This window comes from Nitrosopumilus sp. K4 (assembly GCF_018128925.1).
Classification (GTDB): Archaea; Thermoproteota; Nitrososphaeria; order Nitrososphaerales; family Nitrosopumilaceae; genus HKST03.
This window is the reverse complement of sequence record NZ_CP067007.1, coordinates 1,183,908-1,408,288: the sequence shown is the minus strand read 5'-3', so window position 1 is coordinate 1,408,288 and position 224,381 is coordinate 1,183,908. Positions and strand designations below refer to the sequence as shown.

General features: G+C 34.0%; 272 protein-coding genes, 16 tRNA genes and 1 rRNA gene (2 of these 289 cut by a window edge). 156 read left to right on the top strand and 133 right to left on the bottom strand.

The window, feature by feature from the left end; translation table 11 throughout:
* Both tes and NsoK4_RS08555 read left to right on the top strand, forming a co-directional pair.
* Positions 1 to 815, top strand: the final stretch of a protein-coding gene (tes, locus tag NsoK4_RS08560; RefSeq protein WP_211689028.1) for a tetraether lipid synthase Tes. 850 nt of this gene lie to the left of the window's left edge; the window shows 815 of its 1,665 coding nt (coding positions 851–1,665); its start codon lies beyond the left edge, outside the window; the stop codon is at positions 813 to 815.
* A gap of 65 nt (positions 816 to 880) precedes the next feature.
* Positions 881 to 3,022, top strand: a complete 2,142-nt coding sequence (locus tag NsoK4_RS08555; RefSeq protein ID WP_211687123.1) for an STT3 domain-containing protein — start codon at positions 881 to 883, stop codon at positions 3,020 to 3,022.
* A gap of 25 nt (positions 3,023 to 3,047) precedes the next feature.
* On the opposite strand, the gene NsoK4_RS08550 is transcribed toward NsoK4_RS08555, so the two are convergent.
* Both NsoK4_RS08550 and wecB read right to left on the bottom strand, forming a co-directional pair.
* A complete protein-coding gene (locus NsoK4_RS08550; RefSeq protein WP_211687122.1) occupies positions 3,048 to 4,118 on the bottom strand; it encodes a glycosyltransferase in 1,071 nt (356 codons plus the stop codon).
* A gap of 33 nt (positions 4,119 to 4,151) precedes the next feature.
* On the bottom strand, positions 4,152 to 5,210 hold the full coding sequence (gene wecB, locus NsoK4_RS08545; protein WP_211687120.1) for a non-hydrolyzing UDP-N-acetylglucosamine 2-epimerase: 1,059 nt from the start codon (positions 5,208 to 5,210) through the stop codon (positions 4,152 to 4,154).
* A gap of 119 nt (positions 5,211 to 5,329) precedes the next feature.
* Here wecB and NsoK4_RS08540 point away from each other — a divergent pair, with 119 nt between their 5' ends.
* Together NsoK4_RS08540 and NsoK4_RS08535 are read left to right on the top strand one after the other, a co-directional pair.
* Positions 5,330 to 6,820 carry a hypothetical protein gene (locus NsoK4_RS08540; RefSeq protein ID WP_211687118.1) on the top strand — a complete coding sequence of 497 codons (1,491 nt, stop codon included), beginning with the start codon at positions 5,330 to 5,332 and terminating at the stop codon, positions 6,818 to 6,820.
* Positions 6,821 to 6,875: 55 nt separating this feature from the next.
* Positions 6,876 to 7,988 (top strand): glycosyltransferase, encoded by a 1,113-nt coding sequence (locus NsoK4_RS08535; RefSeq protein WP_211687117.1) that lies wholly within the window; start codon positions 6,876 to 6,878, stop codon positions 7,986 to 7,988.
* 24 nt (positions 7,989 to 8,012) lie between these two features.
* Here the strand turns inward: NsoK4_RS08535 and NsoK4_RS08530 are convergent, their stop codons facing one another.
* The 4 genes from NsoK4_RS08530 to NsoK4_RS08515 form a co-directional block, all read right to left on the bottom strand.
* On the bottom strand, positions 8,013 to 8,771 hold the full coding sequence (locus tag NsoK4_RS08530) for a phytanoyl-CoA dioxygenase family protein (RefSeq protein ID WP_211687115.1): 759 nt from the start codon (positions 8,769 to 8,771) through the stop codon (positions 8,013 to 8,015).
* An 88-nt stretch (positions 8,772 to 8,859) separates the two neighbouring features.
* Positions 8,860 to 9,762, bottom strand: coding sequence for a hypothetical protein (locus NsoK4_RS08525; RefSeq protein ID WP_211687113.1), 903 nt, complete (start codon positions 9,760 to 9,762; stop codon positions 8,860 to 8,862).
* Between the two features lie 13 nt (positions 9,763 to 9,775).
* On the bottom strand, positions 9,776 to 10,441 hold the full coding sequence (locus tag NsoK4_RS08520; RefSeq protein WP_211687112.1) for an acetyltransferase: 666 nt from the start codon (positions 10,439 to 10,441) through the stop codon (positions 9,776 to 9,778).
* Entirely contained in the window at positions 10,438 to 11,469 is a 1,032-nt protein-coding gene (locus tag NsoK4_RS08515; RefSeq protein ID WP_211687110.1) for a peptidoglycan bridge formation glycyltransferase FemA/FemB family protein, read from the bottom strand. The genes NsoK4_RS08520 and NsoK4_RS08515 overlap by 4 nt, the downstream gene beginning before the upstream one ends.
* A 94-nt stretch (positions 11,470 to 11,563) precedes the next feature.
* On the opposite strand from NsoK4_RS08515, the gene NsoK4_RS08510 reads away from it, so the two are divergent.
* On the top strand, positions 11,564 to 12,256 hold the full coding sequence (locus tag NsoK4_RS08510; RefSeq protein WP_211687108.1) for a class I SAM-dependent methyltransferase: 693 nt from the start codon (positions 11,564 to 11,566) through the stop codon (positions 12,254 to 12,256).
* Positions 12,257 to 12,263: 7 nt separating this feature from the next.
* Here the strand turns inward: NsoK4_RS08510 and NsoK4_RS08505 are convergent, their stop codons facing one another.
* Together NsoK4_RS08505 and NsoK4_RS08500 are read right to left on the bottom strand one after the other, a co-directional pair.
* The gene (locus tag NsoK4_RS08505) at positions 12,264 to 13,211 is read right to left on the bottom strand and encodes an SDR family NAD(P)-dependent oxidoreductase (RefSeq protein WP_211687107.1); all 948 of its coding nucleotides are present in this window, start codon (positions 13,209 to 13,211) and stop codon (positions 12,264 to 12,266) included.
* A 57-nt stretch (positions 13,212 to 13,268) separates the two neighbouring features.
* The gene (locus tag NsoK4_RS08500; protein ID WP_211687105.1) at positions 13,269 to 14,351 is read right to left on the bottom strand and encodes a DegT/DnrJ/EryC1/StrS aminotransferase family protein; all 1,083 of its coding nucleotides are present in this window, start codon (positions 14,349 to 14,351) and stop codon (positions 13,269 to 13,271) included.
* Positions 14,352 to 14,440: 89 nt separating this feature from the next.
* On the opposite strand from NsoK4_RS08500, the gene NsoK4_RS08495 reads away from it, so the two are divergent.
* Together NsoK4_RS08495 and NsoK4_RS08490 are read left to right on the top strand one after the other, a co-directional pair.
* Entirely contained in the window at positions 14,441 to 15,253 is an 813-nt protein-coding gene (locus NsoK4_RS08495) for a GDP-mannose dehydrogenase (protein ID WP_211687103.1), read from the top strand.
* 70 nt (positions 15,254 to 15,323) lie between these two features.
* Positions 15,324 to 15,533 carry a hypothetical protein gene (locus NsoK4_RS08490; protein WP_211687102.1) on the top strand — a complete coding sequence of 70 codons (210 nt, stop codon included), beginning with the start codon at positions 15,324 to 15,326 and terminating at the stop codon, positions 15,531 to 15,533.
* Here the strand turns inward: NsoK4_RS08490 and NsoK4_RS08485 are convergent.
* From NsoK4_RS08485 to asd, 3 genes are all read right to left on the bottom strand, one after another.
* A complete protein-coding gene (locus NsoK4_RS08485; protein WP_211687100.1) occupies positions 15,528 to 16,457 on the bottom strand; it encodes a heme o synthase in 930 nt (309 codons plus the stop codon). The two genes, NsoK4_RS08490 and NsoK4_RS08485, sit on opposite strands and share 6 nt — an antisense overlap.
* 2 nt (positions 16,458 to 16,459) lie before the next feature.
* Complete coding sequence (locus NsoK4_RS08480) at positions 16,460 to 16,909, bottom strand: Lrp/AsnC family transcriptional regulator (protein ID WP_211687098.1); 450 nt, start codon at positions 16,907 to 16,909, stop codon at positions 16,460 to 16,462.
* 88 nt (positions 16,910 to 16,997) lie between these two features.
* Complete coding sequence (gene asd, locus NsoK4_RS08475) at positions 16,998 to 18,074, bottom strand: aspartate-semialdehyde dehydrogenase (RefSeq protein WP_211687096.1); 1,077 nt, start codon at positions 18,072 to 18,074, stop codon at positions 16,998 to 17,000.
* A gap of 81 nt (positions 18,075 to 18,155) precedes the next feature.
* Here asd and NsoK4_RS08470 point away from each other — a divergent pair, with 81 nt between their 5' ends.
* The 5 genes from NsoK4_RS08470 to NsoK4_RS08450 are packed head-to-tail and all read left to right on the top strand — an operon-like array spanning position 18,156 to position 22,341.
* The gene (locus tag NsoK4_RS08470; RefSeq protein WP_211687094.1) at positions 18,156 to 19,238 is read left to right on the top strand and encodes a histidinol-phosphate transaminase; all 1,083 of its coding nucleotides are present in this window, start codon (positions 18,156 to 18,158) and stop codon (positions 19,236 to 19,238) included.
* Complete coding sequence (locus NsoK4_RS08465; protein WP_211687092.1) at positions 19,235 to 20,074, top strand: cobyric acid synthase; 840 nt, start codon at positions 19,235 to 19,237, stop codon at positions 20,072 to 20,074. The genes NsoK4_RS08470 and NsoK4_RS08465 overlap by 4 nt, the downstream gene beginning before the upstream one ends.
* Positions 20,071 to 21,042 carry a cobalamin biosynthesis protein gene (locus NsoK4_RS08460; RefSeq protein WP_211687089.1) on the top strand — a complete coding sequence of 324 codons (972 nt, stop codon included), beginning with the start codon at positions 20,071 to 20,073 and terminating at the stop codon, positions 21,040 to 21,042. Before NsoK4_RS08465 ends, NsoK4_RS08460 begins: the two co-directional genes overlap by 4 nt.
* Entirely contained in the window at positions 21,035 to 21,760 is a 726-nt protein-coding gene (cobS, locus tag NsoK4_RS08455; RefSeq protein WP_211687087.1) for an adenosylcobinamide-GDP ribazoletransferase, read from the top strand. Before NsoK4_RS08460 ends, cobS begins: the two co-directional genes overlap by 8 nt.
* A gap of 11 nt (positions 21,761 to 21,771) precedes the next feature.
* On the top strand, positions 21,772 to 22,341 hold the full coding sequence (locus NsoK4_RS08450; protein WP_249111049.1) for an NTP transferase domain-containing protein: 570 nt from the start codon (positions 21,772 to 21,774) through the stop codon (positions 22,339 to 22,341).
* Here the strand turns inward: NsoK4_RS08450 and NsoK4_RS08445 are convergent.
* On the bottom strand, positions 22,324 to 22,521 hold the full coding sequence (locus NsoK4_RS08445) for a 30S ribosomal protein S27e (RefSeq protein ID WP_211687082.1): 198 nt from the start codon (positions 22,519 to 22,521) through the stop codon (positions 22,324 to 22,326). The two genes, NsoK4_RS08450 and NsoK4_RS08445, sit on opposite strands and share 18 nt — an antisense overlap.
* Positions 22,518 to 22,799, bottom strand: a complete 282-nt coding sequence (locus NsoK4_RS08440) for a 50S ribosomal protein L44e (RefSeq protein ID WP_211687080.1) — start codon at positions 22,797 to 22,799, stop codon at positions 22,518 to 22,520. Before NsoK4_RS08440 ends, NsoK4_RS08445 begins: the two co-directional genes overlap by 4 nt.
* A 118-nt stretch (positions 22,800 to 22,917) precedes the next feature.
* Here NsoK4_RS08440 and NsoK4_RS08435 point away from each other — a divergent pair, with 118 nt between their 5' ends.
* From NsoK4_RS08435 to NsoK4_RS08425, 3 genes are read left to right on the top strand one after another with little or no spacing between them, the layout of a single operon-like run.
* Positions 22,918 to 24,633 (top strand): adenine deaminase, encoded by a 1,716-nt coding sequence (locus NsoK4_RS08435; protein WP_211689025.1) that lies wholly within the window; start codon positions 22,918 to 22,920, stop codon positions 24,631 to 24,633.
* A 44-nt stretch (positions 24,634 to 24,677) separates the two neighbouring features.
* Complete coding sequence (thsB, locus tag NsoK4_RS08430; protein ID WP_211687077.1) at positions 24,678 to 26,309, top strand: thermosome subunit beta; 1,632 nt, start codon at positions 24,678 to 24,680, stop codon at positions 26,307 to 26,309.
* Positions 26,310 to 26,338: 29 nt separating this feature from the next.
* Positions 26,339 to 27,208, top strand: a complete 870-nt coding sequence (locus NsoK4_RS08425) for an ROK family protein (RefSeq protein ID WP_371816002.1) — start codon at positions 26,339 to 26,341, stop codon at positions 27,206 to 27,208.
* Here the strand turns inward: NsoK4_RS08425 and NsoK4_RS08420 are convergent, their stop codons facing one another.
* The 6 genes from NsoK4_RS08420 to NsoK4_RS08395 are packed head-to-tail and all read right to left on the bottom strand — an operon-like array spanning position 27,209 to position 31,245.
* Positions 27,209 to 27,469 (bottom strand): DUF2024 family protein, encoded by a 261-nt coding sequence (locus NsoK4_RS08420; RefSeq protein ID WP_211687072.1) that lies wholly within the window; start codon positions 27,467 to 27,469, stop codon positions 27,209 to 27,211.
* A 33-nt stretch (positions 27,470 to 27,502) separates the two neighbouring features.
* A complete protein-coding gene (locus tag NsoK4_RS08415) occupies positions 27,503 to 27,970 on the bottom strand; it encodes a pyridoxamine 5'-phosphate oxidase family protein (protein WP_211687070.1) in 468 nt (155 codons plus the stop codon).
* A gap of 36 nt (positions 27,971 to 28,006) precedes the next feature.
* Positions 28,007 to 28,363, bottom strand: a complete 357-nt coding sequence (locus NsoK4_RS08410) for a hypothetical protein (protein ID WP_211687067.1) — start codon at positions 28,361 to 28,363, stop codon at positions 28,007 to 28,009.
* A 7-nt stretch (positions 28,364 to 28,370) separates the two neighbouring features.
* Positions 28,371 to 29,912 (bottom strand): glutamine-hydrolyzing GMP synthase, encoded by a 1,542-nt coding sequence (guaA, locus tag NsoK4_RS08405; RefSeq protein ID WP_371816033.1) that lies wholly within the window; start codon positions 29,910 to 29,912, stop codon positions 28,371 to 28,373.
* Positions 29,899 to 30,471 (bottom strand): hypothetical protein, encoded by a 573-nt coding sequence (locus tag NsoK4_RS08400; RefSeq protein ID WP_211687061.1) that lies wholly within the window; start codon positions 30,469 to 30,471, stop codon positions 29,899 to 29,901. The genes guaA and NsoK4_RS08400 overlap by 14 nt, the downstream gene beginning before the upstream one ends.
* A 36-nt stretch (positions 30,472 to 30,507) precedes the next feature.
* A complete protein-coding gene (locus NsoK4_RS08395) occupies positions 30,508 to 31,245 on the bottom strand; it encodes a 6-hydroxymethylpterin diphosphokinase MptE-like protein (RefSeq protein WP_211687059.1) in 738 nt (245 codons plus the stop codon).
* Between the two features lie 85 nt (positions 31,246 to 31,330).
* Here NsoK4_RS08395 and folP point away from each other — a divergent pair, with 85 nt between their 5' ends.
* Genes folP through NsoK4_RS08380 form a run of 3 tightly spaced genes read left to right on the top strand, consistent with a single transcriptional unit; the run spans position 31,331 to position 34,116 of the window.
* Entirely contained in the window at positions 31,331 to 32,146 is an 816-nt protein-coding gene (gene folP, locus NsoK4_RS08390) for a dihydropteroate synthase (RefSeq protein ID WP_371816032.1), read from the top strand.
* Between the two features lie 30 nt (positions 32,147 to 32,176).
* Positions 32,177 to 33,610, top strand: coding sequence for an IMP dehydrogenase (guaB, locus tag NsoK4_RS08385; protein WP_211687054.1), 1,434 nt, complete (start codon positions 32,177 to 32,179; stop codon positions 33,608 to 33,610).
* Positions 33,611 to 33,645: 35 nt separating this feature from the next.
* Entirely contained in the window at positions 33,646 to 34,116 is a 471-nt protein-coding gene (locus tag NsoK4_RS08380; RefSeq protein ID WP_211687051.1) for a hypothetical protein, read from the top strand.
* Here NsoK4_RS08380 and pheA read toward each other — a convergent pair.
* Positions 34,113 to 34,928: a prephenate dehydratase gene (gene pheA, locus NsoK4_RS08375; protein ID WP_211687048.1), complete on the bottom strand. Its 816-nt coding sequence runs from the start codon at positions 34,926 to 34,928 to the stop codon at positions 34,113 to 34,115. The two genes, NsoK4_RS08380 and pheA, sit on opposite strands and share 4 nt — an antisense overlap.
* A 3-nt stretch (positions 34,929 to 34,931) precedes the next feature.
* A complete protein-coding gene (locus NsoK4_RS08370) occupies positions 34,932 to 35,483 on the bottom strand; it encodes an exosome complex RNA-binding protein Csl4 (protein WP_211687046.1) in 552 nt (183 codons plus the stop codon).
* 85 nt (positions 35,484 to 35,568) lie between these two features.
* Between NsoK4_RS08370 and NsoK4_RS08365 the strand changes: the two genes are divergently transcribed.
* Complete coding sequence (locus NsoK4_RS08365; protein WP_211689023.1) at positions 35,569 to 36,639, top strand: zinc-binding dehydrogenase; 1,071 nt, start codon at positions 35,569 to 35,571, stop codon at positions 36,637 to 36,639.
* Positions 36,640 to 36,648: 9 nt separating this feature from the next.
* Positions 36,649 to 37,248: a tetratricopeptide repeat protein gene (locus tag NsoK4_RS08360; RefSeq protein ID WP_211687044.1), complete on the top strand. Its 600-nt coding sequence runs from the start codon at positions 36,649 to 36,651 to the stop codon at positions 37,246 to 37,248.
* On the opposite strand, the gene dph2 is transcribed toward NsoK4_RS08360, so the two are convergent.
* Positions 37,243 to 38,238 carry a diphthamide biosynthesis enzyme Dph2 gene (gene dph2 / locus NsoK4_RS08355; protein WP_211687041.1) on the bottom strand — a complete coding sequence of 332 codons (996 nt, stop codon included), beginning with the start codon at positions 38,236 to 38,238 and terminating at the stop codon, positions 37,243 to 37,245. The genes NsoK4_RS08360 and dph2 overlap by 6 nt on opposite strands.
* An 83-nt stretch (positions 38,239 to 38,321) precedes the next feature.
* Between dph2 and NsoK4_RS08350 the strand changes: the two genes are divergently transcribed.
* Entirely contained in the window at positions 38,322 to 39,650 is a 1,329-nt protein-coding gene (locus NsoK4_RS08350; protein WP_211687039.1) for a tRNA(Ile)(2)-agmatinylcytidine synthase, read from the top strand.
* 1 nt (position 39,651) lies between these two features.
* Here the strand turns inward: NsoK4_RS08350 and NsoK4_RS08345 are convergent.
* Positions 39,652 to 39,741 (bottom strand) — tRNA-Met (locus tag NsoK4_RS08345).
* An 82-nt stretch (positions 39,742 to 39,823) separates the two neighbouring features.
* Between NsoK4_RS08345 and NsoK4_RS08340 the strand changes: the two genes are divergently transcribed.
* The 12 genes from NsoK4_RS08340 to NsoK4_RS08285 are packed head-to-tail and all read left to right on the top strand — an operon-like array spanning position 39,824 to position 50,999.
* Positions 39,824 to 40,918, top strand: a complete 1,095-nt coding sequence (locus tag NsoK4_RS08340; protein WP_211687036.1) for a PQQ-dependent sugar dehydrogenase — start codon at positions 39,824 to 39,826, stop codon at positions 40,916 to 40,918.
* Position 40,919: 1 nt separating this feature from the next.
* Positions 40,920 to 42,176 (top strand): hydroxymethylglutaryl-CoA reductase, degradative, encoded by a 1,257-nt coding sequence (locus tag NsoK4_RS08335; protein ID WP_211687033.1) that lies wholly within the window; start codon positions 40,920 to 40,922, stop codon positions 42,174 to 42,176.
* Positions 42,177 to 42,212: 36 nt separating this feature from the next.
* Positions 42,213 to 43,190: an ATP phosphoribosyltransferase gene (gene hisG, locus NsoK4_RS08330; RefSeq protein ID WP_211689021.1), complete on the top strand. Its 978-nt coding sequence runs from the start codon at positions 42,213 to 42,215 to the stop codon at positions 43,188 to 43,190.
* Positions 43,190 to 44,461: a histidinol dehydrogenase gene (gene hisD / locus NsoK4_RS08325; protein ID WP_211687029.1), complete on the top strand. Its 1,272-nt coding sequence runs from the start codon at positions 43,190 to 43,192 to the stop codon at positions 44,459 to 44,461. Before hisG ends, hisD begins: the two co-directional genes overlap by 1 nt.
* Entirely contained in the window at positions 44,458 to 45,528 is a 1,071-nt protein-coding gene (gene hisC / locus NsoK4_RS08320; protein WP_211687025.1) for a histidinol-phosphate transaminase, read from the top strand. Before hisD ends, hisC begins: the two co-directional genes overlap by 4 nt.
* A complete protein-coding gene (locus NsoK4_RS08315; protein ID WP_211687023.1) occupies positions 45,525 to 46,499 on the top strand; it encodes an HAD-IA family hydrolase in 975 nt (324 codons plus the stop codon). The genes hisC and NsoK4_RS08315 overlap by 4 nt, the downstream gene beginning before the upstream one ends.
* 24 nt (positions 46,500 to 46,523) lie before the next feature.
* Positions 46,524 to 47,111, top strand: coding sequence for an imidazoleglycerol-phosphate dehydratase HisB (gene hisB, locus NsoK4_RS08310; RefSeq protein WP_211687021.1), 588 nt, complete (start codon positions 46,524 to 46,526; stop codon positions 47,109 to 47,111).
* Positions 47,111 to 47,719 carry an imidazole glycerol phosphate synthase subunit HisH gene (gene hisH / locus NsoK4_RS08305; RefSeq protein ID WP_211687018.1) on the top strand — a complete coding sequence of 203 codons (609 nt, stop codon included), beginning with the start codon at positions 47,111 to 47,113 and terminating at the stop codon, positions 47,717 to 47,719. Before hisB ends, hisH begins: the two co-directional genes overlap by 1 nt.
* Positions 47,716 to 48,423 (top strand): 1-(5-phosphoribosyl)-5-[(5-phosphoribosylamino)methylideneamino]imidazole-4-carboxamide isomerase, encoded by a 708-nt coding sequence (gene hisA / locus NsoK4_RS08300; RefSeq protein ID WP_211687015.1) that lies wholly within the window; start codon positions 47,716 to 47,718, stop codon positions 48,421 to 48,423. Before hisH ends, hisA begins: the two co-directional genes overlap by 4 nt.
* A complete protein-coding gene (gene hisF / locus NsoK4_RS08295; RefSeq protein WP_211687012.1) occupies positions 48,420 to 49,223 on the top strand; it encodes an imidazole glycerol phosphate synthase subunit HisF in 804 nt (267 codons plus the stop codon). The genes hisA and hisF overlap by 4 nt, the downstream gene beginning before the upstream one ends.
* 37 nt (positions 49,224 to 49,260) lie before the next feature.
* Positions 49,261 to 50,322 carry an S-methyl-5-thioribose-1-phosphate isomerase gene (gene mtnA, locus NsoK4_RS08290; protein ID WP_211687009.1) on the top strand — a complete coding sequence of 354 codons (1,062 nt, stop codon included), beginning with the start codon at positions 49,261 to 49,263 and terminating at the stop codon, positions 50,320 to 50,322.
* A gap of 38 nt (positions 50,323 to 50,360) precedes the next feature.
* A complete protein-coding gene (locus NsoK4_RS08285) occupies positions 50,361 to 50,999 on the top strand; it encodes a PqqD family peptide modification chaperone (RefSeq protein ID WP_211687006.1) in 639 nt (212 codons plus the stop codon).
* Positions 51,000 to 51,001: 2 nt separating this feature from the next.
* Here the strand turns inward: NsoK4_RS08285 and NsoK4_RS08280 are convergent, their stop codons facing one another.
* Positions 51,002 to 51,649, bottom strand: coding sequence for an SDR family oxidoreductase (locus NsoK4_RS08280; protein ID WP_211687003.1), 648 nt, complete (start codon positions 51,647 to 51,649; stop codon positions 51,002 to 51,004).
* 142 nt (positions 51,650 to 51,791) lie between these two features.
* Between NsoK4_RS08280 and NsoK4_RS08275 the strand changes: the two genes are divergently transcribed.
* On the top strand, positions 51,792 to 52,616 hold the full coding sequence (locus tag NsoK4_RS08275) for an Ig-like domain-containing protein (RefSeq protein WP_211687000.1): 825 nt from the start codon (positions 51,792 to 51,794) through the stop codon (positions 52,614 to 52,616).
* A gap of 46 nt (positions 52,617 to 52,662) precedes the next feature.
* Here the strand turns inward: NsoK4_RS08275 and NsoK4_RS08270 are convergent, their stop codons facing one another.
* A complete protein-coding gene (locus NsoK4_RS08270; protein ID WP_211686998.1) occupies positions 52,663 to 52,902 on the bottom strand; it encodes a hypothetical protein in 240 nt (79 codons plus the stop codon).
* 148 nt (positions 52,903 to 53,050) lie between these two features.
* Here NsoK4_RS08270 and NsoK4_RS08265 point away from each other — a divergent pair, with 148 nt between their 5' ends.
* Positions 53,051 to 53,329, top strand: a complete 279-nt coding sequence (locus tag NsoK4_RS08265; protein ID WP_211686995.1) for a hypothetical protein — start codon at positions 53,051 to 53,053, stop codon at positions 53,327 to 53,329.
* Positions 53,330 to 53,383: 54 nt separating this feature from the next.
* A complete protein-coding gene (locus tag NsoK4_RS08260; RefSeq protein WP_211686992.1) occupies positions 53,384 to 53,674 on the top strand; it encodes a hypothetical protein in 291 nt (96 codons plus the stop codon).
* Here NsoK4_RS08260 and NsoK4_RS08255 read toward each other — a convergent pair.
* On the bottom strand, positions 53,660 to 54,673 hold the full coding sequence (locus tag NsoK4_RS08255; RefSeq protein WP_211686990.1) for a hypothetical protein: 1,014 nt from the start codon (positions 54,671 to 54,673) through the stop codon (positions 53,660 to 53,662). The two genes, NsoK4_RS08260 and NsoK4_RS08255, sit on opposite strands and share 15 nt — an antisense overlap.
* A 248-nt stretch (positions 54,674 to 54,921) precedes the next feature.
* Here NsoK4_RS08255 and NsoK4_RS08250 point away from each other — a divergent pair, with 248 nt between their 5' ends.
* The 4 genes from NsoK4_RS08250 to NsoK4_RS08235 all read left to right on the top strand — a co-directional run bounded on the left by NsoK4_RS08250 (position 54,922) and on the right by NsoK4_RS08235 (position 57,585).
* Positions 54,922 to 56,229 (top strand): HD domain-containing protein, encoded by a 1,308-nt coding sequence (locus tag NsoK4_RS08250; protein ID WP_211686987.1) that lies wholly within the window; start codon positions 54,922 to 54,924, stop codon positions 56,227 to 56,229.
* Positions 56,230 to 56,273: 44 nt separating this feature from the next.
* Positions 56,274 to 56,804, top strand: coding sequence for a hypothetical protein (locus NsoK4_RS08245; protein WP_211686984.1), 531 nt, complete (start codon positions 56,274 to 56,276; stop codon positions 56,802 to 56,804).
* A 68-nt stretch (positions 56,805 to 56,872) separates the two neighbouring features.
* Positions 56,873 to 57,271, top strand: coding sequence for a hypothetical protein (locus NsoK4_RS08240; protein WP_211686982.1), 399 nt, complete (start codon positions 56,873 to 56,875; stop codon positions 57,269 to 57,271).
* Complete coding sequence (locus NsoK4_RS08235) at positions 57,268 to 57,585, top strand: hypothetical protein (protein ID WP_211686979.1); 318 nt, start codon at positions 57,268 to 57,270, stop codon at positions 57,583 to 57,585. Before NsoK4_RS08240 ends, NsoK4_RS08235 begins: the two co-directional genes overlap by 4 nt.
* A gap of 31 nt (positions 57,586 to 57,616) precedes the next feature.
* Here the strand turns inward: NsoK4_RS08235 and NsoK4_RS08230 are convergent, their stop codons facing one another.
* Positions 57,617 to 58,561 carry a hypothetical protein gene (locus NsoK4_RS08230; RefSeq protein ID WP_211686976.1) on the bottom strand — a complete coding sequence of 315 codons (945 nt, stop codon included), beginning with the start codon at positions 58,559 to 58,561 and terminating at the stop codon, positions 57,617 to 57,619.
* Between the two features lie 191 nt (positions 58,562 to 58,752).
* On the opposite strand from NsoK4_RS08230, the gene NsoK4_RS08225 reads away from it, so the two are divergent.
* From NsoK4_RS08225 to NsoK4_RS08200, 6 genes are all read left to right on the top strand, one after another.
* Entirely contained in the window at positions 58,753 to 58,968 is a 216-nt protein-coding gene (locus NsoK4_RS08225) for a hypothetical protein (RefSeq protein ID WP_211686973.1), read from the top strand.
* Complete coding sequence (locus tag NsoK4_RS08220) at positions 58,961 to 59,239, top strand: hypothetical protein (protein WP_211686970.1); 279 nt, start codon at positions 58,961 to 58,963, stop codon at positions 59,237 to 59,239. The genes NsoK4_RS08225 and NsoK4_RS08220 overlap by 8 nt, the downstream gene beginning before the upstream one ends.
* Before the next feature lie 74 nt (positions 59,240 to 59,313).
* Positions 59,314 to 60,588 carry a helix-turn-helix domain-containing protein gene (locus NsoK4_RS08215; RefSeq protein WP_249111047.1) on the top strand — a complete coding sequence of 425 codons (1,275 nt, stop codon included), beginning with the start codon at positions 59,314 to 59,316 and terminating at the stop codon, positions 60,586 to 60,588.
* Positions 60,589 to 60,835: 247 nt separating this feature from the next.
* The gene (locus tag NsoK4_RS08210; RefSeq protein WP_211686966.1) at positions 60,836 to 61,537 is read left to right on the top strand and encodes a hypothetical protein; all 702 of its coding nucleotides are present in this window, start codon (positions 60,836 to 60,838) and stop codon (positions 61,535 to 61,537) included.
* Positions 61,538 to 61,759: 222 nt separating this feature from the next.
* Positions 61,760 to 62,011 (top strand): hypothetical protein, encoded by a 252-nt coding sequence (locus tag NsoK4_RS08205; protein ID WP_211686964.1) that lies wholly within the window; start codon positions 61,760 to 61,762, stop codon positions 62,009 to 62,011.
* A 108-nt stretch (positions 62,012 to 62,119) separates the two neighbouring features.
* Positions 62,120 to 63,322 (top strand): DUF4145 domain-containing protein, encoded by a 1,203-nt coding sequence (locus tag NsoK4_RS08200; protein WP_211686961.1) that lies wholly within the window; start codon positions 62,120 to 62,122, stop codon positions 63,320 to 63,322.
* Here NsoK4_RS08200 and NsoK4_RS08195 read toward each other — a convergent pair whose 3' ends face one another.
* From NsoK4_RS08195 to NsoK4_RS08180, 4 genes are read right to left on the bottom strand one after another with little or no spacing between them, the layout of a single operon-like run.
* Positions 63,323 to 63,463 (bottom strand): hypothetical protein, encoded by a 141-nt coding sequence (locus NsoK4_RS08195; protein ID WP_211686958.1) that lies wholly within the window; start codon positions 63,461 to 63,463, stop codon positions 63,323 to 63,325.
* Positions 63,463 to 63,633, bottom strand: a complete 171-nt coding sequence (locus NsoK4_RS08190) for a hypothetical protein (RefSeq protein ID WP_211686955.1) — start codon at positions 63,631 to 63,633, stop codon at positions 63,463 to 63,465. Before NsoK4_RS08190 ends, NsoK4_RS08195 begins: the two co-directional genes overlap by 1 nt.
* Positions 63,630 to 64,376 (bottom strand): PD-(D/E)XK nuclease family protein, encoded by a 747-nt coding sequence (locus NsoK4_RS08185; RefSeq protein ID WP_211686952.1) that lies wholly within the window; start codon positions 64,374 to 64,376, stop codon positions 63,630 to 63,632. Before NsoK4_RS08185 ends, NsoK4_RS08190 begins: the two co-directional genes overlap by 4 nt.
* Positions 64,373 to 64,525: a hypothetical protein gene (locus NsoK4_RS08180; RefSeq protein ID WP_211686949.1), complete on the bottom strand. Its 153-nt coding sequence runs from the start codon at positions 64,523 to 64,525 to the stop codon at positions 64,373 to 64,375. Before NsoK4_RS08180 ends, NsoK4_RS08185 begins: the two co-directional genes overlap by 4 nt.
* Positions 64,526 to 64,630: 105 nt before the next feature.
* Here NsoK4_RS08180 and NsoK4_RS08175 point away from each other — a divergent pair, with 105 nt between their 5' ends.
* The 5 genes from NsoK4_RS08175 to NsoK4_RS08155 are packed head-to-tail and all read left to right on the top strand — an operon-like array spanning position 64,631 to position 67,704.
* Positions 64,631 to 64,786, top strand: coding sequence for a hypothetical protein (locus tag NsoK4_RS08175; RefSeq protein ID WP_211686946.1), 156 nt, complete (start codon positions 64,631 to 64,633; stop codon positions 64,784 to 64,786).
* Positions 64,783 to 65,055 (top strand): hypothetical protein, encoded by a 273-nt coding sequence (locus NsoK4_RS08170; protein ID WP_211686944.1) that lies wholly within the window; start codon positions 64,783 to 64,785, stop codon positions 65,053 to 65,055. The genes NsoK4_RS08175 and NsoK4_RS08170 overlap by 4 nt, the downstream gene beginning before the upstream one ends.
* Complete coding sequence (locus NsoK4_RS08165; protein ID WP_211686942.1) at positions 65,055 to 66,290, top strand: DUF2130 domain-containing protein; 1,236 nt, start codon at positions 65,055 to 65,057, stop codon at positions 66,288 to 66,290. Before NsoK4_RS08170 ends, NsoK4_RS08165 begins: the two co-directional genes overlap by 1 nt.
* Positions 66,287 to 66,865: a hypothetical protein gene (locus NsoK4_RS08160; RefSeq protein ID WP_211686940.1), complete on the top strand. Its 579-nt coding sequence runs from the start codon at positions 66,287 to 66,289 to the stop codon at positions 66,863 to 66,865. The genes NsoK4_RS08165 and NsoK4_RS08160 overlap by 4 nt, the downstream gene beginning before the upstream one ends.
* Positions 66,865 to 67,704 (top strand): hypothetical protein, encoded by an 840-nt coding sequence (locus tag NsoK4_RS08155; protein WP_211686937.1) that lies wholly within the window; start codon positions 66,865 to 66,867, stop codon positions 67,702 to 67,704. The genes NsoK4_RS08160 and NsoK4_RS08155 overlap by 1 nt, the downstream gene beginning before the upstream one ends.
* A gap of 10 nt (positions 67,705 to 67,714) precedes the next feature.
* Here the strand turns inward: NsoK4_RS08155 and NsoK4_RS08150 are convergent, their stop codons facing one another.
* The 5 genes from NsoK4_RS08150 to NsoK4_RS08135 are packed head-to-tail and all read right to left on the bottom strand — an operon-like array spanning position 67,715 to position 69,908.
* Positions 67,715 to 67,864 carry a hypothetical protein gene (locus tag NsoK4_RS08150; RefSeq protein ID WP_211686935.1) on the bottom strand — a complete coding sequence of 50 codons (150 nt, stop codon included), beginning with the start codon at positions 67,862 to 67,864 and terminating at the stop codon, positions 67,715 to 67,717.
* Between the two features lie 59 nt (positions 67,865 to 67,923).
* Complete coding sequence (locus NsoK4_RS10150; RefSeq protein WP_256438674.1) at positions 67,924 to 68,052, bottom strand: hypothetical protein; 129 nt, start codon at positions 68,050 to 68,052, stop codon at positions 67,924 to 67,926.
* Positions 68,039 to 68,251: a hypothetical protein gene (locus NsoK4_RS08145; RefSeq protein ID WP_211686933.1), complete on the bottom strand. Its 213-nt coding sequence runs from the start codon at positions 68,249 to 68,251 to the stop codon at positions 68,039 to 68,041. Before NsoK4_RS08145 ends, NsoK4_RS10150 begins: the two co-directional genes overlap by 14 nt.
* Positions 68,251 to 68,688, bottom strand: a complete 438-nt coding sequence (locus NsoK4_RS08140) for a hypothetical protein (protein WP_211686931.1) — start codon at positions 68,686 to 68,688, stop codon at positions 68,251 to 68,253. The genes NsoK4_RS08145 and NsoK4_RS08140 overlap by 1 nt, the downstream gene beginning before the upstream one ends.
* A 53-nt stretch (positions 68,689 to 68,741) precedes the next feature.
* The gene (locus NsoK4_RS08135) at positions 68,742 to 69,908 is read right to left on the bottom strand and encodes a hypothetical protein (protein WP_211686928.1); all 1,167 of its coding nucleotides are present in this window, start codon (positions 69,906 to 69,908) and stop codon (positions 68,742 to 68,744) included.
* Positions 69,909 to 70,040: 132 nt separating this feature from the next.
* On the opposite strand from NsoK4_RS08135, the gene NsoK4_RS08130 reads away from it, so the two are divergent.
* The 6 genes from NsoK4_RS08130 to NsoK4_RS08105 all read left to right on the top strand — a co-directional run bounded on the left by NsoK4_RS08130 (position 70,041) and on the right by NsoK4_RS08105 (position 79,193).
* Complete coding sequence (locus NsoK4_RS08130; protein ID WP_211686925.1) at positions 70,041 to 70,793, top strand: DUF6293 family protein; 753 nt, start codon at positions 70,041 to 70,043, stop codon at positions 70,791 to 70,793.
* A gap of 179 nt (positions 70,794 to 70,972) precedes the next feature.
* Entirely contained in the window at positions 70,973 to 72,973 is a 2,001-nt protein-coding gene (locus tag NsoK4_RS08125) for a type I restriction-modification system subunit M (protein ID WP_211686922.1), read from the top strand.
* The gene (locus NsoK4_RS08120; RefSeq protein ID WP_211686919.1) at positions 72,970 to 74,265 is read left to right on the top strand and encodes a restriction endonuclease subunit S; all 1,296 of its coding nucleotides are present in this window, start codon (positions 72,970 to 72,972) and stop codon (positions 74,263 to 74,265) included. Before NsoK4_RS08125 ends, NsoK4_RS08120 begins: the two co-directional genes overlap by 4 nt.
* On the top strand, positions 74,262 to 77,747 hold the full coding sequence (locus tag NsoK4_RS08115; RefSeq protein ID WP_211686916.1) for a type I restriction endonuclease subunit R: 3,486 nt from the start codon (positions 74,262 to 74,264) through the stop codon (positions 77,745 to 77,747). The genes NsoK4_RS08120 and NsoK4_RS08115 overlap by 4 nt, the downstream gene beginning before the upstream one ends.
* Before the next feature lie 3 nt (positions 77,748 to 77,750).
* Positions 77,751 to 79,076 carry a restriction endonuclease subunit S gene (locus NsoK4_RS08110; RefSeq protein ID WP_211686914.1) on the top strand — a complete coding sequence of 442 codons (1,326 nt, stop codon included), beginning with the start codon at positions 77,751 to 77,753 and terminating at the stop codon, positions 79,074 to 79,076.
* A 43-nt stretch (positions 79,077 to 79,119) separates the two neighbouring features.
* Positions 79,120 to 79,193: transfer RNA gene (locus tag NsoK4_RS08105), tRNA-Gly, on the top strand.
* Positions 79,194 to 79,205: 12 nt separating this feature from the next.
* Here NsoK4_RS08105 and NsoK4_RS08100 read toward each other — a convergent pair.
* Both NsoK4_RS08100 and NsoK4_RS08095 read right to left on the bottom strand, forming a co-directional pair.
* Positions 79,206 to 79,952, bottom strand: a complete 747-nt coding sequence (locus tag NsoK4_RS08100; RefSeq protein WP_211686913.1) for a tyrosine-type recombinase/integrase — start codon at positions 79,950 to 79,952, stop codon at positions 79,206 to 79,208.
* Between the two features lie 142 nt (positions 79,953 to 80,094).
* Positions 80,095 to 80,580 carry a hypothetical protein gene (locus tag NsoK4_RS08095; protein ID WP_211686910.1) on the bottom strand — a complete coding sequence of 162 codons (486 nt, stop codon included), beginning with the start codon at positions 80,578 to 80,580 and terminating at the stop codon, positions 80,095 to 80,097.
* Between the two features lie 128 nt (positions 80,581 to 80,708).
* Here NsoK4_RS08095 and NsoK4_RS08090 point away from each other — a divergent pair, with 128 nt between their 5' ends.
* A complete protein-coding gene (locus NsoK4_RS08090) occupies positions 80,709 to 82,799 on the top strand; it encodes an HYR domain-containing protein (protein WP_211686908.1) in 2,091 nt (696 codons plus the stop codon).
* Positions 82,800 to 82,812: 13 nt separating this feature from the next.
* Here the strand turns inward: NsoK4_RS08090 and NsoK4_RS08085 are convergent, their stop codons facing one another.
* Positions 82,813 to 83,964 (bottom strand): site-specific integrase, encoded by a 1,152-nt coding sequence (locus tag NsoK4_RS08085; protein ID WP_211686905.1) that lies wholly within the window; start codon positions 83,962 to 83,964, stop codon positions 82,813 to 82,815.
* A gap of 158 nt (positions 83,965 to 84,122) precedes the next feature.
* On the opposite strand from NsoK4_RS08085, the gene NsoK4_RS08080 reads away from it, so the two are divergent.
* Positions 84,123 to 84,716, top strand: coding sequence for a hypothetical protein (locus tag NsoK4_RS08080; protein ID WP_211686902.1), 594 nt, complete (start codon positions 84,123 to 84,125; stop codon positions 84,714 to 84,716).
* Here the strand turns inward: NsoK4_RS08080 and NsoK4_RS08075 are convergent.
* Positions 84,680 to 85,171, bottom strand: coding sequence for a hypothetical protein (locus NsoK4_RS08075; protein WP_211686899.1), 492 nt, complete (start codon positions 85,169 to 85,171; stop codon positions 84,680 to 84,682). The two genes, NsoK4_RS08080 and NsoK4_RS08075, sit on opposite strands and share 37 nt — an antisense overlap.
* Before the next feature lie 42 nt (positions 85,172 to 85,213).
* Positions 85,214 to 85,288, bottom strand: a tRNA-Arg gene (locus tag NsoK4_RS08070).
* Between the two features lie 44 nt (positions 85,289 to 85,332).
* On the opposite strand from NsoK4_RS08070, the gene NsoK4_RS08065 reads away from it, so the two are divergent.
* Positions 85,333 to 86,508, top strand: coding sequence for an aminotransferase class I/II-fold pyridoxal phosphate-dependent enzyme (locus NsoK4_RS08065; RefSeq protein ID WP_211686897.1), 1,176 nt, complete (start codon positions 85,333 to 85,335; stop codon positions 86,506 to 86,508).
* Here NsoK4_RS08065 and NsoK4_RS08060 read toward each other — a convergent pair.
* From NsoK4_RS08060 to npdG, 3 genes are read right to left on the bottom strand one after another with little or no spacing between them, the layout of a single operon-like run.
* Positions 86,502 to 86,903, bottom strand: coding sequence for a pyridoxamine 5'-phosphate oxidase family protein (locus NsoK4_RS08060; RefSeq protein WP_211686894.1), 402 nt, complete (start codon positions 86,901 to 86,903; stop codon positions 86,502 to 86,504). The two genes, NsoK4_RS08065 and NsoK4_RS08060, sit on opposite strands and share 7 nt — an antisense overlap.
* Positions 86,887 to 87,120 carry a hypothetical protein gene (locus NsoK4_RS08055; protein WP_211686891.1) on the bottom strand — a complete coding sequence of 78 codons (234 nt, stop codon included), beginning with the start codon at positions 87,118 to 87,120 and terminating at the stop codon, positions 86,887 to 86,889. Before NsoK4_RS08055 ends, NsoK4_RS08060 begins: the two co-directional genes overlap by 17 nt.
* 18 nt (positions 87,121 to 87,138) lie before the next feature.
* Positions 87,139 to 87,810 carry an NADPH-dependent F420 reductase gene (gene npdG / locus NsoK4_RS08050; RefSeq protein WP_211686889.1) on the bottom strand — a complete coding sequence of 224 codons (672 nt, stop codon included), beginning with the start codon at positions 87,808 to 87,810 and terminating at the stop codon, positions 87,139 to 87,141.
* 51 nt (positions 87,811 to 87,861) lie between these two features.
* Here npdG and NsoK4_RS08045 point away from each other — a divergent pair, with 51 nt between their 5' ends.
* Genes NsoK4_RS08045 through NsoK4_RS08020 form a run of 6 tightly spaced genes read left to right on the top strand, consistent with a single transcriptional unit; the run spans position 87,862 to position 92,229 of the window.
* Positions 87,862 to 88,485, top strand: a complete 624-nt coding sequence (locus NsoK4_RS08045) for a histidine phosphatase family protein (protein ID WP_211686887.1) — start codon at positions 87,862 to 87,864, stop codon at positions 88,483 to 88,485.
* Between the two features lie 54 nt (positions 88,486 to 88,539).
* Positions 88,540 to 88,803 carry a heme transporter CcmC gene (locus NsoK4_RS08040; protein ID WP_211686884.1) on the top strand — a complete coding sequence of 88 codons (264 nt, stop codon included), beginning with the start codon at positions 88,540 to 88,542 and terminating at the stop codon, positions 88,801 to 88,803.
* Positions 88,804 to 88,806: 3 nt separating this feature from the next.
* Entirely contained in the window at positions 88,807 to 89,238 is a 432-nt protein-coding gene (locus NsoK4_RS08035; RefSeq protein ID WP_211686882.1) for a cupredoxin domain-containing protein, read from the top strand.
* A gap of 43 nt (positions 89,239 to 89,281) precedes the next feature.
* A complete protein-coding gene (locus tag NsoK4_RS08030; RefSeq protein ID WP_211686879.1) occupies positions 89,282 to 90,808 on the top strand; it encodes a cbb3-type cytochrome c oxidase subunit I in 1,527 nt (508 codons plus the stop codon).
* Positions 90,809 to 90,820: 12 nt separating this feature from the next.
* Positions 90,821 to 91,783 (top strand): plastocyanin/azurin family copper-binding protein, encoded by a 963-nt coding sequence (locus NsoK4_RS08025; RefSeq protein WP_211686876.1) that lies wholly within the window; start codon positions 90,821 to 90,823, stop codon positions 91,781 to 91,783.
* Between the two features lie 2 nt (positions 91,784 to 91,785).
* On the top strand, positions 91,786 to 92,229 hold the full coding sequence (locus NsoK4_RS08020; RefSeq protein ID WP_211686873.1) for a heme A synthase: 444 nt from the start codon (positions 91,786 to 91,788) through the stop codon (positions 92,227 to 92,229).
* Here the strand turns inward: NsoK4_RS08020 and NsoK4_RS08015 are convergent.
* Complete coding sequence (locus tag NsoK4_RS08015; protein ID WP_249111045.1) at positions 92,219 to 92,659, bottom strand: hypothetical protein; 441 nt, start codon at positions 92,657 to 92,659, stop codon at positions 92,219 to 92,221. The two genes, NsoK4_RS08020 and NsoK4_RS08015, sit on opposite strands and share 11 nt — an antisense overlap.
* A 179-nt stretch (positions 92,660 to 92,838) precedes the next feature.
* Here NsoK4_RS08015 and NsoK4_RS08010 point away from each other — a divergent pair, with 179 nt between their 5' ends.
* Positions 92,839 to 93,441 (top strand): SRPBCC family protein, encoded by a 603-nt coding sequence (locus NsoK4_RS08010; RefSeq protein WP_211686868.1) that lies wholly within the window; start codon positions 92,839 to 92,841, stop codon positions 93,439 to 93,441.
* A 60-nt stretch (positions 93,442 to 93,501) separates the two neighbouring features.
* Positions 93,502 to 93,575 (top strand) — tRNA-Lys (locus tag NsoK4_RS08005).
* Positions 93,576 to 93,726: 151 nt separating this feature from the next.
* Here the strand turns inward: NsoK4_RS08005 and NsoK4_RS08000 are convergent.
* Entirely contained in the window at positions 93,727 to 94,107 is a 381-nt protein-coding gene (locus NsoK4_RS08000) for a response regulator (RefSeq protein ID WP_211686865.1), read from the bottom strand.
* A 167-nt stretch (positions 94,108 to 94,274) separates the two neighbouring features.
* Between NsoK4_RS08000 and NsoK4_RS07995 the strand changes: the two genes are divergently transcribed.
* On the top strand, positions 94,275 to 96,065 hold the full coding sequence (locus NsoK4_RS07995; protein ID WP_211686862.1) for a sensor histidine kinase: 1,791 nt from the start codon (positions 94,275 to 94,277) through the stop codon (positions 96,063 to 96,065).
* Here the strand turns inward: NsoK4_RS07995 and NsoK4_RS07990 are convergent, their stop codons facing one another.
* The 3 genes from NsoK4_RS07990 to NsoK4_RS07980 are packed head-to-tail and all read right to left on the bottom strand — an operon-like array spanning position 96,066 to position 97,774.
* Positions 96,066 to 96,620: a class I SAM-dependent methyltransferase gene (locus NsoK4_RS07990; RefSeq protein ID WP_211686852.1), complete on the bottom strand. Its 555-nt coding sequence runs from the start codon at positions 96,618 to 96,620 to the stop codon at positions 96,066 to 96,068. It abuts the gene before it with no gap.
* Positions 96,621 to 96,655: 35 nt separating this feature from the next.
* Positions 96,656 to 96,817, bottom strand: a complete 162-nt coding sequence (locus tag NsoK4_RS07985; protein WP_211686849.1) for a hypothetical protein — start codon at positions 96,815 to 96,817, stop codon at positions 96,656 to 96,658.
* A gap of 42 nt (positions 96,818 to 96,859) precedes the next feature.
* The gene (locus tag NsoK4_RS07980; protein ID WP_211686846.1) at positions 96,860 to 97,774 is read right to left on the bottom strand and encodes a branched-chain amino acid transaminase; all 915 of its coding nucleotides are present in this window, start codon (positions 97,772 to 97,774) and stop codon (positions 96,860 to 96,862) included.
* A 92-nt stretch (positions 97,775 to 97,866) separates the two neighbouring features.
* On the opposite strand from NsoK4_RS07980, the gene NsoK4_RS07975 reads away from it, so the two are divergent.
* On the top strand, positions 97,867 to 98,073 hold the full coding sequence (locus NsoK4_RS07975; RefSeq protein WP_211686844.1) for a hypothetical protein: 207 nt from the start codon (positions 97,867 to 97,869) through the stop codon (positions 98,071 to 98,073).
* A gap of 156 nt (positions 98,074 to 98,229) precedes the next feature.
* Here the strand turns inward: NsoK4_RS07975 and NsoK4_RS07970 are convergent, their stop codons facing one another.
* Positions 98,230 to 99,645 carry an aspartate kinase gene (locus NsoK4_RS07970; protein WP_211686841.1) on the bottom strand — a complete coding sequence of 472 codons (1,416 nt, stop codon included), beginning with the start codon at positions 99,643 to 99,645 and terminating at the stop codon, positions 98,230 to 98,232.
* Between the two features lie 50 nt (positions 99,646 to 99,695).
* Complete coding sequence (locus NsoK4_RS07965) at positions 99,696 to 100,715, bottom strand: glycosyltransferase (protein ID WP_211686839.1); 1,020 nt, start codon at positions 100,713 to 100,715, stop codon at positions 99,696 to 99,698.
* An 80-nt stretch (positions 100,716 to 100,795) separates the two neighbouring features.
* Between NsoK4_RS07965 and NsoK4_RS07960 the strand changes: the two genes are divergently transcribed.
* From NsoK4_RS07960 to NsoK4_RS07935, 6 genes are all read left to right on the top strand, one after another.
* Positions 100,796 to 100,870 (top strand) — tRNA-Val (locus NsoK4_RS07960).
* A gap of 43 nt (positions 100,871 to 100,913) precedes the next feature.
* On the top strand, positions 100,914 to 101,903 hold the full coding sequence (locus tag NsoK4_RS07955; RefSeq protein ID WP_211686836.1) for a cytochrome c biogenesis CcdA family protein: 990 nt from the start codon (positions 100,914 to 100,916) through the stop codon (positions 101,901 to 101,903).
* A complete protein-coding gene (locus NsoK4_RS07950; protein ID WP_211686833.1) occupies positions 101,900 to 102,037 on the top strand; it encodes a YHS domain-containing protein in 138 nt (45 codons plus the stop codon). The genes NsoK4_RS07955 and NsoK4_RS07950 overlap by 4 nt, the downstream gene beginning before the upstream one ends.
* Positions 102,034 to 102,264 (top strand): thioredoxin family protein, encoded by a 231-nt coding sequence (locus NsoK4_RS07945; protein ID WP_211686830.1) that lies wholly within the window; start codon positions 102,034 to 102,036, stop codon positions 102,262 to 102,264. Before NsoK4_RS07950 ends, NsoK4_RS07945 begins: the two co-directional genes overlap by 4 nt.
* Positions 102,265 to 102,297: 33 nt before the next feature.
* The gene (locus NsoK4_RS07940) at positions 102,298 to 102,549 is read left to right on the top strand and encodes a hypothetical protein (protein WP_211686827.1); all 252 of its coding nucleotides are present in this window, start codon (positions 102,298 to 102,300) and stop codon (positions 102,547 to 102,549) included.
* 38 nt (positions 102,550 to 102,587) lie between these two features.
* Positions 102,588 to 103,034, top strand: a complete 447-nt coding sequence (locus NsoK4_RS07935; protein ID WP_211686824.1) for a hypothetical protein — start codon at positions 102,588 to 102,590, stop codon at positions 103,032 to 103,034.
* Here the strand turns inward: NsoK4_RS07935 and NsoK4_RS07930 are convergent.
* Positions 103,031 to 103,912 carry a radical SAM protein gene (locus NsoK4_RS07930; RefSeq protein ID WP_211686821.1) on the bottom strand — a complete coding sequence of 294 codons (882 nt, stop codon included), beginning with the start codon at positions 103,910 to 103,912 and terminating at the stop codon, positions 103,031 to 103,033. The genes NsoK4_RS07935 and NsoK4_RS07930 overlap by 4 nt on opposite strands.
* Positions 103,913 to 104,006: 94 nt before the next feature.
* Here NsoK4_RS07930 and NsoK4_RS07925 point away from each other — a divergent pair, with 94 nt between their 5' ends.
* From NsoK4_RS07925 to NsoK4_RS07895, 7 genes are all read left to right on the top strand, one after another.
* The gene (locus tag NsoK4_RS07925; protein ID WP_211686818.1) at positions 104,007 to 104,309 is read left to right on the top strand and encodes a winged helix-turn-helix domain-containing protein; all 303 of its coding nucleotides are present in this window, start codon (positions 104,007 to 104,009) and stop codon (positions 104,307 to 104,309) included.
* A gap of 25 nt (positions 104,310 to 104,334) precedes the next feature.
* Positions 104,335 to 104,619 (top strand): hypothetical protein, encoded by a 285-nt coding sequence (locus NsoK4_RS07920; protein WP_211686815.1) that lies wholly within the window; start codon positions 104,335 to 104,337, stop codon positions 104,617 to 104,619.
* A 37-nt stretch (positions 104,620 to 104,656) separates the two neighbouring features.
* On the top strand, positions 104,657 to 105,109 hold the full coding sequence (locus NsoK4_RS07915; protein ID WP_211686812.1) for a hypothetical protein: 453 nt from the start codon (positions 104,657 to 104,659) through the stop codon (positions 105,107 to 105,109).
* Positions 105,099 to 105,455 (top strand): reverse transcriptase-like protein, encoded by a 357-nt coding sequence (locus tag NsoK4_RS07910; RefSeq protein WP_211686809.1) that lies wholly within the window; start codon positions 105,099 to 105,101, stop codon positions 105,453 to 105,455. The genes NsoK4_RS07915 and NsoK4_RS07910 overlap by 11 nt, the downstream gene beginning before the upstream one ends.
* Positions 105,456 to 105,514: 59 nt before the next feature.
* Positions 105,515 to 107,611: a 4-hydroxybutyrate--CoA ligase gene (locus tag NsoK4_RS10170; protein WP_211686806.1), complete on the top strand. Its 2,097-nt coding sequence runs from the start codon at positions 105,515 to 105,517 to the stop codon at positions 107,609 to 107,611.
* Positions 107,612 to 107,681: 70 nt separating this feature from the next.
* Positions 107,682 to 109,214, top strand: coding sequence for a 4-hydroxyphenylacetate 3-hydroxylase family protein (locus NsoK4_RS07900; protein ID WP_211686803.1), 1,533 nt, complete (start codon positions 107,682 to 107,684; stop codon positions 109,212 to 109,214).
* A 97-nt stretch (positions 109,215 to 109,311) separates the two neighbouring features.
* Positions 109,312 to 110,208: a lysyl oxidase family protein gene (locus tag NsoK4_RS07895; protein ID WP_211686800.1), complete on the top strand. Its 897-nt coding sequence runs from the start codon at positions 109,312 to 109,314 to the stop codon at positions 110,206 to 110,208.
* Here NsoK4_RS07895 and NsoK4_RS07890 read toward each other — a convergent pair.
* From NsoK4_RS07890 to NsoK4_RS07880, 3 genes are all read right to left on the bottom strand, one after another.
* Positions 110,168 to 111,040, bottom strand: coding sequence for a CFI-box-CTERM domain-containing protein (locus NsoK4_RS07890; RefSeq protein ID WP_211686798.1), 873 nt, complete (start codon positions 111,038 to 111,040; stop codon positions 110,168 to 110,170). The two genes, NsoK4_RS07895 and NsoK4_RS07890, sit on opposite strands and share 41 nt — an antisense overlap.
* A gap of 168 nt (positions 111,041 to 111,208) precedes the next feature.
* A complete protein-coding gene (locus NsoK4_RS07885) occupies positions 111,209 to 111,931 on the bottom strand; it encodes a signal peptidase I (RefSeq protein WP_211686796.1) in 723 nt (240 codons plus the stop codon).
* Positions 111,932 to 111,970: 39 nt separating this feature from the next.
* Entirely contained in the window at positions 111,971 to 112,738 is a 768-nt protein-coding gene (locus tag NsoK4_RS07880) for a PRC-barrel domain-containing protein (protein WP_211686793.1), read from the bottom strand.
* 129 nt (positions 112,739 to 112,867) lie between these two features.
* Here NsoK4_RS07880 and trxA (NsoK4_RS07875) point away from each other — a divergent pair, with 129 nt between their 5' ends.
* Positions 112,868 to 113,194, top strand: coding sequence for a thioredoxin (gene trxA / locus NsoK4_RS07875; protein ID WP_211686791.1), 327 nt, complete (start codon positions 112,868 to 112,870; stop codon positions 113,192 to 113,194).
* A 66-nt stretch (positions 113,195 to 113,260) separates the two neighbouring features.
* Positions 113,261 to 113,794, top strand: coding sequence for a zinc ribbon domain-containing protein (locus NsoK4_RS07870; protein WP_211686787.1), 534 nt, complete (start codon positions 113,261 to 113,263; stop codon positions 113,792 to 113,794).
* A 137-nt stretch (positions 113,795 to 113,931) separates the two neighbouring features.
* On the opposite strand, the gene NsoK4_RS07865 is transcribed toward NsoK4_RS07870, so the two are convergent.
* Together NsoK4_RS07865 and NsoK4_RS07860 are read right to left on the bottom strand one after the other, a co-directional pair.
* Positions 113,932 to 114,291, bottom strand: coding sequence for a zinc ribbon domain-containing protein (locus NsoK4_RS07865; protein WP_211686783.1), 360 nt, complete (start codon positions 114,289 to 114,291; stop codon positions 113,932 to 113,934).
* A 44-nt stretch (positions 114,292 to 114,335) separates the two neighbouring features.
* Positions 114,336 to 114,407, bottom strand: a tRNA-Ala gene (locus NsoK4_RS07860).
* Between the two features lie 234 nt (positions 114,408 to 114,641).
* On the opposite strand from NsoK4_RS07860, the gene NsoK4_RS07855 reads away from it, so the two are divergent.
* Complete coding sequence (locus tag NsoK4_RS07855; protein ID WP_211686781.1) at positions 114,642 to 116,033, top strand: dihydroorotase family protein; 1,392 nt, start codon at positions 114,642 to 114,644, stop codon at positions 116,031 to 116,033.
* A gap of 45 nt (positions 116,034 to 116,078) precedes the next feature.
* A complete protein-coding gene (locus tag NsoK4_RS07850; protein ID WP_211686779.1) occupies positions 116,079 to 116,957 on the top strand; it encodes a hypothetical protein in 879 nt (292 codons plus the stop codon).
* Here NsoK4_RS07850 and rpiA read toward each other — a convergent pair.
* From rpiA to NsoK4_RS07815, 7 genes are all read right to left on the bottom strand, one after another.
* Positions 116,950 to 117,624 (bottom strand): ribose-5-phosphate isomerase RpiA, encoded by a 675-nt coding sequence (gene rpiA / locus NsoK4_RS07845; RefSeq protein WP_211686776.1) that lies wholly within the window; start codon positions 117,622 to 117,624, stop codon positions 116,950 to 116,952. The two genes, NsoK4_RS07850 and rpiA, sit on opposite strands and share 8 nt — an antisense overlap.
* Positions 117,625 to 118,611 carry a hypothetical protein gene (locus tag NsoK4_RS07840; protein ID WP_211686773.1) on the bottom strand — a complete coding sequence of 329 codons (987 nt, stop codon included), beginning with the start codon at positions 118,609 to 118,611 and terminating at the stop codon, positions 117,625 to 117,627.
* Complete coding sequence (locus tag NsoK4_RS07835; protein ID WP_211686770.1) at positions 118,612 to 118,779, bottom strand: 50S ribosomal protein L37e; 168 nt, start codon at positions 118,777 to 118,779, stop codon at positions 118,612 to 118,614.
* A 9-nt stretch (positions 118,780 to 118,788) separates the two neighbouring features.
* The gene (locus NsoK4_RS07830; protein ID WP_211686768.1) at positions 118,789 to 119,025 is read right to left on the bottom strand and encodes an LSm family protein; all 237 of its coding nucleotides are present in this window, start codon (positions 119,023 to 119,025) and stop codon (positions 118,789 to 118,791) included.
* Positions 119,026 to 119,082: 57 nt separating this feature from the next.
* The gene (locus NsoK4_RS07825; protein WP_211686765.1) at positions 119,083 to 119,805 is read right to left on the bottom strand and encodes a creatininase family protein; all 723 of its coding nucleotides are present in this window, start codon (positions 119,803 to 119,805) and stop codon (positions 119,083 to 119,085) included.
* Positions 119,806 to 119,809: 4 nt separating this feature from the next.
* Positions 119,810 to 120,658 (bottom strand): formyltetrahydrofolate deformylase, encoded by an 849-nt coding sequence (locus tag NsoK4_RS07820; protein ID WP_211689017.1) that lies wholly within the window; start codon positions 120,656 to 120,658, stop codon positions 119,810 to 119,812.
* Positions 120,659 to 120,713: 55 nt separating this feature from the next.
* Positions 120,714 to 120,801, bottom strand: a tRNA-Leu gene (locus NsoK4_RS07815).
* A gap of 47 nt (positions 120,802 to 120,848) precedes the next feature.
* Here NsoK4_RS07815 and glmM point away from each other — a divergent pair.
* From glmM to infB, 6 genes are all read left to right on the top strand, one after another.
* Positions 120,849 to 122,198 carry a phosphoglucosamine mutase gene (gene glmM / locus NsoK4_RS07810; protein WP_211686762.1) on the top strand — a complete coding sequence of 450 codons (1,350 nt, stop codon included), beginning with the start codon at positions 120,849 to 120,851 and terminating at the stop codon, positions 122,196 to 122,198.
* Between the two features lie 62 nt (positions 122,199 to 122,260).
* On the top strand, positions 122,261 to 122,647 hold the full coding sequence (gene rpl7ae / locus NsoK4_RS07805; protein ID WP_211686759.1) for a 50S ribosomal protein L7Ae: 387 nt from the start codon (positions 122,261 to 122,263) through the stop codon (positions 122,645 to 122,647).
* Positions 122,644 to 122,853, top strand: coding sequence for a 30S ribosomal protein S28e (locus NsoK4_RS07800; RefSeq protein ID WP_211686756.1), 210 nt, complete (start codon positions 122,644 to 122,646; stop codon positions 122,851 to 122,853). The genes rpl7ae and NsoK4_RS07800 overlap by 4 nt, the downstream gene beginning before the upstream one ends.
* 9 nt (positions 122,854 to 122,862) lie before the next feature.
* Positions 122,863 to 123,066, top strand: coding sequence for a 50S ribosomal protein L24e (locus NsoK4_RS07795; protein ID WP_211686754.1), 204 nt, complete (start codon positions 122,863 to 122,865; stop codon positions 123,064 to 123,066).
* A gap of 2 nt (positions 123,067 to 123,068) precedes the next feature.
* The gene (gene ndk, locus NsoK4_RS07790) at positions 123,069 to 123,470 is read left to right on the top strand and encodes a nucleoside-diphosphate kinase (RefSeq protein ID WP_211686752.1); all 402 of its coding nucleotides are present in this window, start codon (positions 123,069 to 123,071) and stop codon (positions 123,468 to 123,470) included.
* Positions 123,471 to 123,497: 27 nt separating this feature from the next.
* Positions 123,498 to 125,258, top strand: coding sequence for a translation initiation factor IF-2 (infB, locus tag NsoK4_RS07785; protein WP_371816031.1), 1,761 nt, complete (start codon positions 123,498 to 123,500; stop codon positions 125,256 to 125,258).
* A gap of 37 nt (positions 125,259 to 125,295) precedes the next feature.
* Here infB and NsoK4_RS07780 read toward each other — a convergent pair whose 3' ends face one another.
* The 10 genes from NsoK4_RS07780 to NsoK4_RS07735 all read right to left on the bottom strand — a co-directional run bounded on the left by NsoK4_RS07780 (position 125,296) and on the right by NsoK4_RS07735 (position 131,699).
* Positions 125,296 to 125,682 carry a hypothetical protein gene (locus NsoK4_RS07780; protein ID WP_211686748.1) on the bottom strand — a complete coding sequence of 129 codons (387 nt, stop codon included), beginning with the start codon at positions 125,680 to 125,682 and terminating at the stop codon, positions 125,296 to 125,298.
* Positions 125,683 to 125,796: 114 nt separating this feature from the next.
* On the bottom strand, positions 125,797 to 126,048 hold the full coding sequence (locus NsoK4_RS07775; RefSeq protein WP_249111044.1) for a hypothetical protein: 252 nt from the start codon (positions 126,046 to 126,048) through the stop codon (positions 125,797 to 125,799).
* Positions 126,049 to 126,114: 66 nt separating this feature from the next.
* Positions 126,115 to 126,516 (bottom strand): thioredoxin, encoded by a 402-nt coding sequence (trxA, locus tag NsoK4_RS07770; RefSeq protein WP_211686746.1) that lies wholly within the window; start codon positions 126,514 to 126,516, stop codon positions 126,115 to 126,117.
* A gap of 40 nt (positions 126,517 to 126,556) precedes the next feature.
* A complete protein-coding gene (locus NsoK4_RS07765; protein WP_211686745.1) occupies positions 126,557 to 126,703 on the bottom strand; it encodes a hypothetical protein in 147 nt (48 codons plus the stop codon).
* A 25-nt stretch (positions 126,704 to 126,728) separates the two neighbouring features.
* Entirely contained in the window at positions 126,729 to 128,360 is a 1,632-nt protein-coding gene (locus NsoK4_RS07760; protein WP_211686743.1) for a CFI-box-CTERM domain-containing protein, read from the bottom strand.
* Between the two features lie 78 nt (positions 128,361 to 128,438).
* Positions 128,439 to 128,855, bottom strand: coding sequence for an archease (locus NsoK4_RS07755; protein WP_211686740.1), 417 nt, complete (start codon positions 128,853 to 128,855; stop codon positions 128,439 to 128,441).
* Between the two features lie 58 nt (positions 128,856 to 128,913).
* Positions 128,914 to 129,189 carry a hypothetical protein gene (locus NsoK4_RS07750; RefSeq protein WP_211686738.1) on the bottom strand — a complete coding sequence of 92 codons (276 nt, stop codon included), beginning with the start codon at positions 129,187 to 129,189 and terminating at the stop codon, positions 128,914 to 128,916.
* Between the two features lie 47 nt (positions 129,190 to 129,236).
* Positions 129,237 to 129,659, bottom strand: coding sequence for a Fur family transcriptional regulator (locus NsoK4_RS07745; protein ID WP_211686736.1), 423 nt, complete (start codon positions 129,657 to 129,659; stop codon positions 129,237 to 129,239).
* Between the two features lie 816 nt (positions 129,660 to 130,475).
* Positions 130,476 to 130,640 (bottom strand): hypothetical protein, encoded by a 165-nt coding sequence (locus tag NsoK4_RS07740; RefSeq protein ID WP_211686734.1) that lies wholly within the window; start codon positions 130,638 to 130,640, stop codon positions 130,476 to 130,478.
* Positions 130,641 to 130,922: 282 nt separating this feature from the next.
* A complete protein-coding gene (locus NsoK4_RS07735) occupies positions 130,923 to 131,699 on the bottom strand; it encodes an SIMPL domain-containing protein (protein WP_211686732.1) in 777 nt (258 codons plus the stop codon).
* Between the two features lie 92 nt (positions 131,700 to 131,791).
* Between NsoK4_RS07735 and NsoK4_RS07730 the strand changes: the two genes are divergently transcribed.
* Positions 131,792 to 132,487 (top strand): winged helix-turn-helix domain-containing protein, encoded by a 696-nt coding sequence (locus NsoK4_RS07730; protein ID WP_211686730.1) that lies wholly within the window; start codon positions 131,792 to 131,794, stop codon positions 132,485 to 132,487.
* Positions 132,488 to 132,808: 321 nt separating this feature from the next.
* On the opposite strand, the gene NsoK4_RS07725 is transcribed toward NsoK4_RS07730, so the two are convergent.
* The 5 genes from NsoK4_RS07725 to NsoK4_RS07705 all read right to left on the bottom strand — a co-directional run bounded on the left by NsoK4_RS07725 (position 132,809) and on the right by NsoK4_RS07705 (position 134,906).
* Positions 132,809 to 133,072 (bottom strand): hypothetical protein, encoded by a 264-nt coding sequence (locus NsoK4_RS07725; RefSeq protein ID WP_211686728.1) that lies wholly within the window; start codon positions 133,070 to 133,072, stop codon positions 132,809 to 132,811.
* A gap of 2 nt (positions 133,073 to 133,074) precedes the next feature.
* A complete protein-coding gene (locus NsoK4_RS07720) occupies positions 133,075 to 133,263 on the bottom strand; it encodes a hypothetical protein (protein ID WP_211686726.1) in 189 nt (62 codons plus the stop codon).
* A 177-nt stretch (positions 133,264 to 133,440) separates the two neighbouring features.
* Positions 133,441 to 133,749, bottom strand: a complete 309-nt coding sequence (locus NsoK4_RS07715) for a hypothetical protein (protein ID WP_211686724.1) — start codon at positions 133,747 to 133,749, stop codon at positions 133,441 to 133,443.
* Between the two features lie 24 nt (positions 133,750 to 133,773).
* A complete protein-coding gene (locus tag NsoK4_RS07710) occupies positions 133,774 to 134,439 on the bottom strand; it encodes a uracil-DNA glycosylase (RefSeq protein WP_211686722.1) in 666 nt (221 codons plus the stop codon).
* On the bottom strand, positions 134,436 to 134,906 hold the full coding sequence (locus NsoK4_RS07705; protein WP_211686720.1) for a hypothetical protein: 471 nt from the start codon (positions 134,904 to 134,906) through the stop codon (positions 134,436 to 134,438). Before NsoK4_RS07705 ends, NsoK4_RS07710 begins: the two co-directional genes overlap by 4 nt.
* Before the next feature lie 410 nt (positions 134,907 to 135,316).
* Between NsoK4_RS07705 and NsoK4_RS07700 the strand changes: the two genes are divergently transcribed.
* Both NsoK4_RS07700 and hisS read left to right on the top strand, forming a co-directional pair.
* Positions 135,317 to 136,894 (top strand): hypothetical protein, encoded by a 1,578-nt coding sequence (locus tag NsoK4_RS07700; RefSeq protein WP_211686718.1) that lies wholly within the window; start codon positions 135,317 to 135,319, stop codon positions 136,892 to 136,894.
* Positions 136,895 to 136,986: 92 nt separating this feature from the next.
* Complete coding sequence (hisS, locus tag NsoK4_RS07695) at positions 136,987 to 138,270, top strand: histidine--tRNA ligase (protein WP_211686716.1); 1,284 nt, start codon at positions 136,987 to 136,989, stop codon at positions 138,268 to 138,270.
* Here hisS and NsoK4_RS07690 read toward each other — a convergent pair.
* Positions 138,251 to 138,916, bottom strand: coding sequence for a translation initiation factor IF-6 (locus NsoK4_RS07690; RefSeq protein WP_211686714.1), 666 nt, complete (start codon positions 138,914 to 138,916; stop codon positions 138,251 to 138,253). The genes hisS and NsoK4_RS07690 overlap by 20 nt on opposite strands.
* A 138-nt stretch (positions 138,917 to 139,054) precedes the next feature.
* Between NsoK4_RS07690 and NsoK4_RS07685 the strand changes: the two genes are divergently transcribed.
* The 3 genes from NsoK4_RS07685 to NsoK4_RS07675 all read left to right on the top strand — a co-directional run bounded on the left by NsoK4_RS07685 (position 139,055) and on the right by NsoK4_RS07675 (position 140,440).
* Positions 139,055 to 139,609 (top strand): ferredoxin family protein, encoded by a 555-nt coding sequence (locus NsoK4_RS07685; RefSeq protein WP_211686712.1) that lies wholly within the window; start codon positions 139,055 to 139,057, stop codon positions 139,607 to 139,609.
* A gap of 127 nt (positions 139,610 to 139,736) precedes the next feature.
* A complete protein-coding gene (locus tag NsoK4_RS07680) occupies positions 139,737 to 140,273 on the top strand; it encodes a ferredoxin family protein (protein WP_211686710.1) in 537 nt (178 codons plus the stop codon).
* A gap of 83 nt (positions 140,274 to 140,356) precedes the next feature.
* Positions 140,357 to 140,440, top strand: a tRNA-Ser gene (locus NsoK4_RS07675).
* Positions 140,441 to 140,443: 3 nt separating this feature from the next.
* Here NsoK4_RS07675 and NsoK4_RS07670 read toward each other — a convergent pair.
* Complete coding sequence (locus tag NsoK4_RS07670; protein WP_211686708.1) at positions 140,444 to 141,394, bottom strand: replication factor C small subunit; 951 nt, start codon at positions 141,392 to 141,394, stop codon at positions 140,444 to 140,446.
* 194 nt (positions 141,395 to 141,588) lie between these two features.
* Here NsoK4_RS07670 and NsoK4_RS07665 point away from each other — a divergent pair, with 194 nt between their 5' ends.
* From NsoK4_RS07665 to NsoK4_RS07645, 5 genes are read left to right on the top strand one after another with little or no spacing between them, the layout of a single operon-like run.
* Entirely contained in the window at positions 141,589 to 142,107 is a 519-nt protein-coding gene (locus NsoK4_RS07665; RefSeq protein ID WP_211686706.1) for a DNA replication complex GINS family protein, read from the top strand.
* Entirely contained in the window at positions 142,100 to 144,184 is a 2,085-nt protein-coding gene (locus NsoK4_RS07660; RefSeq protein WP_211686704.1) for a minichromosome maintenance protein MCM, read from the top strand. Before NsoK4_RS07665 ends, NsoK4_RS07660 begins: the two co-directional genes overlap by 8 nt.
* Positions 144,181 to 146,310: a DEAD/DEAH box helicase gene (locus NsoK4_RS07655; RefSeq protein WP_211686702.1), complete on the top strand. Its 2,130-nt coding sequence runs from the start codon at positions 144,181 to 144,183 to the stop codon at positions 146,308 to 146,310. Before NsoK4_RS07660 ends, NsoK4_RS07655 begins: the two co-directional genes overlap by 4 nt.
* Positions 146,307 to 147,299 (top strand): glycosyltransferase 4 family protein, encoded by a 993-nt coding sequence (locus tag NsoK4_RS07650; protein ID WP_211686700.1) that lies wholly within the window; start codon positions 146,307 to 146,309, stop codon positions 147,297 to 147,299. Before NsoK4_RS07655 ends, NsoK4_RS07650 begins: the two co-directional genes overlap by 4 nt.
* Positions 147,296 to 147,526, top strand: a complete 231-nt coding sequence (locus NsoK4_RS07645; protein ID WP_211686699.1) for a hypothetical protein — start codon at positions 147,296 to 147,298, stop codon at positions 147,524 to 147,526. Before NsoK4_RS07650 ends, NsoK4_RS07645 begins: the two co-directional genes overlap by 4 nt.
* On the opposite strand, the gene NsoK4_RS07640 is transcribed toward NsoK4_RS07645, so the two are convergent.
* The 7 genes from NsoK4_RS07640 to NsoK4_RS07610 all read right to left on the bottom strand — a co-directional run bounded on the left by NsoK4_RS07640 (position 147,523) and on the right by NsoK4_RS07610 (position 151,769).
* A complete protein-coding gene (locus NsoK4_RS07640) occupies positions 147,523 to 147,999 on the bottom strand; it encodes an acyltransferase (RefSeq protein WP_211686697.1) in 477 nt (158 codons plus the stop codon). The genes NsoK4_RS07645 and NsoK4_RS07640 overlap by 4 nt on opposite strands.
* Positions 148,000 to 148,004: 5 nt before the next feature.
* The gene (locus NsoK4_RS07635) at positions 148,005 to 148,274 is read right to left on the bottom strand and encodes a Trm112 family protein (protein ID WP_211686695.1); all 270 of its coding nucleotides are present in this window, start codon (positions 148,272 to 148,274) and stop codon (positions 148,005 to 148,007) included.
* On the bottom strand, positions 148,271 to 149,206 hold the full coding sequence (locus NsoK4_RS07630; RefSeq protein WP_211686693.1) for a Gfo/Idh/MocA family protein: 936 nt from the start codon (positions 149,204 to 149,206) through the stop codon (positions 148,271 to 148,273). Before NsoK4_RS07630 ends, NsoK4_RS07635 begins: the two co-directional genes overlap by 4 nt.
* The gene (locus NsoK4_RS07625; protein WP_211686691.1) at positions 149,207 to 150,124 is read right to left on the bottom strand and encodes a branched-chain amino acid transaminase; all 918 of its coding nucleotides are present in this window, start codon (positions 150,122 to 150,124) and stop codon (positions 149,207 to 149,209) included. It lies immediately after the preceding gene.
* A 28-nt stretch (positions 150,125 to 150,152) separates the two neighbouring features.
* On the bottom strand, positions 150,153 to 150,758 hold the full coding sequence (locus NsoK4_RS07620; protein WP_211686690.1) for a hypothetical protein: 606 nt from the start codon (positions 150,756 to 150,758) through the stop codon (positions 150,153 to 150,155).
* Between the two features lie 47 nt (positions 150,759 to 150,805).
* Positions 150,806 to 150,879, bottom strand: a tRNA-Pro gene (locus NsoK4_RS07615).
* A 44-nt stretch (positions 150,880 to 150,923) separates the two neighbouring features.
* Entirely contained in the window at positions 150,924 to 151,769 is an 846-nt protein-coding gene (locus NsoK4_RS07610) for a ferredoxin--NADP reductase (protein ID WP_211686688.1), read from the bottom strand.
* Positions 151,770 to 151,895: 126 nt separating this feature from the next.
* Between NsoK4_RS07610 and NsoK4_RS07605 the strand changes: the two genes are divergently transcribed.
* Positions 151,896 to 151,969 (top strand) — tRNA-Ala (locus NsoK4_RS07605).
* Here the strand turns inward: NsoK4_RS07605 and NsoK4_RS07600 are convergent.
* Positions 151,951 to 152,508, bottom strand: a complete 558-nt coding sequence (locus NsoK4_RS07600) for a HEAT repeat domain-containing protein (protein WP_211686686.1) — start codon at positions 152,506 to 152,508, stop codon at positions 151,951 to 151,953. The two genes, NsoK4_RS07605 and NsoK4_RS07600, sit on opposite strands and share 19 nt — an antisense overlap.
* Before the next feature lie 112 nt (positions 152,509 to 152,620).
* Here NsoK4_RS07600 and NsoK4_RS07595 point away from each other — a divergent pair, with 112 nt between their 5' ends.
* Positions 152,621 to 152,908, top strand: a complete 288-nt coding sequence (locus NsoK4_RS07595; RefSeq protein WP_211686685.1) for a DNA-binding protein — start codon at positions 152,621 to 152,623, stop codon at positions 152,906 to 152,908.
* Between the two features lie 26 nt (positions 152,909 to 152,934).
* On the opposite strand, the gene NsoK4_RS07590 is transcribed toward NsoK4_RS07595, so the two are convergent.
* Genes NsoK4_RS07590 through NsoK4_RS07580 form a run of 4 tightly spaced genes read right to left on the bottom strand, consistent with a single transcriptional unit; the run spans position 152,935 to position 155,676 of the window.
* A complete protein-coding gene (locus NsoK4_RS07590) occupies positions 152,935 to 153,783 on the bottom strand; it encodes an oxaloacetate decarboxylase (protein WP_211689012.1) in 849 nt (282 codons plus the stop codon).
* Positions 153,784 to 153,838: 55 nt separating this feature from the next.
* Positions 153,839 to 154,312: an MFS transporter gene (locus NsoK4_RS10050; protein WP_249111193.1), complete on the bottom strand. Its 474-nt coding sequence runs from the start codon at positions 154,310 to 154,312 to the stop codon at positions 153,839 to 153,841.
* Entirely contained in the window at positions 154,300 to 155,127 is an 828-nt protein-coding gene (locus NsoK4_RS10045) for an MFS transporter (RefSeq protein ID WP_249111042.1), read from the bottom strand. Before NsoK4_RS10045 ends, NsoK4_RS10050 begins: the two co-directional genes overlap by 13 nt.
* 39 nt (positions 155,128 to 155,166) lie before the next feature.
* Entirely contained in the window at positions 155,167 to 155,676 is a 510-nt protein-coding gene (locus tag NsoK4_RS07580; protein ID WP_211689010.1) for a PadR family transcriptional regulator, read from the bottom strand.
* A 94-nt stretch (positions 155,677 to 155,770) separates the two neighbouring features.
* Here NsoK4_RS07580 and NsoK4_RS07575 point away from each other — a divergent pair, with 94 nt between their 5' ends.
* Genes NsoK4_RS07575 through NsoK4_RS07560 form a run of 4 tightly spaced genes read left to right on the top strand, consistent with a single transcriptional unit; the run spans position 155,771 to position 159,020 of the window.
* Positions 155,771 to 157,483 (top strand): succinate dehydrogenase/fumarate reductase flavoprotein subunit, encoded by a 1,713-nt coding sequence (locus tag NsoK4_RS07575; RefSeq protein ID WP_211686683.1) that lies wholly within the window; start codon positions 155,771 to 155,773, stop codon positions 157,481 to 157,483.
* Positions 157,483 to 157,917 carry a succinate dehydrogenase gene (locus NsoK4_RS07570; RefSeq protein WP_211686681.1) on the top strand — a complete coding sequence of 145 codons (435 nt, stop codon included), beginning with the start codon at positions 157,483 to 157,485 and terminating at the stop codon, positions 157,915 to 157,917. The genes NsoK4_RS07575 and NsoK4_RS07570 overlap by 1 nt, the downstream gene beginning before the upstream one ends.
* A 1-nt stretch (position 157,918) precedes the next feature.
* Complete coding sequence (locus NsoK4_RS07565; protein ID WP_211686679.1) at positions 157,919 to 158,263, top strand: succinate dehydrogenase; 345 nt, start codon at positions 157,919 to 157,921, stop codon at positions 158,261 to 158,263.
* A 1-nt stretch (position 158,264) separates the two neighbouring features.
* On the top strand, positions 158,265 to 159,020 hold the full coding sequence (locus NsoK4_RS07560; protein ID WP_211686677.1) for a succinate dehydrogenase/fumarate reductase iron-sulfur subunit: 756 nt from the start codon (positions 158,265 to 158,267) through the stop codon (positions 159,018 to 159,020).
* Here NsoK4_RS07560 and NsoK4_RS07555 read toward each other — a convergent pair.
* Positions 159,017 to 159,340, bottom strand: coding sequence for a metal-sulfur cluster assembly factor (locus NsoK4_RS07555; protein WP_211686675.1), 324 nt, complete (start codon positions 159,338 to 159,340; stop codon positions 159,017 to 159,019). The two genes, NsoK4_RS07560 and NsoK4_RS07555, sit on opposite strands and share 4 nt — an antisense overlap.
* Before the next feature lie 49 nt (positions 159,341 to 159,389).
* On the opposite strand from NsoK4_RS07555, the gene argH reads away from it, so the two are divergent.
* Positions 159,390 to 160,850: an argininosuccinate lyase gene (gene argH / locus NsoK4_RS07550; protein WP_211686673.1), complete on the top strand. Its 1,461-nt coding sequence runs from the start codon at positions 159,390 to 159,392 to the stop codon at positions 160,848 to 160,850.
* 2 nt (positions 160,851 to 160,852) lie between these two features.
* On the opposite strand, the gene NsoK4_RS07545 is transcribed toward argH, so the two are convergent.
* Positions 160,853 to 160,926 (bottom strand) — tRNA-Lys (locus NsoK4_RS07545).
* A gap of 97 nt (positions 160,927 to 161,023) precedes the next feature.
* On the opposite strand from NsoK4_RS07545, the gene NsoK4_RS07540 reads away from it, so the two are divergent.
* From NsoK4_RS07540 to NsoK4_RS07530, 3 genes are all read left to right on the top strand, one after another.
* Positions 161,024 to 161,101: transfer RNA gene (locus NsoK4_RS07540), tRNA-Asp, on the top strand.
* Between the two features lie 188 nt (positions 161,102 to 161,289).
* Positions 161,290 to 162,072 (top strand): hypothetical protein, encoded by a 783-nt coding sequence (locus NsoK4_RS07535; protein ID WP_211686671.1) that lies wholly within the window; start codon positions 161,290 to 161,292, stop codon positions 162,070 to 162,072.
* Between the two features lie 9 nt (positions 162,073 to 162,081).
* Positions 162,082 to 163,152: a glutamyl-tRNA reductase gene (locus NsoK4_RS07530; protein WP_211686669.1), complete on the top strand. Its 1,071-nt coding sequence runs from the start codon at positions 162,082 to 162,084 to the stop codon at positions 163,150 to 163,152.
* A 19-nt stretch (positions 163,153 to 163,171) separates the two neighbouring features.
* Here the strand turns inward: NsoK4_RS07530 and NsoK4_RS07525 are convergent, their stop codons facing one another.
* A complete protein-coding gene (locus NsoK4_RS07525) occupies positions 163,172 to 163,336 on the bottom strand; it encodes a DUF1059 domain-containing protein (protein ID WP_211686667.1) in 165 nt (54 codons plus the stop codon).
* A gap of 189 nt (positions 163,337 to 163,525) precedes the next feature.
* On the opposite strand from NsoK4_RS07525, the gene NsoK4_RS07520 reads away from it, so the two are divergent.
* A complete protein-coding gene (locus NsoK4_RS07520; RefSeq protein WP_211686665.1) occupies positions 163,526 to 164,365 on the top strand; it encodes an FAD-binding oxidoreductase in 840 nt (279 codons plus the stop codon).
* A gap of 10 nt (positions 164,366 to 164,375) precedes the next feature.
* On the opposite strand, the gene NsoK4_RS07515 is transcribed toward NsoK4_RS07520, so the two are convergent.
* Together NsoK4_RS07515 and NsoK4_RS10205 are read right to left on the bottom strand one after the other, a co-directional pair.
* Positions 164,376 to 165,173, bottom strand: coding sequence for an inositol monophosphatase family protein (locus tag NsoK4_RS07515; RefSeq protein WP_211686663.1), 798 nt, complete (start codon positions 165,171 to 165,173; stop codon positions 164,376 to 164,378).
* Positions 165,174 to 166,040: 867 nt separating this feature from the next.
* Positions 166,041 to 166,103 (bottom strand): hypothetical protein, encoded by a 63-nt coding sequence (locus NsoK4_RS10205; RefSeq protein WP_371816030.1) that lies wholly within the window; start codon positions 166,101 to 166,103, stop codon positions 166,041 to 166,043.
* 279 nt (positions 166,104 to 166,382) lie between these two features.
* Here NsoK4_RS10205 and NsoK4_RS07505 point away from each other — a divergent pair, with 279 nt between their 5' ends.
* From NsoK4_RS07505 to NsoK4_RS07485, 5 genes are all read left to right on the top strand, one after another.
* The gene (locus NsoK4_RS07505; RefSeq protein WP_211686661.1) at positions 166,383 to 167,540 is read left to right on the top strand and encodes an AAA family ATPase; all 1,158 of its coding nucleotides are present in this window, start codon (positions 166,383 to 166,385) and stop codon (positions 167,538 to 167,540) included.
* On the top strand, positions 167,537 to 167,854 hold the full coding sequence (locus NsoK4_RS07500) for a hypothetical protein (protein WP_211686660.1): 318 nt from the start codon (positions 167,537 to 167,539) through the stop codon (positions 167,852 to 167,854). Before NsoK4_RS07505 ends, NsoK4_RS07500 begins: the two co-directional genes overlap by 4 nt.
* Before the next feature lie 119 nt (positions 167,855 to 167,973).
* Positions 167,974 to 169,521 carry an acyl-CoA carboxylase subunit beta gene (locus tag NsoK4_RS07495; protein WP_211686658.1) on the top strand — a complete coding sequence of 516 codons (1,548 nt, stop codon included), beginning with the start codon at positions 167,974 to 167,976 and terminating at the stop codon, positions 169,519 to 169,521.
* A gap of 6 nt (positions 169,522 to 169,527) precedes the next feature.
* Positions 169,528 to 171,015 carry an acetyl/propionyl/methylcrotonyl-CoA carboxylase subunit alpha gene (locus NsoK4_RS07490; RefSeq protein WP_211686656.1) on the top strand — a complete coding sequence of 496 codons (1,488 nt, stop codon included), beginning with the start codon at positions 169,528 to 169,530 and terminating at the stop codon, positions 171,013 to 171,015.
* 5 nt (positions 171,016 to 171,020) lie between these two features.
* Complete coding sequence (locus NsoK4_RS07485) at positions 171,021 to 171,533, top strand: acetyl-CoA carboxylase biotin carboxyl carrier protein subunit (protein WP_211686654.1); 513 nt, start codon at positions 171,021 to 171,023, stop codon at positions 171,531 to 171,533.
* 13 nt (positions 171,534 to 171,546) lie between these two features.
* On the opposite strand, the gene NsoK4_RS07480 is transcribed toward NsoK4_RS07485, so the two are convergent.
* A complete protein-coding gene (locus NsoK4_RS07480) occupies positions 171,547 to 172,011 on the bottom strand; it encodes a redoxin domain-containing protein (protein WP_211686652.1) in 465 nt (154 codons plus the stop codon).
* Positions 172,012 to 172,166: 155 nt separating this feature from the next.
* Here NsoK4_RS07480 and NsoK4_RS07475 point away from each other — a divergent pair, with 155 nt between their 5' ends.
* Genes NsoK4_RS07475 through NsoK4_RS07425 form a run of 11 tightly spaced genes read left to right on the top strand, consistent with a single transcriptional unit; the run spans position 172,167 to position 182,523 of the window.
* On the top strand, positions 172,167 to 172,499 hold the full coding sequence (locus NsoK4_RS07475; RefSeq protein WP_211689007.1) for an NADH-quinone oxidoreductase subunit A: 333 nt from the start codon (positions 172,167 to 172,169) through the stop codon (positions 172,497 to 172,499).
* 40 nt (positions 172,500 to 172,539) lie between these two features.
* Entirely contained in the window at positions 172,540 to 173,064 is a 525-nt protein-coding gene (locus NsoK4_RS07470) for an NADH-quinone oxidoreductase subunit B (protein ID WP_211686650.1), read from the top strand.
* The gene (locus tag NsoK4_RS07465) at positions 173,064 to 173,666 is read left to right on the top strand and encodes an NADH-quinone oxidoreductase subunit C (RefSeq protein ID WP_211686648.1); all 603 of its coding nucleotides are present in this window, start codon (positions 173,064 to 173,066) and stop codon (positions 173,664 to 173,666) included. Before NsoK4_RS07470 ends, NsoK4_RS07465 begins: the two co-directional genes overlap by 1 nt.
* Before the next feature lie 4 nt (positions 173,667 to 173,670).
* Positions 173,671 to 174,804, top strand: a complete 1,134-nt coding sequence (locus NsoK4_RS07460) for an NADH-quinone oxidoreductase subunit D (RefSeq protein WP_211686646.1) — start codon at positions 173,671 to 173,673, stop codon at positions 174,802 to 174,804.
* Entirely contained in the window at positions 174,805 to 176,103 is a 1,299-nt protein-coding gene (gene nuoH / locus NsoK4_RS07455; RefSeq protein WP_211686644.1) for an NADH-quinone oxidoreductase subunit NuoH, read from the top strand.
* Complete coding sequence (locus NsoK4_RS07450; RefSeq protein WP_211686642.1) at positions 176,103 to 176,600, top strand: NADH-quinone oxidoreductase subunit I; 498 nt, start codon at positions 176,103 to 176,105, stop codon at positions 176,598 to 176,600. Before nuoH ends, NsoK4_RS07450 begins: the two co-directional genes overlap by 1 nt.
* The gene (locus tag NsoK4_RS07445) at positions 176,593 to 177,105 is read left to right on the top strand and encodes an NADH-quinone oxidoreductase subunit J (protein WP_211686640.1); all 513 of its coding nucleotides are present in this window, start codon (positions 176,593 to 176,595) and stop codon (positions 177,103 to 177,105) included. The genes NsoK4_RS07450 and NsoK4_RS07445 overlap by 8 nt, the downstream gene beginning before the upstream one ends.
* Complete coding sequence (nuoK, locus tag NsoK4_RS07440) at positions 177,086 to 177,391, top strand: NADH-quinone oxidoreductase subunit NuoK (protein WP_211686638.1); 306 nt, start codon at positions 177,086 to 177,088, stop codon at positions 177,389 to 177,391. The genes NsoK4_RS07445 and nuoK overlap by 20 nt, the downstream gene beginning before the upstream one ends.
* A complete protein-coding gene (locus NsoK4_RS07435; protein ID WP_211686636.1) occupies positions 177,391 to 178,944 on the top strand; it encodes a NuoM family protein in 1,554 nt (517 codons plus the stop codon). Before nuoK ends, NsoK4_RS07435 begins: the two co-directional genes overlap by 1 nt.
* 3 nt (positions 178,945 to 178,947) lie before the next feature.
* Positions 178,948 to 181,026 carry an NADH-quinone oxidoreductase subunit L gene (locus NsoK4_RS07430; protein ID WP_211686634.1) on the top strand — a complete coding sequence of 693 codons (2,079 nt, stop codon included), beginning with the start codon at positions 178,948 to 178,950 and terminating at the stop codon, positions 181,024 to 181,026.
* A gap of 12 nt (positions 181,027 to 181,038) precedes the next feature.
* Complete coding sequence (locus NsoK4_RS07425) at positions 181,039 to 182,523, top strand: NADH-quinone oxidoreductase subunit N (RefSeq protein WP_211686632.1); 1,485 nt, start codon at positions 181,039 to 181,041, stop codon at positions 182,521 to 182,523.
* Here the strand turns inward: NsoK4_RS07425 and NsoK4_RS07420 are convergent.
* On the bottom strand, positions 182,513 to 183,364 hold the full coding sequence (locus NsoK4_RS07420) for a polyprenyl synthetase family protein (protein WP_211686630.1): 852 nt from the start codon (positions 183,362 to 183,364) through the stop codon (positions 182,513 to 182,515). The genes NsoK4_RS07425 and NsoK4_RS07420 overlap by 11 nt on opposite strands.
* 41 nt (positions 183,365 to 183,405) lie before the next feature.
* A tRNA-Glu gene (locus tag NsoK4_RS07415) sits at positions 183,406 to 183,499 on the bottom strand.
* Positions 183,500 to 183,579: 80 nt separating this feature from the next.
* Here NsoK4_RS07415 and NsoK4_RS07410 point away from each other — a divergent pair.
* Both NsoK4_RS07410 and NsoK4_RS07405 read left to right on the top strand, forming a co-directional pair.
* Positions 183,580 to 184,212: a TenA family transcriptional regulator gene (locus NsoK4_RS07410; protein ID WP_211686628.1), complete on the top strand. Its 633-nt coding sequence runs from the start codon at positions 183,580 to 183,582 to the stop codon at positions 184,210 to 184,212.
* A 41-nt stretch (positions 184,213 to 184,253) separates the two neighbouring features.
* Positions 184,254 to 184,327: transfer RNA gene (locus NsoK4_RS07405), tRNA-Ile, on the top strand.
* 108 nt (positions 184,328 to 184,435) lie between these two features.
* On the opposite strand, the gene pyrE is transcribed toward NsoK4_RS07405, so the two are convergent.
* Positions 184,436 to 185,041, bottom strand: a complete 606-nt coding sequence (gene pyrE / locus NsoK4_RS07400; protein ID WP_211686626.1) for an orotate phosphoribosyltransferase — start codon at positions 185,039 to 185,041, stop codon at positions 184,436 to 184,438.
* 50 nt (positions 185,042 to 185,091) lie between these two features.
* Between pyrE and NsoK4_RS07395 the strand changes: the two genes are divergently transcribed.
* Positions 185,092 to 186,174: a transcriptional regulator gene (locus tag NsoK4_RS07395; RefSeq protein WP_211686623.1), complete on the top strand. Its 1,083-nt coding sequence runs from the start codon at positions 185,092 to 185,094 to the stop codon at positions 186,172 to 186,174.
* Here NsoK4_RS07395 and NsoK4_RS07390 read toward each other — a convergent pair.
* Complete coding sequence (locus NsoK4_RS07390; RefSeq protein WP_211686621.1) at positions 186,166 to 187,260, bottom strand: site-2 protease family protein; 1,095 nt, start codon at positions 187,258 to 187,260, stop codon at positions 186,166 to 186,168. The two genes, NsoK4_RS07395 and NsoK4_RS07390, sit on opposite strands and share 9 nt — an antisense overlap.
* 92 nt (positions 187,261 to 187,352) lie before the next feature.
* On the opposite strand from NsoK4_RS07390, the gene NsoK4_RS07385 reads away from it, so the two are divergent.
* Genes NsoK4_RS07385 through NsoK4_RS07370 form a run of 4 tightly spaced genes read left to right on the top strand, consistent with a single transcriptional unit; the run spans position 187,353 to position 188,718 of the window.
* Positions 187,353 to 187,508: a hypothetical protein gene (locus NsoK4_RS07385; protein ID WP_211686619.1), complete on the top strand. Its 156-nt coding sequence runs from the start codon at positions 187,353 to 187,355 to the stop codon at positions 187,506 to 187,508.
* Positions 187,509 to 187,554: 46 nt separating this feature from the next.
* Positions 187,555 to 187,938 carry a hypothetical protein gene (locus NsoK4_RS07380; protein WP_211686617.1) on the top strand — a complete coding sequence of 128 codons (384 nt, stop codon included), beginning with the start codon at positions 187,555 to 187,557 and terminating at the stop codon, positions 187,936 to 187,938.
* A gap of 25 nt (positions 187,939 to 187,963) precedes the next feature.
* Entirely contained in the window at positions 187,964 to 188,461 is a 498-nt protein-coding gene (rimI, locus tag NsoK4_RS07375; RefSeq protein WP_211686615.1) for a ribosomal protein S18-alanine N-acetyltransferase, read from the top strand.
* Positions 188,462 to 188,499: 38 nt separating this feature from the next.
* Complete coding sequence (locus NsoK4_RS07370; RefSeq protein ID WP_211686613.1) at positions 188,500 to 188,718, top strand: transcriptional regulator; 219 nt, start codon at positions 188,500 to 188,502, stop codon at positions 188,716 to 188,718.
* Position 188,719: 1 nt separating this feature from the next.
* On the opposite strand, the gene NsoK4_RS07365 is transcribed toward NsoK4_RS07370, so the two are convergent.
* Together NsoK4_RS07365 and NsoK4_RS07360 are read right to left on the bottom strand one after the other, a co-directional pair.
* Entirely contained in the window at positions 188,720 to 189,547 is an 828-nt protein-coding gene (locus NsoK4_RS07365) for a class I SAM-dependent methyltransferase family protein (RefSeq protein ID WP_211689005.1), read from the bottom strand.
* Positions 189,548 to 189,552: 5 nt separating this feature from the next.
* Complete coding sequence (locus tag NsoK4_RS07360) at positions 189,553 to 191,340, bottom strand: ribosome biogenesis/translation initiation ATPase RLI (protein ID WP_211686611.1); 1,788 nt, start codon at positions 191,338 to 191,340, stop codon at positions 189,553 to 189,555.
* A gap of 91 nt (positions 191,341 to 191,431) precedes the next feature.
* Between NsoK4_RS07360 and rrf the strand changes: the two genes are divergently transcribed.
* Positions 191,432 to 191,551 (top strand): 5S ribosomal RNA (gene rrf / locus NsoK4_RS07355).
* 181 nt (positions 191,552 to 191,732) lie between these two features.
* Here the strand turns inward: rrf and NsoK4_RS07350 are convergent.
* From NsoK4_RS07350 to NsoK4_RS07335, 4 genes are all read right to left on the bottom strand, one after another.
* Positions 191,733 to 191,921, bottom strand: coding sequence for a hypothetical protein (locus NsoK4_RS07350; protein WP_211686609.1), 189 nt, complete (start codon positions 191,919 to 191,921; stop codon positions 191,733 to 191,735).
* Positions 191,922 to 191,987: 66 nt separating this feature from the next.
* Entirely contained in the window at positions 191,988 to 193,460 is a 1,473-nt protein-coding gene (locus tag NsoK4_RS07345) for a leucyl aminopeptidase (protein WP_211686607.1), read from the bottom strand.
* A 34-nt stretch (positions 193,461 to 193,494) separates the two neighbouring features.
* The gene (locus NsoK4_RS07340; RefSeq protein WP_211686605.1) at positions 193,495 to 193,644 is read right to left on the bottom strand and encodes a hypothetical protein; all 150 of its coding nucleotides are present in this window, start codon (positions 193,642 to 193,644) and stop codon (positions 193,495 to 193,497) included.
* A 58-nt stretch (positions 193,645 to 193,702) separates the two neighbouring features.
* The gene (locus NsoK4_RS07335) at positions 193,703 to 194,083 is read right to left on the bottom strand and encodes a hypothetical protein (protein ID WP_211686603.1); all 381 of its coding nucleotides are present in this window, start codon (positions 194,081 to 194,083) and stop codon (positions 193,703 to 193,705) included.
* 89 nt (positions 194,084 to 194,172) lie between these two features.
* Here NsoK4_RS07335 and NsoK4_RS07330 point away from each other — a divergent pair, with 89 nt between their 5' ends.
* The 3 genes from NsoK4_RS07330 to fsa are packed head-to-tail and all read left to right on the top strand — an operon-like array spanning position 194,173 to position 197,473.
* Positions 194,173 to 195,840 carry a ribulose-phosphate 3-epimerase gene (locus tag NsoK4_RS07330; protein ID WP_211686601.1) on the top strand — a complete coding sequence of 556 codons (1,668 nt, stop codon included), beginning with the start codon at positions 194,173 to 194,175 and terminating at the stop codon, positions 195,838 to 195,840.
* Positions 195,837 to 196,811, top strand: coding sequence for a transketolase family protein (locus tag NsoK4_RS07325; protein WP_211686599.1), 975 nt, complete (start codon positions 195,837 to 195,839; stop codon positions 196,809 to 196,811). The genes NsoK4_RS07330 and NsoK4_RS07325 overlap by 4 nt, the downstream gene beginning before the upstream one ends.
* On the top strand, positions 196,808 to 197,473 hold the full coding sequence (fsa, locus tag NsoK4_RS07320) for a fructose-6-phosphate aldolase (RefSeq protein ID WP_211686597.1): 666 nt from the start codon (positions 196,808 to 196,810) through the stop codon (positions 197,471 to 197,473). Before NsoK4_RS07325 ends, fsa begins: the two co-directional genes overlap by 4 nt.
* A gap of 6 nt (positions 197,474 to 197,479) precedes the next feature.
* Here the strand turns inward: fsa and NsoK4_RS07315 are convergent, their stop codons facing one another.
* Together NsoK4_RS07315 and NsoK4_RS07310 are read right to left on the bottom strand one after the other, a co-directional pair.
* Entirely contained in the window at positions 197,480 to 197,908 is a 429-nt protein-coding gene (locus NsoK4_RS07315; protein ID WP_249111039.1) for a universal stress protein, read from the bottom strand.
* Between the two features lie 109 nt (positions 197,909 to 198,017).
* Complete coding sequence (locus tag NsoK4_RS07310; protein WP_211686595.1) at positions 198,018 to 198,290, bottom strand: hypothetical protein; 273 nt, start codon at positions 198,288 to 198,290, stop codon at positions 198,018 to 198,020.
* Positions 198,291 to 198,422: 132 nt separating this feature from the next.
* Between NsoK4_RS07310 and NsoK4_RS07305 the strand changes: the two genes are divergently transcribed.
* Positions 198,423 to 199,229, top strand: a complete 807-nt coding sequence (locus tag NsoK4_RS07305; protein WP_211686594.1) for a hypothetical protein — start codon at positions 198,423 to 198,425, stop codon at positions 199,227 to 199,229.
* A gap of 4 nt (positions 199,230 to 199,233) precedes the next feature.
* On the opposite strand, the gene NsoK4_RS07300 is transcribed toward NsoK4_RS07305, so the two are convergent.
* Positions 199,234 to 200,256, bottom strand: a complete 1,023-nt coding sequence (locus NsoK4_RS07300) for a magnesium transporter CorA family protein (protein WP_211686592.1) — start codon at positions 200,254 to 200,256, stop codon at positions 199,234 to 199,236.
* A 270-nt stretch (positions 200,257 to 200,526) separates the two neighbouring features.
* Between NsoK4_RS07300 and NsoK4_RS07295 the strand changes: the two genes are divergently transcribed.
* Positions 200,527 to 200,598 (top strand) — tRNA-His (locus tag NsoK4_RS07295).
* Between the two features lie 181 nt (positions 200,599 to 200,779).
* Here the strand turns inward: NsoK4_RS07295 and NsoK4_RS07290 are convergent.
* The gene (locus NsoK4_RS07290) at positions 200,780 to 201,061 is read right to left on the bottom strand and encodes a hypothetical protein (protein WP_211686590.1); all 282 of its coding nucleotides are present in this window, start codon (positions 201,059 to 201,061) and stop codon (positions 200,780 to 200,782) included.
* A gap of 72 nt (positions 201,062 to 201,133) precedes the next feature.
* On the opposite strand from NsoK4_RS07290, the gene NsoK4_RS07285 reads away from it, so the two are divergent.
* The 5 genes from NsoK4_RS07285 to NsoK4_RS07265 all read left to right on the top strand — a co-directional run bounded on the left by NsoK4_RS07285 (position 201,134) and on the right by NsoK4_RS07265 (position 204,915).
* On the top strand, positions 201,134 to 201,925 hold the full coding sequence (locus tag NsoK4_RS07285) for a winged helix-turn-helix domain-containing protein (protein WP_211686588.1): 792 nt from the start codon (positions 201,134 to 201,136) through the stop codon (positions 201,923 to 201,925).
* Between the two features lie 4 nt (positions 201,926 to 201,929).
* The gene (locus NsoK4_RS07280; protein ID WP_249111038.1) at positions 201,930 to 202,514 is read left to right on the top strand and encodes a transcriptional regulator-like protein; all 585 of its coding nucleotides are present in this window, start codon (positions 201,930 to 201,932) and stop codon (positions 202,512 to 202,514) included.
* Between the two features lie 63 nt (positions 202,515 to 202,577).
* The gene (locus tag NsoK4_RS07275) at positions 202,578 to 203,315 is read left to right on the top strand and encodes a hypothetical protein (RefSeq protein ID WP_211686583.1); all 738 of its coding nucleotides are present in this window, start codon (positions 202,578 to 202,580) and stop codon (positions 203,313 to 203,315) included.
* Between the two features lie 178 nt (positions 203,316 to 203,493).
* Positions 203,494 to 204,309: a CBS domain-containing protein gene (locus NsoK4_RS07270; RefSeq protein ID WP_211686581.1), complete on the top strand. Its 816-nt coding sequence runs from the start codon at positions 203,494 to 203,496 to the stop codon at positions 204,307 to 204,309.
* A 192-nt stretch (positions 204,310 to 204,501) separates the two neighbouring features.
* Positions 204,502 to 204,915, top strand: a complete 414-nt coding sequence (locus NsoK4_RS07265; protein ID WP_211686578.1) for a potassium channel family protein — start codon at positions 204,502 to 204,504, stop codon at positions 204,913 to 204,915.
* A 72-nt stretch (positions 204,916 to 204,987) separates the two neighbouring features.
* On the opposite strand, the gene NsoK4_RS07260 is transcribed toward NsoK4_RS07265, so the two are convergent.
* From NsoK4_RS07260 to NsoK4_RS07245, 4 genes are read right to left on the bottom strand one after another with little or no spacing between them, the layout of a single operon-like run.
* A complete protein-coding gene (locus tag NsoK4_RS07260) occupies positions 204,988 to 205,335 on the bottom strand; it encodes a hypothetical protein (RefSeq protein ID WP_211686576.1) in 348 nt (115 codons plus the stop codon).
* A 42-nt stretch (positions 205,336 to 205,377) separates the two neighbouring features.
* Positions 205,378 to 206,130: a class I SAM-dependent methyltransferase gene (locus NsoK4_RS07255; RefSeq protein ID WP_211686575.1), complete on the bottom strand. Its 753-nt coding sequence runs from the start codon at positions 206,128 to 206,130 to the stop codon at positions 205,378 to 205,380.
* Between the two features lie 25 nt (positions 206,131 to 206,155).
* A complete protein-coding gene (locus tag NsoK4_RS07250; protein ID WP_211686573.1) occupies positions 206,156 to 206,425 on the bottom strand; it encodes a UPF0147 family protein in 270 nt (89 codons plus the stop codon).
* A gap of 37 nt (positions 206,426 to 206,462) precedes the next feature.
* Positions 206,463 to 206,771 carry a non-heme iron oxygenase ferredoxin subunit gene (locus NsoK4_RS07245; protein ID WP_211686571.1) on the bottom strand — a complete coding sequence of 103 codons (309 nt, stop codon included), beginning with the start codon at positions 206,769 to 206,771 and terminating at the stop codon, positions 206,463 to 206,465.
* Positions 206,772 to 206,848: 77 nt separating this feature from the next.
* On the opposite strand from NsoK4_RS07245, the gene NsoK4_RS07240 reads away from it, so the two are divergent.
* The gene (locus NsoK4_RS07240) at positions 206,849 to 207,598 is read left to right on the top strand and encodes a GNAT family N-acetyltransferase (protein ID WP_371816001.1); all 750 of its coding nucleotides are present in this window, start codon (positions 206,849 to 206,851) and stop codon (positions 207,596 to 207,598) included.
* Here NsoK4_RS07240 and NsoK4_RS07235 read toward each other — a convergent pair.
* Genes NsoK4_RS07235 through NsoK4_RS07190 form a run of 10 tightly spaced genes read right to left on the bottom strand, consistent with a single transcriptional unit; the run spans position 207,595 to position 216,455 of the window.
* Positions 207,595 to 208,464, bottom strand: a complete 870-nt coding sequence (locus NsoK4_RS07235; RefSeq protein ID WP_211686567.1) for a fumarylacetoacetate hydrolase family protein — start codon at positions 208,462 to 208,464, stop codon at positions 207,595 to 207,597. The genes NsoK4_RS07240 and NsoK4_RS07235 overlap by 4 nt on opposite strands.
* An 11-nt stretch (positions 208,465 to 208,475) precedes the next feature.
* The gene (locus NsoK4_RS07230; RefSeq protein WP_211686565.1) at positions 208,476 to 210,185 is read right to left on the bottom strand and encodes a glutamate--tRNA ligase; all 1,710 of its coding nucleotides are present in this window, start codon (positions 210,183 to 210,185) and stop codon (positions 208,476 to 208,478) included.
* Between the two features lies 1 nt (position 210,186).
* On the bottom strand, positions 210,187 to 211,167 hold the full coding sequence (locus NsoK4_RS07225) for a polyprenyl synthetase family protein (protein ID WP_211686564.1): 981 nt from the start codon (positions 211,165 to 211,167) through the stop codon (positions 210,187 to 210,189).
* On the bottom strand, positions 211,164 to 211,832 hold the full coding sequence (gene idi, locus NsoK4_RS07220) for an isopentenyl-diphosphate Delta-isomerase (protein ID WP_211686562.1): 669 nt from the start codon (positions 211,830 to 211,832) through the stop codon (positions 211,164 to 211,166). Before idi ends, NsoK4_RS07225 begins: the two co-directional genes overlap by 4 nt.
* A complete protein-coding gene (locus NsoK4_RS07215) occupies positions 211,795 to 212,547 on the bottom strand; it encodes an isopentenyl phosphate kinase (protein WP_211686559.1) in 753 nt (250 codons plus the stop codon). The genes idi and NsoK4_RS07215 overlap by 38 nt, the downstream gene beginning before the upstream one ends.
* A gap of 23 nt (positions 212,548 to 212,570) precedes the next feature.
* Positions 212,571 to 213,518 carry a mevalonate kinase gene (gene mvk, locus NsoK4_RS07210; protein ID WP_211686558.1) on the bottom strand — a complete coding sequence of 316 codons (948 nt, stop codon included), beginning with the start codon at positions 213,516 to 213,518 and terminating at the stop codon, positions 212,571 to 212,573.
* Positions 213,515 to 214,348, bottom strand: coding sequence for an MEMO1 family protein (locus NsoK4_RS07205; protein ID WP_211686556.1), 834 nt, complete (start codon positions 214,346 to 214,348; stop codon positions 213,515 to 213,517). Before NsoK4_RS07205 ends, mvk begins: the two co-directional genes overlap by 4 nt.
* Positions 214,348 to 214,971, bottom strand: a complete 624-nt coding sequence (gene rpsB, locus NsoK4_RS07200; protein ID WP_211686553.1) for a 30S ribosomal protein S2 — start codon at positions 214,969 to 214,971, stop codon at positions 214,348 to 214,350. The genes NsoK4_RS07205 and rpsB overlap by 1 nt, the downstream gene beginning before the upstream one ends.
* A gap of 7 nt (positions 214,972 to 214,978) precedes the next feature.
* A complete protein-coding gene (locus NsoK4_RS07195; protein ID WP_211686552.1) occupies positions 214,979 to 216,217 on the bottom strand; it encodes an enolase in 1,239 nt (412 codons plus the stop codon).
* A gap of 1 nt (position 216,218) precedes the next feature.
* Positions 216,219 to 216,455: a DNA-directed RNA polymerase subunit N gene (locus NsoK4_RS07190; protein ID WP_211686550.1), complete on the bottom strand. Its 237-nt coding sequence runs from the start codon at positions 216,453 to 216,455 to the stop codon at positions 216,219 to 216,221.
* Between the two features lie 52 nt (positions 216,456 to 216,507).
* Between NsoK4_RS07190 and NsoK4_RS07185 the strand changes: the two genes are divergently transcribed.
* Positions 216,508 to 216,592 (top strand) — tRNA-Leu (locus NsoK4_RS07185).
* 18 nt (positions 216,593 to 216,610) lie between these two features.
* Here the strand turns inward: NsoK4_RS07185 and NsoK4_RS07180 are convergent.
* Positions 216,611 to 217,225, bottom strand: coding sequence for an RNA-binding protein (locus tag NsoK4_RS07180; protein WP_211686549.1), 615 nt, complete (start codon positions 217,223 to 217,225; stop codon positions 216,611 to 216,613).
* Positions 217,226 to 217,285: 60 nt separating this feature from the next.
* Positions 217,286 to 217,588, bottom strand: coding sequence for a hypothetical protein (locus NsoK4_RS07175; RefSeq protein WP_249111037.1), 303 nt, complete (start codon positions 217,586 to 217,588; stop codon positions 217,286 to 217,288).
* 120 nt (positions 217,589 to 217,708) lie between these two features.
* Between NsoK4_RS07175 and NsoK4_RS07170 the strand changes: the two genes are divergently transcribed.
* The 3 genes from NsoK4_RS07170 to cobT are packed head-to-tail and all read left to right on the top strand — an operon-like array spanning position 217,709 to position 220,030.
* Entirely contained in the window at positions 217,709 to 218,356 is a 648-nt protein-coding gene (locus NsoK4_RS07170; RefSeq protein WP_211686547.1) for an NAD(P)H-hydrate epimerase, read from the top strand.
* Positions 218,353 to 218,961: an MBL fold metallo-hydrolase gene (locus tag NsoK4_RS07165; protein WP_211686545.1), complete on the top strand. Its 609-nt coding sequence runs from the start codon at positions 218,353 to 218,355 to the stop codon at positions 218,959 to 218,961. Before NsoK4_RS07170 ends, NsoK4_RS07165 begins: the two co-directional genes overlap by 4 nt.
* A gap of 4 nt (positions 218,962 to 218,965) precedes the next feature.
* Positions 218,966 to 220,030 (top strand): nicotinate mononucleotide-dependent phosphoribosyltransferase CobT, encoded by a 1,065-nt coding sequence (gene cobT, locus NsoK4_RS07160; RefSeq protein ID WP_211686542.1) that lies wholly within the window; start codon positions 218,966 to 218,968, stop codon positions 220,028 to 220,030.
* Here cobT and glmS read toward each other — a convergent pair.
* The 3 genes from glmS to NsoK4_RS07145 are packed head-to-tail and all read right to left on the bottom strand — an operon-like array spanning position 220,017 to position 223,023.
* Entirely contained in the window at positions 220,017 to 221,774 is a 1,758-nt protein-coding gene (gene glmS / locus NsoK4_RS07155) for a glutamine--fructose-6-phosphate transaminase (isomerizing) (protein WP_211686541.1), read from the bottom strand. The genes cobT and glmS overlap by 14 nt on opposite strands.
* Before the next feature lie 52 nt (positions 221,775 to 221,826).
* A complete protein-coding gene (locus NsoK4_RS07150) occupies positions 221,827 to 222,447 on the bottom strand; it encodes a 30S ribosomal protein S4 (RefSeq protein ID WP_211686539.1) in 621 nt (206 codons plus the stop codon).
* A gap of 9 nt (positions 222,448 to 222,456) precedes the next feature.
* Positions 222,457 to 223,023, bottom strand: a complete 567-nt coding sequence (locus tag NsoK4_RS07145) for a 30S ribosomal protein S13 (protein WP_211686537.1) — start codon at positions 223,021 to 223,023, stop codon at positions 222,457 to 222,459.
* A gap of 352 nt (positions 223,024 to 223,375) precedes the next feature.
* On the opposite strand from NsoK4_RS07145, the gene NsoK4_RS07140 reads away from it, so the two are divergent.
* Positions 223,376 to 223,687, top strand: a complete 312-nt coding sequence (locus NsoK4_RS07140; protein WP_211686534.1) for a hypothetical protein — start codon at positions 223,376 to 223,378, stop codon at positions 223,685 to 223,687.
* A gap of 1 nt (position 223,688) precedes the next feature.
* Here the strand turns inward: NsoK4_RS07140 and NsoK4_RS07135 are convergent, their stop codons facing one another.
* Positions 223,689 to 224,165, bottom strand: coding sequence for a hypothetical protein (locus NsoK4_RS07135; protein WP_249111036.1), 477 nt, complete (start codon positions 224,163 to 224,165; stop codon positions 223,689 to 223,691).
* Between the two features lie 172 nt (positions 224,166 to 224,337).
* Here NsoK4_RS07135 and NsoK4_RS07130 point away from each other — a divergent pair, with 172 nt between their 5' ends.
* Positions 224,338 to 224,381, top strand: partial view of a multicopper oxidase domain-containing protein gene (locus NsoK4_RS07130; protein ID WP_371816029.1) — the start only. Its footprint extends 982 nt past the window's final position; only the first 44 of its 1,026 coding nucleotides appear in the window; the start codon lies at positions 224,338 to 224,340; its stop codon lies off the right edge, out of view.

The following is a 224,381-nucleotide window of genomic DNA, read 5'->3' as shown; positions in this document are numbered from 1 at the left end:
TAAACTTCCAACCTGTTTCACTAACTGGTAGAATGGGTAAATCAGAACGTGAAAAATACAGAATCACAGTTCCAGATTGTATTCAAAGAATTGAAGAACAAACAAATGGTGAAGTGACCGTTGATGACTGGTTCCCAGTACCAAGTTGCATGCCGCTAACAAATGTAATTGAAGCATTCTCAAGCAAACCAAAGTATGAATTATCAATTCACTTTGCTTGTGGCGCAGGAACTTACATCTTTGAAGATGAGGAAACAAAGAAGTTTGTTCCATTAACAAAATTCTGTGACATTCAAGGAATGTTGGAATTGTTTGAAGATAAAGCAGAAGAAATTCGTTCTGGTAAAAACAAATACTTTACAATGCTTGAAGTTGTAAGAAAACTCAAAGGCTTTGTAGATACAAAGAAACAACCAGCAGGATTAGATTTGGCAAAGATGTTTGGCAATATATTGATGAAGAGATCCTTTGATGCTGTAGGTTCATGGCATGTAAAGGGATTATTCCTTGGCATGATGCACTTTCAGGACAAATACAATGAAGACTTGGAAAGACTACAAAGATGTGACATTCACTATTTGACACCAGACCTTAGAATCGTTCCATTCTGTGCATTTAATGTAATTCCTGAATGGTATAGAGACAGAATCCAAAAGAAATACTCTATCACCGTAGAAGAATGGGAGGAACGTGAAGGTGTTAAACTTGAAGATGGCCTCTATCGTGGTCTTATGAGACGTGGAGCAGGTGATGAACTTGCAGCTGGCTGTGCAAAAAGCCAGATGTTCCATGATGCAGCACAAGCTGTAATGTAAATCTGATTTTTTTAACAATATTTTATTCAAAAGAGTAATAACCACTCAAATTAGTGTGAATTTTGATGGTTTCACAAATTACTCTTGTAAAAATTGGAACATTTGATTTCAAACTAAACCATCTTTTGATAATTGGAATCTTGACATTATCTTTCTCAATTTCATTCTTAATCCGTGCTCAAAGTGCAGACTATGGATTTGAGTTAAATGAATTTGATCCTTTTTTTAATTTTAGAGCAACAGAATTTCTTCTAAATAATGGCATCTCAGAATATTTTGATTGGCATGATGACAAGAGTTGGTATCCAAATGGAAGAAATATCTCTGCAACATCACAAGTAATGCTTCACATAACAACTGCATTAACCTATCAAATATTTGGTGGGGGTTCAAACCTATATGATTTTACAATATTATTCCCTGTGATAATTGGTTCTCTTACAGCAGTTATTGTATTTGCACTAGTTAGGATTTTTGCAGGTACATCAGCAGGTCTGTTTGGGGCATTGCTTTATTCAATTTCATTACCAATAATAATAAGAGGATCTCTTGGATGGTTCAAATCTGAACCACTAGGAATTTTTTACGGGCTTTTAGGTCTATATCTTTTTTTGAGTGGAATAAAATCTGAAAATAAAAAAATTGCCTTCCTAAAAATAATTTCAAGTGGAATAGTACTCAGTTTTAGCTTAGCATCATGGGGAGGGATGCAATTTCTAATAATTCCTATAGGTATATTCATTTTAGCATTGCCTTTTGTAAGAAAAGATCATGAATTTCTTATTTGGTGCATTCCTCTATTTACTGGAACTTTTCTTCTCATTACTGGCATGTTTGAAAGACCCGGTCCAAATTTTGTTTTTGGTCTAGGGGGTTTTTCGTTAATAACTCCAACTATCTTTATGATTGCATGTATATTTCTTCAAAAAATTAGTAAAGAAAAAAATAAACTAAGAAATGGATTGTTCTTACTAGTATCTATTATCATAATTGGTTCTGTTGCAATAACAGTTAATGCTGAATCACACTTTCTACCTTTGCCTACATTTAGATATCTTAATGCCATAAACCCATTTTTAACAACTGTAAACCCACTAGTTGATTCAGTAGCTGAACATGCCAGCACAACAATCATGCAATCATTTTACTTTCATTCTACTCTTTTGATATTTTCAGGTATAGGGATTTGGATAATTTTAAGCAAATCAAAAACCGAACTACTTACTAATGACATGAAATCTTTTGTACTTATTTTGGGAATTACCGGAGTCTATGTCAGTTCTGCATTTGTAAGATTGGAAGTTTTTGCATCTATTTCATTAATAGTACTCTCTTCAATTGGGTTATCTATTTTGACTAAAGAATTTTTCAAAAATAACTCTCTTAGCAAAAAATCATCCCTCTCAAATAAACTACCAAAAATTTCATTTTTTGCATTTGTAATTATTCTATTTTTATTCCCATTGACTTATCCAGCTGGTGGAAATTGGGTAAATGTTAGTGATACTCCGGCAACAATACTAAATGGTGGCACAAGTTTTAAAGTTGCCACAAATGACTGGTTGGATACTCTTGAATGGATAAAACTAAACACTCCTAAAGATGCGGTAATTGCATCATGGTGGGATTATGGTTATTGGATAACTACGATGTCAGAACGAACCACCTTGGCAGATAATGCTACCATCGACACACAACAAATTCAGAAAATTGCAAAAATTTTACTTAGTAATCCCGAAGAGGCTTATCGCTTACTAAATGATATGGGCGCAACTCATATTGTCATTTTTATTTCTGGTGAAAAATTAAGTGTTGAGCATGAAGGAAAGAGCCTTTACATTTTGGGTGGTGGTGGAGATGAATCCAAAAAACAATGGTTTATGAGAATTGCAGAAGAACCTCTGACAAAATATTTACGCTCTGATGGGTTTAGTGGAACTGACTATTTTTGGAATGAAACTTTGTTAGGTAAATTAACGCCATTTACAACCCTTGCTTATCACAATTTTCAAAATCAACAACAATCTGAAACATTCAGACCTGGCTTTACTCCGATTTTTATAAAAGATATAAAATTTGATTATGACAATGATGGACCTTTTAAACTAGTTTATGCCTCATCAGGTTTTAATGAAGAAAGATTTGGACCTATGCTTGGAATATTTGTATATGAAATTAATCAAAACTATTCTGCTCTAAATCCTTAATTTGTAAACTATTGATTTTTTTTATTTACTTGATAATTCTCTTGTAAATCTCAATATATTTTGAAAGTGTTTTTTCTAATGCATAATTTCTTTCATACCATGATTTTGCATCATGTGAAATTTTTTGAAGCATATGTTTTGAATCAGCAAGTTCTTTTAGTTTTTTAAATATTTCATCACTTGTTTTTGCATTAATTACCGGTGGAGATTCTCCGTGTAATTCCCTGTGAATATCTTCATCGATATTGATTAGTATTGGAATTCCAAATTTGAATGCTTCAATAGCCATACGTGTAAATGAACCTGAATTAAATTGATCAACTAACAAATCTGATTTGCTCATATATTCTGACATTTTTTCACGAGATATTGGACCTGGAATAATCTCTACTTTTTCTGATATGTTTGGTAATCCAAGTAATTTCTTTGCTTTTTCAGAATCTGGACCCCAATCAACATAAAACAATTTGACATTGTCTCTTTCTTTACATAATCTTACAAATGCCTCTAGAAATTTTTCATTTCCTTTTGTTTCCCAAATCTCTGCTGTTGGAAGAAATATTGTAAACATTTTTGGTTCAGGAGAATTCTGTTCATTTCTTTTAAAATTTTGTGGTTCCCACACACGTGGTAAATAAACTGGATTTTTAATTCCTAGTCTTTCTACTAATGGCTTATGGATTGGCCAAACATAAACAAACTGATCTGCATGCTTATATGCTCTTTTCAATAAATACCCTGTAATTGATTTTTCAAATGCTTTGATTCTTAATTCATCACCTCCTGCTTGTGCAATATAAGGAACTCCAGAAATCATTGCATGAATAGGAGTAGCATTATAGGAATGGATGACATCATAATTTTTCATAAATTTTGTAATTTGAAAAATTTTTGTCCTGCTGTTAATTGGTGCAAAATGAACCCATTCAGGATAATCCTGAATTTCTTTGTCGTGGGAACGCGGATCATTTATTGATGCATTAGGTCCTGATATGATCTCTTTTGAAATTAATAGATCTGATTCAATTCCATTTTTTCGTAATTCTTTTGCCATAACATATCCAAAATTTGCATTTCCTGATTGAAGAATTCTCACAATTTATGCAATAATGGTTAGTTTAAAAATTGTTTATTCTAGATTTTTTAAAACTTTAATAATTTTATCTACTGCTTTTCCTCCACCAAAAAGACTAGGTTTTGTTTTAAATTTTAAACTCATCATTTTTTCTGCTTTTTTATACTGAAATGGTTTTGATAATGGCATGATGATGTTTGCTCTTTCTTCAATTGTCTCTTTCCATTCTGTGTTCTCTCTAATAGTTATACATGGAGTTCCCATCCAATAAGCTTCTTTTTGTAGCCCTCCAGAATCTGTGATTACCAAATCTGCATTGTTAACCAGTTTCATCATATTACTATGGTTTTGAGGTAAAATAATTTCTGCATTAATTTTCAGTTTATTTTTTAACAATTGTTTCTTGGTATTTGGATGGACAGGAAATATTATATGATATTTTTTTTGTAATTTATTTACTATTTCACAAATTTTTTTCAGGTTTTCTACATTGTTTATGTTTTCAGCTCTATGAATTGTTATAAGAATTTCATTTGTTTTTTTATTATTTTTTGTAATCTTAGTATTTTTTTTCCAGTTAAGAAATTGATCATACATTGTATCACCAACAAAATATGTTTGACCAAAAACTGATTCTAATTTTAAATTTTCCAAACAATTTCTTGTTGGTGCAAATAATATATCTGAACAATGATCTATAATTCGTCGGTTAATCTCTTCAGTCATGTAAAATTGATTGCTTCTGGCACCTGCCTCCAAATGTGCAATTTTTATTTTACATTTAGAAGCAGATAATGCACCTGCTACTGCTGAAGTTGTGTCACCTGGAATGACTATCAAATCTGGTTTATTTTTTTTAAATAATTTTTCCAACTTCGTGATTATTTTTGAAATTTGTTCAAGTTGTGTTCCTGCACCTATGTTAAGATTTTTTATATTGATTGCTTTAGAATTTTTTAAAAATATATTTGATAAATTATAGTCATAATGCTGACCTGTATGAATAATGTCTACTATGAATTTTTTTTTTGCTAATTCCTTAATAATTGGCCCTGATTTTATTATCTGTGGCCTAGTTCCTAAAACAAATGTGATCTTTTTAATTTTAGTCATAATCTCACTTTATTTGAAAAGGTAAAAACTAATCGATGTTTCCGAACTAATAATTTCTATCAGATCAAGAATAATTGAAACATCCATTTTATATAAAATACATAATCGATAAAATTGAATTGAGCAATGTTAGAGTAACCTATTCTGGTTTACTGTATTTTTTAATTGGACTTTCTAGTATTGTGACTGGGTTTGTATTTTCGTTAATTGTTACCAGAACCTTATCTGCTGATGAATTTGGTACTTGGTCTCTTATCAATACAATAATTGGTTATTTGGTTGTTTCAGGATCTTTCATAAATTACTGGACTATAAGAGAAATGTCTAGAGGAATTGATTCTGGTAGAACATCATTTGTTTCAAATTTGTTCTTAGGTTTTGGTCTAATTCCTGTTTATATTGCAATAGCGATTACATTTTTCGAAAATTCTGATGCAATACCAGAATCAATGATTTTTGGACTCGTTTTAGTGCCATTGTATATTGTTAGTAATGCCCTTACAACAATCAACACATCATTTCAACCACAAGTAGTTTCAAAAACATTGCTAGTTTTTGAAACAAGCAGAATTCCTACTGCATTAATCTTTGTTTATTTTTTAGAATTAGGGTTAGATGGTGCAATAATTGCAATGTTTCTATCTTTTTTGGTAAAAACAATTTATCAACTATTTCTTGTTCGTTCTAAAATAAAATCAAAATTTCAAATTTCATATTTTAAAAATTGGATCAAACTTTCTTGGTTAACTATGTATTCATCTGGACCTAATTTTTTACGAACTTTTGATATTGCAATATACACATTAATATCTTCATCTATAATTGGTATTGCATTTTATGTAGCTGCTGGAACGATTGGAAAATTAGTATCTCATTCTGAAAAAATCAGTTTAGGGTTGAATCCTAAACTACTTTCTGGAGGAAAATATTCCTATATTTATGAGAATCTTTCCTTGTTCCTCTTATTTGCACTGCCTATTGTTGGAATTTCTGTAGTTTTTTCTAAACCTGCATTATTTGCATTAAACCCTCTGTATCAAGAAGCTTGGGTTGTAGTTGTGTTTCTTGCAATTCAAACGTTTTTTTTATCTATTGTAAATCTCTTACAAAACTCATTAATTGGAATAGAAACGGTTGACATTCAACCAAACACTACCAAAAATTATCTAAAAAGTAATCTTTTCTGGATACCAACGTTTCGTTATGTAAAATTAATAGTTTATTTGATTGTGTTAGCAATAATGTTTTTTTATGCAAAAGAGAATCTTTCCCAAATAAACACATTAACATTTTGGGCAATTATTGGCGTTGTAATTGAAATTCCCTATAGTGTTTTTCTTTGGAAAAAATTAAAAAAAATTACTTTAATAACATTTCCATATAAATCTGGAATAAAATATTTGTCTACTACCATATTAATGATGATTGTTTTCTGGGTTACATCCGACAAGTTGATTGTTTATCATCAAAGCATTTTTGATTTTTTCCCAAATCTAGTTCTTCAATTATTGATTTGTTTGTCTGTTTATATTGGTTCGACTTATTTGATCGATGAAAAATTTAAAACTCTTACTAAATCCATCATTAAAGAATCCTTTAACAAATTTTAAAAAATTATTTTGTTAAATTATATAATCTAATATAATAATCTCCTCAATTATTCTTGTGAAAGTTCTCTATGCTGGAAATACAGCAAATTTTGGTTATGTAGTAACTCATTATTTGAGACTGAATGATGTAAATATGGAATTATTTATGAAAAAAAATCCTAGCATCCCATCAGATCCAATAAAAAAAGATCCCACGTTAAACAACATCTATCCTAATTGGATCACTTTTTATGATGACACAAAACCACTATGGAAGCTAAACATTTTAAAAAAAATATGTGATTATGATATAATTCAAACTAATACTGGATTAATCATATATTCCTACTTTTCAAGAAAACCATATGTTGCTCAACCTATAGGTTCAGAATTACGAATTACTGCTTTTTCAAATTCAGTAAAAGGTTTCTTAATGAGACAGGCATTACATAAGGCAAAAGTTGTTATCATCTCAACTCTAAATCAAGAATTACTTCTAAAAAAATTAAAAATTAAAAATTATCTTGTAATTCCATGCTATCCTGAATTTGCTTTTTTTCATCCGCCTGATGGACCTAAGACTGATTTTTTTAATAATTTCACAATTTTCCATCCAACAAATCTTAATTGGAAAACAAAAGGCAATGAAATTCTTATTAATGGTTTTGCAAAATTTATAAAAAATTATTCAAATTCTCTTTTAATTATTGTTGAACATGGAAAAGATATTGAAAAAACCCATAATTTAGTAACAAAATTGAATATTAAAAAAAATGTAAAATTTGTTAATGGTCCATTAGATTATAACTCATTGATAAATCATTATCATAACGCTGATGTCATAGCTGATCAGTTTGTTAGTGATGAAATTGGCTCGATTGGACGTGAAGCAATGTGTTCACAAAAACCATTACTAACAAGTTTTGATGACATATTATATCAAAAACAATTTAATTCATCCCCTCCAATTCTTAAAGCAAAATCACCTGATGATGTTTGTTCTAAATTAGAATTACTTGTTGATAAAAAAACAAGAGATAGATACGGTAAAGAAAGTCGTTTATGGATGGAAAAGAATAATTCTATTGATGTTTTCGCTAAGAAAAATAAAATTATTTACGAGTCAATTATTTCCAAAGAAAAATTTGAAATTTTAAGAAATAAAATTGAAAATTTTAAAAATTATTAAGAAAAGAATTTTAGAATTTTGAATTTAACCTTGACCGCTTCTATATGTTCTTTTTTCAGGTTCACATCTAAATTCTGAAACACTTTTTGGGGGAATTGTCCAATAACCTAAAACCTGACCGATTTTACTTTCTATGTCATATTTTTTTCCTAGATATTTAGGAAAGTCAAGCTGTTGTTTTATGAATGGTTTTGTATATTGATGATTAATTGCTCTTCTTATACCACTGCTAGAATTTGAACCTCCTCTATGAATTAACATACTGTCAAAAACTAATACTGAACCTTTACTACCACTAGCCTGAATTGCATTTTGTTCTAAAAATTCATTAGAAGGCCAATTTTCCATTTTATGTGTTCCTGGAACAACCCATGTAGCACCAGTTTCTGCATTAAATTCATCAATCATCCATAATGCGTTAATAGAAAGTGGTTTAGAACTAACAAAATCTTTTGCAAAATCCCTATGAAAATGACTTTGACCATGTTTTTTATCTGGAAATACAATTATGGCATTTTGAAGATGCAAAATTGCAGTTTCACCTACTGTGGCACAAATGATGGGATATACTTTAGGATGGATGATTAATTCCGAAAATATTTTATCTTTTAATAACAAACTTCTTAAAATTCCAATCTCATTGACTTTTTCTAGCCTCTCTTTTCCAAATTCTTCCTGCTCTTCTGCATTAATTACATCTAATCTGTCAGAAATTTTTTTACATTCTTCTTGTGATAAAACATTTTCAATAACTGTAAAACCTTCATCAGAAATTTTCTTCAAATGTAAATTAATTTCCGAGTTACTTGATGAATTATACATATTTTTAAAAATTTTTGCTTAATTATAAAGCAATCCACTAAGTTTTAATTTATTTTTTACTATAAATTGCATATCCAAAACCTGTTTTTCCAAATTCATTTCCATTATAAAGCATAATTTTTTTCTTTTCATTAATAAAAACATAGGGATATTCAATTGATTTTGAATCCCATCCTTTTTTTGATATTGATATCCCTGATTTCTGATCCATTCTTTTCCATTCTTTTCCATTACTTGATTCGGCATAACCAATTCTATATTCTTTGGTTGCATATGAATACCACATTTTGTAAATTCCATTTTCTTTAATTATACTTGCTCTACCTAGACCTTTTTCGGATTTTGAAATATTTATGATAATTTTTTTATTAATTTTCCAGTTTATCCCATCTTTTGATTCAGCATATTTTAGAAAATAAGGTGCTATTAGGCCCTTTTTTGATTTTTTCCAACCTTCTGTAGAAATATACCACATTTTCCAGATATTTTGATCAATAATTACAGATGGTGACCCTACAAAATATGGATCAAAAGTATTTTTTGAAAGAATTGGTCCTTCTGAAATCTTCTCAAATGTTTTGCCATTATTTTTACTTATTGCCAAGCCTATAGACCAATTAAATGGAACCGTTTTTGATGAAGACCATCCTGTATAATATAGAAATTTTTTCTTTTCATAATTGATAATACAGGAACCCATGACGCCATTCTCATCAAAAGCACCAACTTTACCAAAACTTAGAATTGGTTTTTTTGATACTCGTAAAATTTTCTTATTACTAAAATCAAAATCAATAAATCCTATTGATGCTCTATTTTTTGAATCCCTGGTACTAAAAAAAATTCTATGTATTTTTTTATTAATTTTATCAATAAATGGTAATGCTGTATGTGTCTGCATCCATTTGCTTTTTTTGTTTATCTTGAAAATTAATCCTTTTTTTTCCCACATATCTATTCTTTGTTTAAATAAATTTAAGATCTTCACTATTAATATCTAGAAGTTTGGTATAATTTGTGGAATAAACCTGATTTTCTTTTGTGTTTTTTAAAATTACTGCACCTGCTCCAATCACATTATTTTTTTCAATATGAATTCCATCTCTGATTGTTGAATTAACTCCAAGAAAACAAAATGGCTCAATCACCACCTTTCCTGAAATCACAACATGTGATGCAAGAAAACAATGATCTTTAATTATTGTATGATGTCCTATATGATTTCCACTCCATATAATTACATCATCTCCAATAGTTACAAATGGTTGAATAACATTGTTTTCTAAAATAAAACAATTTTCACCAATGTTGATATCATTCCAAATAATAGCTTTGGAATTGATATAGCTAATTAATTCATATCCTTTTTGTTTTGCATCATCAAAAATCTTCGCTCTAATTCTATTCAAATTTGTATATGGAACTGCAATAAACATACCATATTTTTCAGGAGGAAATTTCTCTTCTATTTCTTCAAATGGTATAATTGGAATATTGAATAATTTTTCGTCTTTGATTTTGTCTCTATGTGCAGTAAATGCAACAACATTAAACTCACTATCATTCATCAAATAAAAATATGCAACTTGACCAAAATCACCAGGACCAAAAATTATAATATTTTTTCTCAATTTTCCCTCTTAATCTGTACTTTGTTAAAGTTATAAACATAGAAATTTTTAAAATTCTTCTTCAAATAATCTTGTTCAATACCTTCTAACCTACTTAAATCTGAATATATGTAATAATTATAAAAAAAATCATTAGTTGCCCAACCCTTTTTGAAATTATACAAAGTATCTTGTTTTTTATGCGTTCCACCAAAATTGTAGTATTGTATTTTTTTCTCAAATGATTTCTTGATTGATTCCCATATTAGAAGACTTGTTCCTTGTAAGTTGCTTTTTTCTACATCATATGCAGGCATATAATACTCTGTAAATGATTTAAAATAAAAAACTAATAGAAAAGAGATTGGCTTGAAATTATATTTTGCAATTAATATATCATAATCTTCATGAATTTTGAAATTTTCTTTTACACATTCAAAAAACTCTTTAGGCTTTACTGCTCCTTTTTTTGATGACATGTTTTTTACGTGATAATTATAAAACTTCTCAATGATTTCTTTATTTGGTTTTGAATATTCAATTGTTATGGAATTTTTCTCTGCCTTCCTAATCGCACGTCTTACTCGTTGTTCAAAATTATCCCAAAGTTTTTTTTCAGAATATTTAGATAAATTAATACATTGTGCTAACCGTTCTACTTTATCAACAAATTTGAAATTTTTATCATAAACATCAGATTTTTCAAATGGATTAGATATAATTACTGTTGAAATAATGTCGTTTTCTTTATTATAATTATTTAAAAAATTTAAAATGTTTTTTTTAACTTCAATTGATTTTGAAATAATGCCTCCGTAACTTCCAAAAAATGGTAATGAATTTATGACTGTGCCTAGTTTTGATTCTTTACAAAAAATTGGCATTACTCCAATTATGTTCTCACCGTCTTTTGCAGTAATAAATTTTGCATTTATTTGTAAAATACTTTCTAGAAATTTTATGTGTTTGAATGATTGATAAAATGAACAAAAATTATTAGTTATAAAATTATCATACTCTTTAGGTTTTGAAACGAGCTCAATTTTCATTGTTTAAAATTTGTTATTAAATTACCTTTAATAGGATACTGATGTTGATTTATTTGCATAATACCTTTTAATCCTGAATAAAAATTCATAAAATATGGAGAATAAAATCTCAAAAAAAATTCTTGATTATTATCAACAGTTATTTGATGAATATGGGGTATCTCCACAGTCTTTGGGATGGGGTCCTAACAAAGGAAAACAGTCAATTCGTTTTAAAATCCTGTGTCAAATTGGTGAACTATCTAACACATCAATTCTTGATGTTGGTTGTGGTTTTGGAGATTTATTTGGATATCTTAGATATCAAAAAATCAAGGTAAACTACCATGGAATTGATATTAATAAAAATTTAGTAAATGTTGGAAAAATAATCTATCCTTCATCATCGTTAGAATGTCGAGATTTTGAGAAAAAAAAATTCAAAAAAAAATTCGATTGGGTACTTGCTTCTGGAATAACCTCTCATGGAAGTACATATCCTCATCTGACTAGTATTATGAAAGAAATGTTTAGAATTTGTAAAAAAGGATTTTCAATAAATTTTGTAAGTGATAATGTTGATTATCGAACTAAAGATCTTTTTTATAGCTCATCTGAAAAAATTATTTCTATTACTAAATCTATCTCAAACAGGTTTATTCTAAGACATGATTATATGCCATTTGAGTTTACACTATATGTTTATAAAAATAACAAACGAACAAAAAATCATATTTTTACTGAAGTTATTAATAATTCTAAAAGTGAATTAGACGATTGCAAATGGCTTCCTTACAATAGAAATTAATTGTAAATTATTTTTGCTTTTGAATATTCCACTCTATTACTCTATTTAGACCTTCATCGATTGATACTTTTGGTTTGTATCCTAGGATCTTTCTAGCCTTTGAAATATCTGATAAATGTCGCATTACATCACCAGGCCGTGATCTTGTATACTTAAATTTACAACTAATTTCTTTTCCTGTTATCTCGTTGTATTTTTTTGTCATTAATTGAGCAATTTTATTTATTGATGTTTCTTTTCCTTGTCCTACATTGAATGTTTCTCCAATTGCCTTTTTACTTTGATCGGCTAACATTATTCCCTCGCATGTATCATCAACATATGTAAAATCTCTAGTTTGTTTTCCATTACCTGTTATCGTACAAACCTTATTCATATTAAGACGTTCTAAAAATTTAGGAAACACTGCTCCATAAACGTCATTTCTCATAAATTCTCCATAACAATTAAACGGTCTTATAATTACCATTTTTAAGCCATCTGTTTTTTCAAATCCTCTTACATACAATTCTGAAGCTGCTTTTGATGACGCATAAATTGTTGATGGAAGTAATGGATGTTTTTCTTTCATAGGAAGTGAAACTGCTGAACCATAAGCTTCACTAGATGAAACATGTATTAGCTTTTTTTTGGAATCTACACACATTTTTGCAACTAGATAGGTTCCATAATCATTTACTTTAACAACTTCTTCTGGATCATAAAAAGACATTACAAGAGGTTTTACAGCTAAATTAAAAACCACATCAACTTTGTTGAAAACTGTTTTAATTTTTTTCCTATCTAATATGTTTCCTTTCACAAACTTGATATTTTTTGAAAGATTTTTTCTTCCACTACCATTTGAAAGATCATCATAAGCAATAACATCGTAATTATTCTCAATTAATTTATTACATAAATGAGATCCAATAAAACCTGCCCCTCCTGTAACTAATGCTTTTCGTTTTCCCATGTCATACCCTCTCTTGAAAATTATAATACTGTTTACATAAAATGATATCCAAATCCATTAATCATCTATGTGTTTAATTATGGCACAAATTATTTTTTGATCCTCTGTTGTTAATTCTTCATGAAGTGGTAATGAAATAGAATTTCTGTACAAAAATTCAGAATTTTCCAAAATTCCATTTTTAGGAATTTTTTTGAATGCTGGAAGACAGTGTAAAGCATATGTTCCTATCTGTGATTCAATGTTTCTTTGAGCTAATTCTTTTATTATTTTGTCTCGTAATCTTTTTTTTAAAACAATGCATACATATGATTGATACGTATGACGAGATTTTCTAGTTTGGCTTTGAGGCTCAATAAAATCATTTTTAGATAGTAACTCGTTATAGATTTTTGCTTTTTCTATTCTCTTTTTAATAATTTTCTCAATTTTTTTCATTTGCGATAAACCTATTGCACTTTGGATATCAGACAGTTTGTAGTTAGTTCCATAATCTACAAACTTTGTACCTTTCTTACCAAATGCCTTAAATGATCTTAATCTTTCTTGCAATGTTTTGTCATTAGTCGTAATCATTCCTCCTTCACCCGTTGTAATTATTTTTCTAGGATGAAAGCTAAAACATGTTGCATTTGCTAGTGAACCGACAAATTTGTTATTAACTTTTGTTCCTAGATTTGTGGCACCATCTTCTATAATTTTCATTCCTTGTTTTTTTAATTTATAAAAATCAATATCTAGTGGATTGCCAAAGAGTGAAACTGGAACTATAGTTTTAGTTGATCTTGTTAATGACTCTTCTACAATCTCTCTTGTTGTATTCATACTATGTCTATCTACATCTATTAGTATTGGTTTTCCTCCTGCCTGAATGATGGCAAGTATTGTAGCTGGAAAAGTAAAGTCAGACACTAAAACATTTTTTCCTTTTACATTTATGGATTCAAATATAGAATGTAATGCCGTAGTTGCAGATGTTGTAGCAATTGCATACTTAGTTCCTACGTACTGTGAAACTGATTTTTCAAATTCATGGGTAATCTTTCCTTCTGTCAGAAATTTTGATTTTATCGCTCTCTTGATTAATTGAATTTCTTCTGAACCTACTACTGGTCTCATCAAATAGATTCTTTTTTGCATGTCTTTTCTTTATTTTATTTGTTGAATGGTAGATAATAAGACTATTACTAGCAAAGTAATTATTCCTTATTTATTATATTACATTACATATGAAAAATCACAAAAATGTTGTAGCTGGATTGGGAGAAATAGGAAAACCAATTCTAACCCTCTTACAAAAATCACAAGTTGTTATTGGATACGATATCAATCCTAAGCTAATGAATAAACAAAAGTTTGAAAAATACAGTGCTCTTCCTACATCATTTCTTCATGTATGTATACCATTTTCTAAGAATTTTAAATCAAACGTGATTTCATTATATCATAAATTCTTGCCAAAAACTATTGTGATTCATAGTACCGTTAGTCCAAAAACTACTAGCTTGATTCAAACAAAATTGCCAATTCCAGTAATCTATAGTGCTACTAGAGGAGTTCATAAGCGAATGATTCATGATCTCAAAAAGTATACGAAATATTATGCAATAGAAAAATCTGCCCCAAACCAAAAAAATGCATCAATTGAATATGCAAAACTTTTGAAAAAATGTAATGTCAAATCAAAGAAAATGTCTAATCCCATAACTCTTGAACTTGCAAAAATAGTGGTTGATACTACATACTATGGATGGCTAATTAATTATGCCCAGCTTAGCAATATGATCGCTAAAAAACATGGTGTGGATTATGATGAAATGTGGGAATTTTCAGATGAAATTCACAAATTTTTAGGTAATAGACCAAAAATGTTCCCTGGTTTTATTGGTGGACATTGTGTCATTCCAAATCTTTCATTAATTGACGAGGAATCTTTCTGGCAAATTGATAAAATTAACAATCTATATACAAAAAAGGTAAAAAACGCAAAATCAATTGCTAAAAAATATGTTAAAGGAAAACGATCATACGATTCCAAGTAATTTGTTTTACTGTCTTTCAGTTTGTACCTAAATATGCTAACTTTTTATGATTCAAAAATATCAAAATGTTGTGTCTGAAGATGAAAAAGGAAAAAGATTCTTAGAATTAATTGATGAACAAAACAATCTACAATGGAAAATAATTTCAAAATTAATAGCACTTGTAAATACCAAATGGAATTCTTCAGATCTTAAAAATGAACTAGAATTACTAATTTCAGAACATGCTGAAATTACAAAAGAACTAAACAGTTTAGATGATAAAAATAGCCTTCTATAATGCGGAATCTACCATTAGTGCAATAAACAATACTGCAAGATAGGGGCTAGAAAATTTGAATAATGTCCATGATGCCTTTTCTTTAGGTTTTGCAATTACCCATGCTGATAGTGCTATCATCAATATTCCTGATGCAATAGCAGTCCAAAGATACACAGGACCAACCATTGGATCACCATTTTCTGTTGTCAAAAAGAATGGTGCAATTGAAAACAACACCATGACAAATGTTGAAATTGCGATAGTTCTTGCAGATGTCTTCTCAGATTGTACTGCAGTTAACATTGGTACATTGACTTTGTTATAATCCTCTTTGAAATGCAGTGTAAGAGCCCAAATATGCATTGGAATCCAAATGAAGACTAATCCTGCCATTGCCAAACCCATTGTCCACAAGTCTGACATTGTGACTGCAACCCAACCAATCATTGGAGGTGAGCCGCCGCATAAACCACCTAAAATAATATTTGTCCTTGAATTTCGTTTTAATGCATACGAATAAACTAGAACGTTATTTAGTAATCCGAATGCAATGAATCCTGTTGCCCACAATCCTTGTTCTAGCGTAGTTGTAAATGAAATTGCAAATGCTAGCACAAGTGATATTCCTGCTAATGCTAAACCAAAGTTTCTTGCTTTTTCAGCAGGATAGATTCTTTTTGATGGAAGGGGCCTTCCTTTGGTCCTCTCCATGATTGCATCTATATCTCTATCGTGATAATTTGTAAGAGTATTTGCTGCTGCAGAGCCAGCAGCTACTGAAAACAACACCAATGCCCATGTTGCAGTTGAAACTTCTACTTCGTAAATATTGGCTGCAGTTAATGTAGCACCAAACGCAGTAAAAACTAGTAAATACCAAATCTTTGGTTTTGTTAATTCATAATATACAGCAATTCGTGATTCAGATTTTTGTTTCTGCACTGCTAGTCACTATCCTCTGATGGCATATATGGCATTGCTTTTGTCCTAGTTTTCATCTCTATGAATGACTCTGATGATTGGATTCCTTCTATTCTGCCAATCCTTTCAGAAACCATTTTGTGCATCTGATCTAAGGTTCTGGCATACATTGTTACCAAAATATCAAATCTGCCTGTAACTTCTGCAATCTCTCTTACTCCTTCAATTTTGAATAACTCATCAATAATGTGATCTCTCTTTTTTGTATCCATATTGATTCCAGTTAATGCTTTGACATTATATCCAAGCTCTGCATCATTTACTACAATAGTGAATCTCTCAATCAGTTTTCTTTTGATTAATCTCTTAATTCTTGAATAAACTACTGATGAATTTACGTTGATTTTTTTTGAGAGACGTGGAACTGAAATTGATGCATCATTTGATAATTCTGATAAAATTTGTAAATCCAAATCATCAACTTTGGCCGTTTAAAACACCTCTGACGATCTAGATTTCTGGTTCTTATAAAGTTATTATTGAAAAAATTGCAAGAAATTCCTAGATTTTTCCTTTTTTGTAAAGCATTTCTGCTAACAAAACTGCACCTTTTGCAGATCCCATCTTTTTGTTATGAGAAAATAACATGTACTTTAGACCCTTATCAAACAGCTCTTCTCTTTCAACCCTTCCAATTGTTGTAGTCATGCCCTCGCCAACATCTCTTTCAATTCTTGGTTGAGGTCTTGTTGGATCTTCATGAAATGCATAGTAATCTTTTGGTGCTGAAGGTAATCCTAATACTGAAATATCTTTGTTGTATTGATTGTATGTCTCTTTTGCCATTGATGGATCGATGTCCTTTTCTGTTTCAACAAACACTGACTCTGTATGACCATCAATTACTGGTACACGTGTACAAGTACAACTAACCCTAATATCGGCATCTTCAATTTTACCTTCTTTTAATTTGCCCAAAATCTTCCTAGTTTCAGTTCTAACTTTACCTTCTTCTTTTGGAATGTATGGTATGATGTTATCTGTAATTCCCATTGCTGAAACTCCTGATTTCCCACCTCCAGAAATTGCTTGCATTGAAGTCATCATTACTTTTTTTGCACCATATTTTTCAAGTAAAGGCTTCAATGTAATTGCCAATCCTGTAGTTGTACAATTGGGAAGTGGTGCTACCCACCCCTTCCAATTTCTGTTCTTCTTTTGAGTCTCTAACAGTTCTGCTTGTTCATCATTTACCCCTGGAATTAGAATTGGAACATCATCTTCATATCTATAAGCAGAACTAGTTGAAATAACTGGAACCTCAGCTGCCATCTTTGTTTCAATGTCTCTTGCTGCAACTGATTCCACTGCTGAAAACACTAAATCTAATTGAGAAGTATCTAACTCATCTATTCTTCTTACTGTCATATCTTTGATATATTCAGGAATCTCTCCGCCTACATCCCATGCAACAATACCGCTTTCATTTCTAATTGCATCAATGTACTTTTTGCCTGCAGAGCGCTCTGATGCTGCGATCTGGGTTACCTCAAACCATGGATGATCTTGCAAAGACTGTACAAACTCTTGGCCAACTGCTCCTGTAACGCCAATAATTGCTACTTTCTTCTTATCCATGAGAGAAAATAGAATTTTTCAATTAATAATCGTTATTGGTATTACCAAAAGATACTATATCCTCCAAGCCTACTTGGAACTGTGAAATTAAAGGCAAAATCTGCAATCGAAGCCCATGACCCAGTTACACATGGAGGACTATATTCAAAGAAAATTACTAGTTTAGGAGTTTTGGATTTTAGCTCAAATGTGACGCCTGCAGGAATGCCCATAAAAGTAAAAAAATCCATCAAAAAAAATCTGGAAAAAATTGAAAATTATCCAGACATACATTCATCACAGCTCTTAAAATCACTCCAAAAATTTACAAATCTCTCTGAAGATTATCTGGTAGTTGGAAATGGGGCTATTGAAATAATATACAATTTTTGTAATGCATTTCTTTCAAAAGATACGCCTGTTTTGATTCCAATTCCAATTTTTTCTGAATATGAAGCAACATGTAAAATGAATAATTGTAAAATTACGTTTTTTAGAACAATGGACTTGCAAAAAAATCTTGAATCCTTTATTTCCAAAATTCCAAAAAATGGATGTGTTTTCATCTGTAATCCTAACAATCCTACTGGAAAACTATTGCCAAAAAAAAATCTAATACAAATTATTGATAAAGCAAAAAAGCAAAATTCCATAGTTTTTGTTGATGAGTGCTTTATTGAATTAGTACCATCATCAAATGAATCAGTTATTTCAAGTGTAAAAAAATTTGATAATGTTTTAGTTTTAAGATCTTTTACAAAATCATTTGGACTAGCTGGAATTAGAATTGGTTATGCTGCATCATCAAAATATATAATTTCTGTTTTAAAGAAAATAAAAATTCCTTGGAGTATAAATTATGTTGCTGAACAAGCAGCAATCTCAGCAACTCAAAACTCTTCACATTTAACAAAATCAAAATCAATTATAAAAAAAGAATATGATTTTTTAAAAAATAAAATTGCAAAGATTGATGGTTTTGAGCTAGTTGACTCATCTACAAATTTTATATTAATTAGAACAGAATATGACTCAACAAAACTACAAAAGAAATTACTTGAAAAAAAAATACTTGTAAGAGACTGCAAAACTTTTCGTGGATTAGATAATCATTTTATTCGAATTGCAATAAAATCCCACAAAGATAATCTTAGATTACTCAAAGCATTGGAGAGAATAAAATGAAATCATTGATGATACAAGGCACATCTTCAGGAGCCGGAAAAACAACTTTGGTTGCTGCCCTGTGTAGAGTATTTTCTAACAAGGGCTTTTCTGTTGCACCATTCAAGTCACAAAATATGTCTAATTTTTCATATGTTGGGAAAAATTTTGAAATATCTCGTGCTCAAGCAATTCAGGCACTTGCTGCACGATGTGAAATTACGCCTGATCTAAACCCTATCCTGCTTAAACCTCTGGGTAATTACTATAGCACTATTTTTCTTCGTGGTAAAAAATTCAAAAGAATGCACGCAACTGAATATTACTCAAAATTTGTAAGAACTAAAGGATTGAATTTGGCAACAGAGTCTCTTTACAACCTTCAAAAAAATCATGATTTAGTAATTCTTGAAGGTGCAGGTTCGCCTGCAGAAATTAATCTTGAAAAATTTGATATTGCAAATATGAAGATGGCTGAAAAAGCAAAATCTCCTGTATTGTTAGTGACTGATATTGATAGAGGAGGTTCATTTGCAAGTATTGTGGGAACATTATCTTTATTGGATAAAAAATATCAAAAATTGATCAAAGGATTTGTTATAAACAAATTCAGAGGTGATGTAAATATTTTAAAACCAGGATTTAAAAAAATTCAAACAAAAACAAAGAGACCTATATTGGGTGCTATCCCAATGGCTGATTTTGACTTACCAGAAGAAGATTCTCTAAATGTTAACCCAAAGAAATTTCATTGGACTAAAAAAAATCTTGAAAAAATAGACGCAGAAATTGAAAATCTTAGCAAACTAGTTGTCAGAAACCTGAACATAAAACAAATTGAGAGGATGATAAAATGATATTCGAATCAATACTTGTTATCTTTTTTGCAATCATTATTGATCTAATTGCAGGTGATCCAAAAAATAAATTTCACCCTACGGCTTGGATTGGATCATTAATTGCTAAACTAACCCCACTTTCAAAAAACAAGTCTGATATTTTAGAAAAAATTGGCGGAATTTTCTTAATTTTAACTGCTACGTTAATTGTTATCTCTATGATGCTTTTAGTAGAGTTTGGAGTAGAATCTATCCCGAATGGTTTTCTTTCAGTAGTAATTTCTATAATTGTTGGTGCATTTTTGTTAAAGACAACAATTGCAATTAAAGGAATGGAAAAGCATGCTTTGAATGTTGTGAGATGTTTAGAACGAGATGATCTTCCTGCAGCACAAGACAACCTATCTATGATTGTAAAAAGAAATACCAAAAATTTAGACAAAAATCATGTAATTTCAGGCGTAATTGAGAGCATCAGTGAAAATACTGTAGATGGAATTACTGCTCCTTTGTTTTATTTTGGATTATTCGGACTCCTCGGTGCATTTTCATACAGGGTAATCAACACAGCAGATTCTATGATTGGTTACAGAACAAATATTTTCAAAAATATTGGGTGGTTTGGAGCCAATTGTGATAAATTTTTGAATTATATTCCATCAAGATTAACTGCTCTTACAATGATCCTTAGTGCAATGATCTTGAAAAACAATTGGAAAAAATCATACCAAATTATGATTAGAGACGGTAAAAAGACAGAGAGTCCTAATGCAGGTTATCCTATGGCTGCTATTGCAGGTGCACTTGAAAAGAAATTTGAAAAAATTGATCATTACTCTCTTGGTGATGGTGATTTTTCATTTTCAAATGATCACATAAAATCTGCAATTACATTAATGAAAGTAACTTCAATAATATTTTCACTAACTATTGTCATTCCAATGATTATATTCTTGTCTTATTTGGGGTGGTGGATTCATGCTTAAAGAAATTGGCTCTATTTTTTCATTTTTGACAATTATTCCTACTGGAAAGGCGACTCTTGAAACAATTGCAAAATACATGTACATTTTTCCAATTGTTGGGATTGCAATTGGATTAATTGTTGGTTCAATAGCATTTGGTTTGTCGATATTTTTAGATCCTTTAGTTGTCAGCCTTCTTGTTGTTGCATCGTTTGCAATTGTTACAGGAATTCATCACACTGATGGATTGGCAGATTTTGCTGATGGTCTTATGGTCAAAGGAACTAAAGAGAAAAAACTTGCTGCAATGAAAGATCTTTCAACAGGCTCTGCTGGAATTTCTGCAATAGTGCTGTATGTTGTTGGATTGATAATTGCTCTCTCCTTGTCTGTTGGTTACGAGTTGTTCTTGGCAATATTGTTAAGTGAAATTTTAGCCAAGTTTTCAATGGTTCTGATGGCCAGTATTGGTAAATCTGCTTCTTTAGGCTCAAATTCACCATTTGTTGAGTTGATGAAGAGTCCGAAAAAACTATCAATTGCTGCATTCATCACAATTATTCCTCTTGTAGTCTTAGGTGGGGTTTCTGGGATTGTCATGTTTGGTGCCAGCATAGTCATGACTCTGTTTTTGGTCTCTCTTTCAAATCGCAGTTTTGGTGGAATCACAGGTGATGTCTTGGGTGCAACAAATGAACTAACACGATTAGCGTCTATTCTTATTTTTGTTTCAATATGATTGGAATTGTTATGGCTGGTGGCAAAGGAAGTAGAATGTCTGTTCCTAAAGAAAAATTATTGCTACATTACAAAAAACCAATTATTTTACATGTTATTGATGCACTAAAAGAATCAAACTGCTTTTCAAAAATAATTGCTGTTACGAGTTCAAATTCTCCTGATACAAAAAAACTACTTGAAAAACATCATATTGAATTGCATAACTCGTCTGGAAAAGGATACGTTGAAGATCTTAACGATTCATTAATTTCTATAAATGACTCTGTTTTTGTAACCTCTGGTGACTTACCGCTTTTAGACGGAAAAATTATTCAACAAATTGTTAAACAATACAATCCAAAAAATATCTGGACTAGTATACTTTTAACAAAAGAATTTTTAAAGTCTTTAAAAATTTCTAACAACTATGAAATCGATTTTAATAATCAGATCTGTTGTTATTCAGGTATTTCTATGATTAATGCTAAAAAAATCAATGACAGAAAAAACGTAACTGAAAATTTTCTAATTTTAGATGATAAAAGAATTGGATTTAATCTAAACACTAAAGAAGATTATGATCTACTCGGCACTACCTGAGATTTTTCCATTTATTTTTGCTTTAGAGCCTGTAGGTTCAGCAATATTATTTCCACAGGAATTGCATGCTACTGGCTGCGAAGCATGAGAATAAACAATTTGTAGTTCACCACATTCATTACAATTAACTTTCTGGAATTTACTTGTGGGTTTTGGAATTTCAATATGATCTTTTTTCATGCTGCCACCAACTCAAATTTCTTAATTCTGATGCCTGGCTTGTTGTATTTCTTTTTACATACCGTACAGGTCATGATCGGAGTAACCTTCTTTGTTACTTTTGCTGGCTTTGCTAGTTTTGGGAATTTTTGTCCCCCATACCCTTGTTTTCGTTCAGCATGTCTGCGTTCTCCTCTTGCAGAACCTCGTCTTTTACCAGCCTTGTAGATTGAGACCTTTTGATCAGTATGTGTTTTGCATTTTGCACAATACTTTCTGATGGTCTTGGGTATGTTCATATCAAAAAAACCACTTCAACGGTAATTTAAGCATTGAATCTATAATAGGCTCAAAATACAACTATGGTGCGTGACTTCAAGCCTATCTGATTCGATTTCTTCATTAAATTCCGTTGCAATGGGAGACAAAAAAGCCGATCTTGTATTGAAAAACTGTTCATTGCTTTCAGTTTACACAAGAGAGATAATTCCAAAAATACAGATCTCAATTATTAAAGATAGGATTGCATACGTTGGTCCTGACGCAAGTCATACAATAGGACCAAAAACTGCAATAATTGATGTAAAGGAAAAATTTGTCAGTCCTGGATTTGCAGATCCTCATGTCCATATTGATCAGTTTGTTTTACCATCCGAACTTGCAAAAAAATCTCTTCTGTGTGGTGTAACTTCACTTTTTTCAGATCCAATTGATATAGTGAGTGTATCTGGAAACAAAGGATTCCAAGAATTTTTGAAACTAGGTGAAGACTTGCCAATTAGGATTTTTCAAGTAGTGCCTGGTGGTTTGCCTGTAGATGGTAAATTTAGCAACAGTAAAACAATGACATTATCTGAGCAAAAAAATTCTGTAAAACATCCTCATGTACTTGGCATGGGCGAAGTTTTTTCATGGACAAAAGTTACACTTCGTGATCCAAAAACTATGAAATCATTATCATCCATGCTAGAATCCGACTGTATCATAAATGGTCATACTGCTGGAGCAAGTGAAAAAAAATTAAATGCATATGTGTCATCAGGGATTCTTTCTTGTCATGAACCAATCAACTTTGATCAAGTGCTAGAACGACTACGATTAGGCATGTCTGTAATGATTAGGGAAGGCTCAATTCGACGTGATTTAAAAGACATAATTCAACGTGTCATTTCGCATGGAACTTACACTAACCAACTAATGTTTTGTTCTGATGGTTTAGATCCTATTGACATCACAAAATATGGTCATATTGATCATTGTGTACGAGAATCTATCAAAAATGGTCTAAAACCAATTGATGCAATTACTATGGCATCAAAAAATTGTTTTGATTATTATAACATGAATAAAGATCTAGGGGGAATTGCTCCTGGAAAACTAGCCGATATTCTAATTTTTGATAATTTGAAAACAATAAAACCGTCCAAAGTCTTTGTAGGAGGAAAACTGGTTGTGTCTAACGGCAAAATTGTAACTAGTATCAAGAGGAAATTTATTTCTTCTTGGATTAGAAATACAGTCAAACTAAAGAAATTCTCGCCTACTGACTTTGAAGTTAAGACAAAAAAAGATCATGTAGATGTCAATACAATACATATGCAAACCGAAATAATCACAAAATTAGGTGAGGCCAAACTAAAATCTGAAAATAGTAATGTTTTAGCATCTAGTGAAAATGATGTCTGGAAAGTAGCTGCGTTTGATAGAATCTATGGGACAAAAAAACATTCCATAGGATTTCTTGAAAATTTTGGTGCTGACATTGGCGCATTTGCATCCACATGGAGCTTTCATGAGAATGATTTGATAGTAATTGGTTCAAATGAGACAGATATGTCAATTGCATCAAATTTACTAGTAAAAAATCAAGGTGGACTTGCAGTGGTAAAATCTGGAAAAGTTTTAGCCTCTTTACCTTTGCAATTGGCAGGAATCATTTCTACAGATTCATTTGAAAAAGTTTCTTCAAACTTTAAAAAAATTAATGACACAATTGTAACCTCAGGATGTAAATTTTCTCGTCCTCATCTGATACCGTTATTCTTGCCTTTTTTGGCACTTCCTTCAGTTAGAATTCTTTCAGGTGGAATTGTTGATGTCAAAAATAGGACCTATATCAATCCGATCAAGTAAGTAATGTTAAAAAGGGGCATTCAGGGGATTGAATCTGAATCTAAATGGCATCAATTCAACAAGGACCAAATGGACCTGTATTAGTACTAAAAGAAAGTGCATTACAGCAAAAAGGCAAAGACGCTCAACAAAATAACATCGCTGCAGCAAAATTAGTGGCAGAATTGGTTAGAAGCAGTCTTGGCCCAAGAGGTCTAGATAAAATGTTGGTTGATTCATTGGGTGATGTTACTATTACAAATGATGGTGCTACTATTCTAAAAGAAATTGATGTTCAGCATCCTGCAGCAAAAATGATGGTAGAAATTTCTAAAACAGTAGATAATGAAGTTGGTGATGGAACCACTTCATCTGTTGTTTTTGGTGGAGCCCTCTTGGCAAAAGCAGAAGAATTGCTCAAAAAAGATGTTCATTCTTCAGTAATAATAGAAGGATATCAAGCAGCTGCTGAAAAAGCCTTGGAAATCTATTCAGAATTATCAAAGAAGATTAAACCAGATGATCGTGAATCACTACTAAAAATTGCAGTAACTAGCATGCAGTCAAAACTAATCTCTGAAGATAGCGATGTTTTGTCTAGAGTTGTAGTTGATGCAATTCTAAAAGTTGCAACCAAAAAAGGTGAAACTTATTCTGTGGATCTTGAAAATATCAAAGTAGAAAAGAAGTCTGGCGGTTCAATTCAGGATACACAAATTGTAAAAGGAATTGTACTTGACAAGGAAATTGTTCACAGTGGAATGCCAACCAGAATTGAAAAGGCAAAGATTGCGTTGCTGAACTCTGCATTAGAAATTGAAAAAACTGAAATGAGTTCTGAAATTAGAATTACTGATCCTACACAAATGCAGATGTTTTTAGAAGAAGAAAATAGAATGCTCAAAACTATGGTAGACAAACTACATGATATTGGAGTAAATGTCTTGATTTGTCAAAAAGGCATTGATGATATTGCACAACACTATCTTGCAAAACATGGCATTCTTGCAGTACGTCGTGTCAAAGAAAGTGATATGATAAAACTAGGTAAAGCAACTGGCGGTAGAGTGATCTCTAATCTAGATGACTTGTCTGAAAAAGACTTGGGTATTGCTGATTTAGTTCATCAAAAGAAAGTAGAATCTGACAAATGGGTATTCATTGAGGGATGCAAGCACCCACAATCTGTTACTTTGCTAATCAGAGGTGGCTCACAAAGAGTAATTGATGAGGTAGACCGCTCAATTCATGACTCACTTATGGTTGTCAAAGATGTTATTGAAAAACCTGAAATTGTTGCAGGCGGTGGCGCACCAGAATCGTATGCTGCATCACAACTAAAAGATTGGGCAGACAGCTTTGATGGGAGAGAACAACTAGCAATTAAAAAATATGCTGAAGCATTAGAAACAATTCCATTAACAATTGCAGAAAATGCTGGCATGGATCCAATCGACACCATGGCAAATCTTAGAGCAAAACAAAATCAAGGAAGAAAATGGACTGGAATTGATGCTAGAAATACAAAGATTGCAGACATGTTGGCAATTGATGTTGTAGAACCAATTGTAGTTAAAGAACAAATCATCAAATCTGCAACAGAAGCTGCATGCATGATCCTAAGAATTGATGATGTTATTGCCGTGTCTGGTGGCCCAGGTGGCGGCGGTGGCGGCGGAATGCCTCCAATGGGATAAATCTCATAAGATACAACACCTCCTCACTATTGTTGCATAAAATTGGCATAGATCTTGGTGGAACTAAAATTGAAGGTATTTTACTTGATGAAGTTCTAAATGTTATACAAAGAAAAAGAATTCCAACTCCAAAAAACAATTATCAAGAGATTTTAAATTCAATTAAATCCCTTGTCAATGAACTCTCAAATGACATTGATGATTTTTCTTTAGGTGTTTGCACTCCTGGTGCAATATCCAAAAAAACTGGATTGATAAAAAACAGTAATACTCAATGTCTTATTGGGAAATCATTTAAAGAAGATCTTCAAAAATTTTTTGATAAAAAAATATTAATTGAAAATGACGCAAACTGCTTTACTCAGGCAGAATCTATGTTGGGTGCTGTAAAAGAATTTGAAGTTGTATTTGGAGTTATCATGGGAACTGGCGTTGGTGGTGGAATAGTTATCAATGGAAAACTGCATCAAGGAAGAACAAATATTGCCGGTGAATGGGGACATCATACACTATATCATAATGGGAATATGTGTTATTGTGGAAAGAAAGGGTGTGTTGAGACATACATCAGTGGCCCCGCCTTGGAAAAACGATGGCTAGAAATGTCAAAAAAAGATCAAACTGTGCCTGAAATTCTTCAATCTCCAGATAAATCACTTCTTAATTCATGGAAAAATGAACTTCTTGAAAATTTTGGGTATGGCTTAGCAAACGTCATTGATATTTTAGATCCTGATGCTATTGTTATTGGTGGTGGATTATCTAACATCGATTTTCTGTATACTGATGGAAAAAATTCTGTTTATGAAAAAGTTTTTTCAGATCTGGTTGAAACACCTATTCTTAAAAACACTCTTGGTGACTCTGCAGGTGTTTTTGGTGCTGCATTATTAGGATAGTTATTCTGGACAACCTTCCATCTTTGCTATAAAATAACCATTTGTCATTATTTCAATTTCCATATCGTCTGGAACTGATTGAGTATGGCAAAATTTACATTCCTCAGCAGTTACCATTACATTCTCTTCTCCAATATTTTTCAACCATTCTCTTGCATAGGAAATTGCTTTCTCTGTTTCTTTCTTGTCAGTTATCACATCGAAATGCATTGTATGACCGTCTTTTGCCTTGACATATGTGTCAAATACATGAAAATCCATGTTTAATGAAAAATTTTCAGAATATTTATTAGATTACTTTTGAAAAAGTTGTGTAGAATCTATATCTGAACCAATACACATGTCTGTATATTCTTCAGGATTTAATGAATAACATACTTTTGGTTCAAACTGTATTACTTGTGCTTCTTTTTGACTGATTTTTTTTACCTTTTCTGATGAATTTTGTTTGAGTGTTTTTTTGATAATGAAATTTTTTATTTGTGATTTTGTTGGCTCATCTGTTATGAATGATATTTTTCCCCTAAATTGGAATCCTTTCAAATCGTCCTTGTTAAAAACAGAAATAGTCACCCATGGATTTGCTTGCATGTTTTTGAACGATTTATGCTTGAAAAAGTCTAGCCAGTAAACAACATCTTCTTCAATTTTAAAAAATATTCTAGGCGATACGTTAGGCATGTTATTACCTCCTATGGTACCTACTGCAAAAATTCCCTGAGTTTCTATGAATTCTTTTATTTCATCTGGGATTTTTACCATGAATTATTTAGGCGATTAATGTATTAAAGGAGTTTTTTAAACACCAAATTTGGGAATAATTTCTAAAATCTTGTCTGTGATTTCATTGATATTTGCATCAAGTTCGGTACTTATTAGAATCAATCCTGCCCCTCCAATAGGAATTGTTATTCTGTAAATTTTTTCATATTTTGCCATTGCATAAACTGGTTTTCCAATTTTTTCTGTCGTCTTCTTTCTAGTAGACCATCTGTATACTGCTTGAGATAATGATGTCTCTGTTTCTTCCTTTGTTAGATAGCTTTTCAAACCTTTTCGTGTTTTATCATATAATTCGCCATAATCATAAACGCCAACATATCGAATTGATTTGTCAACATCCAAAATAACTTGGCAGATTTTTTCGTAATTCATTTTATCACTACTGTGGCTCTATTGTTGCAGGAGGCTTACTTGATATTGTATATGTGACCCATGTTACATCTTCGATTTCATTTGTTATCCTGTTACTCATTTTTTCTAATAGTCCGTGAGGTAATCTTGTCCAATCAGCTGTCATTGCATCAATAGAATCAACCACTCTAATCATTACAATGTTTCCGTATTTTCTTTCATCCCCAACGACGCCTACTGCTCTGTCGTCTCCAACTGCTGCATATGCTTGCCAAACTTTTCCATAGAGATCTGCTGCCATCAATTCATCTTCAACAATTTTACTTGCTACTTTTGCAATGTGTAATTTGGTAGGTGTTATCTCTCCGATTATTCTAACAGCTAATCCTGGTCCTGGGAATGGGTGTCTCATGAATAGTTTCTGAGGAACTCCTAAAATTTTTGCAATCTTTCTGACTTCATCTTTGTATAATTCCCTTAGTGGTTCTAAAATTTCTAAATCAAGCCAATCTGGTAATCCTCCTACATTATGATGTGATTTTATCACAGCAGCTGGGCCTTTAGATACCCCGCTTTCAATTACATCTGGATACAAGGTTCCTTGGGCAAGCCATTTGAAAGGTCCATTTTTTTCTGCAAACTCAGTAAACACATGAATAAACTCTTCACCTACAACCATTCTTTTTCTCTCAGGATCACCTACTCCTTTTAACTTGTCTAAAAATTTCTCTGATGCATCAATTGAAGTAAAATTGACTTTGAAATTTTCTTTAAACATCTCTTCAATTTCTACTTCTTCATTTAATCGTAAGAGGCCGTTATTTACAAAAACACACTTTAGTCTATCACCAATTGCTTTATGAATTAATAATGCTGCTACTGTTGAGTCTATTCCACCACTAACTCCACACAAAACACTTCCTTCTATTTTTGAGAGTCTCTCAACTTCTGACTCGATAAATCCCTCCATTGTCCAATCTTGCTTTGCCCTACATACCTTTAATACAAAATTTTTCAGAATTTCTGTTCCTTGTTCAGTATGAACTACTTCTGGATGAAATTGTATTCCGTAAATTGATCTGTTTTCTGATGCAATTGCAGCTGCTTTTGCACTTTCAGTATGGCCTATAACTTTGAATCCTTCAGGAATCTGCTCTGCTTCATCTCCATGACTCATCCAAGCTCTTACTGATTCTCCAACTCCACTTAACAAATCTTTGTCATTGTCAATTGTTAGTAATGATGAACCATATTCCTTGTTTGCTCTTTTCACTTTTCCTCCAAACTTGTTTACAATTAGTTGATGACCATAGCAAATTCCTAACAATGGCAAATTCATTTCAAAAATTTTATTCTCTGGAATTGGAGCATCATCATTGTATACACTTGATGGACCTCCAGAAAAAATAATCCCCTTTGGATTGTGTTTTTGCAGTTCTTCATAACTGATATCATATGGTACTAATTCTGCATATACAGAAAATTCTCTAATACGTCTACAAATCAAATGACTGTACTGTGAACCAAAATCTAAAACAACTATCTTGTCCATTTGATCACTTCTTGATATTTTCAAGCATGCGTGTTAATGACCACCCTGCAGTGTTAATTATTTCATTTACTCTTTCTTTTTGTCTATAATTTCTGATTATGATTTCTCTAATATCTGAGCCATTTTTGTTAATGATGTAATCAATAATTGATTCTTTTTGGATTTTTCCATTATCTGCATCAGCTGAATCTTTTCGTTTCATTTCTCCAATTATTCTATCGATGAAAAATGATTTGAATGGTGGAGTGTCATCAGTAATTCCCATTTTTTCGTCAAGTACAATTGATACCTGTTCTGGTGTAACATACGCATTTGCAATTACCTCACCATTACTACCTCGTTTTATTGGAATAGTTTTTTCAACAGGTTTTTTCTCAGTTGGTGGTAACTCCTCTTTTACTGGTATTTTTTTTGCTAAATCAGATGCCTTTGTAAAACTAGATTCTTTGAGAACCAAATCTAAAACTTGCAAATTCTTTTCGAGTTTTTCTATGGCATCTTGATGCTTATCAATTTGACCGATCAAATCTTCTTTTAAAGCAACTATGTCCTTGATCTGTTCTTCTGAGAACTTCATAATTTCTATGATGTAGATATGGGTATTAAATGCATTCTAGGTAATTATGATATCTAATTCTCTGAATTTTACTTTTTTAAAACCTGCAATTGGACTTGATGTTGTAAATAATTCTGATTGTGATTTTTTAGCAAGCCACTCTAAAAGAGATTTTGCTTTGTAAAGTTTTTTTATCTTGGTTTTTCTTTCAAACTTTTTTGTATTTGAAAATTTTCCAATTTTATTCCCAAAATCCATACCACACAAAATAATTTTTTTTGCATTAAAATAATTTGCAAGGAAAACCCCTCTGTCCCCATCAGTAAAACCTCCAAAATTCTTTATCTTTCCAACTTCTTTTGCCTGTGTTGTTCCAATGCAATTTTTAAAATTTTCAGCAAGATGCAATTTAGGTATGTTATCACCATGAGCATGAACCACTAAAATCGTATTTGTCTTTCCTACTTGCTTTAATGATTTCTCATCTCCATCAAGATCAGTTATGACAATATCTGGCTTGATTCCCTTTTCCAAGAGTGGTTTTAATGCACTATCGGCAACAATTTTTGTATTTTTTTTGAATTTTTTTAAAAATGGAATTGCATTTTTCAATGATGGCCCTGCCCCTATTACGAAAACTGTCTTTGAATTAATCATTCCTCTGATTCTTTCTTCTATTGCTGATTTTTCAATAATAGAATCTAAAATCACTGATGATTCAAAATCCTGTTTTTTATCGTAATTGAATTCTTTTAGAATTTTGGAGTATTGTAAACTCCACCCTGAGATTATCATATGACTCAAATTGGTATGGTTTTTGATAAATCATGTGAATAGACTATCAAGCGTAGATGTGGGTGGAAAGAATCCAGTACGTATAATGGGCATACTAAACACAAGTCCTGAGTCCTTTTTTAAAAAATCTGTAAAGACCACAAAAAAAACTATTAGAGACACCATCAAAAAAATGGAATCTGACGGAGCAGATTTTATTGATGTAGGTGGGATGTCAACAGCCCCATATCTTTCAACTCTAACTTCTGAAAAAACTGAATCAAAAAGAATCATATCAGCTATTAAACACATTCAAAATTATTCTAATCTTCCCATATCTGTGGATACGTGCAGATCAAGTGTTGCTAAATTGGCATTGGATAACGGTACAGAAATTATTAATGATATATCTGGTTTAAAATATGATCCAAAAATGGTTGACGTCATATCAAATTACGATGTCTCTTTGATCTTATGTGCTTTTAGTACTAAAACTGTTTTAGGCAATCAAGTTACTGCAACAAAAAAACTTCTTTCAGAAAGCTTGAAACTTGCAAAAAAAGCAAATGTTTCTTCATCAAGAATAGTTTTGGATCCGGCAATTGGTTTTTTTAGAAAGTCAGGTAAAGGTCCGTTTTTTACAAGGATCAAATCTGATTGGCTTTCAAGGGATCTACAAATTATTCAAAATCTGAAAAATATCAAACAAAAACATTCTATTCTGATCTCTGTTTCTAACAAATCCTTTATTGGAAAACTGTTGAACAAAGATAACCCTCCTGATCGATTGTTTGGATCAATTGCAGCAGAGGCCTTGTGTGTTGTTAATGGAGCCGACATTATTCGAACACATAATGTTGCTCAAACAAAAGATGCAATTACTATTGCTGAAAAGTTGTCAAGATCACACAAAGGCTTATAATCCATCTTTGACTTTCTTTACAAGGTTTCATTGGAATTCAAAGAGGGATTAACTTTTGACGACGTTCTTCTCGTACCCAAATATTCTGATATAACAAGTAGGTCACAAACCGATCTAAAAACCCAACTTTCACGAAACATCTCAATCAATATTCCATTTGTGAGCGCAAATATGGATACTGTTACCGAATCTGCCATGGCTGTAGCCATGGCTCGTGCTGGTGGGATTGGAATCATTCACAGATTCTTGACTATTCAAGAACAAGCAAACGAAGTTCTCAAAGTTAAGAGATCTGGAAGTGTGATGATTGAAAATCCATATTCTATATCTGAGGATAAAACAGTCCAAGATGCAATAGATTATGCTGAAGATAAGGAAGTATCTGGCCTTTTGGTTGTAAATTCTGATTCGAAATTGGTTGGAATTGTAACTGATAGAGATCTACTGTTTGAATCAAACTCAAGACTATCTCTCAAAGAGGTTATGACAAAAGATGTTGTTACTGCAAAACCTGGAATAAGTCTTGATGATGCAAAATCACTTTTACATAAACATAGAATTGAAAAATTACCTATTGTAGATGAATCTGGAATTGTTAAAGGATTAATCACTAGCAAGGATATTACAAATATTGAGGATTATCCTATTGCATCAAAAGATACCAAAGGAAGGCCTTTAGTTGGTGCAGCAGTAGGTGTCAAGGGGGACTTTTTAGAAAGATCAGAATCGTTGCTTGAAGCAGGAGCTGATGTATTAGTTGTTGATATTGCACATGGTCATAGCGAAAATGCAATTGCTACTGTAAAAAATATCAAAAAAGCATTCCCTGACTGTGAATTGATTGCAGGAAATATTGCTACGGCTCATGGTGCTGAAGACTTGATCAAAGCAGGAGTTGATGCTGTAAAAGTCGGTGTAGGTTCTGGTTCTATTTGTATTACTAGAGTAATTACCGGCTCAGGTGTCCCACAATTAACAGCAGTAATGGATTGTGCCAAAATAGGAAGAGATCATGGAATCCCAATAATTTCTGATGGTGGCACAAGAACCTCTGGTGATGCAACCAAAGCACTTGCAGCAGGAGCATCTTCTGTAATGGTTGGAAGCATGCTTGGAGGAACAGATGAATCTCCTGGTACAGTCTTAACTAAAAATGGTAAAAGATTCAAAGTTTATAGAGGAATGGCTTCCCTTGCAGCTTCAATCGGCAGAAAATCCAAAGAAACAGGCTCAATATCACTTGATGATGATCTTAATGATTATGTTGCAGAAGGGGTAGAGGCAATGGTTCCATACAAAGGAACAGTGACTGATATTCTAAAACAACTAACTGGAGGCGTTCGCTCTGGTCTTAGCTATTGCGGTGCACATACAATTTCACAAATGCAACAAAACGCAGAATTTATCAAAATGTCTAGGGCTGGATTTGCAGAAAGTCAACCTCATGATGTTTCATTAATGTAGGTAATTTTTTAAGCAGTATCTAAATTCTAAAAGTCATGTTATCAAAGAGAACAATAATTGGGCTAGTTGTAGGTAGCGCAATTATTGGAATTGGTATTTACTCGTTAATTTCTGATATTGGATTACAAACAGTTCAAGTTGATGAAACTTTTGGAGTCGGAGAGTCTACATCTTATCAGATTAGAGCCAACAGTGGTGCAACCCAATCTATGACTATTACGGGAGACAAATTTGATCTTACACTATCTAGCCCTGGTGATGGATTACAAATCCCTCCTAACACCTCTCATGCCAAACAAGTTACGCTTGATTGGGTTCATTTAGAAGATGGCGTAACTATGATTAAAGTGCAAAACACTGGCTCTAGCAACCTGCATATTGTTGCAACCTTGAATGTGACTGTTGACCCAATTCTGTTCACATATCACTTGGTGGTGATTACAGCAGGTATGGTTATTATTGGTTTTAGCATGGGATTCACTCTTAGAAAACCAAAAGGATTCTAGTCTAGTCTAGCCGCTGGATAGGAACCAAGAATTTTCAAAAATAATGTGTTTTTTTTAATTTTCTCAATCATTTCTGAAATAATCGAGTTATCTACATGTCCCTCAAAATCTACATAGAAATTGTATTCCCATGCGTTTGTTTTATTTGGTCTTGATTCTATTTTTGTCAAGTTAACGTTATGGCTGTGAATGCTTTCAATTATTCTAAAAAGAGATCCTGGTTCATGCTTTATTGAAAATATGATTGATGTTTTGTCTCTTCCTGTTTCTTTTTTTTGTTGCTTTGATAGAATTAAAAATCTAGTATAATTATTTAGATTATTGGCGATTCTATCTGAAATTATGGGCATATTGTAAAGATCTGAGGCCATTTTGCTTGCAATACAAGCTATATTATTTGTTCCAATATCTTTGATAATTTTTACACTTCCTGCAGTATCATATGTTGGAACTGTCTTCATTTTGTGCCCTTCAATAAAATTTCTACACTGTCCAAGTGCTTGTGGATGAGAATATACTGTATCAATTTCTTCTAATTTTCCATTTCCAATTAGACAATGTTCAATTCTGTGGTAATACTCACCAACCACATTTAGTTCTGTTGAAAAAAGTAAATCATAACTTTCACCAACACTACCTTCAATAGAATTTTCTACTGGTAAAATTGAAAAATCTGTTTTATTATTTTTTGTACTTTCAAGTACTTCTGCAAAAGTTGCAAGAGGAACAGTTTCTATTTCTTCATCAAAAAATGATTTTGCTGCTGCTTCACTATATGCCCCTCGTTCACCTTGGAACGAAACACGTTTCATTTTTTATTCTCTAAGTTTTACGAAATCACCATTGCCAAAATTTGTTGAAAGTTTTCTTTCATCAATCCATGAGCATTCGGTACATTTGATTGCATCACGCATTGGAACTACTTTTCCTCCACATTTTCTACATTTTGTGAAAAGTACTCCCAACTGTGGTTCATCTATTGTAGCATGAATTGTTCCATTAAGATGATTTACTATTTTCAAAGTAACAATATCGTTTACTAATGCAATGTTCTTTTTTCTTATGTTTCTTGTACCACATACACATTCAACTTTTGATGTGGTTGGTTTTCCATTAATATAATCAATTGAAACTGCAATCATAGACGACATCACTGCTGCTACTGTACCAATCACTGTATCTCCTGTTTTTGGAATTGAAAGTGTTTTAGGATGTTTAATGTTTGCAACCCTGGTTTGTTTATCGATGTCTTTTTCTCCTACTGTGGCAGCTCTGACCATATCCCCATCATCAAATGTATTGTAGCCTGCCTCATATTCTTCAATAGATGCTATTTTATCACCTGGAAAAATGGTTGACTCTGACATGATGTGGATTTTGCCGTTATGATTATAATTGTTTGTGGTAATCTAAGCAGGTAAATCATATATCCAGAAATAATTGAAAAAAATCATGCGAGCCCTAGTGTATGATCAATATACTACAGATGATGATTTTGCTAAAATTCTAAAAATTAAAGACATTCCAGAACCAAAACCAAAACCTGATGAGGTTGTTTTCAAAGTAAAGGCAGCTGCTTTAAACTATGATGATATTTGGGGAATGAGGGGAAAACCATTGGCAATTCCTTTGCCTCATATCTCTGGAACAGATGCAGCTGGAGAAGTAATCGCAATTGGAGACGATGTAAAAAATATCAAAATTGGTGATAGAGTTGTCTCACATGGAAACATGTCTTGCAGAGTTTGTAAAGCATGTACTGATGGAAGAGAATACGATTGTCGCAGTAGAAAAATCTGGGGATTTGAAACTGGACCCTTATGGGGAGGGTATTGTGAAGTAACTCATTTGCCTGAAGTAAATGTTGTAAAAATTCCAGACAGTGTTTCATATGATGATGCTGCAGCTGCATCTATGACACTGTTGACATCATGGCATATGCTAGTTGGTAGAGCAAAGATTCAACCTGGACAACTTGTATTGATAATGGGAGGAGGTTCCGGTGTTGGGAATTATGGTATTCAAATTGCAAAACTTTACGGTTGTACAGTTATTGCTACTGCAAGTCCTGATAAACTAGATAAATTAATTGAATTGGGTGCAGACTATGCAGTTGATCACAGAAAAGAAGACTGGTATAAGGAAGTAAGAAACATTGCAAAAAACATTCCCAAGCCATATGGCGATATTCCTGGAGTGGATGTTATTTTTGAGCATATTGGCGGTACTCATTGGAACAAAGAACTCACTTTACTGAAATACGGTGCAACAATTGTTACTACTGGAGCTACCACCGGATATGACGCAAAAACTGATTTGCGACATATTTTCTTCAAAGGAATTAATGTTCTAGGCTCAACGCAAGGGACAAGAGCAGAACTGGAACAGGGATTATACTGGATGTCTCAAGGAAAAATAAAATCCATTATTGACTCAGTATATACTTTAGAAAATGCAGCAGAAGCTCACACAAAAATGTTGAAAGGAAAAGGACTTTTTGGAAAGATCATAATGAAACCATGAAGTGATTTTTTGGCAGATCCAAAAACCGATTCCATTCTTGATGAAGCAAATAGATTGTTCCTAAAAGGAAAACTTCAAGATGCAATATCGTACTATGATAAAATTCTCGATGAACACCCAACACATCTGAGTTCTTTAAACAACAAAGGATATGCTCTAAGTAATCTCAAAGACTATGATGGTGCTATAAAGTGCTATGATGATGCACTAAAAATTGAACCTAATGATCTATCTGTCTTAGTTAACAAAATTTCATCATTGAGAAAACAAGGAATTTTTGATGATGCATTGTCATTATGTAATAAAATTCTAGAGAATAACCCAAAATACAACATTGCATTATATCATAAAGAGAGAATTTTGTTTTCCTTGAAAAAATTTGAAGAATCTATTGTATGTTGTGATAAAATACTTTTAGATTATCCAAATAACGGTGATGTCTTATTTGATAAATCATGTAGTCTTGTAATGTTATCTATGATTGATGAAGGATTAAAAACATTACAAAAAGCAATTTATCAAGGAAATCAATTCAAAATAAAAGCAAAAAAAACCAAATTATTTGAAAAACTACACCACAACCCTACCTTTCAAAAATTAATTCTATAACCAGTGAGGTATTTCGAGATATCCTTCAATACTCTCCTTTCTCAAGATTTTCAAAAGAGCGTTTGCTTGAGGTGTTGACAAAACAGGTTTGTCAAATTGATTATCTGTAGAAATTCGTGGGCATGCTACTTGAATAAATGCATCAATTCCCTTTAGATTTCTTAATCTTTCATTTGTAATGTCTGTTAATGCAAACAGTTGAACTTTTTTCCCTTCTTTTTCTAATTCTTTTTTAAATTTTAAAGCAAAAACCTTGGAAAGCTGACCTTCTTTTAATCCAACAATCACTCCAAAAGACTCTGCTTCAGCTGCTTTGTAAATTGCTAGTGTGGCCTTTCTTTTTAATTTTTGAGCAAAATCAGTAATTTCTCTTACTTCATTAAAATATGGATCTAAAACATAAGTTGGTTTGTTTGTTGATAATGCAATTCCTGATGCATGAAAATTACTTTGCCCCAAAAAGACGTATGCATCAACCTTATCTTTTAGTTCTGTAGCTGGATAAAATTCACAACCGAATACTTGACCATCGTTTAACTGTCCTTTGCCTTTGCCAATTTTTACATCAATTCCTCCTTTAGCTAAAATTTCGTTTACTTTATCAACTTGGTGAAGATGTTGACTGTCTGTTACTAGGGAAATTTTTTTGCCTTTTAGAATTTCAATACATTTGGTAGCAACCCTATCAAATTCAACATCATCATACGCATCAATCAAAATTACATTTCCCTCAAATGATTCTGTATTGATTGTATGTCCTATGTTAAACTGAATATCTGCCCCTAGAACCTTTGAACCATTTGAATTCAAATCACATGTTCCCCATGTAGTATCTGCTAAAACATATGCTGGAATGCCAAATTTTTCAGTGATTTTAGTTGCTGTGTCTTGAACTTGAGGTAAAATCCCATCTGGTCCATTTAATGAGACTGATACGGGTTTTTTAGATTCAATTTCTTTGAAAATACGCTCCTCATCTACCACTATCAATTTAGCTAAGGATCATTTGCTTTTAATTTAAACCAACTGTGATTTTCAACAACTAAAAATGTCTCAAGTTCCTAAAATTAGTCATGGATTCAAAACAAGTTTTGACCATTGGTTTTGATGATACTGATTCCCCACAGGGAATGTGTACTACTTTCCTTGCGTACAAAATTGTTGATGAGCTAAAAAAGGAAAATTCAGAATTTTTAGATTTTCCACAACTAGTTCGATTTAACCCAAACATTCCTTGGAAAACACGAGGAAATGGGGCTGTTTCAATAAAAATTCGAACAAAAAATGTCTCTAAAATTAAAACCAAAATTAAAAATCTTGTATTGAAATATTCTGATATTAAAAATGGTGCAAATCCAGGTCTGGTGTTTTATGAAAATGATTCCATACCTCAAAATTTTACTGATTTTAGCAGGTTAGCATTATGGAAACTTGTTAATAGAAATTATGCAAAAAAATTTGCCAAGAAGAATAACTTGGAATTTTTTTATCATGGAAATGGACAAGGATTGGTTGGAGCAATTGGTGCTATTGGATACAAATTTGATGATCACACATTAGAGCTACTAAGCTACCGTAAAAAATCTAGATTTGGAAAAGAAAGAAAACTTTCATCTAAAAACGTAGAAGAGATGCAAAACAAGACTTTTCCATATACCTACAACAATTTTGATTCAAAAAAAGAGAGAGTTTTGATTACGCCTCATGGACCCGACCCTGTTTTTTATGGAATCCGTGGAGAAAACCTTTCTTCATTACTACAAGCATCAAAAATTTTGAAACCTAAAGAAAAATTAGATGGTTATATGATCTTTAAATCTAATCAGGGAACTGGTGATCATTTATCAAATAAACTAAATGTAGAAGATCTAACACCATATTCCTCTGGCACTATTTTGGGAACTGTTTCCACCACTCCTAAAATTATCAAAGGAGGACATGTTCTTTTTTCAATCACCTCAAAATCTTATACGGTACATTGTGCAGTTTACAAACCTACAGGAATCACATTTGTAGCACAGAATCTTATTGTTGGTGATAAAATAAACATAGGTGGAGGAATTAAAAAAGCCACAAAAAAATTCCCTCGAACACTAAATATAGAATTCATTCAAGTCATTAACCTGAAAAAAATCACTGAGGAAACAAATCCACTATGTAAAAAATGTAAGAAAAAGATGAAATCCAAAGGAAAGAAGCAAGGATTTCAATGTGTCAAATGTGGTTCAAAAGCCTCAAAAAAAACTATTCTTCAAAAGCCTAGAAAAATTCAACAAAGACTTTACACTCCAAAAATCTCTGCCCACAGACATCTTACTAGACCTGAGCAGAGAATTGGAATAAAAAACAAAAATTCAAAATTCAATCCATCTGATTCATGGTTTTGTATTTATAGAAATTAAATAGCGGGGAGTAGATTTGAACTACTGAACTGCGGGTTATGAGCCCGCCGGGATGACCTAGCCCTAAATAGTCTGGCTTCCCCACCCCGCTGATTCAGAAATGAACACGAGCCGTATATACGCTTTATCTAACCTTGAAAGTAATTAATAGGATTTCAAAAGATTCGTTTCTTGTGGATAAAAAAGTTAGAATAGTTGCAGTCATTGGTGCACTTGCATTTTCTGCATATGTCTTAACATCTCCCTCTGATCCTTTACCATTACCAGAACCTTCTTCTTTCAAATCAGAAGATGATTCTGTAATGATTCTTGCAGAAAATCTTGATTCTCCCCGTTCATTAGCTGTTTTTGAAAATAGAGTTTTTGTTACGGAAAAATATGGAATGATCCGTGTTGTTCAGGATAATAAATTATTAGAAGAACCACTTGCAACATTAAGACCCGCTCTTCCTTTTGATGGTGGTCTATTAGGAATAACATTACATCCTGAATTTTCAGAAAATAACCTTCTCTATGTTTATCTTACTTATGAAGAAAATGGAAAATTATGGAATAAGATTTTACAAATTAAAGAATCTAATAACAAACTAGTTGATGCAACCACAATTTTTGACAAAATTCCTGGCTCTGAATTCACTAATGGTGGTTTTCTAAAATTTGGACCTGACAAAAAATTATACGTTGGAACAGGAACTATTTCTGATTCTTCACATGATCCTCAAAATTTAAATTCATTATCTGGAAAGATTTTAAGGTTAAATTATGATGGAAGCATTCCGGAAGATAACCCCTTTTCAGATTCGCCTGTGTATACTTTAGGACACAGAAACCCTCAGGGAATGACATGGGATGACTCGGGAAAAATGTATCTTGCTGAAATTGGTCCTGAAAAAAATGACGAAATCAATATTATAATCGCAGGCAAAAACTATGGATGGCCTGAACAACAGTGTTCAGGACACGCAGAATTTGAAAATGCAATTATGTGTTATGATCCTAGTATTGAACCTGCAGGAATATTATATTACTCTAAAGACAAAATTAACCTGGATTCACCATTTGTAATGGCATCATTGCGTGCCACAAATCTATACCAATTAGACTTTGAAGAGGGTCTGAATTCCCAGAAAACTATTTTGAGTGGAGTAGGCAGAATTCGTGATGTTGAAGAGGGTTCTGATGGAAGTTTGTATATAATTACTTCAAACACTGATGGAAAAGGTTTTCCAGATAATATGGATGATAAATTACTAAGAGTGATGAAATAACATGAAAGATTCTTCAATTTCTAAGTTTTTTGAAAAATCAAGAGAAGATAGATTAAACATAGTTGGTGATTTTGCAGATTTGTCTAAGACAGATCTAGAAATTTTACAAAATGAAAATGGTGGAATTTCATTTGGCAAGGCAGATAAAATGGTGGAAAATGCAATTGGTACTTTCTCACTACCTTTAGGAATCGCAACAAATTTCAAAATTAATGGTAAGGACTATCTCATACCTATGGTTATAGAGGAACCGTCAGTAATTGCCGCAGCCTCTAAAGGTGCAAAAATTGCTCGAATAAAAGGGGGATTTACAGTAACTGCTGATGAGTCATACAGTATAGGACAAATTCAAGTTTTAGATGTTAACAAGCAGGATGCAATCCAACAAATCCAACAATCTTCAACTGAAATTTTAAAACTTGCAAATTCAAAAAGTAATACTTTATCAAAAATGGGAAAAGGTGCAAAAGAAGTTTCTTGTAAAGAAATTGATACACCATCAGGGAAAATGTTGATTGTGGAACTGTTAATCAATGTAGGCGATGCAATGGGCGCAAATGTTACAAATACAATGTGTGAAGCAGTATCTCCACTAATTGAAAAAATTACAGGAGGTAAAGCACTGCTTAGAATCTTATCAAATTATTCTACAAGAAGAATAGCAAAAGCTACCGCTGTATTTGATAAACAGGAAGTCGGAGGAGAAAAAGTAGTTGATAATATTATTTTGGCATTTGAATTTGCAGACAATGATGTGTATAGAGCAGTAACTCATAACAAAGGAATTATGAATGGAGTAATTTCAGTTGCAAACGCGTTAGGTCAAGATAGTAGAGCAATTGAGGCAGCAGCTAATGCATATGCTGCCAAATCTGGAAGATATCGCTCTCTTTCTAAATGGAGTAAAGACAATGATGGAAATTTGGTTGGAGAGTTGGAGATTCCACTTTCGGTTGGAATTGTAGGTGGTATTGCCAATGTTCATCCTGTTGCCAAAGTGTGTACAAAGATTCTCGGTGCACAATCTGCACAAGAACTTGCATGTGTTATGACTGCAACTGGTTTGGCTCAAAACTATAGTGCAATAAGAGCGCTTTCTACTGAAGGAATTCAAAAAGGTCACATGCGACTCCATGCTAGAAATCTAGCAGCTGCTGCTGGGGCCACCCCTGAACAAATAGATGAAATTGTCAAAAAAATGATTGAACAAAATAGTATATCACTTGATAAAGCAAAAGAATTGTTAACACAAATTTAAACATCCAATTATATAGCTAAAATGAAAAAACTCAACATGTCTCAGGTTCGCTTTGCAATTCCTAAAGGTAGTCTGGAAGAAGCTACATTCAAACTCCTAGAAAAATCTTGGACAAAAGTCAATAGAAAAAGTCGAACTTATCGTGTTTATCTTGATGATCCAAAAATTATTGTTAAAATGCTTAGACCTCAAGAAATTCCCACTCTTGTTTCTGAAGGACTTTATGATGTAGGTATTACTGGTAAAGATTGGGTGGGAGAAACAAAAGCAGATGTTGAACCTATTTTAGATTTAGAATATGGAAAAATTCGACTTGTAATTGCATTTCCTGATAACTACAAATACAAGGATCTCGATTCGATGATCGCTGATTATGCAAAGAAGAAAAAAATAATGAGAATTTCTTCTGAATATCTAACAACTGCTGCAAGATTTCTTAAACAATGCAAATCATACAAAAAATATTTTGGAAATAAAGAACCTCTCATTGTAACTCCTTGGGTTAGATTGGGTACTAACAAAAATGTGCAAATTCACTTATCTTTTGGTGCAACAGAAGCAAAACCTCCAGAAGATGTTGATGCAATTATGGATGTAACTGAAACTGGAACAACTTTGAAACAAAATAAATTAAAAATTGTTGATGAAGTTTTAACTTCAACTGCACATCTTATTGTAAATAAAAAATCACTTAAGGATTCCAAGAAACGTGAAAAAATTTTTGATATTGTTACACTAATGCGTGGTGCAGTTCATGGAAGAAAACATCTACACATTTATCTTAACGTTGAAGAAAAAAATCTCAAAAAACTGCTATCTCAAATGCCATCTTTGAAAAAACCTACCATTAGCCCACTAAGTGAAGATGGTTGGTATGGCGTAAATACCGTAATACGAAAAGAAGAATTCCACAAATTAATCCCTAAACTTAGGAAGATCGCTCAAGGATTAGTTGTTCATGAACCACGACAGATTCTGGAGCTTGAGGAGATTAAACGTGATGAAGAAAATTGATGAAAATAATCCGTGTACCTAATTCTGCAAACTTTGTATCAAAAGTCATCCAAAAACAGCCTCAAAAAAACAAGAAAATAGTAGAATCTATTCTAAAAGACATTCAAAAGAATGGTGATGCGGCAATTAGGAAATATGAAAAAAAATTCAATAATACAAATATTGAAAATCTAAGACTTTCAAAAAGCGAAATCAAATCTGCTTATGCTAAAGTAAGTAAAGAAGAACTTCAAGCAATAAAACTTGCAAAAAGCCGTTTACAAAAAACAGAATCTAAAATCAAATCACTCCTAAAAAATCAGACACTTCAAATAGATGGAATAAAAATATCTAAAAAATTCCAACCAATTCAAAGTACTGGTTGCTACATTCCGGGCGGCCTGGCAAAATATCCTAGTACCGTTGTAATGTCTGTAATTCCGGCAAAAGTAGCTGGTGTAAACAGAATCGTAGTTGTTTCTCCTCCTAGAACTGATGGGAATATTGATCCACTTACTATTGTGACATCTGATATTTGTGGTGCAACTGAAATTTACAAGACAGGCGGAGTTCAAGCAATAGGCGCACTGTCATTTGGAACAAAATCAATTCCAAAAGTAGACAAGATTGTAGGACCTGGAGGTACATTTGTTACTCTTGCAAAATCTATGATAAACGAACAAACATCGATTGATATGCTTGCAGGTCCAACAGAGCTTGGAATCATTGCAGATAGTTCTGCAAACCCAAGATACGTTGCACTGGATCTTATCTCCCAATCTGAACACAGCAAAGATACATTTTGCTATTTGATTACAAATTCTGAAAAACTAGCAAAATCTGTCAATTGTATCATCTCTGATTTAATTCCAAAAATAAAACGAAGTGAATTTGTAAGACCTAGTCTAAAACAAAATGGGTTTATTGCAATTTGTAGAAACAAATCAGACATGATAAAAATTGCAAATGATATGGCCCCTGAACACCTCCAAATAATGACTAGAGATTCCCAAAAAATTGCATCAAAAATTACTTCTGCAGGACTGGTGCTTGTAGGAAATGACTCTCCTTCGTCTGCTAGCGATTATCTTCTAGGCTCAAATCACATACTTCCTACAAATGGATTTGGAAAAATTAGAGGTTCTCTGTCTGTACTTGACTTTATTAAAACAATTACCAATATTAGCACAACAAAACTGTCACTGAAAAAAATATCAAAACACCTTCAAGTCTTTACAGATGCAGAAGGATTACCAAATCACTATGAGGCCGTTAGAGGTAGGTTAGAATGAAAAAGAACTGGGTAGATGACAAAGTAAAAAAATTCATCTCACTTGGAGGCTACAAAAAGCCTGAACTTTATGAAGATGTTTTGAAACTAGATTCCAATGAAAACTATGTTATTTCAAAACAATTCCAGTCCGATGTCATCTCTAATGCACGAAAAACTTCAGATGTCAGAGAATATCCCCTTGGAGGTGTTGAGAGATTAATTCAGATGATCTCAAAATTCGTAAAAGTACCTGCATCGATGATTGGTGTTGGTAATGGTTCTGATCAAATCCTTGATCTGATATTATCTAATTTTGCATCAAAACAAACCAAAGTATTGACATCAAATCCTACATTTGGATTCTTTGAGGAAAGGTGTAAACTTTACTCTATTCCGGTAATTGCAATTCCGTTTTCTGACGATATGACACTTGACATTAATGAATTTTCAAAACAATCAAAGAATGCCGATATTTTGTATTTGGATTCACCAAACAATCCTACAGGATTCCAATTCCCTAAAAGTGACTTGCAAAAACTTGTGAAATCATTTAATGGACTAATAATAATTGATGAGGCATATGGTGAATTTAGCGATTATACGTTATCCAACATGGTAAAGTCTCAAAATAACTTGATAGTAGTTCAGACACTCTCAAAGTCTTTTGGTCTTGCAGGTCTTAGACTTGGCTATTTTATTGCAAACAAGGACTTTACTGCAGCATTTAATCAGGTATTGCAATACCCTTATCCATTAAGTACAATTACCATAGAGTCTGGAATCTTTGCTTTGGACAAATCAGAGCAGATGAAAAATGCGACAACTACAATCAAAAATGAAAGAAAGCGGATAATTGAAAATCTTCAGAAATATGATGCTTTTAAGGTATTTGACTCTAAGGCTAATTTTGTACTATTTGATGCTCATGGTTCATACCAACGGGTATACAACGCACTAATAGAACAGGGAATATCTATTCGAAAACTGGGAAAAATTGGAAATCATGAAGGCTGCCTAAGAGTTACTGTTGGAACAAAAGAGATGAATTCAAAATTTCTACTTGCTATCCGTGATCTGCTAGGATGACTCTTACAAAGAAATCTGATGGGCTCTATGTAGATGATTCTATTAATGAGATGCTGATTAAAAGCGATGGAATTGTTTTTGACTGCGATGGTGTACTGATTGACATTACAAAGTCATATGATCTTACGATCAATGAAACTACTCAATATGTCTTGGAAAATTTTGCAGGAATTTCAAATGGAATAGAGATTGATTCAGAAATTATTGAGGGATTCAAGGCAACAGGTGGATTTAACGATGAAGTTGATGTTACATACGGTGCAATAATTTCAATTTTTGCTGCAAAAAAACTCAGAAAAAACCAACATGATTTTATTTTTGATGTAATTAATAATGCAGACTCTACTGGCATAGTTTCAGCTGAAAAGTATATTGAGAATTTAGTTGATATTAGTAACATTAAAGAAAAATTATCATATCCTGGAACACACCATCAAAATCCGTTATACAAAATATTTGATCAAATGTTTTATGGTCCCGAACTTTATCTTAAACTATTCAAAAACACCTCGCAATTTTCTAAACCTGGATTCATCGAAAACGATGTAGTGATTTTAAATGAATCTCTGATTCAAAAATTAAAACAAAAATTTTCATCAAAAATTTCCATAGTAACTGGAAGGGGAAAAGAATCAGTAAAATTTTCTCTACAGAATCTTTTGGATGAATTTGATCTGAAGAACTCTGCATTTTTAGAAGACGAACCTAGGGAGATGGCCAAACCCAACCCAAAATCCTTATTGCACTCAATCATAGGTATGAACTGCAAAAATACTATCTACGTTGGTGATTCTATGGAAGATCTTATAATGGCAAAAAAAGCAACTGCGTCTGGACATAATACCCTCTTCTGTGGAATTGTGGGTACAAGCAAAGAACCTATGAAAAAACTGGAGTTATTTGAAAAAAATGGTGCTAAACTTGTTCTCGAATCCATCGAACTTCTTCCGAAGGTATTAAATTTAGAATAAACCAGATTAGATATTCTGAGAAAAATGAAAGCAAGAAAAAGTTCCCTTAATCGTAGTACTAAAGAAACGGATGTATCTGTATCTGTAAATTTGGATGGTAATGGAAAAACTAGCATAAAAACTGGCATAAACTTCCTAGATCACCTAATCACATCGTTTGGAAAACATGGGATGATGGATCTTAAAGTTAATGCAAAATCTAATGATAAAATTGAACACCACTTGATTGAAGACGCTGCAATTACAATAGGATTGGCAATTGATAAGGCACTAGCAACAAGAAAGGGAATTACTAGATTTAGCTATTCCTCTGTCCCAATGGATGAATCTTTAGCTGAAGCCTCAATTGATCTTGTGAAGAGACCATTTTGGAAATTAAATCTATCAATTAAGCGAAGTAAAATCGAAGATATGTCCAAAGAAGATTTGGAACACTTTTTCCAATCATTACTACAGAATCTTAATAGCTGTATTCACCTTACTGTAAAGTATGGAGAAAATGATCATCATAAAGTAGAGGCTGCAATAAAATCCCTAGCTGTAGCATTTAGAACAGCAGCTTCATATGACAAAAAACAAAAAGGAATTCCAAGTACAAAGGGTTCGATGTAATGGTAAAACTAGCAATTTTTGATTATGGCGCTGGAAATATTTTCAGCCTTAAAAATTCATTTGAAAAAGCAGGTGCAGAAATAGATGTAATTACAAATTTCAACAAGCCAAATGATTATTCTGGATTATTACTTCCAGGCGTAGGGAATTTTGATCCTGCAATCAAAAGTATTACTGAAGAATCAAAGACTGGATTTCTAGATTTCGTAAAAGATACTACTCCAGTTTTGGGAATTTGCCTAGGAATGGAAATGTTTTTTGAAAAAAGTGAAGAAGGAAAAGAAGAAGGATTAGGTGTGATTGATGGTGAAGTTATAGTATTGCCTCCTTCATTGAAAGTACCTCACATGGGATGGAATGATCTTGAAATCAAAAAGACTGGAAAAATTCTTGATGGGGTTGAAGACGGCTCATGGGTTTACTTTGTTCATTCGTATAGGGCAAAACCTGATTCTGATGATGTAGTTACTGCAGAATCTGACTACGGAATTAAAGTACCAGCTGTTGTTGAAAAGAACAATTTTTTTGGAACTCAATTTCATCCAGAAAAATCTGGAAATGTGGGAAAAATAATGATAGATAACTTCCTTAATGTGTGTAAAAAATGAAAGTAATTCCAGCAATTGACCTTATGAATGGACAGGTAGTTCGATTATACAAGGGAGATCCTAAGCAAAAAACAGTATACAGTGACAATCCTATTGAAATAGCCAAAAAATGGGAATCTTGTGGCGCAGATATGCTGCATTTGGTGGATTTGGATGCTACTCTCGGATTAGGCTCAAACATTGCAATTATTAAAAAAATTCTTGAAGAAATTTCTATTCCTGTTGAAGTTGCGGGCGGGTTACGAGATGAGTCATTGATTTTTGATGTTTCAAAAATTTCTCATCGGGTAGTAATAGGAACTTTAGCTTTTAAAGATAAAACAATTTTAAAAAAAATTCTTGATTCTCTTGGCCCAGAAAAAATCGTTATTTCAGTTGATCACAAAGATGGAGAGATAGTAATTCATGGATGGCAAGATGGAACAGGAATAAAATTAATTGATGCAATTAAAGAATTTCTTGAAATGGGATTTACCGAGTTTTTGTTAACTAATGTGAGTAGAGATGGCACATTAGAAGGCCCTGATTTAAAATTCTTAGAACAAGCTTGCAATTTAAAAAATGCAAATGTGATTGCTAGTGGAGGAATTTCAAACATTAATGATGTAAAAGATGTAAAGTCTAAAAATGCATTTGGTGTAATTTTAGGAAAAGCACTTTATGAAGAAAAAATTTCAATAGAGGAGGCAAAGAAAATATCGTGACTTTAACGAAACGAATTATTCCGTGTTTAGATGTAAAAAACGGCAGAGTAGTAAAAGGTCTTCACTTTGAATCTATCAAAGATGCTGGTGATCCAGTAGAGTTGGCAGAAAAATATAGCAACGATGGAGCTGATGAGCTAGTTTTTTTGGACATTACAGCATCAGATGAACAAAGAGAAACAATCAAAGAATTAGTCAGAAAAGTTGCATCTGTAATCGATATACCCTTTACTGTAGGAGGTGGAGTAAAATCGCTAGAAGACGCAAGAAACATTCTCTTAAATGGTGCTGACAAAGTCGGCATCAATACTGGAGCCATTAAAAATCCAAAAGTCATCACAGAATTGATGGAATTGTTTGGTCGTCAATGTGTTGTTGTTGCAATTGACGCAAAAAGAAATTATGACATTAAAGACAATGTTAATGTCTTTTCAGAAAATGGAAAAAAATTCTGGTTTGAGGTTTTCATATTTGGTGGAAAACAAGGAACTGGACTTGATGCTATAGATTGGGCAAAAAAAGCTGAAGGTTTAGGTGCTGGTGAAATTTTACTTACTAGCATAGATAAGGATGGAACTAAAGATGGATATGATATTCAACTCACAAGGTCGATTGTAGATTCTGTTTCAATACCTGTAATAGCTTCGGGTGGATGTGGAAAGCCTGATGACATGGTTGAAGTTTTTGAAAAATCTAATGTTGATGCTGCATTGGCTGCTTCAATTTTTCATTATCAAACACATGGAGTAAATGGTGTCAAAACTTATCTTAAAGAAAAATCAATTCCTGTACGCTTATAGCTTGATTTAAAATATGGTCTGAAGTTTTTATTTTAAAATGGATAATTCAAATAAAAAAAATTATTCGTCTCTTAGAACTGTTGAGTGGAAAAATAATAAAGTTGTAATGATTGATCAAACCAAATTACCAAATGAGTTGGTTTTTGTAGAATATGATAATTTTAATCAAGTTGCAGATGCAATTAAAACTCTCGTCGTCAGAGGCGCCCCTGCAATTGGTGTTTCAGGGGCATTTGGATTAGCTTTGGCAGTTTTACAAAGTAAAGCAACTACCAAAGATGAATTAATTTCTGATTTAGAGGAAGCAAAAAAAATTCTGTTTGCAACTAGACCTACGGCAGTTAATCTTGGATGGGGTTTAGAGAAAATTATGAATGTTGCAAAATCTGGCAATTCTGTTGAAGAAATTAGGGAATTGGTAATTTCTGAAGCCAAAAAAATGGCCGATGAAGATATTGAGATCAATAAATCAATGGGAAAAAATGGCTCAGAATTATTTGATAATAATGATACAATTATGACTCATTGTAATGCTGGTGCTTTAGCTACTGTTGCATATGGAACAGCATTAGGAGTAATTCGTGCAACAAGAGAAAATGGAAAAAATGTCAAGGTAATAGCTACTGAAACAAGACCTGTTCAACAAGGTTCTAGATTAACTGTATTTGAACTAAAACATGATGGATTTGATGTCAGTCTTATCCCTGATACGGCAGTTGGATATTCTATGGCAAATGGTTTGGTAAACAAGGTTGTTGTTGGAGCTGACAGAATAGTAAAAACTGGACATGTTTTCAATAAAATTGGAACATATCAGGTTGCAACTATGGCAAAACAACACGGTATTCCATTTTATGTTGCAGCACCATTATCTACTATTGATTTAGAAAGTAAGGCTGAAGATGTTATTATTGAAATGAGAAAAAGCAGTGAAGTAACAGGTGTTGGTGATAAGAAAACTGCACCTGATGACATCAATGTGATAAATCCTGCATTTGATATGACTCCTCCTGAACTAATTTCAGGAATAATTACAGAAAAAGGAGTAGCTAAACCACCATACGAAGAATCTATTCCAAAATTATTTGAAGCTAATTAATAGAAAGTTTTTATTGTTTTTTAGATTGCTTTAACAATATGAGTACCGTTACTGCCCAAGCCGTTGAAGAGTCATTAAAACAATGCATGGATCCTGAAGTTCCATTAAACATTGTAGAAATGGGATTGATTTATGGAATTGATGTTGCAGATAACAATGATGTGAATATCAAAATGACAATGACTACTCAAGGATGTCCTTTACATGAAACCTTGGTTTCTGATGCTACACGTTATGTTAAAAAAGTTCCAGGAGTAAATAATGTCAATATAGACATCGTATGGGATCCTCCCTGGTCAATGGATAAAATGTCTGAAGAGGCAAAAATGAAAATTAAAAACATGAGTGCTGGAATGAATACTCCTGCACCAATCAATTATGAAACTGCTTTACCTCAAGGTGTTGGAAAATTGGTTCAACAAGAAGATGGTTCTATGGTTTTGGCAAACGAACATGATCAAGGATTTATGGTAAATCAGGCAATAGTTGACTTTTGGAAATCATGCAATGGACAACGTAAAGTAACTGAACTTGTTGAGATGTTTGCCAAACAAACTGGTTTGCAAAGAAATCAGGTAGAAAAAGAAGTCATGCAACTCCTTCAGCAATTACGTGACGGAGGATTGATTGCAATCCCTAATCAGCCTGACACGCCAAATGTAGAATTTAAAAAATAATCTTAAAAAATATAGTTAGAGTTTGCACCATCAAAGTTTATTGTAACGCCTGATAGATATTTTATATTGTTTTGAACAATTGATTTCACAAAATTTCCAATTTCTTCTGGTTCCCCTAGTCTTTTCATTGGAAGAGTTTTTTTGAACTCTTCTATATTTTCAACCAATTCTTTTGTTCTATCTGTATTGATAGGACCCGGTGCAATATTGATACAACTGATATTTTGTTTAGCATATTCTTTGCTTAGTATTTTTAATACCTCTGTAAATGCTGCACGATAAGCTGATGAAATTATCAATTTTGAATTTGGTTCTTTAATGACATTTGAGCTGATGAGAAAAATATATCCGCCTTGATTAATTTTGATTTTTTGTAAAATCTGGCAAAACCCTAGGAATAATTGGTTATGATATGTTTTCCACTCCTCTTCAGATATTTCTGAAAACTGTTTTGCTTGTGGACCCCCTGTGTTTAGTACTAAAATATCCGTTTGTTTGTGATTTTCTAAAAATATCTTTACAGAATCTAGATTTGAAGTATCGATGTCACTTTTAGATGCTGCAAACACTTCACATCCAATTACTTTTAGTGCATCTGAAATCGCTTTTCCAATTCCTCTAGAACCTCCTAAAACAATGGCATTAGACATAACTTTTTGAAATTTTTTGACAATTAAATCTCTTTACTAACTTGAATTGGTTTTCTGAATATCATTTCTTATAACCATTACTTTGCTTTACTACTGATCTTTTCTGCCTGTTGGTTATATGCAATTTTGAGATTCTTCAGTCATGCAAAAATTCTCAGGATTATTCTTGATTGCAATTTTAATTTCAGGAACACTCTCATCTAGTTTTGTATTTGCACAAACGGCACCTACTGCAAAAGACGATTTTGTACTTACTATAGAAAACATTCCACAAACTATTCCAGTGCTGTTTAATGATTCTGATATTGATGGAGATTCACTCTCAATCACTTCTGTGGCTCAACCATTTTCAGGTGCAACTGTAATCTTATCAGGTTCAACACAAATCAAATACACCCCAAACAATGACTTTGATGGAATTGATTCTTTCACTTATGTTGTTTCTGATGGACAGGGAGGAAGCGACACTGCAACAGTTACAGTTACTGTAAAACCAAATAACGGCAATATCTTTGAACAAATTTTAACTGTCATCCAATCATTATTTGCCAAAGTTCTACATCTAGAAGATGAGGTTACTTTACTTAGAGAAGAAAATTCTGCTCTTGCTATGAGGATTTCTGAACTTGAATCTATTGTAGGAGATGGAATCCCTTCTGATAATGAAAACAACAATGGGCACGAAAAAGTGCTTGTATGCCACAAAGACAAAAAAACCATTTCAGTATCTGATAATGCATTATCTTCTCATCTAAAACATGGAGACGTCATTGGAAAATGTACTGAAAATGATGATACTAATGCTTCTAAAGAATCAGTAAAAAATCAAATTAAAGAAATAAAAAATGACTTTAAAATTAAAGAAGAAGCATTGAAAAACGACTTTAAAGTAAAAGAAAAGCAATTCAAAAACCTACTAAAAGACCTAAAAAAAGATAAGAAATCTAAAAACAATGATGATGATTAATCTCTAAACGTGCAAAATTTTCATTTAACTAGAATATTTTTGTTGCTTAGATTTCTTTAATCTCTGTGATGGTTCCTTGGACAGAATCCATCTTAATAATTGCCTTTTTTTTATCCCATCCTAAAGCAACATACCAATCTCCTGCATCATCGTGATATTTTGTTTCTAATGTTTTGATCAAATCCGGTTTCACATCATATTTTTTTGCAATTCCTGATATTGCCAGAGCAATTGCGTCTCTTTCTTTTTCTAATCTTCTCTTCATCAGGCCTATTCCGGGACTCATAATCTCCTTAGGTTCTTTGTTCTAATATAGTTAATTGACCTTGGTATTTTTCTAAGATATCCACTTTTCTAGTCTGGTTTTGGGTCAGATGGAGCCTGAGAAAATTGACCAGCAGTATTTTTTTGCATATGTATAATTTGTTGCACTGATGGTATCAAAGAAGGCTCAACAATTACTTGAATCTCTTATTGAATATGAGACTAGAATGCATAATGCTATGGCAGACCCTTCCAAATCCTGGAATGTTGGACATGATAGCATAAAAAAATTGGCAGGCACTCTTTCAGACTGTCACAAAGAAAATCTTCATGTTTTGAATCTGCTTAAAAAAGAACTTGTTCCAAACTGCAAACATCCAAAGAAGATGAGAGACAAAACTGCTGATGGTCAGTGGTATTGTATGAATTGTAATTGTGATATTGATTGAGCCTGTCTACTACCAAAAGATCTTAATACAACGATCTCTAACCCAGAAAGATCCTTGCAACGCGTAGAGGGATCAACCAACAATTTCCATAATCGTCTTCTTGATTGGCAAGAAGAAGGAACTCATATTCAAAAACTTCTTAGAGATTACAATTGGGAATACCGAAAAAAAATCTGTTCAAAGTGTCCTGTTTCAAAACAAAAGGAATTGAATTGTCTTAAGATTGATAATTTCAAAGAAGATATTCAGGAAACATATTGTAAAAAAATGACAAAGGCTAGAAGCAAAAAATTCAAAAAAATTATTCTACGCTATATGGATTTTCATCCATCACGCGAATTGTAAAATTTTAAAAAGTGATGGTTGAGAAGGAACAAATTTTGAATAATATGATTGATTTCTGATCTTGAGTCTGATTTTTGCAGCATATTTTATGAGAGCATTAATTGACCTTGCTCTGCTTTCTTCATCTGACATTTCATCTATTTCCTCAAAATATCCATTTGTTGGATTGAAAAGATATTGCTGTGCAATCCTTGGTTTCTTATCTTGTTCTGTTTTTGACTTGGCTTTCTTTGAAAATCTGGGATATTGAAGTGAGGCAGTATGCACTCCGTACAAAAATACTGCTGCAATCAACGAAAATTTGTCTGTTCTTGAATAATATCTCTGAGGAATTCCTACCACATTGCACCAGATGTCTCTTCCATAGATCATTCTGGATAACGTAATCCAGTTGTCCTGTTCGTCTATTATGCTTCTATAAATTACATTGAACCTCTTGATTCCATATTTGAATAACAAAGCAATCTTTGCTTCAAACAGTCCTGGAGGTTTTGTAGATAGATCCAAGGTTGGACTAATGATCTTATTTGGGAATCTATGAATCAGTTCTTTCAACCTCTCTTCAAATTTTATAATATCTTGGTGCGGATCTGTCTCATAGTCAGAAATTATTAGGCAACCTGCTTTTTCTTGAATCTGTAGAATATACTCTTGCTCAATCTTTGTAGGAGGAAAACTCTCCCAGAATTGAAAAAATATGTCCACCAATAATTTAGGATTTTCTTCCATTACTGAATTTAGCTTATCTATTATGTTGTCTCTTATTCCATCATTATCAATTCGTTTGTTTCCATCAACTCTGTGAACAAATTGCAAAAGTGATGAATTGAGTTTTATGTTTGTATCATTTGCTTTTTTTAATTCACTTTGATGTGGTACAACAGTAGGAAATTCAAATTCCTTTTCAGCTAATGTTACACTTATTACATTTGCACCTATTTCTTTTTTGGAATTTCTAAAACGATCTTTTCCAATATTCTCAATCTTGAAATTTCTCACGCCTCTTTGTACTCTTATTCGGTATTAACATCTCTGGATCAAAAAACAGGATCCTCTTATCAAAATTCATTCCATTTTTAAAATTGATTTTGATCTATGTCATTCATAAATTTAAAAATTTGAACTAAAACAAAAGATCGTTGGAATTGTTATTTTTTTGCTTTTACAAGAAATCTCTGAAACATCTTTAGATTGTCAATTGTTAAACTATCGATAAATAATTAAGGTAATACTGTCATACATTTTCATTGGTAAAAAAAGAAACCATGATCATGGATCCGATTCATGGATTCATCAACATTTCAGAATATCCTGTCATTGAAGAATTAGTAGAATCAAAATATTTTCAAAGACTGCGTCGATTAGCACAATTAGGACCAACTTCTGCTGTTTATCCTAACGCAACTCATAGTAGATTTGCCCATTGTCTAGGTGTGATGCATGTCTTTCTTACTCTTTTTGATGCTGTTACTAGAAAAGAAGATTCTTTTCCTGATTTGGAGAAGAAACGAATGATTGGAGCAATAACTGCACTACTTCATGATGTAGGCCATGGTCCATTTTCACATGCTTCTGAGGATATTTTAGACAGAAATTTTGGAAAATTTGTTCATGAAGAGATGACATGTTCTATAATCACTGATACTGAAATCAAAGATATTCTAAGAAAATATGGTATTGATCCACAATCCGTTTGTGATCTGATTAATCACATTGATTCCAAGGAATGGAGATTAGTTTCTCAATTAATTAGCAGCCAACTTGATGCAGATAGACTTGATTATCTTATGCGAGATTCTTATTTTACTGGTGTTAACTATGGTAGAATTGATCTTTATAGAATTGCAAACACCATGGAAGTTTGGCATGGGGAATCTAATGATCCATTCAATGATACAGCTATAATTAACAACAAAGGAATTACTGCAATTGAAAATTATATTCTTGGAAGACATTTGATGTATGAGGGAGTTTATTTTCATAAACTTTCAAGATGCATGGAACTTTTACTTCAAAAAGTTTTCAAACGTGCAGCTGAATTAGATGATGCAAAAACACATCTAAGTAAAGTTATTGACATTAACACAAAAACAACTCCTGAACTTCTTTACAAAATGGATGATTATTCATGTACAGGATTATTCCATGAATGGACTCATTCTGATGATACTGTTTTGAAAGATCTCTCTTTACGAATATTAGAAAGAAGAAGACTTTCATCTGTTTCCGTTTCTACAGAAAAGTATACCAAACTAGGCGCAGTGAAAATTGGTAAGTTGCCCAGTTTAGTTGAAGCAGCAGGACATCCTGCAGATTATTATTACATTGAAGATAGTTATGCAAAATCAGCATATGATACCTATAACCCAGAAGAATTGGAAGATGGTGGATTTTCTCCTATTGGGCACATTATGACTCCCAATGGTGACAAACTCCAAGAGATTTCTAGCCAGTCCCGAGTAATTAGCACCTTAAGTCAGATAGAGAACAAAAAGATCAGGATCTTTGTACCTGATGAAGTTTTACCAGGAGTCAATGAAATTGTTAACAACTAGAATTAATAACAAGAATTCGAAACTGAAGGTAGGTAGGAATTAGGATGAACACGTTACTTGAAAGTATGGGTCTTTTGTGCCTGGCTATCCAAAATTCTGGAGACAATGATGTTGGAAGAACAAAATTACAGAAAATGGTCTATTTTGCTGATCGTTATTTGGGTTGGGATGTAGGTGATTATGATCTCCACTATTACGGTCCATATTCTAGAAACTTGGCTACTACCTTGAAGACTGTACGTGGAGAACTAATTGATGAAACTCGCCCAGGATTTGGTTCTTATCAATATGATCTTACCCAATCTGGTACAACATTTGTAGATGAATTTGTAGAAAATGTCTGTGATGATGAGAAAACACGTCTTACTAGAGAATTGTTTACCGAACTATCTGTATGGTCAAAAGATAATCTTGAACTTGCTGCAACAATTGATTATGTAAAAAATAACATACCAGATATCTCTAGAGATGACTTGCTAGCTAAAGTTGGAATTATTAAAGAAAACTTTGCTCCCGAGCAAATTGAACACGCATATGAATTGTGGTCAAATTGGAAACAACAACATAATTTCTAATCTTAAAGTTATTACTAAAGATATAGCATTTTGATCCGTCTTAAATATCTCAAAGACTAATTGTATTTATGAATAAGATACTCTCCACAAGTGTAACACCAGAACAATATGAGATAATTAAGAAAATTGCAGATGCTAACAATGTTTCCGTGTCCTACCTACTCAAAGATTCTGTCAAAGTATACATCATGCTTTACTATCTGGGAGACATTATTGAAAAATTAAAAGTAGAAGAGCTTACAACTGAAGCCATACAACGTAATGCCGAAATACTAGATCATGCAAATGAAATGACTAATCTAATGCAACCATATTTTCAAAAGGCATTTTCATCCATACCCAAAGATGTGATCAAAGCTCTTGAGGATGAGGGAAAAGAGATGGCAGAAGCTATCAAGACATATGAAAAACCAGTAAAACGTGGAAGACCTTCTGCTTTAGCACAAACAAGAGGAGATAGAAAATGAACTTCACAATTTTACGAGCCGATGTTGAAAGTGATCTGGACTGGATTCCATCAGTTGGCGCAGATCTGACAAAATTACACTGGAGAAAAGGAAAACTCCATGCAACATGTGATCCAGAAGATACAGTATGTGTTATTCATGAGGATGAGCATGATCCATATCAATTCCCTGTAGGCACGGTTCAACATCTATGGGATTGGAACAAAGTTGGCACATTGGGAATAGGATTTTTGGCTCTCTATGCGTTAGACAAGACATTCAACAATGGTAAATTAACTAGAAAAGTGAAACGTGAATTAGGTCTAAACAAGTAATTACTCCTAACAACTAACAATATTAGAAATGTCATTTTCTCTTCATATTTTTCTTCTCTTTCCATGCTGTGGAGTGAGGTAATCTAAATCCTGATCTTATTGGTATTGGTTCTGGTACTGCTTCATGATATGCATGCAATAACTGATACATGACCTTATGGAATAGTGACATCTCAAAATTTCCTTCAGAATATTCTTCATAAAAATCACGGGCATTGCCTTTGTAATATAGATCTACTATAGATTGATACCAATCTTCTCTTGGGTTGTAATCATAAATAATTAATTTTCGTAATGTCTCAATTTGTTCAAATTCTCTATTTTCTGACATGTATGCTTGTTTTTTCAACAGACTTGATCTTTTTTTGTATAATGTCATTCCTATAGTATCTGCAATTATTCCAAAATTCAAATAAATATCATCATCCAAGTCGATTCTTTTTCTTTTAATCAAATCCAAAATTGGGTTCAAGAAAATCTCTTTGATAAAACCCAATGATGTCTTTTCATATGTTTTATACAAAAAATGAAAAAATAAATGATTCATTGCAGAATTTTTAATGAATTGTACTGTTTCTTTATTTGAGAAATTCAATCCACATGCAAATAAACATCCTTTAAGTGAAAGCGTGTGTTTTGGACCTTGTTTTACTTTCTCATTTTGGATTTCAACAATGTATCCCTCGTTAATTAAACCAGGATATGTTTTGTTACTACTGTTGTCAATTCTATCCTTTAATCTTCCCTTGAAAACAGATTGCATGTTTTTCAGATCCTTTTTTTGTATGGGTTTGTATTCATATATGTTAGATTTTTCCAAAACGTACTCTGTCATGTTTCTTGTAGTGCATGGACCTAAAATGGAGATCAACCCAATAATCTGTCTTGATCGAATTGATCTGGAACTAGTCAATATTCTTGCCATGTCTCTGGAATAATTACTGGACCAAATTACATCATCTGGGAGTGATTGCATATCATAAATCAACTCTTTCAGCTTACTAATATGTAACTCATTAGTATCTACATGGTATCTACAACTGTATCTGTCTCAATCCCTATGGAACTCTATGAGGAAATAGAGCAGACAAAAAACACAACTTCTCGCAGTAGATTTTGTTTGAAACTGCTAGAGTTAGGACTAAAATATTTCAAGGAGGAATCCGATTGAAAGAAGTATCCTTAGGATATCTTGATTCATTTTTCATGCAAGGAAAACTCCTTTTTAAAATGGATGGAGAATGGAAAGAATTTCTTGGAAGCAATCCTGGATTCGAAGTCATCATTGACAAAGATCAAAGATGTTGTCTGATAGGACCTAAAGTGAGACTAGGTCCTAGCAGAACTAAACAAACTCCCGCAAAGGAGGACAAACATGACTAGTGTAAATGATAGTTATAAAGACCATCATAGAGCAGATTACGTAGAATGCAAACAGAGATGCATTCTATGCAATCTACTCAAACGAAAAGGAAGCAAGATCTACAAGTCAAGTTATGCAATAAAATACCATCTGACTACTGAACATAGTAGAGAAGATGAAATAGCTTGTGGTATTACCCGAGAAACAATTCTTCAAACTACAAGAGCTATAGAGACTGCAATACAGTGGAACATGTTGTATGATTTGTCACAAAGGAGATCAATATCTTGAAAAAGTCAAAATTATGTCCGCACGGTTGGACTAACACAATTCCATTGCCACAAAAAACAAACAAGAGATGATTGATGATGGCAATAGAATATGACTCTCTTGAAAAAATAAAAGAACTAGCCAAGATAGACAATATTCTTGAAGAAATTGTCAATCTGTACGAGCCAAAAATAAAGGGAGAAGAAAACAACATAAAATTCCTCTTTTGTGCTTGCATCTCCAAGAATTTGCCCAGAGACTATAGACTGCATGTAATCATTGCCAGTCAGTCAAGTGGAGGAAAATCCAATCTGGTCAATACCGTCTTGGAGCCCTTTAAAGAGGATGTGCTTGACTTTACAGAGTACACCAGCGCATTTTTGAACAGATCCATGAGTGACATGGACGGAATGATCTTCAAAATGGAGCAGATGGAAAAAACCAACGACAAAAAGCAAGTCAGCCTGGCCAGCATGAAATTCCTGCTATCTGAGGGGAAACTGAGAATTGGACTCGTAGACAAGAACGAAAAAGGGCAGAATACTCCAAAAACGCTGGAAGTAAACGGCATTCCTGTCTTTATCTCCACTTCTACCAACTACAATATTGATCCTGAGACGCTAAACAGAACTTTTTTGATGCAAGTTGACGAGTCAGAAGAACAAACAAAGAGAATCATAGACCATGTTCTGGGTAAATACAGCTCAATAAACTATGGTTCAAAATGGGAAAACAATCTCCAAAAACTATACGAGATTTCACAAACCTACAAGGAAGTATCAAAACAGTTCAAGGGAATATACATTCCATTTGCAGATAAAATAAGAGAACTGATTCCAAGTGTGAATCTTACCATGAGAAGGGATTTGCCAAAAATTCTAAACCTCACTTGCGTAATTGCATTTTTGAATTTTGCAAAAAGAAAAAAGATTCCCTTTGATGGAGGTCAGTACTTTTATGACAAACTACAAGCACACAAAATGTCCAGCTATTATCTGATAGCAGATCCTGAGGACTTTAAACAAGCATTGCAGATTGGTGGTGAAACAATTCAGCAAACCCTAAACAAAATAAATTCATCATCAATGGACGTTTACAAAACGTTCATGAAGTTATTCAACAAAAACCCATTGGGAGGAATAACAGTATCTGATATTGCAAACGAAACTCAAAAAAGCCAAAACAGAACAGGAGAGCTACTCAAACAGCTTTTTGACATGGGTTATCTAACGAGAATCAAAGAGGGACGAGAATACAGATATTTTCCAACTGAAAAGAAATTTGAGAATATTCAAGTCGATGATATTGTATTTACTGAAGAAGAGCTGGCTGTGTGGTTGAAATCCCAAGGATTGAGCAATTCAGAGTGATCGTGTTTGTACAATAAAGCCTCTTTTTGACTCGATAAAGCAATTCGTGTCATCTTTGGACTCGATTGACTTTGTCGTGCTATTTTTACTGTGTTTACTCTGACCCGACATCACAACCAATTGATTTTGTTATGTGCTGTTTTAGACTGCAATCTAGTACTTTACGAGCCAAATTGGCTCGGCAAAACTATCTCTTTTTCTACAAACTATGATGATGTTTTTAATACTCCTCTCTTATCCTGCCATGATGAAATTTCCGAGGCTAAATCTCCCAAAAACGTGGTATCCTGACCCAAAAATCTCTGCTCTTCTAAGACCATACTATGTTCGTGGATTTACAGCATCTGAAGCGTCTACATTTCTTATTCGCGATATTGGTGGAAAGCAGGTAGAATTGCCAAATGCCAAGACATGCTATCATTACTGGAGATACTGGAAATATCTTGATTCTGTGAAAATCTATTGCTCAATACGCGCATATTCAAAATTACATCAGAAACATCTAGAGGATTACTATCTGTCCCAATATGACAAACTAGTATTGGTATGCTATGACATGGAAAAACTACTTGAGACAAAACATGATGGCAAATTTAACGGAATATCCTTTGTCCCTGCAGACAATTCAAAGTTAGAAATTGACGTATCATTAGAGACATTAATACTAAAGGTTTCAATACTGCAAACACAAATTCTTCAGAGAAAATTTACTACAGAAAACAATCTCATATTGTGGTATTTCAAATTCAATTATTCAGCACTTCTCAAAAGAACTATCAAGGCAACACACAAGATGTTGATTCATGTACTCAACTTTCTCTCAAAGAAAAAGAGTAAACAATTTGTTCTGGACTGTCAGTGCAAAAACAAAGAACCAGACCAGACTGTAGTAAAATGCGGAATATGTGCATCAAAAGTTGTTCCACTACTGCATACATTTCTACTCTGATCGCATTTTCAAACGATCTAAAAAATGACCATGCCAATGGCATGGCCTTTGTGCGCCAAAAACTGCCAAAAATTTTTCATTCTATTTTTTTGAACAGAAACTTTTGATCTGATAATAACAACTTGGGCTTTATAACAATAAACATCTTACATAATATGAAATAAAATGACAGTATGTTTCTATGTCTGCAAACAATGCGACTGTGGAGATCACAAAAATTGTATGTCTTATAGCAGTAACTCTGGAATTGATTTTATTTGTAACTGCAATAATGGCATCTGCCACAAACAGCCTGAGTCAAACATTGAAAAACAATTGGAATGGCCTAAAATACTCAAGGAAATAAGAAGCCTAGATGAGATTCCTGAAGGAGAAGATTTTGTAAAACTGATGGCATCATATGGAATACGTCATACCGACTTTGCATTTGTTTTGATAAAGCATACCTTAACAGAAAAGCCTGTTGACTATTAACCGGATTCTAGTTCAGTTTACAAAAATACTGTAGACTGAATATCATTTTTTTAACTAGAGTGCAACTAAAAACCAAATTCATAATATCATCACTTTTTCATCTATATCATGTCAAAAGAGCAAATCGACGATCTGATTTGGGGCAAATTCGAGTCTGAAATCATTGACATGAAGATTCCTTTACACTCCTCATGTCACATCCCACAAACCATGGCCATGGATGGGGCATTTGCACTCTTTAATGGATTTTTGACATATCTTATGCTAAAACTAGGATACAAGCCAAAACTGGCTAAAGGCTACAAAGGAACCCTTGATGACAAATCCTGGTGGCTAAACTATCTTGATGAATTTGACTTTATGGGGCTAAGCTATCATAGCGTAGATGAGGACTATAGTGTACCCCCATTCGTCTTCAAGCAATTCTTCAATGAATCTGGCAAGGACATTACAATTTGCTTGCTATTGGACTGGTATTCATTTTATGAGACAAATCTTGCATTGAGCAAATCAAAACTAGATGCTGATTCAAAATATACTCATAAACTATTTTATGAATTTAGAAACAGAAATCTTACATCCTATCATGTTCTTGATTATATGAAAGATTTACAAAATGAAGATTTTGCAAAGTCACACAAACTTATTTTACGACCAGACAAACTGGCTGATTTCATAATACATCTTAATGAAGACTATCTTGATTATCAGGACTTTCCAAATGACGTGTACACAACAGAAGAATGGAATAAAATGTCAACAATTGAGCAAATTGGAACATATGGAAAAAAAGAACTAGTCTTTTGCAATGAAGACAATTTCCATCACCTTTTAGAATCTGCATCAATACAAATTCCCAATGTGGAATTTGTAACATTTTCAGAATTCCTTCAAGACAAACTGATACCCGAAGCTCAAGACTGGGCAGAAATTCGAGACGCATACATTCGCAGACTAAAAAATTCCTTTGTGGATACTGATGACTCAAAGAATTTTGACAGGGCAAAGAAATTCCTTCGCTATGCAAAAAATTCCCTTGAGAAAAGTAGTTTTAGAGATTCTGTAATCAACTCATCACTTGCTATAGAGGACACATTGTCCACATTTCTTAATCGTTCAGATCTCAGACTGGAAGAAAAAATTAAGGAACTAGAGTCAAATCCTGACTTGGGAAACCATGTCATAAATTTACACTACATCAGAAATGTTAGAAACAGAACCGTTCATGCAAGTGACTTTGAAGTAACAGAAGACATTGCAAGACATGTCCTGGAAATGGCTGATCAATTCCTAGCTGACATTCAAAAATAGCTATTGCTGTGACAAAATCCATTCTAAAATCTGAATCTGGCCCCACTTTTCAGCCTCAAAATCCAAGTCACCCTTGAGATATCCTACCATATACTGAGACGTAATGTCCTCAAGCAGAATCTTTACCTTTTCTTCAGACATCATCTTGATGTTCCCTCCAGTTTTTCCAATTCCTCGTATCTCTCTTGTACTAGTTGCTCCAAAACAAACACACGAGCCCTATAGTATTTCAATTCTGTCTCCTTTCTCTCAATGTCGTGTCTTTGAAATTCTATTGCCAGTCTTTTTGGCAAAAGTCTTGTAACCTTCATTCAGATGCCTCCTTTGACTTTGGAGTGGACAATGGCTTGTCTGTCAATCCATCTCCTGCATCAAAGCATCTTGTCTGGTATCTACAATATTTGCACAAGCCAGAAACCTCTCCTTTTGGAATTGTATTGCTGTCCTTTGCTGTTTCAATTTCCTGAACTCTAGTCTTTATCCAGTCAGTCATGTCTCTCTTTTGCACTTTGTATGTTACAATGTCTGACATGTCAGCATAGACAATGTTTAGATTCTCTACTGGCATGTAATCTGAGAACATTGTATCATAACATTGTAGTTGCAAAATGTGTTCAGGCTTTGGCAAGAATCCTTGCTTTATTTGCCATCTTACAAATTTTGTAGTCTTTAGATCAATGATTGTCTTTGTCTTCCAATCATACATGTCAAGACGTCCTGCTAATGTTGCTACTTTGCCATTCTCTAATGGAACATAATGCTCAATGTCCATTTCACGCCACTTGTATGCGTATGTCATGTTGTGCAAAAAGTCCCCACGGACTGTAGCCCACATTGACTCTAGAGTTGTGTCCTCCAGAAGCTCTTCTTGAGGTACCTCTAACTGCTTGTAAAGTGACTTTCTTTGACATCCAACTAATTCTGTTACTGAATATCTTGAAGTATAGTCTTTGGAATACAATCCATTTCTTTTTTCTAAGAAATTAACAATTCCTTCAGGAGTATCAATTTCTGTAGTAAGACTTTGTTCTTTTTGTTTTTGAACTGTACTCAAATTCTTTTTCCCTCCAAAATTTCTTTTACAGAGAAACCTCCAAAGCAAGCATAAAGAAAAGCTTGAACTAGATTTAGAGGTCTAGTGTTTTCAGCAAATTGCTGGACGATATGGCCGTCACCCATTTGTTTTGAAATCTGTTGTTTCATACTTTAGATGTCTGGAATAGACGCATAGCATTTTTTTTGGATTATACAAATATTATTTGTATAATACAATTAAATGACTATCATTCTGAGCCTGATAACTAAGGTATGAAGCACAAAGTTTCAAACCTAATCCCTGACAGCGGGGGCCACAATATCGCTGCACAAGACATGATAGGAATTGTAGACGTCATGAGTTTTATTAATTTCATGGAGTCAGCACCTGGAATTGTCTTAGCACAAGTAAAGGAGGTTTCAAATTGAAACAACAACTAGTTTCAATACAAAAACACTCTGCTTGTTGTGGATTTGACTTGTGTCCTAAAAAATACAAGTATTTGGCAAATCCTACACTACTTGACAAAGTATTTTCAAATCAAGTGCCTAGATTTGAGAAAATTGTTGATGTAAAACGTCCAAGATATCTGGATGAAGAAGACACAATGCATACAACAGAATGTGTAATGTGTAAAGAATCATTTCTACTGCCTGTAGAAAATCCAGTATGTACTAGTTGCAGGAGGATTTACTGATGAGTAACAATCTATCAGAAATATCTGAATTCAAGTGTCCATTATGCTCAAAGACACTTGCAAATACGGAATATGAATTAGCTATTAGTCAACTAGAAGAAAAACTTCAACAAAACTTTGATGAGAAAAACTCTAATCAAAAAGAAGAATTTGAGGAACAAATCTCTAGACTAAAAAAAGACTATGAGAAAACAATAGAAGAGAATCACAGGTCTCATCAGATACAATTAGAGCAAATGCAACAAGACATTGAAAAATCATACAAGACCCAGACTGAATTAATGCAGAAAAACTATGATTCAATTCTAAAACAGAATGAAAAACAGTTTGTGGAGCTTGAAAAGCAACTCAAGGCAGTTCACAAAAAAGAGATCTCAGAGAAAGGAAAAGAAATCTCGCAATTGAAAAAGGAACAAGAAAAATTCAAAAAAGCCGCAATAGATCAAGCAAATGCCACATATGCTCAAAAAGAGCGTGAACTGTATCAGACAATTCAGGAAAGAGATGTTCAAATCAGCAGATTTGCAGGAGAGATTGAATCTCTCAAAAAACAACTCCAGCAAAGCCAATCTGAACTAAAAGGAGAGGCTGGCGAGCTAGACTTGTATTCGAGCCTGACTGATGCCTTCCCAAATGACCTGTTTAGAAGGCAAAAGAGAGGCCAATCAAGCGGAGATGTAATTCAGCAGATTCGCATCAGAGGCAAATCTCTTGATACTCCAATAGTCTATGACAACAAGGCAGCAAACACTGTAACCAAAAAAGACATTGAGAAAGCCAAGAAATACCAAAAGATTCATGGAACAAACTATGTCATCATAGTTTCTGCAAATCTTCCAAAGACTAGCGTTCCAAATGGATTGTTTGGTACAAGAGAAGGGATTCTTTTAGTTCATCCAAGCATTGTAACTGAAGTTGCAAAACAGATTAGAACAGGAATTATTGATGTCTCAAAACTCTCTATGGGTAAAGAAGACCAGAAATCAAAGCAAGCAAAACTCTACCAGTTTGTGATGAGTTCAGAATTTTCAATGACCATTGAAGACATTGCAGGAATAAATGAGAAACTCTACTTGCTGCAGACAAAAGAGGAGAAAGACCACAATACTTTGTGGAAGACAAGACGTGATCTCTATGATCAGCTAGTAAAGACATACAATGATGTCACTAGTGGAATAGAGTCTATCACTCAGACTGATCTAGACGAGATTACAGCGGAGGTTCTAGAAAAGTGACAGAACTAAAAGATGAACTGTCAAAAAAATGGGATACAAAAGAGCCCGTTGTATCTCTGACAGAAGATGGAGAGCCACTACACGCAATCACTCTCCATCTTCCAAATTTTGAAATTCAAATAAAAGAAACTGATTTTTACGCAAGAAAACTTGCAAACATCCTGGAAAGTCCTAGAATAAAGAAAGAGATGGGAGAACAACTAATTGCCATGTATGAACACAAAACTGGAATTATTTTTAAAAAAACAACTAGCTGGTATGTCACAAACTATAGAATTTTTTGTCTTAACGAAGAAGAGGCCAAGCTGACTCAAGTTCCTCTAAAGTATGTGGATGTTGTTGTTAGTAATGCACATTCATTTTCTGAGAGAACTGGCGCAATTGCAGGAGGAATGATGCCTGGGTTTATGTATGCAGGCATGGGATTTACTCAAGGGCAATCAACTAGCAGGCGAGTAGGCGACATTAACGTTCTACTAAGCGGACAAATTGTGATATTGATTCCAGATGTGTTAGACCCTACCGGGCTCAAACAGTTACTTTATCAAATCAAAAAGCAAATTCATGATGAGTGATGAACGAGAAAAATCCTAAAAAATGTTCAAACTGTGGGAGAGAACTTTCAAATTCAAAATATAATGTTTGTTTAAGCTGTAGTAAATCAAGACTAAAATTTTATCATAATTCTAAGATTGAGAATTTAGATAATTCAATATCTTTGGAAATTGATCCTTCTATCAAGGATCTTTTAACAAAAATACTCAAAACTGAAGATGAAAAAATCAAATCATATCTAAAAGAACTGCTAATAATCAAACTGGTTTCAATGGTAGAGATACATTTTCGGAATTTGATGAGATATTGGTATGGTGCATTCAATTATAATTTACCAAAATTATTTCCAGAAGACAGTAGTCTAGAAAAAAAGATTAATGATATTAGAAAGATTGCAGGAAGTACAGCATTAGATGAAAAAAATCCAAAAATACTAAAACCAACCAAGAATCCAGACTGGAATTTAGAAGCAGATGTTGTTGCAACTAGTTTTAATTTTCAAAATTTAGATAGTATAGGACATGTTTTTTCAAATCTTGTGAGTTTGGATTTTTTTCAAACAGTAAAAGATCTTGAACAAATCACAGGTTCAGGAACTTTAACACACAGTTGGAATGAAATTGAAAAATTATTTGAATTAAGACATCAAGTTATTCATGCAGGAAAAAAAGTTGAATTTAATGATGGAGATTTGATGTACAAAATAACCTTGATTATGATTTTAATTAGTAAATCAAACATGTTTTTTGATTGCTATTTGATCTATGATACTAATGAAGAAAATGAACATCTCTTTGATGAAATAGGACTTTCTAATGAACATCTCAAAAGAATTATGAAAAAAAATAGAATTTACTAAATTCTGTCCATTATCTCATTTTTTCTAGGGCATCGTCAGAGTATTCATCTATAGATTCTCTTTTCCTAGGCTCATTATTAGGCTCAAAATTGAACTCGTCTTTGAATTCCGATTTAATGTAAGGTATTCCATAGTAAAATAGTATAATTACAAACGTCATGATTATTCCATGTGGCATAAAAGCTAGAACTATAACCAAAAACCAAAATAGAAATTTGTTTAGTCTTTCCATTCCCATTCATAATTACAGTCATCACATGCTTTGAACTGAACTAGATTTTTAGAGTCAGATTTTAAAAAATAACTAATTTTCAGACTGCCGCATTTAGGACAATCAGTTTGTGTCATGATCTTCCTCCATGACTCTTGATGGTCTGAGTCTGTGCTGAAGTCTATCGAGATGTCGTTGTTTCTCATTTATTGCTTCTTCAATGAGTTTTGCTTGATCCCTGCAACAATCCAAATCTACTTCCATTCTTCGAATATCGTATTCGAGTTCAGTAATTCGGTATCTTCGTTGCAATGAGTTACTCATGTGTTCTGACACTAGTTCACACCTCCAAAGAATCTCTTAATCCAAGCAGGAGCAGGCTTGTCTGCAAAGACCCTGTCTGACTGCTTTAGGATTTCAGATGTTCCCATTTCTACATCAAACAAAAGAAGAATCCTTTGTATTGTAGAAGGTGAGAACTGCATCTCCTGATGTAAGAAAGCAATAGCCTGCCCTCTTACGGGAGATTTCAGATGGTTTTTCTTGCAGTTTACAATCGCTTTGATTGCCTGTAAGATATTTCCATAGACATACTTGTTTGCTCCCTTGTAGGAATTTCCAAGTGATGCCATTACTCTGTCATAGAGTTCATCTATGGTAGATTTGTGGTAGACGATATTCTCGTCAATATCAGAGAAGACGAACTTCTCAAAGGAATCATAAGATTCAGCGTTATGGCCGCCACCCATTTGGTATGAAAGTTGTTGTTTCATACCTATAGTTATCAGGTTTAGATGCTTATGTTATAATTTGTATTATACAAATATTATTTGTATAATCTTTGCTTTAGAATAGTATCTGTGTCAATCCAGGTTTGCATTATGTCTATGAAATGATAACTAACTAACATCAAGACACTAATCAAAATAAGAAAATTTCCAGGAGATTCTATGTTGGAGATTGGATCTTCTGAAATTCGTTTTAATTTGTTGCTAAGATATGCCTTGCTTTCTCCCTTTTTCCAATGCTCAGTATGATTACGTAGTTCTTTTAACATCGTTTCAACTCTCCAATACCCTTGAAACAAAAAACCACGGATTGTAGGTCCATCGTCACCTAAATGAAATTGAGTATCATAATTGCATGTGGAATAATCTGTAGAGTAGTTCTCGTCTTTGTTTTTTAATGCCTGTTCTTTTTTCTGTCGTAGATCAATATTATATGCACGAAATTTCATAGTTTTTGGAGCTGATTTGAACGCTTTTTCTCTGGTATATTGCCAATTGGTAATTGGTACTAAGAACACATCAAAGAATGATGCATAGATTTTATCTAATTTGGTAATAATGTCATCAAACTTCTCAGTTTCATCAAATTGACTGTCATCTTGATTTAGTGTTTTCTTAGAATCAATAATTTCCATTACACATGTTTTTTTAAATTTGTCAAGAACTAATTCCAATTCTTTAATTTCCTTATCTTTTGAAAAATTTGTTTCTTTTAGTTTTTCAAGTAATGACTTGAATTTTGATTCTATTTTTACCCATGAAAATTGCAAAGAAAGAATTGCTGATGTTCTTGCAAAATTATATGCCTCATAATCAAGATCAATCTCATTTTCTTTTTCGATTATTTTTGGAGGTTTTGTAAGTTCTTCAAGATATTTTTCTTTAATTGTTTTTGATAATTCATCTAATTCTGTTGAAAAATGATCATAATTTGTCTCCTTTAATTCTGTAAGGAGGTTCTCAATTGTATCTGCTTTGTATTCTTGTTCCGTATCTAAATCAAGACTTTCCTCTGACTCTTCTTCATATGATTCAGTCAGATTTTCAATTTCTTTGTCATGAAAATATTCTTCTGCAGCATCTTCAAATTGTTTTTGCTGAAATTCTTCCCAGGCACGTTTATCTTCCTCTTCTTTTTTTAGATCTTCTTCAAAGAGATCTTCTTCGGCTTCTTGAGCCTCTTCCCACTTTTCATCATCTTCCATAGTATGAACCTCCTATCATTGTCTTTATCCGAGAACATTTAAGATATTCCTTAACTTCCATTTTTCATATTTTCTTACACATATAACAAAAATATGTAAATAATTGGATTATACAAATAAAATTTGTAGGAAATGATTCAATTAGCTACACTTGGATTGACACCAGTTGTTGTTGAAGAAGGATTGAAAAAATCACTTCCTGAAAAATTATACATTATTCATACAAAAAAAGAATCAAACTATGATTTTGAAAAAGAGGCAAAGAAACTCAAAAAGAAAATTGAAGAACAATACAAAATACCAACAATTTTAGAAAAAGTTGATGCATTTGATATGGACAAAATTATCCATTCACTTCTAAATATTATCTATAAAGAAAAAAAGGCCAACGCTAACCTGAGTAAGAAGGATTTTGCCATAAATATCACAGGTGGGACAAAATTGATGGTTTCAGCAGCAACTGTAGCTGCATATCTTGCGGGAACTAGGGTATACTATGTAATGGAAGCATCAAAGCATAGAGGTGAAGAATTGGTAAAAGAACTCCCAATGCCTGTAATTCCTGAAAAAGATGACAAAGGAAATACATCAAAGATTACAAAGATTGTTTTAGAAAAAATTAAGAAATTAGGAAAATGCACATATTCTATGTTATTAGAAGAGGTAAGAAAAGATACTCGAGTAAAGAAAAACCAAAGAATTGAATATCATTTGGCAAAACTTCAAACAAATGATCTCATTACAGTTACTCGTGGATGGGAAAAACCCTCAAAAAACAAAATGACGGGAAAATCATTAGTGGATAACAAAAAAAATACTATTCAGCTTACCCCCTCAGGAGAATACTATGCAGAATTCTCTGATCTGCTAGGCAGCATATTGTAGACTATACAAATTTTATTTGTATTATACAAATTTAGGGATAAGAGTTAGGATTCAGTATATTATGTATGAAAAAACAAAATAAAATCAAAAGCAACAAGAAAAATAGGCAAATTTCCGATCAGAATTATGAAAGTAATAGTTATTTTGATACCCTAAATGATAGTAGTACGAGTGAGAAAATGGAATGGAATGAAATTGTATCATTGGCATGGAACGCAAAAGAGATCCTCAGAGGAGATTTTAAGAGAATTGACTATGGGCGAATTATTTTACCATTTATTGTCCTGAGAAGACTCGGGAGACTCTTAGAGCCAACAAAAAAAGAAGTTCTTGAAGAATTAGAAAAACACAAAGGAACAGATGAAAAACTGTTAGAAAAAATCCTAAATGATGTTACTGGTTATGAATTCCATAACAAAAGCAAATTTGATCTAGAGCAACTCCTCGAAGAACCAGATGATATTCATAAAAATATGAAAGAGTACATGCGGGGATTTTCAAAAGAGGTGAAGGAAGTTTTTGAGAATTTCAAATTTAACAATACCATTGATGAATTACATAAGCAAGGTCAATTATACAATATTGTTCAGCATTTTGCAAAAGCCCCTCTTGACAAAGAATCTGTCACTCATGAAGTAATGGGCAGAATCTATGAGGAACTAATTAGAAAAACAAGTGAGGCAACAAATGAAGAGGCAGGTGAGCACTTTACACCAAGAGAAGTTATTCAATTAATGGTAAATCTAATTTTTTCAGAAGATGAAGAAAAACTCAAAGAAGGGGGCGGTTCTGTCTCGATTTATGATCCAGCTGCAGGAACAGGCGGCATGCTTGCAATGGCAAAAAACCATCTTCATGATGATGTTAATTCAAAATTAAAAGTAGAATTGTTTGGGCAGGAACTTTTGCCATTTGCATATGCAATTTGTAAATCAGATATGATGATTAAGGAATTGAACTTAGAGAACATTAAGATTGGAAACAGCCTGACTGATCAAGATGGATTCCCAGACGATAAATTTCACTATATGTTATCTAATCCTCCATTTGGTGTAGATTGGGGAAAATATTCTACAAAGATTTTTGCTGAACAAGAAAAGGGATTTGATGGAAAGTATGGTGCAGGACTTCCAAGAAAAAGCGATGGTTCTTTGCTATTTTTGATGCACATGATTTCAAAAATGAAACCAAAAGAAAATGGTGGTGCAAGAATTGCAATTGTTCTAAACGGGTCTCCGTTATTTACTGGAGAAGCAGGATCTGGTGAAAGCAACATCAGAAAATGGATTATTGAAAATGATATGCTAGAAGCAGTAATTGCAATGCCAGACCAATTATTTTACAACACTGGAATTTTCACATATCTATGGATTGTAACTAATAACAAGCCTGAACATCGTAAAGGAAAGGTCCAATTGATTAATGCAGTTGGTCCTGAATTTTACTCTAAAATGAAAAGCAGTCTTGGTATGAAAAGAAATGAGATAGAAGAAGAAAAGAATGGTCAGATTTCAAAAATTACAAAGATATTCAAGGACTTTGAGGAAGGAGAATTCTCAAAGATTTATGATAACGAATACTTTGGATATACCCGAATTACAGTAGAGCGTCCATTAAAGAGAAATTTTGTTGTAAATGAGGAAAGAATTGAGAATCTAAAACAAGAGAAAAACTTTGAAAAATTACCTGAAAAACCACTCAAGAAAATTCCATCAAAAGGACAGGTTCTAGAATGTCTTGCTAGCATTCCAACTAAAACTTTCAAAAATTATACTGAATTCTCAGATAAAGTCAAAGAAGTTTTCACACAAAAAGAAGTGAAACTCCCATCTCCACTATTAAAGACAATAGAAAATGCATTATCTGAACGAGATGAGACGGCAGAGCCATACTATGAAAAACAAGATGATCCTCACCCTGTAGCCGATTCTGAGCTAAGAGATTATGAAAATATTCCATTGGGAAAAGACATTGATGAATATTTTGAAGAAGAGGTCAAAAAATATGTTCCAGATGCATGGATAGATGAATCAACTAGAGACAAAATTGGATATGAGATTCCATTTACACGTCAATTCTACAAGTACACCCCCCTAAGACCACTAGAAGAAATCAATGCTGACATAAGAAAATTACAAAAAGAAATCTCTGAAGGCCTGGAGGAGTTGATGAATGAATGAAAATTTATCCAAAGATGAAAGATTCTGGTGTGGAATGGATTGGAGAAATACCTGAACATTGGGATATAACAAAAATAAAGTTTACATCATATGTTAAAGGAAGAATTGGTTGGCAGGGATTACGTTCCGATGAATTTACTGATAAAGGTCCCTTGTTAGTAACTGGAACAGATTTTGAAAATGGAAAAATTAATTGGAATACATGTCATCATGTTGATCAATGGAGATATGATCAAGATCCCCACATACAATTAAGAGAAAAAGATATTTTGATTACAAAAGATGGAACAATTGGAAAAGTTGCAAAAGTAGAACAAATTCCTGCACCCACTACATTAAACACTGGAGTAATGGTAATCAGACCATTAAAAGATACATATTTGTCAGAATTTATTTTTTGGATGTTACAGTCAAGCATATTTTTAGAATTCATTAATTGGATAAAAACAGGCTCAACAATTCATCATCTATATCAAGAATCATTCAATAACTTTCAATTTGTATTGCCAAAAACACTAGAAGAACAAAAACAAATTGCAAATTTTCTAGACAAAAAAACTACAAAAATTGATTCGGACATCCAAAAAAACCAAAGACTGGTTGAATTGCTCAAAGAAAAGAGGCAGAGTACCATCAATCAGACTGTAACAAAAGGACTAGATCCTACTGTTCCTATGAAGGATTCGTGTGTGGATTGGATTGGTGAGATACCTAAAGGATGGAATGAAAAAAGACTCAAATTTTCAATTTTCTTACGTTCAGACAAATCAAGAGATTCTAATTCACGACCTTATATTGGACTAGAAAATATTACATCAAAAAATGGAAAATTGATTGATGTAAATAATGAAATGAATGAATCTGATTCTAAATTGTTTGAAGAAAAGGATGTTTTATTAGGAAAACTGAGACCATATCTTGCTAAAGTATGGAATGCAGAATTTGCAGGAAGATGTTCTAGTGAGTTTTTAGTATTCAAAGGAATAGATTACGAATCAAAATTTCTTTCTTTATTGTTGTTATCTGATGGAACAATAAAGAATATTGATGCATCAACTTATGGAGCAAAAATGCCAAGGGCTGAATGGAGTTTTATTGGTAATATGGTTTTACCAGTACCTCCCAAAGAAGAACAAAATGAAATTGCAAGATTTTTAGAAAAAGAAACCTCTAAAATTGATTCATTAATCTCAAAAACAGAATCTCAAATAGAAAAGATACAAGAATTCAGACAAGCACTGATCACATCTGCTGTTACTGGTAAAATTGATGTACGGGAGGCGATTGCGTGACAACTCAAGTCACAGAAAAACAATTTGAAGATACAATTGAAAACTTTCTTCTAGAATCTGGTTATGAAAAATCTACAGAAAACTATGACAGAAAACTTGGCATAGACTATGAGATTTTAATTCGATTCATTGAAAACTCACAACAAGATAATTTCAATAAACTCAAAGAGATTCATGGAGAAAATACTCGAGATGAGATTCTTCGTAGTGTAGAAAAGACATTAGATTCTGAATCCATGATACATGTTCTAAGAAACGGATTTGTACTATCTGACATCAGACTAGATTGTGCCTATTTCAAGCCTGTTTCGGGTAGAAATCCAGAACTGCAACGCCTCTATGAGAAAAACATTCTCTCAGTAAAAAGACAATTTCACTATTCTACAAAAAATGAAAAGTCAATTGATTTGGGATTTTTCCTAAACGGATTACCCGTAGCAACAGCAGAACTCAAAGACTACAAAAATGGCTATCTTGACGCGATAACTCAATATCAACAAGACAGGGATCCACAAGAGATTCTATTTGCGTTTAAAAAAAGAGCAATGGTTCACTTTGCAGTAGATCCATTTGAAATTCACATGACTACAAAACTAGAGGGAACAAAAACTGAATTCCTGCCATTTAACAAAGGATACAATGGCGGAAAGGGAAACCCTCCAAACCCCTCTGGAATGAGAACTAGTTATCTCTGGGAAAAAATACTACAAAAAGATCAATGGCTTGACATTATTGGAAGATACATTGCAATACAAATTATTCCACAAAAGTATCCGGAAAAACCAAAAGAAAAACTCATCTTCCCAAGATATCATCAATTAGATGCGGTAAATCTACTGGAAAATGAAACCAAAGATAATGGTGCAGGAGATAACTATCTAATTCAACACTCCACTGGAAGTGGAAAAAGTAATACAATTGCATGGCTTGCATACAAATTATTTTCATTACATGATAATGATGATGAGGCAATTTTTAATTCTGTAATTGTTTTGTCTGACAGAGTAGGGGTTGTAAATCAACTTGCAAAGACAATAGAACAATTCAAAAAAACTGAAGGTGTAGTTGAAAAAATGGAAAACACACCTGCATTAATTGATAATTTACAAACTGCAAACAAAATTCTAATCACGACTCAGCAAAAATTCCCCCAAACACTAAAAAAAATTGGAGAAATAAAGGGGAAAAAATTTGCAGTAATTATTGATGAGGCACACTCTTCTCAAGCAGGAGATGAAGCAAAATCAGTTGTTGATGTGCTTTCAGCAAAAATGCCTGAGGAAATCAAAAAAGAGGCGCAGCAAGAAGAATCCAAAAAAGGGTTGGTTGAAAAAATAGAGGAATTTCGCTCAATTGAGAATCTCAGCTACTATGCCTTTACTGCAACCCCTAAAGAAAAGACCCTTAGGCTCTTTGGAAAAGAGATTTCTGAGCCCAGCAGGAGGGGGGATGGAATCCCATATGATCCTCATCATGAATACACAATGAGGCAGGCAATTGAGGAGGGATTCATCTTAGATGTATTGCAAAACTATACGACATACAATCAATATTTTAATCTGGTAAAAACTTCAACTGGAGAAAAAATAGTTGAAGGAAAAAGAGCAACAGCTGCAATTCTTCGATGGGTAAATTCTCACGAGATGGCAGAAGAAGCAAAAAGTGAAGTAATTCTAGCGGACTTTCAACAAAATGTCAAGCCTGCAATAGGCGGGCTAGCAAAAGCAATGATTGTAACTCCTGCCAGACTTGCAGCATTCAAGTACAAACGAATCTTAGACAGACTAATCAAAGAAAAAGAGATCAAAGGCGTAAAGACACTTGTTGCATTTTCTGGCTCTATCAAAGATGAAGAAGGAAATTTTCATACTGAATACTCGCTAAATCACACAAGTACAGATGAACAGCTAAGAGAATTATTTGATACTCCTGAATATAATATTCTAATTGTTGCAGAAAAATATCAAACAGGATATGATCAGCCATTATTGCATACAATGTATGTAGACAAGCAACTCAAAGGAATAAAGGCTGTTCAGACATTGTCTCGTCTTAACAGATATCATCCATTAAAGGAAGAAACTAGAGTAATTGATTTTGTTAATGAAGCACAATCAATTCAAGATTCCTTTAAGGTATTTTATGAAGGAACATCATTAATTGACAAAGTAAAACCAAATTTCATTATTGAATTGTTTTCTCATATTATGGAGTTTAAAATTATCACACAAAAAGATCTTGATGATTTTGCAGACATTTGGTTTGATCCTGAAACACATTCAACTGATCACCCTGAAATTTTTAGACGGATTGAACCACTACTTGACAGATACAACAAAAGTGATGAAAAGATTCAAGATGAATTTAGATCAAACTTGCACAAATATCATAGCGAATATGCATTTTTAACTAGACTTGTAAAATACAAGGATGTCAATCTTGAGAAATTGTATGCATTAATCAAATTTCTTGTGGCTAAAAAACTATTATCAGGGGATACATTGCAACTTGGAGCAGTACAAGGAGACATTTCGCTTCAGAGATTTAGGCTCGAAAAGATTCATGAAGGAAATATTTCTCCTGACTCTGGAAAGAGAAATCTTGTTTCTTCAGGAAAAATCCCATCTGGTAAAAAACCTGAGATTCTAACATCCTTATCTGATATTATTCGCGCAATGAATGATCAGTTTGGAAAAGGATTTGATCTTAGCGATGCTGAAGTAATGACTATTGATCAGTGGATGTCAGAACTGATGAAAAATTCCTCACTCAAAGAGATTGCTAAATCAAAATTCAATGATAAAAATGATCTAGCCAGAGCATTCAAAGAGGAATTTGACAAAATTATTGGAAGTAGACAAACTGCGGAAAAATATAAGGGACTAGTATCAAGAATTTGGGAAGATGAAGAATATCATTCTGCAATAGTACAAAAAGCAGTGGACGCATACTATGAACGAATTCAAGAAAATCATATTCCTCCAATCACTCCTGCCAATCCTGTAGAAAACAGATTACGATTTAGACAGACAATCTCAAGTTGTAGAGGACATCTGCATTGGGTTGACAGATACTTCAATTATGAAGGATTGGAATTTTTAATGCACGGACTTGATATGGATAATGTAAAACATGTTAAAATTCTAACAAGTGTTTATCAGAATGGAATTAATGATAGACTGTATAACGAATTCTCTAAATTCCAAAATGAATTAAAGGAAAAAGGAATTTCTTGTGAGATGCAGGTGATAATGACTAAAGACTTGCATAGACAGATGCATGATAGATTTATGATTGCAGAAAATGTAACATATAATGTTCCATCACCTACTACAGTAAATCTTGGCCAATATAGTGAAATTAGAAAAACTACCTCTCAAGTTCCCTTTGATGAATGGTGGAATAGTTCCGAATCCATTGACATTTTGCAAAATTGGGATAAAATTAAGGAAAAACGTGAGCAATTGTCAAGGAGGTACTAGCTTTTGAGACTAAAATCATACCCAAAAATGAAAGATTCAGGAGTAGAATGGATTGGAAAGGTTCCTGAGAATTGGGAAATAAAGAAGATTAAATATGATTTTGATATTAGAAGTGGAAAGACCCTTCAAAGTAGCGTAGAAAATGAAGATGAAATTCCTGTAAAATATATCACCACAAGTAATGTCCTGTGGGAAAAAATTGATTTGAATAATTTGCCAACAATGTGGGCAAATAAAAATGAGATAAGAAAATACGGTGTAAAGAATGGAGATCTGTTAGTTTGTGAAGGTGGAGAAGGAGGACGTTCAGCTGTTTTAGAGAAAATTGAAATGGATTGTATTACACAGAATCACGTTCATATCGTTCGTCCAAAAAACAATCAAAATACAAAATTTCTGATGTATGTTTTAGAATCTATAAAAAATTCAAAATGGTTTGAAGCAATTACTGCTAGAGTTACTATATCAAATCTACCAAACCTGACATTGGCTAACACAAGAATCCCTTTTCCCTCATCTGGTGAACAAAATAATGTTGTAAAGTTTTTAGAAATTGAAACATCAAAAATTGATTCTTATTCAGAAAAATATCAAAAAATGGCTAATCTTCTTAAAGAAAAAGCAAAGATAGTAGTAAATCAAGCAGTTACAAAAGGATTAGAACCTTCAGTTCTAATGAAGGATTCGAAAGTTAAAGCCATTGGATTAATTCCAAAAAAATATCATATTAAACAACTGAAACATGTAGTATTAGAGATGATCTCAGGACCTTTTGGTTCATCATTAAAAAAAGAAGAATATTCTAAAAATGGATATAGAGTATATGGACAAGAACAAGTAATCCCAGCAAATTTTTCAATCGGAGATTACTATATTCCAAAAGAAAAATTTCAAACTATGAAGAGATTTCAAGTTTTTCCAAATGATGTGTTAATAAGTTGTGTTGGAACATTTGGTAAAATTGCTCTGGTCCCAGAAAATATTGAAAAGGGAATAATCAATCCTCGTTTGATAAAATTAACACCAAATCCGAAGATTTGCTTCCCAAAATTTTTGGTTGAGTATCTGAAGTCTTCTTCATGTTATTCACAGCTTGAAGAATCTAGCCGTGGTGGAACTATGGATATAATCAATTTGGAAATTTTGTCCAAACTCTTTATTCCTATACCTCCTCTTAATGAACAAAAAAACATTGTTAGTTTTGTAGAAAACGAAATTTCAAAAATAAACAAAATTATTTCTAAATGTAATCATAAAATTGAAAAACTTAGAGAATTCCGTAATTCATTAATTTCATCGGCAACTACAGGAAAAATAGATTTACGATAATAAAAAAACCATATTTATGTAAGAATAAAAGTTTGATTGTGTTGCAGTCATAGTATAGCCTGGTTAGTATTCGGGGTTTCCAACCCTGTGACGCGGGTTCGAATCCCGCTGACTGCATTTCAAAATATTTTATTTTAATGATTCTAATAGAATACTGTTACTAACCAAATATTGCTTTAACCCAATTATTGATTTTTCAATTTCTTTGTATCTTTGAGATAAATCATTATAATTTTCTTCAATTTTATCAAAATCTAAAATGGTTAAGTATGGTTCTACTGAAAAATACTTTTGATATTTGTCTTCATCAGATAGTTGATAGTGAGTATCCATGTAGTCTCTATTGCCCATTAATGCTTCAGCATAATTTCTACCACAAACATTTTCTACCGTAGAACTGAAAAACTTTCTAAATTCATAAAAACGAATAGTATTTTGTTCATTTTTGTTTTGATCTATTTGTTCTGAAATATTTTTGACATGATTTTTCAGTAACATTTGAAGTGATTGTTTGGCTGAATCTGGATTGAATCTATGTACGTTTCCACCATTTGTCACAGATGTTCTTCCAAAAATATAGATGCTTGAAATATCCAAATTAAGGCTATTTTTATGCCATCCAAAGTTCTTTTTCAGATAATCTTGTAAGTGAATAGTTGTTTCTTCTGTAATGAATACCTGACGTGCTCTTTTCTTTTTTGATGTAGCTCGAATCAAAATTTTTGTTGGTTTAGAATCAAAATCTATGTCACTATATCTCAATTGAATTAATTCACTAATTCTTAGACCTGCACTTGATGCTAACAAAATTGCAATTTTTAGTTTAAGATCTGCATTACAAAGAATATGAAGAATTTGTTTTCTTGTTAATGTCATTTCTTGAATTTTTGTATTTTTGAATTATTTACTAACTGGTCTGTGATTTTTTACATTACCTTGAACAATATCAACCCTAAATCAAAATTTTGTTTTCATGATTAACATATTATATTTTGAGCCAATCTGGCTCGTACAAAATCTAAGATTGCTCTATCCATTCTAAAAAGTTCTTTCTAGCCGATGAAACATTTTTCTTTAATTCTTTTAAAAATCCCGCATATTTGTCAGCATAAACTATCTTGTTTCCTTTTCTTCTTTTTGTAATGTGATCTAGTCCTGCATGATTTTCTGGAGTGCTTGTGACTTTGTCAAAATAAATTCTGAATGTTTTCTTTGCTGTAAGATTATACTTTTTTCTGAGTTTTCTAAGATTATATCCGTCAGACCATTTTGAAAAAAAGAAATTCTTTTTCTGATTGTCTAATCTCTTTTTTGTGCTTACCTCAATTATGAATAAATAATCTTTATACTCAAAAAGAGAATCTATTTCTCCAATCTCCAACTTGCCGTCCAGAATTCTTTCATTAGACATAATCTTTGTAAATTCTAATTTTGATAGAAATTCTTCTACCTCTTCTTCATGACGCTTTGTTTCTGGATTTACATTAACCAAGCCTAATGACATTTTTCTTGATTTCTAAAAAATGATCCTAATCATACCCATAGTGACGACCAAATCATACAGATTTGAACCGTAACTCCGTTCTTGCCCTCAGCAAATATGATTAATAGTTAGATAATTCTGAATTTGTTATGAAATTCTTATTTTTATTCTCATTAATCTTACTTCTTGGTTTTTTCATAGGTGATTCACATGCGCAGGTCATCGATCCAATAACTGTTAGAACGGACAAAACATCGTACTCTCATGGCGAAACAATCTTTGTTTCTGGCGAGGTGAGTAGCAAGATTTCTGGCGAGGCAGTCAATCTTGTAATGACTGCACCTAATGGAAATATTGTAACTGTCACAGCTATTCCCGTTGATAATTACAATGAATATCGAACCGAGTTAACTGCAGGTGGCTCACTTATGAGAGCAGAGGGAACATACACGATTAACGTTGATTATGGAAACCAATCACGTTCTGCAAAGACTACGTTCTACTACAGCGGTTCATCTACTGCAACAGGGGATGCAGATGCAAGCACAATAAGCGTCTCAGGCTTCAAAGAATCTGTAAGGTACGAAATCTCCGGCGGAAAAGTTTTCTATGTTACACCTGATATGGATGCAATATCTCTGATAGTTAGTATTGATACATTTAACGAAGGTTATGTCACATTACATCTACCCCGAACATTAATTGATTCTAAGTATCAGAATAACGATTCCAAGTTTTTTGTATTGGTTGATGGTGACACCAAGGATTATGACGAAACTTCGACTTCTGAGATCAGAACCATCACAATTCCGTTTAGAGCAGGAAGCGAAGAAATTGAAATAATTGGAACACATCTCTTATCTGAAACATCTCAGAGTTTAAGTACAGTTCCTGTAATAGAAGTAGAAACAAACAAGCAAACATACAGTGACGGTGAAATTCTTTATGTTACTGGTAAAGTAAAAGATATTCTTGGTGGAGAAGCAGTCTCCCTTATCATCACACATCCAACAGGAGAAATTTTTGTAATAGATCAACTACGAGTAAACAGAGACAAAGCATTTTCTACATCTGTTGAATTAGGTGACGAATCTATGGAGTCAGGAAAATATACAATAGTTGTGCAGTACGGAACTCAGTCAAGAACTGCAACTACTACTTTTGAATACATTGATGATTTTACATTTCCTACAAAAGACGATTACACACCTCCAAAAATACTGCAGCCCACTGATATCACAACAAATGCCGAAACTCAAAATGGGGCACGTGTTTCATTTGATGTGTTAGCCATTGATGATGTAGATGAGCTAGTCATTCCTTACTGTAATCCTGTCTCAGGATCGATTTTTCCAATTGGAAGCCATGTTGTAGTATGTGATGCTACAGATTCTGCAAGCAATAGAGCTGCTCAGGTCTCATTTACTGTTACCGTAAATCCACCTGGAATAACAGTACCAAACTGGATAAAGAACATTGCAGAATTCTGGTGTGACGATAAAATCGATAATGCGTCATTTATTGAGGGAATCCAGTATCTTATTGATAACGAAATAATTCTAATCACCGCAACAACTTCTGCCAACTCGGACTCGCAATCAATTCCTCCATGGATAAAAAATAATGCATGCTGGTGGTCTGAAGGACAGATCACCGACGAGGATTTTGTTAAAGGAATCGAGTATTTGGTATCTAATGGAATAATCAATGTGGCAAAAGGTGAGACTATAGATATTCAATTTGATTTTGATTCGTCAAAGGAAGACATTCTAAAAAATCTGAGTCAAATTGGACGTTCCACTCAATTTCTAATTAAATTCGATGCAGACAAATCTACAAATGGAAACCAATTCCAAGTATACAAAATAGTTCACGATGAGGATGGATGGATTGGTGACATGTCAATCTATTACGGAAAATCTGATGCCCTATGGCACCCTTCAGAATTTGACAACATTTTTCAGCTGAAAGTCTTTCTGTCCAACGAAAACGGTGCAGTCCCTACAACAAAATCCGAATCTATAGTCAAAGCCATTGCAGAGACATTTGAAGATGAGCTGAATACTTTAGGTATATCTGAAACCCCTTCAAACTGGATAGAGAATGTAATGGTGTCGGGAAATGATGTCGGCGGAGGAGAAAGAAAGGAGGTTCTATCAAATGACTCTCTGGAAGTAAGTTTTGCTTACAAAAAATCAAGCTTGGGATTTTTTGAATTTATCATAACAGAAAAATCTTAGATAGAAATTTTGTTTATGTAATCAACTCTAAGAACCTTTCAAATGATGGATCTTTTTCTTTTAGAAACTTTGCAAGCTTGACATATGTCTCTTCAATCTCTACTTGTTTTTCTTTTGTTTTTTCAATCTCTTCTTCTATTTTTGCAAAGTCTGACATTGTAAGGTGTGGCTCGCATTTTTGATACATTTTGATCTTTTCTTTTTCTGGAAGGGAATAATATGTGTCAAGATAACTGTGATGTCCCATTAGTGCATGAGCAAAATTTGATCCTGCAATATTGCTGACTGTAGTATAGAAAAATTCTCTTAGTGCATGATAGTGAATTAGTCTCTTGCCGTTTCGCATCTTCATGTTGAGATGTGGTATGTTTTTCAGGTAATTGTTTAGTGATTGCTCTAAAATATCAACAGACCCGCGCTGTTCATCTTTTTTTGGCATTATTTTTCTTCTAGCTAATGATGTCCTTCCAAAAATTTTCACGTTTTGCAAATCTACATTGGTGTCGTTTTCTTTCCATGAAAAATAACGATTAAGATAATCCTTTAATGCATTTGTAGCTTCTGCTGTAAGGAATGTTTCACGATCCTCTCTTGTCTTTGTTGTTTCAGCACGGATGAAAATTCTTGTAGGGCTGTTGCCAAAGTCAATGTCAGACAAACGCAATTCTGCAATCTCGCCTATTCTCATGCCGCTTGCAATTGCAACATAGAATACTATTCTAAGCTTGAACGGCAATACGTTGAGAGCTCTCACTATCAGCTCCCTTGTAAGCGGCTCTTTTCTGATCTTGTGAATCTTTGGCAGTCGTACTCTCTGCTTGCATTTCTCATTGTATATCTCAATTCCAATGTATGTGAGATAGCTCTTTACTGCTGAAAACCATTGCTTGACGGTTCTTGGATATACTTCCGACTTTGACAGAAATATTACATAATCGCTGAGAACATTGTATACGTCAATTTCGTTATTGCCTATCTTGTCTCTTAACTGGATCTCGTTTATGCTGTAGCATTCGTCTAGGAATTTTCTAAAGCCATTCTTTTTTCCTTTGATTGCTGTGCCATAACCGTGAACAGACGAATAGCTGTGAGATGTGGAATATACTGCATCAAGAAAATTCTGCAATGCCCTGTTTGCTTCTGCCTGTTTGTTGCTTTCGTTCACTGAAGTATCTAGGTATGGCTACTGTTAAAAATCCCAAGTGGTTATCTTATACGTATAACGTGGACTTAGTTAATTGATAAAATTAGTCTCAAAGTTCAATTTTTCTAATTAGTAAATTTACAATATTTCAAATATCACTTTAAGATAGGTAAAATGAAATGAAACTAATTTCTAGGCTTTCAAATTCAACTTTTGCAAAAAGTACTACACTGATCTCATTTACTTCTATTTTGGCTGTTTTAGGTCCTGTCATTACAGTTTCTGGTGGTTTTTGGGATGCCATTTCTCATCTTTTAAGAGAACCTGAATTCTTCTGGACAACACAACACATTACAGTTTACTTTGGTGTATCTCTTGTCTCTTGTGCGGCAATTCTAGGAATCATATTACTGATAAGAAAATCTGTCAGAGGCTCATTAAATACTGGTATCAAACTTGTAATAATTGGATCTGGTATTCAACTCATTTCAGGATTTGGAGATTCTTTATCACATGATATATTTGGAATTGATGGATTGATTTCTTGGTCTCATCAACCTCTTGAATTCGGTCTTGTTTTAGCATCACTAGGTGGATTACTTATTATAAAAAATAGAGAACATACTAAACTCAAACTCTTATTGCCATTTTCCATTATTTCATTTATCTTCTTTACAACTTGGCTTGCCTTCAATCTTGCATTGATTTTAGGACATGTTATTCAATGTATTCCGGTCTACGAAATATTCTCATCAGGTTGTGCAATTTTATAATTTTTTAATTTCATATATGACGCCAAAATTATCATTATTGAACCTACTAGTATTATGATTCCCGCAGGAATCATTTCCTTAGAATTAGTATCTCCAAATTCGACTTGAATATTAATTGGATTTTTTGATACATTTACAATCTTCACAGAATATTTTCCAGTTTTTTCATAATCAAAATATGCTACTGACATTTTTGTATGAACTGATTGTTCAGAAATTACATTACCCACAGTATCCAATACTTGCACAAACACTTCATCTCCAGAAAAATTAGGCATGAATACTTTGTAATATCCTATGTCTTCTCCTGCAAAACTCATATCTATTTTGTGAGAATTTGATGATTCTAAAAGAAATTCTTCCGAAATTCTATCTCCTTGTAGAAAAACCATTGAAATCCAACTAATTCCCACAATGCTTAGCATAATTCCAATCTTGAACAATGAAACCTTCAATTCATTTCTCTTGAAAATTTTTTGCTTAATAAGATAATCTAAAGGGCTCGGAGGGCTTCGATCCCTCGACCTGGCGGTTCGAAGCCGCCCGCACTATCCAGACTGTGCTACGAGTCCAAACAAGTAAGAATTTAACAGGCCTAAAAATCTGTCTAGATACAATGAAAGTGTCAAAAAAAGTTGCAGGTGTTGAATATGCAATTAGAGACATTGTTCTAACTGCAAGAAAAGTTCAACAAAAAGGAATGAAGGTTGACTATCTTAACATTGGTGATCCTGTGCAATTTGGATTTCAACCACCTGATAATGTAAAACAAGCTTTGATCGATGCAATCAACAGGGGCGAAAACTATTATTCTACATCAGAAGGACTGGCTGAATTACGTAATGAAATTGCAAAAAAGGAAAATGTGAAGGGACTATCAATTGACTCTGATGATATCTTAGTTACAAATGGTGTTTCTGAAGGACTTGATATGGTAATTTCTTCAATTGTTGAAGAAGGAGATGAGGTTCTGTTACCGGGTCCTTACTATCCGCCATATGCTTCTTATGTAAGACTGCATGGAGGACTGCCTGTTGAATTTGCAGTGGACTTGGAAAATTCAACTCCTGATATTGAAGACATACGAAAAAAGATTACTTCAAAAACTGTTGCAATTTGTTTAATCAGCCCAAACAATCCTACTGGGGTTGTATTTAATGAGAATTCACTTAGGGAACTTGTAAACATTGCAAATGAGAGCAACCTCTACATTATTTGTGATGAAATCTACGATCAAATTATCTTTGATGAAAAATTTACAGGAATTGGCAAAGTTGCTGGTGATTCTCCAGTAATTGTCCTAAATGGTTTTTCTAAAGTTCATTTAATGTCTGGATGGAGAATTGGATACATTGCATTTAATCAATCTTCTAAACTAGATGATTTACGAGAAAACCTTCCTAAACTTGCTCGGGTTAGAATTGCTACTAACCTGCCAGTACAACATGCTGCACTTGAATCATTACGTGGATCTCAAGATTACATCTCAAAATTTGTTTCTGAAATAAAACAACGTAGAGACTTGGTCATCAAAAGACTAAACGAAATACCTGGACTTTCTTGTCCAAACCCAAAGGGATCTTTTTACGCATTTCCAAAAATTGAAGACAATCGATTTGGAACTGACAAAGAATTTGTTACAAAACTCTTGGAATCGAAAGGAGTTCTAACTGTTCATGGTTCTGGATTTGGTGAAAAATATGGTAGTGGACATTTTAGACTAGTTTATCTTCCAAGTTTGGAAACACTTGATTCAGCAATGACTAAGATTGAAGAGTTCGTAAGTCAATAATTCCAAATAGACCATTTTTCAGGAATTATCTCAATAATACAGTCAGTATCATCAAGTAATTCTTTTGCTGATTTATTTTCTATGGTATCAAAATATCTGAGAAGAATTTTTTTTCCAATTCTTTTTACTTTGGAGTTCTCTAAAATCAAACTTGCATTTCCTTGTCCCATTACACCATAGATATTTGGTGCATTGACTCCGACATCTATGCAAAAACTAACCCGTTTATTCTTTTGTACATTTTTTGCTTTTTGAGTTTTTGTGTTTGTTCCTATGTAGATTTTTTTTGAGCTATACATGTACCAAACAGGAACAATATGAGGAGTCTTGTTCTTGCCTATGGTTGCAAGCCGTAAAACTTTTTGTTCTCTGAGAAATTTATCTCGGCTGTTCATGTTTTCTAAAACCTAATGCTATCATAAAAACCCCGAATCCTATCATTGCAACTGAAACTTTTTCATTTGTTATTTCAGAATTTACCAAAAAATCCATCATAAACTCTGGTCCCCAAATTAACAGCTGTCTGACAATAACAATTCCTGCACTAATAAGAAAAAGAGCACCAATTGCAGTATACCAATTTCTACCACGTCGATAGTATTCGTGACTCATAACTTTACAAAATTATGCTTAGATAATTTTGATTCCTGGATTTTTTATCTTGTTTCTAATCATTGCATTTAGCAAGAGTGGTGTTGCAATTTCAGCCATGTATGATAACTCTCCGGGCCCCAAGTAAATTGGTCTTAGTCCCTTTATTTCATTAATCAAGCTATTCACCACACCTACTGATTCTTTATCATCGCCACATACAAAGATGTCATAATCCAATTCTAGTGTTGGGTTAACAAGTTTCTTTTCAGAAATCACATGAAACGCTGAAACTAATTTTGATTTGTCCTTGACATACTTTGATACTAACTGATATGAAAATGGTTTATTCTCTTTAATTGGAATAAATTCAAAACCAACATCTGTCTTGGTCATTGGAACTATTGGTGATATTACAACACAACTATCTTTTGTTTGAGGCAATATCTCTGAACATACTGTATCGATATTTTCATATGGGATTGACAAAACCAAAACGTCACTTTCTTTTGCGACAGAAATGTTATCATTCCCAGTAATGCTTCCTTTAATTTCTCCAAATGCTTCTTTTGCAAGATTTGTGTATTCCGTTGCTGATGATGATGCTCTTGCAGCATCTCTGGAACCTACAATGACATCGTGATTAAGAGACCATCTAAGAGCAAAACCTTTCCCCATTCCTCCTGTTCCACCAATAATTCCTACTTTCATGTACTTTGTTCTGATAATGTTATTATTATCTCTATTTGAGATGCGGTATAGTTGGGATCAATAATATTTCTTAGACATGGACAGGCAAAAAATAATACTGAAAGAATTCTTGCAGGTAGAACCCCTGGAATCCCTTTGACAGACAAAGGAGTAGATCAGGCCCAAAAGGCAGCTGAATTTTTAGAACACATGAACATTTCGGCAATTTATTCAAGTCCTATTGAAAGAGCAAAAAACACTGCAGAAATAGTTGGAAAACATAATTCAGTTGATGTTAGAATTGACGAGCGATTAATTGAGTTGGACATGGGAAAATTTACTGGAATGCCTTATGATGAAATTTTTTCAAGTCATGGAAACGTGTTCATGAAATTCTATAACGGTGAACTAGAAATTGCACATAATGGCGTAGAAACTTTTGATCAGGTCAAAAAACGTGTATTGGGAATTGTAGATGATGTTCTAGAAAATCATCCTGATGAAAATGTGGTCCTTGTAACCCATATGGATCCTATCAAGGCAATGCTTGCAACAATAGTTGATCTGTCTCCAAAGAATCTATATGAGCTGATTATAGCAAATGCATCTTTGAATATATTTAGAGAATACCAACGTATGTTCTCAGTATCTGGACTTAACGTAATGCATCCATCCAGATTCGATCAGGATTGGTAGCTAATAATCTTGAAAACCCTTAAATAGAAATCAAAGGTCACGTCAGTCACGCTAATGAAGAGTATGGTCGGTCTGTTCTTAGTATTTGCAATTTTAGTAATCATTCCAGTAGCTGATTATGCTTTAGCTGCAGGTGATGAACCAGGCGAATATGTAGATCGACGTGTTTTGATTTGGAATTTATTCTTTAGAATGATGACTGTTGCATTTACTGTTGGTGCAGTAGTTTCTGGTACCATGATTTGGTTGGTTTGGAGATTCAGAGAATCGCATCCAAAAGCTACTCCAACACCATATGAAAAGGAAGGAGTATGGTAGAAAATGGGTGGACACTCTAACTGGCCTGAATGGATCTACATTGGAATCGTAATTGCATTATTGTGCTGGGTTGGTGGAGAAGCATGGAACGTTGAAAGACTAGTTGAGCACGTTCCTGCTGATGCTGAGGTTATCAAAGTAACTGGACAACAATGGTTCTGGACTTTTGAACATGAGGATGGAACTAAAGAAATTGGTGAGTTACATGTAGAAGCTGGAAAAGCATACAAGTTTGAGGTAACTGCCAAAGACGTCAATCACTCTTTTAATATTCATGATTATGTTGTTTTAATGGATGCAGTTCCAGGCAGAGTTAACACAGTTTGGTTTGCACCTGACAAAGCAGGCGAACATGATATCCAATGCAGAGAATATTGTGGTTTGATTCACTATAACATGAGAGGAAAACTAATTGTGGAGGAGCCATCATCTTGATGCTAAGACATTTATCTGTAATTTCAAGTGAGGAGACTATCTAATGGTTCTAGAATTACAAAAACCACGACCCATTTGGCAAATAATGTTCTCAACACATCACACTGATGTGGGATTGCTTTATCTTATCATGTCACTGGGATTCTTGTTTTTAGGTGGTGCACTTGCACTTGCAATTCGTGCCGAATTATTTTTGCCAGGAGCACAATTCATCGCTGATGCAATGACCTTTAACAGAATGTTTACCGTTCACGGAACTACTCTCATCTTCTTATTCTTATTGCCATTTGCATCAGCTGTTGGTAACTACTTTGTTCCAATTATGGTTAGATACAAAGACATGGCATATCCAAAACTTAATGCAATTGCATTTTGGATGATTCCTCCTGGTGGTGCACTAATTTGGCTGGGCTTTGCAGACTTTACATGGTATGCAACTCCTCCCTATTCTATCATCAGCGCCCCAGGTCCAGCTGCAGATATGTGGATTTTCGGACTAAAGATTCTGGGAATCTCTTCAGTCCTTGGCGCAATTAACTTCATTGTCACAATTCTAAAATGTAAGCATCCTGACATGTCAATTGGTCAGGTGCCATTGTTAGCATGGTCATTCTTGTCTTCATCATTAATTGTACTTGTTGCAATTCCAACATTTGCCGCAGCACTTTTGATGTTACTTACAGACAGACTTGGAGTTACAGGATTCTTCAACCCTGCAATGGGTGGTGACCCAATCGCTTATGCACACTTATTCTGGTTTACTTTCCATCCTGAAGTATACGTACTTGTTATTCCCGCAATAGGTATGATGTATGAAATCATTCCAAGATTTTCAAGAAAACCCATCTTCAGCCACAGTTCTGGTGTCTTTGCATTTGTCTTGTTATCTATTGTCAGCTTTTCATCATGGGCTCATCACATGTATGCAACAGGAATGTCCTTTACTGAAAAGACAGTATTCATGGTAGGAACATTAGCAGCAGTTCCAGCCTCTGCAATGCACGTCTTTAACTTCATTGCAACAATGTGGAATGGCAGAATTAGATTTGCAACCCCAATGATGTGGGCAGTTGGTGGAATTGCATTATTCTTCTCAGCAGGAGCAGGTGGTGTTGTAAACAGTGCCATGCCTTTGGACTTTTCAACTCACGACACATACTGGGTAGTTGGACACTTCCACCTATTTGTCATGGGTACAATCGCATTTGGTTCAATTGGCTATCTTTACTACATGTTCCCATATGTAACAGGAAGAATGTACAACGAAAAATTAGGGGTTACACACTTTGTATTGTCTTTCATTGGTACCATCTTGGTATTCTTTACACAACACGTTCTTGGACTGTATGGCATGCCAAGAAGAATTTTTGATTATCCACCAATCCCAGAATGGATTGCAATGAACCAAATTGCAACAATAGGTGCAATGATTATTGGTGTCAGCATGGCAATCTTCTTGGGTAACATAATTTACAGTTCAGGAAAAGGTAAGCCTGCCAATCCAGATGACCCATTTGGTCTTGGCGGCAAATACTATTATCCGTTCGAACAAAAGAACCCACATCATTAGGAGATAAAAGAAATGAGTCAAAATAACGAAACAATTTACAGGACAACAACTGCCAGAACTGGTAAAATGATGGCAATTATGCTAGGCATTTGTATCGTTGGCGGTGCAATCTTCTTTAGCATGTGGGACTATTGGACATCTTCTCCCGCACCTGTTGTTGGAATGATGAGTGAAACTACTGAACATGACGTTCAAGCTGCATTTTCCGGAGTTCATCATGCAGTTGAATTATCATTTATAGAGTCTTCAGACTTTAGAACATTGGCATTTAATGCATTACCTGGTGACGAAGGAAGCAATCCAACAATTAATGTAAATGTTGGTGATGAAATTAATTTCAGTTTGGTTAATGATGGGAAATCATTCCATGCATTTGGTGTAACCAAAGCAGAAGAAGGATTTTCTGGAATTATCTCGGGCTCTGAAATTGGAAGCGCATCAAGTCCCCTAAAACCAGGCGAAAGTGGCACGTCAAAATTCATTCCAGGTGAGGAGGGAACTTACTATTACATCTGTACTGTTCCAGGACACAGAGAACAAGGAATGGTAGGTGAAATTATCGTTGGTCCTGCTAAATCCGGTGGTTCAACTGCCAAAGCCGCAGCCCCAACTGGAGTACATCATGACTTTAGCGTTGATTTCGTGGAATCTTCAGACTTTAGAACATTGGCATTTAATGCATTACCTGGTGAAGAAGGACACAATCCTGACTTTGTAGTAAACTCTGGTGATGAAATTACATTTACTGCTACAAACAAAGGAAAATCATTCCATTCATTTGGCATTGTTTCCAATCCTGAAGACTTTAACAATGTACTTTGGGGATCAGAGATTGCAGCAGCAACCAATCCGTTAAAACCTGGTGAAAGTGGAGAAACTACTTTTACTGCAGGTGCACCAGGAACTTACTATTACATCTGTACTGTTCCAGGACATGCATTACAAGGAATGCAAGGCTCATTCATAGTAGAATAAACTTGGCAATTCAATATCTTGCACTAGCAACTCTTATCGTTTTGTACTCTCTAATGTTTGTTGGAGGTTATGTTTCGGCAGCTGGACTTGGATTAACATGTCCTGAATGGCCTTTATGTCCAGATGGAATTATGCCAAGTGATGAATACCTTATTGAATGGATTCATCGTCTTGTTGCTGCAACCACTGCAAGTTTAGTAGCTGCTACAATGATTGCAAGTTGGTTGAACAAAAGAGCTGATAAAAAAATTAAATTTACAAGCACTTTAGCTTCTGCACTAGTAATCACACAAATTACATTAGGTGCTCTAGTTATTGATCTAAAACTTCATGCAGTTCTGGTTGCTATTCATCTTGGAGTGGGAATATTGTTGTTCTCTATGGTATTACTGACAACGCTGTTTGCATTTAGAATTGCAAAAAATCCGATAAAAGCTAAGCTTTAGTTTTGGATTTAAGAATTTTTGGAATGTAGATATATGCTACTACTACACCTAGAGTAAGTGCACCTATAGTAATTGCGATAATGAAAATGTATCCAAACGGACTTTGAGTACTCATGTTAAATGCATAAGTCAAAACTCCTGAATTTCCTCCCATATCGTATAAATCTACACGAACAATGTGGTTTCCTGAATTTTCCCATACATAATCCACTTCATAGTGCCCAGCTTCATGTGATTTTGGTGGAATTGCATCAATCTGCTGGTCATTATAGAAGAATCTGACCCCCATGGTAAACCTGTCAACTTCCTCATAATTTTCATCTGTAACTCTAAACAGAATCTGTGATGTTTCTCCTATCTGTGGAAATTCAGGAAGTGTTGCAACTTGGACCCTGTACCCCCCTAGAAATTGTTCAGCCGAATTAAACATGGAATGAGCATAGGCCTCAGAGAAAATTGGTATTGTGGAAAACACCAGGAAAACCAAAAAAACGACTGATCGCAATTTTTTCACATTGTTGCATTATTGTTAGAAGAATATAGTGTTAATCAATTTACAACGAGAAATCTTCAAAACCTTTAAATCCTTATTGGCAAGACATTGAATCGTTGACCGTCGTAACAAAATCAATCGATATTAAGACACCTGTAGAGAATGTTTTTACCTACTTTGCAAGACCAGAACATGTTTCTGATCAAATCAAAACTGATGCAGTAGGAATGACTGTAGTCCCAATGGACATCAAAGAAGGTATGGGTGTTGGAACAACATTTAGAATAATCGGTGACTTTAGCGGCAAACGTCTCGAATGGGATTGTGAAACAATTGAATTTGTTAGAAATGAAAAAATTTCTGCCAAACAAATTGAAGGTCCATTCAAGCACTGGCAAATTACCAATGAATTCAAATCGCTTGGTGATAATCTTACCAGAGTAACCATGACAGTAGATTATGAAATGCCATTTGGTCCATTAGGAGCAATCATGGATAAAGCAAAATTTGCAAAGTCTGCTGAAAGAGGTATGGAAACCGCTCTTTTCAATGTAAGAGGATTGCTTGAAGGAAATGGCTCAATTCCAGTATACATCACACTAGATGCATATCAAAAACTTCTTGCCGAAAAGAAAAAGATGAATGATGTACCAGTTTCAACTGCACTTACAGCAATACTAGAAAAGTACAGTGAAATTGAAGCAAAAGCTCACAACTAAATTTTCCTTTCTTTTAAAATCTTAAGATTAATAACAACTCTAGGCATTTCTATTTTTAGTGGGTCTATGGCGCAGCCAGGTAGCGCACAGGACTCTTAATCCTGCTGTCGAGGGTCCGAATCCCTCTAGACCCGCTTTTTCAAATTTTTAAAAATTATCTTAATTGTTTGATTCAGACAAACTTTCCAAATCTTTTTCAATTTCTTCTGGCATTCCACTCCACCAATTATTTGTCATATCTTTTTTTGTTTCAATTCAGCTTATAGATCTTTCTGAAAACTAATTTTATTTCTCAAAAATAAACTCATTACAATATTTTCTAGCTAATTCTAACAGCTTATCTAACCCAATTGGTTTTGAAACCACTGAAATTAATCCATTTTGTAATGCATTACTGCATTTTTTATCAAAATCAGAATAACCGGTAACAATAACCACATTAGCATTTTTGTCTTTTTTGATAATGGTTGAAAATGCTTCAAAACCATTCATAGTAGGCATATCCCCATCTAAAATCACCAATCCTGGAGAAACCTCTTCATATGCTGATACTGCCTCTTCTCCGTCTGTGGCAGTTTTGACATCAAATCCGTTATACTCTAAAATTTCAGCATAAATTTTTAGTAAATCAATATCGTCTTCAGCCACTAAGATAGTTTTGTTCATATCAAAGTATGAACCTATTATTATATTAATTATTCTTCTGTATGTAATTTATGTTACACAAAGAGGATTAACTATTTGAATTCTATACAAATTTGTATGATGGGGCAAGGGAAAATCTATTATATCTGTTCATTTAGAAAAAGTATGAAGTTAGGAGCTGAATACTAATGCAACTTGAAAAAAAACATACTAAAACTCATACGCGTTCCATAATTTACCTTATTTCAACTCTTATTGGAATTACTCTTATCTATCAAGCAAGACCATTTCTTGACGATTCACAATTTATGTGGATTTCAGTCCCATCATACTCTATAATTCCTGGATTGTTGGTAGTTCTTTCCTCAATTCTTGCAGTTAAATTACACAAACAAAATCACTTTCAATCAAAAGCATTTTTGTTATTTGCAATTGGTGCCATGTGTTGGTTTTCTGCTGAACAAATCTGGGCAATCTATGATCATATTTATGATATGGATCCATTTCCATCAGAAGCTGATATTTTCTACATGGCAGCATATCCCTTCTTTGTAGCCTTTTTGTTAATTTCTTTAAAGCCGGTTAGAAAATCTATTTCAAAAAAAGTTTGGATGTTTGCAATGGGGCTTTCAATCTCATTTCTGATCCCTTCATTTTCAGCAGCATATGATGATATGGAGGGTGAACACGCATTTGATACATCCATTGCATTATCATATCCTATTTTAGCAGCGTTCCAAATCACGCCTGCAATAATTGGAATTATGTTTTTGGCAAAAAGAGGTGCAAACTATTCTTGGATGCTACTGCTTTTTGGATTTTTGATATATTCTGTTTCAGATACTTTCTTTTTGTTTGCCGAACTTGACGGAAATTACTATGATGGACATCCTGTTGACTTGATGTATTTGTATAGTTTTATTCTGTTGATATTTTCACTTGAAAATCGTCTAAAACTGGCTTATACCTCAAATGACAAGAATCAGGGAATATTTTTCTCTGAAAATATTCAATTTGAAACAATCAGCAAATATGGAATTCCATTAACTTTGATCATTGTGTCAATGGTTGTTTTGATATCGTTAACGAGTTTAGTATATGTTGATTCTGAAGAAAGCCTATCAATAGAAAATATTATGATGGGTGTTTTTGCAATGCTTGCTGTTTTTACTATGATTGTTTTGACAGTTAACAAGAGTTTGACAAAAATGGTTTATATGCGAACCAGAGAATTAGAGGAACAAAAAAATAATCTTGAAAATCTAGTTGAAGAAAAAACCCATGAAGTTCTCAAGGCTGAACGATTATCTGCAATAGGTGAGTTATCTGGTCGCTTGGCTCATGATCTTAGAAACCCTCTCTCTGTTATGAAAATGTCTGTTGATTTGATTAAACAACATCCAGCAGACACAAAAATTTCAGATACCGTTATCACTAAAAGACTAGATTTAATTGAAAAAAGTATTGAGAGAATTTCTCATCAAGTTGATGATGTGTTAGACTATGTTAGAAACTCGCCTCTAAAACTTGAACCTGTTTCATTAAGAAAAACACTTCTTAACTCAATTGATAAAATCAGTATTCCTCATGATATAAAAATTGCAATTTCTGGAGATGATAAAACAATTGATTGTGATCTGATAAAAATGGATGCTGTTTTCATTAATTTGATAATTAATTCTATTCAGGCTATGGATAATGGTGGTGATATTCAAATTAAAATCAGTCAAAAATATGATGATGTAATTATAGACTTTGTTGATTCTGGTCCAGGAATTCCAGATGCTGTGAAAGACAAAATTTTTGAACCACTATTTACCACAAAACAAAAAGGAACTGGGTTGGGACTTGCAAGCTGTAAAAATATTGTAGAACAACATGGTGGAAGAATAACGGTATCTAACAACCCTACAACATTTACAATTAGATTACCAAAATCTGACGTAAAACTGTATGATGAAATCTCTACAAAAAAATAACTATAGTTTTTTCAATAATGTAAATCTTGATTTATCTGGTTCAATCTCTTCATGCATATCAACATCGCTAACAATTTTTACCTTGTAATCCATCCACCTTTTTTTCATATTTCTAAACTTGTGATCTTTGTCAATATTTTCTTCTATCATACTAAATCTTTCACAATTCATAATGTATTTTCTAGCAACTCTATACATTTCAGCAATTCCTTTTTCAAGTGTTTCATCATCGAGATAATTTAGTAATTGATGAGTAAATACAAAATCTATTGAAGAGTCTGCAAACGGTAATTCTGTAATTGAACTGTTTTTGAATTTTCCTGCAGGTTGTTTCTCTTTTGCAATCTTTAATGCTTCATCATGAAGGTCCACACCATTAACCTCAAACGATTCAGAAAATAACCTTAAATCAATACCTGTACCACATCCTATCTCAAGTACGCTATTGCAACGAAGGGAAATTGCCAAATCTCTTACAAATTTTGCAAATTCTTCATTGTATCTTGCTTCGTTTTCTGTAGTGTACTTGTCCCAAAACTCTTTATTGTAATTCATACAATGTTTCAAAAACTCTGGTATTTGTTACTACTCTAATGTTGGCATTTACAAGGAATCATCTTTGTATCAAATGTGCAATCATGCGGCCCATCAGACTTTCCATCTGTAGGAATTTCTTTCATACAGTCTGCATGTCTACCTTTTCTACAGAACCAACAAATCTCTTGAGTGTCGCCAGTTGAACAGGATTCCATGATTTTATGAGTATAAATTGATGATAAAAAACTTCTTAATATTTACAAATATGTCAACCATGGCAAAAATCTTTCATCTTTTCCCAATGCAGCATCTGAAAATGATTTTTGTAATGCTTTAGTAATTGTTCCCATCTTTCCTGTTCCTATCTTTACTTTATCAATTTGAGAAACAGATTTTACTTCTGCAGCAGTTCCTGTCATAAATATTTCATCAGCTGCATAAAGATCATCTCTTTCAAGGTCTCTTTCAATTACAAATCCTCCGTTTGCTTCTATTATCTGAATTACGCTGTCTCTTGTAATGCCTTCTAATCCTCCAGCTGAAAGTGGCGGGGTTTGAATAATGTCGTCTTTAACAACAAAAATATTTTCAGCACTGCCTTCTGCGATTTTTCCATGAATATTTAGCATGATTGCCTCATCATAACCATTTTCTAGTGCTTCAACTCTGGCTAATGCGGCATTTGCATAATTTGATGCAGCTTTTGCTTGCATTGGCTGTGATCTTGAATCAATCTTAATCCAACTTGAAACCTTACATTTTGCACCTGAGAATTTTCCAGCTTTTGACTCTCCCATCTTCCATTCCCAACATGCTATAGAAACATCCACTTTGTTATGTGTTGGAGTTAATCCCATTGTACCGTATCCGTAATATGCTAGAGGTCTAATGTAACATTCTTTGAGGCCACTTGCTTTTACTGTCTTGATGATTGCATCTGATATTTCTTTTTTTGAAAATTGCATTTTCATTGAATATAGTTTTGCTGATTTGAAAAATCGATCTACATGTTCAGGTAATCTAAAAATTGCAGAACCTTTAGGGGTATCATAACAACGAATTCCTTCAAAAATTGATGTTGAATAATGAAGTGCATGAGTTAGAACGTGTACTTTGGCATCTTTGAATGGTATCAATTTCCCATTCATCCAAATTTTTCCAACTTCTTGCATAGGAGACGAAAAAAACACTACCAATTTAAAGAATTATCTTCAAAATGAGCACAACATGGAAACTACATATTCTGTGTAATCCTATTTTTACCATGGAATGGTTTTTGGGGTTTCCTGCAATTGCTCTTTTAATTGTTGGATTAGTTGGGCAAGCCTTTGAGATGAGAAAAATCCGTTTTACTACATACAATGATGAAGAATTAGCCTCACCCAATGTTTTCATGAATAAGAAAAACTTCAAGTGGTATGCGTTGATTGGACTTGGTTTGGTTTTGTGGTTTTTAGCTGAGCGTATGTAAACGGATCTATATAGATCAGCTCTAAATAGTAGAAATGATAACTATACTTAACGCGTGTTTTGGGTAACGCCGGGCTAAATCTAGATAATGGTCCCAAGAACAAACCCAGTTTGGCGGTGCTGATGAAAATCAGTAACGCCTGTTACACTCAACTAATTATACAAAATTTATTTTTGATTTTTCGTCGTGTACTGCACTAATCGCCTTTCTGATATTCCCTTCGGAATCTTCCACAACAATGATTATTCTTGAAGTCTCTTCTTGCGCATCCATATTCAAGATGTTTAATCCCTCTTCACCTATTCTTGCACTAGTTCTTGATGCAACTTGTTGAACTCTCCACATTTCATCTCCAATTAATGTGATTACTCCTCTGTTGTATGTTATTGTTGCAAGAGAATCAAATCCTAAGAAATATTTTTCATTTCTTTTAACATAATCTCCATCAAGAAACAATATCCTTGAAAATTCAATACCGTCTTTAGTAAAAGGTGACAATATTATGAATTCACTATATCTTTTATCTTTCTCTAGAGATGTAAGTAATTTTTGAACATTTGTTGTTTCAATTCTAAATATTGCACAATTTTCTTTTCCTGTAACAATTTTGATTGGATGTCCTTCTTTGTTGTCTGGAATTCTTTTGATTGTTGTTGTTTTTGATGGATCTTTCATGTTAGTAACTATTATTGGCATGTCTACCCCATTTTCAACAATCTCTTTGATAGCTATCGGATCCAAAATTTTCATTCCAAACATTCCAGCTAATCTTGCTTCATTATATGATAACTGAACTACTTCTGTTAATCCTGATTCAACGATTTTTGGATCTGCAGATACTACGGAACTGTCTTTTTCAAAATCTATTCTAGTTTCATATTTTTTATGAAATAGTATTCCTAGATCAGCTGCTGTTCTATCTGAGCCCCCACGTTCATATGTTGTTGTGATTCCATCTTCAGTTTTTCCAATAAATCCTCCAATTGTTACAACATCATTTTGTTCTACCATCTTCTCTGTATTTTCTAATCTGTCACGTGATTTTGATGCCAGAAAATTTGTAGATTCTATGTTGTGATCTGTAATTATTGGCCAATCAGCAAAACTTACAGCATCACTTTTCATTCCATTGCTTCTCAAGATGTAGTTCATTACATGGGACATGAGAATTTCACCCGAAAATGCTAAGGCACGTGAACGTACCTCATCTGCAAATTGCCTTTTTTCTAGGGCCTCTTCTAATGCATTTTTAGCCATTTCTAGGAATGAATCCATTGTTTTTTTGCATTCCTCTTTATTATCCGAATCTACCATATCCAAAATTTTATCATAAGTTGATTTTACTAGTTCAAGATTTACTTTAGAACCACTTTCAGCATTTCTGCCCTGTTCTAATATAACATCAGTAAGTGAGCGTTTTTTTCCATTATCTGTAGTTAGTGGTGCTGAAAAAACTGCAAGAACCTTTGAATCTTTTTTTAAATCATTAATTCTTTCAATTATTTTTGGAATCGCCTCTCCATTAGGACCGATTGCACTTCCTCCAAATTTAGCAACTACTAGTTTTGTCATGGTACTTTAAGAAAAATTATTGGCCATCTATTAAGCATTGGATCAAAAAATTATTTAATTAAATCTGTGATTAGTTTGGCGGCCTTTGAGGCCCCATCTGAATACACTGAAGTTCGCTTTTGTGTTAGTTTTTCTTCGATCATTGTTTCCAATTTGAAAATGTCTTCGAACTCAAAACCTTCTTCTCTGGCATTGTCTTCCTGTTCAAAATGCCCCTTAATTGGAATAAATATTGCTGGCGTACCATATGCTTTTGCTTCATCTATAGTTGATTTTCCTGCAAGAGAAATTAGTAAGTCTGATGCAAAAATAAACTCATGCAAGTTGTCTACATATCCTAAATTTGTCACATATTTTTCAAAATCTTTTTGTAAAGAAGGTCCTGAAACAACCACCACTTTTACATCACTATTAATTTTCTTTACAGCATCTAGTGTTTTTTCTATTAAAAATAATCCTGCATCAGTTCCTCCAACTGAAATAAGTATGGTTTTTTTATCAAATGAAAACTTCTTGCGCAATTCTTCTCTGGAATATTTTATATGTCTTGTAATTGGCCCTACTCTTTTGATATTGCCTTTATTTTCCCCAAACTCAGGTAAAATAACCAATTCACATTTTTCAATGATGTTTTGCATTGATTTATTCATCTTTTTTTCAATAAATGAACCAATTCCTCTTACAAAATGAGTTTCCAAAATATCTGTGATCAATACAGTTGGTATTTTTTTCTTTTGAGCAATTGTTAGTGATGCAAAATCCTCATCACTCAAAACTATTCTTGGATTGTCCTTTTCAATAATCTTCTTTGAGATCTTTTTACATTCTTTGTAATATTGAAAATAACTCCACAGCCATTTTGCAGGACTTTTTAACTTTCCATTTTCTACAATAAATTTTGGTGGCATGTACAGATTTTCTACATTAAAACTTGAGTCTTGGATAATTTTGGCAGCACCACTTCCAGTCACAAATTTGAGTGAGATGTCTTGAAATTGTTTTGCTATTGCAATGTCTCTAGTTGCATGGCCTAATCCTATTGGACTAGAAAAAAAATCAATATCTACCATATGTGTTGTAAATTTCTAATTAAATTTCTAGATTTTTAATGGTCTCAAAGTTTAAATGGTTTTTAACAAGGTAGGTTTTCGGGCCCATAGTCCAGGTCGGTTATGACGTCGCCCTTACACGGCGAAGATCCAGGGTTCAAATCCCTGTGGGCCCACTATTTCTTGCTCATTAAATATGGCAATTGTACTAATTACTTCATGACTGAACAAATTGCAGCAAAAAAATCTCTAATTGTTGCTGTTTTTATTTTATTTTCTCTGATATTTGTTGGCGGTATTTTTGCACTAACAAATGATGTTGCAATTAGTGCAGGCCAAGAGCTTTCGTACCCTTCATGGCTAATCATGGCATATCTTGCAGGACTTTCAATGATTATTCTTCCATGCACTCTTCCACTAGTTTTCATTATTATCCCACTTAGCATGGGAAAAGGTGCAAAAAAGGGACTCTTAATGTCGTTGCTGTTTGGTGCAGGACTGACAATTACAATATCGTCTTACGGTTTTGGGATTGGTGCAATAGGACAAACCGCAGACCTTGATCAAATCTCATCTTACATGTTTTTGATTGCAGGAATAGCCGCATTTGTTTTCGGAATGTCTCAATTAAAATTATTTAAATTAAAACTTCCAGCTTATTCTGGAACCCCTTCATTCATCCAAAAACGAGGCGATTACTCAAAATCCTTTTTCATGGGGCTGTTACTAGGAAATGCTGGCGTTGGATGCCCAAACCCTATGTTTTACTGGCTTTTAATTTACATCGCAGGAACTGGTAGTGTTGAGATTGGAGCAAGCTTGGGTGCAGTTCATGGTGTTGGAAGAGCTATTCCTTTGATATTGTTATCAATTCTAGCTATTGTTGGAGTTAATGCAACAAAGGGAATTACCACAAACCGTGAAAAAATTGAAAAACTTACTGGATGGATGTTAATTATAATTGGTGCATTTCTGATAATCAATGGAATACCTGGAGGACATGAATGGTATGAGAGTACATTTATTCATATTGCATGGAATAATTTGGTTTCAATGACACCTGTCCCTCCCGAATTCCACGTTGGTGACCATGAACATGAACACACTGCTGAATTAGCAGAAGAATTTGTACCTGTACTATTTGCATTACTGATTCTATTTCCTGTAGTTTGGTATTTTACTAAGAAAAGACGAGAGGTTGTAGCATGAAAGATCCTGTATGTGGAATGGATGTTGGTGAAAAAGGAGAATCGATTGTACACAAAGGTAAAGAATACCGATTTTGTTGCGCAACTTGCAGGTGGGCCTTTGAACAAAACCCAGACCAGTTTGTAGAGTCATGAAAGTTCAAGTTCTAACCACTTCCGGATGCTCCAATTGTAGTGCCCTAGAAAAAATGTTAGATGAATTGAACGTAAAATATGAAACCATTGATGTTACAGAACATCCTGAATATTTGGAAAAATACCCTATCTTTACAGCACCTGGATTGGTAATTAATGAAAAATTAGAATTTACTGGAATACCAAAACCTGCCGAACTGCAAAGAAAACTAGATGAACTCAGGTAATGTTTTTTACTCTTAACAATTGTGTATTTTCAAATGACTGATTATTCTATGAGTGAAAAAATGATTATTGTTCAATATGCAATTAAAAAATTTGAAAATGAGGACAAAGTTATTGAAAAACTAAAGACCGTATTGTCTGAAAAAGATATCCAAAGAAGTATTGATACATTAATTGGAACTCAAAAGGTAAGAAGAATTGGCCCTGAAGTCATTCAAAATAATGAAAGTCATGCAGAATTACCGGATTTACCTGAAAATCTAAAACCTGTCATTGATCAACTTTAACAAATTTTTTAAGCAAGAACTAATGGTGTAAATTGAAAATGAATAAAATTTTGCTTTCCAGCATTTTGATAATTACTGCATTTTCCCTTATCCCTTCATTAGCATTTGCTCACCCACACCCAGGACAAGTTTTGATAAATGGCCATACACACGATCCACAAACTGAAATCATTCCATTATCTGCAAGCATTGGGCTAGAAAAAACAACAGTTTTTTTTCATGCACCTAAAGACAATCAACTTCCATGGGGGTTTGTTGAAGGAAATATCTCAAATCATGTAGATGGTTATCCTGTGATAATTCAGATATTCAAAAATGGCGAATCTGTTCACTTTGCTCAGACTGGAGTGGAAAATGACGGTGACTATGAATATCGATTCAGAGTACTCAGTACAAATGGTGATGAGACCACCAAAATTTTTGACGGAAATTACTCAGTAAGAATTTTCAAAGTTGTTTACCTGAATCAAAATTCTTTGATTTAAAACCCACGTAGCCCTTGAGGACGCATGATTTCTGGATGTTGTTTCATCCACTCTATCTTATCTAACATTGCTTGTTTGTCTTGTGGAAACGTTCCCTTTATTGTATATGCATTAGAACCATGATTTGCTCTGAAAACTATCTCATCTGTAGTCTCAATTTGGCTAATAAGATCCCGAAGTTCTTCTAATGACTCATCATCATTAATTCTGATAAATGGCTCTCCAAACTTGTCAAGAAATTCTTGTTTAATTCCGTTTTCTAAATACAATGTTAATGCACCAACATAATTTGGAGAACATGCACTGATCACCTCTGCTGTTCCTTTGATATGTTCTTTAGAGTATGTTCTTCCTCCTAATCCTAAAATTATCATACAGGACATGATGTACCCTGCTTCTTTTGCCTTATTCACTGATTTGATTATTGTTTTTGCAATGGCACCTTTTGTTACTTTTTTTAGAATAATATCTGAGCCACTTTCAATTCCTAAATACAACATGTCAAGTCCGGCATCATGCATCATTTTCAACTCTTCAGGTGTCTTCTTTAAAATATTCATAGGCATTGCATAGCATGAAATCCTTTCAAGATTTGGAAACTTTTCTTTTAGGTATTTTACAATTTTTACAATGTATTGTGCATCCAGATTTAGAGCATCACCGTCTGCTAAGAAAATTCTTGTAGTATTTGGAAGATGTTTTGACATCAAATCAATCTCCATTTTAACCTCATCCCATGATCTTTCTGAATATTCTTTTGATCTATACATATCACAAAATGAACATTCATTAAATGAACATCCTAATGTAACCTGAAAAATCAATGATCGTGCTTCAGATGGTGGCCTATACAACGGAGCATCATAATTCAACATCATTTTGATTCAATGTAGATAATCTGATATCTTTTTTATAGTTTCTAATATTTGACTCTCCAAATACCTTTTAGTTGAAAAACTCTGTCAGTGACTGATGGCAAATGACCCTGATGCAAAGCGACTGTTATGGTTTGTTTTTGCAGGTTCACGAGGGGGAATTAATCGCTTAAAAATAATTAATGCAATAAGAAAAAATCCATTAAACACTAACCAATTATCCAAAGAATTAGGTTTAGACTATAAGGCTATTCAGCATCATATCAGAGTATTAGAGAAAAATAATCTAATTACTTCTGTGGGTGAAAAATACGGAATTGCATTTTTCATATCTACTTTTTTGGAAGTCAATATGGAGGCATTTGAAGAAATTGAAAGAAAATTGGATAAAAGTAAATAAACTGACAAGAGGTGTTCATCACTAAATGGAATCTACATCCCTAGTGTTATCTATCGTCTCAATGGCAAATATGGCAGTTTTAGGTATTCTCATTTGTATATTTGGAAAAATGTATGTAACAACAAAAGCACAACTACCGTTAGGGATGATTGTGGTTGCAGGAATGCTATTTCTCCATAATATTATTGGTGCACTAGCATACTTTTCTATGGATCAGTTATTTTCACATGAGATCTTCCCTTACATGCTTGGAGTTGGCATAGCTGAATTAGGTGGTCTTTTGATATTTCTAAAGATCACTTTAGACTAGATTTAGTTTAATTGTAACAGTCATTCATGAATCTCTGTTGAATGAAAAACATCGCGAATATTTCAAATTAAACAAAAATATTCTAATTGCATTTGCTGCATCGATTATAATTTCTGCAATAATCGCTCAAATTCTTTCTGAACAAGCAGATTATCTAAACACTACATACACTCTGATTGTAGATTATGTTATTTACTTTTCAACATTTGGGGGTCTGTATTACGTTGATAACAGAAAAAAATATTTATTAAAATCTGGTGAAACAGACAAGAAAAAACTTAGACATGATTTAATCAAAATTTTAACTTCATTGGGAATTGCTGAAGTCATTTATACTATTGTAAGATGGATTTTGCAATATTATTTACTAACCATTGATTATGACGCTTATTTGGCATCAATTGTATCACAAATTATATCAACAGTAGTGTATATGATAGCAATAAACTTGAGTGTAAAAATGACGAGGTTGTATAAAGATGGTAGTTAGTGTTTATGTTGATGGCTCAGGAGGCCCAAATGGAGGTTATGGATTTTTTGTAAAAGAAACTGGAGAATCATTTTATGAAAAACAACCTGATATTACAAACAATCAGGCTGAATACATGGCAATAATCTCTGCACTCAAAAAATTTTCTGACAGTGATTCCGATGTAATTATCTACAGCGATTCAAAAAATACTGTATCACAACTTAACCATGAATTTGCTATCAATAATGAAAAACTTCGTGAATTGGCACGTGAGGCATGGCAACTGATTGGAAAATTCTCTAATCTTACAATAACATGGGTACCAAGAAAAGAAAATTTGGCTGGTAAAATGTTGGGCAGCTAAATAGAGATCAGAAATTTTCATGAATAACTTTATTATAGAAAATCTTCAACCCAACGTACATGGCAGAATCTGTCTTTTTATCACCAAAATCAATTGCAGTTATTGGCGCATCTGACAAGAGAGGCAGTGTTGGTGCAACTATTACATCAAATATTATGAATGGTTTTAAGGGAATTGTTTATCCTATTAGTCCTACTAGGGATACTGTATTTTACAAAAAAGCATACAAGACTGTATTGGACGTTCCAAAATCAATTGATCTAGCAGTAATTGTAATCAAAAATACACTTGTTGCTGATGTTTTAGAAGAATGTGGAAAGAAAAAGGTTAAGGGTGTCATAATAATCACAGCCGGTTTTAAAGAAGTTGATGAAGAAGGAGCAAAACGTGAACAGCAAATTAAAGACATTGCTAAAAAATACAAAATTCAAATCATTGGTCCAAACTGTCTTGGTGTCATGAATCTTGATCCAAAGACAATGATGAATTCTACATTTCTTAAAGTAACGCCAAAATCTGGAAAAATTGCCCTTGTTTCGCAAAGTGGAGCTATATGTGCAGCACTTGTTGAAGATGCTAGCGCACAAGGAATTGGATTCTCAGCAGTAATTAGTCTTGGAAATAAGGCAGCGATGAGCGAAGTTGATGTTCTAAAAATGTTGGCTGCGCATAAACAAACCAAAGTTATCGTTATGTATCTTGAGGATATGGGAGATGGTCAAGAATTCCTCAGAGTCTGTAAAAATATTACTAAAAAATTAAAGAAACCTGTTCTTGTACTCAAATCTGGTCGTAGTCCAGAAGGTGCAAAGGCTGCAATGTCTCATACTGGTGCCTTGATGGGTTCTGATGAAATCTATGATGCGTTACTAAAACAGTCTGGTGCAATTAGGGTTGATACTATGGAAGAACTATTTGATTATGCAACTGCATTTTCAAAACAACCACTTCCAACAGCAGGAGGTTTAGTTATTGTTTCAAATGCTGGAGGCCCTGCTATCATTTCAACTGATGCTTGCTCTAAAGCAGGAATTAGAATGGCCAACATTGATACTATTCGCCCAAAGATTGATGAGGTGATTCCTCCATGGGGAAGCTCTAGGAACCCAGTAGATATTGTAGGTGATGCTGATTTTAATCGATTCCATAATGTTTTGGAACGTGTACTCAAACATACAAAAGTTGGTTCAGTTATTACAATGTGTACTCCTTCTGGAACTCTAAATTATGATAAATTAGCTGAAGTAATTGTTGTAATGTCAAAGAAATACAAAAAAACAATGCTTGCAAGTTTAATGGGACTGGATGAAGGAATTACCAATAGAGAAATTTTAGCCGAAGGTGATGTTCCCTATTATACATATGCTGAAGGGGCAATTAGAGCTTTAGCTGCAATGATAAAATTTGCAATTTGGGTAAATACTAAAGAAGGAAAAATTTCAAAATTCAAAGTAAACAAAACTAAAGCAAAAAAGATCTTCGATAAAGTCAAAAAAGAAAAACGTCCAAATCTTCTAGAAGAAGAGGGACAAGAAGTACTCAAAGCATATGGTTTACCATTACCAAAAAGTGCTTTGGCTAAAACAGAAGATGAAGCAATTAAAATTGCAAAAAAAATTGGTTATCCTGTCGTAATGAAGATCGCTTCACCTCAAATTATTCACAAGTCTGATGCTGGCGGTGTTAAAGTAAACCTTACAAACGACTCAGAAATTCGAACTGCATTTAAAACCATAATCAAAAACGCCAAAAAATACGACAAAAATGCTGAGATCAAAGGCGTATTAATTGTTGAAATGGTCAAAGGGGGAAAAGAAATGATAATTGGCTCAAAATTAGAGCCTGGATTTGGCCCTGTAATTATGCTTGGTATGGGAGGAATCTATGTAGAGATCCTCAAAGATGTTACATTCAAACTTGCACCTGTGACTGATAAGGAAGCAGATGATATGATTTCTTCGATCAAGACACAAAAACTGCTTCAAGGAGTAAGAGGAGAAAAACCATCCGATATTGCATCTTTGTCAGATTGCATTCAGCGATTATCACAACTTGTTACTGACTTTAAAGAGATCAAAGAGCTTGACATGAACCCAGTTTTGGTTCTAGAGAAAGGAAAGGGCTGCAAAATATTAGATGTCCGAATAGGGCTTTGATCGCAATCCATTCCTAAATTTTTGCTCATACGCATCTAGAATTTTTATACCACCTAGAGGGAGTTCTGTTATGGCAAATGTGGAGACCACTAAAACTATTAGAACCGGTGAAGACTATATTCAAAGTCTTCGTGGGAGAGATCTCAAAGTATATCTTTTTGGTGAATTAATCAAAGAACCTGTTGATCATCCTATTATCAGGCCATCAATTAATGCCGTAGCTGAAACTTATGATCTTGCAGTAAGAGAAGAAGAACTGGCATCTGCAAAATCATCAATTACTGGATTACAAGTAAATCGATTTTTACACATTGCAGAAAGTGCACAAGATCTGGTTTTACAAAATAAAATGCAAAGAAAACTAGGACAAAACACTGGAACCTGTTTCCAAAGATGTGTTGGTATGGACGCAATGAATGCATTACACTCTACAACATTTGAGATTGATGAAAAACATGGAACAAATTACCATCAAAGATTCTTAGAATTTGTTAAGATGGTTCAAAAAGAAAATCTTGTTATTGGTGGTGCCATGACTGATCCAAAGGGAGATAGAAGTAAAGGACCTTCTGAACAAGAAGATCCTGACTTGTTTACTAGAGTTGTTGACAAAGATGATAAAGGAATCTATGTCTCTGGTGCAAAAGCTCACCAAACTGGATGTATAAACTCTCACTGGATAATTTTAATGCCTACGATTAGATTGACAGAAGAAGACAAAGATTGGGCAGTAGTTGGAGCAATTCCTGCAGATGCAAAAGGAGTTACTTACATCTATGGTAGACAGTCTTGTGATACAAGAAGTATGGAAGAAGGTGACATTGATGATGGAAATGCAAAGTTTGGTGGACAAGAAGCATTAATTGTCTTAGATAGAGTTTTCATCCCTTGGGACAAAGTCTTCATGTATGGTGAATATGAATTTGCATCAATGCTTGTTGAACGATTCACATGTTATCATAGAAGAAGTTATGTTTGCAAAACTGGATTGGGTGATGTCTTGATTGGTGCAGCAGCTACAATTGCAGATTATAACGGTATCCCAAAAGTTTCACACATTAAAGATAAAATAATTGAAATGACTCATCTTAATGAGACTATTTTTGCAGCAGGAATTGCATCATCTCATCAAGGCCACAAAATGAAGTCAGGTGTTTATCTCAATGATGATATGCTTGCGCAAGTTTGCAAACATAATGTTACTCGATTCCCATATGAAATCAGTAGACTTGCACAAGACATTGCTGGTGGGTTGGTCGTTACACTGCCTTCTGAAAAAGACTTTAGACATCCAGAAGCAGGTCCTCTACTCAAAAAATACCTAGCAGGAAGAAAAGGTGTTGATGTTGAAAATAGAATGAGAATCCTTAGATTAATCGAAAATATGACTCTTGGAAGAAATGCTGTTGGATATCTGACAGAATCCATGCATGGCGCAGGCTCTCCACAAGCACAAAGAATTCAAATTCAAAGACAGATGCAAATTGGTTACAAAAAGAATCTTGCAAAGAATCTTGCTGGAATCAAAAACGATCTTGACGAACCAAAAGAGTCATCAGAATACTTTAAGCGTGTGTTTAAGACCAAGGACTCTGTTCTCTAAATTTTTATCACAAAACTCAACTTTTCCTATTTAAAATCCAGCGTGTTCTTTGTAATTATTACATTTGCTAATATATTGTAATTATTAACGTATGATAATGATAGGCACGAACAACGTCATCTATGACTACAAAAAACTTCTTCCAGTGATGGCAGCAATAGGATTTTTGTTTACTGTTCCAGTTGCAAGTGAAATATTTGCAGGTAATGGAAACGGTCAAAATAACATTCCTGACACTGCTATGTTGCCGGACATTTCACCATCTATTCCAAAACATTTGCAAATTCAAAATTCTCAACAAGGTGAATTTTTGAGATTTACAAATGCATGGGGAAACATTGGAACAGGCAATCTAGAATATGAACCTGTTATTCCAGTAGAAAATCCAGATGAAGCAGAAACACAAGATGCATTACAAAACCTATATGATTCCGAAGGAAACTTGGTCTTCTCTGAAATTGTAAGTGAATTTGAATACCATGATATTCACAACCATTGGCATATTGCCGATATTGGTGAATTTGCAGTACAATATGTAGATACTGACAAAAATGGAAATGAAATTCCTGGTGATATTGTAATACTTCCAAACGGTGTTGATGCATCTTCCATCAAAGTAGGATTTTGCATTGCTGATGTATACAAAATCAATGGTGATAATTCCCCTACATCCCAAAGAGTCTATTGGGATTGTGAAGTAGGTCTGCAAGGTATTCAGTCTGGATGGATGGATCAATACCATCAATCAGTTGAAGGAAATGCAGTTTCTATTACTGGAATTCCTAACGGAGAATATTTCCTGACACATACTTGGAACCCTGCTGAGAAATTTGTAGATGGAAATGAAGCCAATGATATGTCTTGGATGAAATTTGAGCTATCGGATGATGGAAATGGTAACAGAAAGATTGCTGAATTGGGTGGATTTGCACCTGAATGTCAATCTGATGGAACTACTCCTGGACTCTGTGGTGAAATAAGCAAAAACAACTAACCCTTTTTTTCCCTTTTTTTATTTTCAATACTATCATTGCCGGAGCTGCAACATACATTCCGACATTCATCATGATTACTGCAATCCCATATCCTAGAATCTCTTGCTCTGAATCTGCCATTGACATTATTGACAGTGTTGAAAGCATCGGGGTGATTCCGATCCTTATCATCTCTTTGAATACTGGGTTTTCTCTTTCATAGTCTGCCACATACGGTGAGAATGAATAGTAAAACTGGTTGAATCCTGCCATAAATGATGCACCTGACTCTGTGCTCATCACTTTACTGTCTCTTATCTCTCTTAGTAACTGCACCTGTGGTGCCATCTCAGAGCCGTATGTTGCAGTTGCAATCAGGCATCCGCCGCCTTCTTTTGAATTTTTATTTTGGGGCTCTTCGTTAATTGATTTTTCCACTTCGCTTGTATCTGATTCTTCTTTTTCTTCTAATTCTTTTTGTTGTTGAGCAACTTCTTGTGGAATTTCTTTTATCACGACAGGCTTTGTATCGATAATTCCTGTTTGAGCTTCTTGTTTACTTTCTTCAATTTCAAACTCTGTGTACATTCTACTCTGTTCAATTAGTCTTTCATATCTATCGGGCTCAGAATAAATCCAAAGTGGATCATTGTACAAACTAACACACACTCTTGATTCAATGGAATGTTGATGATGCTCAAAAAAATCATTTCCCATAAACTGGTATAATTGATAATTTTCTTCACACCATTCTATTCCATTTTTTGTTAATCCTCCATTTGCAAAGAAAGGTGTTTCAGCATACACTGTCCCAAATAGTAATACAGGTAAAAGAATAGCAAGATATTTCAAACATGATTTTTCTTTTTAACTAATTCATAAATGATACTACTCTTGGAACCTAGAACTTCTGAGAATCCTTTTTTAGTAAAAATGATGTAACTACATCACAAAGCAAACAGGACGATCTTTTGCTTGTTAAACTGCATTATGTGAACCTGTTTGCCTATGAAATACAAACTATTTTTCTTTTTTATCTAATTCTTTTTTAGGTTTTTCTTGGTTTTTAGGATCTGTGTTTACGTCTGCAACGTTTGAATTTTCTTTTATACTGTTCTCTGACTCGTTTGATTCTTCCTGTGAATACTCCAGATCTTTTTTTAGCTTTTCTAATTCTGGAATTTCTGGTGGTTTGTCTGAATCTTTAGAATCAAAAGGATCCTCGAAAGTCAGTTCTTTTTCTTTCTTTTTCTTAACCATCTGTTTTGCAATCATTATTCCCACAACAATTGCAATAATGATGTAGTTTGTTGGGGGCTTAAGAATTTGAGTAACATATCCTATCTGGGGTATCACATATGCTACTTTTCCAATGTATTCTTCTTCAGTTATTGGGAAATCCGTCCCTGGAATGGATGCTGGATTTGCATCGCCCTTTGTTCGTATTGTCTTTGGATTATCATCTATGATTGATGCAACTCTATGTACTATTACTCTGTCATGGTCTGATGGACGATTGAAAACTATGATATCTCCGACTTGTATTTCTTCAAATGGCTCATGTCCTTGTACAATTAGAACATCATAAACTAAAAGCTCTGGAATCATACTTCCGCTAGCAACTACATAAAATGGATTTTGAGTTCCAAATGCTACTTGTAATGCTAACCAAATTACAATAACACCAATTGCAACAATAATGATATCTTTTACAACGCCTTTTGAAACAGAACTCTTGCCCAATTACTTCATCGCCATAATGTCATTGATTACATTTGCTAGCTAGATTTTTGTACCGCATTCTTCACAAAACTTGGAACCTTCTTTATTGGAAAATCCACAACTAGTACATTTGCCTGGTTGTACTGCCTGAGGTGTAACATCAGGATTTCCTAACATGATGATTTCACCAACTTTCTTAATACTGCTCCATGGGATACTCCCTTCAGTTCCATCATTTTTTGTAATTAACAATACTACTGACTGATTAGAATCAACTCCTACTTGTTTTGCGTTTCCAATCTTTTTTGCATTCTCGTCATACACTGCCAACCCTTCTATTGAGCTTACTGAGCCTGAAGTACCTGGCTGTGTAGCTTGTGTTAGTTGAGTTTGTGGTTGCTCTGTTTGATGTGTTGGTTCTGGAGTTGGTGGTGTCTGTTGAATTGATTCAGACTGAATTGTCTGAGCAGAATCTAGTGGTTTTGCATTTCCAATATCTCCTGCTTCATCCTGTTTTTTGAATTCTCTGTATTCTGCAATTGTAGAATTGCATGTACTGCAAATGTATTGTCCTTTTTCTGCAAGAATCAAATTTTCTGCAACCTCTTCATTAGGATTTTCAAACTCTATTTTTGGAGCACCTTCAAATTCTTTCTCACATGTATTGCAAAAATGCTTTGAAATCTTCTCAGCGTCCAATCTTCCAATTGGGGCTAAAAACAGGTCAGGACCTCCTAAATTCCCCTTCATTTGTTGTTCATCAGTAACATTAGCCATAACATAACCGCCGGAACCTCTTAATTTTTTAAGTCTAAGTTCAGTACTCATGACTCAGTTTTACCAAAACGTCATTTAAGTATATATCACAAAACCATCTGGTTTGCAATTCATCCCACAAAAAATATGGTGAGAATTTTGGTGAACCTTTTTAGGTATGTTGAATAAATTATCAATGAAATGGGAATAACACAAGTTTCAGATGCAAAATCATGGGAAATTGATGTGATCAATTCAGATGTTCCTGTATTTGTTGACTTTTGGGCCGAATGGTGTGGTCCATGTAGAATGGTTGGTCCAGTCGTTGAAGAACTGGCAAGTGACTATGAAGGCAAAGTCAAATTCGTGAAGGTTAATGTCGATGAGGCCAATGAACTAGCATCAAAATACAATGTATTTAGCATTCCGACATTACTTCTCCTTAACAAAGGTGAAATTGTTGCCCAGCAAGTTGGTGCTGCATCTAAAGAATCATACAAAAATATGATTGATAGAGCACTAGCATAAACAATTACACGTTTTTCCCTTTTTTGATCCTAAAGTAATTAATATTCCAAAAGCTCATGTTTGATAATGTCATTTGGTGAAGTAGATACTCTGAATATGCTATTTGACAAGCTTGATAGCTTGTTTAATGAATCTCAGGGATACTATGAGTCATTTCTTGATACAAATAACATGTACAAAAAAGGGCAATTAAGTGATAAAGAATTCTTTCAAAAACTAGGTGATTATGTTGTTGCATATTCTGCTCTAGAATTTCTTGCAATCAAAGTACTTTTTGAACTCAAAAAGTCTATGGGTTCTGGCTCTGGAAATACACAATCTCCTGGATTGATGCCTGGAATGGGACAACCAGGAATGATGGCAGGCGGGATGGCAGGAGGAATGCCTCCAAGATCAGGAACTGCACAAAACCCTGTAGGTGGACCTCCTGGAATAGTTTCAGCTCAAGAGGCATTTGGCGATGTTGGAACGTTACCGTCACCTGATCCTGCATTAATACCAAGACAAACATCCACATCCAGTGGAAATGGTTGTTCAGCATGTGGAGCTGAACTAAGACCAAATGCAAAATTTTGTACTAAATGTGGAACTAAAGCATGACATCTAGGAAATTTCTAATGAACATTTGTCTGAACAAATTCTTCTGTTAAACACATCCTCATATTCCCTACCACAATGTGCACACTTTCGAAAAGTCATATTTCTATTACACATGTTTTGTATTTAAACTTCAGAATTTACTCTTGTGTGGTGCCACATTCAGGACAGAATTTTGCAGTAGATGAAAGACTTGTTCCGCATTCTGAACAAAACTTTCCACTGTTTTCTGATTCTTTAACTGCATTTCCATAAACTCCAGAATTTCTTACCGCCCCAGTTGGAACAAATTTGTCATCATCGATTAGAACTGGTGTAAAGTCTTGCTCTGTCATAAATGTCATCATTCGTGGAATTGCTTCTTCTTTATTTTCTGGATCTGGAACTGAATCTCCTAACCAAAATGCAAATCTCATTAGGGTAAGTTCTGGCGTCGAAAATGCAAGAGTGTGTTTTGACATGTACTCGTTTGCAGCCTTTTTACCGTCAAATACCTTCATGAAAATTTCTTATCCTTGTTTATGTATAATGGTTTCTGGATAAATGGACCGGGAGGGAATCGAACCCTCGATCTCCTCGTTGCGAACGAGGCATTATACTCCTAAACTACCGGCCCCCACATAACTCTCTAGGAAGTATTTTTATTCATTTTCTAAGCCTGATTTTAAAAATAATAGAGATTTGATGGCTATGAACAACGACTGGGTAAACTACCATCAACCTCCGAACTTCGTCTAACAATATTGTGTTGTTTTTACATTTAAACATCTATGAAAAAATATTCTAGTGGTAATTCCTTTGATCAAAATAGTCTTAACGCATAATAGACTGCAACTCTCAAAAATTTTAAATGACATATGATGCTGTAATTACAGATTCACACATAGTTTTACCACAAGGAATACTTGATAAAAATATCATTATTGATGAAGGGAAAATTGTAGGCTTTACAAATGACATTCCATCATGTGATCACAAAATAAATGGCAATGGATTAATTTCAGTCCCTGGTCCTATTGACACTCATGTTCACTATGGAGTGTATTCACCAATTGATGAAGCAGCAAAAACAGAATCTCATGCAGCTGCAATTGGAGGTATTACAACAATGATGCGTATGCTTAGATTGGGAACTTCTTTTCAAAAGTCATTACAAGAACAACTAGATGCTGCTGCAAAAAATCATTATGTCGATTATGCAATTCATGCATCAGTTTTTACACAACAACAAATTGATGAAATGAAATTTTGTGTATCAAAAGGAATTACTTCATTTAAAATTTACATGAATCTTGGCGGTGAAGTGGGTCATGTTTACATGGATATGCCACCATATTCTTCAGAGTTAGTAGCAGCACAAGTTGATGTTAATAATAAAATTGTAGAACAGACAGTAAAAAATGCAGCATTACTTGGATGCCCTGTTTTAGTTCATGCCGAAGATTATGAATCATGTGCATGTGGAATAAAAACTGCTAAAGAAAAGAAAAAAGATGGACTATCTGCATGGTCTGAAAGTCGCTCACCTGAATTTGAAGCAAAAGCAATCAAGACTGTTTGTAAGTATGGACGTGATTATGGATGTGTGATTTATTTTGTCCATATTGGTTCAGCAAGAGCTTTACAGCAAATTTTTGAAGAGCGCAACCTTGGAACGAAAATTTTTGTTGAAACCTGCCCTCATTATTTGACATTGTCTTATGAACAACAAAACGGATATCTTGCTAAAGTTATGCCTCCAATAAGAACAAAAAAGGATAACGAAGCAGTTTGGACAGCATTATCTGACAATCAAATTGATACTATAGGCACAGATCATGTTGCAAATCAACTCAAACTAAAACTCGGAGGAGATGATGTATGGGGTGCACTTGCAGGTTTTCCTGGCATCGGAACCGTAATTCCTATTTTACTTAGTGAAGGTGTAAATAAAAATAAAATTTCTCTTCAACAGTTAGTGCAATTTACAAGTCAAAATGCAGCAAAAATTTTTGGGATGTATCCACAAAAAGGAACTCTTGAAAAAAATTCTGATGCTGATATTGTAATGATTGATTTGAAAAAAGAAAACAAGGTATCAAATGAACTGTTTGGTGGCTTTTCGGATTATATTGTTTATGAAGGAAGAGTTCTGAAAGGATGGCCTGTTAAAACAATTGTTAGAGGTCAACTAGTTGCTGAAGATTTTCAAGTTGTTGGAAAACTAGGACATGGGAAACTTGTACCCAGAACAATTGTTTAAAATTAAACGAACACTATTTATGTTAAAAAAATTAATTTAAACCACATGCAAAATGTGATCTTTTTATTTGCATTTTTCTTTTTTATAATTTTTCTAATTCCGTTAGGTGATTCTTTTGCGCAATCTGTGATTCCTCCAAGACATCAGTGGAAGCAAGTAAATGATATTGATCATCTTACTTGTAAAGAAGGATTACTGCTATTACAAAAATCAAATGGTGCTCCAGCATGTGTATCTACAACAACTTATCTGAAATTAGTTGACAGAGGTTATGGAATGTTTGATAATGCAATAATGATGAAAAGACCTGCAATGCTGACAAATCTCATGGAAACCATGTCTTCAAACTATGACCTGATGCATCACTGGCATAATATGATGCAAAATGATCCTACGATGATGAAGAACACAATGCAAAAATGGATTTCAAAAATGAAAGAAAACCCTGAATTTTTAAAAAATATGATTGGTCCGATGACATCAGATCCTATTCTTAGGGAAGATATGATTAAACATATGAGAAATCATCCTATCATGGAACAATCTCTAAAAGATCATCCTATGTGGATGAAATCAGTTCACGATAAAATAATGGGACCCGAAATGGGCTCTGGTATGCATAAAATGTGTCCTTGGTGTCCTGAATATGAGGTTCATGTATCTCACAGACAACAACTTGGCTTTACGAATTCTGATAGAATGATGAATATGATGCATAGTCTTTGGATTAATGATCAAATATCTGAGGATATACATGAATTCATGCTTGAAAATCCTAATCATATGGCACAAATGTCCAAACAAATGATGGGTCCAATGCTTGGATTTATGATGGATGATCCTGAAATAAGACAAAAAATGATTGAATTAATGCTTGAACATGAAGAATTTATGAATTCAATCAGACATGAGAATACTAGATAATATCGAATTTTCCACCAGTCTTAGCTTTGTAAATTATATCTGGCTTTCTTAGAAAAATTCCACATTCTAAAACTCCTGGAATCTGTTTGATTTTCTGTGATAATATTTTTGGATTTTTTATTGTACCAAAATCACAATCCAAAACGATGTTTCCATTTTCAGTAAAAAATGGATAACCTCTATCTAAAGTTCTAATTTCTACTTTACCTCCTAGTTTTTGAATGTGATTATCCACTGATGTTCTTGCTAATGGATGAATTTCTATAGGAACTGTTCTTGTAAAATTCTTCACAAATTTTGTCTTGTCTGCCATAACTACTACTTTTTTTGCAAGGCTAAACAAAATATTTTCTCGTAGTAGTGCACCCCCGCCACCTTTAATGACATATTTTTGTGAGTCAATTTGGTCTGCGCCATCAAAAACAACATCGATATGATCAACTTGATCTGCTTCAACAATTGGTATACCTCCTTCTTCTGCAATTAACTTGATCTGCAACGATGTTGGTATTCCAACAATATGAAATTCTTTTACTTCCATTAATTTTGATAGTGATTTTACCAGCGCAGTTGCTGCTCTTCCACTTCCTAACCCTATTACGGAATAATCTTTAACATCCTTTAGTGCATCATTTGATAATGCCTTTATGGCATCATCGTAGGACAATTACTCTACCTCTGCTTGGTCTAGCTTGGAAAGAACATTCATGATCTCTCCTTTGATCTTATCTAGATCATCTGAATCATCGTCATCATCAAAGTCATCATCTAGTGATGTTGGTTTTAGTTTCTTTTGTGGTTCAGGAAGGGCTTTGTGTTCAGTAATTTTTTCAACTTCTTTTGCCAAATCTGGTTTTATTTCTGTTTTAACTTCAGGCTTTGGAGTTACTGATTGAATTATCTCGATTTTATCTTCAACTTTTGGCTTTGGTTGAACAATTTCATTAACAATGTCTTCTTTTGGTTTTACTTCTGGAATGACTGTCTTTGGTTGAATTGTTTCTTTAACAATCTCCTGTTTTGTTTCTTGTTTTTCAAATAATGGAAATGATGGCTCTTTTCTTGACAGTCTAGTAAGTGTAGTTAACTCAAATGATTGCCTTTGTTTTGGTGGTGGGATTACAATTGGATCAGAAGTTTTTGGTTTATCAAAAGTAAATTTCTCTTTAATGATATTTGTTTTATTTTCTTCTTTTGGTTTTGGTTTTTCTTCTTGCTTTGTTTCTAATTTAATTTCTGGTGCAGAAATTTCTGATGATACAATCTTAGATGATAATTCATAAAGTCTATCGTCTAATCTTGATAATTTCTGATCCATCAAAGTAATTAATCCATCACCTACTGGACCTAAATCAGGATGTTGACTTGCCTGTTCTAGTTTCTCTATCTTTGCAAGAACAATTCCTAATTGATGTTGATACTTTAACAATAATTTGTCACGTTGAATTTTAGAATATTCAGAATCTGCCTGGTATAACCTTGAAATTGTTTTAGTTAAGATGTCTTTCTCGATATTTAATGTCCTAATCTGACTTTTGATGTGGGAGCTAGCACCTATGCTAAGTAATTGTGTTTTGTTTCTTGGCATCTTTCTTACAGCAGCTGCTGTAGCAACACCGGCTAATGAACTAAGAAGTATGGCAATCTCTTGCATCTATGTATACCATTTAATCCAGGAATACTTTCTGCGTTTTGCCTCTGGGAATCCACAACTTGCACATACGTGGTGTCTTTTGTGAAGTGAGTTTTTACCACATCTTCTACATCTGATGTGAACTTTCTTCTTTGTAAAACCACCCATAGAAGTTGTACCTTTTACCATCTAGATCACCTAATTTACTGCTGGTGGAGGAGATATCATAACTACGTTGTCTCCTCTGACTACAATGGTTCCGAGGCTTTTTGAATCGCCTTCAGTAGGAATTTCCTCTGAAGAATCGAGTAGCAGGTTCATGTGTTGGTCAAAACCTAATAGATTACCTCTAATTGTTTTACCACCTTTGAGCTTAATCAATACAACTTGATTGATACTCTCATCCAATACTTTTACTGCCATATCAACGGACATCTATTTCACTTATTGGCTTTGATATTGAGGGATTATATTAAAATTTCATTGGTGTAACTATGATCTATGCTCAGTGAGGCAAGTTTGACACATTTTTGATAGGTTTTCGACGATTTCATCCAAAATTTTCTCTCCCTCCTTTTTGGTAGCTTTTGTTGGATCTCCCCAAATACCATTTTTTGTGACTTTTGGAAATGATTTTTCTGCGAGTTTTCCAATCTTTGAAATTTCTTTTTTAGTCATTTTATCTGTGATTAATCCTCTTTTTGCAACATTCATTTTCACATTTTTTGATATTGCAAGCATTAGTGATGTCTCGACAAACCCTGCATGATCAAACTCTCTTTTCATAAAATGCCAATATGACAAAGGAAAAACTTTGAGTTTATTTTTTGATAGTTTTCGTAATTTTGAATCCAAATTTTTTATTGCTTTTTGATTTCCATGATGCCCATTAATTACAAAAATTGTTTTAATTCCATTGGATAGCAGAGATTCACATAAATCTGAAAGTAGTTTTCTTATTGTTGATTCTTTTATGCTTAGGTTGAAAAAAGGCGCATGCTCAAATGATGCTCCATAAGAAATAGTTGGCAACAATAAGAATTTCTTTTTTAATGATATTCTTTTTGCAACCTCTGTCACAATATCTGAATCAGTAGAAATTGGAAGATGAGGGCCATGCTGCTCAATCGAGCCTATTGGTATGATTGCTACTTGCTTTTTATTTTTGATATTTTTTCGAAGAATTGGATCAAAACAGGAACTGATGTCTGTCATCTAATCACTTGGATTTGATGTGAACCTTTCTCCATCTTACGTCAAGTTTGTTTTCTAGATGCATTTTAATTGCTTTGAGTAATGTTTGTGCTTCTAATTGCTGCCCTTTAGATTTAATCTTCTCTAGAGAATCATTTGGATCTACTTTGAATGAATCTTGGAAAATTATTGGTCCTTGATCTAAGTTCTCAGTAACATAGTGAGATGTCACTCCGACAATTTTTGTTCCTCTCTCATATGCTTGTGCATATGCTAATGCACCTGGAAATGCTGGAAGTAGTGATGGGTGTATGTTAATTATTCTATTTGGGTATCGCCATACGAAGTTTGGAGTAAGAATTCTCATGTATCTTGCAAGTGCAATTAAGTCAATATCATATTTTTTACAAACATCAATAATTTTTGCCTCTGCCTTCTCTTGATTTTTTTCTTCAATTGCAATAAATGGAATTTTTTCTTTTTTTGCAATTGGTTCTAATGTTTTTTCTGTACCTACTATGACTGAAATCTTTCCTTTGAGTGACTTTTTCTTTGATGCCTCTAGAATTGTTTCAAGGCATAGTGGTTCTTTTGTCACAAATATTGCAATATTTTTTTCAGAATTTGTTTCATGATGTGTACTTACATCCATCTTTTCTTTTTTTGCAAGGGTCTGAATGTCTGAATCAAATTTTTTGATATCTACTTTTTTTGTAAAAGATGCTTCAAGATACATTCCAAATAGTCCTTTGATTACATTTTGATTTACTTTCTCTATGTTTCCTCCTTTTTCAAATACAAAATTTGTAAATGCAGCAACAATACCTTCTTTGTCTTCTCCAACTACTGTAATTCCAACTACTGTTTTTCTCATGACTTTTCTTTGTTCATTATTTTTCTTATTATTAATCATTAAGTGAAAACAAATTTGGTGCGGGAGGTGGGATTTGAACCCACGAACTCCTGAGAGACAGGGTCCTAAGCCCTGCGCCTTTGACCAGGCTGGGCGACTCCCGCAACGGACATGCCATTAAACACAAATTTATCTATTATTGAACAACTTCATGGCAAAATTTTTTGGAACAAATGGAATACGTGGTGTGTTTGATGAAGATTTTACATTAGAATTTGTTAATGACATGACATTATCTATTGCAACATATTTCAAAGAAGGACCAATTCTAGTTGGTTATGATGGACGTGATTCTAGTCCTGTTATTTCTAAAGTTGTTTGTTCTGCATTAAATTCAGCTGGGATTGATTGTAATAGTGCAGGTCTTGTTCCAACCCCTTGTCTTGAATATGCAGTAAAAAAATTGGGATATAATGGAGGAATAATGATCACTGCATCTCACAATCCACCACAATATAATGGAATTAAACCTGCAGCAAAAGACGGTGTAGAAATTCCACGAGAAGATGAACTTGTTATTGAGGATATTTACATTAAGAAACAATGGAAAAAAAATCCTGACTCTTGGGGAAATACAGGAATAGAAGATAAAGCAAATCAAGCATATGTTAACGGAATAATTTCACAAGTTGATTCTAACAACATAAAATCAAAAAAATTCAAAGTTGTATTGGATTTAGGAAATGGTGCACAAGCAGTTTCTGCACCAATATTGTGTACAAAACTTGGATGTGAAGCAATTCTTATTAATGAAAACATTGACGGACAATTTCCTGGACGTGGTTCAGAACCTACGCCTCAAAACCTTTCTGTATTGTCTGATGTTGTTAGAAGACATAAAGCTGATCTTGGAATTGCATTTGATGGAGATGGGGATAGAAGTATTTTTTGTGATAATAATGGTAATGTTCTTACTGGTGATAAATCTGCACTTGTATTGTCTAGACACATTCTAAAAAATAATCCTGATTCACTTGTTGTCACATGCTTGAATTCTGGATCTAGTATTGAAGAGGTTGCTAATCAATTTAATTCTAAAGTTATTCGAACAAAAGTCGGAAGTGTAGAGGTATCACGTAAAATGGTCCCAACCAATGCGCTGATTGGTTTTGAAGAAAATGGTGGCTTTATGTTTGGAAAACATAATCAGGTTAGAGATGGTTGTATGACTTTGGCATTGATGCTTGAACTCTTAGCAAACTCTGGCAGAAAACTTTCTGAAGAAATATTTGATTTGCCCTCTTCATTTACCACAAAAGACAAAATTTCCTGTTCTTCTGAAGATGCATCACAACTTATTCTGAAACTCAAAGAAGAATATCCTAATTCTGATACAACTGACGGCATTAAAATCCAATTAGATCAAAAAAACTGGGTAATGATTAGACCAAGTGGGACTGAACCAATCATTAGAATATATGCTGAAGCTGAAAGTCAGCAAAAACTTGATTCATTAATGTCTGAATTTGTTCAAAAAGCCAAGTCCATCATTTCCAGATAACACTTTTAAAACCAAACGCTTGCATGATGAGAATGGAGAATGATCCCTAAGGGTGACGTAATATGGGTAAAGCTTACTATGTAAAATTTGAGACACCAGAAGACCTCGTTAATCCAATACTGGAGGCTGTTAGAGTTGCATCTACCAGTGGTAAAGTAAAGAAAGGTACTAACGAAGCCACAAAGGCAATTGAACGCGGAACAAGCAAACTAATAGTTATTGCCGAAGATGTTGAACCACCAGAGGTAGTTGCTCATCTTCCAATCTTATGTGAAGAACAGGGAGCATCATATGCATTTGTTCCAAGTAAACAGGAACTAGGAAAATCTTTGGGAATTGACATTACTTCTGCCGCTGCAGCAATTTTGGATGCTGGTGATGCACAACACATTGTAGACCAAGTTGTTTCATCAATTGCTAAAATTAAAGGTGGAAAGACTGATCAATGAGCACTACTGAAGAAGTAATTCAATCTGAAATTATCCAAATTGTTGGCAGAACTGGTATTGCTGGTGAAGTTATCCAAGTTAGAGTAAAAGTTCTTTCTGGTAAAGATAAAGGTAGAATTCTTACTAGAAACGTCAAGGGTTCTGTTAGATTAGGTGAAATTCTAATGCTTAGAGAAACAGAAAGAGAAGCAAAGAAGATCAAATAGGTGAATTGAATGAGTCTTTTAGTTAAACCATGTAATTTCTGTGACAGACCTGTTGCAAAAGGTTCAGGAACAATGCTTGCAAAAAATGATGGAACTGTTTTATGGTTTTGTTCTGCAAAATGTAAAAAAAATGCACTTGAACTAAAACGTGATCCAAGAAAACTAAAGTGGACCAAAAAATACGTCAAAGGCGGAATTAAACAAAAGAAGTAAAATTGGCTGAACAATCATTATTCATAGTAAAACCAGACGCAGTTGCTAGAAATCTAGTTGGCGAAGTTATTTCTAGATTTGAGAGAAAAGGTTTCAAAATTTTGAAACTAAAGATGTTTACCTTTACTCAACAACAAGCAGAGAACTTTTACGGAGTTCATAAGGATAAGCCATTCTTTGGAGAACTTGTTTCATTTATTACATCAGGACCTGTTGTTGCTGCAATTATTGAAGGGAATAATGCAATTGCAACAACTAGAATTATGATTGGTGCTACAAAATCATTTGAAGCAGCACCAGGTTCAATCCGTGGTGATTTTGGATTGGGATTTAGTGAAAATATTATTCATGCATCAGATTCACAGGAAAGTTTTGAACACGAATCGAGGGTAGCATTTGAGTGATCTGATTTGCATATTCGTCAGCCCATTGTGGCAGTTTTAGGTCACGTAGACTCTGGTAAAACATCTCTTCTAGATAGAATTCGTGGCACTGGTGTTCAGGGTCGTGAAGCAGGTGGAATCACACAACATATTGGGGCGAGTTTTCTTCCAACTGAAACTATCAAAGAAACATGTGGTCCTCTTTACAAAAAACTTGAAGAATCTGAAAATAAAGTTCCCGGGATTCTAGTCATTGATACTCCTGGCCACGAAGTCTTTACAAATCTTAGAGCTCGTGGAGGCTCTGCTGCTGATATTGCAATTTTAGTAGTTGATGTTAATCGAGGCTTTCAACCTCAAACAAATGAAAGTTTGAAAATTTTACAAAGCAGAAAAGTTCCCTTTGTTGTAGCATTAAACAAATGTGATCAACTTTCTGGTTGGAGAAAATCAGAAACTCCTTTCATCTCAAAGGCAATTAAGGAACAAGATGCATCAATTCAAACAGATCTTGATCAAAAAATCTATGATGTTGTTGGAACCTTATCTATTCTTGGATATCAATCTGAGGCATTTTACAGGGTAAAAGATTTTAAACAAGAAATTGCAATAGTTCCGATCTCAGCAAGGTCCGGCGTTGGAATTCCTGAATTGTTGGCAGTACTTGTAGGACTAACCCAACAATATCTACAAAAGAGATTAGATCAGCAAGAAAAAGATCCGCGTGGTATTGTGTTAGAAGTTAATGATGAGATTGGTCTAGGACAAACTGCCAACATCATTTTGATCGATGGTGCAATAAAAAAAGGTGACAGTATTGTTGTTGCAAAAAGAGATTCTGTAATTGTAACAAAACCAAAAGCAGTACTTTTACCAAAACCACTAGATGAAATGCGTGATCCTAGGGACAAATTCAAACCGGTTGATAAGGTTGAAGCAGCAGCTGGTCTAAAGATTGCGTCACCAGAATTAGAAGGCGTTCTTCCAGGAAGTACCCTGTATGTAGCATCAAATCAATCTGATATTGAAAAATACAAAAAACAGATTGAATCTGAAATGGAATCTGTATTCATTGATACAGAAAAAAATGGAATTACTCTAAAATGTGATACAATTGGTTCTTTGGAGGCAATTGTAGAAATGCTTCGACGCTCCCAAGTACCTGTTGCAAAAGCCGACATTGGTCCTGTTACTAGGCGAGATATTATGGAAGCAAAAGCAATCAAAGAAAAGAACAGACATCTGGGAGTTGTGTTGGCATTTAATGTAAAGATTCTTCCTGATGCAAAAGAAGAAGCTGAAGAAAGTCATATTCGATTATTTGAAGATAAGGTAATCTACAGTCTAATTGATAATTACAATGCCTGGGTAGAAGAAGATTCAGCAAATGTGGATGATGCAATTTTTGCAGAGTTTACTCCAATTTCCAAATTCACTTTTTTGAAAGGATATGTGTTTAGAAACAATAATCCTGCAGTATTTGGAATAAGGGTTGATGTTGGAACACTAAAACAAAAAGTTCCATTTATGAACAAAGACGGCAGGAAAGTAGGAATTGTTCACCAACTTCAACATGAAGGAAAAACCGTTACATCTGCTAAAACAGGACAAGAGGTTGCATGTTCTGTACAAGATGTCACTATTGGACGACAAATATTTGAAGAAGAAGTATACTATACCCTTCCACATTCCAATGAGGCAAAACAAATTCTAAAAAAATACATGCATAAGTTAAGCCCCGAAGAACAGGAAGTCCTAAACGAGATTATAGAGATTCAAAGAGCAAAAGATGCAGCATATGCTTACTAGATAATAGAATAAAAAGAAAAAGATTTAGAAGATTGTTCTATTCTTCTGCTTCATCTACTGGTGGTGGAAATGCTTCAATCAATGCATCACATACAGCTTGATTTGCATCTTGTGTGCTTGCATCATCATCAGTGATCTGGAAATCAGATGTGAATGTTCCATCGCCATTGTCTTGAGCATGGTTGTTTTCATGTGCATTTACGGCATTGCCGTTTTGGCTGATGCTAATGATTTTCCAATGCTCTGGAATCACTTGTTCAGTATCTCCAATGCCATCTCCGTCAGTATCGACTAGAATTGTCTCTTCTACAGAGTAATGGCATAGATCTACTTTGTCTTTGGCTGCCATTGCTGGTGAAAGAACACCCATTCCCAAAATAACTGCAAACATTGCGATTGCAGATATTGTGTATGTTGTTTTCATTGGATAGTCTTATGGCATTAACATCATATTCATGATGTTGTGATATCTGAACAATTTTTTTACAAAAAAATGAGAGAAAATGAGAAAAAAGGATTAGAACTGAAAAAAATGACTCTAATGGAAATCAAATTCCAACTGGGGTCTTTTCAGAGAATCCCTCATCTCCTTTGAGCCTTTTGATGCCCTTTTGTTGATTCTTGCAAGCACTCTGTTTGCGATCTCTTCTCCATATTCTGAACGCAAATGTTTCATCAAACTTGTTCGTACTCTTCCAAATCTCTGCTTGTCTAAAATTATCGCATCCTCACATGCAAGCTCTGCTGATGCTTCTTTTTCGAGATTAATTTGACTTTTAGATTTTACCACAATAATTTCATGGAAAATTTAAAGAAATACAATTAGTTGTTCAAATTGAGCTACAGCAAAAATGTCTCATTTAGAATGTTTCTTACAAATCATGTGAATTCCTGGAGCCCCTACAGCACCCATCATTTTATCCACAATTTGACCTGATTTGAACATGATAAATGTGGGTATTGATTGTACACCAAACCTCATTGCAATGTTTTGATTGTTATCTACATTAACACGTGCAAATTTTACATTTGGATATTGCTTAGATAGGCTCTCAAATACCGGATGCATCATTTTACAGGGACCGCACCATTCTGCCCAAAAATCTACAAGTGTTGGATTTTCTGCTGATATGATTTGATCAAAATTTGTGCCATCAAGATCAGTTATTCCATGCTCAACTTGAGGTTTGTCCTTTTGTCGTAACATTTCCTCCAGTTTTCTTTGTTTTATTTTTTCAATTTCAGGATCATCTGACATTATATTCTAACATCCATTTCTATTAAAAAATCTAATTAAATTAATCTCCGTCCATCTTTATTGGAACATCTTCATATCTTCTTGATTTACAAATTGGGCATTGATCGATATATTTTGTAAAACTAACTGATGTGTATACAATTCCACAATCTCCGCAGATTCTAAGATTTCTGCTTAGTTTGCCCATGAGATATCAAACAAGTATTATATGATTAAAACCTAACTTTTCTAACTTTGGAAATTCCGTAAATCATAATTGCCGGAGCTGCAACATACATTCCGACATTCATCATGATTACTGCAATGCCGTATCCTAGAATCTCTTGCTCTGAATCTGCCATTGACATTATTGACAGTGTTGAAAGCATCGGGGTTATTCCGATCCTTACCATCTCTTTGAATACTGGGTTTTCTCTTTCATAGTCTGCCACATACGGTGAGAATGAATAGTAAAACTGGTTGAATCCTGCCATAAATGATGCACCTGACTCTGTGCTCATCACTTTGCTGTCTCTTATCTCTCTTAGGAGCTGCACCTGTGGTGCCATCTCAGAGCCATACGTTGCAGTTGCAATCAGGCATCCGCCGCCTTCTTTTGAATTTTTAACAATAGTACATTTTCCGTCAATCAGTTTGGTTCCAGGTCCACACTCTCCAAATTCTGGCTCAATAACTTCTGGTTCTTCAAGACCAACTGCCTCATAGATTGTTATGTCTGGATATGTCTTGTCAAACCAATCTTTGTATTTTGGTTCGTTATTGTATCTGTCAATATAGTATTGAGGATCTTGGTTAGGATCAACAAATGCAGCAAGTTCTTTTGGTTCTTCTAGTCCTACTGCTTGATAAATTGAAGAATATTCTGGATAATTGGCATCAAACCACTTTTTGTAACTAGCCTCATTGTTGTATCTGTCAACATAACTCTGAGGATCTTTTGCCTCATCAACAAATGGTGCTGGAATCTCTAATGGTTCTTCTAGTCCTACTGCTTGATAAATTGAAGAATATTCTGGATAATTGACATCAAACCACTTTTTGTAACTAGCCTCATTGTTGTATCTGTCAACATAACTCTGAGGATCTTTTGCCTCCTCAACAAATGGTGCTGGAATCTCTAGTTCTTTTGGTTCTGGTTCATCTTTTGGTTCTGGTTCATCTTTTGGCTCGGGCTTTGGTTGAGGATCTGTTTCAACTTTTTCAGTGACTGTAATTTTGATCGTTTCTCTATCTACTTGTGCACCTTTTGTAACTACAATATCAAATGTGTATGAACCTGGACCTTGAGATTCGGTTGGAGTAAAAGTAAACTTTCCAGTTTCAGAGTTTATTGTTGCGCCAGTCGGAGGATTTTTTTCTAGACTGAACACTGCACCATCTACTGGTTCTGTTAATGTTGCTGTAAATGTAAGTGTCTTCTTTTCTTCAATTGTTTTATCTGAAATAGTCTTTAAAGCTAAAACAAAATCAGGAACCTCAAAGATTTGTTCGCCATCAAACTCTATCAGTATGGATGTACCATTTTCTTGTTTTTGTTCATCAGTAAATGCTGTGGCATTGTATATTCCCTCATTATCAAAAAATAATGAAACTGCTCTTGGAATTGTAGAAAACTTCCCTGTGTCTGGATTGTGATCTGATAATATTCCCTTATAATCCCCAGTTGAATCATGAATAATTACATAAACAATATCTCTATAGTCTTGTGTTCCAATAAAACTAAACTCTTCATCTATTGTAAAAAAACTCTTTTCTAATTTTATTGATGTAACATTTGCATATGCTGGTGTGATCATAATTACAAATAATGATAATACTGCAAATACAGCTAGTTTTGCCTGCATACTATTATTTTTCAAGGATGATTTTTAAAAACCGCGTATAACTTCTTCTTGTTATTTGCAAATAATTATTCACAATGCCTACAAATCAAGTAAAAACCGCATATAGACCTCGTTATTTTCCTTGATTTCCATGTCGTAAAATGTAGGGGCCTTTATCTCGACTTTGAAATTATGTTTTGAAAAATCCAATGGTTCCCCAAATGCATTTGCTCTGATGATGTATTCTCCATTCTTTGAAATATCTAGTTCTACTCTTCTGATTGCAAACCCTTCTGTAATTAGAACAAAAGTGATCTCTTCTAACCAGCTAAATAACAGGTATCTTAGATCCTTGCCTTTGGCAATAATTTCTTTTTGGCCTTTTTCGTCAACCTTGTCTTGATCAAGTGTTATGTTGATTACTGCGTCAGCCGTTACTGAAAATGCTTCTTTGAGATCTTTGCCTCTGACTTCGATTATTGCATCTGTTGCATGATCTAAAAAGTTGTAACTCAATTACTATCTTGCTTATTTTTCTAATTATTATTTTAGTTGGTTTTTCAGTTATTTCTTTTCATGAATAGTATTGGTTCTTAGATAACTCTAGTGTATCTTTGAGTCTTTTTTGGATGTATTTTAGTTGATTTTTATTCAATAACTCTATTTTTTCTCCTTTAGATGATATTATGCTTGAAAGATGTGATTCATACTGTCTTTTTACCTGACCTTCCATTCCTCCCTCTATGATCTTTCCATCCTCAAGTAATTGCCCTCTGTGTTCTAACACATAATTCTCAAGTGAGTTCTCAACTCTGTCACAAATCTCTTTTAGTATTTTGTCTGTTATCATAAAATTAATTCACACTCTTTACAATTATTATTTTTCAACCCTGAAAACTATTGGAATTTTGATTTACATTTACTGCAATAACCATGCAGTTCAAAACTTCCTTTGATAATTAGATATTCTGATTTTTTTGCAACCTTGGTCTGAATATTTCTTAACGCCTTTTCATCAATATCTTCAATTTTTCCACAGTTTAGACAAACCAGATTTATGTGATCATCTATATGTGCATCAAATCTTGCCTCTCCTTCAACTTCAATTTCATTTACTAGTTTCTTTTCTCTTAGCAGATCTAGTGTTTTGTATACTGTTGAAAGACTAACCATTGGATATCTTTTCTTTATAGTGGAATGAACAAGTTCTGCGCTAGGATGATCCTCTGTATTTAGAAGATAATCCATAATGGCTATTCTTTGTGGAGTTATTCTGTGACCTTCTTCTCTAAGTGAATCCACTATCTGCTCTAATTGCATACTGTTTTTACAATTTCTCTCTATTTAATATTTATTGATTAATAGGAACTATTCCTAATAAATAACAACACTTTAATAGGAATTACTCCTAATAGTATCATGAGCATGATGAATAGTCTCGTTGACAATGAATTTAAACAAAGAAAGAAAGTTGTCAATAACGCAATCAGGATCTGTGTAGCCTGTGGAAATATTGGAGTAAAAATAGACAATTATGGAATTTATTGCAAGGATTGTGACTCAAAATTTCAAAGAGAGGAGGCATGTGCCTGCTAGGAGTGTGTATGATTTGAGCACAAACTTCTGTTCAAGCATTTGTAGGTATTACCAAGCAAATGCATCATTTAGAAAAACAAACACATCAATTTACAAAAAATGGTGTTCCGTATGCGATGAATATCTAATTTCCAAGTACCATCGATGCCCATGCTGCCATAATTCACTAACTAGGGGGAAACTATAGTGGCCCGCAGCTGTAGAGGATTATGTTATCAATTTGAAGGAAAATCCGTCAGAAATGGCTTGAGATATTCTCTAGGTCAGAAAAGATGCACATTTTGTGGATTATTCATGGATGTAGATTCTGTTAGATGCCCATGTTGCAGTGCCGTTTTAAGAACAAAATCTCGTTCCTAGGGATGATGATTTCTACGTAATTCTTTTAGTCTAAATTACAATACTTTATTCATGTCATATGCTTGTGCCTTTTTGTTTGTTCAAATGAACAAACAAAATTAGATTTTGTTCATAATTTTGAACAAAAATAATGTTTGTTCAAATGAACAAACAATTTTGAATATTTTAGATTAGATGGGATTAGAATTCTATGACTGAGCCTTCTTTTATTGAGAATTCTTGGGTATGAGATTCTCCATGAATGTCAAACCAGCTTATTTCCAGTCCTACTTTTCTTCTTAACGCACTTTTGACTTTGATTGTGTGTGCCATCTTGATTCTATTTTCTAATTGTATTTCGCTCATGTATTTCTCTCTAGAATTTTGGATTTAGCGTAAGGTGTGAAAAATAATTTTTGATCGCTTGATGCATTTTGATTCTTAAATATACAAATTTTGGATAATCTAATTTTCAAAAATTTGAAAGCTGACTAGTTGCGGAACAATCTTTACACAGCCCTGCCCGTATGCTCAGACCGGTAAACAATCGCCAATTTATGACAATAGGAGATTGTGTCAGCTTTCAATATACAATACGTGATTATAGAATAAAAAGTAGATCCTAAGTATTAAAAAAGAAAAAAGGTGTTAATTGCTTCCGATCAGAAATACAACATGAGCTGATGTTGTAACGTCTTGATCAGAAGAAAACACTGGTGTTGGTGCAGATTTTGCCATTGATTCTGCCATGGCAAAGTCTCCTCTGAATGCTGGCATTGGATATGGTATGCTGAATTCAGAAAGTGAGATGCTCTTTATCCCAATAATCTTGTGATCAAGGGGTGATAGTGCAATCTCTGCCTTTTCTCTTGCATTGATTACTGCTTCTTCTAGGAGTTGATCTTTGAGAACGTTGTATATCTCAGGAGATAATGAAAAATACACAGAATCTATTCTGTTCACCCCTGCTGAAACTGCTCCATCAATAATAGATGCAGCTGAATCAAGGTTTTTGGTTTCAACTGAGATGATGTTGGAAACCTTGTATCCTACAAGTTTGGAACGATAATCTCCTCTTTCATCTTTGTAGCTCTCATAGACTGGATGAATATTGAGTGATGAGGTACTGATTTCCTCTTCTGATACTCCTGCAGTCTTTAATGCAGAGATTACTTTGTTCATCATCTCTGAATTTGATGCCAAAGCCTCTTGAGCAGTTTTTTCTTGAGTTTCTGTTCCTAGTCTAATTGTGAGCAGATCTGGAACTACTTCAAGTGTTGCTTGTCCTGATACAGAAATGGTCTTTTCTCTTGAAGGAAATGGTGTAATCTCCTCTGCATCTGCCTCATTAAAGGCAGCGCTCAAAGAAACTGAGACAACCAGGACTGCAATCACTGCAACTATGGTTTGATTTGATTTTTTCATGAATTGTATTTGCTGGTTTTGAAGATAAGGTTTGATTAAATCTTAATTTAACCAGAAGTCTTAATAACTGAAATCCATAGAATCAAGATTCAATGAGTTCCGATGAACCAAACGTTTCAGACAAAATTGATATTTTATCAACCGAAGATGAAAAATTAAAGGCTGTTGGTGAGATTTTATCCTCAGATTCTAGCAGACAGATTTTGAAACTTTTGTTTAATAATTCGCTTTCTGCAAACCAAATTTCTCAAAAAACAGAGCTCTCACTACCTCTTGTAATTCATCATCTTAAAAAAATGCAAAATGCAGGTGTTATCAAGATTACAAATGTTGGAAAAAATTCAAAATCACATGATGTAAAATTTTATACAATTGATAAAGTAGCCATAGTGATTCTTCCTTCTGAAATGCAGCAACCTGCAAAAAAAAGTAAATCTCTTTTTAATTCATTTAATAGGATTCATAGACTCGCAACACTTGGTGGCGTGTCTCTTGCAACTTGGTTTTCATCTCAACTGCTAAAACCTAAATCTCCTATTCAATCAGAATCAATACAATCTGTTCCTGCATCATCTACTATGATGGAAAGTGATGAATCTATGTTCAGAAGCACACTCCCTAAATCTGAATTTCAAGAAGAGGCAGCACAAATTACAATGCAAACTGGGGAACCATCATATGATATTTTGTGGTCTGCTTTGGCAGTGCTTTGTGTAATTGTAGCAGGACTTGTAATTGAGATAATTATCACTTCAAGAAAGAAAAAAATCCATACTAATAATGGATAACTCCTTCTTGAACTTTATATTGAAAATTTGAGTGTATGTATTATGTTTAAACTAAAAAAGAAAAAAGAATTCGTATTTGTTCATATTCCTCCTATGCCAAAACATCAAACATCTAACAATTAATTTTGAACATCTACTAATTTTAGAAATTTTATGAAATCATAGGAATAGCACAATTGTTGCCAAAACTGCAACCACTCCTATGAAGATAAATGAATTTCTGATATTATTTTTGTGGACTAGTTGACTCATAAGCAATATTCTTGATGATTGAATTTAAAACCTCTACAATCAAAACCTAAAATTCTTTTAAAAACTCTGTTAATTCTTTACATTTGTTTTCTGTTTTTTGAATATTGAAATTATTAAAATTATGATTCCTGATGCGAAAATTCCACTGCCTACTGTAAATTCTATCTTTAATCTCTGATGAATCTCCCTGTCTTGTCCTTCTAACATTAGATATGATTCAGATTCCATGTTATCAAAATACTGAATTTGGGGATAGTCATAAACTACAACAAATGTACCTAAAATGGACATTAGAATTCCTACAAAAAATAAAGAAATGTTATTGATTTCCATGTTTATTCCAAAGGATTTCCTTCGTGTTGACCCTTCTCACAAAATTCACATATTTCTTTGATTATTGATTCTGCTTTCTCAGGATTTTTTTGAAATTCAGCTTCTACAATTGCATTTTCTTCTTCATATCTATGTCCAAACTCTGTAATTTGATTTGGACAATCACATTTTTCACATTTACACTTCTTCATTGTATTTCCTTAATCATAATGAATATCAGTATTTCTTTTCATTTTGTTTTGTATTTTACATTACATGTAGGACAAAACCATGAGATTGATTCACCTTGTTCTCTAAACATTATTCCTTTACATTTGGGACATGGCCTTATTTCTTCACTCAATGACTAAATTTTGCAAGTATTGCATCTAAATTTTTCTTTGATCTATTTTTCTAATTTCTATATCTAATATACGAAATAATTTAGCAAGATAAGATAATGCCATCTGAATTCTTTCTTTTGGAATATCTTTTGTTATTTCTTGTGAAAAACGGAAACTCATCTTTCGTGTATTTTTAACATCTTCTCTCATCTTGATCTTTTCTTTCAAACTCATATTTGGTATTCTCTCAAAATATGGTTCAATTCTACACTTGATTCTCTTTTCAAGATCCACTACTGGCAGTGATTCAAGTTCTTCATATGATATATCAATAAAAGATATTTTTTTATTCACATTTGATATGAATAATTAGAAAATCTAAGTATTACTAGTCAGTTTTTTTGCCTTAGAAAACACTGCAGACCAGTCTTTCCAAGTTAGTCTGCCAGTTTGTGTATTTTGCTTGGAAGGATGATAAGATGTAAGAATGTAGTATTTTTCATGTTTGAATAACACATTATGTCCAAATTTATCGGATTTTACGTTGAGTAATTTACATGTTGCATCGTATGCTATTTTCCCAAGACATAGAATTACTGAAATATTTTTGAGAATTTTTATCTCTTCTTGAAGATATCCAAAACAATTTTCCATCTCTTCTTTTGTTGGTTTGTTTTGTGGGGGTGCACATCTTACTGCTGCTGTAATATATGCATTCTTTAGAACTAACCCGTCATCATTACTTTGACTTGTAGGAATTGATGCAAATCCATGCTTATGCATGACTTTTGCAAGCCAATCCCCTGAAGAATCTCCTGTAAACATCCTACCTGTTCTATTTCCACCATGAGCAGCTGGCGCCAAACCCACAATCAATAATTTTGCATAAACATCTCCAAATCCTGAAAGTGGTCTACCATGGTATTTTTCGCCTCTGAATCTTCTGACTTTGTTTTTTGCAACTTCTCTGATATACTCTGATAATCTAGGACATTTCGTACAATTTTCGATTTTTTTATTAAGGGAAATTATTTTTTTATTCATTTTTGTTTCTCACAAACTATCTTATGATTATGTAATTCGATTTCGTCTTTTGCAATGTATCCGCAATTAGTACAAGTTTTGAATGTGTTTTCTCCAAAATATTCTATTACATGTGGTCTATAAAGATAATACAACACAAACAAATCTAGTATGAGCATTGCTACTCCGAACATATTTCCACCAAAAATTGAAATGAATTCTAATACCAGATCAACAATAACAAAAACAATGACAATTTTTCTTGTCCACTTTTTTCCAGAAAACAAACAACCAGCTATGACAAACTCTAAAACTGCAACCCCGACAAATATTCCTGAAATTACTCCTCCTATAACTACAAATTCTTCCATCATAGAATCAGCCATCATTGCAGAAAATATTCCGAACATAGCAGCAACTATGGCCACAACAATTCCTCCAAAAATGTATAATATTGAAAGAATAGTGATTCCAAACGGTCTTTGCATTATTTGAAAAAAGAAAATGAGGTACTTAAGCCATATACTTAGGCTGTACTTCCTTAATTTTCAAAAAAATACGAATCAATATTTCCCTTTCTGGACAAATAGTGTTTAACAATTCCATGTGGTAGTTTTGTCTGACCTATGTATCTCATGACTGTGTTTGTAAATTTTTTACTTAACAAAATGTGTGTTCAAAAACTACAATTGTTCAGAGTCTCGATCTAAATTGATACCTATGATATTGGCCCATTTTTCTATTCTATCAACGAAATCTCTGGTATCATTTATTGTCATAAGACTGTGTTGTAATCTAAAATAAAAGAAATTACTCACAAATTATCTATTAAACAACTTTTTGCAATCCTATTATTCCTACGCAATGCTTTTAATGAATTACTGAAAAATTTTCTTAAATGAAAACAAAATTTGGTACTTTTTTCTTATTTACTATACTTATCTTTGGAATGGCATCATTTCCGACAAATATCCATTCTGAATCAACTGAATCCATTACATTTGACCCTATATTTCTAAATGCATTTGCTGAAATACATGATGACGATGATGAAAGAGACGATGATGAAAGAGACGATGATGAAAGAGACGATGATGAAAGAGACGATGATGAAAGAGACGATGATGAAAGAGACGATGATGAAAGAGACGATGATGAAAGAGACGATGATGAATCTGATGCTAGAGAAGAAATTGAAGATGCTAGAGAAGAGATCCAGAAAGCTGAAGACAAAATATCTGATGTAACAGATGATGATAAAGACACAAGTGTATCTTTAGATAAATTATCTGCTGCAAAAGAATTACTTGTAAAAGCTGAATCTAGTTTTGATAATGGTAATTTTGATGAAGCTGAAGACTATGCTGAAGATGCCAAAAAATTGGCATCTGAATCCCGTATGAAATTCCTTGGAAAAACATTTGATGATGTTGATGACGACAATGATAATAAAGAATCCAAAAGAGCTGAAAAACTAGCAGAAAAAGAATCCAAAAGAGCTGAAAAACTAGCAGAAAGAGAAGCTAGAGAGGCTGAAAAACTAGCAGAAAGAGAAGCAAAATTAACTGAGAAAGCACAATTTTCTGAAGAACGTGCTAATCAAATAATTGAAAAACTTGAAAAAAGAATACAACAATTAGAACAAAGACTACAAAAATTAATAGACAAATATGAAAGCGGCGAATATTTTGGTAATCTCAAAAATAAAGACACTATAATCAAATCTTTTACACTTTCAATTGGTGGAACTGCTTCTGAGATTAGTGATTCATCTAACCTTCAATCTTTTACGGGTTCACTATTCTTGGAAAACCAAGTCACCGGAAATAATGCCAAAAAATTCCGTGTAACTGGTGGTGAATTATTTGTTGGTGAAAGTGAAGTTTATGATATTATGTTTGGTAAGGCAAGATTATCCTCATCTGGTCCTGGAGGCGAAAAAGATTCCATGGTGGTAATTGCTCAAACCTCAAATGGTGTAGATATTAGAACTTTGAAACTAAGCATTAATCTTTCTGAATCATTCAATTCTGAAACTGAATCATCTGATATTGAAATTTTGTCTCCTCAAAGCAAAATCGCAAGTGAGTGGTTCCTTGGAGGATCTGGTACATTGGGCTTAACAGAAATTCTAGACTCTGATACTTCAGATGATGCTGTAGAAATCCCTGATACTGATATTCCTATTACGACTAGTATCTCAATCTCAACTCCTACTGATATTTACTTTAGAGGAAATGAAATCGTAATTTCAGGAAGTGTGATGGATATTTTTGAAGACACGCCGGTAATCATCCAAACTATTACTGGTTCTGATTTGATAGATATTGCACAAATCTTAGTTGATACAAATGGTGAATTTACACATACAATACTTGCTGATGGCCCATTGTGGGTATCTGGTACTTATACAATAAAGGCATTTTATGGTGCAAACAATGTTGCTGAAACAACATTTGATTTCATAGCAGAATAACTGACAAAAACCAACACTTGTTCAAAAATTGCATAGTTTTGTATATCTTTTACAGAAATATCTAAATCACAACCATCTGACATCTAATCATCTTGGAACTTCCACGTGGTATGAAAGACTTTGAAGGACGTGAAAATGTCAATATTGAACACATCCGAAGCCACTTTAAACAACTATCTTCACTTTACGGATTTTCATTTATGGATCCTTCTCCGATTGAATTACTTTCTACTCTGGAAACCAAATCTGGCCCTGCAATTAGAGATGAAATCTATTATTTCAAAGATAAAGGAGACAGAGAAGTAGCTCTGAGATTTGATTTTACTATGGGACTGACAAGATATGTGTCCTCTCAAAAATCAATGAAACTTCCAGCAAAAATTTCAGCATTTGGTGGTGTATTCCGATATGACGAACCACAAAAAGGTAGATACAGATACTTTCATCAATGGGATGTTGAAATTTATGGTAAGGCTAGCATTGAATCCGAAGCTGAAATTATTGAACTGACATCTAGATTGTTTGATTCTCTATTGCTGAAAAATATCACAATTGATGTAAATCACAGGAATCTTGTAGAGTCTTACATTAACAATATTTTTGATTCTAAAGATCCTCAGTTAGTAGCAGATATTCTACGAGCAGTTGATAAAATTTCAAAAAAATCTAAAGATGATATTCTAAAAGAATTTCAAGAGAAGGGATATGACTCAGAAAAACTTGAAAAAATACTTGAATTCTCTCAGATTAAAGGAACCATTCAACAAGTAGAAAAAAACTTTGACACAAAACAACTAGAATCTTGGGACGAATTGAAATCATTAATTGACTCTTTAGAGAATAGGGGCGTATCTAATGTTCGAATTAATTTTGGAATTGTAAGAGGTTTGGATTACTATTCTGGTATGGTCTTTGAAGTCTTTGATAAAAATTCAACATTAGGTGCATTGGCAGGTGGTGGTAGATATGATACTTTGACAAAAGCATTTGGCCGAGAAGATATTGGCGCAACTGGAGTTGCTGGAGGGGTAGAACGAATAATTCTTACAATGCAAGAACAGGGAATAGTTCCAGAATTATCACAGAATAGAATTTCAGTTCTTTACATAAATGATGAAATGCAAAAGGTTGCTATGTCTATTGCATCACTACTTCGATTAAACAACATTGCAACTGATATTGATTTGTCTGGAAAAAATCTAAAAAAACAGATGGAAAATGCAACAGAATCTAGATATTGTATTATTGTTGCACCAAAGGAACTTGAAAATGGAAAAGTTGTTTTGCGAAATATGAGTGACGGTTCAGAGTCACAAGTTGATATTGAAAAAATTACTGATGATCCTAAATCTGTTCTTAATTTAGAAATGCCCTAGTGAGCATCATTATCTCTGGACCTGACGTTAAAGTACCTACAACAATAGAGTTGTTGTTTGCCAAAATCCCTGATGATACGAATGGGATTCCATTGTTGATTGTACAATGTTCAATTTTTACGCCTAAAATATTTGCAAATTCCTTCATGTCTTCTTCGTCTGCCTCTGGATGTATGGCTGCGCCCGAATCATTTGCTACAATTACTGCGCCTGTTTGATTAAACCCTGCAACTCTTTTTTGAATTATCTCAACTCCTAAAACATCTTTTATTGTTTCACAATCATCATTTGAAAGCCATGGTGACACAATAGCTCCTTTGTCATTTGCACAAATTACATTTCCAAGTGCAGTATATTTTGAATCCAAAACCCCTACCTCAAGATCTGTCTCCTTTTTTATCAAATCATATTCATTTTGAAATGCTGTTTTTGGCAACAAAATACCTTTGTTGTTCATCACCGCCAAAGCCCCTAAGAGTCTAGTATTTGCAACTGATGTGTAGATGTAATCTGCTTTCAAATATCCTGCTAGTTTTCTTGCCTTTGATTCTGCAAATCCCATAGGAATCAAAATATATTTGTCATTTACATTAATGTAAATTCCAATGTTTGGCCCTCTGTAGACGTCATATTTGATAATGTCCATTTTAATCCAAATTATTTGTACAGCGTTATGAACGTAAGGAAAAGATGTTTATTCCTACAAAAAAATTCAATGAAATCGATTAATTTCTAATATCTATTCCTGTCTAGCTTTAAATAACATCTACATGAAATTTCTCTCATGCCAATAGCAGAAAACTTTCCAGAAGGCTTAGAGCCAATTGGAAAAATCTCAAACGCTGACGGTGAACACTTTCACTTTGTCTGGGGTCCAGGTAAGAAAACTAACAAAGATGGTTCCCCAGCTGAAGTATTAGCAGACTCTGATGTAGTTGCTGCATATGCTGCAAGGGGTGAAGAGCATGTTCCTTTAGGAGTTAGTGGAACAATGGTAGCAGTTGACTGGGATTCTTGTGTTGCAGATGGTGCTTGTATTGAAGCATGTCCTGTTCAAGTTTTTCAGTGGTACAGAACTGAAAAAGATATTCCTGCAATAAAGGCAATCAATGAAACATTTGCAGGAACTGGTAGCTCTGTCAAAGATGAACGAAAAGATCTTACTGACAAAGCAGATCCAATTCGAGAACATGATTGTATCTGGTGTATGGCATGTGTATCAGTTTGTCCTCCTCAAGCTATCAAGGTTGATCAGTCAAACTTGGAAGCACACGAGAAAGCGGCTGGAACTTTTAAAAAGATGGAATCTGGTTCTTCAAATCCACACGCACACGATTAGAAAAATTATTTTCTTTCCTTTATTTATTGAAATTTTTTACTAAATTTTTCAAATTCTGCGATTGATTCGTATTTAGTCTCCACTAATTTTGTCTAGCTTTAAATAATATTTTGAAATAATCCATTACATGCCAATAGATGAAAAATTTGTTGAAAATCTAGAAGTAGTTGGTAAGACAATACACGCAGATGGAGAAAATAAACACTTCATTTGGGGTAATGGCAGAACTGACGGTGAGGCATTTTCTAACGATGATGTCAAAGCAGCATATGAAGCACGTGGAGAAGAACAAGTTCCACTTGGTATCCACGGAACAACAGTCGCAGTTGACTGGGATTCTTGTGTTGCAGCAGGTTCTTGCATGAGTGTTTGTCCAGTTCAAACCTTCCAATGGTATAGAACAGAAAAGGATATTCCTGCAAAAGATGTCAATGGTGCAACTTTTGAAGGAACCGGTCTAACTGAACAAGACGAACGTCTAGATTATACAGACAAATCAATGCCAATCAGAGAACATGATTGTACACAATGCATGGCCTGCCAAGAAGCATGTCCAACACATGCAATCTTGATTGAACCATCATACCAATCATATCATGAGAAAGCAGATGGTTCATTTGTAGAGATGAAAAGCGGCTCTGCAAATCCACACGCACACGATTAAAGAAAATCTTTCTTTTTTCTTCTTTTTAATTTTGGATTATTGCTTCATCAACAAATTTTAATCACTAATTTCCAACTCTTTTCGCAGAGGTCGCCTAGCTCGGTAGGGCGCGGGCCTTGAGAGCCTGTGTGCGCAAGCATACGGGGGTTCAAATCCCTCTCTCTGCGCTTTTAATTTTCTATTCTTCCTAACTCTGCTAACAATGCAGATAACTGAATTTCTGGATTCGCTCCCACTAGAATTCTATAATCATATTTTGCAATAACCTCTAAAATGTCTGATAATTTATCATGTTTAGATTTGAAAACTGCAGAGTTTAGATATTTTAGAAAATCAGATTCGGACATTCCATAAACTTTGATGAGTTCAATCATTTTTTCTCTGGCCTCTGCGATTTTTCCAGTAAGTGCAGTTTTCAAAATCTCATCAACATCAGTTGTTTTTGTTAATCCTGCTGATGCTTTGACATGTTCTTCAGTAATAGCACCTATGCTGGCAGTTGCTTGCATCAAATTAATGGCATGTCTAAGATCCCCTTCTGAATAATCGTAAATTGCTTTGAGGCCCTTTTTTTCTGCCTTTACTTTTTCTTTTTTGGCAATTGTTTCAAGATGAGAAATCACATCCTCTTCGGGTATGGATGTAAACTTGAAGGTTGCACATCTGCTTTGTATAGGATCTATGATTTTAGATATATTATTTGCAATTAAGATAAATCTACAATATTTGGCAGTATCTTCAATAATCCTTCTTAAAGCAGTTTGAGCATCGGCTGTCATTTCATCAGCTTCATCTAAAATTATTATTTTGAATGGAACGTCTGCCATTCCTGCATACCGTGAGAATTTCTTTACTTTTTCCCTAACCATTCCGATTCCTCTTTCATCTGATGCGTTTAATTCTAAGGTATAATCTCTAACATAATCTCCTAGAACTTGTCTTGCGATACATAATGCAGTGGTAGTTTTTCCCACTCCTGCAGATCCTGAAAACAACAGGTGTGGCATATCCGTTGGATCTTTGATAAGAGCTTCTAAACTTCCAATGATGTCTGTCTGATTAACAACTTCAGATAGTTTTTGAGGTCTGTATTTTTCAACCCACATTCCAGTAGATGACATGAGTACACTAGGTTTGATACCCATTAATAAATCCGAATTGGTTATTGTGTAATACAGCAAATTAAAATCATCGTTTGCCAAAAACTATGCGCGATCAGCCTCTGATTAATTAGGATCAATTGATCTCACAAAATGGTGAAGAGAATTGATCGATCCGATACATGTGGAACTTTGTGACAAAAAGTGATCTTACCATGGAAATAGAAAAAGTAGAAAAATTGCATAGTATAGGATATGGTCTAAAGGATGCTAAAATTACTTTAAACCAAGATGTAAAATTCAATGTATCTGGAATTAAAATTGAAGGTGCTCAAGGTGAAGTTCTAAACCTGCCTCAGTGGATAGGAAAAACAATTGCCGATAACAATCTGGGCACTTTGGATTCTCCAGATATGATTACTGAACTAAAGCAGGCATTATCAAAAGAAAAAATGATTGGGGAATATCAACTATCTACACTAGATCCTCATTTCTATATCAAACTAAAACAAACAATGAAAGATCTTCAACGTGATGACTATAATCATGTTGAAAGTATAATGCTGGAATTGTTTAGAATGAGAAGAGGAAAACTAGTAAAACTTGCTGACTCTATTAAACTTACATCGGATCTTTACAATAAATTAACAGTTGAAGAAGTTGTATTCTTTAAATCCATTTATGAAAATAGTCAAGAATTTGAAAAACAAATTAGAGGTGGAATAAATGAGTAGAGTACAAAGTACTTACACAGAATCTGCATTATCTGATAAAGTAAAAGAATTCCTTACACGATTCAAAGACAAGTCTGGTAATTACAAGTATGTAGAAGCAATTGATGAAATGATGCCCAAAGGCGTTAAATTCATTTTAGTTGATTATAATGACTTGGTCTTAGAACCTGAAATAGAAATTTTATTTTCAGAAGATCCAGACAGAATTTTAAATGCATTCTCTAGAGCAATAAAAGAAGCTCTTCAAACAAGATTTCCAGATTATGCTGAAAAGATCAAAGATGAAGTCAGAGTTAGACTAGTAAACTATCCTTTACAACGAAGTCTCAGACAAATCAATGCTGAGACAATTGGAAAAATTACCAGTGTTTCAGGAATGGTAGTCAGAGCATCAGAAGTTAAACCACTTGCAAAAGAATTGATCTTTGTATGTCCTGATGAACATACTACCAAAGTTGTACAACTAAAAGGAATGGATGTTAAGGTTCCAGTAGTTTGTGATAACCCAAATTGTAAACAAAGAGATTTTGAGTTAAAACCTGAGTCTAGCAAATTTATTGATTTTCAAATTCTCAGATTACAGGAGCTTCCTGAGGATCTACCTCCAGGTCAACTTCCTCACTATATTGATGTGACAATTAGACAGGATCTAGTAGATAATGCAAGACCTGGTGATAGAATTATTCTTACAGGTATAGTTAGAGTAGAACAAGAATCAGTTTCAGGTGTAACTCGTGGACATAGTGGATTGTATAGATTAAGAATTGAAGGAAATAACATTGAATTTTTGGGTGGTAGAGGAGATAAAACATCGAGAAAAATTGAAAGAGAAGAGATATCTCCTGAAGATGAAAAACTCATCAAGGCATTAGGACAAAGTCCTGATGTTTATCATAGACTAATTGATTCATTTGCACCTCACATCCAAGGACAGTCTCTGATCAAAGAAGCAATTTTACTTTTGATAGTGGGTTCTAATCAAAAATCATTAGGTGATGGTAGTAAGATAAGGGGTGACATTAACGTATTTCTTGTTGGTGATCCAGGTACTGCAAAAAGTGAAATGCTAAAGTTTTGTGCAAGAATTGCACCACGAGGTCTTTACACTTCTGGTAGAGGTTCAACAGCTGCAGGACTTACCGCAGCTGTAGTTCGTGATAAAACCGGAATTATGATGTTAGAGGCCGGCGCTGTAGTTCTAGGTGATCAAGGATTAGTTTGTATAGATGAATTTGATAAAATGAAACCTGAAGATCGAAGTGCACTTCATGAAGTTATGGAACAACAATCTGCAAGTATTGCAAAAGGCGGTATTGTTGCTACACTGAATGCACGAACATCGATTCTTGCTGCAGCAAACCCTATGTATGGAAAATATGATCCATTCAAAAACATCACAGAAAATGTTAACCTTCCAATTCCATTATTGACCAGATTTGACCTGATATTTGTTGTAAGAGATATTCCTGGAAGAGAAAAGGATGAACGAATAGCTAGACATATCATTGAACTACACACTCCACAGGGTGCCGATAGAAGAAATGTAATTGATGTTGATTTGCTTACAAAATATCTAGCATATTCCAAAAGAGGATCACCAAATCTTACAAAGGAAGCAGAGGAAAAAATTCTCGATTATTATCTTCAGATGAGAAATGTAGAATCTGAGGAGATGATTACTGTAACCCCAAGACAACTTGGAGGTATAATCAGACTTGCTACTGCAAGAGCAAGATTGCTTATGAAAGATAGAGTAGAAGAGGAGGATGCTGAGCGTGCAATCTATCTTATTGAAAGCATGCTAAAAGACGCAGGAGTTGATGTAAACACTGGAAAAGTTGATTTGGGTGTCTTACAAGGAAGGCCAAGAAGTGAAGTTTCAAAGATGCAATTATTCATGGATGTTCTAAAATCTCTAGAGGGAGACAACAAGGTTGCAGTGGAGGAAAGAGAATTTGTTAAAGAACTTGAAAAAACTGAAAAGTTTACTGAAGAAGAAGCAAGAAACTATATTCGAAGAATGCTCCGCGAAGCATCTATTTATGAATCAAAACCCGGTCATTATAACCGAGTATGAAAATAGAAAAATTAGAACTTCCTAAATCTGCAATCGATTTTCTTTTAGCTGAAGGATTTGAGAAACTATACCCACCACAAGCTGATTGCATCAAATCTGGATTGCTAGGTGGAACCAGTGTTCTAGTGTCAGCACCTACTGCAAGTGGAAAAACATTGATTGCTATATTAGCAATGCTGAACTATCTTTCAAAAAACAAAGGTAAAATCATCTATCTTAGCCCTCTTCGTGCATTAGCTGCAGAAAAATTTTCAGAATTTAAAAAATTAGAAAAAATTCCATTAGGAAAAAAGATCAAAGTAGGGATATCTACTGGAGATTTTGAAAACATTGAAAAAAATTTAGAAAAAAGCGACATCTTGGTTCTGACAAATGAGAAAATGGACTCTATTATACGTCATGGGATCGAATGGATCGATGATATTGGTTTGGTGATTGCTGATGAGGTTCATTTGATCGGAGATGATAATCGAGGACCTACACTTGAAATGATTCTAACTAAACTGAAATTATTGGAAAACAAACCCCAAATTGTTGGTTTGAGTGCAACTATTACAAATTCTGATGAACTCTCTGAATGGCTTGATTGCACATTAGTGGAAAATAATTGGAGACCTGTTCCATTGTCAGAAGGTGTATGTGATGCAGGTGAGGTAGTAATGAATGATGGAACTAAATTTGAGGTTGAACGTAGCGTTAGAGGAACTCCTATTGATCTAGGAATACAGTCAGTCAAAGATGGAGGCCAATCTCTGGTATTTGCTGAGACTAGAACACGTTCAAAATCACTTGCCACCAAAGCATCAGATGCAATATCTAAATTTTTAGAAACAAAAGAAAGTAAAGAACTTGAAAAAATTTCAAAACAAATTCTTGCAAAAAATGAACATACTGACTTGGTTAAAACACTAGCAACACTAGTTAAAAAAGGAGTTGCATTTCATCATGCAGGATTAAATCAAAATTGTAGAGAAATTGTTGAATCTGAATTTAGAAAAGGGACGATAAAACTTTTGTCGTCTACACCAACTTTGGCTGCAGGTGTAAATCTACCTGCAAGAAGAGTTGTGATTTCAAACATCAATAGGTATAATGCAAAAGTTGGAGCAAATAGGCCCATCAGTGTTTTAGAATACAAACAGCTTTGTGGAAGAGCTGGTAGGCCTCAATATGATGATTATGGCGAAGCAATAATTGTTGGCAATGGTAACACTGAAGATTTGATTGAATATTACATTCATGGAGAACCAGAACCAATAATCTCAAAAATTACAGATGACAAATCACTTCGAACTCATATTCTTAGCGTAGTTGTTACTACTCCTGGAATTAAAAAAGAAGAAATTTTAGACTTTTTTCTGCAAACTCTTGGTGGACGTCAATCAAGGAAACCAACATTAAAATTTGCAATTGATATCTCATTGAGATTCTTATCTAGTCAATATTTGATTATCAAAAAAGGCGAAAGATATGCTGCAACTGAATTTGGAAAAAAGACATCTATGCTTTACATCGATCCACTAACTGCAACTTATTTTAGAGATTCAATTGAGAGTGTTTCAAAAAACAAAAAACATACTTTTGGATTTTTACATCTTATTTCAAATTGTGAGGAATTCTTTCCAAAATTCTCTATGAGGAATAAAGATTATGAAACTGCTAGTGTGATGATTGAAAATCATACTTCAGAATTATTAGAGCCAATTTCTGAATATGACTGTTCAAGGAGTTTACTTGCCCTTCAGGCGTGGATTACTGAATCATCTGAATTATCTCTATCTGATAGTCTTGGAATAGAGTCTGGTGATATGCATAGAATGGTTGAAACTGCTGATTGGCTATCTTATTGCCTACGTGAAATATCAAAACATGTAGAGAGGGCAGATCTTCTAGATGAGCTGTCTGATCTTAGAAAAAGAATAGTTTATGGAATAAGAGAGGAATTACTTGATCTGGTCAGAATAAAGGGAATAGGCAGAGTCAGAGCACGAGTCCTCTTTAAACATGGAGTCAAAACTTTAGACGATCTTGCAAAAATTCCGGTTAAAAAATTAGCAGAAATTGATAAAATTGGTTCAACCCTTGCAGATAACATAAAGACAGAATTACGAAAGGTAAGATATTGACCGAACTAACCATTCCAGCTATTCTATCATGTGCTGTTGCATTTTTTACTGTATATTTCTCAACACCTCCCTTGATCAATTATTTAGAAAAAAGAAAAATTGCTGTAAAAGATATGAATAAAAAAGAAGACGTGATGGTTGTAAGGCCAGGTGGACCTTCCATAATTTTAGGAATTATTGTGTCTGAAATTGTTTTGTATGGATTTTTCCAATCAAATGAAATCTTAGCAATAATGATTACAACTTTTCTTGCATTTTTGATTGGTTATGTTGATGATAGAAAAGTTATGGGAGGTTGGTTTAAACCTGTTACGCTTGCTATTGCTGCAACACCCATAATAATACTTGGAGCATATGATTCTGATCTGGCTTTTCCATTGTTTGGCGAAGTACAGATCCCTGTATTGTATTTGGGAGTTATTGTATTGATGATTCCAATTACTGGAAATACACTAAATTCTATTGATGTTTTAAATGGTGTCGCAAGTGGATTTATGACTATTACAAGCTTTTCTCTAAGTGTTGCATTATTTATTTTAACAAATTATGAAATGGCAATTGTTAGTCTGACATTGGCTTTTGTTTCTTTGGCCTTTTACAAATACCATAAAATTCCAAGTAAAATTTTTCCAGGTGATTCTGGGGCTCTGACTTTGGGAGCTATGTATGGCTCTATTGCAATTGTAGGACAAATAGAAATTGTGGCAGCGGTATGCCTATTGCCTGCTGTGATAAACTCCTTTTTGTTTTTATCAAGTGTAAAAAGAATTGTAGAACATAGACAAATCAAAGGAAAACCTGTAGAACATGATGAGCAGTTTAGACTAAAAGCAACTAATGACAAAACTGCTCCTGTAACACTTGTACGATTAATTCTTGCAGGTGGGCCTATGACTGAAAAGCAAGTCGGATATGCAATTTTCAAATTGGCCTTTTTTTCGGGAATACTGGGAATAATTACTGCCTTTTTGATGGGAGTACAAATTTGAAATCGGGATTGTTTGGTTTTCTATTTGGAATGTGGATACTAATTTTAATTGGTGGTGGAATCGTTGTTATGATTTTGGGTCCTATTTCCATTACTGGGTTTGGTGATCTAAATTGGTTTTTGTCGTCTGCCATTAAAGCTGTTATTGCAATAATCTTAGTTGTGATTTGGATTTTGATTTTATCAAAATTGAAAAATTGGATTTTCAAAAAAGAAGTGAGTTCTTAACTTTCTAACCATTTTTTTTGCTTTTTATCATATTCTTCTCTTGTATATCGAATTGTTGCTGGTACTCCAATTACCACAGTATTTTCAGGAACATCTCTTGTAACTACTGCACCCATTGAAACCACACTATTTTTTCCAATAGTGACTCCTGCCTTGATTACTGCTCTAGCTCCAATTATTGCATTATCTTCAATTGTCACGCCAATCATTTTATCGCACATTGGATAAGGATCGTTTGTTAAAACAGCTGCTGGTCCTATGAATACGTCGTTTCCGATTCTTGATAAAGGAGGAATGTATGCTTGTCCTTCTATCTTTGTGTTGTCTCCAATCTTTACGTTGTAATCTATATGAACAAGAGAGCCAATCTTTACATTTTTTCCAATCTCTACACCATCACCAATATATGAAAAATGCCAAATTTTTGTATTGTCTCCAATCTTTGCTTTTTCAGAAATATAGTTTGTTACCAATTATATCACAAATGCCATGGATTTGCCTTTGTAATAATTTTTTCAGGCAATTTCTCTTTGTAGTTTTTTAGAAATTCTATCTCTTGCTTTTTGTCTCTTAACTCATCGGGCAACATTATTGGAATCTCTTCTATAATTGGAAAAAATCTAGAACATTTTGTACAGAATAAAACTCCTTCAGAAACTAAATTGTCTTTTTCTTTTATCTCAAATAACTCTAAAGGATGATTTTTATCAATTGGACATGCCAAAATGTCCATCATTGTCTTTTTCATTTTAAATCCAGATAGATAGGAACACCTTTCTGACTAGATAAAAGTGCTGCCTCAGCTATTTTTGTTACATTTACTGCTTGTTGAGCAGTTACTATGTGCATGCTGTTTCCTTTGATTGCTTCTATGAAGCTTTGAATCTCTAAAAACAAGGGTTCTTTCTTTTCATTTCTGGGTATTTCTGTGTCTTCCTTTTTTTCAACTTTAACCTCTTGTGAAATAAAATCTGAAGTAACTACGGCATCTGTACATACTGCACTAAAAGTTCTGACTTTTTTTGGTGTAATCCAATTTGATGATATGATTGCTGTCTTGTTATCTTTGTAGCCTAACATGATATTAGCAAAATCTTCATGCTCATGATTAATCTGCCCTGAACGAGCAAACACCACAACTGGCATATCATCAAATAGCCAATTTGCAGTATCTATGTCATGAACTGACGTATCATAAATAATTCCGACATCTTTGATATGAAGTGGCATTCTATTTTCACGATGAAATTCTAACATTACTAATTCACCGTATTTTTTTTCTTTAAGAAAATTTTTTACAATGTCTACTGCAGGATTGAATCTTTCAATATACCCACATGTTAGTATCACTTTGTTTTTTTCTGCAAGTTGAGCTAATTTTACACCATCTTCAGATTTGTATGTCATTGGTTTTTCGACAAAAACATGTTTTTTTGCTTCTATCAATTTTGTAGCAATTTCTGCATGTGTTGATGTGGGTGTCACAACAAATGCACCATCAAACTCTTCAGTTTTTAGTAAATCGTCAAGCGACGTATAATGATTAACAGAATACATCTCACCATATTCTTTACTGCGCTCTGAGTTAGCATCACATACTGCAGAAAGAACTCCTAACTGTGATAAAATACGGGTATGGTTTTTCCCCCATCCTCCTGTTCCGATTTGAACAATCTTCATCTAATACACCGCTGTTACCCAATGAGAATACCCATCGTTCTTGTTCATTACTATGTCTGTATACTCTTGCATCATCTTTTTTGTAACATTGCCAGGTTTTCCATTCCCGATTCTTTGCCCATCCATTGAAATTATTGGAGTAATCTCTGCTGCAGTGCCTGTAAGAAAAATCTCATCTGAGATTAATAATTCACTTCTTGCAATTTCTCTTTCTTCTACTTCTAAATCTAGATCTTTGGCTATTTTGATTATTGCATCACGTGTAATTCCTTCAAGCGCTGATGATGAAATTGGTGGTGATATAATTTTTCCATCTCTTACAATGAAAATATTTTCACCTGGTGCCTCACTAACATTACCATTATGATCCAAAAGAATTGCTTCATCAAATCCATTTCTTTTTGCTTCTTGTGTTGCAATAATTGAATTAAGGTAATTTCCACCCATTTTTGCTTGGGGTGGGGTTGATTGGTCTGAGAACTTTCTCCATGATACTACTCCTGCTGAAATTCCATTCTTATCAAAAAGATCACCAAATGGAAAAGTAAAGATTACAACATGGGTAGGTGCTTTTTCTGTAACGTGTAAATTAATTCCATAATCTCCAATAAAATAAAATGGTCTGATATAACATGATTTTTTCATTTTGTTTTTCTTGCAAATTCCTTTAATTGCCTCAGTTATTTCACTGTCAGAAAAATTCAAAGAAATATTGTAAAATTGTCCAGAGCGCCTAAATCTTTTAACATGCTCATCAAGTCTAAACACAAAAAGGTTCTTTCCATTCCAGTACGCTCTGATTCCTTCAAATATTGAAGTTCCATAATGGATTGCATGAGTGGTGATTGGTACATTTGCCTTTTCTGTCAAAACATACTTTCCGTCAAACCATACAAATTTTGAAAGTGGTAGTTTCACAATTTTTTTTTGATAAATCGGTATTAATCTATTTGGTAGACCATCCTTCTTTAGGAAACTTCATTCCTGCTACCCTGGTTGTTAAATCATCCGATTCTGCAAATCTTTTAACGGTTTCCCATTCATCTTCTATGATTTTAGCAACACTGTCAGAAACATCCTTTTTCCAATCTGTATCTTTTCCAAGTGCAGCATCATACATTTTTTCTTTTACTGATGCAGCTGAAAGAACTTTTCTTTCTCCGATCTTAGGCTTTAACCTGTAAATTTTTAGCATTAATCCTTCTGCTTTGTCTCCTGTATATGAAAAGAATTCTCCTTCTACTCCTTTGAGAACTTGTCTTCGCAATTCCCAAGATTTTGGTGCAAGTAAAGGGGGAAAATATTTCTTAAATGGGGCAAAAAAAGCATAATCTTCAGTAATTATAATTGAATCTCCAAAAACAGATTCTAACATCCTTTTTCTCGTTTCAAAATTAAATGGAAAACTTTTACTATTGACTTCTTTATTTCCCATCTTGAATACTACAGGCATGACTTTAACAATATCTGCTTTTTCTTTGAGTTCTTTTATGATTTCTATGTGTGCATTTGTAACTGGATTCAGATGTGCTAGGTAAAGAGCTGTAATCAATTGCTATCTGTTAAAGAATGTCATATTTCAATGATTGATTTTTTTAATGGGGACGATGGGACTTGAACCCATGATCTCCAGCACCCGAGACTGGCAGTATACCAAGCTAACCTACGTCCCCATATGTGAAATGTATTTTACGATTTTAATTCTTTTAAAAAAATTCTATCCGTAAGATTCGTATTTGACTTCAAAACTTCCGTCTTCGCGTTTATCATGTTCAGTTACAAAGCCTTTTGGTTTTAAGAAATCCATCACACCATCAATTGTTCCTTGCCAACCACAAACGTAGAATATTGTATTTTCTTTTGTAATTTTGTCTCCAATCAATTCCTCTAGTGGTGAAATGCCATTATCTCTAGGTCTTAGAAACGTTTCAACTCTTCCGATTTGACCCGCCCATGATCTATTAAACCACTCTTGTGGTCTACTTATTGCAGCCCTGTATCTGAAATTCCAAACATCCTTTCCTTTAGCAATACTTTCATTTTCTAAACCTGTCAAAAGATCCTTGTAACTTAACTCATCAACATAACTTGCACCATGTAATATCACAATCTCTCTCTTATCCTGTATGTCATGCAAATGTTGCGCAAAGCTAACAAAAGGTGCCAGTCCTGTACCGCCACCAATACATACAATTCTTCTAGTATCTGGTTGACCGTTAGGTAATTCTTCGCTTATTAGAAGTGCTCTGCCTGTTGGCTTTAACCACAGAATTTCATCCCCTTCTTTAAGATTGAAAATTTGGGTTGTTAATCTTCCAGGAAGTGGCTTTCTAACCCATCTAATGACAAGTTCAATGTATTTCCTATTTTCAGGATGAGACGCAATTGAATATGCTCTTCTAACAATCTTGCCACCTTCAGCAGGATTTGGTAATCCTAATGTGATAAACTGACCAGCTTTGTATTCTGGAACAGGACCCTCTTTTGGAACTAGTCTAATTATTACAAGGTCTTCTTTTAACAACTGAACATATGTGACAGTTGCTTTGTTATCTACTACCATAACAATAAAACCATGAAAATTATGGTTAAATATCTTGTGCTAATTTCTCAACAGAATTTTCTCATTAAACGCTAAACGTTAATAACCAATTTGAAAAACGTTATTCGATCAGTTTTCTGATTATATGGGCCGGTCGTCTAGTCTGGTAGGATAGGTGCATGGCATGCATCGGATCAAGGGTTCAAATCCCTTCCGGTCCACTTTTTCTTTTAACACAAATCAACAGCCTTTCTAATTCAGGATCATCTTCTTTTGCAATTTCTTTAATCTTATTCTCTGGAAGAACGTCATCAATGTTTATTGCAGCTTGTAGTGCACTTTTTATTACTTCTATATTGGAATCTGTCAAACAACTTTCAATTGCATCTTTTGCATCTTTTGCTTTTAGATGTCCTAAAGCACCTAATGCACAAGATCTTACCAATGAACTTCCATCTGCTGTTAATCTTATAATCTCTGAAATTGCATTAGAGTCATTTCTATTTGCTAATACGAGAGCTGAAAATCCTCTGACATACTTACTATTTGATTTTAAACTCTTAATCAACAAATCTGAAATTTTATTTTCATTTAAAATCAAAGAACTAAATGCCTCGCCTCTTACTTGAATATCTTCATCATCTAACTTTGAAATAATTTTCTCAATTATTTGAAAATCATTGGTATGTGCCAATGATTCTAAAGTTTTGATCTTTTCATGATTTGTTCCAAAATCTAATTTCTCTAATGTTTCATCCAATAATGAAATATTCTTAGATCTGCTTAATAATGGTTAAAATTTCTACAAATCTATTTTTCTAAATTCATAATTTCCTCTTAGCTTTAAATTATCCTTAAATACCATTGACCTCATGTCAACCGAAGCCAGAGACACCATATTCATTGGTAAGAAACCATTGATGGCATATGTTACATCAACACTCATTCAATTGGCAAACTTACCAGCCGTCAACATCAAAGCTAGAGGTCTAAGCATTGGACGTGCTGTAGACGTAGCTCAAATCATTGCACGTAAAACAGAAAATGCAGGATACTCTATCGGAAATATCAAAATTGGCTCAGAATCATTAGAGTCCCAAGACGGTAGAACAAGAAACGTTTCAACAATAGAAATTGAAGTAAAGAGAAACGCAGCATAACTGCACTTTACTTGAAATTTTTTATTTTATTCTCTTTTTGAAAAACCATACTTCTTTTCGAGCTTTCTAAATTTGGATAGTTCAACCAAATCATTGAATTGATCAAAATTAACCACCTTTTGATTGAATTTTTTTGTGGTCCCAGTTTTCTTTAATTCTTGTAATATATTCATGGTTGCAAATGTGTTTGCAAACAGCACTGATAATGGATACAAAATTATCTTAAATCCTATTTTATACAAAAGTTGAGATGAATTGATAGGCGTTGCGCCTCCCTCAATCATATTTGCAACAAGTGGAGCTTTGATTGATTTTCCAATTATTTTCATCTCTTCGATTGATCTCGGCGCTTCGATGAAAACTGCATCAGCACCTGTTTTTTTATTCTGTAATCCCCTTTCAATTGCTGCATCTAATCCCTCTGTTGCACGTGCATCTGTTCGTGCAACAATAATGAAATCTTTACTTTCTCTTGCATCAATTGCTGCACCCAGTTTTTCTGTATATTCTTCTTGTGATATAACCTCTTTACCTTGCATATGCCCACATCTTTTTGGCCATCTCTGATCTTCTAAAAATATTCCAGAAGCACCTGCTGATTCCAACTCTTTAACTAATTTCCATACGCTTAATGCGTTTCCATAACCTGTATCTGAATCAACAATTACAGGAACTGAAACTGCTCTGCAAATTCTTCTTGCATTGTCAACAGTTTCCGTAGCTCCGATAAACCCGTAATCTGGCATCCCAAACAAAGTTGCCGAAGTACCATATCCTGTTTGAAACATTGCATCAAATCCAACTTTTTCGGCAATCTTTGCACCTATTGCATCATATACTCCTGGAATGACAATTGGTTTGTTTGACTTTAACATTCTACGAAAATTTTTCATGAATCTCTTTTTGTGCTGAATTATTTATGATTTTAAATCATTGAGAAATATCAGCATCTCTAGTTTCAGGATTAATCTTTGCACCTATCAAAATAATTATCGAACCAACAATTACATTCATTCCAAGTAAAATAGGGACTAACTCTCCTCCTTTGGATAGCATTGTTACCGCAATAAGCGGAGCCCATGATCCAAAAATTAATCCTCCATTATAGATAAAACCACTGGCACTGTTTCTGACTTCTGTTGGAAATCTTTCAGACAAAAATGCCGGAATTGGTCCAAATCCAGTTGTTGCAACAATTATCAAAATTATTGTGTATACTATTCGCTCATAAGCAGAATCTGCATTATACAATCCAAAAAATGTAGGTATTGCCAAAACAATTGCGGTCATTGCAAAAACTGCTATGGTTTTTTTCCTTCCAATTCTCTGACTAAGATATCCTGTAAAAATTTGGCCAAACAATGATGTTGATGTTCCCACAATCATCAACATTATACTTCCGATTTTCCAATTTCTACATAATTTTGTAAAAATGTTGGATAGAATCCAATTGATGTATAATATGCATACATCAAACCTGTCATTAGAATCAAAGAGAAGATGAATTTTTTTCTTCCATCCTTATTTGCAAGTAATTTCTTTAGAGGTGATTTTTCAGTCTTTTTCTGTTTTTGTTTTGCAAGCCATACTTCTGATTCATTCATTCTAAATCTTACAAATAATGCAACAAGTCCAGGGATTATCCCTGTGAAGAACATAACTCTCCACCCTATCTTTACAAATTCATCTTCTGGGAAAATTGACACAGCTCCAAAGAAAACAACTGATGCAATAACAAATCCAAAATTAAAACCACTCTGCAAAAATCCTGAAAGAATGCCTCTTTTTTCTTTAGGTGCAGTTTCCATTGTAATCACTGCGCCGCTTCCCCATTCTCCTCCTGCAAAAAATCCCTGCATGAATCTTAATCCTATTAACAAAATTGGCGCCATAAATCCAATCATTTGCCATGTTGGTAGCAATCCTGTAGCAAACGTGGCTGCAGAAAATCCCATGATTGTAATTATCATTGCTTTTTTTCTTCCACGTTTGTCTCCAAAATTACCAAAGAATGCACCACCAAAAGGACGCATGATCAGTGTTATGATGTAAGCTGCAAACGTAGCTAATAATGAAAATGTTGGATCATCAGCAGGAAAAAACAATGTACTGATTAATGGAATTACAAGTAACATCAATACAAGGTCATACCCATCAAGTGACCATCCTAACCATGAACCAAAAACTATTGATTTTTGTTCTCTAGTAAGTGATGTCAATAATTTTCTAAAAATATGGATTAATTTTTACTTTTCAACCTAGTCTATTTTAATTTCTTTTCTTTTTTTTCCTAATTTCTTTTCATCAATTTTCTTTAATTCCTCTTGCAAGAATTTCTTATATTTTTGAGTCTCTTCATCAGTCATATTTGTTATGTTTGAACTTAGTATGGAACCCATTGTTGAGATTTTTTCAAGTAAATCTATTGCTACAAATTTTCCAACATTACCAATTCTAAACAATACATCTAATTGCTTTTTTACAATATCGTTGATCTTATCTACATCTTCAGCTGTTTCTCTCCCTTTTTTTGTGAGTTGATATTTTCCATCTTTTGTCTCATCTATGAGTCCTTCATCAAGCAATCTTCCTAGTAGTGGATAGATCAATCCTGGTGATGGTTTCCAAATACCATTACTTTGTTCTACAGCATAATCTATGATTTCTTTCCCTGTATGTGGTTGCTTTTTTAACAATTCCAAAATGAAATACCTTGAAAACCCTCTGGGTACTGAACTTCCCACTCTTTGAAACCATTCAGATATCATCACTAGTGATATCACTAGTGATATATTTGAATTTTTTGCAGATTGACTATATTACTACATATTTAACCAGCCTTCTAAGAACTCTGTCTGAAAAATGGTTGATTCTATAGAATTTGATTTGATAATATGTGGTTCAGGGTTAGCTGGTTTAAGGGCTGCAATTGAGGCTGCTAGGAAAAACTCGAAGATAAAGATTGGAATCGTTTCAAAACTCCAAGTGATGCGTTCACATTCTGTTTCAGCTGAAGGTGGAACAGCTGCTGTTCTTTTCGAAGATGAAGGAGATACAATTGAATCTCACATTTATGACACTGTAAAAGGTAGTGACTTTTTAGCAGATCAGGATGTTGCCGAAAGACTCTGTATTGAAATGCCAAAACAAGTTCATCAATTAGATCATTGGGGAATGCCATGGTCTAGGAGAGAAGATGGGAGAATTGACCAAAGAGCTTTTGGTGGTTACAGCTTCCCTCGAGCAACTTATGCTTCTGATAAAGTTGGATTCTTTGAAATGCAAACATTGTATGATACATGTCAAAAATATGAAAATATTGAATATCTTAACGAATGGTTTGCCACATCAATTATACATGATGGAAAGAGATTCATGGGAATTACTGCAATTGAATTATCGTCTGGAACGTTTTACACAATAAAAGGCAAAGCTCTTATCATTGCGACTGGTGGTGCTGGAAGGCTGTACAGCTTTTCAACATATGCATTATCGTCAACACCTGATGGATTAGATATGGCCTTTAGAGCTGGAATGGCTCTTAAAGATATGGAGTTTGTACAATTCCATCCCACTGGAATTTTACCTTCTGGCATTTTAATTACTGAAGGTGCACGAGGGGAAGGAGGATATCTCTTAAACAACAAAGGTGAGAGATTCATGAAAAAATATGCTGCAGGAAAGATGGAACTCGCTCCTAGAGATATTGTTTCTCGTTCCATGATGACTGAAATCAATGAAGGTCGTGGATTCAAACATGAAACAGGAGTTGATTGTATGAAACTTGACTTACGTCATTTAGGTGATGAAAAAATTAAAGAAAAACTTGGAGGGATTAGAGAAATCTCCATTAAATTTTCAGGCATTGATCCTGCAGAAGAAATTCTAGATGTTAGACCTGTATGCCATTACATGATGGGAGGAATACATACTGATATTGACGGAGCAACTGAATTGCAGGGTGTTTGGGCTGCTGGTGAGGCTGCATGTAATAGCACTCATGGTTCAAACAGACTAGGTGCAAATTCTACTTCTGAGTGTATTGTTTGGGGAAAGATTACAGGAGAATTAGCTGTTGACTATATTGAAAAAGGAGTTCCTGATACTCCATGGCCTCATCATTTAGTTGCATCTGAAGAAAAGAGAATTTATGATGGAATTTTCCGCGGAAACGGCGATGCCAACCCATATGAAATTCGTCAAGAACTCACTGATACAATGAATGAAAAAGCATATGTCTATAGAAATGAAAAAGATCTAGTTGACGGTCTTAAGAAAATCCGTCAACTAAAGGAACAAACTTGGAAACATGTTGATGACAAGGCAAAAGAATACAATACGAATTTCACAAACGTTATGGAGCTTGACTCTATGCTTAGGACTGCTGAAGTTGTTTTAATTGGTGCAATTAATAGAAAAGAATCTCGCGGTGCACATGCAAGAACTGATTACACTAAACGTGATGATGCAAACTTTTTGCATCATACTCTAGCGTATTTTGATCCTCAAGAACCAATAATGAAAACTCATCCCGTAACAATAACTAAGTATCAGCCAGTGGAGAGAAAATACTGATGAACCCACATGATGAACATAAAGAAGGAATTGGCGGAATGGCCAACCCTGGACGATATGGGATAGAAAGAGTTGCCTATTGGTTAATGCGATTAACTGGTCTTGGATTGCTAGGATACTTTGTGGCTCATATTTATGAAACAAGCAATATTTTGAAAGGAAGAGTTGGTTGGGAAGAATTTTTAGATTTAACTCAAACAACTGAAGGTCATATTTTCATGACTCTGGTTATTGGCATGTGTGTATTTCATACTGTTAATGGTATTCGTGTAATGTTAGGACATGGTGGAGTTGGTGTAGGTAAACCTGCAAGACCTGATTATCCGTACCTTCCAGCATCACAAAACTCAAGACACAAAATAGGAATCTATTCTGCAATTGTTCTTGCAGCAATTGCGATGATGTACGGAATGGCCGTAATGTTTGGTGAGTAAAATGAGAGAAAGTCATATCATGAAAATCCACTATGGGACTGCTTTGGCAGCTATTGGACTAGTAGCTGTACACATTTTGATGCGTCTTACTCAAGGCTTTGCAGAATCATTAGAATATGAAAGTGTAATAGCAAATTATAGATTCTTACCTTATGCAGGATTATTGGAAATCATACTAATCTTGTTATCTGTTCATGGATTTAACGGTCTAAGAGTAATTCTGTTAGAATTAAAACAGGGCAGAGCATATGAAAAAGCAGTGTCTTATGGTTGTGTTGCAGCAATGATTGGATTGATTGCATATGGTTCCAGAACTATCTTTATGACGAATATGGGGATGATATAAAATGGCACAAGCTTACGAAATAGATGAAAAAAAGAGTTCTACATCAAAGACTGTCACATTACGTATTGCAAGATTTAACCCCGAAAAGGATTCTGCTACAACCTTTATGGATTTTACAGTTAATGTTGAAAAATGGACTACTGTTTTAGAAGCAATTTTAGATGTAAAACAACATTTTGATCATTCAGTTGCTGTAAGATACTCTTGTAGACAAGCAACATGTGGCTCTTGCGGCATGGTAATCAATGGAAAACCACGACTTGCCTGCTTTACTAAGATCTCAGAACTAAACTCTGACACTGTGACAGTTGAACCAATGCATAACTTCCCAATAATCAGGGACTTGGCAGTAAGATTTGACAGGCTGTTTAACACACATCATAAAGTCAAACCCTATCTGATTAGAGATGATACAGAACTTGTTCAAGATGAAAAAGAATTCTTACAATCACCAGAAGAATTGGAACAATTCATTCAGTTCTCAAACTGTATCAAATGTGGATTGTGTAACTCTGCATGTCCTACGATGGCAACTGATTCCTCATTTGTTGGCCCTCAAGCTTTAGCTCAAGCGTATAGGTATGTTGCTGATAGCAGAGACAAAGGAAAAGATAACAGATTAAAGATTATCGATGAATCTCACGGTATTTGGAGATGTCATTTTGCAGGCTCTTGTAGTCAGGTATGTCCTAAGGGAGTTGATCCAGCAATGGGAATTCAACTGCTTAGAGGATATATGCTCGGTTTCAGAAGTTAATTCTGCTTTTTAGGATTTGGGCTGTTATTTACCTGATTGTTGATTTGTTCTGCCATAAAATGATTTGAAACATTGACTTTGACATCATCAATCCCGTCAACCTTTAACAAATTATCATGAATGTCTTGGCATATCTTAAATCCAAAAACAGCAGGACAAAATGGACTTGTAAGATGCAAATCAACTTTGACATTGCTGTTATTGATGTCAACTTCATCAATCAATTCCAAATCCGTAATTGTTGTGTTGATTTCTGGATCTACAATTTTTGATAGTTCATCAAAGATTTTGACTCTTAGTTGTTTGATATCTTGACTCATGTGGGCAAAAGCGTCGATGCTATATATAACCATTCTAGAACCTTAGATGATGTATCGTTCACGTCTTGGAAATGATTTGAGTGATATTACTTTGGATTATGTGTCATCAATTGATGATGATTCTGAAATTGCACTATATGACATACTTGGTAGTCAAGCACATGTCTTAATGCTGTATGAAACTCAAATCATTACAAAAACAGATGCAAAAAAAATTCTATCTGCACTAAATGATCTTAAAAAAGAAAAATTTGACTCATCTTCTGGCGCTGAGGATATTCATGAATTAATTGAAACTCTGGTTATCAAAAAAGCTGGAATGGCAAGTGGAGGAAAAATGCACACTGCCCGCTCACGAAATGATCAAGTTGTACTTGACATCAGAATGAAAATTCGTGATGATATCAATATTCTGTGCAGTTGTATTGTAGATACAATTGAAGCACTTGTATCTCTTGCAAAAAATCATCAAAAAACTGTGATGCCATTATACACCCATTTGCAGCAAGCTCAAGCAGGAGTTTTTTCACATTACCTGCTTGCACATGCAGATGTTTTGTTTAGAGATTTTGAACGTCTGTCTGCCACATTTGAACATGTTAATCAATGCCCTCTTGGTGCTGGACCTGTAGGGGGAACAAGCATTCCAATTGATCGACACAGTACTGCATCGATGTTGGGTTTTGATGGAATTGTAGAAAATTCTTTGGATGCTACAAGTAGCAGAGATTTTGTTGCAGAGTACATCTCAATGATTGCAATTCTAATGACAAATCTTAGCAAAATAGCTGAAGACTTTGTAATCTGGTCCACCTCTGAATTTTCATTTATTGAATTAGCCGATGAGTTTACATCACCTTCAAGTGTTATGCCTCAAAAGAAAAACCCTGATATTTTGGAACTAACACGAGGTAAAACTGCTGAGGTAATAGGAAACCTTACTGCAATTCTAACAACAATAAAGGGATTGCCATCTGGATATGGACGCGATTTGCAACAAGTAAAATCTTCTATCTGGTCTAGCTCAAAAATTTCGATTAGTGCATTGTTAATTTTCAAATCTATTTTACTGACATTACGTGTTAATGAAAAAAATATGAAAAAAGCAACTGAATCAAGTTATCTGATTGCATTGGATATTGCTGAAAATCTTGTTCAGAAAGGAATCCCATTTAGGACAACACACAAGATTGCTGGAGGTCTAGTACAAATTGCATATGCCTCAAAGAAATCGCTAAGCAAACTTGATCTTAAAGAAATCAAGAAAGCTGTTGAAGGAACAAAAACCGATCCAACCCTTGTTCAAGAAATAATTCAAGATACTACAATTTCTTCATCTCTGAAAGAACGAAAATCCTTTGGCTCTTCAGGATATTCTGAACAGAAAAGAATGATTGGTGATAGAATGGAAAAAATCAATTCATACAGGGTAACTTCTACAAAAAGAATCAACGACATTTCAAAAATATTTGAAAATCTATCGAAAAAAGTAGAAGAAATAACAAGATAAGGCGGGTCTAGAGGGATTCGGACCCTCGACAACCGGATTAAAAGTCCGGTGCGCTACCTGGCTGCGCCATAGACCCTTAACAAAAAATGCTTGACGTGTATAATTTAGTCTTTTACAAACTTTTTTGATTTGACAGAAACTTTTAATCTGGCAATCTGCCCCAAAGAATCCGTGCCCTTGTAGTATAGCCCGGTCTAGAATTCGGCCCTGTCACGGCTGAGACGCGTGTTCAAATCCCGCCGAGGGCGCCATTCTTTTTAATTTAATTCCTTACGCATTTTACATTATTCATAGAATCTCTCATTTTTTCATTAAATTTCTATAAACAACCTTGATTGTCCGATCTGCTTTTGATTTCACAGAAACTCTGTATCATAACAAGAAATTTCCAAGATTTCTTACAAGAATATTAAAATTCAGGCAATTTTAGTAAAATTTGATGTCTGAAGAAAAGAAAGAATCTGAAGTTAAGGCAACTACAGAAAATTCAGCATCGGTAGAAGAAAAAAAACAAGATACTGTTGAGAAAAAAACAGAAGCAGACAAGGCCCAGGAAGAAGCAGACAAGGCCCAGGAAGAAGCAGACAAGGCCCAGGAAGAAGCAGACAAGGCCCAGGAAGAAGCTGCTACTGTTTCTAAAGCCGCAGCTGAGGCAGAAGCAGCTGCAAAAGCCGCTGAAGAAGCAGAAGCAGCAGCAAAGGCTGCCTTAGAAAAAGCTGCCGAGCTTAAAGCTGCTGCTGAAAAAGCTGCTGAAGCAGAATTCAAAGCAATTGCAGAAGAAGTTAAAGCAGAAGCTGCAAAAGGACCTGATTATACTTTCAAACGTCAAAGTGAGGAAATCTTTAGACGAGATATGGGTGAACCTGAATTTTGGTTAGAAAAAGATGAACGTTTCCCAGTACCAATTTTGTCACAAGAACAACAAGAAGAGCTTACGAGAAAAGCAGAGATTCCAATTGATAACACCCCTGTATATAATCCTGAAAATGTTCTTAGTCCTGAATATGGCGGTGTGTCAAATTATGAAATTGGTGTTGGTAATTTTCTAGAAGAAACTAGACAAAAACTTGCAAAACTAAAGAAAGATCCTGAAGCAACAGAAAAAGATATTTCTGATGCGAAACATGATTTAGAATATTTAGAATCTTTACATGAGAATTATTATCTTGGAATGAATGTTTTCCGAACAGCTAAAGGTGGAAGAAACAAAATTAATGCATAGGTGATGAAGATGAGTGAAGTAAAATTTGATGTTTTAAATGCAAGAGTAACTTTCAAGAATATTCCATTACATGCACTTGCTAGATTTGCATTCAAAGATGTCAAAACCGCATGTGAATCATTCAAAAACATTGAAGGAGTAGATGAATGTATAATCATCCAAACTGCAAGTAGAGTTGAAATATTCACTGTTAGTAACGTAGAAACTGAAGATAGTCCTGATGCAAGAAGAACTGAAGGTAAAGCTCTTGTACTAAATAAAATCAAAGAAACATGGGAACAAAATTCCAACTTAACACCAAATGATATTGATCACTTTGATCAAACACTTGAAGTTTACAAAGGCGATGATGTCTATCTTCATTTGCTTAGATTATCTTGCGGTTTGGATTCTGTAGTTGTTGGAAAACAGGAAATATTCAATGAAATTAAAGAGTCTTTGGCAAACGCAAAACAAGCCGGCTTTTCTGGTAAGATTCTAAATAAATTATTTGAAAGTGTTATTCGCCTTGCAACTACCATTAGAGATTCTACTGAAATTGGTAAGAATGTAGTGTCTTTGGGTGATGTTGCGTTGAGACTGATTGATGAAAAAGCAGGCCTTGACGCAAAAAAGAAAGTTCTGTTAATTGGCACAGGTGAATCTGCAGCTATGGTTGCTAAGAGTTTGAATAATAAGCAAATTCCATTTGAAGTAACAAGTAGAACCATCGACCGTGCTACAAATTTCTCTCAGATTCTTGGTGGAAAACCAATTGATTTTCACGATGTACTGGTAGGATTTGATAAATTTGATATTATTATTGTTGCAACCACTGCGGATTACTTTGTAATCACATATGACAGAATAAAATTAGTTATGGAAGAAAAGAAAAAAGGGACTTTGATTTTGGATATATCTGAACCAAGAGCTGTCGATGAAGGAATAACTGCATTACCGGGAATTAAATTGCTATTCAGGGATCAGGTGGCAGAAATTTATGAAGAAAATGTAAAAACTCGCTCGGGAATTGTCCCCGCGGTTGAAAAAATTATTTCAAAAGAAGTCCCAGTATTATCTGCATCAATGAAACGAATCTAAAACTAAATGATGTTTAAAATTAATTTTGTTTTCTAAGAATAAACTGCATTAGTGCTTCTCTGGAATAGTCTATTCCATGTTCTTCTTCAGTATGTTTTCCAAATTCATCGATGACTTTTTCCACTTCACCTTCGGCAACATAGGAGCATTCAAAACCATAATCATTGCATCTTAATCTTGCCACAGTTTTTCTAAAAATAATGAATATAAAAATTAAAAGGTTTCAAAATGACTCATGATATTTTCAGCTTAAACGTTGTGTTTATTCTTTTTATGTGACTTTCTAAATATATTGGGTTCTAAATTGAAATTCAATGTTTTTCACTCGCTATGAGAGAAATACATTTATCAGAACTCAGGCAAATTGTTTTGCATGGTATCTGAAACCAAGGCAAAGATTGTCTATATGGAATTACTCAAAGAAGATCTTGTAGTGATTAGAATTGTGCCTGAAGGTGGAATGCCTAATTATGTCACTGGACAATTTCTTACCATCGGTTTACCTATACCTTCAGAACAGAAAATTGTTCGAAGAGCATATTCAATTGCATCACATCCTGAAAACAGAGATTATTTTGAATTTGTAATTAGATGGGTTAGAAAACCACTTCCTGGAAGAGTGACCACAGAATTATTTTATGCTAATGTTGGTGATGAGGTGTATCTTGGAGCGCCAACTGGACAAGAACTTCTAATTGAAGATAAATTACCAAATGGAAAACCTGACACAAGAAGAATTGTTTGTGTGGGTGGTGGTACAGGTATTGCACCATTTGTTGCTTATGCAAAACATCTACATGATACTGGAGACAAACGACAAGTTGTTGTGTTGCATGGCGCAAGTTATGTTGATGAGTTAAGTTACAAACGTCTTTTTACTGATCTTGAAAACGAAAGTAAAGAAAGAGGTAAGGATGAATGGAATTTTATTTATCGTGCTGCAATTAGTAGACCAAAAGAATTCTTTAATCGTTCATGGAATGGACATGTGGGAAGAGTTGAATCATTTTTCAAACCTAACAAACAAGGTGTTTCTCCAATTGACGAATTAGTTGGAGAAGAAGTCACTCCGGAAAATACACGTGTCTACATATGTGGTTATCAAGGAACAATTGATGGTGTAATTGAGTATCTAGCTCCAAAGGGATTTGTTACAAAAGACAACAAACATCCTGATGGAACATATGAAATCAAATACGAATCATACGGTTAAATTTTAAAATTTATTTTATTTGTGAAAATATTTCATCTAGTATTTCTTGATTAGATGCTGCAACAAATGATATTCTTGTTTCATAACTAAGATCAGCATCAAGTGGTCTTAAATTAGAATCTAATAGTATGCCACCTGCTTCTTTTACAATAAGATACCCTGCAGCAATATCTTGAATTCTTATTTTATTTCTCAAATCAATGAAAATATCCATTAATCCTCTTGCAAACAAAGCCATTTCTAATGCGTTTGCACCAAAATGTCTTATGTGATTATGTTTTTCAAAAACTGGATGGAGTTTTTTCATTAATTCTGTTGATGCTCCAGAAGTATTGATTCCAATGATTTTGTATATTGGTTCTTTAAGGTGCACTTGAATTTTTGATTCATTCAAAAATGCACCTTTATCTTTTGAAGCCCAGTACATTTCTCCATTTGCTAGATTTGTAATTACTCCATCTGTAATCGAACTAAGTCTGTTTTCTGTCGCAAAAGCAAGGGAACTACAAAAAAATGGAACTCCTCTTACTGCATTTGCAGAACCATCGATTGCATCCATGATAATGTATCCTTTTGGATTTTCAGAAAGTTCTACTCTTCCACATTCCTCACCTAGAACTATGCATTCAAAATTTATTTTCTTTAGATAATTCAAAACAGTTTTTTCGGCAATAATATCAATATTTCTTGAAATATCTCCTCCTGCACCTCTTCCAAAATCTCCTGCAGCATCATCTGTTCCTGCTAAATCTTTTACATTTTCAAAAATTTGTTTTGATGCCTCACGTAAAATTTCAATAACTTCCAACATGTCTAATTTGTCTATTCGTAATTTAAGTGAAATATTTTTGAAAATTTGAAAGCATAAATATCAAGAAATTAGCTCATCGTTTGTGAATGGGAAAGATCAATCAGTTGTTAGTAAGGAAGCTTTGATGAGTACAAAACCTGGAAAACAAATTATGAAACAGGGATTATTCAAATCTAAAGGTTACAAATTATTTAACAAATACAAAGAGGAAACAGAAAAAGAATTTCCAAATTTTGCTGAAAGATTTGCACAAGGATTGTTAAATGAAATTAAATCTGATCCCTCTCCTAATTCAACACAACAAGCATTTGGAGATGAAGTTGGTTCTACAGAAATAATTTTACAGGCCTCTGAAATTGATGCAATTAAATCAAAATTAGAAAATCCTGATGTGCTCAAAGACAGAGTACTACGAATTTTAAATTCTAATTTTGTAAAAATGACTTTTCCTGTTTTTAATGCATTGTTTGATGGTGCTGCTGAGTTTACAGGAAAAAATGACCCTCAATTAAGACAAGATATGGTTGAGGGACATATTCTAGCCATTGATCTGAGTGAACCTATGGATAGAATTGTAGACAAAGATGAAGATCTGGATTATCTGGATGACTATAAGCTTATGAATCCATATATTTTGAAACTCGCTCGTGATAAAATTTCAAAGGGTGGTGATCAAGTCCTAAAAGAATTTGAAGATGGATTCAAAGATGCCAGAGTCGGTCAATACCTTGATGAGAAACTAAAATCAAAACCCTTGTCCATTACTGAAGAAGAAATGAATTTGTCCTACAAAAAATACCGTGCAGTGATGGGTACTGCTGGAAGAAACATGGCCCTTGCTGAGCGACCTTTAGGTGAAATATTTTATTTAGGAATGGCACGTGCAGCAGAAGGAGTTGGATGTGGAAATGAAATTGAAGATTCTATTAAAAATGGTTTTGTAAAAATTCCTTCTTGGCCTCTTTATTACTCTCTATTATCTGGTGATGTGAAAAAGGGATTTGACGTAACATTAGAAAAAAGTAATTTGTATTTACAAGATGCAAGATTGGCCTTGGAATTATTACCAGAAGGATTTTCTCACAAAGAATTCTTAGAATTTTTGTTCTTAACTGTTGAACATTATAACCAATATTGGTACAATCAATTACAAAAAGCAAACAAATGGTCTGAATTTGAATCAAAACTTCCTAAGTGATTAAATTGATGTGGTCCGAAAAACATCGACCTAAAAATGTCGTAGATATGGTTGGAAATGAAGAATCTAGAGCAGAAATTATGGAGTGGTTTGCCAAATGGAAAAAAGGAACAAAGCCAATTTTGCTAGTTGGCCCTCCTGGAATTGGTAAAACCACAATTGCGTATCTTACAGCAAAACAATTTGGCTATGATATGATAGGACTTAATGCAAGTGATGTTAGGAGCAAGTCTAGAATTAATGAAATTTTGTCTCCTGTTTTAGGAAATGTAACTGTTTTAGGCACACCTATGATTTTTGTTGATGAAGTTGATGGTATTCACGGAAGAGGAGATTATGGTGGTGCTGAAGCACTGATCAAAATTTTGAAAGAACCAACAGTACCAATTGTTCTTGCTGCAAATTCTGATTCTTCTGATAAAATGAAAAGCATCAAGAAAGTTGTAAAAACAATTTCATTCAAACCAATTCCTCCAAGACTTTTACGCGTATATCTTCAAAATATTTTGAAGAAAGAAGGTGCAACACTTAGTCCCGGTTCTCTGATTAAAGTAATTGACAAATCACGAGGTGATATACGTTCTATGATAAATCTCACTCAATCATTAGTTACAGGATTCAATCCGCAGACAGAACAATCCTTTGAGAGTGTTAATGTAGAAGAAGGTGTTAATGCATTCTTTAAAGCAAAAACATCAGATGAGGCAAGAAGTGTGTTGTATTCAATGCAAATTGATCCTAGACAAAAGATTGATGCATTTTATTCTAGTATTATTACAAGTAATTTAGATCCTAAATCTTTGGCATACTTTTTGGATGTTTTATCAAAAGCAGATGTGCTTTATGGAAAAATTATGAAGACTCAGAATTGGAGACTGCTAAGATATCTGAACGAAATTTTGATTGAATTATACAAAAATGATGATCGTATTCGATATACTCAATACAATCTATCTTGGCCCTTACTAAATAGAATCCGATGGGATGGAAGAAAAATCAAAACACTTTCTTCAGTTATGGCAAAAAAACTGCATTTATCATCTAGCTCTTTTGCAACAATATGTTTTCCTTATCTTTTATTTTGTATAAAAAATAAAAAAATTGAATTGGAACTTGAAGAAACTTTTGGTGAAATTATTGATAAGGAGATTGAATTGTTAAAATGAGTTGGAGAAAAATCCCCATGAAATTTCCTGGAACATGTATTGTATGCAATGAAAAAATTGAGGTCAACGAAATAGGTTTGTGGGCAAAAGGTCTTGGAGTCAAACATGAAAAATGTGCTGAAATAAAAGAATTACAATGCATTGTATGTGGAGCTCCTGCCGGGTGTCCATATTGTGAATTTCAAGATAATTGCGATATTGAAAAAGTTTCTCAAATGTGTATTTGCAAAAAATGCAGTGAACAAAATAATGCTTTTAATTCATATCAAAAATCTACTAGCAAGAAATTCCCTTTACTGAATCTAAATTCTTAACAGATCACCACATTTTTTCAAATTTTTTCTAAATTTATTGAGACATTGAAAAAAATATACGACTGAATCTCTGATCAAACTAAATTAATATAGGCACTTTACTTTTGATAACTGTCGGCATGCATTCTGAAAAACTTGAAAACTTTGGCAAAAAGAAAAACACTTCATTACAAGGTGGTGGTCAAGACAGAATTAAGGCACAACATGAAAAGGGCAAATTAACAGCACGTGAGAGAATAGATCTTTTACTAGATGAGGGCTCTTTCACTGAGATTGATCCAATGGTAACACACCACTATCATGAATATGATATGCAAAAAAAGAAATTTTTTACAGATGGTGTGGTTGGTGGTTATGGAACAGTAAATGGCAGACAGATCTTTGTCTTTGCCTATGATTTTACAGTACTTGGTGGCACCCTCAGTCAGATGGGAGCTAAAAAAATTACTAAACTTATGGATCATGCAGTACGAACTGGATGCCCAATAATAGGAATTATGGATTCAGGTGGGGCAAGAATTCAAGAAGGAATTATGAGTCTTGATGGATTTGCAGACATATTTTATCATAATCAATTAGCTTCAGGAGTAGTGCCACAAATTACTGCAAGCATTGGTCCTTCAGCAGGCGGTTCTGTATATTCTCCTGCAATGACTGACTTTGTTGTAATGGTTGAAAAAGCAGGAACTATGTTTGTAACAGGCCCTGATGTTGTTAAAACCGTTTTAGGTGAAGAAATTTCATTTGATGAACTTGGCGGTGCAATTACACATGGTTCAAAGAGTGGTGTTGCACATTTTGTTGCACAAAATGAATACGAATGTATGGATTACATCAAAAAATTAATCTCTTACATACCACAAAATAATTCTGAAGAACCACCCAAACTAAAAACTGATGATGATCCAAACAGATTAGATCACAACCTCATTAACACCATCCCAGAAAATCCATTACAACCCTATGAAATGAAAGAAATCATTAATTCTATTGTTGATAATAATGAATTCTTTGAAGTCCACGAATTATTTGCACCAAATGTTGTAGTGGGTTATGGTAGAATGGATGGACAAGTAGTTGGAATTGTTGCAAATAATCCAATGCATCTTGCAGGTGCACTTGATATTGATTCATCAAACAAAGCAGCACGTTTCATCAGATTTTGTGATGCCTTTAACATTCCTATTATTACTCTAGTAGATACTCCGGGCTACATGCCAGGTTCAAACCAAGAACATAATGGTATCATTAGACATGGAAGTAAACTACTTTATGCATATTGTGAAGCAACAGTTCCTAGAATAACACTTGTTATTGGAAAAGCTTATGGTGGCGCATATATCGCCATGGGAAGTAAAAATCTTAGAACTGACATTAATTATGCATGGCCTACTGCTAGGTGTGCTGTATTAGGAGGAGAAGCTGCTGTTAAAATTATGTATAGAAAGGAATTACAGGATGCCAAAGACCCAGAAGTATTAAAGAAAAAATTAATCGATGAATTTGCAGAAAAATTTGAGAATCCATATGTTGCAGCATCTCATGGTACAATTGATAATGTAATTGATCCTGCTGAAACAAGACCTATGCTCATTAAAGCACTTAAAATGCTTGCAAACAAGAGAGAAAAACAACTTCCAAGAAAACACGGAAACATCAATTTGTGATTAACAATGATTGAAAAAGTACTAATTGCAAACAGAGGAGAAATCGCTTTACGTGTTATTAGAACCTGTGAAGCACTTGGAATCAAAACCGTTGCAGTATACTCTGATGAAGATTACAATTCACTTCATGTCAAGAAAGCTACGGAAGCCTATCATATTGGTGAAGCAGCTCCTTCAAAATCATATCTTAATCAAGAAAAAATTTTAGAAGTTATGCTGTCAGCAGGTGCTGATGCAGTACATCCAGGATATGGTTTTCTTTCTGAAAACGATGATTTTGCAAGATTATGTGAAAAAAATAAAATCACTTTCATTGGCCCTTCTGCTGATTCTATGAATCTCTGTGGTGATAAAATGAGATGTAAAGCTGCAATGCTTAAAGCCAAAGTACCAACAGTTCCTGGAAGCCCAGGATTAGTAGATGATGCAGATGAAGCAGAAAAAATTGCAAATGAAATTGGTTATCCTGTATTACTCAAATCTGTTTATGGTGGTGGAGGTCGTGGAATTAGATTAGTTAACAATGATAAAGAATTACGAGAAGGTTTTGCAACAGTAACATCTGAATCTATATCTGCTGTTGGAAAATCTGCAATCATTGTTGAAAAGTTTCTAGAAAAAACAAGACACATTGAATATCAAATGTGTAGGGATCATCATGGTAATGCAGTACATATCTTTGAGAGGGAATGCTCTATTCAAAGACGAAATCAAAAACTAATTGAACAAACTCCATCTCCTGTAGTAGACGCAGCAAAACGAGAAGAAATTGGTGAATTAGTTGTTAAAGCAGCAGAAGCTGTTGATTATACTAACCTTGGTACGGCAGAATTTTTAAGAGCAGACTCTGGAGAGTTCTATTTTATAGAGATTAACGCAAGGCTTCAAGTAGAGCACCCTATTAGTGAAATGGTTTCAGGCTTAGACTTCGTTAAATTACAAATTGATATTGCAAATGGAGAACAACTTCCATTCAAACAAAAAGATCTTAAGATGAACGGATATGCAATTGAATGTAGAATTAATGCTGAAGATACATTTTTGGACTTTGCACCATCAACTGGACCTGTTCCAGATGTTACAATTCCTGCAGGGCCAAACGTTAGATGTGACACTTATCTTTATTCTGGATGTACAGTATCTCCATTTTATGATTCGTTGATGGCAAAACTCTGCACATGGGGACCAACATTTGAAGAATCTAGAACACGAATGCTTACTGCATTAAATGATATGTATGTTCAAGGTGTTGAAACATCAATTCCACTTTACAAAACAATTCTAAATTCTGAAGAATACAAGAATGGTGAACTCTCAACTGACTTCTTAAAGAGATTTAATATGATAGACAGATTGTCTGAAGACTTGAAAAAAGAAAAACAAGACAAAAGTGAAGCTGCACTTGCAGCTGCTATTATTCATTCTGAATATTTTAAGAGTCGTGTACAAAATGATTCTCAAAGCAATGTTAATTGGAAAAACAAATTGGATTGATGTAAATGGATTATAAAATACAAGATATTGAAAAATCATTTGAAGGGAAAATTGTTGAGAATCTTGGCAATAATGATTACGTGATTAAGATAAATGATAAAGATCATCAATTAAAAATTCTAAACATAGATTCCAAAGGAATTGAATTCATCTTAGATCAACAATATCACAAAGCAAAATATCTTGAAAACTCTACTAATGAAATGAAAATAGTAATTGATAATGTCCCAATTACCCTTAATACCCACACTCACTTTGATGAAATTGTATACAAAAATTCAGGTGGAGGAGGTTCCGGCAATGCACAACTTGCACTCAAGAGTCAAATTCCCGGCAAAGTTGTTTCAATTGCAATTGAAGATGGTGATTCTATTAAAAAAGGCGATGTTGTATGCACTTTAGAATCAATGAAAATGCAAGTGGCAGTAAAAGCACACAAAGATGGTTCAGTAAAAAATCTCAAAATTAAAGAAGGCGCAACTGTTGCTAAAGGCGACGTTATTGCTGAAATAGAATAAAAAAGAAACTTTCCTATTTTAGGAATTGTTTTATTTCTTCATAGTTTGGTTCTTTTAATGGATCTTCAGATACCCATTTGTATCCTATCTTTCCATCTTCCATAATTACAAACACTGAACGTTTTGCAGCGTTATAGTCTTTGATGTGTAGAAGATCTTTCATTAACACATCATAATCTCGAATTGTTTTGCTTGTATAATCTGCCAATACTGGAAAATTATAGTTGTTTTTCTCTGCAAATGCTTTGTTTGCAAATGGACCATCATTGCTTATTGCAATAACTTGAGCACCTAGATTGCTTATCTCATTCCATGAATCTCTAAACTTACAAAGTTCGGTTTCACAAACTGGTGAACTTGCAGCTACAAAGAATGACAATACAATCTTCTTTCCTTTGAACTCATCCAAAGTCCGCATTTTTAATTCAGTATCTGGAAGCTCAAAACTGGGAGCTGTATCTCCAATATTCAATGTCATGATCGCAAGATGTTGTTATCCTATAAAGTACTTTACAAAAATGAATTTTCAAAAAATTGGATCGAAAAAACCGAGCATACCTTTTTATACAAAAACATGGGTGCAAAGCTAAATTGGTCGGGGAATTGGCGGGCAATTATAGTACCGTGGTGTTAATGTTTGGGTTTGCAGTAGCAGCTATGGCACCTGCTCTGATTATTTCTAGAATGATTTCACCTAGAAAAAAAAGTAATCCTGTAAAATTTTTACCAATGGAATGTGGCCAAGTCCCATCTGGAGAGGGTCGTACTCATTTCATGATGCAATATTATGCGTATATCTTGATGTTTGTGGTTTTTGATGTTATGGCAATTTTCTTGTATGCATGGGGGAGTACAATTTTGGAATTGCCAAAGTCCGCAACTCTTCCAATCATAGGATTTTTAGGAATTATGTTTGCAGCTATGGCTTTTGCATTATATCAATCAGGGAGACGAAATATATGGTAATTATTTATACAATTCAAAATTACAGGAGTAGGGAAAAGAATTGCTAAAAGATCTAGTTACACCAGAGAACGCAAATGTGTTTGTAGGAAAACTGGGTGATATTTTAGAAAAAGCAATTGACAAACCATTGGGCTATGCCATCAATTGGGGTAGAATTTGGTCACTTTGGCCTGTTCATATTGAAACAGCTTGTTGCAGTGTAGAATTTGGAGCAGCATCAAGTCCACGATATGATGTTGAAAGATTTGGTATCATTGAAGCATTTGGATCACTCAGACAGTGTGATCTAATTGTAGTTCAGGGAACAATCACAAGAAAAATGGCACCACGTCTTCGTTTAGTTTATGATCAAATGCCAGAACCAAAATATGTTATTGCAATGGGTGCATGCGCAATTACTGGAGGATTGTATTTTGATTCATACAATGTACTTCCAGGAATTGACGGTGTGATTCCAGTTGATGTATATGTTCCAGGTTGTCCGCCTAGACCTGAAACTCTAATTCAAGGCTGTATGTTGTTACAAGAAAAAATCAAGAGGATGAAGGCTAGGAAGTTTGTATAATGAGTGAAGAAAAGAAAGAGTCTGCTGACAATAAACCTGAGGAAAAACCTGCACCAAAACCAGCATCCGCTGCAAAGAAACCTGCACCTGCTGAAAAAGAGGTAGAACTCCCAGAATTTGAGAAAAGCATTGCAGACACTATCACTTCAAAATTTGGTGAAAAGGCTGAAGTTGCTTTTGTAAAACCTGACCGTGTTAGAATAAATGTTAAAAAAGAAGATGTTCATGAAGTCGCTGAATTTGTCCGAGATGAATTAAATTTTGACCATGCAGAGTCCGTTTCAGGCGTAGATTATCCTCAAGATAAAGAAATTGAAGTTGTTTATCACTTAGGATCATACACTGATCCTGCTCTTTCCAGACAAATTCTAGTGTTGGCAACACGAGCTCCTAGAGAAGATAATCCTATACCAGGAAATGATGCAACCAAACTTCCTAGTCTTAGAGATATATTCTACAGCGTTGAATTTTTTGAAAGAGAGATTTTTGAAATGTTAGGTGTTTACTTTGAAAATCATCCAGATAATAGACGATTACTTTTACCTGAAGATTGGGCCGACTTACCACCTCTTAGAAAGGACTTTGCAATAAAAGGAAGATGATGAAATGAGCGCAAAGTTACCTCCGGGATTGGCACTTCAAAAAGTAGACGAGAGAATTATGACTCTCAATGTAGGACCACAACATCCAGGTTCTGGCCACATGAGAATTATTGTTCAAATTGATGGTGACTATATTGTTGCATGTGATCCCGATCCTGGATATGTTCATCGTGGCGAAGAAAAAATGGCCGAATATAGAAACTACATCACAAATATTCCTCATTTAGAGAGACCAGTAATACATGATTCATGCAATGTTTTGTATCCTTATGTTTTAGGTGTTGAAGAACTTCTTGGAATTGAAGTACCAGAACGTGCAAAATACATTCGAGTAATTGCATCTGAACTAAACAGATGTATCTATACACAATATTGGCTTGCAATCTATGGGATCTTTTTAGGACACTCTACAATGTTTATGTGGCCCGCTGGAGACCGTGAACTGTTAATTGACTTGATGGAAAAAATGTCAGGAGCGCGCGTAACTCATGCTCATTTTGTTCCAGGTGGAGTAAGAAATGATTTACCTGCAAACTTTGAAGATGCTTGTTTGAGACAAGTAAACTACTTTGAAAAACGAATCAAAGAATACGCTGCAGTTTTTTATGATAACCCAATTTTAATTGCAAGGACAGAAAAAACTGGGGTTCTTTCTAGACAAGACGCAATTAGACTGGGAACAACTGGTTCTGTTTTACGTGCAAGTGGAGTCGATTATGATCTTAGAAAGAAGGAACCTTATGATGTTTATGATGAATTGGACTTTCAAACTCATGTTCTAAAAGAAGGTGATGCATATGCAAGATCTAGAGTTCCATGGCTTGACATGTTGGAAAGTTGTAGAATTATACGACATGCTCTTGAAAAAATGCCGAAATCTGGCTCTGTACGAGTAAAACTAAAACCAAATCCAAAAGGTGGTGATGACTCTGTTTACAAACGTGTTGAGTCTGGACGAGGTTCTTTAGGATGTTATATTGTTTCTGATAAAAAACCAGAACCATATAGAGTGAAACTTAGTGTTGGCTCATTTAGAAACTTGATTGCTTTACCATATCTACTAAAAGGTGAAAAACTCGGTAACATGCCCTCCGTTTATTGGAGTCTAAACTATTGGCCAGTGGAGGCGGATCGATAAATGTCTGTTATTGCGCCAAAATTCAAGTTTAGCGAATTTGTAAAATCTCTACTAGACAATCTGTTTTGGTTCCTTCTAATCTTTGCACTAGTTGGATTGCCTCTTGTTCAAATTATTCTATTCTATATTGAAATGCCTGTAATTAATGGCGAATTACTTACTCCATTTCTTGCATTGACTTGGTTGGCTGATCCTTCTAGATTACTTCCTATCATGAAAGCTTTCATGGCAACTGACTTGTTTAGGATTGCAGCATTTCCTGGATTTGGTTTTGCAGCTTTACTTGCAGCAGGAACAATCTTTGTTGAAAGAAAAATGTTAGCAAAACTTCAGTTAAGAGTAGGTCCTTTTTACTGTGGAAAAGTAGAGGGCATCTTACAATTGATGGGTGATGGACTCAAACTAATTTCTAAAGAGATTATTATTCCTGCAAAGGCAGATAAGCCAATTTTTTGGGCAGCTCCTGTGATGTTTGTTGGTGCAGCAGCTGCATTTGTTGCATTAATTCCTGTTGCCCCTGGTTGGGTTGTCGCTGATGTGGATGTAGGGTTGTTAGCAGTATTTGCAGTAATTGGATTTTTTCCAATAATTACTATCTTGTCTGCTTGGTCTGCAAACAGCAAATTCCCATTCATTGGTGGAATTAGGGCACTTCATCAAATGGTGTCTTTTGAAATCCCATTGATCTTATCATTACTTGGAGTTGTAATTCTAACTGGTACTCTGAATCTTTCTGAAATTGCAGCTAGTCAATCCAGTTTTCCGTGGATTATATTCTTGCCAGTAGGTGCCATTGTGTTCTTTATCACGATGTTAGCTGAGCTTGAAAGAATTCCATTTGATTTACCAGAGGCTGAAAGTGAAATTGTTGCTGGTTGGTTAACAGAGTTTTCAGGAATGATGTATGGGCTTGTTCAACTTGGAACTTATCTTAAGCTATATGCATTTGCAGCATTGTTTGTTGTATTGTTCTTGGGCGGATGGAACGGTCCTATGATTTGGCCTCCATTCCCTGAAGAAATTATTACTACAGGAATTGAAGCAGGACCTATTACCGTCCAAATTCCAGGATTGCCAGTATTTTCTCAAGAAATGTTAAATGGTGTTGTTTGGTTTGTAATTAAAACTGTAGGTGTTATATTCTTCATTCTCTTGCCACGAGGTGTTTTTCCAAGAATTAGAATTGATATGTTATTGAGTCTTGGTTGGTACAAACTAATTGGTTTAGCATTCGTTAACATCTTTATAGCACTCGGCTTGCTTTACGCTGGAGTCTTGGGACCTGGAGGAATGTTATAATGGGAACAGCTACAGGAATTATTAAAGCTCTGAATTCTGGAATTAAACATATCGCTCTCAAGAGATTTACTTTGAGATATCCTGAAGAAAAACTCAAGTTTGTTGGAGATGGTTATCAATTTGATCCTTCAACAGGAGTTGGAATTGCAGGAATCAAAGGACGTCATATGCTATTTCATGATCATTGTACTGGATGTCAATTGTGTTCTATTGCATGCGAGGGCGTTGCAGAAGCAATTGCCATGGTAAAAGTTCCAGAACAACAGAATCAAAATAAAAAATCAATAATGCCACAAATTGATTATGGAAAATGTGTATTTTGTGGACTATGTGTTGACGCATGTCCCTTTTATGCCTTATACATGACCAATGATTACGAATTATCTTCTTTTAGTAAAGAGGGTTTGATTTACACTCCTGCACAACTTGCAGTAAAACCCTATGTTGCTCAAGATTCTGAAATTCAAATAACTGATAGAGGTGCAACGCATGGCTGATGCTGTTTTCTTAGCTTTGTCTGTCATTACTATTGGCTCTGCAATTGCAGCACTTGAACTACGTTCATTGATTTATGGCTCAATTGCTTTGATGGGAACTCTTGGTGGCATTGCTGGATTATTCTTACTATTAGATTCCCCATTTGTTGCAATGTTCCAGTTAGCAGTTTATGTAGGTTCTATTGCAGTTTTGATTTTGTTTACTGTCATGCTTGTAAAAAGAGAATTGATCTTCAAGAAAGTTGAAGATAAAAGAAGAAAATTTGCCGGAATTGGTTTGATGTTAGTTATTATGGTTGCACTTGGTGCTGTAATTTTGGATTCCGGAATAAAATCAATTACTACGGACGAGCCTGCAGTAGACTTTAGAGATATTGGAGCAGACTTTCTAACATATTATTGGCCAGCTTTGATTTTGATGGCATTGATCTTGGCAGGCTCTGTTACAGGCGCATTAGTTTTAGCAAGAAGGGAGGATATAACAAATGAGCAACGAACTAATTGATTTTGTAATTGTATCTATTGCCTTATTGGGAATTGGAATTTATGGTCTTTCAGTTAAAAGAAACGCTATCAGAATGCTATTTGCAGTTGAAATCGTAATTAATGCTGCAAATCTAAACATGGTTGCATTTGGACGATTCTTGCCACATAGTGGTGGCCAAACTTTAGCATTGTTTTCAATTGCAATTGCTGCAGCAGAAGTTGCTGTTGGTTTATCTTTGATTATTGTAGCATACAGAATGTATCAGAATATCGATATCGCAGAATTCAGGAGTTTGAAGGGATAATGGAATACGCATTATTACAGGCTGTTTTCCTGCCTTTACTGTTATCTCCAGTAGCCTACATGATAGGTAGAAAAGCAGGCCCAAACCCTGCAATGTGGTTTACCTTTGCAATTTTACTTTACACAACAATAATTGTAATTCAAGCTGCCATGAATGGAACTACTGAAGAACACTATCCATGGACTGAACAGTTTGGAGAATTTGGTTTCTTGATGGATGGTCTTGCTTCTCCATTTGCGATAATGATCTATGTTTTGTGTACGATTTTAGCATTGTATTCAAAACCATACATGATTCACAAATTCCATGAGCAATATGAAGAAGAGCAAAAACAAGTTACTTCCACTACTGGACAATCATCTATAGTTGAATCATCATCTCTTTCAAATTATGTTAATGCAAAATCTGGTCTTTACTTTGCATTGTATCTTGTATTTGCAATGGGAATGCTTGGAACTGTTCTTGCAACAAACCTGATTGAATTTTATATTTTCTTTGAGGTTATGCTCATACCTGGTTTCTTCTTAGTTGCATTGTGGGGTGATGGTCCTCGAAGAAAGATTGGTTTAATGTTCTTGTTCTGGACTCATGCGGGTGCAGTTGTCTTACTTTTGGGCTTTTTGATGATTGGGTTAACTGTTGGTAGTTTTGACTTTGCAGATATTCAAGAATCTGAAATACCTCAAGATATTGTCCTTATCTCTGCAATTGCAATTTCTATAGGTCTGGGAGTCAAGCTTGCAGTTTTTATGTTCCACGTTTGGCTACCATGGGTTCACGGCTCAGCTCCAACACCAATTAGTGCATTATTATCCCCTGCCATGATTGGAATTGGTGCATATGGTATCTTTAGATTAATTGTAGAATTTTTGCCTGCAACATTTGCAGAACTTTCTATTTGGTTCCACATTTGGGGATTAGTTACAATGCTTTATGGCGGAGCTATGGCATTGATGCAAGATGACATTAAACGATTGTTAGCATATTCTAGTATTAGCCAAATGGGTTATCTTCTATTTGGAATTGGCTCTATGTCTGTGATGGGATTGGCAGGTGCTGAAATGATGTATGTGACCCACGCTTTAGGAAAAGGTCTCCTCTTCATGATGGCAGGTATTATTATAGTAAAAGTAGGTACTCGAAGTATTTCAAAACTAGGTGGATTGGCAGGAAAAATGCCAATTACTGCAGTTTGTGCTGTAATTGGAGCTCTCACCATAATGGGTGTTCCTCCAACTAGTGGCTTTATGGGTGAATGGATTCTATTTTATGGTGCATTAGAAACAGCAATTGAAGAAGGCTCAACAGTTAGAGCAGTAACATTTGGACTTGGATTGGTTGCAACTGCATTAACAATGTCTTACATGCTTTGGATGCTAAAACGTGTATTCTTTGGAAAAACTCCAGAACATCTTGAAAATGTCAAAGATGGTAGTTGGTATATGACTGCACCAATGATGGTGCTTGCAGGATTTACAGTGGTATTGGGAATTTACCCAGATATTTTCTTGGAAAAAATTCTTCCATACATGAATGGAGTGTTGGGGGTATAGTAAATGGCAACAGAATCTATTGGATTACCATTTGAAGTTGGTGCTGCAAGTGCTTGGCTAGTTTGGATCCTTCCATTTATTGCAGCATTAATCATGCCAGGAATTGGTAAGGCATCAAAGAATGCAACTGGCTATGTGGCAGTTGGATTTGCATTGATGAGTGCCCTTTCTGCTGCTTCTATGTTACCAATGGCACTTGAAGCACATGAAATTCATGATCAAGTGACTTGGATTGAATCAATTGGATTGAAAGGCGGAGTACTAGCTGATCCTCTTTCCGTAATTATGGCAAATGTTGTTGGATGGATTTCATTCTTGATTATGATTTATAGTACTGGTTACATGAAAGGTGACAAAGACATTACTAGATTCTGGTTTTGGATGATGTTCTTTATTGGTTCTATGCAATTAATCGTATTATCTGATAACTTACTTCAGGTATTCTTTGGATGGGAAGGCGTAGGTCTTGCATCTTATGCATTAATCAGCTTCTGGTATCGTGACAAAAAGAAAGATCATGTCGGTACAGAAGGACGAACTGTTTTAGGATTACTCGATTATTATGCACCAACACATGCAGGTATGAAGGCATTCATCATGACCAAAGTAGGTGATGTTATGATGATTGCAGGCATGCTTTTGATATTCTTATTTGCAGGAACTTTTGGATTTAGAGAATTGATGGGTGACACTGCATGGGCAACTGCCATGTCTGCCCAAGGCTTGTTAGTTCCAGCATTTGTACTTCTATTTGGAGGTGCGGTAGGAAAATCAGCTCAATTCCCACTAAATGAATGGCTTCTGGAAGCCATGACTGGCCCAACTGCGGTTTCAGCATTGATTCACGCAGCAACCATGGTAAAAGCAGGTGTTTTCCTTGTAGCAAGAATTGGACCTATTGTTTTTGCACTAAGTGCAGCAGGAATAATGGCAGATCAATTCTTTGAGATTGTTGCTTGGGTTGGAGCAATTACTGCATTACTTCTTGCCACTCAAGGAATGGTTAATCCTGAAATCAAAAAAGTTCTTGCATATTCTACTGGTTCTCAAATTGGTTACATGATGATGGCATTAGGCGTTGCAGGATTATCTCATCAATATGTTGATGGTTATACTGCAGGATTTTTCCACTTAATCTCTCATGCCATGTTTAAGGCATCACTTTTCATGGCAGCAGGTTCTTTGTTACATGTTGTTGGTTCACGATTTATGACCGATATGGGTGGTCTGAGGAAACACATGAAAAAGACATATGCATTCATGTGGGCCGCAGGTCTTGGATTAATGGGTGCACCATTTATCACAACAGGTTTCTGGAGTAAAGACGCAATCTTTGCAGCAGTCTATGAATCTGGTGGAGAATGGGTAATGGTCCTTTATGGAATAGCAGTATTGACTGCAGTAATTACAACATTCTATACAACAAGAATGATTGGTATGGTGTTCTTTGGTCCAAAGAGCAAACACATACAGAAGATGGAAGAAGAAGGTCATCATGTTCATGAAGCTTCATTATCTATGTGGGCCCCATACGGAATCCTTGCAATATTGACAATTGGAATTGGTATTATTGGATTCTCAGTAGAGGGTGGATTACACCATTTGTTTGAGGAATATCTTGGACATTCATTTGGAATTCATGGCGAAACACTAGAACATTCAGAGTCATTCCTTCCAGGTCCCTTGGCTGAACTTAATCCAATTGCATTAGGTTCATCCTTAGTTGCATTCTCGATTGGAATTGGACTTGGATACATATTCTATATTGGTAGATTTGTTGATCCTGTTAGATTTGTAAACTCAAACATTTTCTTCTATGCAATTCACAAAGTCATTCTTAACAGATGGTATCTTAATGCAATTATCTATTGGTGTTTTGTTGTAGCCCCATTATGGCTAGCAAGAGGGGTATTCAGATACTTTGAAAAGACCGCAATTGATTATGGAATGAATGATGGATTCCAAAAAGCTGTTGGTTGGGGAGCAAAGGTTGTACAAGGAACACAGACCGGTGTGGCACAGTCATACCTATTCGTATTTGGAGCAGGATTGTTATTCGTAGTCCTGATTTTGTTGATATAGGAGGATTATGAGATGTTAGAAATTAGTTCAACTCCATTAGTGATTATAGCAATTTTGGGTGTAATTGGTGTGATATTACCAATCATCAGCATTGCTAGAAAAGAGAAAGGTTCTAACTCATTTTATGCAGTAATTGCATTTGCTGCACTAATAGTTTCAATTGGATATGTTGCATATCAACTAACAACTGAGCATATACTTCCATCTGCATTGTTCTCTGAAGATGTTTTAGTTGATGATACGTTTGGTGGGTTCTTTGCAATAGCCATGTTGATTGTTGCAATTTTCACAACTGTTGGCTCATTCAATTATATGAGAAAACAAAATCATCCTGCAGTTTACTATTCTCTAATTCTGCTTTCTACTATAGGTATGGTTCTTGTTGCTTATTCAACAGATCTTGTAATGTTATTTGTTGCTTGGGAGCTTATGAGCATTCCAACATATGTACTTGCAGGATTTATGAAAAAGAATCCGAGCTCTAATGAGGCCGCACTAAAGTACTTCTTGTTTGGCGCTTTATCTTCTGCTATTATTGTTTATGGAATTTCATTATCTTATGGACTTACAGGTTCTACAAACATTGGTGAAGTGATTCAGGGGTACTCAACTTTAGATCCATCTTTACTTCCAATTGCATTGCTTTCAGTTGGAATGTTCATTGCAGGATTTGGATTCAAGATGGGGCTTGTTCCATTCCATATGTGGCTTCCTGATACCTATGAAGGTGCACCTACACCAATAACCACTTTACTTGCAGCAGGTACAAAGAAGGCAGGATTTGCTGCTGCAATTAGAATAATTGTTTTAGGAATGGTAGCGCTTAATCTTGATTGGACACTAGCATTAGGAATTATTGCTGTAATGACAATGACTATTGGAAACATTGCAGCAATAATGCAGAAGAATCTTTCAAGGATGTTAGCTTATTCAAGTATAGGGCATGCAGGATATATCCTGATTGGACTTGCTGTAGCACCATTCTCTTCAATGGGTATTCAAGGTTCAATGTATCACATTCTTAATCATGCAGTAATGAAAGGTGCAGCATTCATTGCAGTAGGTGGCATAGTTACAACTTTGGCAGTTACAAACTTAGACAAGCTAAAAGGCCTAGGTAGAAGAATGCCTATAACTTCTTTAGGTTTGGTGATCTCGCTTTTGGCACTTGCAGGTGTTCCCCCATTAAACGGATTCTGGAGTAAACTGATGTTATTTGGTGGTGCATTAGATGCTAGCTCTGCAATATCTTGGGCACCATGGCTTGCAATTGCAGGTGTTCTAAACAGTGCTTTATCATTAGCTTACTATGGTTGGATTATGAGAAAAATGTACTTTGAAGGCGAAACTGAAAAGAGAGTTTCAGAACCAAAGTCTGTCATTGCCGTTATGATATTCTCAATAATATTCATGGTTGCACTAGGTGTGTATCCAGATCCAATAATAAAATTCGTAGAGATGGCTTCACCAACTGTTAGTATGGCTATTATGCCTTAAATGAAGTAAATTTTATCAATTTTTCTAAATTTACTTTAGCATCGTTATCTGGAATTTTTCTCAAGCCTGCTCTGGCTTTTTCAGAATACTCTTTCAAAAGTTCTTCCATTTTATTGAATACATCTCTAGGATCAGAACTTTTCTTAATTAGAAAATTAAACAACTTGTCTTCATTTTTCCAATCTAATAGATCATCTCTTATTTGATAGGCTATTCCAATATTTCTTCCATATTCTGTTAGGGCTTCAATTTGTTCTTCCGTACCGCTTGCTATGATTGCCCCAGTTCTTGCCGCAACTTCAAATGCAGTTGCTGTTTTGTATTCTATAACTTTGAGATAATCATCAAAAGTTACATCCTCACTTGTTTCCAATCTACCTTCGATCATCTCACCTTCACTCATCAACATTGCAGTGGTTGCCAAATCTTTGGTGATTCTTGCATTGTCTAATCTTGATGAAATTGCAAGAATCAGTCCTAAAACAAAATCGCCTGTCAGGACACTTGTGTTGTATCCATATTTGATATGAAATGGATCTTTTTGCCTTCTCATAGTTTCATTATCGATAATATCATCATGGATGATAGATTCCATGTGCAAAAATTCAACCGCACATGATGCTGCAAACGTATTCTCATCAACTTTGCCCACGCTCTCCGCAGCTAACACCAAAATTATTGGTCTGATCCTTTTTCCTCCGTCTAGAGAATATTTTAGTGGTTCAATAAACTCTGATTCTGAATAAAGTGATAATTCTTTGTCTAATGCTTGGTCAATTTGCTTAATGTATCTTCCATACGTCTCTAATAATGGGTTAATCTCGATATTTTTCCTGTCCAAGATAGCCTATTCAAAAAACTTTCTCATTAGTAATTAAATCTTGGTGCTCCAGCCGGGATTTTCATCGTTAGATTTTGAACCCGGGATCACTGCCTTGAAAGGGCAGTATGCTTGACCGGTCTACACCACTGGAACCCACACAAATTCGGTATTTTGTCCATAAAATCTTTTGTAAACCACAAAGATTTTTTTATTGGCTATTCCGGAATTGTGACATGAATCTAATAAAACAAATTGATCAAATGATTGAAGAAAGAAGTTTACTAAAGCATCCCTTTTATGAAATGTGGTCTGATGGAAAATTAACTCTTGAATCTTTAACTGGATATTCTAAAGAATACTTCCAACTTGTAAAAACAGTACCTGAATTCATGACTCCTATAATTCAACAAGCACCAGAATCAGAAATTGATGAATTAGTGTCAAACCAAAAAGAAGAATCTGATCATATTCAGCCTTGGATAAGATTCGCTGGCGCATTGGGAGTATCTGAGGATGAATTGATTAATTATGAAGGCCTTCCAAAAACACAAAAGGCAGTTTCAAATTTGTCTGGCTTGATGAATACCTATGAAGGTGGTTCATGTGCAATGTATGCATTTGAAAAAGAAATTCCAAAAATCAGTCAAACAAAATTAGAAGGTTTGGCAGAATTTTATGGAATGTCAAGCGAAGATGCGACTGAATACTTCAAACTTCACACTGAAGCCGATATTAGACATGCAGCAGCATGGAGACATATTTTAGAAAATGCATCTACTGACAAAGATAACCTGATAGAAATTGCCGACAAGTCAATCTCTGCACAAAACCTGCTGCTTGACAGTTGTTATGAAGCATACTGTTAAGCTCACAACATTTTATACCCAATAAAATTTTCACCTGCTTAGGGCCCATAACTCAGCTTGGTAGAGTAACCGGCTCATAACCGGTGAGCCAAGGGATCGAAGCCCTTTGGGCCCATTAAACCCTATTAGTTTTAAAATAAGAAAATACACAATTTACTGGCTGCAATGAAGAATCAGAGTTATATCTGAATGATGATGTGAAGGCATTTGTCTGAGCTGCCTTTCAACTTCCTATTTGTCTTTTCACTTTTTCTAGTGTTTCTTGACTGACAAGTTTTTGATCAAACAATGCTTGAGTAATATCTAGAACATTTAGAAGCGAATGCATTTTCACACCTTCTTCATTTAGCGCTTTATCTGCACCTTCCATTCTGTTAACAATAACAAACGCGTCTGTGATCTCAATTTTTTCGTCTTTGAGTAATTTGATGGCATTTAGAACTGAGCCACCAGTTGTGGCAACGTCGTCTATCATTAACACCTTCATTCCTTTGTGAAATTGACCCTCTACTAATTTTGATGTACCATAATTCTTTGGCTTGCCTCTTACGTAGATTAGTGGTTTTACAGTCTCAATTGCAAGTGCAGATGCAATAATTAATCCTCCTGTGGGGACTGAAACTATGGAATCAAAACCATCTAATCCAATTTTCTCAGCAATCTGATTTTGCAGATGCTTTACCATCATTCTAAATTCATGTGGGTAACTGGGAACTAATCTTAAATCTACATAATATGAGCTCTTTTTACCGCTGGCAAGTGTGAAATCACCAAATTTTATGATCCCTTTTTGATGCAAAAAGGTTGCAAACTGTTTTACAAATTCCATACCAAAATTAACTACACTGGATTTATTTTGGTTTGTATTGACTATGAATTATGCCTGAAATCTGGTTAAATTATGGTATTGCTGATGTGGTCTTGGATATTAGGGCAGAAAATTTAGAGCAAAAAATTGATTCTGATGCAAAAATAATGGAAGATGAAGCGATCAACGAGAAAATCAGTTCTATTGATTTGAGTAAACCAATGGAATTGGTCGTTTTACATAATTCCCGCTCTGTCCAAAAAATTATTTCAACTATGTTTTCTATCTGTGAACAAAAATCACTTCCTTTTCCAAAAATTCTTGCAGAGAAAAAAATTCTTAATTTGGTTAAGGCAGGATTACCTGAAGGAAGTTCAATTAATGAATTTGATGATGCTGTACTTTCAAACTCTAATCTTGTTTTTATGGGTGAAGTAGAATTTGATGGTCTTTTTGGATATGAAACAATTGCAACTCGTTTGATTAAAAAATTTGGTCAGGATTCTATGTTATCTGCATACGCAAAAAGAAAAGACAATATGCCTTCATCTGGACAACCTACTGAAAGTTTTCAAGAGGCAAAAAAGTTTTCAGATAATTTTGAAATTCAAGGAATTGAAATTGTAGCAAATTCTAAAGGAATAGTTGATTTTACGATTGGTCATCCATCACAAACATCATCTGCTACTAAGACACTAGAATCATTTGGAATAAAAGATGTAGGCGAACACAAATCGATGATAATTAGCACAGGAAAAGATGCTAGTAATGATAATCTTGGAAAATCCCTTTCTTCATTATGGAATTGTTCTGGTGCAATAAAAAAAGATGGTCTTGCGATTCTTGTTGCGGAATGCAAAACAGGACTTGGTTCAGATGCATTACAACAATTTATTGAAGGCAGATTAACTTTTGAACAACTTAAAAATCCTACAACATATGTTTCTGGAATGGAAGATTTGTTATTCTTATCTGAAATTCAAAAAGATTTCCAAATTGGGTTGGTTTCGATATTGCCTGAATTTTATGCAAAAAAATTAAACATGATTTCTCTTCCTGGGATAAAACATGCGATGGATTACATCTTAAAAACACAAGGTGCTAGACAAAAGGTTGCTGTAGTAACCGACGGTGCAAGATTGCTTCTAAGATAGAAAGTTTGCTGGTAATGGTGCGCAAAGAAACGCAAGTATTATGACTCCTATGTAGATCATCTTTCTGTTTTTTGATAATGGTGAAATATCATCTAATGGATTTGCACTAGGGTTTTTTGAACTCATTACAAGAATTAACATTGCCATCAACCAATAACCTAACAAAACTAAGATTGCCATACTTCCAAATGTTGCATATCTGTGCAATTTTGGCCCTAATAGTGTTCTTGCCATGTGGCCTCCATCTAATTGCCATGCGGGTAGCAAGTTTAGAAAGGTAATCAAAAATCCAATCCATGCTGCAAACAATACTGGAGTCATAATTACTTCGTGACCTTCTCCTCCCTTTCCAAACATTGCTAGGCTTGCAGTCATTAGAAGTGGTTCCCCTTGATTCCATTCAATTAATCTTGACTCTTCAAACAAATCTTGAGCAAACTCTTGATCTAAAATTGGGGCTGTATATGCCCCATAAACTGAAACAATGACTGCAATAATTAATCCCGCAATTGGTCCAGCAATGGCTACATCAAATAAAATTTCGCGATTAATTGTTAATCCTCTTGATTGAATAAATGCACCAAAAGTAGGAATTCCAATAACTGGTAATCCTGGTATGAAATATGGCCATGTTGTGTTAAGTTTGTGAATTTTTGCAGCTATTATGTGTCCAAGCTCGTGAATTCCTAAAATGCCTAGAAGAGATAATGTGTAAATCCCTGCCATTTCTAGCGGCTCTCCGATATCTACAATAGAGTTTGTTCCTGCAGTTCTATAGTATCCGTCAATCATTACAAATGTGATTACGACAGCAAAGAGAATTCTCGGAGTCCATGAAGTACTGAGCCATTTTCTTTGTTTTTTTGGAGCAAATTTTTGAATTATGATAAATTTTTCATTATTCATAAGTTCTAATTTGCATACATAACTCATTGATTCTAACTTACGAGCCAAATTTTCAAATTTTTCTTTAAAATCATGATTTTCGATTCTAAATTCCAAAGAATACAACCCTTTGTTAAATTGAGTAACTTCAAACATAGAATTAACCAATGAAATTACTTCTTCTTGAGATGGATCGCTCATTCTATTTTAGGGCCTGTTTTTTCCATTAATTGGTTTTGTTAATCTCATTTTTAGTTAGAAATCCATTAAAAGAACAAAAAAAACATCATAATATGTTGGATGAAGAGACAATTGTCCAGAAAGCAAATCAATTACTCCATGAACTACGAACAAATTCTGATATGGCTATAGATGAAAAGGATTTCAAACAAGGATATTTCAAGGCACTAGAGTGGGTTTTGCAGGATACTGGTATTATTGAGAGATGATTCTTGCCAATACTATTAAGTCAAAATAAAAATTAGTTGAACATCGTTGGAAAAAAATCATCATATTGCATTCTTTGCCGAAAAAGTATATTTTCACCATTGGCCACCAGAATCTCCTAAATGGACTGAATCAAGAAAAGAAAAAATTGAGAAAGACATTAACTTGAAAAAAGAAGATAAAAAGATCATAATTTCAGCAAAATTAGTACAAATAGATAACTATGTTTTTGACTCTGTAAAAAAAATCGGTTTGACAATACCTCAGTTTAAACGGCAAAGTACTATGATTTTTGAAGGACATTGTGAGGACTTTGATGCACATGTTCATGTTACCACTCGATCCGAAGACTACCTTGAAATTTTTTACAAACTGATGAAGTGGAGGGATGAATATTTCCCAGACACTCCATTTCTTGATTCTAAAAATTAAATATTGAAAGAGGACTAATCAATTCATGCAAGTAATCCTTAGACAGATTGGGGATTGTATTATTCGAAGAGCTGAACCAAGCGATCTGATTCCTGTCATGGAAATTAACCTAAAGACATTACCAGAACATTATTCTGATTATTTCTATGAAAGCCTACTTGCAGAAATTCCAGAGGCTTTCTTAGTTGCAGAGATTAATGGAAAGCATGTTGGATATATTATGTGTAAAACTGAATATGGTTTTTCAAACTTTAAAAAATTAGGGTTTGTAAAAAAAGGACACGTAGTTTCAGTTGCAGTTCTTGATGAATATAGAAAAAAAGGAATTGGTAAAGCACTTGTTGAAGAATCAATAAATGGTGTAAAAATAAAAAAATGTGATGAGTTTTACTTGGAAGTTCGATGCTCAAATACTGATGCTGTTAGATTGTATGAAAAACTTGGATTTGTGATTAGACAACAACTTAATGCATATTATCGTGATGGTGAGGATGCATATTTGATGGCAATTGAATTGAATTAGTTCAAACCAATAAATAACTCACGAAAAACTTTATCGCAATGGACAAACGCAAAGGAATGGGTATTACCATTTTTGTTTTGTGTATTGGAGGCTTCTTTGTTTATGCATATCTGTTAATGCTTTCTGAATGGAGTCCTATTGTTCTACAACTTTCTGTATTGATGATTGCCGGTGGAATTTTGGGAGTAATTGCATGGATTGGATATGTAATGGCAACCACAAAACCATCTCCTGCATCCATAACCTCTGACGATTAAATTATTTTGAAATTTTTACGTCTACCACTGTTTGATAATATCTTGGTCCTACAGGCCTAACTATTTTTGAACCTAATATTTCAGATTTTACTGGTGTTATTTCTAAATAGTGTTTTTCAGAAAGTTTTCCTGCATCTGATTTTTTATCTGCATGGATATGTGAATAATAATGAATAATTCCACCATTTTTTGTAGTGTCTATTGCAGATTGTAAAAACTCATCAGATCTTTCTGGAAGAAGCATTAGTGTTCTATCTGATTTATTTTCTAATTTTTCTTTGATAATTTTTGATGCATCCCCATTAATAGAAATTACATTTCCAAGTAATTTGTTTGAGGCGATGTTTTTTTTGCAAAGATTTGATGCTACGGGATTGATATCTATACTGTACACCGTACATCTTTTCTTCTTTGCAACCATAATGGAAAACATTCCTACGCCTGCAAACATATTCACTACTACTTCTCCATCTTGAGTTAAATTTGCAATTCTTTCCCTTTCCGTAGATAATCTTGGTGAAAAAAATGCATTTTCAACATCAACTATGAATCTACACCCAAATTCTTTGTATTCAGTTTCCGTCTTATTTTCTCCTGCAAGAATCTCTAGGCTTCTTGTACGAAAATCTCCCTCTACTGCTGATGCTTGATAAAAAACACTCTTGGCAATACTGACTTCTTTTAGAAGAGTTTCTCCGATTATCTTTTTCTTATCTAACAATGAATCTGGAATTCTTACTATGATGATATCTCCAATTTGATCGAACGCTGAAATCAATTCTTCGCTTTCTTCTGGAGTAAGCACATTTTCTAATGCGTTTTTCAACATGCGAGTCATTTTTTGTAATAGAAATTACCTGATACTTTTTGTTCTTTATCCAATCTACTTTCTAATTTGTTAACTCTTGGCCTGAAACTTTTTTCATCTCTTCTAAATGACATATCAAGTGATTTTAGAAATCTATTCATTGCATCTGATTTGTTCATTGGAGATGTTGCATGTCCTAATTTTCCTGATTCTCCTTCAAAAATTACCATTGAATCTGAAATCAGATCCATTAACTGTAAATCATGATCAATTATTATTGCAGATTTTCCAAAAGAACGAACAAATTTCTGTAGGAATTTTGCTATTGCGATTCTATCTTCTACATCTAAAAATGCTGATGGTTCATCTAATGCATAAAGATCGACCTTTTGTAATAAACAGGAAGCAACTGCAACCTTTTGAAGTTCCCCGCCTGAAAGATTTTTGACAGATTTGTTGTATAATTTCTTAATTTTTAATGGTTCAAGAATTTGTTCTTCTTCTTGACTTCCTTCTATTGGATTTCCATTTGCCTTGCTCAACAAGGCTACAACCTCTACATCGATATCATTTTGAAGATATTGAGGTTTGTATGCAATCTTTATTTTCTTATCTATTTCTCCATTGTCTGGTTTTTCTACGCCTGCAATCATTTTCATTAAGGTTGTTTTTCCAAGTGCATTAGCACCCATTATTCCCAAAATTTCCCCTTTTCTAACAACACCTGGATCAATTGTTACTGAAAATGACGAGTATTTTTTCTCTAATTTTGGATATGTGATTATCTCACTTCCTTCCTGAAATTCATCCGTAGATGAAGATGATACATCAAATGAAAATTTCTTGTCTCTAAATCGTACATTTTCATTTGGCAAGTATCCGTCAAGAAAAACATTGATTCCAACTTTGGTTGATAAAATATTTGAAACAATTCCATAAGCTGCTGGTTCTCCATAAAGAACCTCGATGTAGTCGCTAAGAAAATCTAATAGTGTTAAATCATGCTCTACAACCATGACACTTTTTCCAATTTTTGCTAATCCTTGAATAACTCTGGCAACACCTGTTCTTTGAAACACATCATTGTAAGATGATGGTTCATCAAAAAAGTAAAATTCTGCATCCTTTGATGCTGCAGCTGCAACTGCAATCCTTTGTAATTCTCCACCGCTAAGCTCCTTTAGGCATTGATCTACTGAATTTTGCAATCCTAATTCTTTGATTAATTGACTTGAGACCCCTCTCTCATCATATTTTTCAATGAGTTCTTTTCCTGTACCGTCAAAGGCTTGTGCAATATGATGTACTTGTTGGGGTTTAATTGATGCACGAATTTGTTTCTGTTTAATTTTCTCAAAATGAGCTTTTAATTCTGTACCGCTATAATATTTTAGAATCTCATCCCATTCTGGGGGATTCTCATATCTTCCAAGATTGGGTTTTAAATTTCCTGAAAGAATATTTACTACAGTACTTTTACCCATTCCGTTCCTGCCTAACAATCCTACCACTTCTCCTTTTTTTGGAGTTGGTAATCTATAGAGCCTAAATGAATTTGGACCGTATTGATGAATTTTATCTGTTGAAAGTTCTGATGCTAGATTTACAATTGTAATTGCTTCAAATGGACAGACTTTGACACAAATACCGCATCCATTGCAGATATTTTCATCAATTTGAGCTTTTTTTGTCTCTTCGTTAAGTACAATACAATCTGCTCCTGACTTATTTACAGGGCAATATTTAATGCATTCCAAGCCACATTTCTTAGGTTGGCATAGATCCTTATCTAATACTGCTACTCTATGTGTCATGTCGTAATTCGATATATCCTTGCTTTATACCTCTTTTGAACTAATCCTGATTTGGCGTTACGTTAATAGATAAGAATCTGTTGTTGTATATCAAGCCGGCCATAGCGTTAGGGTGCGACCCAATCCCTTTCCGAACTTGGAAGTCAAACCTGACGTCGCTGTTGTGCTACTAAGATGCGAGAGCTCTTGGGAAGCAACGGTGCTGGCATTTTCAATTATCTTCAATCAATCTTTTAATATTGACCTTGATCAATGATCTTGAATTATATGCCAAATTGCTCTGTTTGTGGACAACAATTTTCTGATGATATTAGATTTCTGAATCATATGATGGAAAAACATGGATTCAGAAATCCCAATATTGACAAACCCGATAGAAATAGTAGAGGCTACTAGTCTAATTCACTAAGAATATCCTTTAATGTTTCAATTTCATCTTTTAGAAAATCAACTGTTGCAATTACACTTGTTTTTGCCGCTTCAGAAATATCATATTTCATCTCTTTTTCAATAAGAACTTTAAGCTGTTCTCTTTCCATAATCAGATCATTTAATCGCATAATTGCATTTTCCACTGTCATAAATTATTAATTGGTTTTTTGTATAATAATATAGAAATTAATTTTCAATAATGATAATCTTGGTTGTTAAATGTTTTGCAAGTAGTCTAAAATCAATCTTACTCCAAACCCAGTAGCACCCTTTGGATTGTATGGTTTTTCTTTTGTTGCTTCTTGAGTCCATGCAACTCCTGCAATGTCAACATGTACCCAAGGTGTATCGTTAATTGCATTCCTAAGAAATGCTGCAGCTGTAATCGTTCCTGCTGATCTGCCAATGCCCACATTTTTCATATCTGCAACGTCTGATTTTATCATGTTCATGTAATCTTCATTTAGAGGAAGCTCCCATATTTCTTCGGTTGTTTTCTTTGAAGATTCAATAATTTTTTGTTTTAACTTTTCATTGTTTGAAACTATTGCTGCAACATTAGTTCCTAAAGCAATAATGCATGCACCAGTCAATGTTGCAAAATCAATTATTGCTCTGGGTTTGTAGTGTTTTTCCCCATATGACAATGCATCAGCTAAAATCAATCTGCCCTCAGCATCTGTATTCAATATTTCTGCAGTTTTTCCATTGTATAATTTGATGATGTCTCCAGGTCTGTAAGACTCCCCACTTGGCATGTTTTCTACTGATGGTATAATTCCAACAACATTGATTGGTAATTTCAATTCAGACACTGCTTTCATTATTCCTAAAACTGTACAACCACCACATTTGTCAAACTTCATCTCATCCATTTTGGCTCCTGGTTTGAGAGAAATTCCACCTGTGTCAAAAGTTACTGCTTTTCCTACAAGAACAATTGGTTTTTCTGATGCCTTTCCTTTAAGATGTTCTAAAACAATCATTTTTGGTTCATTCTTACTTCCCTTACCAACCGCAATTATCCCTCCAAAACCTTGTTTTTTTAATTCATTTTTTGAAAAAACACTGCATTTCATTTTGTTCTTTTTTGCCATTTCTTTTGCAAAGTTTGCTAGTGTTGTTGGAGTACATTCGTTAGGTGGTAGGTTTGCAATACTTTTAGTAAAAATTGTAGCATCTGAAACTATTTCTGAAATTTTTGCAGATTTGGAAATTTTTTCTGATTTTGGAACAATTATTGAAAGTTCTGGAATGGTATTTTCTTTCTCTGATTTGAATTTATCAAATTTGTATAATGATAGCTTACAACCTTCAACAATCTGTGATGCTGAAGAAAGTGTATCAAAAACTGAACTTGGTGGTAAAATAATAGAAAAATCTTTTAATTTTAACTCTCTAGCTTTTTGAGCAATTTTGCCTGAAACAAATCTAATTGTATCCTCGGTAAATTTTTCTTTCTTTCCAATGCCTGCTAATACTATCCTTTGGGCAGGAGATTTTGTAGGAATAACTGTAATTTTGCCAAATTTGCCCCCCATGTCAGAAAGAGATTGTTTTATTAGATCTGATGTTTTCGAATCTAACTCACTCAAGCCTGATGCCTTATCTGAACCCTCAATCACAAATGCACACAATAATGATGTTTTTTTGCCTATAGATCTCACACTTTCAATCTTAATTTTCATACGAAAACAATTGTTAATGTGTTATTTAGATTTATTATGAATTTTTCATGCATTCAGAAAGCATTTCGTTAACAATGGAAGAAAAACTTACTGAACTAGCAGTATCTTTGATCTTTTTTGCTTGTTTACTCCTAATTTTTTTTACTACTTCATCATCTAAAACAATTGTTTTTCTCTCAGGCATGAATTGATATTATGTTTTGAATTATTATACCTATTTTCATTATGTGTTTATGATTTTCTTAATGAATTTTTATTGTTTTGCTATTAGATAGCAAACTTGTAGAACGGAGAAAAACGGCTTTGGGATTTTTACATTCTTCCCCACAATCTTCCTCATTAATTACATGCCCCCTTTGTTTGTTTTTTGATGTGATCATTGATTTTAGCAATGGTATTAACGCAGCCCTACCACCATATGCATTTTTTTCATCAATAAACCAAAACATATCAAGTGCAGAATCATCTAAAATTTCTTTTCTGATTGCTTCGCCTGTTTTAGAGTAATGTCCAATAATCGAAAACTTGCCTTTTGCAAAAAAGTTGATTATTTTTGCAAATTTTATACATAGATAACACTGATTATCAAAAACAACTATTGGAATATTTTTTTTGTAATCCATAACTTAGGTATGGTTGCGATCAAATTAAAATTTTGCAGACTGGCAATTCAAGTAGATTTTTATTAAATTTCTAAAAGAATTGAAACTAGATGGGCCTGAATTATTATCAGATAAAGAAGAATATTCTTAGTGCCCGAAAGTTAGTTATTCGTGCAACAAATCTTGCAGGTTCAGGTCATCCTGGGGGTTCTTTTTCTATGGCTGAAATCTTGGGCTGTCTTTTCTACAAATATCTAAAGTATGACCCAAAAAATCCTTCTTGGGAAGATCGAGATCGATTAGTGCTTTCAAAAGGACATGCTGCACCTGGATTATTTTCTAATATGGCAATTGCAGGTTATTTTCCAGAATCTGAGTTAGACACTCTGAGAAAATTTGGAAGTAAACTACAAGGCCATCCTGATTTAAAATGTCCAGGTGTTGAGTTTTGTGGAGGTTCTCTTGGAACTGGATTATCATATTCTATTGGAATTGCATTGGCAGGAAGAATAGATGGAAAAAATTATCGTGTATATACAATTGTAGGTGATGGCGAATCTGATGAAGGACAAGTATGGGAGGCTGCAATGACTGCAGCAAAATATAAGATTGACAACCTTACCGTATTTTTAGACAGGAACTTCATCCAACAAGATTCTTACACTGAAAAAATTATGCCATTAGATGAAAGACTTGAAGGTGATGATATTTCTGAAATGTGGAAAGATGCATCTAGATGGAAGACTGGTGACAAATGGAGATCATTTGGATGGAATGTGATAGAAATTGATGGTCATAGAATTGAACAAATTGATGCAGCTATAAAAAAAGCACATATGACAAAAGGTGTCCCTACAATAATAATTTCAAGAACAATTAAAGGAAAATCTGTTGAACATATGGAGGACAATCCACAATGGCATGGAAAGGCACCTGATACTGATGTTGTGCCAATAATTAATCAAGAATTAGACTCTCAATTTATGATTGCACCATCAATTATTGCTGGTGATATGACTAATTTAGCAAATGAGGTAAAGCGTTGTGTTAATGGAAGATCCGATTATATTCATCTAGATGTCATGGATGGACAATTTGTTCCAAACAAAACATTTGATCATTTGAAAATTAAAGAACTAAGGCCATTAACAGTCATCCCCTTTGATTCTCATCTTATGATAAATGAACCTGTAAAACATGTAAGGGATTACATTGAGGCTGGTAGCGATATTATCACAGTTCATGCAGAAGTATGTGATGAATCAAGCTTTGGTGAAATCCATGATTTGTTAAAGCAAAGTCAGGTAGGAGTAGGACTAGCAATAAACCCTGATACTGATCTACCTGAGTGGTCTTACAAATTCATTTCAACACTTGATCAACTAATAGTTATGTCTGTAGTACCTGGAAAATCTGGACAAAAGTACATTGAAGAAACTCATCAAAAAATGATCAGATTGAAACCTATTTTGAATGAAAATAATTTTTCTGGTTTTGTTGAGGCTGATGGTGGTGTTACGCTGGATAATATTGGTTCTATTTTTGCAGATGGCGCACGAGCATTTGTTGGTGGGAGTGCAATAATTGGTCAACAAGACGTTAGAGGTGCAATTAGAGAATTTCGAAATGCAGTTCTAAAATCAAGAAGATCGCTTTTACTTCAAAAAGCACATGAATTGGGTGGTTCTGAGTTGGTACAGAAATGGATTGGATTGCATGTTGTTGGTGAAAAACAAGATCAGATTAAGAAGATTGCAGAGGAGGCAAATTACCTATGAATCCTCCAGAAATGACTGATATGAGAACAGAATACTCTAAAACTCTGATTCAACTTGGTAAAGAAAATCCAAATATTGTTGTCTTAGGCGCTGATACAACTGATTCACTGAAAACATCTGGATTTGGAAAAGAATTTCCAAATCGTTTTTTCAACGTTGGAATTGCAGAAGGAAACCTTGTCTCTCTTTCTGCTGGATTGGCAGCATCTGGAAAAATTTCATTTGCAAGTACTTATGCAATTTTTCTTCCAGGTAGGGCTGTAGACCAGATTAGAAATGGAATTGCATACCCTTCACCTCCTGGAAAAAAAGGACTCAGTGTTAAACTAGTCGCTTCCCATGGTGGTCTATCTGTTGGTCCTGATGGAGGCTCTCATCAACAAATAGAAGACATAGCAATAATGAGAGCAATTCCAAACTTTAGGGTCTTTATCCCTGCTGATACTTTTGCTGTTTCAAAACTAACACGATTAATGGCACAAGAATATGGCCCATTCTATATGAGAATGGCCAGATCAAAAACTCCTGTTGTTCATTCAGAATCTCAAGAATTTCAGATTGGGAAAGGAATTACTCTTCGTGATGGTAGTGATTGTACTATTGTTGCATGTGGAATTACAGTTAGAATGGCACTTGAAGCTGCTGAATCATTACGACAAGAGGGTATTTCATGCAGAGTGTTGGACATGTTTTCTGTAAAACCAATTGATGATGAATTACTAGAAAAGGCATCACGCGAAACTGGATGTATTGTTACCTGTGAAGAACATAATATCCTAGGCGGCATGGGCTCTGCTGTAACTGAAGCAGTATCTGAACGATATCCTGTGCCAATAAAGAGAATTGGAGCTCAGGACATGTTTGGAGAATCTGCAAGAGATAATGAAATACCACAACTTTTAGAGAAACATGGAATAACATCTTTTAATATAGCAAAACAAGTCAAAGAAATCAGGAGTAAAAAACTATGAAGATTTTTTTAGACACAGCTAACCTTGAATCTATTAAAAAATTCAATGATATGGGATTACTTGACGGTATTACAACAAACCCTTCTTTGATGTCAAAAGAAGGAGGCAACCCAAAAGACGGTATGAAACAAATCACTAACATCATCAAAGGTGATGTTAGCTTAGAGGTTGTAAGCACAGATTATGCTGGTATGATTGAAGAAGGAAAACGGCTAAGACAGTATGGGGATAATGTTGTTGTCAAAGTTCCTATGACTTCTGATGGGCTAAAAGCTTGCAAGAATCTTTCATCTGAAGGGATTCCTGTAAATGTTACATTGGTGTTCTCGCCTAATCAGGCATTACTTGCAGCAAAGTCTGGAGCAAAATATGTTAGTCCCTTTATTGGAAGGCTAGATGATATTGGGCAAGATGGAATGCATCTAATTAAAGAAATCAAAGAAATTTTTTCAAATTATGATTTTGGAACTGAGATATTAGTTGCTAGTGTAAGACATCCAATGCATGTTATAGAAGCTGCAAAAATTGGTGCAGATGTTGTTACTTTACCGCCTGCTGTATTGGATAAAATGCTAAAGCATCCGCTAACTGATATTGGCTTGAAAAACTTTTTGGCAGATTGGGAAAAACTAAAATCAGAAAACTCTGATATTAAAATTTAAAAAAAGTTATTTTACTATTGTTATTGGAACATTTGTTTTATGTAATACATAATTGGCAACACTGCCAAGAAATGTTTCTGAACCTGGATAAGGACCTCGTGAGCCAATAATTATCAAATCAACTTTCTTTGTTTTAGAAATTTTTACTATTTCTCCACCGATATTATCTGCTTTGATAATTTTTCCAACAAATGGTATTTTTTCTTTTTTAGCAATTTTTTGTGCTTCTGACACAATTCCTTCTGCACTTTTTATGTGCATTTTTTTTATCTCTGATGAGACAGGAAATTGAAATCCATTTGAAAATCTTATTATGTTTACTCCAAAAATTTTTGCATCTAGTCCTTTTGCAAGTGTTAGTGCCAATTTTAATCCTTTAAGCGATGCTGATGAGCCATCAAGAGGTACTAGGATATTTTTAATTTTTTTCAACACGTTAAAAAGTTTAATTCTGAATAAATATAATTTTCTAAATTTTTCATTTTATTCCTTATTTCATAATATTCATTAGAATAATACGCAAAAATGAAAATTCAGGGTGTATTTATGAAGAACCTTTGTTTTTACTCTTTCTAGAGCCTGTTCCTCTACCTGTAACCCTTGTCATTCCTTCTGTTGAAGGTCTTGATTTTGGTTCTGGAATATCTCCTAATTTTCTAGAGCCTGTTCCTCTACCCGTGTGAACTGTTCTATTTGCTGCGGCCTTTTTTCGTTCCTCTTGGAGTTTTCTATATGCATCTCCTGACCATTTTTTCTCACCGTCTTCAATTTCCTTAGTTCCGGTACCCCTGCCAGTTCTAATTCTGATTTTTCCCATATCTCCATATTGTGATATCTTGTATTTATCTAAGCTGATAATTAACAATTTTATTTGCTGAAAATTTGTTGAAAATGAGTAATTTTAGCAACTAAATAATACGATAAATCATGACGTTTTAACGGTGTTTACTTGAAAAAAATATTTTACATTGTACTGCCTGCAATTGCATTTGTGCTCATATTGGCAAACATGTTATTTGGTCATATGATCTTTGATTCTTCTTATGACCAAGACATAAACAAATATTCAATCTATGTACATCTCCAACCTGAATGGAATAGCTACCCTGGGAATATTTTCTATGATGTAACAAATGTGTGGTCTAACCCAAATCCTAAATCTACTGGAGTTTTTTATGATGTATCTGAACCTGGAGGATTTTTTGATTACAACTCAAACCAACTCCAATTTCAGAATGAAAAATCATTCGTTAAACTAAATCATGAATTTAGTAATTGTGAATCTAGCTGGAAACCCCCATTATATCGCTATGCTATAGATATTGTCAGAAATAATATTGAATTCTCTCAGGGCACACAATTAAGTAATGATCCTTACGTTTCAAAAGTTCCTAATGTTGTTAATGACAAATATGATATGGAACAACGATTAGATATTCAAAAAAATGGATATGCCCAATTTATTCCGATATGTACGTCTAAAGATAATACTTCCTATGAATTTGCAATTTCTGTAAATGACAAAAATATTGGTTTTGATGTCTTCTTTGTCCTTTCTGAAGATGAATTAGATAGTTATCTCTCAAACAAACCGTTCAACTATTATCAAGATCAAGGCTGTTACGCAACAAACCATCAAAGCTTTAGTGGTGAATGTAATAATGTTGGGGCAAACTCAGGCTTGCTTGTTATAATTCCAGACGATCTTAATCTATCTATGACTAAAGTTAGAATTAGTTTGCATGAAAAAGTATGATTGGTTATCCTAGCCAACCACTTTTTTTGAAATATGCAAACATTAAACCTGCTGGTATAATTGATGCCAAAATTATTATGATGAATGTAGTATATGTTCCAAAAAGCATACTTGAATCTTCATCAATTCCGCCTGGTAATGCAATATTCATTCCATAAAACGTTCCAATTATTGTTGCTGGAATTGCAAGTGTGAATATCATAGTTAGAACCGCTAATACTTTGTTTGTTTTTTCTGTACTTATGACAAAATCTGTATCTTTGTAAATTTCCATAGTTTCTCGAGATTCTTCTAAACTTTCAATAATCCTGTCAAGGTGGTCTATCACATCATCAAAATACAATTTTAAATCATCTTCATCAGTTGGAATGAAGCGTTGCACTTGTTTTCCAGTTTCTAATACTAATCTCTTTAGTGGATTAGAAATTCTCCTCAAAATTGTAATTTCTTTTCTTAATCTTGAAATTTGTCTTGCAACAGATTTTTTCTCGTCAAAAACCCCTTCTTCTATTCCAACCAAATTTGCCATAATTCGTCTTAATGTGTGCAGCATGTCATCCACTAGAACATCAATAATCTCATGAAGTAATGCACCAGAAGATTCTCCCAACAATTGCTCTCTTCTTTGATTGTCTTCAGATTCTTTGCATGTTTTAACAATGTCCACAAGAGGTTGCAAATCCCCTTGATGAATTGTTATCAAAAAATTCTTTCCCATAAACACTGATAATTGGCTTACTTGTGGTACTGCAATTTTAGAAAATAATGGAGGAAAATGAAGTATCAAAAAGAAGTGATCATCATATGCATCAAGCTTTGGTAGTTCAAATTTTGCAAGACAATCTTCAATGTTTAGTGCATTTAGGTTAAATTCTTGTGCTAATTCTTCAATAACCCATCTATCTGGATTTTGAATATCTATCCATGTGAATTCATTTCCTTGTATTCTTTCAACTGATTTTCCAACAGTTTGTTCCTGTGATTTTTTCCCTGAACGTAATCTGTTGGGGATTATACTTCTCTTCAAGATGTAAGTTAGCCTAATACAACAAATTTAAAGCGATCGCTAATTTTTTCACGTATTCTCAAAAATTTCTACTCAAAGTATAATGCTGTGTTTATTTCCATGGGAGCAAGTAGTTTACGCCAACCCATGTAAGGCCCATTGCAATTGCCATGGCCACCCACCAAAATCTCATAATTGAATTTCAAACTGCTCAATAATAAATCTACAGGCTAATTTTCATTAAAACAAAATCAAAGATTATTACTGGATAAACGATTTTGATTTCTCGTGGCCCTCGTAGTACAGTGGCTAGTATAGGGGACTGTGGATCCCCGGACAGGGGTTCGATTCCCCTCGAGGGCCTACATAAATTACTTTAAGACTCTACACACTGCTGATTTTCTAAACTGTCAAACCATTCTCTTTTTGATATTTGCGTTGCCAGTGGAACTTTTCTGTCTCAATTTTTAAAAAACTCTCTTGAGGGTCTTGAACCAAAATCAATAGTCCCTTTTGAGGATTGTAACAATGTTGTTATATGGTATCATGTCCATAAATCCATATTTTGCTTGTAGTTTCTCACTACCATTGGATTTTTGATAATGTCTGCATCACACGAATATGCCATGGCAACAATCTTGTCATTTGCATGATTTTGAAAAAAGTAATCCAGATCCCAGCATGGAAAAAAGTAATGAAAATGCAAAACCCAAATTCTCATGTCGTTATCCTCTACTGTAACAATACGATATGGAAGAAATTCAATCTGTCTCTTACAAGTATCACAAACTGGCATGTCCTCATTTTCTTTATTTAGGATAATCATGTTGTAGGCATACTAGGATATCATAAAACATTTAGTCAACAAACGCGTTTAATATTAAACGGGGGTTATGTATTGGTCAATGGTACAGAATTAATTTCGGAATTGTCTAGTCCACAAAGACTGGATGTACTTCAATTACTCTCTTCTTCTAATCTAAAGGCTTCAGAGATTGCAAAGAAATCAAACACATCAATCCAAGCAATTTCACGTCATATTGACAGATTGCATAATGTCAAACTAATTGAAAAAACCGAGGATGGAACATACAAACTAACTTCTATTGGCAATGTAATGCTACAGCAATACCCTTTCTTTGAGTTTCTTGAAAAATTCAAGGATTATTTTGAAGCACATGACTTTTCTGGAGTACCAGATCATTTGATATCTAGATTAGGTGATTTGCAAAACTGCGAATTGGAAACTAATCAAATGAAGGCGTTGCAAAGAGCAAGAGATTGGGCAGCTAATATGAAAAAATGGGAAAAAGGTGTTACATTTACCATTCCATTAGAATATTTTGATACAGTTTCTGAAAGTGTAAAAAATGGTGCAACTCAGAAAATAGTTTATGGAAAAAACTCCTCTGTCCCAAAAGGATTCTCAGAATACCCTGCAAGGAAAAAATGGCTTGAATACAAGAAAACTGGCCAGGTGCAAGAAAAAATTGTAGAGTCTGTCCCTCTAGTAGCTGGAGTGTCTGAGAATGAGGCACATCTTATTTTTGCAAACAAACAACTTGGATATCCTGACTGCAAGAGCATATTTTTCAGCAAAGACCCCAAGTTTATGAAGTGGTGTGAGGACCTGGTAGACTATTACTGGAGCCTGCCTGAAGTAAAGGACTTTGAGTTAATTGAACAGTAGTATTTTGCAAAATTCAGTACTAGGTGATCTGATTGGAAAAAAAACCAAGGGACTTGAATTTTTAATAGAAAACGAACAGTATTTTTCGAATCACAATTTTGGAGATATTCCAGAATACATGCTATCACAAATAGAATGTTTTGAAAATTGCAGTTTGCTAAACGCTGTATGGTCTACACATACTTCTTGTAAAAACATAATTGATGATGCTGAAGATTTTATTTTTTGTATATTTACACAGCCTCCATTTTTGTTAGCTGATGCATTTTCTTCTAAAATAGAATCAGGAATAAACTTGAAAATTCTTTTTGGAAAAAATAGTGATATTCCTGACTGTAATGATCTTGTAGACAAACTTCAACTTGACAAGCCAAAACTTGATACAGGATTTGAAAAACGAATGTGTAGTTATGTGGCAGCTAATGTCATACTCTCAGACAGTGGTGCATGTTTGATGCTTCCAGACAATAAAGACATGACTGACATAATTATGGGGATTAAAGGAAATGACAAGCCATTTCTTGATTGGTGCAATTCATTTTTTGAATACAAGTGGAATGCTGGTGAGCAGTTTGCAAGATTGAGATAAATGTTGAATAGTAAACATAGTAGTTGAGCTCAGTTTTTACCTTAGTCGAAATTCATAATCCTCATGAACAAAATGATGTTATGGACTATTGTTACGATAGTGGCCTTTTTTTCTGGTTCAATAGCTGTTAATCCTGTTGCTGAAGCAGCAAATCCTTTGTTGGAAGAAATTCAAGTTACTCTTGGATTGATAAAGACAGAAACAGACAAAATTCAGACCATACAAGATGATATTGCATCACTAGAAACTGGGATTAGCTCTGAAACAGAGGGACAGATTGACAATATAGAGTTCGATCTGGCAGATGTTAAGGCAGAAACAGACAAAATTCAGACCATACAAGATGATATCGAATCAGTAAAAACGAATACAGAAGATAATACGACTATTCGATTCCTTAAAAATTCTAGACACTTATCTGAATCAAGAAATGATGTTATTGTTAGTTGCAATGAAGTCTATGAGATCAAAGCCTTTTACCTTGATTTTGACGATCCTGATGGAGATATAGATGTCCGATATACTAGCTTCAGTGGTATCGCATTCGATTCTATATCCCCTGATATTGAATCTTGGTGGTTTGATTCTGATGGACTGTATTATGATCCTCCTGTAGGAGTTAGTTTACGTGCCATTGAACTCTTGTCAACACTGGATGTGAATAATTCTATAGTCCTACCACCATCAGCAAAGATTGGAGTTAGAACCGATGTCCAATCAAGTTCAGATCCAAGTGATGACTTCTTGTATTATGGTGTGATACTGGAAACATTACCCAGAGCTAACTGTAGTCTGCCCTAAATCTGATTTTTTTCTCTGAAATATGTGAAATTGAACATAAAAAGAATGGGCCTTGAACTAACTTGACAAGTCACCTTTAGTCTGTGACATGTAATTATGAAGTATATTTTCGTAAAAAGTCTTCTTTTTTTACAATAAATCAACATAATAAGGTAAGATTTTCTAAAATTGGATACTAATGACAATTACAAACAAGTCTCTACAGGAACTCTTGCCATTATCATTTACAAATACTCCTGCTGTAAGCATTAGAAAGGAAAACAAGATTTGGATTGCAACAGGAATGCTGATCCATTACTTGGAATCATTTACTGATTCTCTTGTGGTGACTGAAGAAAATGAAAAACCCATAGGAGTTATTGGAGGAAGAGAGATTATTGAAAATGTTATCAAAAACCCAACTTCGGATTTTTTTGACAATACAACAGTTGAGCAAATAACAGATCCTAATCTCATAATTTTGTCTGGTACTGCTACTCTTGGTGAACTTTTAGACAAATGGAAACAAACAAGACGTGCATTTTCTATCATTCCAAACAGTCTGGGGGGATATTCTGCAATATCTGGAAGAAAACTATTGGAGATTGGAATTAACTGCGTGACTGATCTTACCGTTTCTGAATTACCAAAAAAAGATATTGTGTACTTCAAACAAAATTCCACCTTAAAGGAAATTATGGCTTTGATGTTAGAAAAAAATACACGAAAACTCATTCTAGAAGGAACCCACAGTTTCATCAGTGATCGTCTGATCATTCAATGCATAGCACAGGAATTTGACTTTTTTAGAAATGTGAAATTTTTGGAACGAAGAATTGAAGAACTATTCAAACTAGAGGAGGCAAAAAAGATATCAAAAGATGTGAATTTATCTGAAATTTCAAAAATTATGTATACATCCCCCCACCCATATGTGATTTATCAAGAACAAGTCATAACACCATGGGATGTCTGTATGGCTTTGCAGTCTGAAAGAATTGAATTTCTAGGCTAGGCATTTCACTTACTTCTATGTGATTTTCCATATATCGATACCTTTCAAAGATGTTTGAATACTATCAATATGGATTTTGAAATATTTACTCAATCAATAAAATATACACATTATCTAAATTGAAAATCTCCTTTTGTATTTTTGTAGTTATGTTTCTAAATATCCTTGTTGCGGCTTTTAATTTTTGTACTAGTGATCTTTGCATTAGTAATTGGGGGTAGCGGAATTGCAATTTATTTAATCGAGTCTCCTCATGAGGGTGCCCAAATTACCAATCTCATTGATGCCTTTTGGTGGGTATCAGCTACTGTAACTACTGTAGGATACGGAGATGTTGTTCCTGTAACTGAAATTGGAAGAATAATGGGAATTGGATTGATGTTTGTTGGAATCTCGATTATAGGCACTATTATTTCGTCATTGGGTGCTATCCTTGTAGGCTCTAGAATAAAAAAACATGAATCTGTAGAATCTTCAACAAAATCTCTAATAATAAAAAAAATCAATGATATAGAACATTTAGAAAAACATGAAGTTGAATTGTTAATTTCTATGGTGAAAGACTTACATGATGAAGTAAAAAATAATAGAAAAAACATGATTTAAACTGGAAAACTGTCTCTTTATTTTTCAATTTCATTAAATGATTCTTTTAACACAAATAAGGTTCAAAATTTTTTAGAAAATTCCGTACTTGCTAGACTCCATCTCTTCTTTTATTGCAAGCTTAAATCTAGGTGTTTTGCCCTCAATATTTTTGGTTAACCAAGTGAGAAATTTCTTTTCAATTCCTTTCCCTTTTAGTCTTTCATAGTCTGAACCCATCTGATCTACTAGCTTTTCAACTAAAGAACGATTAACACTTACAACAAAAAAATGCCAGCCAAATGCAAATTCAGAATCTGTCATAGCGAAATCTTCTTGGCCATGAACCATTTCTTCTAACAATACTAGTTGTCTTGAAATTGCTTTGCTTGTTTTATCGTAATCTACTGCAGACACGTTGATGTGAATTCTGCCTTCCATGAATCACATGGGCCTTTACAAAATAAAAGGATTGCACAGAATCTATTTCAAAAGATGTTCAAAATCTATGTCAAAATGAGTTTTCATAATGTTGATGTATGTTTGAATTGATTCAGGAATTTCATCACCGCAAGAAACGCCCAGATTTCTTGCATTTATCCAAATGGTCAACGTTTGAATAATTGTTAAAAATCTGTCATTTGCTACTGGCCCAATAGCTTTGGTATACCTTTCAGCAAATTCCCAAGCTGTTACAAAATCTACACATTTAACTCCAAATATTGCTAGTAATTGTTCTTGTAGGTTTTTTGCTTTTTTGAAAGGTACTGTATTTAGAACATATGGGAATTTTACTTTTTCTGGAATGCAATCTGGAAGTGGTCCCCAAATCGTTACAATCCTTGTTCCATGTTTTAATTTGTTAAATTTCTCCATCATGGAATTGATGATCTTTTCATCTGTAAACCAGAATAATACAACAGATGCATCTGAAATATCTGAATCCTCAATATTCTTACAGATAAATTCAGCTGATATTCCATTTTTTCGAAATTCTGTTTTTGCTAGGTTTATTTTCTCTTTGTCATTGTCTATACCTCTTGCATTTTTTACATTATATTCTTCAACTGCAATCTTGATCCCTCTGCCTTCTCCACACCCCAAATGATAAAAAATATCATTTTCTTGCAATCCTACAAAATCAAAAATGTCTCTGAATGATTTTTCTGGAAGCTGAACATCCTCTCCACTAACAATGTTTTCTGGAAGTGACTTTAGATATTCCTCTATTTTCAATATTGTAACTAAAATAATAGATGATTTATTCTCTTATACTCTCTAATTTTGATACTGCCTGCCACAATTGAGTTCTTACATATGATGGCATGTTTGGATCTTGTGTAACATCATCTAACATACTAATTGTGTTTGCAGCTCTTACTGAAAGAGAATACTCTTCATTATTCAAATCTGCAATTAAATCCGTGATTGATTTTTTGATTGTTTTGGGGGTAGAATTGTTAGATGCAATTTGATTCAAAGTCTCAATTGCTTCTTTCATTGATTCCTTGTTTTGTTTTTCATCGGCCATTTCTTACACCTTTTCTTGTAATATGCGGAGTATATAGTTACACCTCTATGAATACGTCATTTGAATCTGCACTTACCTTGTATGATGTCAAATCTCTAATTTTTGCTGGAAATTTGATTAATTTTCCAGTTTTGCAATCAAATTCTGCAGCATGCCAGCCACAAGTTATTACACATCCGTCTAATTTTCCTTCAGACAAACTTGCACCGGAATGCGTACATGAATCATCAGTTGCAAAAAACTCACCGTCAATATTTGCAACTAGGATATCTCTACCGTCCACAGAAACCTTGATCATTTTTCCAGGTGTGATGTCTGATACTTTACCTGCTATAATTTTCCCCATTGCATTTTTTAGCCTTTTATTCTTAATATTTTTTCGTATATTCAAGAATGAAAATTAGAAATGCAAAAAATTCAGATGTGACAAATATTCTAGAGTTTTGTAAGAATACATTTTCTTGGGGAGATTATATTGACAGTGTTTGGAAATACTGGATTAAAGAAGGAAATTTGTTTGTGCTTGAAGACAAAATTCCAGTAGGAATATGCCATGCTTTTTTTTCAAAAAATCAAGTATGGATTGAAGGAATTAGAATAAATCCTTTATTTCGAAGAAGACACTTTGCTTCAAAATTAATTTCTCATGTTGAAAATATCGCAATCAAAAAAAATATTGTTTCATCATACATGTTGATTGATTCTGAAAATACTTCTTCTTTGTATATGGCACAAAAATTGGAATATGCAATTATGGAAACTTGGAATTTTTACTCTATTAACCCTGAACCAAACGTAGCCAAAAATATCAAATTTGGGAGTAATTTTAAAAAAATTCCTTTCAGTCATTATATTAAATCGTGGAGATGGTTGCCTATAGATGATAATACTTTACAATCTTTAGAAAATAACAAAAAAATTATCTTCTGTGATACTAATGGTGGTGCTTCTTTTGCTATTATTACTGAGTCGGAACACTTTGAAAAAACATTAATCATTACATTTCATGGCGGATCTAAACAAAATAATGTATCATTACTTTCATTTTTACAAAATTTTGGTTACGAAAATAATTTTGAGCGGATACAAATTCTTTCTAAAGATCTTTTACCATCTTTTAAAAATTTAGAAAAAAAACTTTCTTTTAATTTAATGAGAAAATTATTAGACTAATTGCTTTTGACAATTTTTATCGTATTTCGTAAAATTCCAACATTTTCAATCTCCATTTCTACCTTATCCCCATCTTTTAGAAACACTGCATTAGGCTTGTTGAGCATTACTCCTGCAGGAGTTCCTGTTGAAATAATGTCTCCTTTTTCCAGAGTCATGACTTTGCTTATTTTGGAAACAATTTCTGGAATTTTTATGAACATTTTACTTGTAGATGAATTCTGTCTGGTCTCTCCATTGATTTTTGTTGTTAGTTTGAGATTTTGAGGATCGTTTATTTCATCAGCAGTAGTTATCCATGGACCACATGGAGCAAATGTGTCAAAACTCTTTCCTCTGGTAAATTGTTTGTCTTTTGATTGAATGTCTCTGGCTGATACGTCATTGAAAACCATGTATCCGAATATCATCTCTTTTGCTTGTTCTTCAGAAACATTCTTGCAGTTTTTACCAATTATCATGGCCAGTTCTACCTCGTAATCTAATTGAGTCACAAAGTCTGGACAGATAATCTCTGAATCTGTAGAATTTAATGCTGTTCTAGGCTTTATGACAATTGCAGGATCTTCTGGTGCTGTAAGACCTTGTTCTTCAGCATGATCTGTGTAATTAAATGCTAAACATATGATCTTATTTGGGTTTGGAATTGGATTTAAAATCTTGAATTTTGAAATATTTTCTGCATATGGAAGTTTATCAAGCTGATCTTTTACTTCCTCAAACCACCCGTCAAATAGAAAGTCTTTGATGCTCTGAGGGATTGGTACTCCTGTTTCATATGTGATTTCATCTTTAGTGGCAACTTTGTCACCTTTTACTATTCCATATGTTTCATTATTTCCATTTAACAAACGCGCGATTTTCATAATTATTTCACTCACTTGTGTGTGAAGATGGCTTGATTTTGTGAGTCTTTTCTACAATAACCAAATCTAACAAACTGAATTTCTTCTCCTTCTTTTAATTGTAAATATTGAGGCTCTGTATAAACGTCAAGCTCTTCTAAGCTTTCTTCATTAAATTCCTCATCTATGAACAATTGTTTTGGAATCAATAATCTAATTTCATGTGAATTTTTTTCTGGAACCCATTGGATTTTTGGAATGTTTGCAGTTTCACCTTCTCCGATAAATTCACTTTCAAATTCTGCACCGATTTTATTAATACGAATATTTCCTAAACCCAGTAATCTTACTTGATCTCCTTCCTTGATGTTGTCTGCATCATCTCCTGCAATCAAAAAATTCTCATCAATCTCAATCCTTCGTTTTCCGATATCTTTTATCGGATGATTTGGAATCTCTACAAATGACATTGGTATTTTCTTAATTGTGATTTTTTTTGGTCTTGACACCATAAACAACCTGATACTATCTGCATCAACAAATTTCCTGTTAAATGCCTCAAGAGCATCAAATGGTGCTAGGGTATTTGCTTTTGTTAATCCTAATGACAGAACAAATTTCTTTATGGCTTCTGGCTTTATTCCTCTTCTTCTTAATGCTTCTAATGTTGGAAGTCTTGGATCATCATACCATGAAACTTTTCCCTCTTCGATTAATGGCTTGAGAATTCTTTTTGATATGGGCATTCCCTTGAATTCGAGCCTGGAGAAGAAACCCTGATATGGTTTTCTCATGCCTAATGCGTCTAAAATTGCATCAATCAACTCTTTTCTTAACTCAAATTCTTTTGAACGAAATGCATGCGTTATTCCATCATGGCTATCTTCTATAGCAACTGCAAAATCATAACTGGGCCATACTCTGTATTTATCACCTAATGTGTAGTGCTTCTCGTCAATTATTCTGAACAATACTGGATCTCTCATAACTGCATTATCTGCTTTCATATCTCCTCGAAATCTGACAATTGCCTCCCCTGCCTTGTATTTATCAAACATTTTTTCCCATCCTTTGTTGTTCTTGTTAATATCTTCAAAACTACACTTGCAAGCCTTTCTTTCTCTTCTGTTTTTACTGATGTCGTCTCTTTTACAGGTGCATACATACGCCTTTCCAGAATTTATCAGTTCCATTCCTTTTTCATAAAATAATTCCATATCATTAGAAGTACTCTTTACAGTATCAAATTCAATTCCAAGCCAATCTAGTCCTACTTTTATTGCTGCATGATACTCCATTCTTTCTGCTTCTGGATTTGTATCATCCATTCTTAGAATACATTTTCCACCATACATTTTTGCATATTCTGCATTGATGATGGCTGCTTTTGCATGTCCTATGTGTGGATACCCATTCGGTTCAGGTGGAAATCTTGTAATGACTTTTCCTTGCTCTGCATTAGCTAATGGAGGTAGTCCCTCTCTTTCTTCAATTTTTTCTTTTGGGGCTAATAATTCTGGAAAATTTTCTTCAATCTCTTTTTTTTGATGTTCAAATGGTAATTCATTTACCGAAGCAACAATTCTGGAAATATCTTCAATGATTTCTTTTACTTTTGTTCTGTATTCTGGCTGTGTCCCAAGAATTTTTGCCAAAATTATTTTATCTTGTGTTTTACCTTCATGCTCAAAAGCATTCTGTAATGCTAATTTCCTAACTTCCTTTGCTAAATCTTCATTCAAGTTACAAACTCCTTTTTACAACAAAATCTAACAATGAAATTAATTCATTTTTTGAACTTCCAGAATATTTTTTGAGTGAATCTTCTGCCTTTTTTGCGTATTTTAGAGCTTGATTTCTCACATTATCTTCGATTCCGAGCCTACGAATTGCTTCAACAGCGTTTTTAAGATCATTTTTGGTGGCTCTTGGATTTCCAAATGCCCTTAAGATTGTCTTTTTGTCTTTACCTTTTGACATCTTTATTGCCATTAGTATGGGTAGTGATTTCTTACCCTCTCTTAGATCATTTCCTACGGGTTTTTTAGTGATCCTTGAATCTCCCATCACTCCTATCAAATCATCTGTTATCTGAAATGCAATTCCCAAATTCCTTCCAAACGTCGAAAGGTTTGCAATATCTTTTGTTTGATCTGTAGCACAAATTGCCCCCATGGCACAAGACACATCAAATAACGCTGCTGTTTTTTTACCAATCATTGTAATATAGTCTGATTGTGATGGGATTTTCTTTTGCTCTGCCATTCTGATGTCTAGTAGTTGACCTTCACAAACATCAACACAAGCTTTTGCTAGTCTTGAAATCAATTGGATTGTTGATTTTTCAGATATCTTTGAATCTGAAATCACTTGATATGCTTTTGAAAATAAAACATCTCCTGCAAGTATTGCAATTGGCATTCCAAATTTTTTATGCACAGTTGGAACTCCGTGTCTCATTTCATCATTATCCATTATGTCATCATGAACTAGGGTAAAATTATGAACCATCTCAACTGCACTTGCAGCTGGCATGGCGTTTGACACTTTTCCTCCAAGTATCTGGCAACTTTTCATAACCATGTATGGACGTAATCTTTTTCCTCCGTTAACTATTAGATGACCTGCTGCATCATAGAGCATTTTTGGGTCTCCTTTTAATTTATAATTCAAATATCGATTTACAACTTTGGCATTTTTTTCAATTGAATTTGTTTTTTTCACTCTACTAACCTCCACTTCTCTTCTGGAAGATGAATTTTGATTGCTTTGAGCAACTCATTTTTCATTTCATCAGTTATCCATGATGATAATATCTTTTGGTGCTTTTCAAGCATTTGTTTGTCTGATTTTTCTAAGAATTCTAATGCAATTAACATCCATGGACAATAAATTTTTGGATTACTTTTGATTTCAGATAAAAGTTCATTTGCTGATGCCCATTTTATCTCATCAATTTCACCTTCAACCATTTTGAATTGGGTTGATTCATCAACAATTCCTATTAATGTTCCACAAATCTCATTTTCTGAGCCTATGTTTTTGTATGGGACATGATATTCAAATTTCATCAAATAATCCATTTTACAGGGTATGCCCAATTCTTCAGGCATTCTTCTTTCTGCAGATGATGCATATGTCTCTCCCTCTCTGGGATGACTTGCAACTGTTCCATCCCAGTCTCCTGGCCAGAGCATTTTTTCCTTTGCCCTTCTAGTTAATACCAGCCTGCCATTTTTATCAAACAATAATGCTGTAAATGCTCTATGGAGTTTTCCGTTTGGTAGGTGACACTTGACTTTTTCTTCAGAACCTATGGGCTTGTCATTTTCATCTACTAAAATTACATATTCAGCCATTTCTTTTTCCTCTAAACAATGTTCCTTCATATTTCCTATTTTTAACAGCTTTCACAATCCTTTCTGGTTTGTTGCCATTTACAAAAAATACACTAACTCCGAATTTTGCAATTTTTGATGCCTCTTCAACTTTTCTAGTCATTCCGCCTGTCACATCCATTTTGTTTTCAGAGATTGTAGGGTTCTCTCCTTTCAATTCTTGAATCAACTCTTTTGTTTTAAGATCTGAGTAAAGCCCATCTTCGTTTAATGCAAAAATACTTAATCTTGGTTTTAGAATTTTGGACAAATGTGTCATGATTTTGTCACCTGATAAAATGTATGTCTTTTTCTCTCCATACCAAAGAGCATCACCATAAGTTACTGGAATTAATCCTGCCTTTGCAATTTTTTCAATTTCTTTGATTTTTTTTGAAATAGGTTTGTTTCCTGTCATGAAATCTGTTGGTGGGAGAGAATATGGGTTTAACTTGTTTTTTACAAATACATCTACAATAATTTTGTTAAGATCAATCATTGAATTTTTTACAATTGCTACCCCATGCATGTCATATTTTTTTGGTTTTGTGTGCATATCATATTTGACAGACCAATAGTGTCCATATGAGCCGCCTCCATGAACAACTATTATTGGCTCATTTATCTTTTTTAGTTTCTTTGCAATATTTTCAATAACTTTTTTTCTTGGTGTTAATGGTTTTTCCTTATTTGTTATAATTGAACCTCCAAGTTTTATGAGAATCATGCTGTCACCAAATATCTAGTCCATTAAAAAGTATCCAATCCCTTATGATCAATTCTTACAGAAAAACAATCATAATTTTTCCCTCTCAATTGAGAGATGGTTTTTTCAAGATTTGACTCATCTGTTAATGCTATAATGCATCCTCCTCCCCCTGCACCTGTAATTTTTGCACCGTATGCTATGGTTTCTGCAACGTTGATCATTTGACGAAGTTTTTCATTTGAGATGCCTATGGTTTCTAAAAACTCTTGATTTTTATGCATCATATTTCCAAGCTCTTTCAAATCCTTGTTCTTTAGATTTTTCATTACTTTATTGATCAACTCTGATTCCTTTTTGCATAAATTCAAAAATTGTTCCTCATTACTGTCTTTGAATTTTTTTACATTTGACACGACTGCATCTGTGGAATGCTCTATGTTTGAATTTACTATGACCAAATGAAAATTTGATTCTGTATCAATCTTGGAAAATCCCTTTTTCTTATCATATTCCATTAGTCCTCCAAAGGCACAAACTGTACAATCTGCACCTGATGTATTTTGGAAAATCGTTTTTTCAGCTTCAATTGCTAACTCTAAAATTTTCTCCTTACTTGTTTCTTCAAATAACTGAGAAATTGCTGCAGCTCCTGCAACACAACAAGCTGATGATGAACCTAATCCAACTCCTAATGGTATTTCAGATTCTACCGTGATATTTATGCCTGATTTTGAATTATATTTTTGAATCAATTTGCTTGCCAGATAACAAAATGGTTTTAATGGTGAATCTATTTCTGTGATTGATTCGTTTGTTGGAATCTCTAATTTTCCAATATTGGATTTTATTGATATTTTGTCTTCTGGAATTTGTTCGGCCGTAACTGTAATTCTTTTATCTATTGCACAAAGAATTGCTTTTACTCCATATACAACAAAATGCTCTCCAAAAAGAATTACTTTGCCTGGTGCAGATGCTTTAGATTTCAAGTGAAAATTATCGACCCGTATCCAACAACAGAACTCTTATCTCCTGTAATGTCTCCACTTGTAGCATACTTTAGCAATTCTCCTTTTGTGGCACCAAGTTCTTTGCATGCAACCATTGTTGATGCAATAGCGCCATATCCACAAGCACTAACATTTCTTTCCTGTAAAATCTCATAAAATCTATCTACGTCTAATTCTAAAATAGGCTCAATTAAAGCCAAATCTTGCTCATGAGCAAATTCATTTGGTTCATAATGTGTAAAATCTGATGAACCTACAATCATTGTTTTCTTTTCTTTAGCAATTTTTGCAATTGACTTACCAATTTCTATGGAAACATCTTTTCTCTGATCAATTAATGAGATTGGAACAATTTTGAAATTTGATGCCATTTCTTGCAAGAATGGAATTTGTACCTCTAGACTGTGTTCTCTTGAATGTGCAAAACTGTCTATTTCTATAATATTTGTAATCTTTGAAATCTTTTCTGCTGTATCTGAATCGACTTCTACTTGCCCTAGTGGCGTTTCCCATTTACAATCTTTCATTGTTGCAACATTGCTTCCAACACCCCAATGATTTGGCCCTATGATTATGAAAAGTTCTGGAATATCTGATGATATTGCATAAAATGATTGGCATGCAATTGGACCTGAATACATGTACCCTGCATGTGGACAAATTATCCCAAAAATTTTTTTTCTGTCATTTGATGGAGGAAATTTTCCTGGTCCAAATTTGTGCAAAAATGATTCTTTGATTGATTGTTTTAATTCATTTTTTTCGCCTGGATAGAACATTCCGGCTACAGCCGGTGTTCTAATTTGCATTACTCTATTTCCTCTTCCGTAATCTTTGTTTCAAAATCATCGATTTCGTATTTCATTGGATCGTCTTCTTTTAATTCTCCTCTTTCTATGAGAATTTGACGAACCAAAAGCCAATAAACCGTGGCAAGAGCTTTTCTTCCTCTATTGTTTGCTGGAATGACTACATCTAATTTTGATGTAATGTTATCTGTATTGGCAATGCCGATAACTGGAATTCCTGCGTTTGTTGCCTCAGTGATTGCTTGTTCATCTACTTGAGGATCAGAAATTAGCAAAATTTTTGGTTCAATATAATATGGCAATGAAGGATTTGTTAAAGTACCTGGCATGAATCTGCCCAATAGTTTCTTTGAGCCTAAAACCTCACAAAACTTCTCAATTGGTGTGTTTGCATACTGTCTTGCTGAACACACTATTAATTTGTCCGCACCTAAACGATTGATGAATTTTGCTGCGGTTTGAATTCTCTCTAATGTGATATCTAAATCAAGCATGTAAAGCCCTTCTGGACTAGCCTTTGTGATGAATGGCTTCATGAATGTAGTTTTTACCTGAGTTCCTACTCTGATCCCTGTAGATAGGATCTTCTTTTTGATGTCTGTTGCTTCTGCTTGTTGACTCATAGCGATTTTAAATCTCAACCATACCGCGTATTAAATCATGCTCTGATAGGCGTATCAACTCATTGAGTTTTGCTACTCTTTCACCTCCAACAACACCAACTTTGAGCATTTTTGACTTTGTAGCCAGTCCTATGTGGGAAATGTGTGAATCTGTGGATTCTCCAGATCTATGTGATGTGATTAATCGAATATTATTCTGATTTGCCAAATCTGCAAATTCTATTGCGTCAAAAAGACTCCCTGCTTGATTTACTTTGAGAATTGCAGCATTACAAGATTTTGCCTCGATTGCCTTTGCCAAAATATTCTTGTTAGTAACTGTAAGATCGTCTCCTGTAACCAAAGTCTTTGGAAATCTTGCAGTAATTTCTGCCATGTCTGAAAATGCTTCTTCATGAACAGCATCTTCGGCATAGATCAGCTTATATTTTTCAATAATGCCAGATGCAAATTCAATTTGATCTGATGGGGAATTTTCAAATCCTGCTCTATCGTAAATGTATCTTTGTTTTTTTTCATTCCATTGTGTTGATGACGCAAAATCAACTCCTAATGAAACTTCTTTTCCCAAAGTAAATCCTAAATTTTCAATTGCCTTTGCAGATAATTCTAACGCTTTTTCATTATTGGCTTTTGGTGCCCATCCACCTTCATCGCCTCTACCGTTTGTAAAACTTGGATCTTCTTTTTGTAAAACACTTCGTAATTCTTTGTGGACCTGTAGGTTTGTCTCAATAGATTCTCTGATAGTTTTTGAGCCTGTTGCACAAATCAAAATTTCTTGTATGTCTGGTGTTCCTGGACCTGCATGAGCTCCCCCTCCCAAAATATTCCCTAGGGGAAATGGGAATTTGAAAGATGATTCTGATGATAATATCTGAAACATTTGTTGGTTTGTTGCTTTTGCAGCTGATTCCATGGATGCAATTGTTACAGCAAATGCAAGTGCACCTCCGATATCTGAATAATTTGTTGAGCTGTCAAGACTCTTTAATGTATCATGGATTGATTTGAGATCTGATGATTCTAAACCTACAAACTTTTGAGAATTCTCTTTTAATATTCTGAGACTTTCTTCTGGCTTTCCATTTGGAAAACTTACTGCTTCATATTTTCCTACACTAGCACCGGATGGTGCACAAACTCTTCCTAGAAATTGATTATCTGAAATAATGTCTACTTCGATTGTTTTACTGCCTCTGCTATTGTATAACACACGTCCTTCAATAGATGTGATCTTGGGCAATCTATTCTAACTCTGATTGTACTTCTTGATTTCTTCTCTGTATTGCTTCGTAGAACGGAATTATCTGCTGAATTGTTTCAAGAGATGTTAGCAACATTCTTCTACAACAATATCGAGAAATTCCTAAAGAATCTAGTACTTTTGCAGGATCTTCTCCTGATCTAACTTTATTTTGATAATCATCATACTTGTCTGCAATCAAATTTCCACAAGTAAAGCATCTGACAGGAATTAACATACGAACGAAAAAGTAATCAAGGATTATAAAAACCATGCAAGAAATTTTCCTTGCGGGCGTCGCCCAGCCTGGCCAAAGGCGCTAGCTTGAGGGGCTAGTCTCTCAGGAGTTCGTGGGTTCAAATCCCATCGCCCGCATACAAAATCTACAAAAAATTACTTTTGCAATTTGTTAATTGCATTAATGAGATCAGATCGTCTTTTCTCTTCAGTTATGGCACCTCTTGCATCCTCCACCAAAATTCTATTTACGTCTATTTTTCTTCTAGTTTCTTTTACCACTTTATCATACATTGAAAATGGATACAAGTTGAGATACATGTTTTCCATAATTTCAAAAATTCTTATTGCATCAGAAATTTCACCGATCCTGATTTTATCAAAAATCATTCTTTTTAGTTCCCCAACGCAATCTAGTAATCCAAGAACATATGATTCTGGTAACACATTCAATTTCTTATCTGTTGGAATTTCTTTTTTTTCAAAAATTGCGACTAGACAAGATGCTTCTACAAATTCTTGTTCGGGAGTAATGATATATCTTCTAAGATCTCCTTTTGCTTTTTTCTGATATTTTTTTAGTAATGATTCTGCTTTCTTCAGATTTGTTTTTGCAGATTTCTTATCTCCTTTGTGTACTGCTATAATTGCCCTGCTACACAGTATGATAACCTCTCTAGTGTTTTTCAACAAAAATTCTCTTGAATCCTGAACTTCTGATAATGTTTTTGATATTTTATTTAGAGATGTTTTTACATTCTTTAGTGTCATACAACGTTTCCAAAAAACTAGGATAAAGTCGTTTGCTCTATACTGCTATTTCTTTATGGGTTATCTTGTTGGATTCATCATTGTAGCACGTTCTTTTAGCTTTTGATCTACTAAGGCCATTATGTATTCGTCTGGCTCTGCTTGACAATCCCCTATGTTTACAGCGTGACCATCCATTGTTTCTGCAATGCATCCTGATTCGGTGACTGCAACAACTCTTACTCTTTCAATGTTTTCTTCTGGAGATACGTACCACATTAAATAAGCAAACAGTATAACTGCACCAACCAAAATTATACCTCCAACCATAAAAATTGAATTTTTGTTAGATGAGTTGTTTGCTTTGTTATTGTATCCGGACATATTTTTTCTACATTTATACCAGATAAAAATGAAAATCATCTTTTTCAACTGTAATTTTTATGATTAATTTCTGTCAAATCATTCCTAAAGCTCTTATTTTGGTGTGAGATTTTGTAAATTATGGAAATTACTGTAGATCAAATGTATCAGATTGAAAATAATGGTCATGCTATGGGTTTTTTGAAAAAATTTATGATGGAAAATGCAGGAGCTGCTGCTGTAAAAAGACTAATTGAAAAATTTGGAAATGTTAAATCAAAAAACATTCTGATTTTTGTAGGAATGGGTAACAATGGTGGTGACGGTTTAGTTATGGCAAGACATCTTGCTGGATATGGCGCTAAACCTATTGTGAAGTTACTTGGCTCTCCAGAAAATATCAAAACAGAGGAAAGTAAATGGAATTGGTCCATTTTGCAAAAGATGCCTTCCGTTAAACTTCTTACTGGAAATGAAATGAATTTTGATTTAACTCCTGACATTATTATTGATGGTATTTTAGGTACTGGAATTTCAGGAGAAATTCGAGAACCTTATGCAACTGCAATTAATTACATCAACAGTCAGAATTGTTTCAAGTTTGCAGTAGATGTGCCATCTGGATTAGATCCACAAACTGGTGAGACAGCAAATATTGTTACAAAATGCGATATGACTGTAACCTTTCACAAAATGAAACAAGGGATTCCAAAAAGAAAAGATTTGACAGGTGAACTGTTTGCCGAAAAAATAGGAATTCCACCCGAAGCTGAAGAGGGAGTATTATGAAAGTCCATCAAATCCAAGTAGGAAATATGCAGAATTTTACATATGTAGTTGAAGATGAGGATACTGGGGAGGCTATAGTCATTGATCCTTCCTGGGATCTTATTGAGTTAGAATTAATCATCAAAAGAAATGATCTTAAAGTAAAATACATTGTAAACACTCATCATCATTTTGATCATACTTTGGGAAATGAAGGTATGGTAAATTCCACAAATGCCAAAATCATTCAACATGAAGCGTCCGAATTACAACATGATGTCTCGGTAAAGGATGGAGATGTGATAGAGTTTGGAAATTCAAAATTAACTGTGTATCATACTCCTGGTCACTCAAAAGACAGTATGTGTTTAATTGGTGATGGGAAGATCTTTTCTGGTGATACGCTCTTTGTTGGTAACTGTGGAAGAGTTGATTTACCCGGCGGCAGTGCAAAGGAACTCTATCACAGTCTTTTTGATGTCTTGTACTCCTTAGATGATAATCTTGTTTTGTACCCTGGTCATAATTATGGACATGCTGAAACATCTACTATTGGACGTGAAAAAACAACAAATCTTGTTATGCAAAAAAGAACAGAACAAGAATTTGTTGATATGATGGGTTAGAGATTTGAATGATATTGAATTACTGGGAAACACTGGTAAGGCTCAATCTTTTATTGACTCGATCAAAACTGGAAATTTCTTATTCTCATTTGTAATCTCATATACTCAAACATGTGAAATTCCTGGAATCACTTTTGCAGGTGCAGATAAAGATTCAATTCAATTTACTCCTCCTGCAGACGCTGAATATCTTCACTATGGATATTGCAAAACAATCAAAAATATTCCTATGACTCCTGATGGAAAACCCACTCCTGCTATATTGACAAAAACTGCATTAGAGTCGTCTAGCATTCCTCATCTAGTAATTAATGCAGGAAGCAAAATTTCACCTCAATTACCTTTTATTCAAACTGGGTTGACTTATGGAAAAAACATCTCAGAAGAATTTGCAATGACCGATTCCCAAATCATTCAGGCAGTTGATTATGGAAGAATTGTTGGACGAAGCTTGGCATCTATGACTGATTGTTTAATGATTGGAGAAAGTATTCCGGGTGGAACGACTACTGCTCTTGCAGTTTTACGAGGTTTGGGATTTGAGGCAAAGGTAAGTTCTAGCATTCCAAATAATCCTGTTGAACTCAAAAATCGTATTGTAACTTCTGCACTGGCAAGAATTGATTCAGAACATCCCTACAAAATTGTTGCAAGTGTTGGAGATCCAATGATTGCATTTGTGACAGGAATGTTAAGTTCTGCATCTGAAATATCTAAAGTAATACTAGCTGGTGGCACTCAAATGGCTGCCGTATTGGCATTTGCATCAAAAATTGGATTTAATGAGGAAAACACTGCAATTGGAACTACATCCTATATCACAAATGATTCAAACGCAAATTTTACAAAAATTATTTCAGAAATTGCTGACATTCCAGCATTATCTGTCAATCCTGGTTTGGAAAATTCTAAATTTTCTGGACTAAAAGCATTCTCTGAGGGATTTGCAAAAGAAGGTGTAGGTGCAGGTGGAAGTATTATTGCATCAATGATCAAGTCTGGACTTTCATCTGAAAAATTTTTGGAACTTGTCGAAAAAGAATATCATAGAATATTTACTTCACTGTAACTGATTTTGCTAAATTCCTTGGATAGTCTGGATCTGTATCCTTTTCTAATGCTGCATAGTATGAAAGCAGTTGAATTGGTATGATTTCTGAAATTAAAAATGATATTTCATTTGATTTTGGAATTTCTATCCAAAAGTCATATGCATCACTCTCTGTATCTGAGATTCCAATGACTTTTGCACCTCTTGCACTGATTTCTCTTGCACTAGTAAGTGTGTCTGTGTATGTTGAATCATTTGGATTGATGATAATCACAAAAACATTTGAGTCCATTAGGGCAAGAGGCCCATGTTTTAACTCTCCTCCCGGAATCCCTTCAGCATGAATGTATGTTAATTCTTTTAGTTTTAGTGCTGCTTCTATTGCAATTGGATAATGCATACCTCTTCCAAGTACATAGATATCTGAAACCTTCTTCAATTCCTTGGCTATTTGCTGAATCTTTAAGGGATTTTCTAAAATTTTTGATATTGATTGAGAAATTTCACCAAAATCCACTCTGAAACTATCATCGAGTCTTTGAACAATCTTAAACAATATTGCCAATTGTGACGTAAAGCTCTTTGTTGCAGCTACTCCTATTTCTGGACCGCAGTTCATTCCAATAACAACATCTGATTCTCTTGCTAAAGATGACGTAAGAATATTTACGATTGAAATAATTTTACAATTTTTTTGTTTTGCTATCTTTATTGCGTCTAAAACATCAGCACTTTCACCACTTTGGGATATTGCAATAAGGATTGAATTTGATTCTATGCTGTCTGGTGAAAATTGGAGTTCGCTAGACATAATTGGCTCTGCTTTTATCTTGGCATATTTTGATAAGATTTGTTTTGCAATTAATGCAGAATTATAACTTGTTCCACTTCCAGTAACATAGATGTTTTTTGCGTGTTTGATGTAATCAGATGTCTTTTCAATTGCATCATCTGTTTTTACTCCTGCATCAAGAATACTCTCATTTTGTTCATGAATTTCTTTTAATGTAAAATGTGCAAATTCGCCTTTGTATGCATCTGCAAATTCTTTTGAAACTTTTGTGATTTTTGATCTTACTGATTCTCCTCTGAAATCAAAAATCTCCATCTTATTGTTATCTATTAAAACAAAATTTCCATTGTCTATGTAAATTGCATCATCTGTGTATTCGATAAATCCTAGTACGTCACTAGACAAAAAGAAATTTTCTTTCCCAACTCCTATGATCAACGGTTCATGAAATCTTGCTGCAGCAAGTTGACCGTTCTCAAACATCGCCACAAAAGAATAATGTCCTTTTAATTCCGAGACTGTTTTGATGATTGCTTCTTTAACATTTTGTATTTTGTCGTAATTTCTCTGCAGTAAATTTGCAATTATTTCGCTATCTGTATCGCTTTTGAATTTGAATCCATCTTTTTCTAAATTGGCTTTTAATTCTTGAAAATTTTCAATTATTCCATTGTGAACAATGGCAATCTTTTCTGATGTGCTTTTATGCGGATGGGCATTTACATCTGTTACTTTTCCATGAGTTGCCCATCTTGTATGTCCTATTCCTATTTTGCCTGGCAATGACTCTAAGTTGAGTTTAGAATTTACCTCGTCTACTTTACCTGTTCCTTTCTTGAGTTCAATCTGATTGTTAGATTCTGTAGCCACTCCTACACTATCATACCCACGATATTCCATTCGTTTTAGGCCTTTGACAATTATTGGTGCTGCTATTTCCTCTCCATAATACCCTATTATTGAACACATGACAGTATACTATCTCCTGAGATTATTTACCGATAAAAAGCGTATTATTGGATTATTCTGAAGGGCTTTCGCTCTTGGCCTCAGTTGCCGGTTCTTGTGTGGTCTCAACCTTTGCTTCTTCTGTTGTATTTGTTTCTGCTTCCTCTGTAACTGCTTTAGGTTCTTCTTGTTTTGTTTTCTCTAAAATTTCAGGTAATTTTGATTCTGGTGCAAAATGAATGTTGTCTTCTTCTGTTAGTGTAACAACATATGATGGAATGTCTACTTTTCTATCTCCGATCATAACATGTCCATGAATAATTGCTTGTCTTGCTTGGTATGGTGTTTTGAAGCCTAGCTTCTTTGTAACTATTGATTGTAATCTGCGTGAAAGCAAATCATCAACTTGTAAATTCAAAACATCATCTAACGTTGAACCGCCACTTACCAATCCTATTCTTTCTAGTGACTTCATCAATATTGGTTCTTTTTCTTCTCTTTCGTCTTGTCTTAATGCAAGTAATGATCTTGCTTGATGTCTGACTCGTGACAGTTCAGTATGTGCTTTCCACAATTCTCTTTTAGTTCTTAATCCAAATGTTCCTAGAATTTTCAATTCATCCATCTTTAATTCATAATTTAGAGGTCTCTTTGGTTTTCTCCAAGCTCTTCGTGGATATTTAGGATCTCCCATCTAATTCACCTACTCTTTCTTCTCCGCTGGAGATTCTTTCTTTTCTGCTGGTGCTGCCTCAGCTGTTGCGCCAGCTGCTACTGGTGCAGCTACTGCTGCTGGTGCCGCAGTTTTTGCTGGAGCTACTTTTCCTCCTTTAGCAACTCCTACTGCTCCACCTTTTCTACCTGTAGTCCTGGTTCTTTGTCCTCTGACTTTAAGGCCGTTTAGATGGCGATAACCTCTCCAACTGGCAGTGATTCTTTCACGTTCAATATCATTTCTTAAAGTAAAATCAATATCAGATGTCAGCAGATGAATGTCTTTTCCTGTTTCTACATCTTTTCTTCTGTTGAGGAACCATGTTGGAAATCTTCCAGATGATGGATCTGTAATTAACTTCTCAATTGATTGTACATCTGATTCTGTCAAAAACCCAATGTTTGAATTTGTATTAATTTTCAAAGTATCTAATATTGCAGTGGCAAAATTGTATCCTATTCCTTTAATCTGGGTCAGGCCTACGAGAACCTTTTTAGCTCCAGGAATATCATTTCCTACAATCCTTACAATGTGTCTGTATTCTTGAGTGCTCAAGTATTCAAAAATTCTAGGTTACCCCGATAAAAACCATGCTAGGCGTCATCTGGCTGAATTTCTGGGTTAAAATATGAAAACACTCCTAGTTAGATCTAAAATATAGTTTATCTGAAATCTGAATCCTCAGTCCAATCCTTTCCTTGAACATTCCATTGGTTACATTGGCAGCATTTCTTTACTCCTCTCTGAGAATCAATATCTATACAATAGCAGTGGACTCCTTTGCCAGATGGGTCATTACCACACAATTTTTGCATATGTCACATATGTGGGTTTTTTTTACTAATTATCTTATTGATCTGAAAAATACTGAAAAAGTTTTTTATTATAACGTGATAAATTTGTTAAAATGACAGATGAATTTGATCGTGAAAAAGTAGTAGATTGTATGTTTGATCCTGTTACATCTGCAATTTTGGCAGGATTGGAGGATGGTGGAAAATCATGCTCTTATCTGGCAGAACAGGCATTTGTTTCTGAAAGTGAAGTTGTAGAACGATTATCTTATTTGATTGAACATGATTTTGTTAATCAATCTTCTGATGGTGGAAACCCTTTTTTCACTGCAAATTCTGAAAAACTAACTAAAATTGTAGAAGATAACGAAAACTTTGATGCAACAATTGAAGGACTAGAAAAAATGGATAGTTATCTTAACTAGATCACTTTTTTCGATTCTTAATTGCATAAATCCCAACACCTGCCATTCCAATTAATCCGATAACTAGAATGTAAAGTGAAATAAATCCAATTGATTTTGCACCTGCATCTGGTTCTGGCCCTATTACTCCGAAAATTTTTGTTGATTCTTGATCAGTGCTTTTGATAACTAGTTGGTACTTTCCAGATGAAAAAATATCAAAACTTCCTTCAAATACCTCCTCGTTTATTGATTGAGAATCTATCTTAATTCCTAATGGATCGTACACCTCTGCTGAAAACACTCCTTCTTTAAAACTGAGAATCTGTACGGCGTAAATCCCATTGTCATTTTGCTCTTGGTCTAATTCTATTTCTATTATCAACTCTTGTCCAAAGCTTACTTCACCTTCTTCTTTTGCAAGATCCTGGAAAATTACTTGATTACCATAAAATGATAAAACAATACCGATTGCTACCATTACTCCTACTATTACCATTAAAATGCTGGATTTTTGCATATTTTTTAAAAAAATGATCTTTAGTTTAAACCTAATTTTCTTAATTTTGTCTGTGTATAAAGTTAGATTTGGTTAAAAAAGTTAGCCTAGGCTAAATTTTAAATAAAGAACCGGTTGATTCTGAACTATGATTACTAGTAGGACACTTGTAATGGGAATTTCCTTGTTTGCTATATTGGGATTATCTGTGATGAT

Excerpts from the sequence above, each read along its gene's own strand:
- nuoH (WP_211686644.1), top strand. The coding sequence starts at position 174,805 with ATGTCTGTTATTGCGCCAAAATTCAAGTTTAGCGAATTTGTAAAATCT.
- hisH (WP_211687018.1), top strand. The coding sequence starts at position 47,111 with ATGGTAAAACTAGCAATTTTTGATTATGGCGCTGGAAATATTTTCAGC.
- NsoK4_RS08555 (WP_211687123.1), top strand. The coding sequence starts at position 881 with ATGGTTTCACAAATTACTCTTGTAAAAATTGGAACATTTGATTTCAAA.
- fsa (WP_211686597.1), top strand. The coding sequence starts at position 196,808 with ATGAAGATTTTTTTAGACACAGCTAACCTTGAATCTATTAAAAAATTC.
- cobS (WP_211687087.1), top strand. The coding sequence starts at position 21,035 with ATGCTTAAAGAAATTGGCTCTATTTTTTCATTTTTGACAATTATTCCT.
- NsoK4_RS08380 (WP_211687051.1), top strand. The coding sequence starts at position 33,646 with ATGTTATCAAAGAGAACAATAATTGGGCTAGTTGTAGGTAGCGCAATT.
- NsoK4_RS07730 (WP_211686730.1), top strand. The coding sequence starts at position 131,792 with ATGAGTTCCGATGAACCAAACGTTTCAGACAAAATTGATATTTTATCA.
- NsoK4_RS07325 (WP_211686599.1), top strand. The coding sequence starts at position 195,837 with ATGAATCCTCCAGAAATGACTGATATGAGAACAGAATACTCTAAAACT.
- NsoK4_RS08150 (WP_211686935.1), bottom strand. The coding sequence starts at position 67,864 with ATGACGTTTGTAATTATACTATTTTACTATGGAATACCTTACATTAAA.
- NsoK4_RS07450 (WP_211686642.1), top strand. The coding sequence starts at position 176,103 with ATGGGAACAGCTACAGGAATTATTAAAGCTCTGAATTCTGGAATTAAA.
- NsoK4_RS07390 (WP_211686621.1), bottom strand. The coding sequence starts at position 187,260 with ATGAGCGATCCATCTCAAGAAGAAGTAATTTCATTGGTTAATTCTATG.
- NsoK4_RS07975 (WP_211686844.1), top strand. The coding sequence starts at position 97,867 with ATGGAATGGTTTTTGGGGTTTCCTGCAATTGCTCTTTTAATTGTTGGA.
- hisG (WP_211689021.1), top strand. The coding sequence starts at position 42,213 with ATGTCTCAGGTTCGCTTTGCAATTCCTAAAGGTAGTCTGGAAGAAGCT.
- hisD (WP_211687029.1), top strand. The coding sequence starts at position 43,190 with ATGAAAATAATCCGTGTACCTAATTCTGCAAACTTTGTATCAAAAGTC.
- NsoK4_RS07505 (WP_211686661.1), top strand. The coding sequence starts at position 166,383 with ATGTGGTCCGAAAAACATCGACCTAAAAATGTCGTAGATATGGTTGGA.
- NsoK4_RS07990 (WP_211686852.1), bottom strand. The coding sequence starts at position 96,620 with ATGAATTACAATAAAGAGTTTTGGGACAAGTACACTACAGAAAACGAA.
- NsoK4_RS07235 (WP_211686567.1), bottom strand. The coding sequence starts at position 208,464 with ATGAAAATCGCGCGTTTGTTAAATGGAAATAATGAAACATATGGAATA.
- NsoK4_RS07840 (WP_211686773.1), bottom strand. The coding sequence starts at position 118,611 with ATGCAAGAGATTGCCATACTTCTTAGTTCATTAGCCGGTGTTGCTACA.
- NsoK4_RS07720 (WP_211686726.1), bottom strand. The coding sequence starts at position 133,263 with ATGAAGAAGTGTAAATGTGAAAAATGTGATTGTCCAAATCAAATTACA.
- NsoK4_RS08435 (WP_211689025.1), top strand. The coding sequence starts at position 22,918 with ATGGGAGACAAAAAAGCCGATCTTGTATTGAAAAACTGTTCATTGCTT.
- NsoK4_RS07385 (WP_211686619.1), top strand. The coding sequence starts at position 187,353 with ATGTTGGATGAAGAGACAATTGTCCAGAAAGCAAATCAATTACTCCAT.
- NsoK4_RS08265 (WP_211686995.1), top strand. The coding sequence starts at position 53,051 with ATGGTATCAAAGAAGGCTCAACAATTACTTGAATCTCTTATTGAATAT.
- NsoK4_RS08100 (WP_211686913.1), bottom strand. The coding sequence starts at position 79,952 with ATGACATTAACAAGAAAACAAATTCTTCATATTCTTTGTAATGCAGAT.
- NsoK4_RS07150 (WP_211686539.1), bottom strand. The coding sequence starts at position 222,447 with ATGGGAGATCCTAAATATCCACGAAGAGCTTGGAGAAAACCAAAGAGA.
- NsoK4_RS07290 (WP_211686590.1), bottom strand. The coding sequence starts at position 201,061 with ATGATTATCCTAAATAAAGAAAATGAGGACATGCCAGTTTGTGATACT.
- NsoK4_RS07410 (WP_211686628.1), top strand. The coding sequence starts at position 183,580 with ATGAATCTAATAAAACAAATTGATCAAATGATTGAAGAAAGAAGTTTA.
- NsoK4_RS08125 (WP_211686922.1), top strand. The coding sequence starts at position 70,973 with ATGGAATGGAATGAAATTGTATCATTGGCATGGAACGCAAAAGAGATC.
- NsoK4_RS07725 (WP_211686728.1), bottom strand. The coding sequence starts at position 133,072 with ATGGAAATCAATAACATTTCTTTATTTTTTGTAGGAATTCTAATGTCC.
- NsoK4_RS08155 (WP_211686937.1), top strand. The coding sequence starts at position 66,865 with ATGAACGAGAAAAATCCTAAAAAATGTTCAAACTGTGGGAGAGAACTT.
- NsoK4_RS07980 (WP_211686846.1), bottom strand. The coding sequence starts at position 97,774 with ATGCAAGAAGTTGGAAAAATTTGGATGAATGGGAAATTGATACCATTC.
- NsoK4_RS07985 (WP_211686849.1), bottom strand. The coding sequence starts at position 96,817 with ATGGAATCCTGTTCAACTGGCGACACTCAAGAGATTTGTTGGTTCTGT.
- NsoK4_RS08030 (WP_211686879.1), top strand. The coding sequence starts at position 89,282 with ATGGTTCTAGAATTACAAAAACCACGACCCATTTGGCAAATAATGTTC.
- NsoK4_RS08000 (WP_211686865.1), bottom strand. The coding sequence starts at position 94,107 with ATGAACAAAACTATCTTAGTGGCTGAAGACGATATTGATTTACTAAAA.
- NsoK4_RS07685 (WP_211686712.1), top strand. The coding sequence starts at position 139,055 with ATGCCAATAGCAGAAAACTTTCCAGAAGGCTTAGAGCCAATTGGAAAA.
- NsoK4_RS08525 (WP_211687113.1), bottom strand. The coding sequence starts at position 9,762 with ATGTGGGAAAAAAAAGGATTAATTTTCAAGATAAACAAAAAAAGCAAA.
- NsoK4_RS08220 (WP_211686970.1), top strand. The coding sequence starts at position 58,961 with ATGACTAGTGTAAATGATAGTTATAAAGACCATCATAGAGCAGATTAC.
- NsoK4_RS08275 (WP_211687000.1), top strand. The coding sequence starts at position 51,792 with ATGCAAAAATTCTCAGGATTATTCTTGATTGCAATTTTAATTTCAGGA.
- trxA (WP_211686791.1), top strand. The coding sequence starts at position 112,868 with ATGGGAATAACACAAGTTTCAGATGCAAAATCATGGGAAATTGATGTG.
- mtnA (WP_211687009.1), top strand. The coding sequence starts at position 49,261 with ATGGATAATTCAAATAAAAAAAATTATTCGTCTCTTAGAACTGTTGAG.
- NsoK4_RS07760 (WP_211686743.1), bottom strand. The coding sequence starts at position 128,360 with ATGCAGGCAAAACTAGCTGTATTTGCAGTATTATCATTATTTGTAATT.
- NsoK4_RS07880 (WP_211686793.1), bottom strand. The coding sequence starts at position 112,738 with ATGAGTACTGAACTTAGACTTAAAAAATTAAGAGGTTCCGGCGGTTAT.
- NsoK4_RS08240 (WP_211686982.1), top strand. The coding sequence starts at position 56,873 with ATGAATAAGATACTCTCCACAAGTGTAACACCAGAACAATATGAGATA.
- NsoK4_RS07660 (WP_211686704.1), top strand. The coding sequence starts at position 142,100 with ATGAGTAGAGTACAAAGTACTTACACAGAATCTGCATTATCTGATAAA.
- NsoK4_RS07710 (WP_211686722.1), bottom strand. The coding sequence starts at position 134,439 with ATGAATAAAAAAATAATTTCCCTTAATAAAAAAATCGAAAATTGTACG.
- NsoK4_RS07215 (WP_211686559.1), bottom strand. The coding sequence starts at position 212,547 with ATGATTCTCATAAAACTTGGAGGTTCAATTATAACAAATAAGGAAAAA.
- idi (WP_211686562.1), bottom strand. The coding sequence starts at position 211,832 with ATGAAGGAACATTGTTTAGAGGAAAAAGAAATGGCTGAATATGTAATT.
- NsoK4_RS07535 (WP_211686671.1), top strand. The coding sequence starts at position 161,290 with ATGTCTGAAGAAAAGAAAGAATCTGAAGTTAAGGCAACTACAGAAAAT.
- NsoK4_RS07970 (WP_211686841.1), bottom strand. The coding sequence starts at position 99,645 with ATGACAAAACTAGTAGTTGCTAAATTTGGAGGAAGTGCAATCGGTCCT.
- NsoK4_RS08450 (WP_249111049.1), top strand. The coding sequence starts at position 21,772 with ATGGCTGGTGGCAAAGGAAGTAGAATGTCTGTTCCTAAAGAAAAATTA.
- NsoK4_RS07765 (WP_211686745.1), bottom strand. The coding sequence starts at position 126,703 with ATGGGCAAACTAAGCAGAAATCTTAGAATCTGCGGAGATTGTGGAATT.
- npdG (WP_211686889.1), bottom strand. The coding sequence starts at position 87,810 with ATGAAAGTAGGAATTATTGGTGGAACAGGAGGAATGGGGAAAGGTTTT.
- NsoK4_RS10150 (WP_256438674.1), bottom strand. The coding sequence starts at position 68,052 with ATGACACAAACTGATTGTCCTAAATGCGGCAGTCTGAAAATTAGTTAT.
- NsoK4_RS08165 (WP_211686942.1), top strand. The coding sequence starts at position 65,055 with ATGAGTAACAATCTATCAGAAATATCTGAATTCAAGTGTCCATTATGC.
- NsoK4_RS07310 (WP_211686595.1), bottom strand. The coding sequence starts at position 198,290 with ATGGGAAAAATCAGAATTAGAACTGGCAGGGGTACCGGAACTAAGGAA.
- NsoK4_RS07565 (WP_211686679.1), top strand. The coding sequence starts at position 157,919 with ATGAGAGAAAGTCATATCATGAAAATCCACTATGGGACTGCTTTGGCA.
- NsoK4_RS07340 (WP_211686605.1), bottom strand. The coding sequence starts at position 193,644 with ATGCCTGAGAGAAAAACAATTGTTTTAGATGATGAAGTAGTAAAAAAA.
- NsoK4_RS07245 (WP_211686571.1), bottom strand. The coding sequence starts at position 206,771 with ATGGGGAAAATTATAGCAGGTAAAGTATCAGACATCACACCTGGAAAA.
- NsoK4_RS07555 (WP_211686675.1), bottom strand. The coding sequence starts at position 159,340 with ATGAGTCAAGATATCAAACAACTAAGAGTCAAAATCTTTGATGAACTA.
- NsoK4_RS08040 (WP_211686884.1), top strand. The coding sequence starts at position 88,540 with ATGAAGAGTATGGTCGGTCTGTTCTTAGTATTTGCAATTTTAGTAATC.
- NsoK4_RS07430 (WP_211686634.1), top strand. The coding sequence starts at position 178,948 with ATGGCAACAGAATCTATTGGATTACCATTTGAAGTTGGTGCTGCAAGT.
- NsoK4_RS07955 (WP_211686836.1), top strand. The coding sequence starts at position 100,914 with ATGACTGAACAAATTGCAGCAAAAAAATCTCTAATTGTTGCTGTTTTT.
- NsoK4_RS07665 (WP_211686706.1), top strand. The coding sequence starts at position 141,589 with ATGGAAATAGAAAAAGTAGAAAAATTGCATAGTATAGGATATGGTCTA.
- NsoK4_RS07590 (WP_211689012.1), bottom strand. The coding sequence starts at position 153,783 with ATGTTAAAGTCAAACAAACCAATTGTCATTCCAGGAGTATATGATGCA.
- NsoK4_RS07270 (WP_211686581.1), top strand. The coding sequence starts at position 203,494 with ATGACAATTACAAACAAGTCTCTACAGGAACTCTTGCCATTATCATTT.
- NsoK4_RS07750 (WP_211686738.1), bottom strand. The coding sequence starts at position 129,189 with ATGATAACAGACAAAATACTAAAAGAGATTTGTGACAGAGTTGAGAAC.
- NsoK4_RS07530 (WP_211686669.1), top strand. The coding sequence starts at position 162,082 with ATGAGTGAAGTAAAATTTGATGTTTTAAATGCAAGAGTAACTTTCAAG.
- NsoK4_RS08315 (WP_211687023.1), top strand. The coding sequence starts at position 45,525 with ATGACTCTTACAAAGAAATCTGATGGGCTCTATGTAGATGATTCTATT.
- NsoK4_RS08205 (WP_211686964.1), top strand. The coding sequence starts at position 61,760 with ATGTCTTATAGCAGTAACTCTGGAATTGATTTTATTTGTAACTGCAAT.
- NsoK4_RS07425 (WP_211686632.1), top strand. The coding sequence starts at position 181,039 with ATGTTAGAAATTAGTTCAACTCCATTAGTGATTATAGCAATTTTGGGT.
- rpl7ae (WP_211686759.1), top strand. The coding sequence starts at position 122,261 with ATGGGTAAAGCTTACTATGTAAAATTTGAGACACCAGAAGACCTCGTT.
- NsoK4_RS07830 (WP_211686768.1), bottom strand. The coding sequence starts at position 119,025 with ATGTCCGTTGATATGGCAGTAAAAGTATTGGATGAGAGTATCAATCAA.
- NsoK4_RS08280 (WP_211687003.1), bottom strand. The coding sequence starts at position 51,649 with ATGTCTAATGCCATTGTTTTAGGAGGTTCTAGAGGAATTGGAAAAGCG.
- NsoK4_RS07655 (WP_211686702.1), top strand. The coding sequence starts at position 144,181 with ATGAAAATAGAAAAATTAGAACTTCCTAAATCTGCAATCGATTTTCTT.
- rimI (WP_211686615.1), top strand. The coding sequence starts at position 187,964 with ATGCAAGTAATCCTTAGACAGATTGGGGATTGTATTATTCGAAGAGCT.
- NsoK4_RS07745 (WP_211686736.1), bottom strand. The coding sequence starts at position 129,659 with ATGCAATTAGAGCAGATAGTGGATTCACTTAGAGAAGAAGGTCACAGA.
- NsoK4_RS08465 (WP_211687092.1), top strand. The coding sequence starts at position 19,235 with ATGAAATCATTGATGATACAAGGCACATCTTCAGGAGCCGGAAAAACA.
- NsoK4_RS07260 (WP_211686576.1), bottom strand. The coding sequence starts at position 205,335 with ATGGAAGGCAGAATTCACATCAACGTGTCTGCAGTAGATTACGATAAA.
- NsoK4_RS08270 (WP_211686998.1), bottom strand. The coding sequence starts at position 52,902 with ATGAGTCCCGGAATAGGCCTGATGAAGAGAAGATTAGAAAAAGAAAGA.
- NsoK4_RS07690 (WP_211686714.1), bottom strand. The coding sequence starts at position 138,916 with ATGGACATTATCAAATATGACGTCTACAGAGGGCCAAACATTGGAATT.
- NsoK4_RS07500 (WP_211686660.1), top strand. The coding sequence starts at position 167,537 with ATGAGTTGGAGAAAAATCCCCATGAAATTTCCTGGAACATGTATTGTA.
- NsoK4_RS07965 (WP_211686839.1), bottom strand. The coding sequence starts at position 100,715 with ATGGTAGATATTGATTTTTTTTCTAGTCCAATAGGATTAGGCCATGCA.
- NsoK4_RS07780 (WP_211686748.1), bottom strand. The coding sequence starts at position 125,682 with ATGAAAACAACATACACAATATCTGCAATCGCAATGTTTGCAGTTATT.
- wecB (WP_211687120.1), bottom strand. The coding sequence starts at position 5,210 with ATGACTAAAATTAAAAAGATCACATTTGTTTTAGGAACTAGGCCACAG.
- NsoK4_RS07930 (WP_211686821.1), bottom strand. The coding sequence starts at position 103,912 with ATGATGTTGAATTATGATGCTCCGTTGTATAGGCCACCATCTGAAGCA.
- NsoK4_RS07680 (WP_211686710.1), top strand. The coding sequence starts at position 139,737 with ATGCCAATAGATGAAAAATTTGTTGAAAATCTAGAAGTAGTTGGTAAG.
- NsoK4_RS07635 (WP_211686695.1), bottom strand. The coding sequence starts at position 148,274 with ATGAAAAAGACAATGATGGACATTTTGGCATGTCCAATTGATAAAAAT.
- hisB (WP_211687021.1), top strand. The coding sequence starts at position 46,524 with ATGAAAGCAAGAAAAAGTTCCCTTAATCGTAGTACTAAAGAAACGGAT.
- NsoK4_RS07365 (WP_211689005.1), bottom strand. The coding sequence starts at position 189,547 with ATGTTGAAAAACGCATTAGAAAATGTGCTTACTCCAGAAGAAAGCGAA.
- NsoK4_RS07205 (WP_211686556.1), bottom strand. The coding sequence starts at position 214,348 with ATGCAAATTAGAACACCGGCTGTAGCCGGAATGTTCTATCCAGGCGAA.
- NsoK4_RS07345 (WP_211686607.1), bottom strand. The coding sequence starts at position 193,460 with ATGAAAATTAAGATTGAAAGTGTGAGATCTATAGGCAAAAAAACATCA.
- NsoK4_RS07575 (WP_211686683.1), top strand. The coding sequence starts at position 155,771 with ATGGTTGATTCTATAGAATTTGATTTGATAATATGTGGTTCAGGGTTA.
- NsoK4_RS07920 (WP_211686815.1), top strand. The coding sequence starts at position 104,335 with ATGGAATCTACATCCCTAGTGTTATCTATCGTCTCAATGGCAAATATG.
- glmS (WP_211686541.1), bottom strand. The coding sequence starts at position 221,774 with ATGTGTTCAATAATAGGGTATTATGGAGAGGAAATAGCAGCACCAATA.
- NsoK4_RS07140 (WP_211686534.1), top strand. The coding sequence starts at position 223,376 with ATGACAGATGAATTTGATCGTGAAAAAGTAGTAGATTGTATGTTTGAT.
- NsoK4_RS07560 (WP_211686677.1), top strand. The coding sequence starts at position 158,265 with ATGGCACAAGCTTACGAAATAGATGAAAAAAAGAGTTCTACATCAAAG.
- NsoK4_RS07925 (WP_211686818.1), top strand. The coding sequence starts at position 104,007 with ATGGCAAATGACCCTGATGCAAAGCGACTGTTATGGTTTGTTTTTGCA.
- NsoK4_RS07360 (WP_211686611.1), bottom strand. The coding sequence starts at position 191,340 with ATGACACATAGAGTAGCAGTATTAGATAAGGATCTATGCCAACCTAAG.
- NsoK4_RS07370 (WP_211686613.1), top strand. The coding sequence starts at position 188,500 with ATGGACAAACGCAAAGGAATGGGTATTACCATTTTTGTTTTGTGTATT.
- NsoK4_RS07865 (WP_211686783.1), bottom strand. The coding sequence starts at position 114,291 with ATGAAGGTATTTGACGGTAAAAAGGCTGCAAACGAGTACATGTCAAAA.
- NsoK4_RS08410 (WP_211687067.1), bottom strand. The coding sequence starts at position 28,363 with ATGAATTACGAAAAAATCTGCCAAGTTATTTTGGATGTTGACAAATCA.
- NsoK4_RS08515 (WP_211687110.1), bottom strand. The coding sequence starts at position 11,469 with ATGAAAATTGAGCTCGTTTCAAAACCTAAAGAGTATGATAATTTTATA.
- NsoK4_RS07330 (WP_211686601.1), top strand. The coding sequence starts at position 194,173 with ATGGGCCTGAATTATTATCAGATAAAGAAGAATATTCTTAGTGCCCGA.
- NsoK4_RS08190 (WP_211686955.1), bottom strand. The coding sequence starts at position 63,633 with ATGAAGGTTACAAGACTTTTGCCAAAAAGACTGGCAATAGAATTTCAA.
- NsoK4_RS08245 (WP_211686984.1), top strand. The coding sequence starts at position 56,274 with ATGAACACGTTACTTGAAAGTATGGGTCTTTTGTGCCTGGCTATCCAA.
- NsoK4_RS08230 (WP_211686976.1), bottom strand. The coding sequence starts at position 58,561 with ATGCAATCACTCCCAGATGATGTAATTTGGTCCAGTAATTATTCCAGA.
- NsoK4_RS07735 (WP_211686732.1), bottom strand. The coding sequence starts at position 131,699 with ATGAAAAAATCAAATCAAACCATAGTTGCAGTGATTGCAGTCCTGGTT.
- NsoK4_RS07580 (WP_211689010.1), bottom strand. The coding sequence starts at position 155,676 with ATGATATCTGAATGGTTTCAAAGAGTGGGAAGTTCAGTACCCAGAGGG.
- NsoK4_RS07825 (WP_211686765.1), bottom strand. The coding sequence starts at position 119,805 with ATGACAGACATCAGTTCCTGTTTTGATCCAATTCTTCGAAAAAATATC.
- NsoK4_RS08120 (WP_211686919.1), top strand. The coding sequence starts at position 72,970 with ATGAAAATTTATCCAAAGATGAAAGATTCTGGTGTGGAATGGATTGGA.
- NsoK4_RS07940 (WP_211686827.1), top strand. The coding sequence starts at position 102,298 with ATGACTGATTATTCTATGAGTGAAAAAATGATTATTGTTCAATATGCA.
- NsoK4_RS08090 (WP_211686908.1), top strand. The coding sequence starts at position 80,709 with ATGAAATTCTTATTTTTATTCTCATTAATCTTACTTCTTGGTTTTTTC.
- NsoK4_RS08035 (WP_211686882.1), top strand. The coding sequence starts at position 88,807 with ATGGGTGGACACTCTAACTGGCCTGAATGGATCTACATTGGAATCGTA.
- NsoK4_RS07480 (WP_211686652.1), bottom strand. The coding sequence starts at position 172,011 with ATGACATTGAATATTGGAGATACAGCTCCCAGTTTTGAGCTTCCAGAT.
- argH (WP_211686673.1), top strand. The coding sequence starts at position 159,390 with ATGTATCGTTCACGTCTTGGAAATGATTTGAGTGATATTACTTTGGAT.
- NsoK4_RS07475 (WP_211689007.1), top strand. The coding sequence starts at position 172,167 with ATGTTTGGGTTTGCAGTAGCAGCTATGGCACCTGCTCTGATTATTTCT.
- hisA (WP_211687015.1), top strand. The coding sequence starts at position 47,716 with ATGAAAGTAATTCCAGCAATTGACCTTATGAATGGACAGGTAGTTCGA.
- NsoK4_RS07950 (WP_211686833.1), top strand. The coding sequence starts at position 101,900 with ATGAAAGATCCTGTATGTGGAATGGATGTTGGTGAAAAAGGAGAATCG.
- NsoK4_RS07700 (WP_211686718.1), top strand. The coding sequence starts at position 135,317 with ATGAAAACAAAATTTGGTACTTTTTTCTTATTTACTATACTTATCTTT.
- NsoK4_RS07740 (WP_211686734.1), bottom strand. The coding sequence starts at position 130,640 with ATGAGCGAAATACAATTAGAAAATAGAATCAAGATGGCACACACAATC.
- NsoK4_RS08415 (WP_211687070.1), bottom strand. The coding sequence starts at position 27,970 with ATGGTAAAAATCCCAGATGAAATAAAAGAATTCATAGAAACTCAGGGA.
- NsoK4_RS08235 (WP_211686979.1), top strand. The coding sequence starts at position 57,268 with ATGAACTTCACAATTTTACGAGCCGATGTTGAAAGTGATCTGGACTGG.
- NsoK4_RS07465 (WP_211686648.1), top strand. The coding sequence starts at position 173,064 with ATGAGTGAAGAAAAGAAAGAGTCTGCTGACAATAAACCTGAGGAAAAA.
- NsoK4_RS08055 (WP_211686891.1), bottom strand. The coding sequence starts at position 87,120 with ATGAGTCACGAATACTATCGACGTGGTAGAAATTGGTATACTGCAATT.
- hisC (WP_211687025.1), top strand. The coding sequence starts at position 44,458 with ATGAAAAAGAACTGGGTAGATGACAAAGTAAAAAAATTCATCTCACTT.
- NsoK4_RS07170 (WP_211686547.1), top strand. The coding sequence starts at position 217,709 with ATGGAAATTACTGTAGATCAAATGTATCAGATTGAAAATAATGGTCAT.
- NsoK4_RS07610 (WP_211686688.1), bottom strand. The coding sequence starts at position 151,769 with ATGGTAGTAGATAACAAAGCAACTGTCACATATGTTCAGTTGTTAAAA.
- NsoK4_RS07910 (WP_211686809.1), top strand. The coding sequence starts at position 105,099 with ATGGTAGTTAGTGTTTATGTTGATGGCTCAGGAGGCCCAAATGGAGGT.
- NsoK4_RS08095 (WP_211686910.1), bottom strand. The coding sequence starts at position 80,580 with ATGTCATTAGGCTTGGTTAATGTAAATCCAGAAACAAAGCGTCATGAA.
- NsoK4_RS08505 (WP_211687107.1), bottom strand. The coding sequence starts at position 13,211 with ATGGGAAAACGAAAAGCATTAGTTACAGGAGGGGCAGGTTTTATTGGA.
- NsoK4_RS07460 (WP_211686646.1), top strand. The coding sequence starts at position 173,671 with ATGAGCGCAAAGTTACCTCCGGGATTGGCACTTCAAAAAGTAGACGAG.
- NsoK4_RS10170 (WP_211686806.1), top strand. The coding sequence starts at position 105,515 with ATGGCAGAATCTGTCTTTTTATCACCAAAATCAATTGCAGTTATTGGC.
- NsoK4_RS08370 (WP_211687046.1), bottom strand. The coding sequence starts at position 35,483 with ATGTCAGAGTCAACCATTTTTCCAGGTGATAAAATAGCATCTATTGAA.
- NsoK4_RS07335 (WP_211686603.1), bottom strand. The coding sequence starts at position 194,083 with ATGGATTACAAAAAAAATATTCCAATAGTTGTTTTTGATAATCAGTGT.
- NsoK4_RS08135 (WP_211686928.1), bottom strand. The coding sequence starts at position 69,908 with ATGGAAGATGATGAAAAGTGGGAAGAGGCTCAAGAAGCCGAAGAAGAT.
- pheA (WP_211687048.1), bottom strand. The coding sequence starts at position 34,928 with ATGAAACGTGTTTCGTTCCAAGGTGAACGAGGGGCATATAGTGAAGCA.
- NsoK4_RS07445 (WP_211686640.1), top strand. The coding sequence starts at position 176,593 with ATGGCTGATGCTGTTTTCTTAGCTTTGTCTGTCATTACTATTGGCTCT.
- NsoK4_RS08495 (WP_211687103.1), top strand. The coding sequence starts at position 14,441 with ATGAAAAATCACAAAAATGTTGTAGCTGGATTGGGAGAAATAGGAAAA.
- NsoK4_RS07895 (WP_211686800.1), top strand. The coding sequence starts at position 109,312 with ATGATAGGCACGAACAACGTCATCTATGACTACAAAAAACTTCTTCCA.
- NsoK4_RS08460 (WP_211687089.1), top strand. The coding sequence starts at position 20,071 with ATGATATTCGAATCAATACTTGTTATCTTTTTTGCAATCATTATTGAT.
- NsoK4_RS07705 (WP_211686720.1), bottom strand. The coding sequence starts at position 134,906 with ATGCAAAGACCGTTTGGAATCACTATTCTTTCAATATTATACATTTTT.
- NsoK4_RS08180 (WP_211686949.1), bottom strand. The coding sequence starts at position 64,525 with ATGAAACAACAGATTTCAAAACAAATGGGTGACGGCCATATCGTCCAG.
- NsoK4_RS07250 (WP_211686573.1), bottom strand. The coding sequence starts at position 206,425 with ATGGCCGATGAAAAACAAAACAAGGAATCAATGAAAGAAGCAATTGAG.
- asd (WP_211687096.1), bottom strand. The coding sequence starts at position 18,074 with ATGGATAAGAAGAAAGTAGCAATTATTGGCGTTACAGGAGCAGTTGGC.
- NsoK4_RS07995 (WP_211686862.1), top strand. The coding sequence starts at position 94,275 with ATGCAACTTGAAAAAAAACATACTAAAACTCATACGCGTTCCATAATT.
- NsoK4_RS07570 (WP_211686681.1), top strand. The coding sequence starts at position 157,483 with ATGAACCCACATGATGAACATAAAGAAGGAATTGGCGGAATGGCCAAC.
- NsoK4_RS08365 (WP_211689023.1), top strand. The coding sequence starts at position 35,569 with ATGCGAGCCCTAGTGTATGATCAATATACTACAGATGATGATTTTGCT.
- NsoK4_RS08140 (WP_211686931.1), bottom strand. The coding sequence starts at position 68,688 with ATGAAACAACAACTTTCATACCAAATGGGTGGCGGCCATAACGCTGAA.
- NsoK4_RS07945 (WP_211686830.1), top strand. The coding sequence starts at position 102,034 with ATGAAAGTTCAAGTTCTAACCACTTCCGGATGCTCCAATTGTAGTGCC.
- NsoK4_RS07900 (WP_211686803.1), top strand. The coding sequence starts at position 107,682 with ATGGCAAATGTGGAGACCACTAAAACTATTAGAACCGGTGAAGACTAT.
- NsoK4_RS08080 (WP_211686902.1), top strand. The coding sequence starts at position 84,123 with ATGAAACTAATTTCTAGGCTTTCAAATTCAACTTTTGCAAAAAGTACT.
- NsoK4_RS07595 (WP_211686685.1), top strand. The coding sequence starts at position 152,621 with ATGTCAACCGAAGCCAGAGACACCATATTCATTGGTAAGAAACCATTG.
- NsoK4_RS08285 (WP_211687006.1), top strand. The coding sequence starts at position 50,361 with ATGAGTACCGTTACTGCCCAAGCCGTTGAAGAGTCATTAAAACAATGC.
- pyrE (WP_211686626.1), bottom strand. The coding sequence starts at position 185,041 with ATGGAATTTGTAAAACAGTTTGCAACCTTTTTGCATCAAAAAGGGATC.
- NsoK4_RS08350 (WP_211687039.1), top strand. The coding sequence starts at position 38,322 with ATGGATTCAAAACAAGTTTTGACCATTGGTTTTGATGATACTGATTCC.
- NsoK4_RS08335 (WP_211687033.1), top strand. The coding sequence starts at position 40,920 with ATGAAAGATTCTTCAATTTCTAAGTTTTTTGAAAAATCAAGAGAAGAT.
- trxA (WP_211686746.1), bottom strand. The coding sequence starts at position 126,516 with ATGTCAGATGATCCTGAAATTGAAAAAATAAAACAAAGAAAACTGGAG.
- NsoK4_RS07485 (WP_211686654.1), top strand. The coding sequence starts at position 171,021 with ATGGATTATAAAATACAAGATATTGAAAAATCATTTGAAGGGAAAATT.
- NsoK4_RS07395 (WP_211686623.1), top strand. The coding sequence starts at position 185,092 with ATGCCTGAAATCTGGTTAAATTATGGTATTGCTGATGTGGTCTTGGAT.
- NsoK4_RS07175 (WP_249111037.1), bottom strand. The coding sequence starts at position 217,588 with ATGTCCGGATACAATAACAAAGCAAACAACTCATCTAACAAAAATTCA.
- NsoK4_RS08420 (WP_211687072.1), bottom strand. The coding sequence starts at position 27,469 with ATGGATTTTCATGTATTTGACACATATGTCAAGGCAAAAGACGGTCAT.
- NsoK4_RS07520 (WP_211686665.1), top strand. The coding sequence starts at position 163,526 with ATGGTATCTGAAACCAAGGCAAAGATTGTCTATATGGAATTACTCAAA.
- NsoK4_RS07350 (WP_211686609.1), bottom strand. The coding sequence starts at position 191,921 with ATGACAGTGGAAAATGCAATTATGCGATTAAATGATCTGATTATGGAA.
- NsoK4_RS07165 (WP_211686545.1), top strand. The coding sequence starts at position 218,353 with ATGAAAGTCCATCAAATCCAAGTAGGAAATATGCAGAATTTTACATAT.
- NsoK4_RS07855 (WP_211686781.1), top strand. The coding sequence starts at position 114,642 with ATGACATATGATGCTGTAATTACAGATTCACACATAGTTTTACCACAA.
- thsB (WP_211687077.1), top strand. The coding sequence starts at position 24,678 with ATGGCATCAATTCAACAAGGACCAAATGGACCTGTATTAGTACTAAAA.
- rpsB (WP_211686553.1), bottom strand. The coding sequence starts at position 214,971 with ATGAGTCAACAAGCAGAAGCAACAGACATCAAAAAGAAGATCCTATCT.
- NsoK4_RS07850 (WP_211686779.1), top strand. The coding sequence starts at position 116,079 with ATGCAAAATGTGATCTTTTTATTTGCATTTTTCTTTTTTATAATTTTT.
- NsoK4_RS08060 (WP_211686894.1), bottom strand. The coding sequence starts at position 86,903 with ATGAACAGCCGAGATAAATTTCTCAGAGAACAAAAAGTTTTACGGCTT.
- NsoK4_RS07800 (WP_211686756.1), top strand. The coding sequence starts at position 122,644 with ATGAGCACTACTGAAGAAGTAATTCAATCTGAAATTATCCAAATTGTT.
- NsoK4_RS08400 (WP_211687061.1), bottom strand. The coding sequence starts at position 30,471 with ATGAAGTTCTCAGAAGAACAGATCAAGGACATAGTTGCTTTAAAAGAA.
- NsoK4_RS08175 (WP_211686946.1), top strand. The coding sequence starts at position 64,631 with ATGAAGCACAAAGTTTCAAACCTAATCCCTGACAGCGGGGGCCACAAT.
- NsoK4_RS07820 (WP_211689017.1), bottom strand. The coding sequence starts at position 120,658 with ATGAGAAAAACAGTAGTTGGAATTACAGTAGTTGGAGAAGACAAAGAA.
- NsoK4_RS08025 (WP_211686876.1), top strand. The coding sequence starts at position 90,821 with ATGAGTCAAAATAACGAAACAATTTACAGGACAACAACTGCCAGAACT.
- NsoK4_RS08200 (WP_211686961.1), top strand. The coding sequence starts at position 62,120 with ATGTCAAAAGAGCAAATCGACGATCTGATTTGGGGCAAATTCGAGTCT.
- NsoK4_RS08195 (WP_211686958.1), bottom strand. The coding sequence starts at position 63,463 with ATGTCTGAAGAAAAGGTAAAGATTCTGCTTGAGGACATTACGTCTCAG.
- NsoK4_RS07495 (WP_211686658.1), top strand. The coding sequence starts at position 167,974 with ATGCATTCTGAAAAACTTGAAAACTTTGGCAAAAAGAAAAACACTTCA.
- NsoK4_RS07135 (WP_249111036.1), bottom strand. The coding sequence starts at position 224,165 with ATGGTAATAGTAGGAGTAATGGTAGCAATCGGTATTGTTTTATCATTT.
- NsoK4_RS07835 (WP_211686770.1), bottom strand. The coding sequence starts at position 118,779 with ATGGTAAAAGGTACAACTTCTATGGGTGGTTTTACAAAGAAGAAAGTT.
- NsoK4_RS08500 (WP_211687105.1), bottom strand. The coding sequence starts at position 14,351 with ATGCAAAAAAGAATCTATTTGATGAGACCAGTAGTAGGTTCAGAAGAA.
- NsoK4_RS08065 (WP_211686897.1), top strand. The coding sequence starts at position 85,333 with ATGAAAGTGTCAAAAAAAGTTGCAGGTGTTGAATATGCAATTAGAGAC.
- NsoK4_RS08210 (WP_211686966.1), top strand. The coding sequence starts at position 60,836 with ATGAAATTTCCGAGGCTAAATCTCCCAAAAACGTGGTATCCTGACCCA.
- NsoK4_RS08395 (WP_211687059.1), bottom strand. The coding sequence starts at position 31,245 with ATGATAATCTCAGGGTGGAGTTTACAATACTCCAAAATTCTAAAAGAA.
- NsoK4_RS07490 (WP_211686656.1), top strand. The coding sequence starts at position 169,528 with ATGATTGAAAAAGTACTAATTGCAAACAGAGGAGAAATCGCTTTACGT.
- NsoK4_RS07180 (WP_211686549.1), bottom strand. The coding sequence starts at position 217,225 with ATGACACTAAAGAATGTAAAAACATCTCTAAATAAAATATCAAAAACA.
- NsoK4_RS07670 (WP_211686708.1), bottom strand. The coding sequence starts at position 141,394 with ATGTCATCTACTGGAATGTGGGTTGAAAAATACAGACCTCAAAAACTA.
- glmM (WP_211686762.1), top strand. The coding sequence starts at position 120,849 with ATGGCAAAATTTTTTGGAACAAATGGAATACGTGGTGTGTTTGATGAA.
- NsoK4_RS07190 (WP_211686550.1), bottom strand. The coding sequence starts at position 216,455 with ATGTTAATTCCTGTCAGATGCTTTACTTGTGGAAATTTGATTGCAGAC.
- NsoK4_RS07630 (WP_211686693.1), bottom strand. The coding sequence starts at position 149,206 with ATGAAGATTGTTCAAATCGGAACAGGAGGATGGGGGAAAAACCATACC.
- NsoK4_RS08015 (WP_249111045.1), bottom strand. The coding sequence starts at position 92,659 with ATGTTTAATTCGGCTGAACAATTTCTAGGGGGGTACAGGGTCCAAGTT.
- NsoK4_RS08445 (WP_211687082.1), bottom strand. The coding sequence starts at position 22,521 with ATGAAAAAAGATCATATTGAAATTCCAAAACCCACAAGTAAATTCCAG.
- NsoK4_RS08510 (WP_211687108.1), top strand. The coding sequence starts at position 11,564 with ATGGAGAATAAAATCTCAAAAAAAATTCTTGATTATTATCAACAGTTA.
- NsoK4_RS07870 (WP_211686787.1), top strand. The coding sequence starts at position 113,261 with ATGTCATTTGGTGAAGTAGATACTCTGAATATGCTATTTGACAAGCTT.
- NsoK4_RS07435 (WP_211686636.1), top strand. The coding sequence starts at position 177,391 with ATGGAATACGCATTATTACAGGCTGTTTTCCTGCCTTTACTGTTATCT.
- folP (WP_371816032.1), top strand. The coding sequence starts at position 31,331 with ATGGGCATACTAAACACAAGTCCTGAGTCCTTTTTTAAAAAATCTGTA.
- NsoK4_RS07795 (WP_211686754.1), top strand. The coding sequence starts at position 122,863 with ATGAGTCTTTTAGTTAAACCATGTAATTTCTGTGACAGACCTGTTGCA.
- NsoK4_RS07935 (WP_211686824.1), top strand. The coding sequence starts at position 102,588 with ATGAATAAAATTTTGCTTTCCAGCATTTTGATAATTACTGCATTTTCC.
- NsoK4_RS07275 (WP_211686583.1), top strand. The coding sequence starts at position 202,578 with ATGAACAAAATGATGTTATGGACTATTGTTACGATAGTGGCCTTTTTT.
- nuoK (WP_211686638.1), top strand. The coding sequence starts at position 177,086 with ATGAGCAACGAACTAATTGATTTTGTAATTGTATCTATTGCCTTATTG.
- NsoK4_RS08130 (WP_211686925.1), top strand. The coding sequence starts at position 70,041 with ATGATTCAATTAGCTACACTTGGATTGACACCAGTTGTTGTTGAAGAA.
- NsoK4_RS08440 (WP_211687080.1), bottom strand. The coding sequence starts at position 22,799 with ATGAACATACCCAAGACCATCAGAAAGTATTGTGCAAAATGCAAAACA.
- NsoK4_RS08215 (WP_249111047.1), top strand. The coding sequence starts at position 59,314 with ATGATGGCAATAGAATATGACTCTCTTGAAAAAATAAAAGAACTAGCC.